Raw genomic sequence first — 229,674 nt, forward strand, 5'->3', positions numbered from 1 at the left:
TCCGCGACGCCATCACCGGAAACCCTTGGCTACCAACAAACATCAAAATAGCCTGAACAGTTACGTTGCTTAAAATTACGAACGCTTGTTCGATTGTTTTGCGGTATTCTTGAGGGGTGTCCGAGACCTTCCTTCCCGAGTTGCCGCAGGAACTGTGGCGCGCCGGCAAGCTGGAGCTTGCCCAGGGCGTGCAGCAGTCCTTGCAGGTGATCAGGATGGCCACCGCCGGTCTGGGGCGATTCTTGGCGGAGGTCGAGTCTCGGGGTGTCAAAGACTTGTACGGCTATGGCCGCACGGCGAACTGGTTCGCTGATGTGGCGGGGTTGTCGGTCGGTGAGGCGGGTGCGGTGGTGAATCGGGCGATCGCCCTGAACCCGACCCGCGCGTTGGACGGTACCGAGGTTCCGCCTGTCGCGCCCGCCACCGCCGCTGTCGCCGCGGAGGGGCTGGTCGGGAATGAACGGATCGACCAAATTCTGGAGATTCTGAAGAAGCTCCCGGCCGATACCTCGACTGAGGATCGGGCGAGTGCGGAGAAGATTCTCGCCGACCTCGCCCGCGACGCGGGTCCCCGCCAGCTCGCGGACGCTGAAGCGAACCTGCTCGCCTGGCTCGACCCCGACGGCAACGAGCCGAAAGATCCCGAACCCGCCCAGCCGCGCCGCGAGATCACCCTGGAGCGCCGCAAAGACGGCTACTGGAAACTCACCGGTCTCCTCGACGACGAAACCGGTGCCCGCACCGCGGCGGCGCTGGAGGCGCACGCGGCGCCACGCCCGGTCGACGAGTTCGGCCAAGCCGATCTCCGGATGAAATGCGAACGCATGGGCGACGCCTGGGTCGACATCCTGGACCTCGCGATCGCCTGCCCCGACCAGCCCGGCACCAACGGCTACCGCACCCTCTTGCATGTCACCATCGGACTCGACGCACTGAAATCCGGCCTCGGGACCGCGTGCCTCGACTTCGTCGGGACGATGACCGCCCGCGAGGCCCGGCTCGCGGCCTGCGACTGCCTGATGCTGCCGGTCGTGATGAGCGCCGCTGGTGAGCCCCTCGACGTGGGACGGCTGCGACGGTTCGTCACTCCCGGCCAACGCCGTGCGTTGAACATCCGGGACGGCGGCTGCGCGTTCCCCGGCTGTCATCGGCGGCCCAAGAACTGCCACGCACACCACATTCACCACTGGGCAGACGGAGGCCCCACCGATCTCCGGAATCTCGTGCTGCTCTGCGGTTTCCACCACCGCCTGATCCACCACGGCGACTGGCAAGTCCGCATGGCAGCCGATGGGTTACCGGAATTCATCCCACCCCAATACCGAGATCCACTCCGAAAACCCCGCCGCAACACCCTCCACCACCGCTGACCCCGAGGAGCCCGCCAGCCACACCGGCGACGGGCCCCTCGCCATGCCCAGGGGACAACACCGGGTCAAGGGAGCGTGTTCCGGCGGCCTGCTTGGGTACCCGCGGTGCCCTCATCTCACGACAGAACGCTCGCGAGCGTCCCGAGGGGGCCCACCTTCGCCCGCTCGAAGTACATGAAGGACCCCTTCCTTGCGCCTAGGTACAGGAAGGGGTCCTTCACGTACCAGGGAACGCGTGAAGGACCCCTTCCCTCGGCTCAGCCGAGGAAAGGACCCCTTCACGCGCTCAAGTTCCGACCCGCCGGTGCCACCGAGACTTCCCGTTCCGTAAAGGCCCCCTTGAGGGACCCAGAGTCCCTCAAGGGGCCCTTCACGGAACGACGAACAGGAGCGCCCCGCATGACCGGACCGATCACCCACGACCGTGTGGATTTCTGGTCATCCAACGGCCCACAGTCCTCACCGCAAGAGAACATGAAGACCTCCTCATCCGTCCTTAACGGACGATTCAGGAGCGCGCCACAAGCTGATCACCGTGACCGGCTACAGCTACACAACCCGCCAAGCCCCAAAGCCAGCACCAAGCAAACCCACCCGAGCCTGGCTGATCCCCGCCGCCGCCATACCCGCACTCGGCACCGCGCTGATCCCCGGCGGACCAGGCTGGCACGGCGCGATCGTGCTGGCCGTGTTCACCGCGGCCGTCGGCGCATGGGTACTGACCCGCCTGGACGACACATGGGTCGCCCTGACAGCGGTGGCCGTCCTCGCCGTGATCGGGATCCTGGCGCCCACCGACCTCTTCGCCACGCTCGGCGCGGAGCTGGTGTGGCTGCTGATCGCGGCGTTCGTGCTGGCCGCCGGGTTGACCGGTTCGGGGTTGGTCGACCGGTTCGTGGCTGTGTTGCCGGCGCGGGCGCGGTCGGTGCGGGGGCTGGCGCATCTGTCGACGGTCGCACTGGTCGTTTCGTCACTGCTGGTCCCGTCGACGTCGGGGCGGGTGGCGCTGGCGGTGCCGGTGTTCACGGCGTTGGCGGGCGCGCTCGCCGGGTTGCCGCGGGTGGTCCGGGCGCTGGCGGTGCTGTTCCCGACGGTGGTGCTGTTGTCGGCGGTCTCGACACTCATCGGCGCGGGCGCGCATCTGGTCGCCGATCAGCTCCTGCGTGAAGCGTCCGGTGACGGCATCGGCTTCCTGCGCTGGCTGTTGCTGGGGCTGCCGCTGGCGGTGGTGTCGTCCCACCTCGCGGTCGAGGTCGTGCTGCGACTGTTCACCACCCGTGAGGATCGTCGTGCCCGGTTCGACCTGCGTGCGCTGTTTCCGCCGCGCGGGCCGTGGACGCGGGTGGAGCGGTTCGCGGCGGTCACCGTCGGGGTGGTGCTGGTGCTGTGGTGCACCGAACCGTGGCACGGCCTGCCGCCCGCGCTGGTCGGGCTCGTCGGCGCGTTGGCGATGTGCGTGCCGCCGCATCGGGTCACCACGGGCACGGCGCTGAAGACGGTGCCGTGGTCGTTGCTGCTGTTCACCGCGGCGACGGCCGCGCTGGGCAGTGCGCTGGTGGGGTCGGGGGCGGCGGCGTGGGTGGCGGACGTGGCCTTGAGTCCTGCCAGGAGCGCGCCGCCGTGGCTGGTGCTGACGGTGGTGATCGTGGTGAGCACGGCCGCGCATCTGGCGGTGCAGTCCCGGTCGGCGCGGTCTTCGGTGCTGGTGCCGGTGGTGATCCCGCTGGCGGCGGCCGCCGGTCTCGCCCCGGCCGCGGCGGTGTTCGCCTCGACCGCGGCGGCGGGGTTCTGCCACACCCTCACGTCTTCCGCCAAACCTGTCGCCCTGTTCTCCGACATCGACGGCGTGCCGACCTATTCGTCCCGCGACCTGCTCCGGCTGTCGGGCGTGCTCGCGCCGCTGCACGTGGTCGTCGTCGCCGTCTTCGCCTTGCTCGTCTGGCCTTGCCTTGGCCTTCCGCTCGTGCCGTGAACAACCAGGAGGAAGTCATGCGGATCGTTGTCGCCCCCAGTGGGTTCAAGGAAAGTCTCGGTGCCGAAGCCGCCGCCGACGCCATCGCCGAGGGCGTCCTGCGGGTCGTCCCGTTCGCGGAGATCGACCGCGTCCCGCTGGTGGACGGCGGCGAGGGTTCGGCCGCGGCGCTGGCCGGGAGCACCGGCGGGAAGGTGGTGGACACCGTCGTCACCGGTCCGATCGGGCTGCCGGTGCGCTCCCATTTCGCCATTCTCGGCGACGGGTCGACGGCGGTGGTCGAGATGGCGGCGGCCGCGGGGCTGCGGCTGGTGCCCGTCGACCGTCGCGATCCCGGTCGCACCACCAGCCGCGGTGTCGGCGAGCTGATGATCGCCGCGCTCGACTCCGGTTGTTCCTCGGTGCTCGTCGGCTGCGGTGACTCAGGCGTGTCCGACGGCGGGGCCGGGGCGCTCCAGGCGCTGGGGGCGCGGGTACTCGACCGCGCGGGCCAGGAAGTCGGCCCCGGCGGGGCGGAACTGGCGCGCGTGCGCCATATCGACGTCGCCGGGCTGGATCCCAGACTGGCGGACACCGAACTGCGGCTGGCGGTCAACCCGCACAACGTCCTGTGCGGCCCGCGCGGCGTGGCCAGGGTGTTCGGCCCGCAGAAGGGCGCCACGCCCGAACAGGTGGAGCGGTTGGCGGCGGCGCTGGACAACTGGGCCGAGGTGCTGCGCCGTGATCTCGGCGCCGACGTCGCGCTCGCCCCCGGTTCGGGCGCGTCCGGCGGTCTCGGCGCGGGTTTGCGTGCGGCGCTGGGAGCCCGGCTGCTGCCGCGTTTCGAGGTCCTGCTGGACCACGTCGACCTCGACGCCAGGCTGGCCGCGGCCGATCTCGTGGTCACCGCCGAAGGCACGATCGACGCCCAGACCCCGCACGGGAAGGTGCCCGCCGAGGTGGCCCGCCGGGCCAAGGCGCACGGCAAGCCGGTGATCGCGCTCGCCGGGCGGATCGGCATCGACGCCGACACCACCTACGCCGTCGGCATCGACGCCTTCCAGGCCATCCAGCCCGGCCCGGTGGGTCTGGACGAGGCGATCCTGCGCGGCGCGGAGTTCCTCACCGATGCCGCCGAGCGGATGCTGCGGATCGTGCTCGTCGGCACGCGCCTGTCAGCGCCCGTTATGTGAAGATTCCTTCATCTTGTCCTCATCTTCACCCCATCGACGACCGGGAAGGTGGCTCCATGGCCCGCTCGCCGCGTATCGCCCTCCTCGCCGCCGCCGTGGCGCTCCCGCTCGGTGCGGCGGCGGTCACCTGGGCGTGGCCGGAACCGCCCGCGCCGCGGGCGCCGATCGAGGTGAAACTGAGGGATCACCCGGCACCGGCCCCGCCACCGACCAGCAGTTCCATGCCGTTGGTCGTGCCACCGCCGTCGGCGGTCCCGCCGGGTGACGACCAGGACGACGACGGTGTCGATGGCGACGACTGAACCCCGGCGGCGGCCAAGGATGCGGGCGGTTCCCGCGCGGATCCGGATCATGGGCTGGCTGTTGCTGCTCGTCGCGGTGGTGACGGTGTCGACGACGCTGGTCACCTACAACCTGCTGCTGCGCGAGGTCGACAGCGACGTCAACGCCGCGCTCGAACAGGAGGCCGCCGAGCTGGGCCAGGTGCTGGCCGAGGGGGTCGACCGTGCCACCGGGCAGCCGTTCACGGACGTCCGATCCGCGCTGACGGCGCATCTGCGGCGCCAGTACGTCGACGACGACGAGGTGGTGCTGGCCTGGACGCCGTCGTCCGGGCCGATCCTGCAGGACCGTGAAGAACCGTTCCGGCTGGGTGAGCACCCGGCGGTGCTGGACCCGATCCTCGCCGACCCGGCGCGCAGCGGGACCGCGCGGACACCGGCCGGGGAGATGCGCTGGATCCGCGTCGACGCTTCCGGCACCCGCGACGGCGACAGGGGTTCCTTCGTCGTCGGCTACTTCGTGGACCGCGACCGCGCCGAGATCGCCGCCACCGTGCGGACCCTGCTGTTCGTCGGCCTGCTCGCGCTGGTCCTGGCCGGGGCCGCGGCGTGGCTGGTCGCGGGCCAGATCCTCGCGCCGGTGCGGCTGGTGCGCCGCGCCGCCGCCGAGATCACCGAACACGACCTGACCCGGCGTATCCCGGTGGACGGCCGTGACGACGTGGCCGCGCTCGCCGAACAGTTCAACGCCATGCTCGACCGGCTCGACGTCGCGTTCGCCACGCAGCGGCGTTTCCTCGACGACGCCGGGCACGAACTGCGGACCCCCATCACGATCGTGCTCGGCCATCTCGAACTGCTCGACGAAGACCCGGTCGCGCGGGCCGAGGCGATCCGGTTGTGCGTCGACGAACTGGACCGGATGAACCGCATCGTCGGCGATCTCCTGCTGCTGGCCAAGGCCGAGCAGCCCGATTTCGTCACCATCGCCCCCACCGACGTCACCGAGCTGACCAGCGACCTCTACGCCAAGGTCCGCACCATCGGCGACCGTCGCTGGCGGCTGGAGGCGCTCGGTGAAGGGCAGGTGGCGCTCGACGAGCAGCGGATGACCCAAGCTGTGGTGCAGCTGGCCCAGAACGCCGTCCAGCACACCGAAGACGGCGCGGAGATCCTCATCGGCTCGGCCGTGTCCGAAGACACCGTGTCGTTCTGGGTGGCCGATCACGGTCCCGGGGTGCCACAGGAGGACGCCGAGGCGATCTTCCAGCGGTTCAAACGGGGGCCGTCGGGCGGTCACCGGAGCGGGGCCGGGCTCGGGCTGGCGATCGTCCGCGCCATCGCCGAGGCACAGGACGGCCTGGTCCGGCTGGAATCGGCGCCGGGGCGCGGCGCGCGGTTCACCATCGAAATCCCTGTCCGCACCGTCGAGCCGAGTCAACCGGGAGGCACGCCGTGGCCCGTATCCTGATCGCCGAGGACGAGGAGCGCATCGCCTCGTTCGTCCGCAAAGGACTGATCGCCAACGGATTCACCACCACCGTGGTCGCCGACGGGGAACAGGCCCTCCAGCACGCCCTCGGCGACGGCTACGACCTGCTGGTGCTCGACCTCGGCCTGCCTTCGCGCGACGGCCTGTCCGTGCTGCGCACCCTGCGCGATCACCACAACACCACCCCGGTGGTGATCCTCACCGCACACGATTCGCCGCAGACCACCCTGGCCGGGCTGGAAGGCGGGGCGGACGACTACATGGCGAAACCGTTCCGCTTCGACGAGCTGCTGGCCCGCATCAGGCTCCGGTTGCGCCGCACCGAACTCGTGGCCGAGACCACCGTGCTGCACGCCGGTCCGCTGTCGCTGGATCTGCGCACCCGGCGCGCGGACGTCGACGGCACCGGCGTGGAGCTGACCTCACGCGAGTTCGCCCTCCTGGAGCTGTTCATCCGCCACCAGGGCCAGGTGCTCACCCGCGAGCAGATCCTCTCCCACGTGTGGGGTTACGACTTCGACCCCGGCTCCAACATCGTCGACGTGTACGTCCGCACCCTGCGGCGCAAGATCGGCGCCGGCCACATCCGCACCGCCCGCGGCATGGGGTACGCGTTCGACCCCGGCTACACATCACCTTGACTCCCGCCGGACCGCACCGGAGAGTGAAGTCCGAACCCACGCGTCGGCAGGTGGAGGAACCCGGTGAGAGTCCGGGGCGGTCCCGCCACTGTCACTCCTGAGCCATCAGGGGAAGCCAGGAACTCCGGCCGGCGCGACCGCACGACCCGGGGCGCGGACACCCCGAGTGAGGACTGCTGTGATCCTGCTTCTGTCCACTTCGGACACCGACCTGCTCAGCGCCCGTTCCAGCGAGGCCGAGTACCGGCTGGCGAACCCCGCCCGGCTCGACCTGGCGGAGCTGCCGGCCCTGCTCGAAGGCGCCCCGATCGTCGTCGTCCGGATCCTCGGCTCCGAACGCAGCTGGCAGGAGGGACTGGACACCGTCCGCGCGAGCGGCGCGCACGTGGTGGTCCTCGGTGGTGAGCAGACGCCGGACGCGCAGCTCATGAAGCTGTCCACGGTCCCGGCGGGCACGGCGGCGGAGGCGCACGCGTACCTCGCGCAGGGCGGGCCGGAGAACCTCACCCAGCTGCACCGCTTCCTGAGCGACACGCTCCTTCTGACGGGTGACGGCTTCGAGCCGCCCGCGGTGCAGCCGCTCTGGGGTGTCCTCGAGCGCACGCCCAAGACCACCGAGGGTCCGGTCATCGCGATCCTCTACTACCGGGCGCATCACCTGTCCGGCAACACCGAGTTCGTCCACGCCCTTTCCGACGCCGTCGAGGACGCCGGGGGCCGCGCGCTGCCGATCCACTGCGCGTCCCTGCGCACCCGCGAGCCGGAGATGATGGCCGAGCTGGCCAAGGCCGACGCGCTCCTGGTCACCGTGCTGGCCGCCGGCGGCACCAAGCCGTCCGAGGTCGGCGCGGGCGGGGACGACGAGGCGTGGGACGTCGCCGAGATGGCCGCGCTCGACATCCCGATCCTGCAGGCGTTGTGCCTGACCAGCGACCGCGAGACGTGGTCCGCGAACGACGACGGCCTCTCCCCGCTCGACGCGGGCAACCAGATGGCCGTCCCCGAGTTCGACGGCCGTCTCATCACCGTCCCGTTCTCGTTCAAGGAGATCGACGACGACGGCCTCCCGAAGTACGTGCCGGACGCCGAGCGCGCGTCCCGCGTCGCGAAGATCGCGCTGGCCCACGCCCGGTTGCGCCACACGCCGCCCCCTGAGCGCAAGATCGCGCTGATGCTCTCCGCGTACCCGACGAAGCACTCCCGCGTCGGCAACGCCGTCGGCCTCGACACGCCCGCGTCCGCGATCGAACTGCTGCGCCGCATGCGCGAGCGCGGCTACGACCTGGGTGAGGACCCATTCCCCGGCGTCGAGCCCACCGGCACCGACCAGCCCGACGGCGACGCGCTGATCCACGCGCTCATCGCCGCGGGCGGCCAGGATCCGGAATGGCTCACCGAGGAACAGCTGTCCGGCAACCCGATCCGCGTCCCCGCCGACAAGTACCGCGCGTGGTTCGCCGAGCTGCCCGCGGAACTGCGCGAGGGCATGGAGGAGCATTGGGGCCCTGCGCCCGGTGAGCTCTACGTCGACAACGGCGACATCGTGCTGGCGTCCCTGCAGTCCGGCAACGTCATCCTGATGATCCAGCCGCCGCGAGGCTTCGGCGAGAACCCGGTGGCGATCTACCACAACCCGGACCTCCCGCCGAGCCACCACTACCTGGCCGCGTACCGCTGGCTGGAAGAAGAGTTCGGCGCGCACGCCGTCGTCCACCTCGGGAAACACGGTTCGCTGGAATGGCTTCCCGGCAAGACCGCGGGGCTGTCGGACTCCTGCGCGCCGGACGCCGTCCTCGGCAACCTGCCGCTGATCTACCCGTTCCTGATCAACGACCCCGGCGAGGGCGCGCAGGCGAAACGGCGCGCGCACGCGACGATCGTCGACCACCTGATCCCGCCGATGGCGCGCGCCGAAAGCTACGGCGACATGGCCCGCCTGGAGCAGCTTCTCGACGAGCACGCCAACATCGCCGCGATGGACCCGGCGAAGCTGCCCGCGGTCCGCGCGCAGATCTGGACGCTGATCCAGGCCGCGAAACTGGATCACGACCTCGGTGTCGAGGAACGTCCGCACGACGCCGAGTTCGACGACTTCCTGCTGCACATCGACGGCTGGCTGTGCGAGGTCAAGGACGCGCAGATCCGCGACGGCCTGCACATCCTCGGCGCCGCACCGGAAGGCGAGGCGCGGATCAACCTCGTGCTCGCGATGCTGCGCGCCCAGCAGATGTGGGGCGGCAAACAGGGCGCGGTCCCCGGCCTGCGTTCCGCGTTGGGGCTCAAGGAGAACAGCGACGCTCCACTGTCCGAAGTGGACGCCATCGAGCAGAAAGCCCGGTCGCTCGTCGTGGCGATGGAGGCCAGGGACTGGTCCCCCGCCGCGGTCGCGGAGGTCGTCGCCGACGTGCCGGAGCACCAGGAGGTCGCCCGCGTGCTGACCTTCGCCGCCACCGAGATCGTGCCGCGGCTGGCGGGCACCGGCGCCGAGATCGACGCCGTGCTCCACGCGCTCGACGGCGGCTACATCCCAGCCGGGCCCAGCGGTTCCCCCCTGCGCGGCCTGATCAACGTGCTGCCGACCGGCCGGAACTTCTACACCGTCGACCCGAAGGCCATTCCGAGCCGTCTCGCCTGGGAGACCGGGCAGGCGCTCGCCGACTCGCTTCTCCGCCGCTACAAGGAGGACACGGGCGACTGGCCGCGTTCGGTCGGTCTCTCGGTGTGGGGCACGTCGGCCATGCGCACGTCGGGTGACGACGCGGCGGAAGTCCTTGCCCTGCTGGGTGTCCAGCCGGTCTGGGACGAGGCCTCGCGACGGGTCACCGGGATCGAAGCCATCTCGCTCGCCGAACTCGGCCGCCCGCGGATCGACGTCACCGTGCGGATCAGCGGTTTCTTCCGCGACGCCTTCCCGCATGTGATCAGCCTGATGGACGACGCCGTCCGCCTAGTGGCGAACCTCGACGAACCGGACGAACAGAACTTCGTCCGCGCCCACACCCGCGCGGATCTGGCCGCGCACGGGGACGAACGCCGGGCCACCACGAGGATCTTCGGCTCCAAGCCCGGCGCGTACGGCGCGGGCCTGCTGCCGCTGATGGATTCCGGGAACTGGCGCGACGACAAGGATCTCGCCGAGGTCTACGCGGTCTGGGGCGGCTTCGCCTACGGTCGCGACCTCGACGGCAGGCCCGCGCGCGAGGACATGGAGAACTCGTACAAGCGGATCGTGGTCGCGGCCAAGAACACCGACACCCGCGAGCACGACATCGCCGACTCCGACGACTACTTCCAGTACCACGGCGGGATGATCGCGACGGTCCGCGCGCTCACCGGCACCGCGCCCGCGTCCTACGTCGGCGACAGCACCACCCCGGACGCGGTCCGCACGCGCACCCTCGGCGAGGAGACCGCCCGCGTCTTCCGTGCCCGCGTGGTCAACCCACGCTGGCTGGCGGCGATGCGCAAGCACGGCTACAAGGGCGCTTTCGAGCTGGCGGCGACCGTCGACTACCTCTTCGGTTTCGACGCCACGGCCGGGGTGGTCGGCGACTGGATGTACGAGAAGCTCACCGAGTCCTACGTGCTCGACGAGGTCAACCAGGAGTTCCTGCGCCAGGCGAATCCGTGGGCATTGCGCGGCATCATCGAACGGCTGAACGAGGCGGCCGACCGCGGGCTCTGGGCGGAACCGGACGCCGATCTTTTGGCTCAGCTGCGCGAGGTCTACCTCTCCCTGGAGGGCGACCTCGAATCCTGACGTCACCCGCTGGAGCAGCGCCATGGCACTCCCGGCGGTACCACTGTCGTATGCGCAGAACTTAGCGTGACAAGGGCGGTGGGACGTCAATGATCGGGAGGACAGCGATGATCAAGCGTCTGTTGAAGGTCGTGCTTCGCCACGGTTGCTGCTCGGCGTGCACCGGTCTGGGCTGCGGCTGCTGCGACGCCTGCAAGTAGAAGTTCAGAGGTGGACACCCGGAATGTGGGTGTTCGCGCGGCGGACGCCGGCGGCGAGGGCGGGTACCTCGATCACCCGGCGTCCGGCCGCCTCCAGCGTTTCGGCGCCGACGCAGTCGACGAACACCGACGGCTCGCGCCAGGCGAAAACGATGCGAGGGATGCCGGCGTCGAGGATGAGCTGGGTGCAGCTTCGCGGATGTGACGTCCGCGAGCTGCACGGCTCCAGCGACGTGTACATCGTCGCCTCCGCCAGTCTCGGATCTCCCGGTTCGAGCTTGGCGAGGGCGGCTTCTTCCGCGTGGTTGGCGGGATCGCCGTCGCCCGAGTAACCGGTGGAGATCACTTCGCCGTCGGCGGCGGTGATGACGGCGCCGACACGGAACGTGCGCGGCGGGCAGTTCTCGGCCAGAGCGATGGCCTCGCGCAGACGCAGAATGTCCACTTCGGACGGTTCCGGCGTCGAGTGGTACTCCAGTACGGCGATGTCCCCCAGCCGTGTGCTTTTAACCAGCGTCAGCCCGCGCGGAAAAGCGCCTTCGTCGGCGAAGCGCGGCGCCAGCGGGTCGCCGACGAAGAACGGCGCGATGGCCAGGTGCAGTTCGTCGACCAGGCCTTCGGTGAGAAACTGGGTGTGGATCGCGCCACCGCCTTCGACCATCAGCCGCCGCACGCCGCGCGCGAAGAGATCCGCCAGCATTTCGTGCAGGCCGGACAGTTCGACGACGGTCGCCTTCACTCCCGTGACGACACCGGGCGGGGCGTAGACCAGTTTCTCCGCGTCACCGACGGTGAAGAACTGTGCCGCCGGATCGAGTGACCCACTCCGCGTGAGGGTGACCTTGACCGGCTGCTCCGGACGGCCCGCCGCGACCCGTTCCGCGACGAGCTCCGGCGAACGGATCAACAGGCGCGGATTGTCCGCGCGAACCGTGTTCGCGCCGACGAGGATCGCGTCGGACGCCGCGCGCAGCCCGTCCACCCTGGCCCAGTCCTCGTCGTTGGACAGCACCAGCCGGGTGTCGGTCGCGTCGTCGAGGTAGCCGTCCAGCGAAACCGCGGCGGACAGCAGGACGTGAGGGCGTTCGGTCACGCTCGTCAGTATGCCCCGGCCGGTCGCGGGTCGCCGAGGTGACGGACCTTGTCTCGGGGCGGTTGGCTTGCGTCAGGTGCTCCGTTGCCGGAATTCGGCAATGGCTTGGCGTGGGATCCGGAACGCCCCCTGGTGATCGAGGTCGACGCGCCGGTGCCGTTGCCGGAATTTGGCAACGACTGCCCGCAGGATCCGGGGGACGACCCGGTATCGCGTGATCGGAGTCGACTCAGCGGCGCCGTTACCGCAAAACGGCAACGCCTGCTCGCGTAAGCCAGGGAGCACCCACACAGCGCGATAACGGTCGACACACCGGCGACTATTACCGGCAGAGACACCCTGATTCCAAGGCCAGCGCTCAAGAAGTCCCGTCCTCACACCGTTTACCACTACCGGGCGAACATCGCCAAGCGCGCACATCCCGAATTTCCCTTGCCACCACTGGCATTACCGAATATCGGCGACGGTGATGGCAGTCGCATGATCCAGAACTGTCGGTGGCGGGTTGTAGGTTCATCGGGTGGACACATCCCGAGCCACCGCTGTGGCGATACTCGAAGAAATCACCAGCCCCGACAACCTGAAGGCCATCAATGCCGCCGCGGATTCGTTGGACGACAACGAATCCGTCGCCCTCGCGAAAGCGGCGTCAGCGGGGATCGCCCGGCTGGAGGCGATCCGTTACCGTGCCCTGTCCCAGCTGAACCGGCATCGCGAAGGCGCGCGTAGCGTCACTCAGGAAGTCGCGTTCGCCCTGTCGGTGGGCGACAAGTATGCGGCCGGGCTGGTCGCCGCGGCCGACGCGTTGACCACCAGGCTGCCCCGCACCCTTGGCTTGATGGACAAGGGCCAAGTGGACGGGTTCGGCGCGATGAAAGTCGTGACGGCCACCGCGTGGCTGTCCGACGAGCACGCGCTCGCCGCCGACGCCTTGCTGGAAGACCGATTGCCCGGCAAGAACGCCGACCAGATCCGCAAAGCGGCGAACCACGCGGCGACGACCGTCGATCGTGAGGGCGCGGACAAGCGCTGCGAGCAAGCCCGCGAAGGCCGACGGCTCGTGGTGAGTCAGGGTGAGGCGGGCGTGGCCTCGCTGGAGATCGAGGACGGCCCGGTGGAGAAGGTCACCGCCGCCTACAACCGGATCAACCGGGAGGCCCGCGCGCTCAAGACCGGTGACGAGACTCGCACTTTGGACCAGCTTCGCGCCGACGTCGCCCTCGACCTCCTGTTGGGCGGCAGCGGCGGGAAAAGTGAACGCCCCGAAGTATTCCTTTACATGGACCTCTTCACCTACCTCGGCCTCAACGACGACCCGGCGGAAATGGCCGGACACGGCCACATCCCGGCATCGCTGGCGCGGCATATCGCGAGCGGACCCGACACGGTGCTGCGGCGGATCATCACCGACCCGCTGTCAGGTCAGGTCGCGGACCTCGGCCGGGACCGCTATCGCCCGACGGCCGGTCTTGACGAGTTCGTCCGGGTCCGCGACCGCGAATGCCGAAGACCGGGCTGCCACCGGCCCGCTCAGGCCTGCGATCTCGACCACTCCATCCCGTGGCAGTTCCAGGGGAACACCGACGCCGGCGACCTCATCGACTTCTGCCGCCGCGACCATCGGCTCAAGGACGAACCCGGGTGGATCTACCGGCTGGCACCGGACGGAACCCTGACGATCACCACACCGACCGGCCAGACCTACGACAGCACGCCTCCACCTCTGCACCCACCCCGTGCCGAGGAACCACCGTTCTGACCCTGTTGCCGCGAAACGGCAACCGGCCCCACTTCGCTCAGGTCCCCCTCACGCGTCGAAGTCCACCGTCACCGCGCCGGACACCGGCACCGGCACCGTGAGCCATGGTGAGCACGAAACCGCGCGGACCGCATTCGCGCCCCCTGCGAGACCGCGGCGGACAACAGGCGGCGGACAACAGGCGGCCCGGAGAAAATCGGTCGCACCGAAGCCGACGCTCGGCTAGCCTGTCGCGGTGATCTTCTGAGACGAACCTGCGCCCGTAATCCACCTCCTTCGCAGGGAGTCTCATGTCTTCTTCCTTGACGCTTTCCGACGTCACCTTCACCTGGCCGGACGGTGTTCCGGTGTTCGAGCGCCTTTCGCTCACCATCGGGGCCGGTCGCACCGGTCTGGTCGGCACCAACGGTTCCGGTAAGTCCACGCTGCTCAGGCTGCTCGCCGGCGACCTGCGAGCCACCACAGGCTCCATCACCACACCGGGTGAACTCGGGTACCTGCCCCAGAACCTCGTCCTCGACACCGGCCGCCGCGTCGACGACCTGCTGGGTGTCACCGCGATCCGCACGGCGATCAAGGCCGTCGAGAACGGTGATGACGCCGAGGAGCACTTCGCCACCATCGGCGACAACTGGGACGTCGAGGAGCGCATCCGCGCGATCCTCGGCAGGCTCGGCCTCGACGCCGTCCGCCTGGACCAGCGGGCGGGCGAGCTGTCCGGCGGCGAACTCACGCTGCTCGGGCTGGCCGCTCTGCTCCTGCGCCGTCCCGCCGCGCTGCTGCTCGACGAGCCGACCAACAATCTCGACCTGCGGGCACGCGAACTGGTGCACCGCGAGGTGGAGAGCTGGGGCGGCATCCTGGTGGTGGTCTCGCACGACCGCGAATTGCTGCGGCTGGTCGATCGGATCGCCGAGGTCCGTGAGCGCGAGGTCCCCGTGTACGGCGGCAATCTCGACGACTACGAGCACGCCATCGAAGTCGCGCAGGAAGCCGCGCGGCGACACGTCCGGGCGGCGGAATCCGACGTCAAACGGCAGAAGCGGGAGCTGGTCGAGGCCGGCATCAAACTCGCCCGGCGCGCCCGCTACGGCCAGCAGATGTGGGACCGGAAACGCGAACCCAAGGTGCGGATGCGCAAACGTCAGGAGGACGCGCAGATCGCCGCGGGCAAGTACCGGAATCTGCACACCGACAGGCTGGAGAACGCCGTCGAGACGCTGAAGGCCGCCGAAGAACTGGTGCGCGAGGACGCCGAAATCCGCGTCGAGCTGCCGGAAACGACGGTCCCACGCGGAACGGACGTGCTGCGGATCGACGCCGTGCCCCGGTTCGGCCCTGCGGTGAACCTGCACGTCATGGGACCCGAGCGGATCGCGCTCGTCGGCCCCAACGGTTCGGGCAAGACCACCCTGCTCCGCACGATCACCGGCGAACTCCCGCCGGAGTCGGGTGACGTGGGGCTGTTCGTGCCAGCCAGGCTGCTCCCCCAGCGGATCGACATTCTCGACGAGTCGGTGTCCATTGTGGACAATGTGCGGCTGGTCGCGCCGTCGCTCACGGACAACGAGATCCGCGCGAGGCTGGCGCGGTTCCTGTTCCGTGGCAAGGCGGCCGACCGCGAGGTGGCGTCGCTGTCCGGCGGGGAACGCTTCCGGGCGGCGCTGGCGACCCTGTTGCTGACCGAGCCCACGCCGCGCCTGCTGCTGCTCGACGAGCCGACGAACAACCTCGACCTGGCGAGCGTGCGGCGCCTGACCGAGGCGTTGCTGGCCTACCGGGGCACGCTGATCGTGGCAAGCCACGACCGGCCGTTCCTGAAGGACATCGGCATCACCCGCTGGCTACCTCTCCGCGATTAGTCCTCTGAATGCGGTACTTGCGTGTGCAACTACCGCATTCAGAGGACGAAATGCGGGGGTGGTCAGGCGTCGTAGTCCACGGTGACGGCCGCGGACACCGGCACCGACTGGCAGGTGAGCACGAAACCGGCGTCGACTTCGGCCTTCTCCAGGGCGAAGTTGCGCCGCATGTCCACCTTGCCGTCGCAGATCTTCGCCCGGCAGGTGCCGCATACGCCGCCCTTGCAGGCGAACGGCAGGTCCGGGCGGTACTTCTGCGCACCGTCGAGCAGAGAGGAGCTTCGCGGTAGCGTCATCGTCGTCGACCGGCCGTCGAGGACCAGCGTGACCTCACTGGACGCACCCACGACGGCCGGGTCGATGTGGTGCACCGGCTCCGGCGGAGTGTCCACATAGAACAGTTCCTGGTGGACACGATCTTCGGAGACGTCCAGCGAGCGCAGCAGTTCCTGCGCGCCGGTCACCATCTCGAACGGCCCGCACAGCCACCAGTGCGCGACGTCCTCGACCGGGATCAGCACGGTGCACAGGCGCCGCAGCTTCTCCACATCGAGCCGCCCGGTGAACAGTTCGGCCTCGCGCGGCTCGCGGGAGAGCACGTGGACGAGTTCGAGCCGCGCGGGATGACGGTCTTTCAGGTCCGCGAGGTCGTCGGCGAACATGACGGTGTCCGTCCGGCGGTTGCCGTAGAGCACGGTCACCGTGGCGTCGGAGTCGCTGAGCAGCGAAGACGCGATCGACAGCACCGGCGTGATCCCGGATCCGGCCGCGATCAGCACGTGGTGCCCAGAAACGTTCAGGTCCGGGGTGAAGCTGCCGGTCGGCGGCGCGACTTCGATCTCGTCGCCGGGCTTCACGTCGTGCACGAGCCACGACGAGAACAGTCCGCCCGGAACTTCGCGGACACCGACGCGCGGTGCCGCGCCGGCGGGCGCGCAGATCGAATACGAACGGCGCTCGTCGCGGCCGTCGATCTGGCGGCGCAGGGTCAGCGATTGGCCGGCCTTGAAGCGAAAGGTGTCCGCGAGGTTTTCGGGGACGTCGAAGGTCATCGCGACGGCGTCGTCGCACAAGCGCTGGACGTCGGACACCTTGAGGGTGTGGAAGCCCGTGCGGCGCAGGGTGGCGGTCACGCTAGATCTCCTTGACGTGTTCGAACGGTTCGAGGCAGAACCGGCAGCGGCGCAGGGCTTTGCACGCGGTCGCGCTGAACCGGGACTGCTCTTCGGTGTCCGCCGAGCCGCAGCGCGGGCAGCGCACCGACGACACCGGCGCGCTCAGCGTGAGCGGGATCGGGCCGGTCCGGCGCGGCGCGGCGCCCGGCGGCGCGATGCCCGCTTCGGCCAGCTTCCGCTTGCCGTCCTCGGTGATCCAGTCCGTGGACCAAGCGGGCTGAAGCACCGTGCGGACCTCGACCTCGCCGTAGCCCGCGCCGGTGAGCGCGTGCACGAGGTCGTCGCGCATGGTGTCCATCGCCGGGCAGCCGGTGTAGGTCGGGGTGATCGCGACGACCACCCGACCGCCGGATTCGGACACTTCACGCAGCACGCCGAGGTCGGCGAGGGTGAGCATCGGCAGTTCCGGATCGGTGACCGTGGCCGCCACGGCGTACGCGGTCACCATGTCGCGTCCGGATGTTCCCTGGCGACACTCTGCAGGGTCGCCAGCAGGAAGCCCATCCGTTCGGTGTGCACGCCGTCACGGCCCATCCGGCCGGAAACCCCGGCGATGGCACCGATTTCGGGGCGCTTCAGCTTCGCGACGGCCAGCACCTGGTCGAGGATCGCGTCGAACTCCGGCCGCAGCGACGGCGACTCGACGAACTCGACTTCGTGCGCCGTGAACAACTCGTCGACGTACGGCCAGACCGCGTCCAGGCCCTCCTGCATCCGCGAGTGCGACAGTTCGGTGCCGTCGCCGAGGCGCACGGCCCATTGGGCGGCGTAGTCGCGGTGGTACGCGACTTCCTTGACACCCTTGTCCGCGATGGCCGCGAGCACCGGGTCCACGCTGGTCTGCAACCGCTGCAACAAGGCGAGCCGCCAGATCGAGAACACCAGCAGCCGCGCGATCAGATGCCCGAAGTGCCCGCCGTCGAGTTCGGCGAGCCGGACGTTGCGGTACTCCAGCTCACTCCGGAAGAAGGCGTACGAGTCCTCGGTGCGGTCGCTGCCGTCGGCCTTGCCCGCGCGAGCGAGCAGCAGTCGCGCCTGTCCGAGCAGGTCGAGCGCGATGTTCGCGATCGCGACCTCGTCCTCGAGTTCGGGCGCGTTCGTGCACCACTCCTGCAGCCGGTGCGAAAAGATCAGCGCGTCGTCGCCGAGCATCAGGCAGTACGCGGCCAGCCGCGCACCGTCCACACCGGACGGAACCGTGGTGTCCACACCGGACAGCGGATCCTCGAACCCGGTGCCGAAGGCCCAGCGCGCGTCGTTTTCCTCGGTGATCGCCTCGTAGGCGTTGTCGAAGCTCATGTCAGATGTGCGGAACGTTGTCGGGGATGTCGTAGAACGTCGGGTGCCGGTACACCTTGTCACCGCTGGGCGCGAAGAACGGGTCCTTCTCGTCCGGCGAGGACGCCGTGATGTCCGACGCGCGCACGACCCAGATCGACACGCCCTCGTTGCGGCGGGTGTACAGATCCCGCGCGTGGTGCAGCGCCATGTCGTCGTCGGCGGCGTGCAGCGAACCCACGTGCACGTGGTTCAGGCCGCGCTTGCCCCGGACGAACACCTCGTACAACGGCCAGTCGTGTTTCATCACGAACCCTTCTTCGCTGCGTGCGCCGACGCGGCTTCCCGCACCCACGCGCCGTCTTCCTGTGCCCGGCGCCGATGTGCGATGCGCTGGGCGTTGCAGGGGCCGTTGCCCTTCAACACGTTCTTGAACTCGTCCCAGTCGACGGCGCCGAAGTCGTAGTGCCCGCGCTCGGCGTTCCACTTCAGGTCCGGGTCCGGGAAGGTGACGCCCAGCGCCTCCGCCTGCGGGATGGACATGTCGACAAAACGCTGGCGCAGTTCGTCGTTGGTGTGCCGTTTGACCTTCCACGCCATCGACTGCGCGGTGTTCGGCGAATCGGCGTCGGGCGGGCCGAACATCATCAGCGACGGCCACCACCAGCGGTTCACCGCCTCCTGCACCATTTCCCGCTGCTCGTCCGTGCCGCGCATCATCGTCATCAGCAGCTCGAAGCCCTGCCGCTGGTGGAAGGACTCCTCCTTGCAGATGCGGATCATGGCGCGCGCGTACGGCCCGTACGAGCTGCGGCACAGGGGAACCTGGTTGCAGATCGCCGCGCCGTCGACCAGCCAGCCGATCACGCCGACGTCGGCGAAGGTCAGCGTCGGGTAGTTGAAGATCGACGAGTACTTCTGCTTGCCGTTGATCAGTTTGTCGGTCAGATCCGCGCGGTCGGCGCCGAGCGTGGCCGCCGCGGAGTACAGGTACAGCCCGTGCCCGGCTTCGTCCTGCACCTTCGCGAGCAGGATCGCCTTGCGCCGCAAGGAAGGCGCGCGGGTGATCCAGTTGCCCTCCGGCTGCATGCCGATGATCTCCGAATGCGCGTGCTGCGCGATCTGCCGGATCATCGTCTTGCGGTAGCCCTCGGGCACCCAGTCGCGCGGCTCGATGCGCTGATCACGCGCGATGGTCGCTTCGAAGTGCTGTTCGAGGTCTTCCTCAGGGAGGGTGGCCGTCATGACTGCTCCTTGGCGACCAGGGTGAGCACGTCGTACTTCGCGACCGAGTCGCCGTCCTGGTTGGTGACGTCGGCGTCCCAACGGACTTCGCCGTACTCCTGGTCGATGCGCGGGGTGATCTGCTTGGCGGTCAGGGTCACGGTCAGCGAGTCACCGACCTTGACCGGGGTGAGGAACCGCAGGTTCTCCAGGCCGTAGTTGGCCAGCACCGGACCGGGCTCCGGCGAGACGAACAGGCCGGCGGCGAACGAGACCACGAGGTACCCGTGCGCCACGATCCCGCCGAACAGCGGGTTCGCCGCCGCGGCTTCGGGATCGGTGTGGGCGTAGAAGGTGTCGCCGGTGAACTCGGCGAAGTGGTCGACGTCGGACTGCAGGACCTCGCGCGGCCCGGCGACGACGGAGTCGCCGATCTTCAGCTCCGCCAACGACTTCCGGAACGGGTGGACGTCGCCTTCGGTCCTCGGTGCACCCGCGACCCAGCGACCGGTGACCGTGCTGAGCACCTTCGGGCTGCCCTGGACGGCCGTGCGCTGCATGTGGTGCAGCACGCCGCGGATGCCACCCATCTCCTCGCCACCACCGGCGCCGCCGGGACCGCCGTGCACCAGCTGCGGCATCGGGGAACCGTGGCCGGTGGACTCCTTGGCGTCGTCGGCGTCGAGCACCAGCAGGCGGCCGTGGAACGGCGCGACGCCGAGGACGACCTCGCGCACGAACTCCTGGTCGGCGGAAACGACGGAACCCACGAGGCTGCCACCGCCGCGTGCGGCGAGCTCGATGACCTGCTCGGTGGAGGTGTACGGCAGCAGCGTCGACACCGGGCCGAACGCCTCGACCTCGTGCGGCTCGGAACGCTCCGGGTCCGCCTTCAGCAGTACCGGCGAGATGAACGCGCCGCGTTCGGCGTCCGCGCCGACGACCTCGACCCGCTCCGGGTCGCCGAAGACGACCGTGCCGACGTCCAGCAGCGCCTTGAGCGACCGCCGGACCTCCTCACGCTGCTCCAGGCTCGCGAGCGCGCCCATCCGGACCCCCTCGGCGGTGGGGTTGCCGATGGTGACCTTCGCCAGCCGCGCGCTCGCGGCCTCGGCGACGTCGTCCAGCAGGTCGGCGGGGACGAAGGCGCGGCGGATGGCGGTGCACTTCTGGCCTGCCTTGACCGTCATCTCGGTGGTCAGCTGCTTGACGAAGAGGTCGAACTCGGTCGTGCCGGGTTTGGCGTCCGGACCGAGGATCGACAGGTTCAGCGAGTCGGCCTCGGCGTTGAACCGGACGGAGTTGCGCACGACCGCGGGATGCGCGCGCAGCTTCTGCGCCGTCGACGCGGAGCCGGTGAACGAGACGAGGTCCTGCGCGGTGACGTGGTCGAGCAGGTCGCCGACGCTGCCAGCGACGAACTGCAGCGTGCCCTCGGGCAGGATGCCGGAGTCGATGATGATCTCGACCAGCCGCGCGGTGAGGTACGCGGTCTGACTGGCGGGCTTGACGAGGCTCGGCACCCCGGCGAGGAACGCGGGCGCGAACTTCTCCAGCGGGCCCCAGACCGGGAAGTTGAAGGCGTTGATCTGGACGGCGACCCCGCGCAGCGGCACGGCGATGTGCTGGGCGACGAAGGTGCCGCCCTTGCTCAGCGGCTCGACGTTGCCGTCGACGTAGACGGTGTCGTTCGGCAGCTCGCGCTTGCCCTTGCTGGAGTAGGCGAACAGGACGCCGATGCCGCCGTCGATGTCGACCATCGAGTCGGTCTTGGTCGCGCCGGTGCGCGCGGAGAGCGCGTACAGCTCGTCGCGGTGTTCGCGCAGGTGGGAGGCCAGTGCCTTCAGCAGTGCGGCGCGCTGGTGGAAGGTCAGCTCACGCAGCGCGGGGCCGCCGACGCGGCGGCCATATTCCAGGGCAGCGGCGAAGTCGACGCCCTCGGACGAGACCCGGGCGACCTCCTCACCGGTCGAGGCGTCGTGCAGCGGTACGCCGTCGTTTTCCGCCGTGTGCCATCCGCCGGAGACGTAGCTGCGCAGCAATGCCATGGGGCGACCCTTCATGGTGGGATTAACAGACCGTCCGTTCAGTAATTCACTGTAGCTCGCGTCCCGGGTCTTGCAAACCCCCGGACGGCGGCGGATCCTTGACATCCACCCGGAAGCGCGCCTTTACTTGCGGCACCCTTTAACAACCGTCCATTCGGTCAGTAACAGGTGGTGTGATGACGACCAACGCGGCGCACGCGATGTTCGCCGACGACCTGGCGTCGAGCGCGCTGGGGATCGAGCTGGTCGAGGCCGCCGAAGGGCACGCCGTCGCCACCATGCGGATCACCGAGACGATGGTCAACGGGCACGGCATCGCCCACGGTGGCTACGTCTTCCTGCTGGCCGACACGACGTTCGCCTGCGCCTGCAACAGCCATGGCCCGGTCACTGTCGCCTCGGGCGCGGAGATCTCCTTCGTCGCCGCGGGCAAACTCGGCGACCACCTCATCGCCACCGCCACCGAGCGGACCCGCTACGGCCGCAACGGCATCTACGACGTCACCGTGCACCGGGAGACCCCCGACGGGCCGGAGGTCGTCGCCGAATTCCGCGGCCGCAGCCGCACCATCGAGAAGGCGCCCCAACGATGACTTTCAGCGACGACGCCGAGAACCTGACCATCGACGAACTCCAGGCGCTGCAACTGAAGCGCCTCCGGTGGACGCTGGGGCACGCCTACGACAACGTGCCGTTCTACCAACGGAAGTTCGACGAAGCCGGCGTTCACCCGGACGACTGCAAGGCGCTCGAAGACCTGGCGAAGTTCCCCTTCACCACGAAGCAGGACCTGCGCGACAACTACCCGTTCGGCATGTTCGCCGTGCCGGAAGCGCAGGTCAGCCGCATCCACGCGTCCAGCGGGACCACCGGCAAGCCGACCGTCGTCGGTTACACATCCGAAGACATCGACACCTGGGCGACGGTGATGGCGCGCTCGATCCGCGCGGCGGGCGGGCGTCCTGGCGACAAGGTCCACGTGGCCTACGGATACGGACTGTTCACCGGCGGCCTCGGCGCGCACTACGGCGCCGAGAAACTGGGTTGCACGGTGATCCCGGCGTCCGGCGGCATGACCGCACGCCAGGTGCAGATCATCACCGACTTCAAACCCGAGATCATCATGGTCACGCCGTCGTACATGCTCACGCTGCTCGACGAGTTCGAACGCCAGGGTGTCGACCCGCAGACGAGTTCGCTGAAGGTCGGCATCTTCGGCGCCGAGCCGTGGACCGAACAGATGCGCGCGGAGATCGAGGAACGCGTCGGCATCGACGCCGTCGACATCTACGGCCTGTCCGAGGTGATGGGCCCCGGTGTCGCGCAGGAATGCGTCGAGACGAAGGACGGGCTGCACATCTGGGAGGACCACTTCTTCCCCGAGGTGATCGACCCGTTCACCGAGAAACCCACCGACGCCGAGGGCGAACTGCTGTTCACCTCGCTCACCAAACAGGCGCTGCCGATCATCCGGTACCGCACACGCGACCTCACCCGGCTGCTCCCGGGCACCGCGCGACCGGCGTACCGGCGGATGGAGAAGGTCACCGGGCGCAGCGATGACATGATCATCCTGCGTGGCGTCAACGTCTTCCCCACGCAGATCGAGGAAGTCGTGCTGGTGACCCCCGCGCTCGCGCCGCATTTCCAGCTGATCCGGTCCACGAAGGGCCGGATGGACCACCTGACGGTCCGCGTCGAAGCCCGCCCGGACGCGACCACCGAGCAGCGTGCCGAAGCCGCCGCCCGGCTGATCGCCGGGGTCAAGGACGGGGTCGGCGTGAGCGTCGGCGTCGAGGTCGTCGACCCTGACACCCTCGAACGTTCGCTGGGCAAGATGCGCCGCGTACTCGACGAACGGGACCGCGGTTGAACACCCCCGCCCGCCGGGGGCGCCCCGGCTACGACCTCGAGTCGCTGCTGCAGGTCGCGGTCAAACTGTTCAACGAACGCGGCTACGACGGCACCAGCATGGAAGACCTCTCCCGCAAACTCGGCATCACGAAATCCGCGATCTACCACCACGTGCCGAGCAAAGAGGAACTCCTGCGGCTCGCCGTCGACCGCGCGCTGAACGGTCTGTTCGCCGTCGCCGCCGAGACGGAATCCTTCGAGGGCAAGGCCATCGAGAAGCTGGAACATCTGGTGCGGGGCAGTGTCCTCGTGCTGGTCGAGCAGTTGCCGTTCGTGACGCTGCTGCTGCGGGTGCGCGGCAACACCAAGATCGAGCGCGCGGCGCTGGCGCGGCGGCGGGAATTCGACCGGCTCGTCACGGAACTGGTGAAACAGGCCGAAACCGAAGGCGACGTGCGGCCCGACATCGATCCCGCGGTCACCGCGCGGCTCCTGTACGGCATGGTGAACTCGCTCATCGAGTGGTACCGGCCGCGGCGGGGCTCGGCCGGGACGGAACTGGCGGACGCGGTGTGCAAGATCGCGTTCGACGGCCTTCGGACCCAGTAGGGGCGCGGGTCGTTACTCACCCGCGGCCTTGGGCGGCCGTCGCGCCTGCCAGATCAGCGCGTCGCGCAACTGCTGGATGAGCTGTTCGTCGTCGGCCTCCGACGGATCGACCCCGAGCGGGATCCAACGTTCGCCGACCTCGGCACCGTTCTCGAAACTGGTGATCACGATCCCCGCGTACGAGACGGATTCCGCCCCGCTGTCACCTTGGATCCGGACGTCACGATGCTGCAGCCGCACACTGACCCACCGGCCGGTACGGCAAACCGGCTCGCGTTCGGCACTGGCCATTCGTCCCTACCCATAACGCCCGGTCCCCCCGCCCCGAACGTCGCCGCGAGGGCCCCTGGGGTTACCGGCGGGTTGTTCCGAATGAGTAACGGCAGGCGGTCACGTGAAACGGTTACGCTCGGCCCATGAGCACCGATCCGGAGATCCGGCGGCGCCGCCTCGAACCGGCCGCCCGGCGTGCCGAGATCCTGACCGCGGCCCGGCGGTTGTTCGGCGCGGGCACGTACGCCTCGGTTTCGACCTCGGACATCGCGAAGGCCGCGGGGGTGGCCAGACCGCTGATCAACCACTACTTCGGCGGCAAGCGGGAGCTGTATCTGGAGGTCGTCCGGCAGATGATGATCGTGCCGGCGCCGGTGATCGAGAACCTGCCCGACACGACGGCCGAGGAGCGGCTCGCGATCAGCGTCCGGCATTGGATCGAGGTCGTCGAGCGCAACGAGCAGGCGTGGCTGACGGCGATCGGGCCGGAGGCGGTGGGCCGCGATCCGGAGATCGAGCGGATCATGCGGGAGGCCGACGAGATCGCCGCCGACCGTGTGCTCGCGGCCGCGCTGATGAGCGATGTCACCGAGGGTCGCGAGGAACTGCGCGCGATGATCCGTTCGTACGGCGGGATGCTGCGGGCCGCGTCACGCGAATGGCTGATCCGCGGCACGCTCGGCCGCGAGGAGCTTCGGGTCTTCCTCACCGAGTCGATCCTGCACCTGCTGCGGGTCACCTACCCGGCCGTGCTCGCAACGCGTTCCGCCGGGCGTACGCCGCCGGCGTCATCCCCTTCCAGCGTTTGAACGCGTAGATGAAGCTCGACGCCTCGGCGTAACCCAGCCGCAGCGCGACGTCCTCCACGCTGAGCGCGCCGGTGTCGAGCATTTCCTCCGCCAGTGTCTGACGGACCTCGTCCAGCAGCGCGCGGTAGCCGGTCCCGGCCTCGAACAGCCGCCGTCGCAGCGTGCGCGGGCTGAGCGCGAGCTGCCGCGCGACCTCCTCCATCCCCGCGTCGACGCCGCCGAGCCGCACCAGCCGTTCCCGGACCTGCTGCGCGATCCCGGAGCGTTCCCGTTTCCGCGACACCAGCAGGTCGCATTGCGCGGCGCACACCGCGACCGTCTGGTCGTTGGCCTGCGGCAGCGGTTTGTCGAGGAACAGCGGGTCCAGGGTGGCCAAGTGTGACGGCGCGGAGAACGACGGCGCCAGGCCGAAGGTCCGCACGTATTCGTCCACTGTGGAGGGTCGATCGTGGCGGAAGGCCAAGGAGCGCAGGGAGATGTCCGGCAGGATGTCGCGCATGACGGTGTGGATGGCACCGAGGTCGCGCAGCAGCAGGAAGCGGGCGACGTCGCCCGGTACACGGCTGTCGTCCATGGCCAGCCCGAGCCGCCCGGCCTCGACGGTCACATGCGGGATGCAGAAGGTGAAACTCAGGTCCAGGTATCGCAGGGCGAAGCGCATCGCGTCCCCCAGCGTCGGGCTGCTGATGCACGCGAACCCGAAAATGCCGAACGCGCTCACGCGGTACCGCCTGCTCAACCGCAGCGCGACGTCGTCCCCGGCACCGAGCCCGCGGACCACTGCCCGGACCACCGCGAGCTCCTGCCGCGCGTCGACTTGGCCGTCCACGGGTGCGTACTCGTACGACTCCAGCCCCGTGACGCCGTTCTCGGCGGCGAAGCGCGCCATGAGCACGATGCTCGCCGTGCCGCGCGGGTAGTCCCAGTCCCGGATCACCGGCGGCGGTAGTTCCATGGCCGGGATTATGGATCGCGACGACGATCGGCGCATTGAGGACCGTAACTGTCCTTGATCCTGTTTAGGGTGAGCGGCATGTCCGACACGTTGAGCAGGCGCGCGCTGAACCGCGCCATGCTGGACCGGCAGTTGCTGCTCCGGCGTTCGAAGATGACCGCGCTCGAAGCGGTCGAGCAGCTGGCCGGGTTGCAGGCGCAAGCGCCGAATCCGCCGTACTTCGCGCTGTGGACGCGGCTGCACGGCTTCCGCCAGGAAGAGCTGGCGAACCTGCTGCTGGACAAGAGTGTCGTGCGGATCGCGCTCATGCGCGGCACGGTGCACCTGGTGAAACCGGCGGACGCGCTGGCGTGGCGGCCGATCGTGCAGCCGCTCTACGACCGTTCGATGGACAACACCCAGTTCACCCCGGAGATCAAGGGCCTCGACCACCAGGAGATCGCCCGCACCGCGCGCAAACTGCTCGGCGAGCGGCCGCTGTCGTCCGCCGAACTCGGCGCGGAACTGGCGAAACGCTGGGACAGCGCGGGACCGTCGGCGCTGGTGCACGTCGCGCGGGCGCTGCTGCCGCTGGTGCAGATCCCGCCGCGCGGGGTCTGGGGCAAGTCCGGGCAGCCGACCTATCAGACCACCGGGGACTGGCTGGGCGCCGAGCCGGACGCGACGCCGTCGCCGGAAGCGATGTTCCGGCGCTATCTGGCCGCTTTCGGGCCTGCCAGCGTGCAGGACGCGCAGGCGTGGGCCGGGATCACGAAGCTCGGCGAGGTCGCCGAGCGGCTGCGGCCGGAACTGCGGACGTTCCGCGACGAGAACGGACGCGAACTCTTCGACCTCGAAGACGCCTCACGCCCGGACCCGGACACCCCCGCGCCCGCCAGGCTGCTGGGGCCGTTCGACCAGACCGTCCTGTCCTACGCCGACCGCACCCGCGTGATCAGCGACGAGCACCGCAAGATCGTCATCACGCAGAACGGCCTGGTCAAGGGCACCATCCTGGTCGACGGGTCCGTGAAGGGCTTCTGGGAGATCAAGGCGGCGAAGAAGGCAGCTTCGGTGACGATCACGCCGTTCGAGCGCGTCCCGAAGCGCGATCTGGACGCCCTCGAAAGCTCCGCCCACCGCCTTCTGACCTGGGCCCACCCGAAGGCCGAGTCCCACTCGGTGCATTTCGTCCTCTGAATGCGGTAGTTCGCACCACCAACTTCCGCATTCAGAGGACGAAATGCGGGCAGGGCGTGGCCGAAAATCTCGATTGAGTGGCCGGTCGTGTACTTCCACCAGGGCTGACGGGTGCGTAACTTCGATCGGCATGGGCAAGACGAGCGTGCTGATCGTAGGGACGGGCTTCGGCGGGGTCGGGACGGCGATCGAGCTCAAACGCGCCGGCTTCGACGACTTCACCATCCTGGAGAGCGCCGGTGAACCGGGTGGCGTCTGGCGGGAAAACACGTACCCCGGCGCCGGCTGCGACATCCCGTCGCCGCTGTACTCGTTCTCCTACGAGCCCAATCCCGACTGGCCGAAGCGGTTCTCGCTGCAACCGGACATCCACTCGTACCTCAAACGCGTGGTGCGCCGCTACGGGCTCGAACCGCACATCCGCTTCGACACGCGCGTCACCGCCGCGGCCTTCGACGAGGAGCGCGGGCTTTGGCGGGTGGAGACCGCGGGCGGCGAGACGTTCGAGGCCACCGTGTTCGTCCCCGCCGTCGGCCAGCTCTCGCGGCCGGTCCAGCCGGACATCCCCGGCCAGGAAACCTTTGAGGGCGCCAGTTTCCACTCCGCGCGCTGGGACCACGACGTCGACCTGCGCGGCAAGAAGGTCGCGGTGATCGGCACCGGCGCGAGCGCGATCCAGTTCGTGCCCGAACTCCAGCGCCAGGCGGGTGAACTGACGGTGTTCCAGCGCACCGCGCCCTACATCATGGCCAAACGGGACACCCGCTACCGGCGCTGGCAGCACCGGTTGTTCCGGCATCTGCCCGCCACCCAGCTGCTCGGGAGGCTGCGGATCTTCCTCCTCGCCGAGTACGCGACCTACGCGATGACCAAACATCCCTTGCTGGCCAAGGTCTTCGAACTTCGGACGGCCCAGCTGCGCCGCCGTCACATCAAAGACCGGGCGCTGCGCGAGAAACTCACCCCGGACTATCCGCTGGGCTGCAAGCGGATCCTGTTCACCAACGAGTACCTGCCCGCCCTGGCGCAGCACAACGTCGCCGTGGAGACGCGGCGCATCAGCGCGATCACGCCGTCCGGGGTGCTCACCGAGGACGGCGTCGAACACGAGGCCGACGTCATCGTCTACGGGACCGGTTTCGCGGCGACCGACTTCCTCGGCGAGCTCAAGGTGGAGGGTCTCGGGGGACGGGCGCTGTCCGACGCGTGGAAGGGCGGCGCGCGGGCGTACCTCGGCATGACCGTGCCGGGTTTCCCGAACCTGTTCTGCGTCTACGGGCCCAACACGAACCTCGGCGCCGGCTCCATCATCTACATGATCGAACGGCAGGCCCGCTACATCCGCCAGGCCGTGGAACACCTCACGAAGCCGGAAGTGTCCTATATGGACGTCGTCCCGGAGGTCGAGCAGCGGTACGACAAGGAGATCCAGCGACGGCTCGGGCACAGTGTCTGGACGACCTGCGCCAGCTGGTACCGCCAGGAGAACGGCCGCGTGAGCACGAACTGGCCGGGCCTGGTGACCGAGTACGACCGGCGGACGAAGAAGCTCGACCTCGGCGACTACCGGACGGCGGGAGCCCGATGAACTACGACGTGCTGGTGATCGGCTCCGGCTTCGGCGGCAGCGTGACCGCGTTGCGGCTCACTGAGAAGGGCTATCGCGTCGGCGTGCTGGAGACCGGCCGCCGGTTCGCCGACGACGAGTTCGCGAAGACTTCGTGGCGACTGCGGAAATACCTGTGGGCCCCGAAACTGGGCTGCTACGGCATCCAACGGCTGACCCTGCTGAAGAACACTTTCGTGCTGAGCGGCGCGGGCGTCGGCGGCGGCTCGCTCGTCTACGCGAACACGCTCTACGAACCCCCGGACACCTTCTACGAAGACCCGCAGTGGGCGCACATCACCGATTGGAAGGCCGAACTCGCCCCGCATTACGACCAGGCGAAACGGATGCTGGGCGTGGTGGAGAACCCGCTGGTCACCCCGGCCGACCGCGTACTGCGCGAGGTCGCCGAGGACATGGGCATCGCCGACACCTACCGGCCGACGCCGGTCGGCGTCCACTTCGGCAAGCGCGACGTCGACCCGTTCTTCGGCGGCGAAGGCCCGCTGCGGAAGCCGTGCACGCACTGCGGCGAGTGCATGACCGGCTGCCGGGTCGGCGCGAAGAACACGACCGTCAAGAACTACCTGTACCTGGCGGAAAAGGCGGGCGCGGAGGTCCATCCGCTGACCACCGCGGTTTCGGTCCGGCCGATCGATGGCGGCTACGCGATCGACACCGTCCAAACTGGACGTTGGGTGCGCAAACGCAAGCGGACCTTCACCGCGTCGGAGGTCGTGTTCGCCGCCGCTTCCCTGGGCACGCAACGGCTTCTGCATTCGCTGAAGGACTCCGGCACGCTGCCGGAGCTGTCACCGCGCCTGGGCTTGCTCGCCAGGACGAACTCCGAGGCCGTGCTCGCCGCGCGTTCCCTGCGCAAGGACACGGACTTCACTCGCGGCGTCGCGATCACGTCGTCGATCCATCCCGATGCCGTCACGCACATCGAACCGGTGCGTTACGGCAAGGGCAGCAACTTCATGGGACTGCTGACGACGGTGCTCGTCGACGCCGAGCCGGGCAAGCGCCGGTGGGTGCTGGGCGCGCGGGAACTGTGGCGGAACCGGCGGCAGCTGGTGCGGCTGCACAACCCGCGACGGTGGTCGGAGCGGATGGTCGGGCTGCTGGTGATGCAGACGCTGAACAATTCCGTGACCACGTATACGAAAAGCGGGCTCTTCGGCCGCCGGATGACCACGAAGCAGGGCATCGGTGAGCCGAACCCGGAGTGGATCCCGGCCGGGCACGAGGTCACGCGGCGGGTGGCGGACAAGATCGGCGGGCTGGCGCAGGGCGCCTGGACGGATCTGGCGAACATCCCGATCACCGGGCATTTCATCGGCGGCTGCGCGATCGGCGACAGCGCCGAGACCGGCGTCGTCGATCCGTACCAGCGCGTGCACGGCTATCCCGGGCTGCATATCGCGGACGGCTCGGCGATCTCGGCGAACCTCGGGGTGAACCCGTCGCTGACCATCACCGCGCAGGCGGAACGCGCGATGTCGTTGTGGCCCAACAAAGGCGAGGCAGACCCGCGGCCGCCGCTCGGCTCCCCCTACCGGCGCCTGTCCCCCGTCGCCCCGCTCAAGCCCGTCGTGCCGCCCCACGCCCCCGCCGCCCTGCGCCTGCCCCTCACCCCGCTCTGACCTCATGCATTTAGTCCTCTGGATGCGGTAGTTCGCCCTGCCAACTACCGCATCCAGAGGACTAAATGCGGGGTGTGGAAAGGGCGAGGCACCGTCGCCCGCGCGACGACGGTGCCCCGCCCCGGTCTAGAGGATCATCACGGGAGGCCCGCCAGGCCCGCGCTCACCGTGTTCGACCACGCGTAGCCCTGCGAGGCGTCCCAGTTGATCGACCAGGTCATCGCGCCCCGGATCGTCGGGTACGTCGTCGCCGGCTTGAACGAACCGCAGTTCGTGCCCTTCGCCAGGCAGTTCAGCGCGTTGACCGTGTTGCCGGGCGCCTGGTAGCCGCCACCGGCCGCCGAGCCCGACGCGGGCAGGCCGAGCCCGACCTGGTCGGCCCGCAGACCGCTCTGCAGCTGGATGCAGGCCAGCGCGGTGAGGAAGTCGACCGTGCCCTGCGAGTAGACCTTCTGGTCGCAGCCGAGCATCGTGCCGCTGTTGTAGTACTGCATGTTGACGATCGTCAGGATGTCCTTGACGTTCAGCGCCAGCTTGAAGTACTCGGCCGCCGGGTTCTGCATGTCGATCGTCTGCGGCGCCATGGTGATGACGGTGCCGCCCGCGGCGTGGATGCTGCGCAGCGCCTGCGCCATGTAGGTCGCGTTGACGCCGTTCTCCAGGTCGATGTCGACGCCGTCGAAGCCGTAGGTCGCGATGAGCGACTTCATGCTGTTGGAGAAGTTCGTGGCCGCGGCCGCGGAGTCGACGCGGATCGTGCCCTTCTCGCCGCCGACGGACAAGATGACCTTCTGCCCGCGTGCCTGCGCCGTCTTGATGTCGGCCTTGAACTGCGCGTCGGTGTAGCCGCCGAGCTGGCTCGACAGCCCCGAGTCGAGGGTGAAGGTGACCGCGCCCGGCGTGGCCGTCGCGTCGGCGAAGGACACCGCGATGATGTTGTACTTCGTCGGGACGTCGGCGAGCTTGAGCGCCTTCGCGCCGTTGTAGAAGTTCTGCCAGTAGCCGGTGATCACGTGCTTCGGCAGGTTCCCGGTCGGCGGGGTGCTGGTCGTGGTCGTCGGCGAACTGGTGGTGGTGGTCGTCGTCGTCGGGCTCGTGGACGTCGTCGGCGTGGTCGGGGTCGTGGTCGGCGAGCCGCCGGGACCGTCGAGGTTCACGTCGTCGGCGAAGTACGCGGGCTGGCCGTACCAGCCGTGCAGGTAGATCTGGACGCTCGTGGTGGACGCGCCGGTGGTGAAGCTCAGCGAGAGCTGCGACCAGCTGGCCCCGCCCGGGGTCCAGGTGTTCTTGTCACCCGTGCCGGTGCCGGTGACGCCGAGGTAGGTGTAGCTGCCCTGCACCCACGCCGAAAGCGTGTACGCGGTGTTGGCCTTCACAGCCACGCTCTGCGAGCAGCGGGCGTTGTCCTGACCCGCCGGAGTGGCGCTGAGCGCGCGGGTGCCCGAATGGACCGGCGTGGTGACCACCGCGTTCGCGCCGGTGCAGGTCCAGCCGCTCGTGGTCCCGAGTTCGAAGCCCGGGTTGGTCAGGATGTTGGCGGCCGAGGCACTGCCCGAGACCGCGAAAGTCACCCCCAGGCACACGGCCAGTGACGACAGCAGGGCGAGGAACGCGTGTTTGGGCTTGACTTTCACGGCTGGCCTCCACGAACAGGTGACGTCGGCCACATCAAAATGGACTAGACCAATACAACTGTCAAGGGTTCGGTTAGAGGAGGCCATACGAAAGTCGGCTCGGCACGAGCGGCAGAATGCAGGGTCCGAGAGCACCCGAGGGCGGATTCAGGAGCGTGGGAGTGAGCGTGCAGGGCCTGCAGACAGTCGAGCAGAAGATCGCCGAAGAACTCGGTGTGCGCGAAGGGCAGGTCAAGGCGGCCGTCGACCTGCTGGACGGCGGATCGACCGTGCCGTTCATCGCCCGGTACCGCAAAGAGGTCACCGGGATGCTGGACGACACCCAGCTCCGCACCCTCGAAGAACGCCTCCGCTACCTGCGGGAACTCAACGAGCGCCGGGTCGCGGTCCTGGACTCGATCCGCAGCCAGGGCAAGCTGGACGAGGCGCTCGAAGCGTCGATCATGGCGGCGGACACCAAGTCCCGTCTCGAGGACATCTACCTGCCGTACAAGCCCAAGCGGCGGACGAAGGCGATGATCGCCCGCGAGGCCGGTCTGGAGCCGCTCGCCGACGGGCTGCTGAGCGACCCGAACACCGACCCGCAGGCCGCGGCCGCGGTGTTCGTCGACGCCGACAAGGGAGTCGCCGACGCGCAGGCCGCGCTCGATGGCGCCCGCGCGATCCTCGTGGAACGCTTCGCCGAGGACGCCGACCTGATCGGCGAGCTGCGCGAGAAGATGTGGTCGCAGGGCCGCCTCGCGTCGAAGGTCCGCGACGGCAAGGCCGAAGAGGGCGCGAAGTTCTCCGACTACTTCGAGTTCTCCGAGCCCTACAGCAAGCTCCCCTCGCACCGGATCCTCGCGATGTTCCGCGGCGAGAAGGAAGAGATCCTCGACCTCACCATGGAGTCCGAGGAGCCCTCCGACGAACCGCGTACAGGGCCGACCGACTACGAGACCCGCATCGCGCACAAGTTCGGCATCTCCAACGAAGGCCGCCCCGGCGACAAGTGGCTCGGCGACACCGTCCGCTGGGCGTGGCGCACGAAGATCCTGCTGCACCTGGGCATCGACCTGCGGATGCGGCTGCGCCAGTCGGCCGAGGACGACGCCGTCCGCGTGTTCGCCGCGAACCTGCGCGACCTGCTGCTCGCCGCCCCGGCGGGCACCCGCGCCACGATGGGCCTCGACCCGGGTTTCCGTACCGGCGTCAAGGTCGCCGTCGTCGACGACACCGGCAAGGTCGTCGGCACCCACGTGATCTACCCGCACCAGCCGGCGAACAAATGGGACCAGTCCATCGCCGAACTCGCCGCGCTCTGCGCCCGGCACAAGGTGGACCTGATCTCGATCGGCAACGGCACCGCGTCCCGCGAGACCGACAAACTCGCCGGCGAGCTGATCAAGAAGCACCCGGAACTGAAGCTGACCAAGGCCGTCGTCTCCGAGGCGGGCGCGTCGGTCTACTCGGCGTCGGCGTTCGCGTCGCAGGAACTGCCGGGGATGGACGTCTCGCTGCGCGGCGCGGTCTCCATCGCGCGGCGCCTGCAGGACCCGCTGGCGGAACTGGTGAAGATCGACCCGAAGTCGATCGGCGTCGGGCAGTACCAGCACGATCTGTCGGAGATCTCGCTGTCACGGTCACTCGACGCGGTGGTCGAAGACTGCGTGAACGCCGTCGGCGTGGACGTCAACACCGCGTCGGCGCCGCTGCTGACCCGCGTCTCGGGCATCACGACCACGCTGGCGGAGAACATCGTCGCGCACCGCGACGAGAACGGTCCGTTCAAGACGCGGACCGGGCTCAAGGAGGTCGCGCGGCTCGGCCCCAAGGCCTTCGAACAGTGCGCGGGCTTCCTCCGGATCCCGGACGGCGACGACCCGCTCGACTCGTCCTCGGTGCACCCCGAGGCCTATCCGGTGGTGCGGCGGATCCTGAGCTCGACCGGCACGGACATCCGCGCGCTGATCGGCAACTCGCGGACACTGCAGGCGCTGAAGCCCACGGAGTTCGTCGACGACACCTTCGGCCTCCCGACGGTGACCGACATCCTCGCCGAACTCGAAAAGCCGGGCCGCGACCCGCGTCCGGCGTTCAAGACCGCGACTTTCGCCGAGGGTGTCGAGAAGATCGGCGACCTCAAGCCGGGAATGCGGCTGGAAGGCGTCGTGACGAACGTGGCCGCGTTCGGCGCGTTCATCGACGTCGGCGTGCACCAGGACGGGCTCGCGCATGTCTCGGCGCTGTCGAAGAACTTCGTCAAGGACCCGCGTGAGGTCGTGAAACCCGGCGACATCGTCAAGGTGAAGGTGCTGGAAGTCGACGTGCCGCGCAAGCGGATCTCGCTGACCCTGCGGCTGGACGACGAGCCCGGCCGTCCCGCTCGCGAGCAGGGCGGCGGCGGTGGCGGCGGTCGTGACCGCGGCCAGGGCGGTCAGCGTCAAGGTGGGCAGCGTCAGGGCGGCCAGGGCGGCGGTAACCGAGGCGGGAACCGGGGCGGGAACTCCGGTAGCGGTGGCGGCGGCTCGCTGGCGGACGCCCTCCGCAAGGCCGGCTACGGCAAGTAAGCACTCAGGCGTGCAATGAAAGGACCGTTCCTTGCAAATTTCGCAAGGAACGGTCCTTTCATTGCAGCCGTCGGCTCAGGGGTTCATGGCGTAGGCGCCCGAGAGGTCCCGCACCAGTGACCACACGTGATCGAAGCGCGTCGCGTCGACGACCGGCTTCCGGATCGACGCCAGCGCGAGCGCCTGCTGCGCCTCGGTCGAGGACGACTTCCCGTGCAGATCGATCGCGGTGACGCTGAAGTCCTGCACCAGGATGGCGAAGATCTGGTCGACGACCTCGGTCTCGATGCCGGTGATCTCCGCCTGCTCCAGCACCAGCTGCCCGTAGACGACCAACGTGAACAGTTCGGTCAGCGCGAGGCCGAAGTCGATGTCCTGCTGCTGCGCCTCGTCCGGCGCGGCTTCGGTGAACAGCTTCACCAGCGCCTCGGCCTGCTCGGTGAACCGCGCGACGTTCGGGATCGCGGACGCCTTGGTGTAGGCCTCACGCCAGTCGTGGAACCGCACCTTCGACAGGCCGCGCGCGGGGCCCTGGCGGAACAGGAACTCGTCGTCGGCCGCGTCGGACCGGGTCGGCACCGGCTCGTAGGCCTGCGGCGCGAACAGGTACGCGGGCACGAACTTCGCGATCAGCGCGAGGTTCACCGCCACCGTGCCTTCCAGCTTCGGCAGGCCGTCGATGTCGTTCTTGGACATCGCGAGGTAGGTGTCGGCCTCGAAACCCTTGGCCGCCACCACATCCGCGACCAGGCCGATGACCTTCTGCGCCTCGGTGGTCACCTTCATCTTGGTGATCGGGTTGAACAGCAGGTACCGGCGGTCGTCCGCGTTCGCGCTGCGGAAGTAGTCCACGGCACGGTCGGAGAACAGCTTCATCGCGACGAGCCGCGCGTACGCCTCGACGAATTCCCGGCGCACGTGCGGGAAATCGGTGACCTTCTTCCCGTAGAGCACCCGGTTGTGCGCGTGCGTGATCGCCTCGTACAGCGAGTGCGTCGACATCCCGATGCCGCCGAAGCACAGGTTGAACTTGCCGATGTTGACCGTGTTCAGCGCCGCGGAGAACGCGTCGGCGCCGACGTGCAGAATGTCCTCTTCGGACACCGGGTAGTCGTTGAGCTCGAACTCGGCGACGTACATCTGCGACGGGACGACGTTCTTCACCACACGGTAGTTCGGGTGCTCCGAGTCCGCGTAGAAGAACACGTACTGGTCCGGTCCCTCGACGCCGTCGATGCGGCCGAACACGGACACGGTGCGCGCACAGTTTCCGTTGCCGATGTAGTACTTCGACCCGTTCGCGCGGTAGCCGCCGTCGCCGTCCGGGGTGAGCACGAGGTCCGACGAGTAGATGTCGGCGCCGTGCTCCTTTTCGGACAGTCCGAACGCGGCGACGCCGCCGGCCGCGAGCGAGTCCGCCGCGCGTTTGCGGGCGGCCTCGTTCGCGCTCTGCCACACCGGGCCGAGGCCGAGGATGGTGACCTGCCACGGGTACCAGTAGTTCAGGCCGTAGAAGCCGAGGATTTCCGACAGGGCCGCGACCCGCGCGGTGTCCCAGCGCTTGTCGGGGTTCCCCTCGGCGTTGGCGCCAGGAGTGAGGAACGTCGAGAACAGCCCTTCCTTGCCCGCGAACTCGATGAAGTCCGCGTAGAAGGTCCGGTCGTGGTAGTCCTCGACGAGTTTGCGTTTGCCGCGCTGTTCGAACCATTCGATGGTGGCACGCAGCAGGCGACGCGTCTCCGGGTCGAACTGCCGTGGGTCGTACCCGCCCGGGTTCAGCAACAACGCGGTCGCCTTTTCGCTCATGGTCACTCCTGGTCAGCCGAAGTTACTACCCGGTAACCGTAGCGCGCCGCTTCGCCGTCCGGCCACCGAACTCGATCGAAGTCACCTCCCCGCGGTCATTCCGCAGGAAACGCGCGGTGGGCTTGCGGGTGTCGGCGGCCGGGGCGATCGCGTCGCCGCCCACGAAGACGGCCGCGAACGGCGGCGGCGACGGGAAGTCCTCGATCTCGGCGACCAGCTGGGCCCACAGCGCGCCGTCGCGGTCGCTGACCACGAACGCCAGGTCACCGGTCTGGTAGCGGCCGAGGTACTCGGCGATATCCGGCTGGGGCACCGGCGGCGGGCTCGCGAGCGGAGGCAACCCGACCAGGTTCTCCAGGCACCAGTCGACGATCTTCGCGCCCAGCGCGGAGCCGCCCGCGCTGTTGGTCAGCACCGTGACGGCGAAGTCCTCCTCCGGAATGGTCACGAACTCCGACAGCTGCAGATTGCTCACGTTGCCGCCGTGCCGGACCAGCCGGGCCGCGCCGTGGGTGGTGTGCAGCCAGCTCAGCCCGACCTCTTCGAACCGCAGCGCGGCCTTGCGCTGCGGCGCGCGCATGAGGTCGCGGGTGGCTTCGCTGATCGGCGGCTTGCCCTCGGCCTCGCCGGTCAGGAAGAACCGGGCCCATTTCAGCTGGTCGCCCGCCGTCGACCACAGTCCGCCGCTCGCGCTGTCCGCGCGGGTGAGGCCCACGGTGTGCTCGACCGCCGGTCCGCCGTCGCGCAGCACGTGCCCGACGGCGTGATGGCGCGTGAGCACCTCCCACGGCAGGTAATACGAATCGGTCATGCCCAGCGGTTCGAGCAGCCGCGCGCGGACCACGTCCTCGAAGGGTTCGCCCGCCACCACCTCGACGACCCGGCCTGCCAGCTGGAACCCGGCGTTGCAGTAGGAGAACACCTCGCCGGGCGCGAAGTTCTGCGGCAGGTCACCGAACTTCGCGATCGCGAGGGCCAGCGCGTCGTCACCCCACCCGGTGGTGAAGTCCACGTCGCCGAGGAATCCGGCGGAGTGCGTGAGCAGATGGCGCAGCGTCACCGTCGTCCGCGCCACCGGATCCGCCAAGGGGAGATCGGGAAGGTATTCGACGACCGGCCGGTCCAGGTCCAGCACACCGTCTTCGACCAGGGCCAGCACGGCTGCCGCGGCGAAGGTCTTGCTGGTGGAGCCGATCATGAACAGGGTGCCGGGATCGACCGGAAGCCCGGTGTCCACACTGGACACTCCGGTGGCGAACACCGACTCCTCGCCGCGATGCGTCACCCCCACCACGGCTCCCGGGACCCCCGCCCCGCGCGCCTCCTCTTCGAGCACGCTTCGCAGATCCTGAACGTTCGACACCCGTGTCCCCTTTCGTCCGGTCAGGCCAGCGTTTCACCGCGACGCGGCGTCCGGCTCGTCCGAACCGACGAACATCGGCGGACCGGTGCGGGCGACATCACGTAGCCCCGGAGATCACGACCCAGTACACTGGACAACGCGGTCCGCTCAGTTCTGCCTCGGGCCGCGTTTCGTTGTCGAAGACCACGCGCCGCGGCCCCCCGAGGTCTGCGCCGGGCAGGACAACCCTTTCTATCCTTACGGAGATACCAGGGCGCACCTGTGCCCACACGCTTATGAGCACACCTACCTTCACCGAACTCGGCCTGCCCAAGACCCTCGTGGACTCGCTCGCCGAACAGGGCGTCACCAGCCCGTTCCCCATCCAGGCCGCCACGCTGCCGCATTCGCTGGCGGGCCGTGACGTCCTCGGCCGCGGCCGCACCGGCTCCGGCAAGACCTACGGCTTCGTGCTGCCCGTCCTGGCCCGGCTCGCCGCCGGCCCGACCCGGCGCCGCCCCGGCCGTCCGCGCGCGCTGATCCTGGCGCCGACCCGCGAGCTGGCCACCCAGATCGAGGCGTCGTTCGTGCCGCTGGCCAAGCCGCTCGGCCTCAAGGTCACCACCATCTTCGGCGGCGTCAGCCCCAACCCGCAGATCACCCGCCTGCGTGACGGCGTCGACATCGTCGTCGCCTGCCCCGGCAGGCTCGCCGACCACATGCGTTCGGGCGAGGTGAAGCTCGACAACATCGAGGTCACCGTCCTGGACGAGGCCGACCACATGGCCGACCTCGGCTTCCTGCCCGACGTCCGGCGCATCATGGCCGAGACCCCGGAGCGCGGGCAGCGGCTGCTGTTCTCCGCGACCCTCGACGCGGGCGTCGACGTGCTGGTCAAGCGCTTCATGCACAACCCGGTCACGCACAGCGTCGACTCGGCCCAGTCGCCGGTCTCGACCATGAAGCACCACGTGCTGCACCTGGAGGAGACCCACCGGCTGGCGGTGCTGATCGACCTCACCGCCGCACCCGGCCGCACGCTGGTGTTCACCCGCACGAAGCACCGCGCCAAGCAGCTGACGCGCAAGCTCATGGCCTCCGGTGTGCCGGCGGTCGAACTGCACGGCAACCTCGGGCAGACCGCGCGCACGCGCAACCTGGAGGCGTTCTCCTCCGGCGCGGCGAAGACGCTGGTCGCGACCGACATCGCCGCCCGCGGCATCCACGTCGACGACGTGACGCTGGTCATCCACGCCGACCCGCCCGTCGAGCACAAGGCGTACCTGCACCGGTCCGGCCGGACCGCGCGGGCCGGGGCGTCCGGCACCGTCGTCACGCTGATGACCGACGCGCAGGTCGGCGACGTCCGCGACCTCACCCGCAAGGCAGGCATCAAGCCGACCACGACGCAGCTCGGCCCCGGCCACCCGCTGCTGTCGGAGCTGGCGCCCGGCGAGCGTTCGTTCACCGCGTCGCCGCGTCAGCCGATCGTGGACATGCGGCCGAAGCGCGTCAGCGCCAGCGGCGAAGCCATCCCGGGCAAGGGTGACGACGAAGACCGTCCGGCAGGCGGCCGTGGCCGCGGCAGCCGCGCCGGTCGCGGCCGAGGCCCCTCCGTCGGTGGCAGGGGTGCTTCCGGTGGTGGCTCGCGTCGCGGCGGCGCTGGTGGCTCTTCGGAAGGCCGTACGCGTCAGCCCCGCGCCGAGGGCGACCGCCGTGGCGGCGCTCCCGCCGGCCAGGGCGGCCGTCGCGCGGCCGAGTCCACCGGACGTCGCGAAGGTGCGCCCAAGGCCGGCGGCCAGGGCCGTCGCGGTGCCGCCGACTCCCAGCCGCGCCGGGCTTCCGGTGCGGGCAAGGCCCAGTCCGGTGGCGCTCCGGCCCGCCGGGGCGGTGCCGCCGCGTTCTCCTCGGGCACCCGCGCCGGCTCGCGCCGCTCGCGCTAGCTCGTCCTGACGGCCGCCACGCTGGATCCGGCGGCCGTCACGCGTGATCAGACGGACGACACGCGTGATCAGACGGACGACACTGCGTCGGCAAGCCCGACTCGGCGTGGCGTCCGTCTGATCACGTGAGCCGTCCGTCTGATCACGTGAGCCGGCCGTTCGATCACGCGTTTCGGGCGGCGGTGCGGGCGGCAGCGGCCGCGCGACGCTCTTCGAAGCGGGACGCCTGGGTGTCGAGGGCCTTCAGGAACTGGTCGAGTTCGTCTCGAGCCTTCTCCCCTACCTCGCCGAGCCCTTCGAGCTCGAAGATCTTCCACTGCCGCAGCAACGGCCAGATCACCTCGTCGTGGTGGATCCGCAGGTCGTAGATGCCCGCCTTCGCGATCAGCGCGGCCTTCCGCACGAAGCTCGGGATCACCGCGCCCGGCATCTGGAACTGGACGACCTCGTCGGTGATGGCGCGCATCATCGCGTCGGGTGAAAGCTCCAACGAGGCCTGCACCAGGTTCCGGTAGAAGACCATGTGCAGGTTCTCGTCCATCGCGACTCGCGAGAGCAGCTTCTCGCACATCGGATCCTGCGTGTACTTGCCCGTGTTGCGATGCGAAAGCCGCGTCGCCAGCTCCTGGAACGACACGTACGCGAAGACGTTCAGCAACGCTTTGTCGCCGCTGTCGTACCCGGCCTGCATGGTCTGCATCCGCGCCCGCTCCAGCTCGACCGGGTCCACCGCGCGCGTCACCAGCAGGTAGTCGCGGATGCAGATGCCGTGGCGGCCCTCCTCGGCCGTCCAGCGATGCACCCACGTGCCCCACGCGCCGTCGCGGCCGAACGCCCGCTCGATCTCGCGGTGGTAGCTCGGCAGGTTGTCCTCGGTGAGGAGGTTGACCTCCAGCGAGGTCCGCGCGATGGGCGACACCCGTGACTGCTCGGGATCCCACGGCTCGCCGCCCAGTTCGGCGAAGTTCTTGCCCTCGCTCCACGGCACGTACTCGTGCGGCATCCATTCCTTGGCGACCGAGAGATGCCGGTTGAGGTTTTCCTCGACCGTTCCCTCCAGCTCGAGCATCAGCCGGGTGCTTTCGGGGACCGTCATGCGTTTCGTCCTTCCAGGGTACGGAAAACGCCTACCTACGACACCGTAACTTACGGTGTCGTAGGTTTGCCACCTCCGGAAGGTGAACGCTAAAGCGAGGCCGTCAGCCCCCGTGCACGCAGGACCGAACGCTCCAGTGGGCGGAACAGCACCAGCTCGATGCCGACGCCGACCAGCAAGATCAGGAAGATGGCCGACATCACGGCCTCCATGCTGTTGAACGACGAGCCCTCGTGCAGGTACGCGCCGAGTCCCTTGCCGAGCGCCGGGGACAGCGCGATCAGCTCGGCGGCCATCAGCGAACGCCACGAGAACGCCCAGCCCTGTTTGAGTCCGGCGAGGAAACCGGGCAGCGCGGCGGGCAGCAGGATGTGCCGGGCGGAGGACAGCCTGCTCGCCCCCATCACCTGGCCGACGCGCGGCAGGATCGGCGGGATCTGGTCGATACCGGCGACGAGGCCGTTGGCGATCGAAGGCACCGAACCCAGCAGCACCACGAAGTAGATCGAAGCGTCGTTCAGCCCGAACCACAGGATCGCCGCGGGCACCCAGGCCACCGACGGAAGGCTTTGCAGCCCGGTCAGGAACGGTCCGACCGCGGCACGCACGACCCGGACCTTCGCCACCAGCAGGCCGAGCGGGGTCCCGATGACCACGCCGATCAGGAAGCCGAGCGCGGCCCGGTGCACCGACGTCCAGACGAATTCGAAGATCTCGCCGTCGACGGTGATGCCGACGATTTCGTCCCAGACCGCGAGCGGCGAGGGAAGCATGGCCTCCGGCCAGAACGCGGCGGCCCACAAGGCCTGCCACAGCGCGACCAGCAAGGCCAGGAAGACCAACGGCGGCACGAAGCCGCGCAGGAACCGCTTCCCCCGGCTTTCCCGGCGCTCCCCGGTGGGGGTGTCGAGCGTGTCGAGCCCCGCGCCGACGGCCTCGTCCGCCGCTGATGCCTCTACGTCAGGGCGGTCAAGCCGCGGCATGGGTACTGATCACCTCCCGGAGGTGACCGGTGATCTCCAAGGTCAGCTCTTCGGCGTCGGAGGCCTGGACGTCGCGCCATTCCCGCACGACCCGGCCCGGCCGCGACGAGAGCAGCACGACCCGCTGGCCGAGCCGCACGGCCTCGCGGACGTCGTGGGTCACGAACAGCACCGAAGTGCCGGTGCTGCGGTAGACGCGCAGCAGTTCACCCTGCAGGACGTCGCGGGTGATGGCGTCGAGCGCGGCGAACGGCTCGTCCATCAGCAGCAGCGACTGCTCCGGGTCACCGCCGACGCGCAGGGTCGCGGCCAGCGCCCTGGCGAGCGCGACACGCTGCCGCATCCCGCCGGACAACTCGTGCGGCCGCTTGTCGCCCGCGCCGCCGAGGCGGACGAGTTCGAGCAGTTCGGCCGCCTTTTCGCGACGCTCTGACCGGCTGAAACCGGCGAGGCGCAGCGGCAGTTCCACGTTGCGGGCCGCGGTCAGCCACGGCATCAGCGCGGCCTCCTGGAACATGACCGCCGGCCGGGAGGTCTCGAGGGTGATCGTGCCCGACGTCGGCCGGTCGAGGCCGGCGACCAGGTTCAGCAGCGTGCTCTTGCCGCAGCCGGAGGCGCCGAGGAGACAGACGAACTCGCCGGGGGCGACCGTCAGGTCCATCCCGTCGAGGGCCACGACGGCGCGGCCGGTCGGCCCGAACGCCTTCCGGACCCCGTCGAGCCGCACGGCGACACCGGTGGACAGGCCGGGCTCCAAGGTGGTCGTCATCGCTGATCCCCTTCGGTCACTTCGTCAGCCCCGGCGCGTTCACGCCGGGCTTGCCCTGCTCTTTGAGCACGGCATTGAGCGGGCCGAAATCGGCGAACCCCTTGAGGTCCACCGCGGACTTCACCACGCCCGCGGTCACCGAGTCCTGCGCGAGCTGGGTGAAGGTCGACGCCACCGGGTCGATGCCCAGTTCGATGCCGGAGAACGCGCGGTCGAGGACGGCCTCGTTCAGTGTGCTGCCCGCGAGCGCCTTGAGTTCTCCGTTGACCACCTTCTTCGCCTCGGCGGGGTTGGTCTTCGCCCACTCGATGGCGGCGAGTTCACCCTTGAGGATGGCGGTGACGGTCTCCGGATGCTGCTGCAGGAATTCGCTGCGGACGATCACGACCGTGGTCGGGAACTTGCCTTCCGGCCACAGGGTCTTCTCATCCAGGAGTACCTTCGCGCCCGCGTCCAGCACGAGCCGCGAGGACCACGGCTCCGGCAGCCAGCCGCCGTCGAGTTCGCCCTTCTTGAAGGCGTCGAACGTCTTCGGGTTGTCGAGGTTGGTGACCTTGACTCCCGCCAGCTTCTTCTCGGCGACGAACTTCTTGAGCGCGACGTCCTGGGTGTTCGCCAGCGACGGCGTCGCGATGTTCTTGCCGGCGAGCTGCTCCGGCGTGGCGATCTCCGGCTTCACCACCAGCTGCGCGCCGCCGGTGACCGCGCCGGAGACCAGCTGGATGGCGCCCTTGGACTTGGTGAAGGCGTTGATGGCCGGGCCGGAACCGATGAACGCGATGTCGAGCGAGTCGCCGAGCAGCGCGTTGACCTCTTCGGGACCGGCGTTGAAGGTCTGGGTCGTGAGCTTCGTCGAACCGAGTTCCTTGGCGAAGAAGCCGTTCTTGGCCCCGATCAGCGCGGGCGCGTGCGTCACGTTCGGGAAGTAACCGACACGCACCTCGCCCGCGGGTCCCTGGCTCTTCTGCTCAGCCGGAGCGGCGCCGCTGTCCGCGCGTGAACACCCCGCGATCCCGCCGGCCAAGGTCAAGGCGGCGAAGGCCGCGGCCAGTAAGCGGGCTCTGTGGTGGGTGCGCACGGAAGGTCGCCTTTCGGAGGATACGACTCTGCTCGGGTGGTGGCGCGAGAGTCGCATGTTCACCCACGTGCCTGCATCGCCATCCGAATGACGGGAAAGATGCTGAGAATCCTTGACACCTGGCGGAACTCCTGTTCCACATTTCAGGACCGGTGTAACGGTTCGGGCCGAACGGGCGAATCACGCTTAGTGGTGAAGCGCCCTCGAACCGTCGCGATGGCGGGCGTGCTGACCGCCGGTATCGGCATGGGTGTCGTAGCGACGACGCTCAAGATCGCCGACGGCACGCACACCGTGCTCGACACCACCCTCTCGTCCACGACCGGGTTCCTCTTCCTCCTCGCCGGTGCCGTCGCGCACGTGCGCCGCGCTTCGAACCCCATCGGCCTGCTCATCGCGCTGGCCGGGCTCGCGTTGTTCGCCGAGGACCTGCAGTTCGCCGAGGAGCCGCTCGCGCATACCGCCGGTTTGGCGCTGACCGCCGCGTCCAGTCCGGTGATCGCCCATCTCGTGGTCGTCTTCCCGCACGGGAAGCTCCGGTCCCGCTGGGAACGGGTGCTCGTCCTTTCCGCCTACACCGTGGTCTTCGGGGCGGCGGTGCTCGGCCTGCTGGTCAACGACGATCCGAAGAACCTCGCCGCGGTCGCCGCCTCGACGGAGGCCGAACAGCTGGTCAAACGGCTGCTGGAACTGGTCGGCGCGCTGATCGGCGCCGGGGTGCTGGTCGTGCTGCTCTACCGCTGGCTCGCCGGACGGCTTCCGCAACGGCGGCTGCTCTCCCCCGTCGTCGCGATCGCGGTGATCGGCGCGGTGAGCACCACGGTCGGCAGCGCGCTCGGCTCCGCACATCCGTTCTCCGGACCGCTGCTGGACGTCTACCGGATCTCGTTCTGCCTGTGGCCGCTGACCTTCCTGATCGGGGTGCTGCGGGCGCGGGTCGGCAACGCGGAGATGATCCGGCTCCTGCTGGAACGCGACGGTTCCGGCCTGGCCGCGCTCGTGCAGGACGACGAGGTGTGGAAGGACAGCCGGTCGATCGACGCGCTCAACGGCGCCGCCGGGCTGGTGCTGGACAACCAGCGGCTCGCCGCGGAACTGGAGGAGCGCCTCGTCGAGGTCCAGGCGTCGCGCGCCCGCATCGTGGCCGCCGCCGACGACGAACGGCGACGTCTCGAACGGGACCTGCACGACGGGGCGCAACAACGGCTGGTCAGTGTCGTGCTGCTGCTGAGGATGGCGGAGCGGCGGCTCGGGAGCGACCTCACGCCGCCGGTCGCGGCCCTGCTGACCGGCACCATCGACGAACTCCAGGCCACCATCACCGAACTGCGTGAACTCGCGCGCGGGCTCCGGCCCGCGATCCTCACCGAGGCCGGGCTGATCCCCGCGGTCCGGTCACTGCTGGACCGGGTCCCGCTCGCCGTCGACCTCGCGGGCGCGGACGTGCCGCGGCTCAGCGGCGCCGTCGAGGCGACGGCGTACTTCGTCGTCTCGGAAGCGGTCACCAACGCCTTGAAACACGCGCGGGCACGCGAGGTCCGCGTGGTCATCCGCGTCAAGGAGGACGGCCTGCGGGTGGACGTCCACGACGACGGCACCGGCACGGCCGACATCGACGGCGGCTCCGGGCTGCACGGCCTCCGCGACCGGGTCCGGGCGCTCGGCGGCGAACTGACCGTCGCGAGCGAACCCGGGTCGGGCACCACGGTTTCGGCCGTCATCCCGTTGGACGGCTGACGCGAGTCAGCGCCGTCGTTCGATGAGCGCGGCGAGTCCGTCGAGGATCCGCTGAAGCCCGAACTCGAAACCGTTGTCGGCGGGGGCGTCTTCGATCGACGTCGCCGCTTCGTGCAGCGCCGGGAACATGTCCGGGTTCGCCGCGACGTGCCCGCGCAGGCCGCGGTCGCCTTCCCAGGGCTGGGTCCCGGCGTTGTTCGTCGAATGGGTGTTGCGCAGATGCCCGCTGATCAGGAAGACCGCGTCCATCCGTTCGGCGCCGGTCAGGCCGGTGCCCGCCAGCGCGGCGACGGCGGACTCCGTCCAGCCGATCTCCCGCGGCCCGGTCGCCCGGACGCCGACCGTGGCGTCGGGCAGCCACGGATGCCGCTGCCAGGTCTCGCGCATCCGGACCGTCCATTCTTCGAGCCGGGAGCGCCAGTCTCCGGGCAGCGCGAGGAGGTCCGGCGCGGGGCCGATGGCCAGTTCGGTCATCACCGCGAGCAGTTCCGCCTTGTTCCTGACGTGGCGGTACAGCGCCATTTTCGTCACGTCGAGCTTGCTCGCGACCAGGTGCATGGAGACGCCGGCGATGCCGTCGGCGTCGGCGATCCCGGTCGCGGCGTCGGCGATCCGCTCGATCGTCAGCACCGGGCGAGCAGGTTTCGGCTCGCGCTGGGACAGCCCCCAGAGCAGCTCGGTACTGCCGGCACCGGGGTCCGGGCCGGCTCCCGTCGAGGTCGCCATCGTGCACTCCGCTTTCGGACATTCGGGCTTTCGGACATTCGGGACTTGTCATCCGGTCTCGGATGTGTCTAACGTACACCATGTGTCCGGTGGACACATCGCTCTCCTGGGGACACAAGAGCGTCCGAGAGATACTTCACTGGGAAGGAACAGCGCCATGCGCAAGTTCAAGCTGCAGGTCCAGACCACCGTCGACGGCTACATGGGTGGCCCGGAAGGCGAGATGGACTGGATGACCATGCCGTGGACCGACGACGTCAACGCCTACGTCGGCCCGCTCTGGGACCCGGTCGACTGCATCGTGCTGGGCCGCAACCTCGCCGAAGGGTTCATCCCGGCCTGGCAGTCGGGTATGGAGGGCGAGACGCAGGAGACCATCGACAAGATGAACAACACGCCCAAGGTGGTGATCTCGAACAGCCTCACCGAGTCGCCTTGGGAGAACGCCACCGTGGCAGGCGGGGACCTCACCGAGATCGTGCACAAGCTCAAGGACCAGCCGGGCGGCGACATCATCACCTCGGGCGGCGCCCGGCTCGCGGCGGATCTGATCGCCAAGGGTCTGCTCGACGAGATCCACCTGTTCGTCAACCCGACCGCGATCGGCGCCGGCCTGCCGGTGTTCCCCGCGCTCGGCGGCAATCAGCCGCTGCGGCTGGTGCGGTCCAAGACGTTCGAATCCGGGATCACCGCGCTGCACCTGGAGCCGAAGAGCTCCTGAGCCGGGGAGGGTGTCAGGCCAGCCCGCGGATCGCGCGCGCGGGCGGCCGCACCCCCTGGATCGACGCGACCATCTCCAGCACCTGCCGGGTGCGCCGGACCTCGTGCACCCGGAACACCTGTGCCCCCTCGGCCGCCGCCCATGCCGTCGCGGCGAGGGTCCCGTCGACCCGCTCCGCGAGTTCCACGCCGAGCGTCTCCCCGACGAAGTCCTTATTGGACAGTGCCATCAGCACCGGCCACCCGGTGTCGGCCAGTTCCCGCGCGTGCCGCAGCAGCGCCAGGCTGTGCCACGTGTTCTTGCCGAAGTCGTGGGTCGGGTCGATCAGCACCCCCGCACGCGGGACGCCGAGCGCCACGACCGCCTCGGCGTGCGCCGTCGTCTCCGCGACGACATCCGCGACGATGTCCGGATAGTTCACCCGGAACGGGCGGGTGCGCGGGACGGCGTTCCCGGTGTGCGAGCAGACGTAGCCGGTGCCGAACTCCGCGGCGACCTCGGCCAGTTTCGGATCGGCTCCCGCCCAGGTGTCGTTGATCAGATCCGCGCCCGCCTCCGCCGAACGCCTGCCCACCTCGTGGCGCCAGGTGTCGACGCTGATCACCAGGTCGGGGTGCAGTTCGCGGATCCGCTCGACGAACGGGACCACCCGCCGGATCTCTTCCTCGACGTCGACCTCCGCACCGGGTCCGGCCTTGACCCCGCCGATGTCGACGATGTCGGCGCCGTCGGCCACCGCCTTGGCGACGGCGGCGAGCGCGTCCGGATCCGAGAAGGTCGCACCCTTGTCGTAGAAGGAATCGGGGGTCCGGTTGACGATCGCCATGACCAGGGCGCGGTCCCGGGCGACGCGGCGCCCGCGGAAGGTCAGCTCGTTCACGCACCGATCGTAGGCGAGCGGAGGCCGCCGCGGAGTGTGCCGCCCATCGGGACCGTCCCGGACACCGGGAGCATTCATTGACTCGCCGTCGAACACCCGAGTAGACGTTGTCCCGCAAGGAAGTTCAGCCCGGCGAGTCGCCTCCCCGGTTTCCCGGTGCAGGAAAGGCCTCGAATGTCATCGGATCCTCTTCACCCGGCACGGCTTTCCCGGCGCACGGTACTGGCGGGAACCGCGGGCGCCCTCGGCGCGCTCACCCTGCCCGGCGTGGCCACCGCGGCGCCGGTGGACTGGTCCGGGGCGATCGTCGACTCGACGATGAACCGCTTCACGCCTGCCACCCTCGGCGGCTGGGGCTACACCCGCGGCCTCTACCTCTACGGCCAGTACCTGGTGTACCGGCGCACCCGCGAGAAGTCCTATCTCGACTACATCCTCGCCTGGTACGACCGCTTCGTCACCGAAAACGGGATCTCCAACGGCTTCACCAACCTGGACGCGATGCGCTCCGGGCAGATGTTCCCCTTGCTGTACACCGAAACCGGGCAGGCGAAGTACAAGACGGCGGCGGAGCAGCTGCGCGGCCGGTTCCCGTCCTATCCCCGGACGTCCGACGGCGGGATGTTCCACGCCACGAGCAGGGTCGGACAGCTGTGGGCGGACGGCGTGTACATGGCGCAGCCGTTCCTCGCCCTGTACGGCAAGACCTTCGGCGACGCCGCCTACTGCTACGAAGAGGCGGCGAAGAACGTCAGCGTCTACTTCGACCGGCTCAAGGAGCCCGCCAAGGGCCTGCTCTACCACGCCTACGACGAGGACGGCTCGGAACCGTGGGCTTCGGGCGCCGGGCGGCATTCGAAGTACCACTGGGGCCGCGCGATCGGCTGGCTCGGGATGACGGCGATCGACCTCCTCGAGATCCTGCCCCGCGACCATCCGCGGCGAAAGCGGCTCGTCGACGTCGTCAGGTTCCTCGCGGCGGGCTACACCCGCTGGCAGGACCGGTCCACCGGCCGCTGGTTCCAGGTCGTCGACCGGGGCGGCGACAAGGACAACTGGCTGGAGACGTCGGCTTCGGCGATGTACACCTTCCTGCTCTCCCGAGCGGTGGAGCGCGGCTACGTCGGCGCGGAGTACGGACCCGTGGCGGCGAAGGGCTACCGCGGGGTCCTGTCCCAGGTTTCGACCGGAGCCGGCGGATTGACCGATATCGCAAACATCTCCGAAGGCACTAATGTCGGCGATACCGCGTATTACTACGCACGCAAACGCAATACCAACGATTTCCACGGTCTCGGCGCGTTTCTCATCATGAATGAGCAACTGGGTTTTCCCGGCAGTGCCGGGTATTGACGGGAGGCGCTAACATCGCGTGCTGCGACGCCCACTCCCAGGAGGGACGACCGGATGCGCGAGACGCCGCCCCCGGCTTCTTATACCCGGCTCGAACTCGGTGACACCAGCACGATCCCGATCGGGGTGACGGTTTCCCCGCACGTTTCGCTGGTTTCGATGCTCGTCGAGGTCGTCGGCGGGTACGACCGAGGTATGCCCGCCGCCTGGCGCCGTCAGGTGGGCTCGGCGATCCCCGAACAGGGATACCGCGCGGCGAGCGCACTCGCCCGCCGGGGCACCTCGGTCCAGCCGGATTTCATCGTCCCGATCAGCCCCGGCGAGGACTCTTCCGCCGCCGCCCAGGCGGAAATGCTGCGCGACCTGACGGAAACCGACATCCTGAAAGGCCTCGAAGAGGTTTTCGGCGACCGGTTGCCCGCGCAGTGGCGGCAGGCCGCCGACCATCCGAGACGCTGGGTCGCCTCGCTCGCGGACGCCTTCACCGCGACCAGAGTGGCGACCGAAAACCTCTGGACCAAGGCCCGTCCCCTGCTCGATCGTGAGATCGAACGGATCGGCGTCGCCTCCGTCCGAGGCGGGACAGATGCGGTACTCGGCCTGCTGCGGCCGCATTTCCGGCTCAGCAACGGCTGCCTGCTGCTACCCGACGCGGAACCGGCGCGGTACACCACGCGCGGCCGCAAACTGATCCTCGTCCCGATGGTCGCGGGCGCCCGTTCGGTGGTGTCCAACTTCGACGAAGAGGACGCCATCTGGATCGGCTACCCGCTGCCGGGGCTGGACGGCTTGCTCGAAAGCGGCAGGCCCGAAACCGCCCCCGGCGTCGAAGGGCTCGACCTCGTGGTCGGCGCCCACCGGGCGAAACTGTTGCGGCACTTGGGAAAGCCCGCCCGGATGGGGGAGATCGCGAATCTGCTGTCGTGTGCCGCCAGCACCGCTACCTATCACTGCGAACAGCTCGTTTCGGCCGGGCTGATCCAGCGGCACCGCGAGGGCCAGGTCGTCCTCGTCGTCCGGACACCTCGCGGAGACGCGCTGGTGGACCTGCTGTCCTGACTCACGCGCGGTGGATGAGCCGGTATCGCGGGTCCGTGAAGGACTCCTTGAGGGACCCAGGGTCCCCTCACCCGCCCGGGAACTCAGCGATCCTGGGAATGTCGTGAAGGGCCCCTTTAAGACGATGAAGGTCTCAAAGGGCCCTTCACGACATCAGAGCTCGACGCCGGGCCCATCGGAAGCACTGAAGGAACCGCGGGTCCGTGAGGGCCTCCTTTCCTACCCTCAGAGTAGGGAAGGAGGCCCTCACGGCATGCCGGGCGGAGCTCGGGCCCGAGCCGAGGCTGGGGCGGGCAGGAAGGCCGCGTTGAGCCTCGGCACTACAGCGACAGCGCGTGAAGGACCCGTTCCCTCCGCTCAGCCGAGGAAACTCGACCTTCACACCTTCCCCAGTACATGAAGGACCCCATCCTTGCGCCTATGTACAGGAAGGACCCCTTCATGTACCTCAAGCCAGGCATCACGCACGAAGCGCCACTCACGAGACCCAACGACCAGCCGCCGCCCCCTACACCCGCTGCAGCCCCGGCTTCCCCGCCTCGACGACGTAGGACCGGTCCGCGGCGAGGGTCACCTTCGAGAAGTCGTACTCGCTGGTGTCCGAAACCGTCATGAAGTCGGCCCGCATCTGCGTTTGCGACGCCGTCACCCGGACATAGCCGCGCTTTCCCCGGCAGTACTTGACGTGCGGGTTGTTCGAGAGCCAGGTCGACGACGGGTCGGTCGCGGTGTCGCTGTTGCTCGTGACCGAGGTCGTCACCAGTTCCGAACCGAACACCGGGTCGCTGTGGTTGAAGTAGTCTCGGCGCAGGTCGGCCGCCCAGTGCCGGTGGACGTCGCCGGTCAGCACGATCGGGTTCGGCACCTTGCGGTCCACGATGCCCTTCGCGATCCGGTCGCGGGAGGCCTCGTAGCCCTGCCAGGAGTCGGGGCTCTCGCAGGTCGCCTTGTTGCCGTCGCCGTCACGGGTGGCGAAGAAGACTTGCTGGCCGAGGAAGTCCCACTTCGCCGGATGCGTCTCCAACGCCTTCAGCAGCCAAGCCTCCTGCGTGGTGCCCAGGATGCTGCGCGACGTCGACCGCATGTCGGTGCACGACGGCCCCGCCGAACCGGAGGGGTCGGGCACCTGCGCGTTGCGGTACTGGCGCGTGTCGAGCATGTGGAACCGGGCGAGGTTGCCCCAGCCGAACTGCCGGTACAGCCGGATCGACGCACCGCTCGGCTTGGCGGTGGACCGGATCGGCATGTTCTCGTAGAACGCCTGGAAACCGGCGGCCTTGCGGTCCGCGGTGGCCGGGCTGGCGGTGCCGTTCCAGTTGTTCATCACCTCGTGGTCGTCGAAGACCACGACCCACGGCGCCATCGCGTGCGCGTTCTGCAGGTCGGCGTCGGTCTTGTGCTGGGCGTGCCGGGCGCGGTAGTGGGCCAGCGTCGTCACGTCGTCGGCGAAGGCCAGCCTGCGCGGGTTCAGTTCGGCGGCGGCGCGGCCGGACTTCCGCTCGTACATGTAGTCGCCGAGGAACAGCACCAGTTCCGGGTTGTCGGCGAGCATTCCCTTGTACGAGTGGTACCAGCCCTCCTCCCAGTGCTGGCACGAGGAAAAGGTGTACTTCAGCTGACTGACCGCGGCACCGGCGGCGGGGGCGGTCCGGGTCCGGCCGACCGGTGAGATGTAGCCGCTGGTCTTGAACCGGTAGAAGTACTCGCGGCCCGGCTGGAGGCCGACCGGCTCGATGTGCACGCTGTGCCCGGAGGCGCGGGCCGCGGTCGCGGTGCCGCTCTGGACCACCGAGGAGAACGCCTGGTCGTTCGCGATCTCCCAGTCCACTGTGTACGAAGCGTCCGGCATACCGCCGAAGCCGTCGGGGTTCAGCGGCGCGGGAGCGAGCCGCGTCCACAGCACGACGCTGTCCGGCAGGGGATCACCCGAGGCGACACCGAGCTGGAACGGGTCGTGGATGGCGGGCGCCGCCGCCATCGTTCTGGCGTTCGCCCATGAAGGCAACGTCGACGACAAGGCCGCCGCCGAAACCGCCGCGGCTCCACCGAGGAGTACCGCCCGCCGGTTCACCTGACCCATGAGAATTCAACCTTTCGAAGTGGGGAAAGAACGGGGAGGGATTTCACGCGGCGTAATCGGTGATGCCACCGCTACAGGCTTCGAGGGTCGGATTCGCGGCGGCGTTGGCGACGCAGACCTTGTAATAGACCCACGATCCCTTCGCGACCGGCACGGCCTTGTCGACGTGGGTGCCGTTGCCGCCGGAGGCCCAGACGTAGAACGGGCCGGCGCCACCCTTCAGCCAGTAGGCGACCACGGCGGACTTGCCGTCGGCGTCCTTGTCGTAGACGAGGAAATGAGCATCCGATGAACGGAACTGGCCCTCGCCCGCGCAGACGCCGGTGGAACATTCGGCGCTGCCGGAACCGACCCCGCAGTCGGGCGCGATCCGCTGATCGGAGCCGGTTTGGACATAGCCGTCCGAGATGTAACCACCGAGCGCGGGAACGTAGTCCCACAACGTCGTGGTGCCCAGCGGGCCGGTGACCGAGGTCCCGATCGTCTGGCAGTCGATGGTCACCGTGGCCCCGTTGGCCACCGTGCGCACCGCGGTCGAGGTGGTACTCGGGGCGCGGCGCACGTTCAGCGGATCACCCGCCGTCTTCACGGTCCCGGTGGCCGCGGCCAGTGCGGGAGTGGCTCCGGCGAGGCCCAAGGCGCCCGCCGTCACCAGCACGAGAAAGAAACCGGCGAGCCGCCGGACACTTGAACGCTTCATGGCTTCAGCGTCGACCGGCGTCGTACACATCACGTACAAACCGACGAGGTGTCTGCACATGCATGCGAATGGATCTAGCCAACCATGGCGGGACGGCAATATTATCGGCGGATATGGGGCTCCTGCCGTATTGGCGGTTTAGGTGACTATTCTCGGGTTTCGCGTTCTCGGTCCGCTCGAAGTGGCGGTGGACGGACAGGTGGTGCCGCTCGGCGGCCCCAAACCGCGTCTGCTGCTGGCCGCTCTCCTGCTCCAGCCCAACGTCGTCGTCTCCACCGAGCTGCTGATCGAGGTCCTGTGGCCTTCGTCGGCGCCCCGTTCGGCGGCGGCGAACATCCGCACCTACGTCCATTCACTCCGCAAACGCCTCGCCGACCACGACCCCGAACTCGGGGAGCGCATCGGGAGCCGGGCCTCCGGGTACATCCTCAAGGCGGCACCCGGGGAGATCGACCACATCCGCTTCGGCGAATTGGCGGCCCACGCCCAGTCCGCGCTCGGCCGCGGGGAGGCCGAACCCGCTCTCGACCTGCTGGATCAAGCCGAAGCGCTGTGGCGCGGAGAAGTACTCGAAGGCCTTCCCCACGACCACGGCTGGGGCGCGACCGTGGCCAGGTTGACGGAACTGCGGCTCGCGGTCCAGGAACAGCGGCTGCGCGCCAGGATCGAACTCGGCCGGACCGCCGAGGCCGTCGCCGAACTGCGCGGCCTGGTCACCGAACATCCGCTGCGCGAGGAACTCTGGCAGCAGCTGATCGTCGCGTTGCGGGCCGACGGCCGCACGGCCGACGCGATCGAGGCCTACGAAACGGCCGAGAAGGTGCTGGCCGACGAACTCGGCACGGAACCAGGCCCGCGGCTGAAGGAACTGCGGGCTTCGCTGATCGTGGCGCCGCCCGTGAGCCCGGACGCCGTGGCCGTCGCCCTCCCCCGGCCGATGGCACCGGTCTGCCAGCTGCCGCTCGACCTGCCGGACTTCACCGGCCGCGACGGGGTGGTCGGCGATCTTGTCAGCCTCTTCCATGACCGACGCGAACAGGGGACACCCGCGATCGTGGTGCTTTCGGGCGCGCCGGGGATCGGCAAGTCCTCCGTCGCGATCCGGGTGGCGCACGCGGTCCGCGACGATTTCCCGGACGGTCAGCTGCACGTCGACCTCGCCGGGACGTCGTCCTCGCCCCGGCCTCCGATGACCGTGCTCGCCGAGCTGCTCCGCGCGCTGGGCGTCCCCGACGCGGGGCTGCCGCGCGAGCTTCCCGAACGCGCGGCGTTGCTGCGGTCCCGGCTCACCACCCTGCGGATGTGCGTCGTGCTCGACGACGCCGGCAGCGCGGCGCAGGTCCGGCCGCTGCTGCCCGGCGCGGGCTCCTGCGCGGTCCTGATCACCAGCCGGGTGCGGATGCCGGATCTGGCCGGGGCCACCCCGGTCGACGTCGAACTCCTGCCCGAAGCCGAGGCCGCGACGCTGCTCGAAGGCATCGTCGGCACCGACAGGGTCGCCGCCGAGCCGGATTCCGCGGCCGCGATCCTGCGCCACTGCGGATACCTGCCGTTGGCGATCCGGGTGGCCGGGGCGAAGCTGACCCACCGCCCGGGCTGGACGTTGCGCGTGCTCGCGGACAGACTGCGGGACGAGAGACGAAGATTGGACGAGCTCCGCGTCGGCGATCTCGCCGTCCGGGCCAGTGTCACCCTCAGCTACGACCTCCTGCCGATGTCGGCGGCGACCGCGTTCCGAGGCCTCGGCGGACTCGGCTCGGTCCAGTTCCCCGGCTGGGTGGTCGCGGCCCTGCTCGGCCGCACGCACGGTGAAGACGTCCTCGATGTGCTGGTGGACGCCCATCTGGTCGAGCTCAGCGGCTCGGACGGCACCGGCGAACCCCGCTACCGCCTGCATGACCTGTTGCGGTGCTACGCCCTCGAACTGCGCGCGCAGGACGTCCCGGCGAAAGCGCGCGACGCCACGAAACGGGTGCTGGAGGGCTATCTCGCGCTCGCGGTCGAAGCCGCGGACCGGATGCCGATCCATTTCTTCGGGCTCTACCGGGACGACACCGCCGTCCAGCCCGCCCTCCCGTCGGGGACCGCGCAGCTGATCGAGGATCCGGCCGCGTGGTTCGCCGCCGAACGGCACACCTGCGTCGCCGCCGTCTCGCTGGCCGCCGATCTCGGCCTCGACGCGCTGGCCTGGCGGCTCGCCGCGGCGCTGGCGCCGTACTTCGGCCAGCGCGGGCACCAGGACGACTGGCTGCACACGCACGCCGTCGCGCTGGCGGCCGCGCGCCGGTCCGGCGAGGTCCGCGGCGAGGCGATCATCCAGCGCAACCTCGGACAGATCCAGCTCTACCAGGACAGTTACGCCGAAGCCCTGGTCGCCTTCGAGCAGTCGCAACTGCTGTTCGACAAGATCGGCGACGCGCGGGGCGCGGCGATCGCGCTGGCCGGGCTCGGCACCGTGCTGCGGATCAAGGGCGAGGACACCGTCGCGCTGGAGCATTGCCACGCGGCGCTCGACCAGTTCGCGGCGGCCGGTGATCCGCACGGCGAGGCGGTCGCGCGGATCGCGATCGGCGCGGTGTGGCTGGCGCGGCGCCGGTACCCCGACGCGGAACGCTGGTTCACCGAGGCGCTCGAACAGTCCGCGCGCATCGGCGACCGGCACCGCGAGGCGCACGCGCTGAAGCGGCTCGCGATGCTGCGGCAGCATCAGGGCAACCTCGCGGGCGCGCGGGAGTGGGTCGACCGGGCGATCGCGATCTTCAACGAACTCGGCGACGACCATTGCGTCGGCTACGCGAACCAGAACCTCGGCGAGCTGTACCTGCACAGCGGCGACCTTGCCCACGCGCAACTGCTGCTGGTCAATTCGCTGAGCGTGCACCGGCGCAACGGGGACCGCCGGTCCGAGGCCGAGGTGTCGCAGTTGCTCGGGGAACTGCACGAGGCGCTGAGCCAGCCCGAACGGTCGCGGACGTATTCGGAACGCGCGCTCGCGCTGTGGCGGGAACTCTCCGCGCGGCCACAGGAATCCGCGCTCGCTTCGCGTCTGCAGGAATCGGCGGAAGCCTCTTACGGCGACTCCGCCAGCGCCTGACCTTTTCGCACTTCGGCACCTGATTGCGGATTTCACCCACCGCAACCAGGTGCCGACTTGCGTTTGTATCGATCGTGTACACGGCCCGGCGAAGCTCCCTTCATAGCAACCGAGAGTGCTCGAAGGGAGACCGGAATGGTCCGGACCGTTAAGGCCCGCCGGGTGATGGCGGCCGTGCTGGCTGTGCTGGCATCGGGGGCGGTCACCGCGCTGGCCGCCAGCCCGGCGAACGCGGCGCCCGAAGGAAGCTGGCGCGCCGACTTGTCCACTGTGGACAGCGACGATGTCAACGTCCGCAGCGACGGCGGCGTGCTCAGCCTGGAAAACGCCGCCTGGCACAGAAAACCCGACTCCATCGGCAGCCAGGGTTATCTGCTGCTGGCCGAGCAGAAGCTCGGGAAGCCGGTGAACCGGGTCTCCGCCCAGGTGACCGCCGACGCGCCGAAGGGCACCGAGGTCGAGGTCGCCGTCCGCGGCAAGCTCAACGGCAACGACTGGACCGAATGGACGCCCACCGAGGGCGGCGCCGCCCAGCTGTCCACTTCGGTCTCCACGGTCCAGGTCCGCATCGGACTGCGCACCTTGAACGACGGCGTGACCGCGAAGGTCAGCGACGTCACCCTCCAGGGTGAGCTCGGCCCGCAGGTGAACGCGATCGGCGCGGCCGCCGCCCCGCTGACGTACAGGGTCTACGGCACCCGCGAAGGCCTCGTCGGCGGAACCACCGCCAACGGGCACGTGATCAAGTCCCGCGACCACTTCGTCGCCCTCCCCTCGGGCCGCGGCCTGGCGCCGAAGAACACCGGCAACTACACCGTGCGCATCTGCCGCACCGACAACAGCCGCTGCGAATACGCGCCGGTGTGGGACGTCGGCCCGTGGAACACCAAGGACGACTACTGGAACCCGTCGGCCACCCGTCAGATGTGGAAGAACCTGCCGCAGGGCAAGCCCGAAGCGCAGGCCGCGTACCAGGACGGCTACAACGGCGGCAAGGACGAGTTCGGCCGCAGGGTGGCCAACCCGGCGGGTATCGACCTCGCGGACGGCACCTTCTGGGACGGTCTGAAGATGACCGACAACGGCTGGGTCAACGTCTCCTACCTGTGGACCGGCTCCGGCCCGACCGGTGTCGTCAGCACGGCGGGCGACCCGATGAACGTCCGGGCCTCCGCGAGCACCACCGCGGCGATCAAGGGCCTCGCGGCGAACTACGCGAAGGTCACCATCGAATGCTACGTCGAGGGTGAAACCGTCACCGGCAAGTTCGGCACCAGCAATGTCTGGGACCGGATCGGCCCGGGACACTACATCTCCGACACCTACCTGCAGACCGGATCGGACCTGCCGGTGGCGCCCAAGTGCACGTGATCCACTGAACCCCTCGACGTGAAGGCCCGGCGCACCCCATAGCGCCGGGCCTTCGCCCTTTCGGCCGCCCTTTCGTCCGCGCCGGCGGACCTTGAGCGGGGCCGTGCGCGATCGACACTGTGCGGTAGCCACGACCTGAGGGGGTCCGATGAATCCGTCCGAGACGACCACGTTGCGCCGGAAGCTGTCCGGCGCGGTGGTCACCGCCGCCGATCCGGGTTACGACGCCGCCCGCGCAGTGTGGAACGGGGACATCGACCGCCGTCCGGCGGTGGTCGTCGAATGCGCCACGCGCGAAGACGTCGTCACCGCGTTGGCCTTCGGCCGGGAAAAGGACCTCGAGATCACCGTCCGCGGCGGCGGGCACAGTTTCAGCGGTTCCGCGGTGGCCGACGACGGTGTGCTGATCGACCTCGGCGGGCTGCGCCGGATCACCGTCGACCCGGACACCCGCACCGCGCTGGTCGGCGGCGGCGCCGTCTGGGCCGACGTCGACGAGGCCACGCAGCGGTACGGGCTCGCGACGGTCGGCGGCACGGTGAGCGACACCGGCGTCGGCGGCCTCACCCTCGGCGGTGGTTTCGGCTGGCTGACCGCGAAACACGGGCTCACCATCGACAATCTGCTGTCGGCGGAGGTCGTGACGGCCGACGGCAGGATCCTGCGGGCCTCCGAAGCGGAACATCCGGATCTGTTCTGGGCGCTGCGCGGTGGCGGCGGGAACTTCGGCGTCGTCACGGAATTCGAGTTCCGGTTGCACCGGGTCGGCCTCACCGAGGTCGGAATGTTCTTCTGGACACTGGAGAACGCGGCGGAGGTGCTGCGCTTCGCGAAGGAAGTGATCGCGTCGCTGCCGTCGGGCACCGGTTCCATGCTCGTCGGGCTCACCGCGCCACCCGCGCCATTCGTCCCGCCGGAGCACCATTTCGCGCCGGGTCTCGCGCTGGTCGTCGCCGGCTTCGACGGTCCCGAACGGCAGGCCCCGCTGATCGAACGGATCCGGGGCGGGCTGCCCGCGGCGTTCGAACTGGTCACGCCGATGCCGTACGCGGATCTGCAGAAGCTGCTCGACCCGACGGCACCGCGGGGCATCCTCGCCTACGAGAAGTCGCTCTACGTCGACTCCCTGTCCGAAAAGGTCATCGACCTGATCGCCGCGCGCCTGCCGGAGAAGGCGTCGCCGACGACCGTGATGCCGCTCGTGCCGCTGCAGGACACGTTCTCGACGGTGCACCACGACGCGACCGCGTTCGGCGGACCGCGCACGCCCGGCTTCGTCCTCGGTTTCGCGGCCACCGCCCCGACGCCGGAACTGCTGGCCGCAGACCGCGACTGGGCGCGGGCGCTCTGGGAAGAACTCCTGCCGCATTCCAACAACTACGGCGGCTACCTGAACTTCATGAACGAATACGACGAAGACCGGGTGCGCACGGCGTTCGGCGCGGCGAAGTACGCGCGGCTGGCCGCGATCAAGGCGGTGTACGACCCGGGCAACGTGTTCCGGCACAATGCGAACATCCGTCCCGCTGAGTGACGCGGTTATTCACAACCGTGAATGCTCTTCACAAGTCCGTAATCGTCGTGCGAAACTCCCGTGACGCATTTCCCACTGACGAATGGCGGGCATTGTGAGCGTTTCCCGGCGAACCCTGTTGACCACCGCCGCCAGTGCCGCCGCCGCGGCCACCGCGATCACCCCGGCCGCCACCGCGGCCGAGCAAGAAGCCGTCGGGCTGAAGACTTTCCGCCGGACTGCCGAGTACGCGGTGACCAAACTGCGGACCGTCGCGCCCGGCGTGACGGCCTTTCCGGAGATCACCCGCTTCGAGAAATGGACCTATTCGCAGAACGGTGGCTGGATCGGCGGATTCTGGCCGGGCACTTTGTGGCTCGCCGCGCTCTACAGCGGCGATCCGCAATTCCGCACCCTCGCCATGGCTTCGGCGGAAAAGCTCGCGCCGCGACAGCACGAGACGCGGGACCACGACCTCGGATTCCTGTTCTACCCGTCGTGGGTGACCGGCTGGCGGCTCACCGGCGACGAGAAATGGCGCACCGGCGCGCTCAACGCCGCCGCGTCGCTCATCCAGCGCTACAACGAAAAGGGAAAGTTCATCCGGGCATGGGGCGCACTCGGCACCCCGGGCAACGCCGGGCGGGTCATCGTCGACACGATGATGAACCTGGACCTGCTGACCTTCGCGAGCAAGCAGACCGGCGACCGCAAGTACCTCGACATCGCCGTCTCACACGCGAAGACCACCGAACGGGTTTTCCTGCGCCCGGACGGTTCGACCCCGCACGTGTTCGACTTCGACCCGGCCACGGGCGCCGAGATCGGCCCGAACACCGTGCAGGGCTACAGCCCGACGTCGTGCTGGTCACGCGGTCAGGCGTGGGCGATCTACGGCTTCACCACGATGTACCGGCGCTCCGGCGACCCGCTGTTCCTGCGGACCGCGCAACGCCTGGCCGACTTCGCGCTGCGCGCCCTCACCCCGGACGACGTGCCGGTGTGGGACTACCTCGCGCCGCAGGCTCCGCACGACATCAAGGACTCCTCCGCCGGCGCCGTGATGGCGTGCGGCCTGCTCGACCTCGCGAAGGTCGCGAACCGGCCGCAGTACCGCGAGGCGGCGATCCGGATCCTCACCGCGTTGTGCGACACCTGCCTGACCACGAAATCCACCCGCGCCGACGCGATCATGGCGCGCGGGACGCGCAACCGCCGCGCCGAGGACGGTGTCGAGGTTTCCTTGCCCTACGGCGATTACTACCTGCTGGAGGGCATCCTGCGGGTGCTGATGCCGTCGGAGATCGACAAGGCGATCGACCTGTCGAGCGTCTGACCGGCGGCGGACAGCGGCTCCCCTCGATGGTTGACGATGTAGGAATTGGGACGTTCAGTGTCCCGATTCCTACATCGTCGCGAAGGCGCCGGCCCTGCGCCCACAGAACCCGGCACCCACGGTCACCCAAAGTCACCTCCGTAGGCCGACCCGGTAATCAGGCCAGGTCGATGAACTCACTTCCGTAACCCTTTGCGCTCATCCGGTTGACCGGGGTAACCGGAGACCCTAGTTTCGCCGGAGGTCTCCACCGCGCGCAGAGCGATCGGCTGGGTTCAAGTGGTTCCGTGACTATGGGGTGGAGATGCGAGGGCCGACGAAGACGCTCGTCGTTGCCACTGTGCTCGTTTTGGGCATGGTGTTCGGGCTGGCCGGCTGCACCGGCGAGGAACCGGCGGGGCTGGCGGCCAAGCCGATCCGGATCGCGTTCGTGCCGAAGGTCGCGGGCATCCCGTACTTCGAGGCGATGAACACCGGCGGGCAGGCCGCGGCGAAGCAGCTCGGTGTCGAATGGATCTCGACGGGTCCGGCCACGGTGGACCCCGCGGCGCAGGTTTCGATCGTGCGTGGCCTCGTCGATCAGCAGGTGGACGTCATCGCGATCGCCCCGAACGATCCCAGGGCGATCGCGCCCGCGATCACCGACGCGCGCGCCAAAGGCGTCCATGTGATCACTTCGGACACCGACGCGCCCGGCACCGATCGCGAACTGTTCGTCAACCAGGCGACCCCGGAGGGCATCGGCAAGGCGCTCACCGACGCGCTGATGAAGAAGATGGGGAACGCGGGCAAGTACGCGATCGTCTCCTGTGGCGAGACCGCCGAGAACCTCAACGCGTGGATCGCCGTCCAGCGTGCCTACACCGCTTCGCGGTATCCCGGAGCGCAGCTGGTCGAGACGGTCTACGCGGGCGAGGACAAGGACACCGCCACCGCGCTCGCCAAAGAGCTGATGACCAAGTACCCCGACCTCACCGGTCTGGTCGGCGAGTGCACGACGTCCGCGCCCGGGGTCGCCGAGGCGGTCCGTTCGCAGCAGAAGATCGGCCGCGTCTTCACGGTCGGGGTCGGGACGCCGCAGGCGATCAAGCCGTACCTGCTGGACGGTTCCTCGTCGCTTTCGGTGCTGTGGAACGTCGAATCGCTCGGCTACCTCACCGCTTGGGCGGGTAAGCAGATCGCCGAGGGCAAACCGCTCAGCCCGTCGAACAAGGTCAATCTCGAACTCCCGGCGATCAAGTACGAGGAAGACACGAAGACCGTGCTGCTGGGCGACCCGCTGCTGATCACGCGCGAGAACGTCGACCAGTTCAAGTACTGACTCACCGGCCCCGCCGGACGGCACCCGCCGCCGCGCCACCACCGAGGATCAGCACCAGTGCGGTCAATCCCCACCGCCGTTTCTCCTCCGTGCGGGCGTGCGCATCGGTCTCCGCCGCCTCTTCCTTCCGTTCCCTCGGCGACGCCGAACGAGACGGCTTCGGCACGGCGACGGGCGGCGGGGTCACCTTGGCGGTGGAAGTGGGCGCCGGGCTCGACGAAGGAGTCGGCGTCGGGCTAGGCGTCGGGCTGAGGGAAGGGCTCGGCGACGGAGTCGCGCTGGGAGACGGGGTGCGAGAAGGAGAAGGCGTGGGAGCCGGGGTCGGCGTAGGCGTCGGTGTCGGCTTGGGCGGCTCCGGTTTCGGCGGCTCGGGGAGCTCGACCGCGGTGAGGCAGCCCGCGGCGTCCGAACCCGCCAGCGGCGGTCCCGAACGCACCACGGTCACTTGCCCGCTCCGATCCAGCCGGTAGAGCACGCTGCGCCCGCCGATCCGGTTCGCCGTGGCGTACAGGGCACCGTCGCGGCCGAGCACGACCGAGCCGTAGACGTCGGCAGGCGGGAAACGCGCGTCTTCGGCTTCACGGACCTTGCCGGACGCCGGGTCGATGGTGATCACGGCCCCTTTCCCGCGCCAGGTGGTGGAAATGCCGTAGAGCAGTCCGTTGTGGTACGCGAAGTCGTTGACGTCGTGGGCGAGGGTGATCGGCCGCAGGAACACCGTCTTGATCACCCGCAGGTACCGCTCCCCCGGCGTCAAGTCCACTGTGTACAGTGTCCCGTTCCTGAGCAGGTACCAGGAATTCCCGCCGATCGCGCCGGCGGTCACCCCCGCGACCGGGCTCCATACCGGCAGCCGGTTCCCGGCACGGGTGATCGGGCCGAGGTCCTGGATGTCGCCGTCACGATCGATCGTCACCGCGTGCGCGCCCCGGCTGAGGCCTTCGGCGACACCGAAGACCCGGTCCCGCGTCGCGGAGTAGCCGAGCGCGTTGAGCCGGTAGCCCGAATCGGTCACTCTCGACGTGGCCCCCGAGCCGACGTCGATCCAGCGCAGCTTCGACTTCCCGTGCGACCCGGTCTCCGCCTGCACCACCAGGCAGGACTCGGCGGCGCGCGCGGCCATGGGGGCCAGCAGCGCCGACGCCCCCACGAGCCCCGCGACGGCCACCGTCGCCGCCGTCCGCGTCACACCGTCCACGGTGCGCACCGGCTCAAGAGATCCTCGCCAGCGCGGCGGTGAAGGCGTCGGGCGGGATCCCCACGCCACCACCGAACGGGTTCTGCAGCTGGTAGATCGCGAACAGCAGCAACGTGATCGTGCCGGCCAGCGTCGACACGATCACCAGGTGCGCGGCCAGCCGGGTACCGCCGAACAGGTTGGGCAGCAGCACCGAGATGAGGCTGCCGAGGATCAGGGCGAACCAGACCACGCCGCCGACCTTGCCGCCCTCCACCGCGTTGAGCCGCTCCTGCCGGGCCTCGTAGACCTGCCAGAGCTGGGTGGACGCCTCGGTCTTGCGCTCGCGGAGCCAGTCGTCGTCCGTGGGAGCCTTGTCGATCGCCTTGCGCAGCTGGTCGAGCTGCGTCCAGCCGATGTCGGGGACGGTCTCCTTACCGCCCGCCATCTGCGGCCATTCCTTCTGTTCGACCGTGGCGATGTACTCCGCGCTCAGCTTCCGCACCTCGTCCTTGACCTCGGTCCCCAGTGAATCGGCGGCCCAGACGGTGGCGACCAGGCCGTCCGCCTCGTGGTACGAGCCGTCGCGCGCGGCGCTCGCGGAGTCGAAGAGGGAGATCAAGATGAACGCCACCATGACGGCGTGCAGGCCGCCGACGATGGTGAACACCTGGCCGGCGGCGTCGTTGTTGTCCGGCCGTCCTTCGTCCCAGCCGAACCGGCGGACGAGGTAGCCGACGAATCCCGCCAAGGCCGCCGCGCCGACGACCCAAGCGATGCCGGTCAGGTAAATACCCATTCGACTCCTTCCGTGCGCAGAGTGCTGAAACTAGTTCACGCCGAGACAAGGGGAAAAGGCCGCTTGAATCAATTCATACCGGTGGCGGATGAGCCTAAGTCGATCGTCACCTTCTCGGCCCAATTTCCCGTAATGCGAAACGATTTCCGACACACGCAGGGAAGGGTCGTCATCAGTCGGGGAACGCAGCTTCACGACCGGGTGAGCAGCCACCACGAGACGTCACCGACGTGACCGTATACCGACATTTCCCGTAGCTCCGACACGCAAACGGCCGCCTCGGAACGGCGCGTCCGGACCAGTCCGGCAAACAGGTGAACCTCTCCGCAGACCCGATCGAGTTGTTTGTCCGGGCATTACCGCTTGCTATGTTGACTTTGCACCCACTCCACTCGAATGGGTATCCACGAATTGAGTTGCAGCAGTTCACCTGGTCGACCACCGGTTGTGTCATCCCGTCGACTGCGAGACCGAAAGGGAGTCCGTTGACGACCATCGAGACCCATACCGGTGCCCGGCCCGCCGTCGAAGTGCTGACCTGGAGTCGGAATCTGCTCGACCCGGCACTGCGCGAGGCCGTCGACGGACTGCCCGAATCGATGCGGCTCATCGCCGGCTACCACTTCGGGTGGTGGGACGAGCACGGTCGACCGTCCACTTCGGACGGTGGAAAGGCCTTACGGCCCGCGCTGGCGCTGTTGTCGGCGCAGGCCGTCGGCGGGGACGCCGAGATCGCCGTCCCGGTGGGGGTCGCGGTGGAGATGGTGCACAACTTCTCCCTGCTGCACGACGACGTGATGGACTCCGACACCACCCGGCGGCACCGCCCGACGGCCTGGACCGTTTTCGGTACCGGCGCGGCGATTCTGGCCGGAGACGCCCTGCTGTGCCGCGCCTTCGAGGTGCTGGCCCCGTTCGGGCAGACCGCGCTGCGCGTGCTCAGCACGGCCGTGATCGACCTGCTGGAGGGACAGAGCGCGGATCTGAAGTTCGAGGAACGCGGCGACGTCGACACCGCCGAATGCGTACGCATGGCCGAGGGGAAGACCGGCGCGTTGCTCGGGGCGTCCTGCACGCTCGGCGCGCTCGCCGGGGAAGGGAGGCAGGATCAGGTCGACCGGCTGACCGAGTACGGGAGGGCACTCGGGCTGGCGTTCCAGCACATCGACGATCTCCTCGGGATCTGGGGCGATCCGGCGGTGACCGGGAAACCGGTCCACTCGGATCTCTCCAACCGGAAGAAGTCCCTGCCGGTGGTGGCCGCGCTCCACTCCGGGACGGACGCCGGGCGAGAACTGGATGCCTTGTACCGCAAGGAAAACCTCGACGCCGCGGAATTGCCCCACGCGGCGGAGCTGGTGGAACGGGCGGGCGGCCGGACGTGGAGCCAGGAGCAGGCCGACGCGCTCCTGACCGGCGCGCTGCACCATCTCGCCGTCTCGAATCCGGTGCCCCGCCCAGGCGCCGAACTCGCGGCCCTCGCGAAACTGGTGGTGCGGCGACGATATTGAAGGCGGGCGCGGGAAGGCAGGGGTGGGCCGGGAAGAGCCCATCCCTGTCCCGCCGGGTCAGCGTCCCGGCCGGGTCAGCCCCTGCTCACCGGCGCCGCGGCCGAGGACGACCTCGTCGGTGGCCTTGAGCGCTTCCGCGCCGGCGTTCCCGCCCTGACCCGCGGTCAGGTCGAGCAGCCGGATCGGCGGGCCGAGCTGGACCAGCGTCGGGACGTATTCGGCTTTGTCGACCTTCCAGCGTTCGCCGTCCCGCACGAACCGGAACCGCGCGGCGGCGCCCTGTTCGGTCGACCCCTTCGGCTCCGAATGCCGGGCAACGCTGTTGCCGAGGCCGTAGGCGACCCACTTGCCGTTGATCCGCTCGAAGGGCTGCACGACGTGCGCGTGGTGGCCGATGATCAGGTCGATCGAGTCGTCGTTGAGGAGTTTCTTCGCCAGTGAGCGCTGCTCGGCGGTCGGGTCGTGCTGGTATTCGGTGCCCCAGTGCAGGCTCGCGAGCACGACCTGGGCGCCCGCCTTCCGCGCGGCCTTGGCCTCGGCGATCACGTCTTCGGCGTCGATCTGGTTGACCAGCCAGGGTTTACCGGCGGGCACCTTGATCCCGTTGAACCCGTAGGAGAACGAAATCTGAGCGACCTTGACGCCGTTGACGTCGACGATCAGCGGCTTCTCGGCCTCTTCGGCCGAACGCGCCGAACCGGTGTGCTTGATCCCCGCCTCGTCGAGTTCGTCGAGGGTCCGGGTCGCGCCGTCGACCCCCTGGTCGATCGTGTGGTTGGACGCCGTCGAGCAGTTGTCGTACCCGGTGTCCTTGAGCGCGTCGACGATCTCGGGCGGCGCGCTGAACGACGGGTACCCGCTGTAGGGGCCGCCCTTCGGCGCGAGCGGGGTCTCGAGATGGCAGATGCCGAGGTCGGCCCCGGAGATCAGCGGTTTGATCCCGGCCAGCAACGGCCGGTAGTCGATCTTGCCACCGCCGTCCACCTTGGCCTGATCGGTCAGCGCGGGGTGGATCAGCACGTCACCGGTCGCGACCACGGTGAACGACCCCTCCGGCGCCCGGCTCGACGGCGGCGCCTCGGCTGCGGGCGGCTGTTCCTGCTGGTCAGGCGTGGTACTGCAGGCGGCGAGCAGGACAGCGGCGCCGAGGAGGGCGGTGGTCTGACGGGCGCGGGAGCTGAACATCGATTCCCTCGATCGGGTGACAGTTCTTCCCATCCTGCCTTACGCCGATCGGGTACGACACTCAACCGAAGTCACCGAGGCTGAGCCCCTTACCGCCCCCAATGTGACATTGGGGTCACTCAACGTCCCCAATGTCACATCGGGAGCACCCGCCGGCTCGCAAAGAGGCACTCAGGCGTGAACCGGTCAGACCAAGCAGTCACCGGGTTCGCCCTTGCGCAACGCCGAATCCTCCTGCGGAAAGGTCCGCGCCACCCCCGGCCCGCTGGACCGCGTCTCGAACCGGACGGTCACCCGCCCATGTCCGGCCCCCTGCACCCACCCGGTTCCATACTCCTCGTGCACGACGTCGTCGCCGGGCCGCCAGGTCGACGACACCACGGGAACCGGCGCCGGAGCGGGAGCGCGCGAGACCACGGGCACGTCCGAAGCCGGGACGGTGAGGGTGAACAGCGGATCCTGATGCGGCACCGAAAGCCCGGAGAACGCGACCCCGGCGAGCCGTACTCCGCCGAATTCGGCCGGGTCGATCAGCAGGCGTTCCGCCATGGAGGCGAGCTGGTCGAATTCGTCGGTCGGCGAGGCCATCGTTTCCGAGCGGGTCACCGTGCTGAAGTCGGTGTGCCGCAGTTTCACCACCACCGTCCGCGCGACCCGGTCGGCGTTGACGAGCCGCCGGTGCGCGTGCACGGCGAGGTCGCGGACCTCGCGGCGCAGGCTCACCAGGTCGATCAGGTCCCGGTCGAAGGTCGTCTCCGCGCTGACCTGTTTGAGTTCCGCGCGGTCGGACACCGGCCGGTCGTCGACGCCGGTGGCCAGCCGCCGCAGGTCCCTGCCGACCACGCTGCCCAAAGTGGACACCGCGTCGGCGTCGGAGAGCGCGGTCAGCTGGCCCAGTGTCCGGACGCCGATCGCGCGCAGTTTCCCTTCCGCCACCGGGCCGATCCCCCACAGCACCCTGGTCGGCAGTGGCGCGAGGAAATCGCGTTCGGTGCCTTGGTCGACGACGAGCAGGCCGTCCGGTTTCGCCAGATCCGAGGCGACCTTCGCGACCTGTTTCCCCGACGCCGCCCCGATCGACGCCACCAGGCCGATTTCGGACCGGATGTGCTCCCGCAGGCGCGTACCGAATTCCCGCACCTCGGCCGAGGAAGCCCCGGCGAGTGAAGGCGGTTCCGCGAACGCCTCGTCGAGGGAGATCCGTTCCAGCACCGGCGCGTACTGGGCGACGAGGTCGAACACCTGGGTGCTCAGCAGTTCGTAGAGTTTGAACCGGGGCGGCAGGATGACCCCGGTCGGCGGCAGCAGCCGCCGGGCCTGCGACATCGGCATCGCCGATTTGATCCCGTGTTCGCGCGCCTGGTAACTCGCGCCGGCGACCACGCCGCGCGGGCCCGCACCGCCGACCAGCACGGCACGCCGCGCCAGGGTCGGCCGGGTCAGCTGTTCACAGGAGGCGTAGAACGCGTCCATGTCGAGGTGGATGACCCACCGGTCATGCGCGCCCATCGCCCGGAACCTCGAGAAGACGGTGCAGGGCCTTCGTGTACTCCTCGAACGCGGCCCGGCCCCGGGTGGTCAACTCGACCAGCGTCACCGGTGTGCGGTGTTCGAAGGCCTTGGTGATCTCGACGTAGCCGGCGTCCTCGAGTTTGCGCAGATGCGTCGACAGGTTGCCCGGTGTCATGTCCAGCAGTTGCTGCAGGCGCGGGAAAGTGATGCTGTCGCCCGGCCCGAGGCTCGACAGCGCGACGGTGACCCGCAGCCGCGCCTGCGCGTGGATCACCGGATCGAGCTGGGGCAGCCCGTCTTCGCTCATCGCGCCCGCACCAGGAAGACCAGCGACGCCACCAGGAAGCCACCGCCGCCCGCGACGCTCAGCACGAGGAAGTTGTACGGTCCCCCGGCCAGCACACTCGCCGCACCGCACGCGATGATCCAAACGCCGAGGCCGTACTGCAGTCTGCTCTGCCACAGCATCCCGCCGGCGAGGTACATCAGTCCGGTCAGCATGAGCGCGGTCCCCGACCACAGCAACGGGATCAGCTCGGTGTCGAGGCCGAGACGGATCAGCGCGGTGTTCACCACCGTCAGCCCGCCGAACGCGATCATCCAGCTCCACCCGTACATCGCCCCGACGAGCCGGGACGGCCCGCGCACGCCGCGGCCCGACCGGATGCCGTAGACCGCCGAATACGCCATGGCCCCGACGAAACCGGCGCCGACGATCGCCGCGGCGGCCCACATCGGCAGCAGCGCGGTGGGCGGGGCGGAGACGTAGACGAGCCCGAAACCGAACAGCCACACCAGTCCCCAGACGGCCAGCAGCACCGCGGGATTCGGCCCGATCTCACGCCGGGTCTTCTCCGACTGCGCGGCGATGAGCGCGAGCGACTCCTCGGGCGTCATCGACCGCGCGTCGTCGTCCCGTTCATCCTCCGCCACTTCGGAAAACTAACACGGGTTCACAGTCTCGCCGTGTCGAGCCGGAACCTCGCCATCACCACGAGCGCGGGCACCACCAGCCACGCCGCGAGCACTCCGACCGCGGTCACCGTGCCCGATCCGCCGAGCACCGGCGCGCGGCCGATTTCACCGAGCCAATACGTCGGCATGAGGTGCCCCGCGGTGTTCATCCAGCCGGGCAGGACCTGCAGCGGGATCCACAATCCGCCGAACATGCCGAGCGGCAGCATCAGCGCGCCGGTCACCGCCTGGACGGTGTCGCCCTTGCCGAACAGGCCGATCATCAGGCCCAGCACCGCGAAGGGCAGCGTCCCGAGCCAGAGCGTGCCGAAGATCGTCAGCCACTGCCCGGTTTCGAGCCGGATACCGCGGATCATCCCGGCCGCGAAGATCACCAGCAGCACGGGCAACGCGACGAACATCCCAGCCGACACCTTGACCCCCAGATAGCCCGGCGCTCGCATCGGCGTCAGCCTCAGGGTGCGCTGCCAGCCGTCGGTGCGCTCGGTGGCGACACGGGTGCCGGTGAACAACGCGGCGGTCATGGCGCCGTACGCGGCCATGTTCACCATGGTCACGGTCGCGGTCGAAACCCCGGGAGCGATCTCGCTGGCGCCGAAGATCCCGCCGAACAACAGGAACATCGCCAGTGGCATGCCGATGGTGAACAACGCGAACTGCGGGCTGCGGACGATGCGCTTGATCTCGAGCGCCAGGTAGTTCAGGTTCATTTCAAAGCTCCTTCGGCCGCATCGGCCGTCAGCGCGATGAAGGCTTCTTCCAGTCCCACAGCGGTGATTTCGATGTTCGAGGCGAGCGGGAACTCGCGCAGCAGGCCGCGGATGGCGGCGTCGGAATCGGCGCACCCCAGCTCCGCGTGCCCGGCCCGCAGTACCGCGCGCGACACCCCGGGCAACGCGGCCAGCCCGGCTTCGGTGGCGTCCGGGACGACGGCGCGCAGCACCCGTCCGGCGACCGCGGCCCGGACCTCGCCGACCGGGCCGTCCGCGACGACGCGGCCGTGCCGCATGAGCACGACGCGGTCCGCGTAGTCCTCGGCTTCGGCGAGGTAATGCGTCGCGAAGAGGACCGTCCGGCCCGTCCCGGTGTACTCGCGCATCGACGCCCAGAAGCGGCGGCGCCCGTCGACGTCCATGGCCGCGGTCGGCTCGTCGAGCACCAGCAGGTCCGGATCTCCGACCAGCGCGAGCGCGAACCGCACCCGCTGTTGCTCGCCACCGGAGAGCTTTCCGCAGCGGCGGTTCGCGTATTCGGTGACTCCGGCGCGTTCGAGGACCTCGCGGACAGACAGCGAATTGCGGTGCAGCGAGGCGAACAGGCCGACGAGTTCCGCGACCGTCGCGTCCCTCAGCAGCGTCCCGTTCTGCGCCATCGCGCCGACCATCCCCCGGTCCATCGCCTCGGCCGCGCCGAGCCCGGCGACCCGCACCCGGCCCGAATCCGGCCTGGTCAGCCCCAGCAGCATGTCGATGGTGGTCGATTTGCCCGCGCCGTTCGGCCCGAGCAGCGCCACCACCTCCCCCGGTGCGACCCGCATGCTGACGTCGTCGACGGCCAGGACGTTGCCGAAGCGCTTCACCAGCCCTTCGAGGCTGAACGCGTCCGCCATGACTTTCCCCCTTCGAGCACTCTGAACTACAAAGCTCACTTCCACTTTGTAACACAAAGTCCCCTGTAACGGAAACCCCGGAAGTCCGTGAAGGCCTCCTTGAGGGACTCTGGGTCCCTCAAGGAGGCCTTCACGGACTTGGGCTAGGCGGGTACCGGGAGCGGCAGCGGCGCGCACTCGACGTCGGCCGTCCGCCCCGGTTTGCGTTCGGGCAGCGCCCCGGTCGCCAGGTAGCCGGCGATCCGGTTGTCGACGCACGCGTTGCCGCGCGGGGTGATGGCGTGACTCGTGCCGCCCGGCTCACCGATCAGGCGAGCGCCGGGGAACCGGCTACGCACCTCGAGGCTGCCCTCGTACGGCGTCGCCGCGTCGAGCGTCTCGCCGATCATCAGCACACTCGGCACCTTCGAGCCCTCGACCTTCACCGGCTTGCCCGGCTTCGCGGGCCAGTACAGGCAAGGAGCGTTGTACCAAGCGTTCTGCCAAGTGAAGTACGGCGCCTTCTCATGTGTGCGCCAGTTGTCGCGCTTCCACCGCTGCCAGCTCGGCGGCAACTTCACATCGGTGCACACGACGGCGAGGTAGACGGCGTAACCGTTGTCGTCGCCGCGCCCGCCGAAGCTCTCGAACAAGCCTTTCATCGTCTGCCAGTCGCCCTTGCCGAACTTCGCCAGCGCGTCACCGAGCAGCGTCCAGTTCAGCTGGCGGTACGAAGCCTGCAGGAAGACGTCCAGCAACTCGTCGGGACCGATGTAGCCACCCGCCGGCGCCGCGGCCAGCTTCTTCAGCTGCGCGTCGAAGACCTGCTTCACCGCGGCCTGGGTCTTGCCGAGGTGGTAGACGTCGTCGTGCGAGGCGACCCAGCCGAACCAGATGCCGAGGTTGACGTCGGACGCGAGATCCTGGTTCAGGAAGGCCTGATACCAGACGTTGCGAGGGTCCACAGTGGAATCGAGGACCATGCGGCGGACGTGCCGCGGGAACAGTGTCCCGTAGACCTGGCCGAGGTAGGTGCCGTAGGAGTACCCGTAGAAGTTCAGCTGTTCCGCGCCGAGCGCCTTGCGGATGCTTTCCATGTCCTTGACCGTGTCGGTCGTCTTCATGTTCTCGAGCAGCGCGCGGCTGTTCTTCTCGGCGCACGCGCCGGCGTAGGACTTCGAGCGCCGCAACCAGGTTTCCTCCAGCTGCCGCGTCGTCGGCACGTAGTTCGGCCGGTTGTAGTCCATGTGGTTCGGGATACAGGAAAGCGCGGGTTTGCTGGAGCCGACACCGCGCGGGTCGAAACCGACCCAGTCGTAGGCGTCACCGGCGTGGTTCGGCACGCGCGGCCCGCGAGTCGCGAGCAGCAACCCGGAACCGCCGGGCCCACCCGGGATGGTGAGCATGACGCCTTGGTACCGCGCGTCGGGCGTTTTGTGCTTGATGCGGCTGAGCGCGAGCTGGATCTTCTCGCCGCGCGGCCTCGAATAGTCCAGCGGGACCGGCAGATAGCCGCATTCCGCACCGGCGTTGATCAAGGTCTGGTCGGTACAAGCGCCCCAGGTGATCGTCTCGGCGGGTTGCGCCTCTTCCGCGGCGACGGCGGGCGTGGTCACCGCGACCGTGGCCAACGCCAGCGCGGTGATGAGAACACGTCTCAAGGTTCTCCCCTTCCCTGCGAAGGCGACCCTATCCACGTCCATGACCCGCGATAGCCCTCCGGCGAAGGTCCCTGCAAACGGCGGGTCCCGATCGCGGCAAACCGGGCAACGCGTTAACCGGTTGGGAGGCCACGCGGGGCGCGCTAGGATCTCGATCATGATCTGCCACGTCCGCATGCGCACCGCCTGAGACGGCGTGACCGCAGGGCCGCCCGCGACCGGGTGGCCCCTTTTCCGCGCGCCGTCTGACGTTCCTTCACGAATTCAGACAGGACATCATGCAGAACACGCATATCGCCATGATCGGCAGCACCGCGCCGAGCCACATCTACCCGTCGCTGGCCGTCATCCGTGAGCTGGTCGCCCGCGGGCACCGGGTCAGCTACGCCGTGGGCGAACCGCTCACCGGGCTGATCGAACCGACCGGGGCCGAGGTCGTCCCGCATCCGTCGATCCTCCCGCTCGGCGACCAGTCGGCGTGGCCGGAGGATCCGGCGTCCCAGATGCGGGTCTTCCTCGACGAGGGCATCCAGTCGATGCCGGTGCTCACCGAGATCTACGACCGGAACCGTCCGGATCTGCTGCTGTACGACATCGGCGGGCTTCCGGCTCCGCTGCTCGCCAGGCGCTACGACGTTCCGGCGGTGCAGCTTTCCCCGACCTATGTCGCCTGGGAAGGCTACGAAGAGGACATGGGCGAGATCCTGACCTCGATCCGGACCTCACCGTCCGGAAAGGACTATTTCGCCACTTTCACCCGGTGGCTGAACGAGAACGGCATCGAGGCCGATGCCTGGGACTGGATCTCCCATCCGCCCCAGGTGCTCGCGCTGCTGCCGAAGGCGATGCAGCCGAACGTCGACCGGGTGCCGTCGTCGGTCCGCTTCGTCGGCCCCGCACTGGACCCGGAACGCCTCGCCGACCGGAGCTGGTCGCCGCCGTCGAATGGCAAGAAGGTCCTGCTGATGTCGCTCGGCACGGCGTTCACCGACCAGCTGGACCTGTTCCGCGCTTGCGTGGACGGGTTCCGCGACTCGGACTGGCACGTGGTCATCTCGATCGGCCAGACCGATCCGGCCGCGCTCGGGCCGCTGCCCGAGCACATCGAGGTGCGCCCGTTCGTCCCGCAGCTCGCGGTACTCGAGGCCGCGTCGGCGTTCATCACGCACGCCGGCATGGGCGGCAGCACGGAATCGCTGTGGTACGGCGTGCCGACCGTCGCGATCCCGCTGGCCACCGACGGTTTCGGCAACGCGGCGAAACTGGCGGAGCTGGGCGTCGGTGAGCAGCTCGCGGCCTCCGACGTAACGGCGTCCGTGCTGCGGGCCGCGGTCGAACGGGTCGCCGGGTCGCCCTCGGTCGCTGCGCGTCTTGCCGAGGTCCGGGCCGAGACGCGCGGGAACGGCGGCATCGACCGGGCCGCCGACGCGGTGGAGTCCTTCCTGAAGTAGTGCCCTCGTGAGTGGCTCGATACCGGTGTCCTTGCCCGCCCGAGAGGTGTGAAGGTCGAGTTTCCTCGGCTGAGCCGAGGGAAGGGGGCTTTCACGCGCAGCCGTGTAACTGCTGGTGTCTGTGGGGCGAACGTGGCGATGTCCAAGTCCGTGAAGGCCTCCTTGAGGGACTCTGGGTCCCTCAAGGAGGCCTTCACGGACCGGGCCTGGCATCAACCGCAGCCGGATCCACGTAACCTTTGGCACGACCGGGTAGCCCCGCCGAACGCTATGAACGGACCGTTCCTTGCAAATTTTGCAAGGAACGGTCCGTTCATAGCACGCGCGAGAGCGTCAGGTGCCCCGGATCTCGTTCAGGTAGTTGTAGATCGTGTACCGCGTGACGTCGAGTTCCCCGGCGAGGTGGTCCACCGAGTCCTTGATGAGGAAGAACCCCGCCTCGTCCAGTTCGCGGACCACGGCCGCCTTGTGCCGCTTCTTCATCAGGTCCACCGGGATCCCGGCCTTCGCCACCGCGCGCCCGACCAGGAACCGCTGCAGGCTGTCGACGTCCGGCGGGAAGGTCTCGGGTTCGTGCCCGTTGGCTTTCGGTGAACCGTCGGACAGCCGGTTGACGCACAGGCAGCCGATCGCGACCCCGTCGGCGTCCCGCAGGAACAGCGTCGAGGAGCGGATCGCCCGGCCGTCGGGGCCGTGGGTCTCGTAGTTCGTCAGGTCCTGCGTGGTGCCGCGCCGGACTAGGCCCAGCAGCAGATCCGTCATCGGCCCGCCGACCGTCCGGCCGGTGAGGTCGCCCGCGATGGCGACGATCGAGTCCGGCAGCCTGCTCAGGTCGTGCAGCAGGACCTCGTTCCCCGGTCCCAGCATCGCCGCGAGCGCGTGCACCGCCGGGACGAGCGCGGTGAGCAGGTCGCTCGACGCCACTCCGACCGCGGGAACGCCGGAGAACACGGTGACCGGTTTGTTCAGCCGCTCCAACGCAGTCCGCACCTGTTCCGCCGCACTCGCCGGAGTGGACGCGTGCGGGGACAGCCGGACGTGCTCCGGCCGCACGGTCGCGGCGATCCCGGCGTCCGCCAGCGCGGCCCCGACCTGTTCGGCGGCCTGCCCCTCCCACGTGAACGCGAGGATCCCGGCCCGCCGATCGACGGCCGAAACCACCTCTCCCCCGGCGGATTTCACGACTTCTTCGAGTTCGCCGACGCGTTCGCCGATCCGCGCGGCGATGGCCTCGACGCCCGCCTCTTCGACCAGTTCCAAAGCGGCGGCGAACGCGCCCGACGTGATCGGGCTCAGGTTCGAGATCGACCAGGCGGCCGCGGTCTCGTCGGCCGGATGGATCTCGTCGTCGAACAGTCCCGGGTCACGGGCGCCGGTCCAGCCGGACAGGATCGGTTCCATCCGCTCCAGCGCCCGGTCCGAAAGTACCGCGAAACCGGTGCCCCAGCCCGCCCGCAACCACTTCTGCCCGCCGACGACGAGCACGTCCGCGACCTCCCACGGCGCCTCGGTCACCCCGAAGCCCTGGATCCCGTCGACCACGAGCAGCCGGTCGCCGACCACCTCCCGGATCGCCGCCAGATCGGCGCGATATCCGGTGCGGAAGTCGACCGCGCTCACGCTGACCAGCGACGTCTCCGGTGTCAGCGCCGATTTGACCGCGTCCGCCGTGACGTTCCCGAGCGGCAGCCGCCGCACGGTCAGCCGTCCCGCCTGTTCGGCCCGCGCCCACGGGTAGGTGTTGGCAGGGAACTCCGCCGAAGACACCAGCGCCTCACCGCCTGGAGCGTTGAACGCCGCCTGGAACAGGCCGAGACTGGTGTGCGGCAACAACACCGTGTGGTCGGTGTCGCTGCCGGAAAGCCGTGCGGCGGCGGCCTTGGCCCTGGTCTCCTGCCGCATCAGGTCGTCCACAGTGGACGGACCGGCCTTGGTGGAGGCGTCGAGCAGGCTCGCCGTCGTGTCGAGCACGGCGTGCGACGGCGGGCCGAACCGCGCGAAGTCGAGGTACCCGGCAGGCTCGTCGAACTGCAGCAGGTACCGCGGGGAGATCCGCGTCATGCGAGGACCCGTGCCAGGAACTGCTTGGTCCGCTCGTGCTTCGGGGCGCTCAGGAGCTCCCCCGGCGGCCCGGTCTCGACGACCATGCCGTCGGCCATGAACACCACCTCGTCCGCGGCCTCGGCCGCGAACCCCATCTCATGCGTCACCACGACCATCGTCATCCCCTCCGCGGCCAACGTACCCATCACCGCCAGCACCTCGCCCACGAGTTCCGGGTCGAGCGCCGACGTCGGCTCGTCGAACAGCATCAGCTTCGGTTTCATCGCGAGCGATCGGGCGATCGCGACCCGCTGCTGCTGCCCGCCCGACAGCTGCGCCGGATAGGCGTCGGCCCGGTGCGCGAGGCCGACCCTGTCGAGCAGTTCGAGCGCCTGCTCTTTGGCTTCGCCCACGGGGACACCGAGCACCCGCACCGGCCCCTCGATGACGTTCTGCAGCGCCGTCCGGTGGCCGAACAGGTTGAACCGCTGGAACACCATGCCGATGTCGCGCCGTTGCCTGGCGACCTCGCGTTCCTTCAGCTCGTACAGTTTTCCGTTGCGCAGCCGGAAACCGATCGGTTCGCCGTCGACCCAGACCTGTCCGGCGTCGATCGTCTCCAGATGGTTGACACAGCGCAGGAAGGTGCTCTTCCCCGCGCCCGACGGGCCGAGCAGGCAGACCACCTGTCCTTTGTGGACTTCGAGGTCGATCCCGCCGAGCACCTCGGTGTGGCCGTAGCTCTTGCGGACGCCGACGGCTTTGAGCAGCGGCTCAGACACGTTCACTCCTCACCAGCGGCGCGGTGCGCAACGCCTTGGCCGCACGGGAGAACGCGCTCCGTGACCGGTCTTCGGAATCGAAGGCGCGCTCCAGATAGTGCTGCCCGACCCCGGCGACGGTCACCACGACCATGTACCAGACGGCGGCTGCCAGCAGCGTCTCCATCACCAGCAGGTTGTTGGACGAGATGTTGTTGGCGGCGTGGATCAGTTCGGTCACGCCGATCACCGACGCCATCGACGTCCCCTTGAGCATGTTGATGAAGTCGTTGCCGGTCGGCGGGATGATCACCCGCATCGCCTGCGGCAGCACCACGCGGCGCAGGGTCGCGCCAGGCGACATCCCGATCGACTTCGCCGCCTCGGTCTGTCCACTGTCGACACTGTTCAGCCCCGCGCGGACGATCTCCGCCATGTACGCGCTTTCGTTGAGCGCCAAGCCAAGCAGTGCGGCGGTGAACGCGGTGATCAGCACGTTGGTCTGCTCGTACAGCAGGTGGCCGCCGAACGGCAGCGGGATCGAGATGAACTCGAACACCAGCGCCAGGTTGTACCAGATCAGGATCTGCAGCAGCACCGGAAGCCCGCGGAACAGCCAGATGTAGCCCGCCGCGAACCAGCGCGCCACCGGATTCGCCGAGCGGCGCATCAGCGCGATCACGATCCCGATGACGATCGCCGAACCCTGCGCGATCACCGCGAGCAGCACGGTGTTGAGCAGACCGACCGCCATCACCCGGTACCAGAGGAACTCCGGGACGGAATCCCACTGGATCTGGGCGTTCCCGAGCGCGATCCCGAGCAGGATCAGCAGCGCGAGGATGACGACGGCGCTGACCCAACGACCCCAGTGCCTCAGCCGGACGATCGGCAGCGGCTCGGCTGTCGCCCCCCTAGCTTCCGGCATTGAGCTTCGCCTCCTTGACCGCGCCCTGCTCGACGCCCCAGGCCTGCAGGATCTTGCCGTAACCGCCGTCGGCGATCAGGGACTGCAACGCCTTCTGGACGGACTCGGCCAGCGGCTTGTTCTCCTTGTTGACGCCGATCCCGTACGGCCCGCCGTTGATCGGCTCACCGGGCACGGTCTCGAAGAACTTGCCGTCACCCGCGGTCCGCGAGATGTAGACCGCGCTGGGCAGGTCGTTGAGGATGGCGGCGACCCGGCCGGTGCGGAGCTGGTTCTGGTTCTGGGTGTCGGAATCGGTCGCGGTCACGGTCAGCGCGGGCTTGCCCGCCGTCGTGCACTTGCCGTTCTGCTCTTCGGCGAACTTCTGGTGGCTCGTCCCCTGCACGACCGCGACGTTCTTGCCGCACAACGTGTCCGGGCCGGCGATCCGGTCCGGGTTGCCCTTGCGGACCATGATCGTAATGCCGGAAGAGAAGTAGTCGACGAAATCGATCTGCGCCTGGCGGGTCTTGGTGTCGTTCATCGCGGCCATCGTGAGGTCGACGCGGCCGGACTGGAGACTCGTGATCAGCGAACCGAACGCCATGTCCTGGTGGTGCACGGTGACGCCCAGCTTCTTGCCGATGGCCTTGGCGAGGTCGACCTCGTAGCCGATCGGGGTCTTGCCGTCGGCGGCGTAGAAGTTGTTGGGCGCGGACTGCAGGTTCGAGGCCAGGTGCAGCATTCCGGCCTGCGCGTACTTCGCGGGCAGGGTGCCGGCGACGGCGGCGTCCTTCTGGACGGACTCGATCAACGCGGTCGTGTCGGGGATCGCGGCGGGCGCCCCCGGTGCCGCGGGTTCCTGGCCGCCCGCACCGTCGGGCCCGCCTCCGCAGGCCGCGGTGACGAGCGCGACGACGTCGGTGAGCACGGCCAGGCGCCAGGTTCGGGTCAAGGTGAGCGGCGTCGACGGCATGAAGGACCTCCACGGGCTTCGGATGGTCGCCGACGCTACAACTGGCTGTTGAAGAGGTCAACACGCCGTTGAAATCTTGTCCGGTGGATGTCCGTTTCGCGCGTGACTGCCCCTTCCTGCGGCTGAGCCGAGCCCGCGTGCGCCAGCGCTTCCGTGACAGCAGTGGCTGAAGTGACTCCCGAGGTCACGCCGAAGTCCGTGAGGGCCTCCTTCCCTACCTTGAGAGTCAGAGTCCCGGAGGAGTCGTGTCCACGCTGGCCAGAGGCGCTTGGCGCGAGCCTCCGGGTTCGTTCGGTGTCCCCAATGTGGCATTGGGGACACACCAGGACTCGACCTTGCCCCTCGCGAGTACATGAAGGACCCCTCCCGCACCTAGGTACAGAAGGGGCCCTTCACGGACTTGAATCAAACCGCGATGTAGTTCCCCGAGAGGATGAGCAGGACCTGCACGGTGATGCCGGTGCCGTAGTAGTCCTTGGCGTTCGGCGACCACGTCGTGACCGAGGTCCACAGCTTGTCCAGCCAGGCCTGGCTGCCAGGGTCGTTCATCGCCGCGATGGCGAACGACGCGGTGAAGCAGGGGTGCTGACCCGTCTGCCCCGGGATCTTGGCGCCCGACAACAGGTAGCCGGTGGTGATCTTGGCCGGGTCGCCGCCGGTGTTCTGCTGGATCCAGGTGTTCATCTTCCGGACCTGGCCCTGCGCCGGGCTGCCCGACACGGTGATGCCGTCGACGCCGAGCCGCCACGGGTCGCGGCAGGCGTTGTAGCTGTACTTGTCGTCCTTGCCCTCGAGGAAGTCGAAGGGGGCGGGCTTCGGCGTGGAGTTGGTGTTGACGACGAAGTCCGGGATCAACCCGGTCTTCGGCGCGTACTGCTGCTGAAGCTGGGTGACGGCCTTCTCCTGCCGGGTCCGGACCTGGCCCCAGAACGAGTCCCCGGTGGCCTTCTCGAACGCGCGGAGGTGACCCGGCATCCAGTCGGAGGATCGGGAGCTGTTGATGTACTTGCCGCTGTCGGCCCAGTCCGCCAGCCGCATGAACTTGGTGGTGGGGTGGACCTCGCTACGCTTGATGGCCTTGATGATCCGCAGCGCCTCGGCCTTGTAGTTCACCGAACCGCCGCTGCCCCAGACCTTGTCGGCGAGGAGCAGACCGTAGGCGATTTCGAGGTCCCCGTCGGTCGCCGAGTCGCTGCCGTTGACGCTCGTGCAGCTTTCGTTCTGCTCAGCGGCGTGCAGATCCTTGTCGATCACCGACGGATGCGCCTTCACGAACTTCAGGATGCCGTCGAAGACGGTCCGGGCCTGCGAGTCCTTGTTCCCCATCATCGCCGCGATGGTCATCCCGTAGCCCTGACCCTCGGCCACGAAGGCGTGGTCGGCGTCCGGCGCCTTGACCGCGTAGGTGCCCGTCCCGCACTTCGTGGTGAGGAAGTTCTTCTTCCAGTAGTCGTAGTACTTGGCGAGGGCGGCGTCCTGCGTCGCCTGCGACACCGAGGGACGCAGAACTCCCGGCAGGTAAGGGGTTCCCTGAGTGGTCACCGCGGTGGCGGGGGCGGTCGTGGCGACCAGCCCGGCGGTCAGCGCGGCCGCGGCCAGCACTGTCCGAACGGTCTTTCTCATGGCTCCTCCGGAAACGTCGTTGGTGGCGGCGGCGCGTTCCGAGAGTGACATCCGGGTCGGCCAAAAACAAGAGAGTTAAGAAAGTTTCCTTACTATTACCTCAAAAGACGCCTTCGTGAACGGTGGCCTAGCGTTGACCACATGACGATCGACCTGAGCGCGCGCGGCGAGACCTTCCGGGACTTCTGGACCGAGCGGCACCTCGCCACCCTGACCACCGTCCGGCCGGACGGGACCCCGCATGTCGTCGCGGTCGGGGTCACGGTGGACTTCGACGCCGGGATCGCCCGCGTGATCACGTTCCGCTCGTCCAAGAAGGCCCGCATGGTCAAGGAAGCGGGCGAAAAGGGCATTCCGGTCGCCGCCTGCCAGCTCGACGGACCCCGGTGGTCCACTTTGGAGGGACGCGCGGTGCTGCGCGAAGACCCGGAGTCGGTGCGCGACGCCGAGAACCGCTACGCCGCGCGATACCGGCAGCCCAAGCCGAATCCGGAACGCGTGGTCATCGAGATCACCGTGACCCGCGTCCTCGGCAACGCCTAACCGGCCAGCACCAGCCGGGTGTATTCGTCGAGGATCTCGCCGAGGTCGGTGAATCCCCCCGCCGAGGCCACCTGCTGATACCCGACCAGCATCGCCAGCCCGAGTGAGGTCACGACCTCCGCGCGACGCCGGTCGGGGATCAGCTCGGCCACCACCTTCCCGACCGTCTTGACCCGGGTGTCGTCGACGCGTTTCTGCGCCACGCGAACGGTTTCGTCGTTCGCCGCCCAGGCGCGGATGGCCGCCTCCGCACGATGCCTGAGGCCACGCGTCAGGCTCATCAGCGCGGCGAAGTCCGCCTCGGGCCCGCCGGAACCGAAGTCCAGTTCCCGCAGGATCCGCACCTGCCGCTGCGTCCAGAATTCGAGGAGCGCGCCGACGAAAGCCGGCCAGCCGCCGAAATGGTGGTAGAAGGACCCGCTGGTGACACCCAGGCGTTTGCCGAGCGTGCCGACGTTGAGCCCGGCGAACCCGGACTCGGCGAGGATGTCCAAGGCCGCGTCGAAGTACTTCTCGCGGCTGACGTTCGACGACATCAGACGGCCCTTTCCCGCCCTTCCCAGTACGGGCGCCGCAGGGTGCGTTTGAGGATCTTGCCGGTCGCGTTGCGCGGCAGCGCCTCCACGATTTCGACCGTACGCGGGCATTTGTAGTGCGCCAGCCGTTCCCGGCAGTACTCGACGAGTTCGTCGGCGTCGACCCGCTGCCCGGGGGCGGGCGCGACGACCGCCTTGATCTGTTCTCCCCAGCGCTCGTCGGGGACACCGATGACGGCGACCTCGCCGACCGCGGGATGTTCGGCGATGACCCGCTCGACCTCGGGCGAGTAGACGTTCTCGCCGCCGGTGATGATCATGTCCTTGACCCTGTCTTCGATGAAGACGAAGCCGCCGTCGTCGACCCTGCCGACGTCACCGCTGCGGACCCAGCCGTCGACGATCGTCTCCGCGGTCGCCTCGGGTTTGCCCAGATAGCCCGCCATCGCCTGGTCGGTCCGGAACCACAGCTCGCCAGGAGTCCCGGACTCGGCGTCCTCCAGCGTCGCCGGGTCGACGACCCGCATCTCCACGCCGGTCAGCACCGTGCCCGCCGACGCCAGCCGCTCCGGCCGAGCCGGATCGCGATGCGACTCCGGATCGAGCGCCGTCACCACTCCCGACAGTTCGGTCATGCCGTAGACCTGCACGAACCTGGTGTCCGGCCAGGCCGCGAGCGACTTCCGCAGCAACGGGAGCGGCATCGGCGACGCGCCGTAACCGAGATACTTCAACCGTGAGAACGCGGCGACGGCCTGCTCCCCCGCCTGCCTGATCCCGGCGACCACGGCAGGCACCAGGAACGCGTGCGTGACCCCTTCGGCCAGCGCGCCCAGCAGGGACTTGCCGTCGGGTTCGCGGGTCATCGTCGTCGGCTGCCCGTAGTGGAAACCGATGACGGCGTAACAACTCCCGCCGACGTGGAACAGCGGCATCGCGACCAGGTTGCGGTCGCCTTCCGCCATCGGGAACTGCGCGCCGGCGTTGCGGCTGTGCGCCAGCAGGTTCCGGTGCGTCAGCACGGCGCCCTTGGGGAAACCGGTGGTGCCGCTGGTGTAGATGACCAGCGCGCCGTCGTGTTCGCCGACCTCGGGTGACAGCCCGGCGGGGGCCGCTCCGGTCAGGAAGTCCTCGTACTGGTCGTCTTCTCCTCCCACGACGATCACGCGCTCGACCGACGGCAGCCGATCACGCAGCGCCTCGACGGCGGCCAGCGATTCCGGACCGGCGAAGACGATCCGCGCGCCGCTGTCACCGAGGACGTACGCCAGCTCCTCCGGCGCGAGGCGCCAGTTGACCACCGCGTTCGCCGCCCCGAGCGAGGACGCGCCGAAGGTCACCTCCAGACAGGCGGGCGTGTTCTTGTCGACGAACGCGACCCTGTCTCCCCTGCCGAGCCCGGCGGCCGCGAGCGCGCCGGTGACCCGCCTCGCCCGCTCGTCGAGTTCGGCCCAGGTGAGCCGCCGCCCCTGGTACGAGAGAGCTTCCCGCTCGGGAGCCGTCTTCGCCCAATACGCGAAAAGTTCACCGAGCAGCCGCACATCCGGACGCACGTCTTCGGGCATACCGGACCCCTTTCGCCTGGTCAGAGTCACCATAGAGAGGCCTATGGTGACTCCGGGACCGGCAGGCGTCAAGCCACGAACAGGCTGAGCAGTCCCTCGACCGAACGCACGATCACCCGCGCGGCGGCGCGTTCGGCGTGCGCGGCATCGGGCCGCTCCGCCTCCTGCCGCCAGCGGACGAGCGCGCCTTCCGCGGCCGCGTGGATCTCCGCGGGATCCACGTCGGGTTCGAGACCGAGCCGCTCGGTGGGCGCGAGTCCCTGCGCGCCGAGCAGCCGGACGGCCTCCTCGGCGATCTCCCCGGACAACGCCGTGCGGCCACCGCGGATGCCGGCGATGAGCCGCAGTTCCCGGAAGTCGTGCGCGGCCGCGGCGAACCGCTCCACGCGGGCGGCCAGCCGGTCGCCGTGCGGAAGCGGTTCGGCGGCGAGCAGCCCTTCCAGCCGCACCACCGCCGTACGTGCCTTCAGCGCGTCGGCCCGCGCGACGAAGCACCCCGCGAGCGTGTCCCGCAGGTCACCGAGGCCGCTGCGATGCACGAGTTCCGCCGAAAGTTTCAGCCTGCTCTCGCAGCCGGTGCGGATCAAGGTGATCGCCAAGCGGACTCCGTAGAGGCCGAACCGCGACACCAGGTGTTTCCTCGACTCCGGCGGGACCCCCACCGGGAACGGATCGTCCACAAAGGAATCCACGGACAGCAGATACCGCTCCAGCTCCGGCCGGGAGACCGACGCCAGCGCGCGCAATACCTCGAATTCGTCGTCCCGCAGCGCACGGCCCGCATACCCCAGTTGGCCGGCGACCGCGATGACCCCCTGGAACCCCGCGCAATCCGGGTCCTCGCGCCAAGCCCGGCGTGCCAGCTGTTTCGCGGTGAGCAAGGCGTCGATCCGGCCCGCGCCGACCTCGTCGGCCCTGCCGAGCACCAGCACCGAATTCACCGCCGTCTGCCGCGCGAACGGCGAGCCGCCCACCGGCCGGGTGCCGGCGAGTTCGTCGGGTTCGAGATGACGCACCAAGCGCACCGTCGCGTCGACGTGTTCGGCGGGCGCCGGGGTGTCGAACAGATCGAGTTCACGCAAGGCCCTGGTCGGCCATTCCGCCAGCGCGGAGACCAAAGTGGACTTCCCGGTGCCCGGCGTGCCCGCGAAGCCGACCCGCAGCGGTTCTTCCAGTCGCTCCAGGCATTCCCGCAGCATCGCCACCGCATGCGGCCTGCCACGATAGTGCGCCGCGGCCTCGTTCAGGAGTTCACGGACGTCGGCGGTGTTCATGCCGCCTCCGCGGGAAAGAGTACGTCGGCGGTGTTCATGCCGCCTCCGCGGGAAAGAGTACGTCGGCGGTCACGCCGAAAGCTCCCGGCGCGGCGCGGCGCCACTGCCGAGCGCCCCCGCCTTCCGGTGCAGTGCGGCCAGCCGGTCGATCTCCTTCTTGACCCGTTGGGTGCGCCGGTCCCGTTCGGCGGAGCCCGCGATGATCAGTTCCCGTTGGCGGGTCAGCTCTTCGGCGAGTTCGTCGGACAACGCGACGAAATGGTCGCGCAGGCGCCGCTGAACCTGACGGACCTCGTCCTTGATCTCCTTGCTGAACCTGATGAACACGTCGTCGACGTGGCGCTGCGCCGCGGCCTTCGCCAGCGCCTGGCGTCGCTGCAACCGCATCCCGCCTTCGTCGCGCACACTCTTGGTCGCGAACGCGACACCGGCGCCGAGGGACACCGGGTTGATCAGCGGCAACCCGGCGAGACTGGTGACCAGGCCGAACATCAGCACGCCGCCGTAGGAGCCGCGCAAGCCGGTGAAGAGTTTCTGCCCGATCTTGAACCGCTCGATCTTGGGGGCGCCGACCTCGGGGATCGAGTCCACTCCGGACCCGGTCAGCGGCAGGTCCGGGGCCTGGCCGTAGCGCGGCCCGAAACTCGTGGCGACCGCGTGCGCGATCCACGTCGCCCGGTCGGACACCCAGTTGTAGTTCGTCTCGACGGCTTCGGCGAGGTTTTCTTCCAGCCAGGTCTGGAAATCTGGCCAGATCTGCACCGGATCGCCCTCGTCGAAGGTGCGGTCGATATGGCGCACGATCACCCTGGTCCGCTCGCGCAGATCGTATTCGGCGTCGGAGATCAGGTCGGTGATCTCGTCCGACAACAGGTTCTGCCAGCGGACGTTCTGCCGCCGCAGCTCCTCGGTGCGCCGTTGTGCCTGGTGCAGCAGGGTGACCTGATCGGTCCCGTTGTCCTGGGAGACGGCGTTGAGGCGCGTCTGCAGCGTCTCGACGAGTTCGACCGCCGCCGCCCGCACACTCACCGCGGCGGCGAGCGCGCGGGTGCGTTCGATCGGGCGCGCGGCCTGTTCCCCCACCCAGTTCAGGAGTTCCGGGAAACCGGACCGTCCGTTCAGGCCGGCGTCACCGGCCTTAGCGGCCGCCTGGCGCACCGTCGCTGACACGGGGAAGACGTCGGCGACGACACCGGTCTCGGAGAGCGCGGCGCGATTGCGGGCGGCGAGTTCCCGCCAGTCCGGGCTCACGTCGATCTTGGTCAGTGCCAACACGAGTGCGGGGCACCAGGTCCGGATATGCCTTGCCAGCGCCAGTTCGGCGGGCTGGAGTTCCTGCGTCGCGTCGGAGACGAGGATCACCGCGTGCGCGTCGGCGAGGACGTCGAGGGTGGCGGCCGTGCGCGGTGACCGGGGATCCCCTATCGCCGGGGTGTCCACCAGCACCAGTCCCGTGCCGAGCAGTTCGCGCGGCAGGCCGACTTCGACCCTGCGCAGCGAACCGGGCGGCCGTACCTCGAGTTCCTTGGCGAGGTTCCCGACCGGCACGCTTTCCCTGGCGTGCCCGATCAGCGTCGCAGCGGGGTCCGCGGCGTAACCGATCTCGGTGGGCACGGCGGGCGTGCTCGCGTCCCCGACCGCGCAGACCGGCGCGTTCAGCAGCGCGTTGAGCAGGTAACCCTTGCCCTGCTTGGGAAAACCGACCACCGCGATCCGGGTGCCCGGCGCCTGCTGATCACGTCTGCGCCGGAGGCGTTCGGCCAGGTCGGCGCGACCGTGGGCGGCACAGGCGTCCAAGGTCTCGTTGAGCACGTCGAGCCAGGCTGGGGCTGTCACGGGGATGCAGTGTTCCCTTAACCAAGCGCGGAATCAATGTGGCATGGGCCAACACGAGCGTGCGGGCCCCGCGACCTGGTGCGGTCGCGGGGCCCTGGCACAGAACTGAAAAATATTCGGATCAGCCGATGTGGATGTCGTTGTTCGAACCGATGTCGCCGGTGCCGATGTGCACGTCGTTCAGGTTGCCGATGGTGTGGCCGATGTTGTTGCCGACCTCGGAAACCGTGTCGTGGACCTCGGAGACACCCGCGTGGTTCGCGACGTTGGCGACCTCGTTGGCCACGTTGCCGGACACGTCGCCGTTGTTGTGGGCGATGTTGTTGGCGATGTCACCGTTGCCGTAGTTGTTCGCGATGTCGTGCACCTTGGTGGTGACGTCCGCGACACCCGTCTGCCCGATGACGCTGGTGAGGTCACCGACCGTCGACAGGAAGTCGGGGGTACCGCCCGCGACACCGTCGGCGCGCGGCAGGTCGCCGGCCAGGTCGCCGACGGCCGGAACCGAGTCGACGGCCGGGAGACCGGCGGTGTCCACGGCCGGGACGTCGTGGACCAGGTCGGTCGCGGTGTCGACGGCACCGGTGGCGACGTCACCGGCCTGTGCGGCGGGGGCGGCGTCGAGGCCACGCGAAAGGTCGTCGGTGAGGCCGAAGCTGCCGACGGTGTTCTGCGCGAGCGCGGTCACGCCGGCGGCGGCGTTCGACACGTCGGTCACGTCGGAGACGGCCGGGACGGCGGGCAGGCCCGGGACGTCGACCGGCAGGTCGCCCACCGCGGGGACGGCCGGGAGGCCACCCAGCTCCGGCAGCCCCGGAACGGCGGGGAGACCGGCCTCGGGCAGACCCGGAAGGCTCGGCACGCCGGGGAGGGCGTCGGCACCGGGGACGGCGACCGGCAGGCCGGCGGTCAGCGCGGTGAGCTGGTCGATCGCGCCCTGGACGCCGTCGGCGCACTCGCCGTCGGTGCCGTTGACGGCGTTGGTGACGCCGCCGAAACCGGCCAGGTTGTCGGCGGTGGCAGCGGTGGTTCCGGTGAGGTCGGTGGCGGTGTCGACCGGGACGAAGTCGAGGACCAGCGGGACGACCTCGTGCACGTCGGCGGCGTTGATGTCGCCGAGGCCGGCGTCGGCCAGCACCTGCTGCGGGTCGTTGGCGAACGCCGCACGGGCGGCGGTGTCGTTCAGCAGGTTCAGCGTGAAGTCGTGCAGGGTCTGGACGGAACCCATGAAAGGACTCTCCTGAAGGTCTAGGTCGGTGGGGCAGGCACAGCGGCCGGAGGGCACGGCTGAGCGCAGGTCACCGAAGTTAGTGAGCCGGTGCCACTGGGCACATCGGGGATCACTCCTGGTCGTCGCTCACTCAGCCAATAGGGGATCGGTATGACATCGTTAGGGCGTTAGGGGCTTAACCGAGACGCGTTCGGTTGGGTTTAATGCCAACCCTCACCCAAACGGGTCAAGCCGTTCAGGTGAGTGGCCCTATTTGGTCCTTAGGGGCTGGTCAAGCGAAGGAGGATGCTCGTTGCCCTACGTCCTCGGCATCGATATCGCCTCGACCCGCACCACCGCCGCCACCTGCGTGAACACCGGCGACGGCTGGGGCGTGCCCGAGCCGTCGTGGCTCGGCGCGCGCGGCCAGGAGGCGGCGTCCGCGGTGTTCCTCGACGACGACGGCTACCTGCTCACCGGGGACGCCGCCGTCGAAGCGGGCCGGTCCGCGCCCGCCCGGCTGCTGACCGGGTTCCACGAACGGGTCGGCGACGACGTCCCGGTGATCGTCGGCGGCGAGCGGTTCCCGGCCGAATCCCTCAGCGCGGTCCTGGTGGACGCCGCGGTGGATCAAGCGGCCGAACGCTTCGGCGAGAAGCCGCAGCACATCGTGCTCACCCACCCCGTCGGCTGGGGTTCGTTCCGCCGGGAGCTGCTGCGCCGAGCCTTGGCCGAAGCCGGCTTCCCCCGCGCCGCGCTGGTCGCCGCGCCCATCGCCGCACTCCACGCGTACCTCGCCCCGCAAGGCGACGTCACCGCCGGTGTCTGCGAATTCGGGCCCGACGGCGCGGTGGTCACGATCGCCGCGGCCGGCGTCAACGGCTGGCAGCCGGTCAAAACGGTGGAAGGCGTCGAGCCAGGCGAGGCCGTCGGCAAGGTCTTCGAACTCGCGCACGGCGCGGGGATCCCGCCGCAGGCACTGGCGGGCATCGTGCTCTGTGGCGATGCCCCACCGGTTCCCGGCCGGACACCGTGCCCCGTCTTCGCGTCGAGTGATCCGGTGCTGACGGTGGCGACCGGCGCGGCCAACATCGCCGCGCGACGTGACCTTCCTCAACCCGGCGGCCCGGCGTCGAACGCCGTCGCGACCGTCGAAACCACCCTTCTTCCCCGGGTCGACGTGCCAGGAGAGCTCACCGAGCGGCCCGAACGGCCGCCCGTGGACATCACCCCGTTCCCCTTGCCAGAACGCACCGGGGCGGCGAAACTGCTCAGCCGACGCAAGCCGCTCGTCGCCGGTGCCGCGGTCGCGGTGCTGGCCGCGACGACGCTGCTGCTCACCTTGACCACCCGAGAAGCCACCGCAGACAAGGGTCCCGAAGCCCCTCCCACCACTTCGAGCTCGTGCGCGCCGGTCACCCCCGGCGTGACTTCCTCCCCCGAAGGTCGCTGTTGAACGCACTGCTCGACAAGCCCGGCATCATCCATCCGGGTGCCCGGCGCCTGCTCGACGAGGTGACCGCCGCCCCGGATCTCCCGGTGCGGGTCACCGTCGTCGCCCCCGGCGGGCACGGGAAGACCCATCTGCTCGGCCTGCTCGGACGCCACTTCGACCACGCCGGGGTCGAGGCGGGTGACGTCGACGACGCCGACCAGCTCGGCGACGACGAGATCGCGAAGATCAAGACGCTGGCGGAGGAAACGACGGCACCCGTCGTCCTGGCCTTCCGGCCCGCCGCGCGGACCACCACCTTGCGCGCACTCGCCGATTCCTTCGGCAGGGCGGTGACCTTGGGCGCGTTCGGCGTCGACGACGTCCGGCGGCTCGTCGAGCACGCCGGCGGCGACCCGGCCACGGCCGCGGACGTCCACGCCAGGACCGGTGGTGTGCCGGGGCTGGTGGTGCGGGCGGTCACCGGCAGGCTCGCGGACTTCCGCGGTGAGCTGGAACAGCTCGACGACGACGTCCACCGGTTTCTGATCGCGGCCGAGGCCGGCGCGGGCCGGAATCTCGATCTCCTGGCGGCCCTGCTCAACCGCGATCGCGAAGGGCTGCCCGAAGTCTTCGACAGCGCCAGGGCGACCGGTCTCCTCGGCGAGGACGACGTGCTGCTGCCGATCGCCGCCGAGGCCATCCGCACCTGGGGGTCGCCCGGCCGTCGGCTGACGGTGCTGCAGCGGCTGGTGGAACTCCAGCTGCGCGACGGACTTCCGGTGCTGGACCTCGCCCGATCCCTGCTGGGAACGGGAAGTTCGGGCGCGAGCGCGGCGGCGGCCTTCGAGGCGGCCGCGCGTGAAGCGATGCCCGACGACACGAAACTCGCGGCGCGGTTCTACGAAGCCGCGTCCGAGGCCGGTGGGCGCGGCGCGGCGCTCACCGTCGGCTGGGCGCACGCCGCGGCGCTGGCCGGGGATCTCGACACCGCGCTCCGGATCATCGACGGGATGCTCGGCAGCACCTCGGACAACGATGCCCGGGCCGCGGGCGCCGAAGTGGCGGCGACCGTGCTCGCGCATCGCGGCGAACTGGCGCACAGCGCGGAGCTGTACCAATGGTCCGGCCGGGCGGGCTCGAAGGCGTTCGCCGCGATCGCGTTGCTGGGCACCGGAAAACTCGAAGCCGCCCGCGGCGTGCTGGAAACCCCCGAAGTCCCGACCCTGTTCGCCGGCGCCGCCTCACGGATGGCGCGCGCGATCACCGGTTCGGTCTCCGGCTGCGGCGCCGAAACCCTGTCGGCTCTGCTGGGCGCGGCTTCGATGCTGGAATCGGCGGGGGCGCCGGCACCGCTCCCGGACAGCCCGGCGGCCCTCGCCGCGTTGGTCGGCCTGCATTCCGGCGAACTCGCGCTGGCCGAGTCGGTGTTGAGCCGCGCGGTGAGCGGGCGGATCGGCGGCGACCTGCTCGCGAAACGGCATCGGCTGCTGCTCGGCTGGGTCGCGATGACCGCGGGCGACCTCAAAACGGCCGCCGAGTCTTTGATGCCACCGGACGGCCTCGAAGCGCGCGACGAACTCTTCGCCGCCACCCTGCAACTGGGCCTGGCGCGGCGGTCGAGCGATCTACCCGGCCTGCAACGCTCCTGGGACCGGGCGTATCAGGCTTCGATGCGTCAGCAGCCGGACCTGTATTCCTTGCTGCCGCTGGGAGAACTCGCCATCGCGGCCGCACGGGGCGGCGCGAGCGCCAAACTGGCCGGGCAACTCGAGCGAGCGCACACCGTGCTCGACGCGCTCGACAACCCTCCACTGTGGACAGTCACCTTACGCTGGCACGAACTGCACGCCGCCATCACCGTCGAGGATCACGCGTCGGCCGCGGAACATCTGGCCGCACTCAATGATTTCGCGCCCTGCGGACGCTATCCGGCCGCACTCGCCGCCGCCGCGACCGGCTGGCTCGCGGTCTTGACCGGTACCTTCGACCCCGAAGAGATCACCGCGGCCTCCTCGGAACTGCACGAACTCGGCCTCTGCTGGGACGCTTCCCGCCTGGCGGGCCAAGCGGCGATCCGGACCTCGGACCGCAAGGCGATGGTCCAGCTGCTCGAAGCGGCCCGCCAGTTCCAAGGACGCGCTCCCGAACCCGCCACCACCACCGGGTTGAGCACGTTGAGCGAACGCGAACTGGAGGTCGCCCGGCTGGTCGTCGACGGGCTGACGTACAAACAAGCCGGGAGCAAACTGTTCATCTCAGGCAAGACCGTGGAGCACCACATGGCCCGGATCCGGGGGAAACTCGGGGCCGGGGACCGGCGGGAACTGCTGGCCATGCTGCGGGAGTTGCTTGCGGAGGGCGAGGGCTGAACCGGTCGTTCCGGGGGAGCGTGGCGAGGTAGTCGTCCTCGGCGGCGTAGTTCACCATCGGGGCGAAGTACTCGTGGTCGAACCCCGGCTGCTGGGAGGTGTCCGGGCCCGCACTGGAGACCAGCCAGTCCAGCTCGGCGGTCACGGTGGTGGCGTAGTCGCCGGCCGGCCGGTAGCCCAGTCGCCCGGCGGCGGTCATGTCCAGCCGGATACCCGGTATGCGGTCCCAGTGGTGCAGGCCGAGTCCGGCAGGGGCGTCGTCGTCGAGGAGCACTTCCTCCCACCAATGGCCGAAGTGTCTCGCGATGGTCCGCGAGATGTCGAGGGCGTCGGGTGCGTCCGGGTCGGCGCAGTTGAGGACACGCCTGCCGGGGTTGTTCGCGGCGGTTTCGATCAGAGCCGCGATGTTCCCGGCCGCGCTCGGGTGGTCGACGCCGCGGCCACCGCGGGACAGAAGAAGGACCTCGCGCCGGTCCAGTACGCGTTTGACGAACACCCATTCACCGGGTTTGGCCGCCCCCTCTCCATGGACTTTGGATGGTCGCAGAACGGTGACCGGGTGCCCGCTGTCGAGCAGAACACGTTCCGCGGCGACCTTGTTGGCGCCGTAGCCGTCGCGAGTGCGGTAGTCGAGATCCTCGCGTGGGTCCATGGTCGGCTGTGACTCGCGGATCGGACCGTCGAATTCCGGCGCCGCGGCCGAGTTCACGTGGTTGCCCGCCGCGTCGACGTACACGGCCTTGCTGGAGATCATCACCGTGGACCCCACGTCGTCCAGCAGTGGCAGCAGATCACGGGCGTGCTCGGCGGTGAAGCACAGGCAGTCGACCACCAGATCCGCCCCCGCACCGAGCGCCGCCGCGAGTCCACCGGGTTCCCCGCGGTCCGCGGCGACGAACCGGCCACCCGCGATCGCGACATCCTCGGGCATGCGCGAGGCGTCTCGGCCGACAACCGTCACCTCCCACCCGGCGGCCAGCAACCGGCGTGCGGTGGCGCGACCGATCAGCCCGGTCCCGCCGAGAACGACTGCGCGCGACATCGATCAACGATAACGCCGTCCAGGCTCGCGGGCGGCCACGAATTTTCGTGCACCGCGGAGTTGGTAGACAGGACGGGTGAATGCCTTCTACCACCTGTGCTTCGTCGTTCGAGATATCGGACAGGCGACCGAGGACCTCACACGCACTCTCGGTGTGACCTGGAGGCCAGTCCGTGCGGGAACCCTCGGGGACTGGGACTACAGCATCGTGTTCTCCACTGACGGGCCACCGTTCTTCGAGGTGATCCAAGGACCCGCGGGCAGTCCGTGGGACGCGACCGGCGGTTCCCGCTTCGACCACATCGGCTACTGGTCCAAGGACGTCATGACGGACAAACAGCGCCTGGCGGATCGAGGCGCGCCGATCGAGTTCGACTCCTGCCCCTACGGTCGCTCCTTCACCTACCACCGGCTCGACAGCATCGGGGCCAGGATCGAACTGGTCGATCTCGCGGTCCAGCCGGGATTCCGCGACACCTGGGCCCAAGACACAGCGGTGATGCCGCCACTCGACTTCGACGACCCGGCCGTCGGACCGTGAGGGACTGTTCCGAGATCGAGTGGACGTCAAGGCACGCACGGCGGCAAGAGCGAAGATGCGAACCCTGACTACCGGCGATCCGCCGGGATCTCGTAGATGATCTCCAGCCCGTCCTCGTCGTCCCACTGTTCGCCGACCTTGACGAAGCCGTACTGCGATGCCAGCCGATAAGAGGCCGTATTGCCGGGGCTGATGGTGACCCGGACGGTGCGTACCTGCGGCTCCTGGGCGGCCCGCGCCAGCAACGACTCCAGTGCCGCCCGCGCGTAACCCCGCCGCCGGTGTGCCGGGTCGACGGCGTAGCCGATCTCCACCATCCCCGAGGTGTCGGGAGGCCCGTGGTAACCGGCCGTACCGACGGCCAGTAGATGTCGCCGGTCCCAGATGATGCCGGTGACCCAGGCGGCGCTGCCGGGGTCCGCCGCGACCTGCCTGCCGCGCCTCTGCCACAGCCCACGCCGGTCCGATCCGGTCAGGTAGGCCGTCAGCGGTACCGGGCTGGTCGCGGTCACTCCGGCCAGATCACCGCGAGCGAGCGAGCGAGTCGAACACGGGGCCGGTCAGATGCACGATATGGACCGCCGGCTTCGGCCTGTTCGATGCCGCTGCGTGATGATCGTCCGGCACGGAGACAAACCTGCCACGGAGCCGAGCACGGCGCACCCGATATAACACGACCGCTCATCGGCATGTCTGCGCGCTTCGCGGCACGACAGCACGACCCGGCGAATTCAGCTGGTAGCTGCTCGGACCACGCGCCTGGCGATCTCCGCGTCCAGCGGGCTCATATCCTCACTCACCGGTTCCGATGGCGGCCACCATCGAAAGTCCAGCGCTTCATCGTTGACGGTCATCCGAGGCACGACCTGGAGCCGAACCCGATATACGGCCAGGAGTTCCCGACGCTCCGGCTTCGTGAGATCGAACTCTGCCATGGCGGCGAACGACAGGTCCACGCCGTGGATGCCGGTCTCCTCACCCAGCTCCCGTACCGCGGCCTCGCGCGGGCTCTCACCCGTCTCCCGCATCCCTCCCGGAAGCTCCCACTGCCTCCGCCGGCTATCGAACATCATCAGGACGGCTTCCCCGTGGACAACGACAACCAACGACGCGGGCACCGTCACCCGCTTGACCAGACGCCCCAATTCCTCTTCCGTGACGAAACGAAACTCGATCAAGGCGTTGCCGGCACGATCACAGACCGGAAGTTCGACCATGACGCCATTCCACCGCAATACCGACAGAACGCACACGAGACGAACCGCCCTGCGGCCCGCGCTCGAACGGGTCGTCGATCAGCGAGAACGCGTGCCCACCCTCGCTCTCGAAGATGACGGCGTGAAATGTTCCGCCGCCGGGGTTACCCGCGCCGATCCCGGCCGACGGGCGGGCGACGTGCGCATCCGGTCCGAGTGGACGTTCACTCCTCACGACCGGCCTGCCACGAGGCCGATCAGCTCTCGATGGACGCGGGATCGGAGGCCGCGACAAGTCCTTGAGCGCCGGTGTGGACGGCTTCCCCGGCGAGGTTGGTCACCACGCAACCGGCCACCTGGCACAAAGCGATGCCACTGGTGAAATGGACACTGTCCTTCGGGTGCCCATCGGTGACGTAGGCGGCCCGCCGCCCGGCCGCGACCCAGGCGAGCGCTAGTGTCGTGGAACCACGCGGGGGCGAAAGCGGCCGGTGAACGCGTCGTCCATCAGCATCCGTGCCGCACGGAAGGACACTGCGTTGGGAAACGGCGGGTCGAGGTTGAGATCCACGAGATCGCCGCCCGGCCCAGGCACCAAGGGCTCGTCACGGCCGTCGCGACGGACGAACGCCTCGGCCCCGCCGGTCCAGAACACCTCTCCGGAGAACGGGTCCGCCGACACCGCCGTGGTCACGTCGTCGCCGGCACGCAAGTCGATGTCGACCGCGACCAACTGGGTCCGCACCGCGTAGTTCATCGTGCCGCACAAGGGATCGACCAGCCAGGTCCGCGATCCGGCGTCCTCGTCCGCACCGTACTCCTCACCGACGACCCCGTCGTCCGGCCGCGCCTCCCGCAGAACTCCCCGGATCACGCGCTCCGCGGCGAGATCGGCCTCGGTGGCGAAATCGCCGTCGCTCTTGTCGACCCGTTCGATCGCGCGACCGTACGATCGCCGGATCACCTCGCACGCGGCGTCCGCGGCTCGGATCGCCACCTCCGCGTCAGATTCCAAGGCGACCCGTGGCCGATTCGCACCATTCGGCATACCGGGTCTTCTGTTCCGCAACAGTCACTATCTGGTCGAGCTCCGCATCGGCCAGCGTGTCGACGAGGTCGGCCGCCGAGGTCTTGCTGCCGGTCCGCATTGCGTAGATTCGCATACCACCACCCATATCCCTGCACATCCCGCTCGGATAAGTGTCGTGGCGGGCCCCTTGAACGGCGATCGCCCAGCCCCCGGGTTCCAGCTGACGACGCAACCGGACGAGTGACTCGAACATGTCCATGGCGGTGGCCGTATACCGGTCACGGTCGAGGAACAGTTCGATCCGATAAAGCGGTCGTGGCCCGTCGTAGCCGTCAAGCCAGCCTCGCAGCCGCGCTTGTCGTCGCTCAACTCCTCGCGCCACCAGTACTTCTCGGTCTTCCAGCAGTCTCGGGTAGTCCTCGCTCACTCACCCATTCAAGCAGGCAAGCCGGGCTGTCGGTCACGGTCTGGGTGAACGAAACGCCCGTTCACTCTCCGCGTAAATTCGATCACGCCTTTGCTGGTGGTCGAACATCAGTTCGAGTACGATCAACGCCATGACCACAACTCTCCCTCATAACCCGAAAGCCGCTCGCTTTCTTGACGCCGCGTTCGACGAAGAGGTTTCGCTTCGTCGGACACAGGGACGTCAGGTCCGAGCGTTAGCCGATTTCGCCGTTCGCGGTGGATCACGAAGATCTGTGACCGAGGAGGTCGCCTTGCGCTTCTCGGTCACCCGCAACCACGCGTTCCTGCTCGTCGAGACCTCCTGCGCCCTCGTCGCTCGCCTGCCGAACACGCTGGCGGCGTTGGAGCGTGGCGATATCGACCTGTACAAGGCTTCCAAGGTCATGCAGCTGACGCGGGAAGTGTCGGACGAAGTCGCGGCACAGGTCGACGCCTGGCTGACCAACCGGCTCGCCGATCGTGATCCCGGCGCGATCCGGGGCTCGGTGAGTCACGCCGTGCAGAAATTCGATCCCGACGGCTATCGCGAACGAGCCGCCAAGAAACGCGCGTTGCGGCATATCTCGTTGGAACACAACGACGAGACGATGTCCACGCTCGCCGGCCATCTTCCCACGGAAGTCGCCAGTTCCATTTACGCCTCAATGAGCCGGGCCGCGAGAGACCGGCGGAACAAGGACAAATCCCGGACCCTCGACCAGCATCGCGCCGACATCTTCGCCGAACGCCTGCTGGCCGAGGACGGACATGGCAAGCCGCGTGCGCACATCCATGTCTATGTCGATTTCTTGACACTCGTCGGCGCGCGCAACGCCCCCGCGACACTCGCCGGGTACGGGCCCATCCCCGATTGGCTGGTCCGCGAGATCGCCTCCGACCCCGACTCGACCTGGTCGCGGCTGATCACCGACTCCGCCACAGGCCAACTGGTCGAAGCCGGCGCCGACAAATACCGGTCACCGGCCTCCTTGGCACGGTTGATCATGGCGCGGGATCGCGAGTGCACACAACCGGGCTGTCACCGGCCTGCCGAATTCTCCGAGATCGACCACATCATCTCGTGGGCTCGCGACGGCAAGACCAACCAGTACAACTGCCACATTCACTGCAAAAGCCACAACCTGCTTCGAGAAGAACCCGGTTGGTCGGCCGTGCCCACCGGCGACGGCGGCATGATCATCACCACGCCGAGCGGCCATACTTACGAGACGGCGCCAGAGCCGCTCCACGAGCCACGCCCAGGCCCCGAGGACGACGAACCTCAGGACTGAGCAACGAACTCAGGCTCGTGTCCGCAACGCCTTCAAAGCCGCCCTGACCACTCGTCGCGAAGGATCCTCGACCATCGGCCTCACCGAATCGACCGGAACAGCATCCAGAATCCGCAGTGCCCCAACGGCTTGAGCTCGCACTCTGGCCAAGGGGTGCCTCAGCAACGGGTACAGCAGCTGTCCGTCCTCTTCCCGCCCCGACTCCGCAAGTCCCGCGATGGCCCCCAGGGAAGGGTTCGCACCGGAAACAGCGGACCGGTACCAACCGACGGCGTCGACGCCCGTACGCCGGGCGGCATCCCGTGCGAGCGCACGGATCAGTGTGGAACGGTCGTCCAGCAGACCGGCGATTTCCTCCCAGTGACCGAGGCGCGCGAGTCCGGTCAGTGCGCTGATCCGTACCTCGCCGTGACGGCAGGCGGCCAGCTTGCGCAGGACGTCCACGCGACCGGTCCAGACGGCCTGGCGTGCGACGGCCTCACCGGCTCGTGCGCGGATGCCCTTGTCGGAATTCGTCAGAGCAAGGGGGATCAGCTCGTCGAGTTTGAGGTCGCCCCGCCGGGTCCGGACCTCGAACGCGAACCTCGGCACCGCGAGGTTCACCGAGCACATCAGCTGCTCGAGCACCGCCACCGGGACGTCGTAAGCGGCCGCGTACAGCTGTCGCACGCCGAAGCCGCCGCGGCGACGGCGCCCCAGGTGAAGCATCGTTTCGGCAGCCGGCCGCAGGTAGGTCGCCGGATCATCGTGCAGCAGCCGGATGACACCCGCGCGGGCGACGTCGCGGACCGGAGACGCCCAGTCCGTCATGCGCAAAAGCAGGAACGGAAGTGTCTCCGGGCACGGTTTCGCCAGCAGTCTCGTGACCGCCAGTTCCCGGACCCGACCGTCGCGGTACGAAGCCGCGATCGCGGTGGTCAGCAGTCCAGCCTTGCCGGCCTTGAGTGTCAGGGCGACGTCATCCAGAGCCCGCTCGTACCGCCAGTACTCGTCGAGAGTCGCGATGAGCGCCGGGGTCTCAGCGATCATCTCGAAGGCCGCCGCGATTTCAGCGGCAGCGCCGGACTTGTCGACGCGCACGAGCGCATCGACGAGCACGTCCACACGGTGCCCCCGGCTCTCCAACGTTTCCTGGAGTGCCTCGGCCACGGACTTCTTTCTCCCGAAGATCACCCGGTGATCCTCCCTCATCCCCCGTCCGCCGCGCTCATCCTTTTCGCGGGTAGACGCCCGAACACAAGGCGCGTAGGAACGGAGAATGGCTGAGGAAAGGTCCAGACGAGTTTTCCTGTCCACGTCGGCCGCGCTCTCGGCGGCCACCCTGTCATCAACTGCCCTGTCATCAACTGCTCTGTCATCTACTGCTCTGTCATCAACCGCCGCCACCGAAGAGCTCGACGAACGTGGCCCCGGCGAACGTCTCTCCCCGCAACGACCCGACGCCGAACTCCGGGCCATCCTGCGGGAGATCGACGAACACCGGATCGAGGCCACCGTACGCAGGCTCGCGGCTTTCGGGACGCGGCACACGTTGTCCTCGCAGACCGATCCCGTCCGCGGCATCGGCGCCGCCCGCGACTGGATCTTCGCGGAACTGGCGAAGTCCGCGGAACGGTCGGGCGGCCGGATGAAGGTCGAGTCGCAGTCGTATCTGCAACAGCCCGCTCCGCCCAGGATCCCTGTCGCCACCACGATCACCAATGTCGTCGCCACCTTGCGCGGCTCCACCACCCCCGAGCGGGTCTATGTCGTGTCGGGCCACTACGACTCGCGGTGTTCCGATCCGCTCGACGCGACGAAGGACGCGCCGGGCGCCGACGACGACGCTTCCGGGGTCGCCGTCGCGATGGAGCTCGCCCGGGTGTTCGCCACTCGCCGTCCGGCCGCGACCATCGTGTTCGCGGCGGTCGCGGGTGAGGAACAGGGCCTGTTCGGCGCGCGGCATATGGCCACGCTGTACAAATCGGCGGGCACGAACGTGCAGGCGATGTTCTCCAACGACATCGTCGGCTCGAGCCGTGCGGACGACGGCACGAGGGACCCGCGCACGATCCGGTTGTTCGCCGAAGGGGTGCCGACGTCGGAAACCCCGGCGCAGGCGGACATCCGGCGCGCGGTCGGTGGCGAAAACGACTCGCCGTCCCGTCAGCTGGCCCGGTTCGTGCGCTCGGTCGCGGAGAACGACGCGACCGGCATGGCCGTGCGGGTGATCCACCGGCGCGACCGCTACCTGCGGGGCGGCGACCACATCCCGTTCCTGGAGCAGGGCTATCCGGCCGCGCGGTTCACCGAACCGCACGAGGATTACGCGCACCAGCACCAGGACGTCCGGGTGGAGAACGGCCGGCGGTTCGGCGATCTGCCGGAGTTCTGCGATTTCCCGTTCATCGCCAGGGTCGCGCGGGTCAACGCCGCGACGATGTGGTCGCTGGCGACCGCGCCGGGCACCCCCGAAGACGTCCGGATCCGGACGAACCGGCTGACGAACGACACGGATCTGGTGTGGCGGCCCGGAACAGACCCGGATCTCGCCGGTTACGAGGTCGTGTGGCGGGAGACGACGGCGTCCGACTGGACGCACGCGATCAAGGTCGGCGACACGACCGAGGCTAAAGTGGATCTGTCGAAGGACAACGTGTTCTTCGGTGTGCGCGCGGTCGGGAAGAACGGCCGCCGCGGTCCGGTCGCGTTTCCGACACCTTTGAGCTGATGCCACGATGACGATCACGCCCGACGACCTCGACGCGGCGCTGGCGAGTGTGGTCAGCGGACTGCGTCAGGCGTCGGGCCGTGACTGGCCGTCGGCGCCGGGCACCGGCGAACTGAACGCCTGGCGCACGGCCGAGCATCTCGGCGACTGCCTCATCTCCTACGCGGGACTGCTGATCGCCCGGCCGTCCACGCCGCGTTTCGTCTGCTTCGAAGCCGTCGCCGACCAGGCCGCGACACCGTCGGAACTGCTGGAGTTCGTCACGGTAGGCGGCGGCATCCTCGGCGCCACGCTCCGCACGGCGGACCCGGACGTCCGCGCGTACCACCCGAGCGGACGCGCCGACGTCGAGGGTTTCGCCGGAATGGGCTGTGTCGAGGTCCTGGTCCACGGCGAGGACATGGCCAGGGGCCTCGACGTCACCCTCGACCCGCCACGTGACGTCTGTTCGCGAGTGCTCGCGCGGATGTTCCCGGAGGTGGACACCGCCGGCGTCGATCCCTGGACGGCATTGCTGTGGGCGACGGACCGGGTGGACCTCCCCGGACGCCCCTCCCGCTCCGGCTGGCAGTGGCGCGGCGCACCTTTGGACGACTGACCCGGTGCTGAGGGCACAGCACCGTTCACCGGGCCTTGAACGCCACCACGGCGGCCTGGGCACCGTTCCGCCACGCCACGGCCGCCTCGTCGACCGGCCCGGCCTCCAGAGCCCGCAGGTGCCACTCGGCAGGCGGATGCCATTCGGCCGAAGGTGACTCTCCGAACAGCCGGGTCCTTTCGGCCACCGCCGGGCCGAGCACCGGGTCCTCCGCGACCTGGCTCCACCAAGTGCCCCAGAGGTCTTCGCCGTCATCGACCGCGGACGCCACCGCCTCCCCATCGGGCATGTCGTCCACGTTGGCCACGAATCCGCCCGCCCGCACGAGCCCGCCGAGTTCGGCGTACAGCTCGGTCAACCGGCCGGGCGGCAGGTAGTGCAACGCCATGACCGCCAGAACGGCGTCGTAGCCGGTATCCGGCAGCAGGGCGGTCCAGTCCGGCTCCCGCAGATCGGCCCGGACCACCCGCACCGACGGCGGCAGGGACGAGCCGGCGATCGTCAGCATCACCGGGTCGAGATCGACCAGCGTGACTTCTGCCCCTGGCACGCGTTCGAGCAGGCGGGAGCAGAGGGTGCCCGTGCCGCCTCCCACGTCCAGCACGCGCGGCGCGGGCCCTTCGCACCGCGTCGCGACCAGCTCGATCATCCGCTCGATCGCTTGCGCGCGTCCTGGCTGATATCTCGCCATCAGGCGTTCCCAGCCGTCATTCCAGTCGCCGACAGTCATGTTGGCAATGATAATCGATATCACTTGGTGAGCACTCCGTCACAGCGCACCTGCGGGCAGTACGCGAGGTACGGCCGATCGGCGCAATCTGGCCACTGAAGCGTTTGTCACGGCGGAATCGGGGAACTTTTCCGATATGTCCAGATGGCGAACCACCAGTAGGAGCAACACCGCCGTGCGGGTCATCACCGGCATCGGTGCGGTGTTCGCTTTCATCGAGCTGCTGCACATGGTGATGGTGCTCGCAGGAGCCAACGCGGGCAACGGTTTCTTCATCTTCATCCAGGCGCTGGCCAAACCGCTGGCCTTGTTCTGGCCGGGCCTTTTCCCGGTGAGTGACCCGAATCTCGCGGTCATTCTCGACTACGGCCTGGCCGCCGCGTTCTGGGTGATCCTGGCGGGTGTCATCGCCCGTTTCGCGGCCCGCTGACCCCCTGCGGCGGCGATCGGCGTCCCGTTCGGCGACACTGGTCGGATGAGCGACGGCAGATGGTTCGACCTGAACCCGCTTCCCGAGCTGTTCGGCCTGGCCGCCGCCGGGCGGGCGCTGTTGCCGAATGTGCCCGTGACCCCGGCCGCGGTGCTGAAGACCGTCACCGAACAGCTGGTCGGGCGGCGGCTGACGACCAAGGTGGACGGGCACGACGTCGGCCTCACGCTCACCGAACTCGATTACCAGGCCGACAGCCTCAGCCTGGCCGCCACCGGCCGGATCGGCGACGTCCGCATCGTCGTGGAGGACGTCGACTGGCCGGAGACGCCGCTCGAACGCATCACCGTGCTGGCCTCCAACGTCCGTCTCCGCTCGCTCCCGTCGCCTGCCGCCATCCCCGAACAGGTGCGGATGGCGATCAGGGTTTCGCCCGAAGTACTGCAGGCGCGGGTGGCCGAGGCGCGGCCGGGCATCATCGTGACCCCCGGCGAAGACGGGCATTTCCACGTCCGCTGGGAAAAGCGGCCCCGCTGGGGGCATCTCGCCCTTGAGTCCACTGTGGAAAGCGGCGCCGTCGTCCTCCGGCCGATGTCCGTCCACATCGGACGCCGCCGGTTCGGGCCGCCGTCCCGCCTCAAGCCGATCGTGCTGCCCCTGCCGGAACTCCCGCAAGGGATCCGGCTCACCGCGGTCGAGGCGCACGACGGCCACCTCGTCCTGCACGCGCTGGCGGAGGAGTGGCCGGAAAAGCTGTCCACCATCCCGCTCGGCGACCTGCTGGGCTGGGTGACGACGGCGGTGACCACCCTGACCCTGCCGAGGCTCGGCGGCCGCTGACGACCGCCGAGCCGGACCACCCGGCTAGCTGTGCAGCGATCCTTGCGCGACGCGCACCGCGGGCACGGCAGGCGCCGCGCTTTCCGACTGCGGCGAGGCGGACGACCGCACGAGACCGGCCGACTTCCCGCACACCTTCTTCTTCTCGTCCGAGGTCATCTTCTTGCCGACCGTCCTGGTCTGGCCCACGACACCGGGCGCCGGTCCTTCACCGCTGAAGTTCCAGACATACCACTGATGGTGGCCCCATTTGCGCTTGTCGTACCACATGTCGTACGAGCCGCTGGCCACCCGCATCACCGGTGACCGGTCCAGGCCCGCCCAGTAGCCCGGGTTGACCTCGATCCGCGTCTCGACGCTCTCGCTGGTCTCCCAGCCCCATTCCTGGCCCCACGTGCGCTTGTACGCGACCGACCAGTCGACGAGGAACTCGAAGCCCGCGCTCACGCTGATCTCGTTCGACACCGTGTTCTTCCCGCTGCGGGTGTCGCGTTTGCCGATCACCTGGGTGATCTTGTTGGCGCTGCAGTTGTAGACCGTGTCCACCCGGCCCCAGTCGCCGTAGAAGTCCTGGCCGCGCTGGTCGACGTGGGCGTTGCAGGTCTTGGTGGCGCGGCCGCAGTCCTTGAGCAGTTCGGCGCGGGACGGCCCGCGCGAGTACACCACCGAACTGCCGCGGTCGTTCATGTTCGACCCGTAGTTGCCGCTGTCGTTGGCGTACCACTCCTGGCGTTCGCCCTGGTATTCGGCGTGCTCGTACATCGTGATGTAGCAGTTCTGGAACGTCTGGAACGAGGAGATCTTGTCGTTCCAGTTTCCGAGGAAGCCGACGGTCTGGTTGGTCCCCTCGACGCACGGGGACCCGGTGACGGCGACGCTCGCGCCGCCGAAGTTCGCGTGTTCGTACAGCACGCTGATCACCGTCGCGGAGGCACCGACCTCGCCTGCCGACGCCGCGGCGAGCGATTCGCCGAGGCTGTCGAAGCACCGGATCGCTCCGGTCGCCGTGTCGGCGACGCAGTGATCGTCGCGCTGTTCGGCGTTCGCCGGGGTACCGCCGGCGAGGCACACCACCACCGCGGCCACCACGGCCATCCACTGTCTGTACTTATGCACGCCTGAACTCCCTTGGGAAGACGGAATGCCGGCCATGACGGGACCGACGGTACGCAGTCCACCACAAGGATCCCGGCTTGCCCACGGAGAACGACCGGTGATCGGGACACCTGGAGTTCTTACTGGGCAAGGGTTTCTCTCACTGGGACTAGGCCTGGCCACGCTCCCGCAGATATCGCGTGTGATCGGCCTGTTGGTGGACATCCCCCGCGTAGAACCGTTCCGCGATGCGATGCGCTTCGGTTTCCAGCAGCTCCAGTTGTGTCAGGAGTTCCTCGGACGCGCTGGGCTCGCCGCTCGCGCGCCGTTTGGCGGCGAACCACCACGGCAGGTTGAGGTAGGTCTCCACGGAAAGCGGCAGATCCGTCCGCGCCAGCCGGGTGACGGCGTGCTGGACGTCCGGGTTGGCCGCCCATCGCTCCGGTCGCGAAAGCAGGTCTTCGAGCACCTCGGCGATCCGCCGGACACCGTCCACAGAGGACTCCGGCATCCGTTGTGCCCGCGCGGTCACCTTGTCCACCAGCGAGCCGAGGTCCGCGCGCAGCTGACCGGCCTCGGCCTCGGCGGCCACCGAGACCAGCCGGACCCGTTCCGGCGGCGCGAGCAGGGCGAACACCGCGTACAGCCCGGCGACCACCAGCGGCCACAGCGCGCCGACGACGCCGGTCAGGTGCAGCGCGAGCCCGATCAGCCCGCCGACGCAGCCGGCGAGGTTCTTCGTGGAGCCGAGGTAGCGGATCACTGGTACCCGCGGATTTCCTGGAACACCTTGGGCAGGACGTCGCCGCGCGCGTCGAACACGTTGCCGCCGGTGCGTTTCGCGACCTCGCCGAGTTCGGCGGAGTCGCCTTCGCCGAAGATCACGGTGAACACCGGGATCTGCCGCACCGCCTCCGGCAGCGACGGGAACTTCCGCTGGAAGTCCTCGAAGGTGGCACCGCTCGCGTTCTCCCCGTCGGTCATCAGCACGATCGAGGTGAACCGGTCGGGGTCGCGCGCGACCAAAGGGCCCATGATGTCGTGCGCGCGCTGAAGGCTGTCGTAGATCGCCGTCCCGCCGTTCGCGTCGAGGCCCTCGGCGAAGCGCTTGATCTTGTCCAACGTGGGCTGGGGATCGCCTTCCGGGACGACGAACGTCTCCGGGCTGCCCGGCACGGTGTCGAACGGCAGCATCGTGACCTCTTCGCGGCTGCGGAACCGGCGATACCGGCCGGTCAGCGAACCGTCTGCGCCGGTCAGCCCGATCAGCGCGGTGCGCAGTGACTCGATCCGGTCCCCCGCCATGGAACCGGAGGTGTCGAGCACGTACAGCGTGCGCGACGGACGCCGGATCTTGTCGAAGTAGGCGCCCAGCAACGCGTCGACCGCTTGCTGCGTCGCGGGGAACGGCAGCTCGACGAGGTCCTTTTGGGTGAACTGCTGCCCGAGCTGGACACCGGGAACGACGGGGCGGCGCTGCGTGGTCTCCATGATCTTGCGCTGCGTGTCCGGCGTGCGCAGCCGTTCGGCCAGCTTGCGGTGCGCGTCCCGCGCGTCGGGATTCGCGCTCTGCACCAGGGTCAGCGGGTAATCGGCGGTGACGACGCCGTCGGATGGGTACACCAGCGTCAGCGGTTCGGGGAGCTTCCCGGTCGCGTTCATCGACAGCAGGACGGACTCGTAGTTGATCAGCCCGTCGACCTTCTTGCCGGGATCCTGACCGCTCGCCCGCCGCTGGTAGGCCTCGGAAAGCCAGCCCGACGAGCCCGCGGACATCGCCTGCGCACTGAAGAACTCGGTCAGTTTCGGGGTGACGGCGGCGATCTGCTGCGCGTCGACCGCGTTGCCCGCCCCCGCGAGCGCCGACGCGACCCCGACGAGCGCGGAGAAGCCGGAGTTCGACGCCGACGGATCGGTCATGCCGTAGGTGAAGGCCTTCTTCCCGGCCTGCTCGGCGATCTCGCCCCAGCCCACCGGCCGTCCGGTCCAGCCGAGCCGTTGCGCCGCCGACGCGGACAGGCCGAGCACCACCGGCGAGCTCATGATCTTCACCTGCTCGCCCAGCCGTTTCGCGGCCTCCGGAACCGCCGCCGGATAGCGGTTCGACGAGAACCAGACGGCGTCGTACTGGCCGTCCGCCTTCCCGTTCGCGAGCGTCTCGGTGCCTTCCAGCGTCCCGGTGAACTGGAACTTCACCTTGACCCCGGTCGCCGCCGCTTCCTGCTCCAGCAGCGGCTGCATATCGGCCAGCTCACTGCCCGCGAGCACCCTCAAGGTGCCCGGTTCGGCCTCCCCGAGGCCACGCGTCTCACCTTCGCTCGAATCGCAGGAAACCAGTGACAGCGCGCAAACCGCGCTGACCGCCAAGACCGTCCAGCGTTTCACGATGCCCCCTCGGCCGTCGCCGTCTCGTGAGAGCGGCGCAGATGGTCTTCGGCTCGCCGGATCTCGCCGGACAGCGCCTCCACGGTCGCCGCCATCGTCGAGACGGCCCCCGCCTTGAACTCGTCGATCGCGTCGATGCTGCGGTAGATCCGCTCGAACGACTCGCGGATCGTCGCCACCGCCACCGCCGGATCACTGCCCGCACGCTGGATCTCGGCGCTGCGCAGTTCCAGCATCTCGGCGTTCGCCCGGATCAGCCCGTCGGTGGTGGCCTGCACGGCCTGGACCTCGTCGAGGACGTCGCGCTGCCCGGCGAGCGCGCCGCTCACCAGCAATGCGACCCGCAGTGCGGCGACCGTGGTCGACACCGCCCGCTCGATCCCCCGGATCAGCTCGTCGTTGTTGCGCCGCACCAGATCCAGCGCCAGATAGCCCTGCGCGCTCACCGCGAGCTGGGTCAGCAGATCCTGGTGCCGCTGCCGGATCGGATGCAGTGCGTCCGCCCGCAGCGACTTGGCCCGAACGGGATCGGTGAAGTCGAAGATCCCGGCTTGACGTTCGACGGCGGTGTCGACGGCCTGGGCGAACGCGGCCGCTTCCGAGAGCTTGCCGAGCGTCGCCCACAGCCGCTCGCGCTCGCCCTTGAGCGCGGCGTTGTCCCGCCGCAGGACGTCCTGCCGCGCGCGTAGGTCCAGTACCAGCGCGTTCACCGGCTCGTTGGCCGCGCGGTAGCGGTCGAGCGCCTTCTTCGCGCTGCCCGCGACCGGGATCAGCCCCATCAGTTTGCGGCCGGTGATCGGCAGTTTCGCCGGGTCGATCTCCGCCACGGCCCGCCGGAGCCCGGCGAGGCTGACCGTCGCCTGCTGCTGCGGTGACCCGATTTCCGCCAGTGCCCGCGACGAGCGGTCCAGCAGCGCACCCGCGACGGTCGCCGCCGCCCGCATGTCGGACTCGCCGACCGCGAGCAGTTCGTCCAGCACGCGGGTGAACTCCGGGGACCGGACGTCGAGCGCTTCGAGACGCCGGGCGAAACTCTCGGCGCGCTTCGCGACCTCGGCGTGGACCTCCGGCGCGAGCGTCACCAGACCCGCGGCCCGCTCGGCCGGGATCGCCTCCACCGGTTCGGGTGGAGTGAGCGTGAAATCGTCCATCAGTACTGCTTCTTCACGGCGTCGAGCAGCCGCTCCAGCGTTTCGAACGACGGCGGCTCGACGGCGTCGACCAGATCCGACGGCACCGGCGCCTTGGCCGCGGCGACGACGTCGGCGAACAACCGCGGGTCCCCGGTGCGGAAGCCGAAGGTGGCGGCGAGTTTCCCCAGTTCCGGGTCGGTCGCCAGCAGCCTTCCGACCTGGTCGCCGTTCGGCTTCAACGGGACCAGTGTGTGCTTGGAGTACACCGTCGGCGCCATGTAGAGCAGGCGCATGTCCGGCCGGATCGAGCCGTCCGCGCGGACCAGCCGGTCGACGAACTGCGATTCGTAGATCAGCGCCAGCGGCGTCTTGCCCATCCCCGCGGCGAGATAGTCCTCGAACGGCCCTTCGGTGCTGTTCTGCGTGTAGCCCTGGTCGATGAACAGCTTCGACACGCCGGGCAGCACCTTCGCCTCGGCTTCCGGCGTGCTGACCACGTTGTTGCCGTTGGCGACGAAGGAAACGATCGACAGGTACATCGCCGCCGAGTTCGATTCACGCGGATCCGTGGTCGTGACCAGCACGTTCTTGCGGGCCGGGAACGCGGTGTTGCCGGGGAGCTGGTCCCAGCGCGTGCCCCGCTGCGCGAGTTCGAGGTACTTCGCGACGTCGAGCACCTGGTAGTCCCCGGCGCCCTTGCGCACGATCCCGTTGGCGCTCAAGAGGTTCACGATCGGCTCGAAGGTCGCGACCGCCATCGGCGACTGGAACGGCGTGTGCACGCCGGTCACCTTGTGGTCGCGCTGGATCCGCTGCGCGGCCGGCGACGAGGACGGGAACGCGAACTCGTACTTCCTGAGGTCCATACTCGCGATCTGCCGCGAACCGGCGGTGTCGGCCTCGACCTTCAGCCCGTGCCGGCCGAACGCTTCCGCCACCCGCTTGTCGGAGAAGAAGGCCAGCTTCTCCGATCCGATGACACCACGCACCGTGGTCAGATCGGTCCCCTGCGCGGTGTTCTCATCACCGCCGCGGCCCCAGACGATCACGGCGACCACGGCCAGCAGCAGCACCACTGCCAGGCCGATCGACAGACGACGTTTCATCGGCCCACCCCCTCGTTCACCAGCTCGATCTTTCAGCCCGTTCGACTCTTTTGACGCGCGGGTGAGCCATTTCGAAATGAACGATCGATGAACGAAAGAAGTCGTCAGTTCCTGGCGAACCGTTGGGGTGGAAGGAAAATCAGATCACGGACTGCTCCGAGACCGGCAGGCACACGGTGAAGCGCGTGTCACCCGGCGCCGAATCGACGCGCAGGTCGCCCTGATGCCGTTCGACGACGATGCGCCAGGAGATGTCCAGGCCGAGCCCGGTCCCCTGCCCCACCGGCTTCGTGGTGAAGAACGGTTCGAAGATCCGCTGCCGCACCTCCGCCGGGATCCCGGGACCGGTGTCACCGATCTCGACGTGCACGTGATCGTTCACCCTGGACGTCCGCAGGGTCAGCGTGCCCTCGGTCCCCATGGCGCCGAGCGCGTTGTCGATGATGTTCGTCCACACCTGGTTCAGCTCGCCCGCGTACGCCGGGATCCTCGGCACCGCGTGGTCGTACTCCTTCACGACCCGGATTCCCGGCCCGATCTTCCCGGCGAGCATGACGAGGGTGGAGTCGAGTCCTTCGTGGACGTCGATCCACTGGTGCGGCGCGCGGTCCATCTGGGAGTACTGCTTGGCCTTGCCGACCAGCACCGAGATGCGGGTGGTCGAATCCTCGATCTCACCCATCAGCATCTCGGTCTCGAGCGCGTACGCCAGCCAGCGGACGGCGCCGTCGAGGAAGGTCTCCCCCACCGAATCCAGCAGGCGATCGAGATCGGGCACGGTCAGCCCGGCGCGGACGTAGATGTCGGCGAGGTCCCAGCCCTGGTCGATACCGTGGCCGTCGAACCAGTCGCCGATCTCGTCCTCGCGGTCGGCCTGCTGCATCGCGGACAGCTTCGGCGCCGAGGTGACCTGTTTGACCAGCTGTTCCTGGATTTCGAGCAACTGCTCCAGCAGTGACGGGTCGACGTTCTTCTTCGCCAGCATCGCGAGTTTGTGCCGCATCCCGGCGACCCGCTCCCGCAGCGACGCCGTCGCGGGGACGGCCGCCGCGGCCGGGTTGTTGAGTTCGTGGGTCAACCCGGCGGAAAGCTCGCCGAGCGCCAGCAGCCGCCGCCGCGAACCGATCACGGTGTCGCTGTTGCGCCAGCCGAGGTACATGCCCTCCAGCAGATGTGTCGCCATCGGGAACCAGCGGCGGAACTCGGTGGCGAACTCGGCCGCGGGCAAGGTCAGGAAGGTGAGGTCGCTGACCGCGTGCACCGAAGCGCCGTAGGTGTGTTCGGTCTCCTGGTGCACGAAGAACTGCGTCGCGCCGCAGTAGGCGCCGCGCTGATCGGACCGGATCGTCTCGACCTCGGTGTCGCCGACGAGCCGTGTCATCCGCAACGCGCCGGACAGCAGGAGGTAGAAGCAGGTGGCGGGTTCACCCTCGCGCATGACCGTGGTGCCGCCGCTGTACTGCTCCAGCTTGGCGTGTTCGTCGATCCAGTCCAGCTGTTCGTCGCTGAGGTGCTCGAAGAGGAAGAGCCCGCGCAGTTCCTCCCTTGGCAGAACGCTCATTGCTCCTCCAGGTATCGGTGGACGAGGGTGACCGCCATGGCGCCTTCACCCACGGCCGACGCGACGCGCTTCACCGACGCCGCCCGCACGTCGCCCGCCACGAACACACCGGGGATGGACGACTCCAGGTAGTGCGGGTCGCGGTCCAGCGGCCAGCCCGGCGGCGGACCGCCGTCGGTGAGCAGATCGGGGCCGGTCCGCACGAAACCGTGGTCGTCACGCTGGATCTCCGTGCCGAGCCAGTCGGTGCGCGGCGCGGCGCCGATGAAGATGAAGAGGTGACCGGTGGGCACGGTCTCGGTGGTGGAACCGTTCTCGCACAAGGTCAGCCGTTCGAGATGATCGTCGCCGTGCGCCTCGACCACGGTGGTCCGGGTGCGGACGTGGATGTTCTCGATCCCGGCGATCTGCTCGATCAGGTAGTGCGACATCGACGCTTCGAGCGACTGGCCGCGGACGAGGATGGTGACGTCGGCGGCGTGCTTGGAGAAGAACACCGCCGCCTGGCCCGCCGAGTTCGCGCCGCCGACGATGTAGACGTGCTCGCCCTTGCATTCGGGCGCTTCGGTGGCGGCGGAGCCGTAGTAGACGCCGCGGCCGGCGAGTTCGGCGATCCCGGGAGCCTCCAGCGCCCGATAGGTGACGCCGCTGGCCAGCACCACGGAATGCGCGGCGATCTCGGTCCCGTCGCCGAACATGACCACGCGCGCCGAACCACGTGCTTCGAGGCCGACGACGTCGCGGGCGGTGAGCACCTCGGCGCCGAACTTGAGTGCCTGCCGCCGCGCGCGGTCGGTGAGCTGCGCGCCGGAAACGCCGTCCGGGAAGCCGAGATAGTTCTCGATGCGGGAGCTGGTGCCCGCCTGTCCGCCGGTCGCCTTGCGCTCGACGATGACGGTGCGCAGCCCCTCCGACGCGCCGTACACGGCCGCCCCGAGGCCGGCGGGCCCGCCGCCGATCACGATCAGGTCGTAGAACTCCTGCGCGGGCCGGGTGGACAGGCCGACGGCGTCGGCGAGTTCGGGCCCGGACGGCTGACGCAGCACCGTGCCGTCCGGCGTGACCAGCACCGGGATGTCCTGCGGCGCCGCGTCCGCCGCGTCGAGGATCCGGCGGCCCTCGTCGTCGTCCACCGAGTACCAGCGGTACGGCACGGCGTTGCGCGCCAGGAAATCGCGCAGGTGGAACGACGGCGACGAATACCGGTGGCCGATGAGCTTGATCTCGTCGACCGGCCGCTCCCCCACCGCGCGCCAGGTCTCCACCAGCGCGTCGATGACCGGGTAGAGCTTCTCCTCCGGCGGATCCCACGGCTTGAGGAGGTAATGGTCGACGTCGACGACGTTGATCGCCTGGATCGCGGCGTCGGTGTCGGCGTAGGCGGTCAGCAGCGCGCGGCGGGCGTGCGGGAACAGGTCCATCGCCTTCTCGAGGAAGACGATGCCGTCCATCTGCGGCATCCGGTAGTCGGCGAGGATCGCGGCCACGGCGTCGCCGCGCAGCTTGAGCTCGCGCAACGCTTCGAGGGCGTCGGCACCGGAATCGGCCCGGATGATCCGATAGTCCTTCCCGTACCTTCTGCGCAGGTCGCGGGCGACCGAACGGGACACGGCGGGATCGTCGTCGACGGTCAAGAGGATCGGCTGGCTCACCGGATCAGCCTATTACGTTGGGGCCATGCTGACCGAAGCCGAAGAAGTGATCCACGCCCGTGCCGTCGTCGCGGGCGAGGCGGCCGACGGCGCCGGTCTTCCCGGCACCTTCTCCGCGTGGCGCGAGGACGGGCTGCTCGTGGTCATGGCCACGGCGCCGGAGCTGCGGTTCCTGCGCACGATCTCCGGGATCACCGACGACAACCTGGCGCGGGCCGTCCGGCTCGCCGGGGCGTCGTGCTGGGACGGCGATCCGCCGACGCTGGTGCTGCCGCCGGGTCTCCCCCACGGCACCGGTCTCGTGCCCGCCGGTGTCCGTCCGATCGCGATCCTTCCGCTCGCCGGACTCGCGGCCGAGGACGCGGACGTCGACGACGCACCCGACATCGACGTTTTCCTCCGCATCCTGCTGGAGGGTTACGAAAGCGGCGACGCGGTGACGTCGTTCATCGCCGCCGAGCACGCCGATCCGCGGCTCCGGCGGTCGCTGCTCATCGAGGACGGTGTGCCGATCTCCGCCGCGGCCCTGAGTGCGCACGGACCGGGTGTCCTCCTCGGCGGATCCGCCACGCCACGGGCTCATCGCGGCAAAGGAGCACAGGCGAGGCTGCTCCTCCACGGCCTGACCGCGGCCGCCCGCGAAGGCCGCCGCTTCGCCGTCGCGACCGCTGTGGAAGGTTCGCCGAGCCTGTCGAACCTGCGCCGTGCCGGGGCACGGATCCAGCTGCGACAAGCGTTCAGGCCCGCGTGAGTTTGCGCAGGCGGAAGGCCAGTACCAGCAGCATCACGCCGTACAGCAGGGCGTAGATCCCGACCAGGAGCGCGATCCCGTAGGCACCGGCGATCGGGTTGAACACGATCACGATGCCGGCGATCAGCGAAAGCGCGCCCGCGGCGATGAGGAACGCCTCACCCTCGATCTGCTTGCGCAGCCGGATCGCCGCGACGATCTCGACGATGCCGGTGAAGATCGCCCAGAAACCGACCAGCAGCGCCAGCACGAGCACCGTGATCCCCGGCCAGACCAGGACCAGGACACCGGCGATGATCCCGAAGGCGCCCAGGACTCCGTAGGCGGCGCGATGAGCGGCGTCACCCGGCCGGAAGGCCTGCATCAGGCCGCCGATGCCGTCGATGATCGCGTAGATGCCGTAGATGATCGCGAGGGCGAGGACCGTGGCTCCCGGCCAGATCAACGCGAGGATGCCGAACAGGATGGCGAAACCCCCGCGCAGGGCGGCGAGCGGCCAGGCCAGGCGGGGTTCGACGACGGTGAGACCGACGAGAGGCATTGCCCGAGTATCGGAGCGCCGGGAGGCTCGCGCGCGGCACGCCACTCGTTCGGGGGAGGCCGGTGCGCGCCGCGACCGCCATCCCGGCGCGCACCGGGGTATCAGGGATAAGCGACCAGATTGGCCACCGTCGATCCCGAATTCGCCGGTCCGCCGCGGTCGTTGACGACCCGCGCGATGGTCCCGTTCCCGCCGAGCGAGACGGCGACCATGCTCCGGAACCGGACATTCGCGTTGTCCGGCGCTTCGATCGCGCGATCCGCCACCACACTCGGATCGACGTTGAAGTAGCAGTAGCTGCCGAGCCCGTACGCCTCGTGGGCCGTCACCGAGTTCGCCACCTTGTAGGCCGCGTAACCCCGCGTCGAGCCGTTCATCCAGGCGGCCTGATTCGGTGGGTCGTAAGGCATTTCGTTCTGATAGAAGTACGTCCGGCCGCGCTCGCCATTCCAGATCGTCTGGTACTTCTGATAATGCTCGACGAACAGGCCGTACATCGTGGCGTCGTCACCGTTGACGATCAACCCGGTGTCGGCGGTGTTGGTGTTCCACCCGACCCCGCTGCCGTGGTCGGCACGCCAGATCCACAGATGGTCACCGATGACGTCGTCGCTGTTGACCACCAGGCTGTTCGTGGCCTTGCCGACGCCCGCCCCGCCGACGCGGAAGAACACGTCGTGCAGCGAAGTCGGGTTGGCCGCGTGATCCTGCGCGGAGTTCGCCGGACCGACCTCCATCAACGTGTTCGAGTTCGTCGTACCCGCGTCGATCAGCACGCCGGCGACCTTGACGCCGTCGATGTCGGCCACCGTCATCGCGGTGATGCCGTTGTCCGGGATCAGTGTCGCCAGGCCGAGGCCGAGCACGACGGTGTCCGGCCGGGTGACGCGGAGCGTCTCGGCGAGGTGATAGACACCCGGCGTGATCAGGAGGTCCTTGCCCGCGGCGATGGCGGCGTTGATCTGCGACGCCGTCGTGCCGGGCTTCGCGATGAAGAACCGGCTGATCGGCAGCGACGACCCCGGCTGCCCGGCGCCCCAGGTGATACCGGAAGCGTTGGTGCGCTTGGCGGGCACGAAGACCTGATACGCGCCCGCGTCGTCGACGTACAGGAACGGCTTCTCCCGCACGACCGGGGTCGTGTCCACCGCGGTGTACGGCGGATTGGGGAAACTGGTGGACGGCGCGCCGGCGACGCCGGCGAACACCATGTTCCAGTTGGAGCCGCTCCAGCTCCCGAACTGCGAGTTGCGCGAGATCCACTGCTGCTGCGAGCCCGACCGGACCTGACCGTCGACCTTCACGTCGGACATCCAGCCGCCACTGGACCAGCCGCCGTCGTCGAGCTGCAGATTGCCGCGGACATGCATGCGGCGGTAGGGCGCGGCCTGTGAAACGGCCCAGCGATCCGTGCCGCCTGCCGGGTTCACGGACAGGTTTTCCGCGCCACGCCAGAAGTTCTGCGTCGCGTTACCCTGGAACCAGTCGGCCTCCGCGTGCACCGCGCCGTTGATCGTCACGTTGTCGGGCGAGAGGCCGAGCCCGAGCACCTGCGTGTAGAACCCGACGTTGACGTCGACGTTGTACGAGCCCGGTTTGAACAGCAGCGCCGTCCGGTTCGAGCCGAACTGGCTGGTCTCCTGCCGCGAGAACACGCTGTCGACCTGGGACTGGATCGCCGACTGCGACATACCGGGATCGAAGACGAGCACGTTCGGCCCGAGGTCGGGGTTCGCGGTGCCGGTGACCGGGGTGAGCCGGAAGGACTGGGCGCCGGTGCCGTTGCAGGCGTACTGCTGGAGCTGGATGCTGTCCTGGGTCGACAGGCCCGGGATGTCCAGGCACTTGCCGCTGTTGCGGCTCACGAAGTGATACGCCCCACCGGATTCCTCGACCGGCTGCCACTGCTGGTTGTTTCCTCCGCCGAAGGCCCACAGATGGACCAGCCCGCCGTCGGCCGTCGACACTTCGGCGACGTCCCACACCCGCGCCGGGTCGTTGCGCGTGTTGACCCGGAAGTAGCCACCCGACGTGGGCTGGAACTGCCACTGCTGGGAGAAGGTCCGATTGCAGGCGTACTGCTGGACGACCGTTCCGTTCGCCGATCCGGCGGCCCGCGCGTCCACGCATTTCCCGCCGGTGGTCGTCACCGCGTACCAGGTATCGGGAACGATGGCCGCCTGCGCCGCCGGAGCCACCACGATCAGCGCTCCGACCAGGGAAAACAGGGCTATCAGGGCTGCTTTGGCCCGCATCAGGACCTCCTCCGCGTCATTCGGGCAGGACGAGCTGAGGCGGGAGCCCAGTGGAGACGCGGCGTAGCGGGCGGGGACCTCGGCGTCACGATGGACGAAAACGTAACGGCGGTCACACGCGGAGTCAATACACGCCTAAAAATAAGTTGCAAAGATGCAGGTCAGTACCTGTCCGGCGGTTCCAGGCAGCACAGAGTGACCCCCGCGCGAACGGCCTCGGCGGGCGGTGTAATGTATGGACACACGAGATGCGGAGAACAACCCGCTCCGGGGCTATGGCGCAGCTGGTAGCGCACCTCACTGGCAGTGAGGGGGTCAGGGGTTCGAGTCCCCTTAGCTCCACAGTGACGAAACACCGCCCACCTGGCAGGCTTGCCGAGGTAGGGCGGTTTTTTCGTTCCACCTCACTTTGAGAATTGGCACAGCAAACTTCAGTTACTGTTCAGTAGCTGGAGCAAGGAATGGCTGACCGGGGTGATCACCGAGATCCATGCTCGCTCCCGCGGCACCTACGGCGCACCACGGGTGCACGCCGAACTGCGCCTGGGGATGGGCATCATGGTCAGCCGCAAGACGGTCGCCAAACTCATGCGGGCAGCCGGGCTGGCGGGGATTCCGCGGCGGCAGACCCGCAAGAACCCCAAGATCGAGGTCCGCAGCGAGGACCTGGTCAACCGGAATTTCCTGCGCACCCAAGCAAATCTGCTTTGGGTGTGCGACATCACCGAGCATCCCACTCGGGAAGGGAAGCTTTACCGCTGCGCGGTGCTGGACGCGTTCAGTCGCAAAATCGTGGGCTGGTCCATCGACAACAGCCAGAACACCACGCTCGTCGTGAACGCCCTGGAGATGGCAATCAGCAACCGGAATCCTGATCCTGGCACCGTTTTTCACTCCGACCACGGCGTGCAGTTCACGTCCTGGACCTTCACCAACCGAGTCAAGGCAGCCGGGCTGATGCCCTCGCTCGGAACCGTCGGTGACGGCTACGACAACGACTGACTTGATCTTCCGCTTCAGCGGGGACAACGCGATGTACCTGGGCCGCAACCAAGGGCTGGTCAATGGCCAACCCAGCTTCGCAAACCTCGGCACCCTGTTCAGTCACCGCGGTCGGCCGGATGTATGACCTCCCCGTGCAAGGTGATCCACCACCAGATTGCCGACATAAACCGCTGGTCGGTGGATTCGTGGAGTACAGGGCGGGTCGTGGCAGGTTCCGGCGGTGGTGGCGGTTTGTGTGGTGTTCCAGTCCAGTACGGCCGCTGGTGGTTCGTCGATCTACCAGTCCGGGCGGGGACGTCGTTACCTCTGCGCCCGTCCCGGTGATGGAAACGCTGCCGCGGGCAGGCCGGACGATCACCAGTCCATGTTCATAGCCTGATCCAACCGGTAGTTCAGGTTCACTTGAGGGCATCGGTGTGGTTGCGGGAGGCGGAAGCGGCCCGGCGTCCGCACGGAGGATGCGTTCGTGCAGCTCAAGGACCGGTGCGCTGGGATCGGCGCCGAGCTCCTCGGCCAGTTGCCGTCGCAACCGGTCGTAGTGGCGCAGAGGAAAGGGCTCAGTGTGCACGATTCGTCGATCAGAAGGTGTGTGTTGACTGCCCGGATTGTCGGGGTGGTCTGGTAGATCATGGGCCATGTTCCGCGACTTCAACTTCAAGCTGTTGGTCATCGACAAGCTCATGTACCAGGACAAGCTCATCCAGCCCCGTTTCCAAATCGCCGACATTCTCCACGCCAAGGGCGCCACCGGCGACCTGTGGAAGTACCTGCGCGAACAGGACCTGCTGTACACCGTCCTCGAGGAAGCCCGCCAGTACTTCACCGATTTGGAGATCACCCCAGACCAACTGGCCGCCGTGGACGAACTGATCACTGACGGCGGCTTGGACATCTACCACCAGTGCTCGCCGTTCTGGGACGGCGAGGACGACCTCTTCGACGTCACCTCACTGGACGACCTCGCCCTGCTACCCAACCTCCGCGTGATCCACGACCTCGCCGAGGCCATCATGGCCGTCCCCGGCGCCGAGGACACCCTCAAGGCCCGCGGAATCGCCGTGGATTGACCCCTTTTCATCGTGGGCACGGTTGACCGCCTTCTGCCCGCGTTACAGGTGAGGGCGTGGGGCGTGGCGCTTGAACGGGGGTGCGGAACCATCACGGTCACCCCATCCTTTCGTCGTCGAGCCGCCCCCGGTTAGCGTGACCGGATCGATCATCCACGCTCCCGAAGTCCCCGGCGGAATGACGCGTATCCCTCCTCAGGGGTCGCGCAGCGGTGCCGGCCGAGCACGGCTTCGCCGCGTGCAGGTCCGCTCCGGCGGCGGCGACCTGTCCAGCGGAGTTGTCCTCATGATGAGGCCTTCTTGCGTAGCACGGTCAACGCGATGACCGCGCTGATGGCGGAGACGACGGCGCAGGCGACGCCGATCGCGTTCAGCCCGCTGGTGTACGCCTCCCCGGCGGCGGACAGCAGCCCGGCGGCGGCGTCGCCGGGCAGGGACTGGGCGGTCGTGACGGCGTTCTCCATGCTTTCCGTGGCGGGCCCGCCACCGGGTACCTCGACGACCACGCGGTAGACGGCGGTACCGAGGCTGCCGAACAGGGCGATCCCGAGCGCGGTGCCCAGGTCACCGCCGATGGAGGAGAGGGCCGCGGCGGAGCCGCCCCGCTCCGGTGGGGCGGACCCGACGACCAGGTCGGTGCCGAGCGCGCCGAGGGTGCCGACGCCGACGAAGACGATCACGAAACCGGCGACCAGCAGCGGCATCCCGCCCGGTTCGACGAAGGCGAGCATCAGGTAGCCGAGTACGCCGACGAGCAGCGCCATCCCGAGGACGGTCCCGAGCCGATACCGCTTCGCGACGATCGGGGCCAGTTGCGCGGAGAGGATCGATGCGAGGGCCGCGGGCACCAGCCACAGACCCGCGTCCAGCGGCGAGAGCCCTTCGACCATCTGGAGGAACCCGGTGACGAAGAGGTACGCCCCGCCGGTGCCGATCATCGTGACGACGAGGATCACCAGCGCCGCGGCGAAGGCGGGGATCTTGAACAGGCTCAGGTCCAGCAGCGGATCCGCCAATTTGCGTTGCCGCCACACGAAGACCGCGCCGATGACGATGCCCGCGACGAGCGCGGCGACCGGTGTGGCCGCCCAACCGTGGCGTGCCAGTTCCTTCAACCCGTAGATGGTCAGCAGGATCGACGCCAGCGACAACACGACGCTGACCAGATCGAGCCGTTCGGCGTGGGGGTCCTTGTACTCCGGCAGCACGAGCGGGGCGACGATCAGCAGGATCACCATGACCGGCACGCCGATCAGGAACACCGAGCCCCACCAGAAGAACTCCAGCAGCGCGCCACCGATCACCGGTCCGAGCGCGGTGCCTCCCATGAAGCATCCGGCCCAGACCGCGATGGCGCGGCCGCGCTGGGCCGGGTCGTGGAACAGCGTGCCGATCAGCGCGAGGGTGGACGGCATCAGCGTCGCGGCGGCGATGCCGAGCAGCGCGCGGGTGGCGATGAGCTGCTCGGCGCTGCCGGAGAAGGCGGCCAGCACCGAGGTGACGCCGACGGCCGCGGCACCGATCATCAGCAGCTTGCGGCGGCCGACCCGATCCCCGAGCCTGCCCATGGTGATGAGGAAGCCGGCGATCATGAAGCCGTAGACGTCCATGATCCACAGCGTCTGGGTGCCGGTGGGACGCAATCCCTCGGCGAGATGCGGCAGCGCCAGGTACAGGACGCTCTGGTCGAGGGCGATCAGCAGGGTGGGCAGGGCCAGCGCGGCGAGCCCCAGCCATTCCCGGGTCCCGGCTTTCCGGATGCCGGTTTCCGCGGTGTTCGATGACATGCCCGAACGGTGCACCGGGCCGCTCCCGAGCCGCTCTCGGTTCGCTCTCGGTCCGGGGATAACCTGGCCGTATGCGTTTCGGAGTGCTCGGACCACTCGTGGTGTGGGCGGCCGACGGAGCGACGGTGGCGGTCCCCGGGCGGAAGGTCCGTGCGCTGCTGGCCTGTCTCCTGGCGCACACCGGACGCCCGGTCTCCGCCGACCGGCTCGTCGAGTTCCTGTGGGGCGCCAAGCGGCCGGGTGATCCGTCCGCCGTGCTGCAGACCAAGGTGTGGCAGCTGCGGCGAGCGCTGGAGGACGCCGAGCCGGGCGCGCGCTCCCTGGTGGTGTCGGGCCCGCTCGGCTACGAACTGCGGGGCGGCACGGACGCGGACCACTTCCAAGACCTGCTGACCCGGGCCCGCAAAGCCGTCGAACCACGCGCACGGGCCGTCCTGCTCGCGGACGCGCTGGCCGTCTGGCGCGGGCCCGCGTTCGCCGGCTTCGCCGACGAGGAGTTCGCGCGTGCCGTGGCCGCCCGGTGGGAGGAGCAGCGCCTCACCGCGATCGAGGAAGCCGCCGAGACTCGTGTCGAGCTGGGCGAACACGCGCTGGTGGCCGACGAGCTGGGAGACCTCGTCGCCCTGCATCCGCTGCGGGAACGGTTGCGCGCGGTCCACGTCCGTGCGCTGTACCTGGCCGGACGGCAGAGTGCCGCGCTCGGCAGCTACACCGATCTGCGCACCCGGCTGGTCGAGGAGCTGGGGGTGGACCCCGGCGTCGAACTCACCGCGCTGTACCGGGCGATCCTCACCCAGGATCCGGCGCTGGCCGCCCCTCCCGTCCCCGCGACCACCGTGGCCCGTTCGCCGTCCGCCCTGCCCACCCCGCTGACCGGCCTCGTCGGCCGTGACGAGGCGATCGGGGAACTGGTGCCGCTGCTGGGCGCGCATCGGCTGGTGACGCTGACCGGCCCCGGCGGCGTCGGGAAGACGCGGCTGGCGCTGGCGGCCGCCGCGCGGGGCGGCACGGCGTTTCCCGGCGGCGTCCATCTGGCGGAATTCTCCGCGCTCGATCCGTCGACGAAGCGGACCGAGGTGAACGCGGTGGTCGACGCGGCACTCGGGGTCCGCGACGATGCCGGGAAGTCGTCGCCGTGGGCCGAGCGCGTCGCACACGCCGTGGGTGACCGGGCCACCCTGCTGATCTTGGACAACTGCGAGCACGTCGCCGCTCCCGTCGCGGAACTCGCCGAGCAGTTGCTGAAGGTGGCGCCCGCGCTGCGTTTCCTGGCCACTAGCCAGCTTCCGCTAGGCGTCGCCGGTGAACGGCTCAGTGAAGTGCCTCCGCTGGTACGACCGGCGGCCGAGACGGGCCTGAGCCTTGAGGAAGTACGCGGGTTCAGCGCCGTGGAGCTGTTCGTGGCGCGGGCGTCTGCGGCCGCGCCACGGTTCGTCCTCGACGAAACCACCGTTGACGCCGTCGTCTCCGTTTGCCGCCGCCTCGACGGGCTTCCCCTGGCGTTGGAGATGGCCGCGACCCGGGTCCGGACGATGGGCGTGCATGAGCTGGCCGCCCGGCTGGACGACCGCTTCCGCCTCCTGGTGAGCACGCGGGGCGCCCCGGCACGCCAGCGGACGCTGCGGGCGGTCATCGACTGGACCTGGGAGCTGCTGGGCGAATCGGAGCGGCTGGTGCTGCGGCGCTTGGCCGTGCATGCCGACGGCTGCACGCTCGCCGCGGCCGAGAAGGTCTGTGTGGGGCACGGCGTGGACCGGGCGGAGGTTCTCGACGTCCTCGCCCGGCTGGTGGACTGCTCGCTGGTCGTCCTGATCGACACCCACGACGGCGCCCGGTACCGGATGCTGGAGTCGGTCACCGCCTACTGCCTCGAACGGCTGACTGAAGCCGGTGAGCTCGACGCGCTCCAGCTCAGGCATCGCGCGTACTACACGGAGCTGGCTGAGAGGGCCGAGCCGAGGCTGCGGGGGCACGGGCAGCGCCGGTGGCTTCGCCTGCTGGACGCCGAGGCCGCGAATCTGCGGACCGCGTTGGAAGGCGCCGTACGGGCCGAGGACGCCGGACACGCCCTGCGCCTGGTCAACGCGATGGCCTGGTACTGGTATCTGCGCGGGCGGAACGGCGAGGCCGAGCGGTCGCTGGCGCTGGCGCTGTCGGCCGGCGCCGGCGCGTCGCCCGCGCTGGTGGCCGGCGCCACGGGCCGGCTGGGCGGTATCCGGCTGCTGCTCGGCGGAAGCGCCGACCCGGTCGCGAAATGCCGCGAAGCGCTGCGGCCGTACGAGGAGATCGACGATCCGCTCGGCAAGGCCCACGCCGAATGGTTCCTGGGGTTGAACCTGTTCGCCATCAGCGATGTGTCACCGAGCCGGAAGCTGGCCGAATCGGCGCTGGCGACTTTCCGGTCGCTCGACGACCGGTGGGGCACCGCCGCCGCGCTGAGCAGCCTGGCGTTCTACGCCATGCTTGTGGGGGACTTCGACGCACTGCGGCGCCACGGTGAGCAGAGCCTGGAGCTCTTTCGTGAGCTGGGCGACCAGTGGGGGCAGGTGAAGGCCATGGAGCCGCTGCAGACGCTGGCCGAGTCGACTGGCGACTACGAGCGCGCCGGACGGCTGTGCCGTGAGGGACTGCGCATGGCCGAGGAGCTCGGGCTGTGGACGGAGGTGTCCTTCCGGCTTTCGGGACTGGGACGGATCGCCTTGCTCACCAAGGACTATCCGCGAGCCCGGGAGTTCCACGAGCGCGGGAGGCGGCTCGCCGTCGAACTGTCGAACGTGGTCGGCGAGTTGTTCGCCGAGATCGGGCTCGGGATGGGGGCGCGCCGGGAAGGCGACCTCGACGCCGCGGAGACACACCTGCGGAACGTACTCGACCTGCACCGGAAGATGGCGCACGAAACCGGTCTGCCCGCGTTGATCCTCGCCGAACTGGGCTTCGTCGCCGAGTTGAGGGGCGAGGCGGCTTCCGCGCTGAAGCTCCAGCAGGAAGGCCTGTCCGTCGCCCGCGGAACCGGGGATCCCCGCACGATCGCGCTGGCACTGGAGGGCCTGGCCGGTGCACAGGGACTGGCGGGCCACGCCGGGCAGGCGGCGAGGCTGCTCGGCCAGGCCGAGGCCGCCCGGCGTTCGGTCGGGATGCCCCTGCCCGCCGGTGAACGGGACGACGTCGACCGCATCGCGGCGCGGGCGCGCGACGCCCTGGGCGAAGCCGCGTACGCCGCCGAATTCGCCCAGGGCGCCGACGGTCATTCCTGACGGCTGCAGGCGCGGACGGCCGGCGGCTCAGTACGCCTGGCCGAGGTCCAATCGGGCCAGCTCCCGTCGCGTCCGCACACCGAGTTTCGGGAAAGCCCGGTACAGGTGGTGCTCGACGGTACGCGGACTGAGGAACAGCTGTGCGGCGATCTCGCGGCTCGTACCGCCCTCCGCTGCCAGCCGGACGACCTGGAGTTCTTGTGGGGTGAGACGGTCCAACGGATTCTCGGCGGTGGGTTCGGCAGCCGGGCCGGAGTCGCCCGTGGCCTCTAGCTCGATCGACGCGCGGTCGGCCCATGGTTTCGCGTGCAGCCGCGAGAAGATCTTCAGCGCCGAGCGCAGTGGGACGCGGGCGTCGCTGCGGCGTCTGGCTCGGCGCAGCCATTCACCGTAGAGCAATTCCGTGCGTGCTCGTTCGAAAGGCCGCTCCCCCAGTGCGTGCAGTTCCACTGCTCGCTGGTAATGCGCTTCGTCGTCGCCCAGCATGGCGTGGCAACGCGCCGCCACGGCCTGGGCCCATGGCTGTCCGCCCGCCGTCGCCCACGCTTCGAATCGGCGGAACGCGGGTTCGGCTCTGCCTGGATCTCCCAGGCGTATCGCTGCTTCCAGCTGGTCGGCGGCCGCCGCGATCACCACCGTGGTGTACGCGAGTGGTCCGTGCTGCACGATCTCCATCCGGTCCAAAGTGGACTCATAATGGCCGAGGCCGAGATCGAGCAGTGCGAGTGCGGCTGTGCTCGCCGCCCCGCCGGCGTCCGATGTCGCCTCCGCCAACTCCTGGCAGCGGCGTTCGTCACCCTCGATCGCCGCCATCCGCGCCACCACGGCGTTCAGCTGCGGTAGCCGGCGGTGCGATCCGGTGTCGCGGGAAATCCGTACGGCTTCGGCCACCGACGCGGCGGCGTCCTGGTGCAGTCCCGCCGAAACCTGCGCGCCGGCGAGGTCATGCAATACCTGGGGAAGCAGGCCGATCAGCCCGTCTCGACGGCAGCGAGCCACCTCGGCGGACGCGAGTTCCCTGGCCGTGGCGTCGTCACCGAGGATCATCGCGCTGTAGGTCCGGGCAGGATCGGAACTCGGAGCCCGCGCGACGAACTCCGCCAGTAGAGGCAGTCCGGCGGTGAAGTCGTCGTCCACGAGGAAGGCCATACCTCGTACCAGCGGATCGGTCTCGTTCAGCGCGGCGTTCGCGGAATGGACTGTTTCCCGGTCGCCGGAGAACCAGGCGTACCGCGCACCGGTGCGCACCATCGCCACCGCGTCGGCGGATTCGGCCGACCGGGCGTGCTCGACGAGCAGACGCGCGGCCGCACGCCCGTCTCCCCGTTCGAATTCCACGGCCGCACGCACCTGCGCCATGGCCGCGGCCGCCTTGGTGTCCTCGGTCAGCGGCTCGGCCTGCCGGACGAGTTCGGCGGCCTGCTCCCCGTGCCCGGCGGCGAGCGACAGTGACGCCGCCTTGCTCAAGCGCGCCGCTCGTACACCGGTTTCGACGGTGAGTCGCGCGGCTTGCCGGTACAGCCCGGCGGCCGCGGAGAACGCCGTACGTGCCCGCGCTCGTTCGGCGGAGCCGGCGATCTCGGCGGCGACCCGCTCATCGGGAGCGGTGGCCGCGGCGGCGAGATGCCGGACCCGGCAATCGGCGTCCGAAGTGGACTCGGCGAGCGCCTGATGGACCGCGACCCGGCGCGCGAGCGCGGCACCCTGGTAGGCCGCCGTGCCGATCAGCGGATGCCGGAAGGCGATCGTCGTCCCGGTGACATCCAGGAGTCGCGCGGTCTCGGCCTGTTCCAGATCGGCGAGCCCGACGCCCAACGCCTCGGCGGCACCGAGCAGCGTCGGAAGATGCCCGCGTCCCTCAGCCGCCGCGAGGAGCATCATCAGCCGGGCCCGCGAAGGCAGCGCGCTGATCTGCGCACGGAAGCCCGCCAGCACCCGCTCGCCCACCGGCAGCGGCCCGGCGGCGACGTGGTGTTCCCGTTGCGCGGCGGCGAATTCGAGCAGCGCCAGCGGATTACCCGCCGATTCCGCGAAAATCTGTGACGGCGACGGCGGTGCCAGCCCGTGTTCGGCGAGCAACCGCCCCGCGTCCGCGGCGTCGAGCCTGGCCGGGTGCAGTTCGGGCAGATCCGGGGCGGCGAAACCGGTGTCCCTCGCACCGAACAGCATCGCGACCCGGTCCGCGGCCAGCCGCCGGGCGGCGAACAGCAACGCCTCGGCGGTCGCGCGATCCAGCCACTGCGCGTCGTCGATCAGGCACAGCACCGGGCCGTCGTCGGCGACGTCGGCGAGCAGGGTGAGCACGGCGAGCCCGGTCACGAACCGGTCCTGCCCGCTGGTGCCGCCCGAATCCAGAACCGCGCGCAACGCCTCCGCCTGCGGACCGGGCAGCGTGGCGAGCCGGTCCTGGAGTGGCCACAGCAACTGCACCAGCCCACCGAACGCCAGATCGGCTTCGGCCTCGATCCCGGTCACCGACAGCACCCGCAGCCCGGCGGCGGCCTCGGCCGCCCAGCCCAGGAGCGCGGATTTCCCGATACCCGCCTCGCCACGCACCACCAGCGAGCCGCTGCGGCCGTCGCGAGCCGCCGCGAGCAGCTCGTCGATCGCCGCCTGCTCGCCGGCCCTGCCGTACAGCACACCGGCCTCCGTAACCGCGAGTGAGGTACGTAGGCGAATCCCAGTACCCGATACCGAAACCTTACCGATTCGGCGGACGCTCGCCCGGACCAAGCTTCAGGACATGAACGTGTTGCTGACCCCGCTCACCGCGGGCACCCTGCCCCTGCCGAACCGCCTGGTCATGGCGCCGATGACGCGCAGTCGCGCGAGTGGCGGCCTGGTCACCGGACTGACCGCGGAGTACTACGCGCAGCGCGCCGGAGCCGGACTGATCATCACCGAAGGCACGCAACCCTGCGTCATCGGCCAGGGCTACATCGACACCCCGGGCCTGCACACGCCGGAGCAGGCCGCCGCGTGGCGAGTGGTCACCGACGCCGTGCACTCGCGCGGCGGCCGGATCTTCGTCCAGTTGATGCACTCCGGCCGGATCGGGCACCCGTCCCTCTACCCGGACGGCAGCCGGCCGCTCGCGCCGTCGGCAATCCCGTCGGGCGAAAAGCTGTACACCCCGGACGGTCTGCTCGACCATCCGGAACCGCGGGAGATGACGCTGGCGGACATCGCGCGCGCCATCGACGATTTCGTCGCCTCCGCGCGGCTGGCGATGGAGGCCGGATTCGACGGTGTCGAACTGCACGGCGCCAGCGGCTACTTGATCCACCAGTTTCTCGCCGGCAACACGAACCGGCGCACCGACGCCTACGGTGGCCCGATCGCGAACCGCCTCCGCTTCGCGGTGGAGGTGGCACGGGCGGTCGGCGACGCGATCGGCCCGGAGCGCGTCGGCATCCGGCTGTCACCCGGCTCGACCCTCAACGGCATACGAGAGAGCGACACCGAACTGCTGTATCCCGAACTGATCCGCGCCCTCGTCCCGGCGGGACTGGCTTACGTGCACATCTCGGAATTCGGCACGCGGGACATCACCAAAGTCATCCGCGCGGAGTGGCCGGGCACTCTCATCCTGAACCCGCATCCGGCGGGCGATGCCCCGGCGACCGCGGCCGACGGCGTGGAGGCCCTGCGGGACGACGTCGCCGACGCGATCAGCCTCGGTCAGCTGTGGCTGGCCAACCCGGACCTGCCCGAACGGATCGCCGCCGGCGGCCCGTTCACCGCCGCCGATCCCGCGAGCTTCTACGGCGGCGACCACCGCGGCTACACCGACTATCCCACCTCGGCCGAGGCATGAGCGCGCCGGTGCGCGCCCGGATTTCGGGGCCGTGGCTGGCTTTGCTGGCCGGACCGCTGTCATTCGGCATCGCCGGGCCGTCGCTGATCCTGCCGGAAGCGGCTGCGGCGCTCGGCACCGGAATCGGCGCGGTGACGTGGATCGTGACGGCCTTCGGCTGGGGTATCGCCGTCGGCACCCCGCTGCTCGCCGGCCTGCAGAGCCACCGCGGCGTCCGGACCGCGGTGCTCGCATGCGCCGCCCTGGTACTGGCAGGCGCCGTCGCGGTGACGACCGTTCCGTGGCTGCCGGTACTGATCGCCGGCAGTGCCCTGCAGGGGCTCGGCACCGCCGGTTTCACCACGATGGCCATGACCCTCGCCGGCTCGGCACGCGCGATGGGCCTGGTCACCTCGTCGCTGGCGGTGGTCGGCTCGGCGTCGCCGTTGATCGGTGACCTCGTCGGCGACGCGCTCGGCTGGCGGCTCGCGCTGGCCCTGCCCGCGCTCAGCCTGCTCGCCGTGCCCGCGGCGCTGCGGTCGGCCCCCGGGACGCCTGTCGTGCCGTCCCGGTTCGACGCGGTCGGCGCGCTGCTCCTGACAACGTTGGTCACCGCCTTGGTGTTCGTGCCGCATCACCCGCTGCCCGCGGGTATCGCCGTCGTCGTCATCGCGGTTCTGCTCGCCCGGCACCTGCGATCGCGACCGGCCGGGTTCGTGCCCGCCGCGCTCCTGCGAACGCCGGTCTTCCTGATCGCGGCCGGGCTCGCGTTCGTGCTGGCGGTGGTCAACTTCGGGTTGATGTACGCGCTGCCGCCGCGGTTGACCGGAGAATCCGGCTGGACCAGCGGAGAGGTCGGATTCGCCATCCTGTGGCCGCTGCTGTTCGGCGGGCTGGTGTCCTATGTGGTCATCGCGGTGACGGCGAAGACCCCGTTCCGGGCGGTGACAGTGTTGTTCCCGGTACTCGCCGCTCTCGGCCTGACGCTTGCGGGAGTGGGTGTTTCCCCGGCCACGCTGCTGATCGCGCAAGCATTGGCATCACTCGCGGCGGCTTCGGGACAGGGTGTCTACGCGGTGCGCGCCGGAGACGCCGCCGGTTCTCATCGCACGGCGGGGATGGGCCTGTTCAGCCTCACCTACCTGCTGGGGGCGGCCTTCGGACCCGCCATCGCCGCGCTCCTGTGAAACCCGGGGAAGGGAGCTTTTACCGCTGGGACGCGGGCAAAGCGCCCTTCGTCTCCATGCGCTTTAAGCCTTGCCTGAAAGAATGAAGAGGGCCGCGGTTCTTGCTGGTGGGGTCCTGAGCACCGGCGGCATGCTTCACATGCCGGCTTTCAGTACGTCGATCTCGCAGCCTGGCGCGGCCGGATCGAAGCCGTGCTCGACCAGCCAGCGGATCCCCAGCAGGCTCCGCAACGACCACCACGCGCGGATCACGTCGAGGTCGACATCAACGCCGTAGCCGGCGACGACGTCACCGAGGTGTTCGCTGTGGCCGAGCGTCAAGGTGGCGAGATCGAACAGGGCATCTCCTTGGGCTGCCTCGGTCCAGTCGATCACGCCGGTGATCTCGTCACCGTCGACGAACACGTGGCTGACCTGCAGGTCACCGTGCGTGAACACCGGTGTCCACGGCCGGAGCGCGGCCTCGGCGACCTGGCGGTTCCGCGTGACCAGATCGGCGGGGAGGACGCCGTTCGTGAGGAGCCACTCGCATTCGGCGTCGAGTCGCGATACGAACTCACCGGGGCTTCGGCCGGGCCGGGGTGGCTGCGGCGCGTCATGCAGCCTCCGCACGGCGGCACCCGCCGCGATCCAGGCTGACGGCGACGCCGGCGACGGCTCGCCGAGACGGCCGAGCGCCTTACCGGGAAGGGCGGCGAGCGCGAGCACGGGCGGCTTGCGCCACAGGATCTGCGGAGTCGGGATCGGGGCCAGGGCCATCGCCTCGACCTCGATGTCGGTACGCGTCTGATCGGCGTCGATCTTCAGGAACACGTCGCCGGCGCGCAGGGTCGCGCATTCGTGATGGGCGACGACGACTTCGACGTTCATGTCTGCCATTGTGGCGGGAAGGGCCACCGACGTCGCCGGAGTTTTCGTCCGAGTGTCCACGATGGATTCCAGCGCGTCCGAGTTTGACCCGCGGCCCGCTACGCCGCCTTCGCGCTGCCCCGTACTCCGAACGATGTGCACGGTCGACCGCCAGAAAACTGGAACGTCGCAGGTTGTGCCTGGTGCCCCGGATCCGACGGGCGCGGTCTCACGACCGGGACTGTCACTGCGACGCGACCCATGATCAGGGCGAACGCCATGATCACCAACGGAAACACCAGCACTATCCACATGGAATATGAGGTTCCGGCGGCCCCCGGGTTTCAACCCTGATCGCTTTTGCGAGGTCTCCGCATAGGTCCGTCTGATCGATGGCCGAGTCACTACTCAAGGCGACGAACCAGAAAGGTCAGTCCTTCCGGGCTGCTCGACCGCATCCACGGTTCAGATGACCTCGCAAGGAATTTCGGCTGCGCCGCAACGACCCGAGCCTTTCGGGTCCGCTACTCAGCGTTCGGGTAGGTGCAGCAGATCGAGGAACGCGGTCGCCGCCGGGGTGCGCCCGACACCGCTCCAGATGAGGTACTCGACACGCCTGGGCGCGTCGGTGATCTCGACGGTGGCCAGACCGGTCAGGTGGGGGACGTAGGCCGAGGGCAGCAGCGCGATCGCCAGCCCCTTCCGCACGAGCCGGGCCATCATGAAGTCCGCGGTGGTGACCTCGAACGCGACCTCACGGTTCAGCCCCGCGGCGGCGAACGCCTCGTCCGACTGTGCCCGCGCGGCCGAGTGCGGCGGCAGGTCGATGAAGGTCTCGGTGGAGAGCCGGGCGAGGTCGACGGCTGGTTCGCCCGCCAGCGGGTGGTCCGGGGCGACGACGGCGACCAGCCGGTCCCGGGCAAGTTCACGGGCGTTGACGCCCACCGGTCGCACGCTGGTGGGCAACCCGAGGAAGGCGACCTCGATCCTGCCCTGTCTGACCTGCTCGGTGAGTTCTTCGCTGCCGCCGACGCGGATGTTCAGCTGAACCTGGGGATATCTCTTGCGGAACCGGCTCAGCGCGTCCGGGATGTCGACGGCGGCCACGGTGGGGATGAGGCCGAGAGCGAGCCTCCCGCGCACCTCGCCGGTCACCGCCGCGACGTCGGCGGCCGCCCGCTCCGCGGCGTTGAGGCTCTCGCGGGCCGCGGCCACGAATACCTCCCCCGCCGAGGTGATGCGCACATGGCGACTGGTGCGGTCGAACAGCCGCGCGCCCAGTTCCCGTTCGAGGCCGGCGATCTGGCGGCTCAGCGCCGACTGGACGACCAGGCACTGCTCCGCGGCACGGGTGAAGCTGTTCGTCTCGGCGACGGCGAGGACGTAACGCATCTGCTGAAGCTCCATCGATCAATGCTGGCACGGCATCGCTGGGGTTACAACATTGCGTTGGACTCATCGCTGGAACGCCGCGAGACTCGGATCGTGGCAAGGCCACATCGGGACTTCGGAGGTGAACGGATCATCACGACCGATTACCCCGACCTCAAACTCCTGCCCCGCTCGTGCGGGGACCTTCAGAAGGACACGTATGACCACTGTCAGCACTGAACCGCGCTCACAGTTCCGAGCGTGGCTGGGCGTCGCGGCCATTACCGCGAGCTTGTTCGTCTTCGTCACCACCGAGCTGATGCCCGTCGGGCTGCTCACCCCGCTCAGCGCGGGACTATCCGTCTCCGTCGGCCTCGCGGGCATGATGGTGACGCTGTACGGCATCTCCGCGGGCGTCGGGGTGCCGTTCCTGGTCGCGTGGAGCCGCAAGGTGAACCGTCGCACTCTCCTCGCCACGATGCTGGCAATCATGGCGGTCGGCAACCTCGTCACGGCCGTGTCGCCGAACTTTCCGATCATCCTGGCCGCCCGGCTCGTCACCGGCTTCGCGCACGGCGTTTTCTGGGCGATCGGCGTCGCCATGGCGATGCGGCTCGTCCCCGACAAGAAGGCCGGCAAGGCCGCCGCAGTCGTGCTTTCCGGCATGTCGATCGCCACCGTGGCGGGTATGCCGCTGGGCACGTTCATCGAGAGTCTCACCGACTGGCGCACCACATTCCTCATCTGGAGCGGCCTGAGCATGGCGGTACTCCTCGCCGTGGTGCTCACGCTTCCGTCGCTGCCGTCCCAGAGCGCCGTCCCGGTGCGGGAGGTGTTCGCGCTGCCGTTCCGGAACGGGCGGCTGCGGATCGTGATGACCACCGTCGCGCTTTACGTGCTCGGGCACTTCGGCGCGTACACGTTCATCCGCCCCTTTATGGAGCAGCGCATCGGGGCGTCGGCGGCGTGGGTCACCGGGCTGCTGATCGTCTTCGGGGTCGGTGGCGCGGTCGGCAACTTCGTCGCCGGGCACACGGTCGGCAGGAACATGCGCGCGACGTTCGTCGTCGCCTGCTCCGGGCTCGTCGCCTCGCTGCTGCTGCTCCTGGTGATCGGCGGCAGCCCGGCGGGCCTGGTGGTCGCCATGGTGGCGTGGGGGATATCCTTCGGCGCCGCCAATCTCTGCCAGGTCAACATGATGCTCGCCTCGGCCCCGGACACCTTCGAGGCCGCCATGTCGCTCAACACCATGGGATACAACATCTCGATCGCGCTCGGCGCGCTGCTCGGAGGATTGTTCGCGAGCGGCTTCGGGACCATCGGCGCGGTGTGGTTCGGCGTCGCGTTGACGGTGGCCGCACTGCTGACAGCCTTCGGCTCGCACCGCGATGCCGCGCACACCTGAAGGGGCACCCACGAGACAGGTCTCGCGGCCGGGTTTCCTTGGCGCGGCGATGACGACGTGGATGACAGTCGATGAGGCCGTCTCCGCTTTTACAGGGACTGCCCGCGCCGCTTTCGACGCGGGCCCGAACCAACACCACTTGACCGGAGCCGAGAGATTCATCGTCTCTATCTGGCACGCGCCCATGACATAGCGGCACACCTCAACGCCTACCAGCAACCGCGCCTCTCTCACTAATTTTCCTGGAGCAGTTCTGGAGCACGACATCGGTTACAACAGCGCCCAACAACGATGAACCGCGCTGAACGGAGCACAACTGCTCCAACCGACCAGCGGGTTCTCGATAACCGCAGGTCAGCGCCCTGCACGAACCTGGCAGTGAGGGGGTCAGGGGTTCGAGTCCCCTTAGCTCCACAATACGAAAACCCTCCCGGATCAGCGGAATTCCGCAGGTCGGGGAGGGTTTTCTCGTTTGATGGTGGATCTTCGGTGATCGCCTGAAGATCCACCACAGATCGATTCACGAACCTCGGCTGGAGGATTTCTGGATCAGCAACAGGCGCCCTGCCGCGGGCACGTGGGACTCGCGGTGAAGCGAGACAGGAAACGTCTCAGCTGCTACCGGTTCTCCCCCCTGCTTCCCACCACCGGGATGGGACTGCTCGCAACGATCAGACCCGGGATGACGGTCGGCATCACAGGATGTCGACGAGCATTGATGGCGCCCCATACGCCCGCGATGATCGCCTGCCACGGTTCAGAGGTCCGATAGGCTCCCGCCGACAACGTTGAGGGGGAACTTCGATGTCGAGATCTGTCAGACCCGTGCTGTGGACTTTCGGGACGCTCGCCGTGGGCGGGCTCGTGTTCTGGCTGGTGTTGGCCCTGAACATCCCATACCGAATTACTGCTACGCCGGAGACAACCTCGGCCACCATGTCGGAGACCACACCGGACCCGTCGCTCATGTCGGCTCCTCCGGCGGACATGTCCGCGTGGGTCACCGACATTCGGCCCGGCCCGGACGACCACAGTGCGGTACTGCGCGTCGATCTGCCTGCCTGTGCCGTCGAACCGCACACCCAGATCACCGAAGCTGCCGGCAGGATCGACGCCGGCGTCTTGTTCCAGCCCAGGAACGGCCCGGACTGCAAGCAGGTCCCGACCGACTTCCCGATGAAGACAGCAGCACCAATCGGGAAGCGGCCGGTGCTCGTCAACGCCGGGGACACCTGGGGGCTGACGTCCACCGGCTGGAAGAAATGCGACAAGATCCTCGGTTGCGAACCGCCCACCGACCATTGCGACCAAGCATGGGTGGCGCAGGTGGAGTTCAGCGCAGAGGCCGAGCACCCGGGCACAACACGGGCGTGCGACCAGAACTGGCTGATCCACGACCTGCGGCGGCACAGTGGCCAGGCCCCGGCCCGGGTCGTCTCCCGCTGGGCCGGCAACGGCTGGATGAGCTTCGCCTCGGCGAAGGGCGGCGGCTGCAGCGAAATCCTCGCTGTCGAGCCAGCATTCCCCACCCACCTCTGTCAGAATCTCACCCCTCCCTCGTGAGGACCCGACCCCCGGTTACGGCCGCCATGACCCAAGCCCAGTCCGCGCAACGGCCGAACTTCCCGTGACGCCAACGTGGCGCATCCGCTCATCGGCATGAGCCGACGTCACCTGCTGGAGCCGATAGCCCGGGAGTCACGCGTCAGCGCCGTGAGGTGACCGATCTCCTCTTCGTTGACGCCGTGGCGGGCCATCTGCGGATTACGGCACCGAGTAGCTCTCACCTCAAGGAAGGAATCACTGATGACCGCCAGCCACGCGGAATTCGCGACCGAAGCTCCATTTCGGCGGTGGTGAATGCACGTTCTCGACGACGAGGACATGTCGATCTTGTGTGAGCTGCGTGTTCCGGCATGCCTCACAGCGATTACACCGTGATCAGTCTCAGTTGCCTTGCCACTCCTCAGGGGCCGCTCGACTCTGCGGTTCGGCACCGATGATCAGACCGGCGGGCGAGCGTAGGTGACCGAGTACGGGTTGCCGTGGATGACGAACGGCAGCGTGCCGCCGTTGTCCTGCACGAAGGCGTTGATCCGCCAGGTCCCGCACCCGCTGGCCGGCTGGGTCACCGTCAGCTGCCCGAGTAGCCGCAGGTGGTGCAGATTCCCGCTCACCGCCGCGGTTTCCGAGGGCGTGGCCTGGGCGACGCAGCCGGGCGCGGCTGAGGACGGCGTCGCGACCGTCCGGAACCGCACCATCGCGGTGTTGCCCTTGCCCGGATAGGTGGTGCCGTCCGGGCAGGCGTTGCCACCGTCGCCGTAACAGCTCGTGGCGAAGAGATCGGCGGTGGCGAGGAACCTGGTGGCTCCCGGCAATGGGGTGTAGTCCACCGGGTTCACCTGTTTGCCGGGCGCATCCATCCCGAGGAAGGTGTTCTGCGAGGACCCGAACGTCTGCGCGGAGCCCTCGGGGCCGATGGCTCCGTCGATGTCCCCGATGAAGCCGCTGTACAACTTGGCGGTCTCGCGGCCGGGCCGGCCGGGTTGCCCGGCCGCGTACCCGTTGAGGACGTACGCCCGCAGCAGGCACTCGTAGTTGCCCGTGGTGGCCGGCTTGAACAGCATGCGCACGACGAGCGTGACCCTGCCGCCGCCGTGCAGCAGGTTCTGGCCGCTCCAGATCTGCCCGTGCTGGGTCGCCGTGTTCGGCAGCGTCTTGCCGCCCACCGGCTGGCAGGTGATCTTGTGCCCGATCGCGATGGCGGACACCGCGCCGTCCACTCGGCCGTCGCCGACCTCGATCTCACTGCGCAGGTTGTGCGAAGTGCCCGCGGTGACCGTGCCGAGGACGAGCCGGGCGCGGACCTCGCCTTCGCCGCCGGGTGACTCCACCATCGTCACCGGCGCGGCCTCGGCGATCTTGTCGTAGGCGTGGGCGGTTCCGGCGAGCACCGGGACCAGGAGCAGGGCGCTGAGTGTGGCCAGAAGGATTCGCACGCCTCCCACCATGCCGCAGACGACTAAGCCTTGTACCCGGTTCGGCACGGATCGGGTCAGACCAGGTGACTGCTCGAGGGCAGTGGCGTTCGCGAGGGCGTGACCGTGCTCGGAGAGCCCGGTGATCGCCGCGGCGGTCAGCGCGCGAACCGGAGATGATCATCCGGTTCGCCCCCCCAGCGGGAACCCCACCGTTTGTGTCCGGGAAACGCACTAACGGCGCCGATTTCACGGAGTCTGATCACACACCGCACAACAGCGGGCCTACGTTCAGACGAGAACGGCGCTCAGGTGGGTACTGATGTCGACCGGCTGTTTCGGCCGGTTGCGCACGCCGCTACGTTTCGGATTGGAATCGATCACTCTCCTTCGAAGAACGGCAATACCTCAAGCCGAACACTTTTCGCGAATTGCTTTGATGAGATCCTCGCGCATACCAGCCGGCCCGCTCGCCGGACCGGACGACCGGAGGAACACCACTACTCTTCAGACAAGGAACCCCGATGCCCCGCTACGAATGGGAAGTCACCCACCCCGGAATCGACATGATCCGCGCCGAGAGCCAGCCTGAACGCGACGAGGTGACCACCCACCGAATATATGACAGCTTCGCGTCGGCCTCCGACATCGCCGTCTTCATGGAACACCACGTGTTCGCCGTCTGGGATTTCATGTCCCTGCTGAAAACCCTGCAACGTCAGCTGACCTGCGTGGAGGTGCCCTGGATTCCACAGGGACACCCGACCAGCAGAAGACTCATCAACGACATCGTCCTCGTCGAAGAGAGCGACGAGCTGGAGTCGGGATTCAGCAGCCATTTCGAACTCTACCGAGCCGCCATGACAGAGGTCGGCGCGGATACCAGGGCCATCGACGAGTTCCTCGACGCCCTGCGGACAGGGAAAAGCGTGCCGGACGCCCTGGCCGCCGCCCGCGTACCTCGGCCGTCGGCCGAATTCGTTTCGGCGACCTGGCGGATCATCACCGACACCCCCGTGCACTGCCAAGCCGCGGCGTTCGCCTTCAGCCGCGAAGACCTCATCCCGGAAATGTTCGACAAGGTGATCGCCGCCGACCCGTCGGACGACCGACTCCGGCTGTTGCGCAGCTACCTCGAACGGCATATCGAAGTCGACGCCGACGAGCACACACCGATGGCGATGCAGATGCTCGCCGACCTCTGCGGCGACGACGACGCCAAGTGGGACGAGTGTCTCGGCACCGTCCGCTCGGCGATGCGCGACAGGGCCCGCTTTTGGGACGGCATCGTCTTGGCGATGGATACCGCGCTGGCCGGCGCCCGCTGACGTTCACGCCCGGCCGAACAGGGTGTGCTGGAGCTGCTCGAACGGTGCCGGGGTGACGCTGAACTCCCCGAGGAATGGATTGTCCATCGCGACGATGAGGAAGATCATCATGGCGATGAACACGGCGAACAAGCCGGAAATGACGAGGTGCGGGCCAAGCCGCTCGACGGCGAGCATCGACATGAGGAGCAAATTGATCAGGGCGCCGCCGATGAGCACCCACCACAGCGCGGCCGGCAGGCTGGCCGACACCGCGTTCATCACTTTCCGTCTGGCCTCGACGAACGTGTTGAACTGGGCGTAGGACTCGGCGTGCAGAATCTCCTGGCCGGGCGTGGCCGGTTCGAAGGTGGTCATCGTGCGCTGGATCGAGTCGACCAGGTCCGTCGTCTCGGACGTTGTCTCGCCCCGTTGCTGGTTCGGCCAGGCGACGTTGATGAGGGTGTCGACATAGTTCTCGACGTCACCACGGAGCCGGCTGCGCAACGGCTCCGGGTAGGCGGACACATCCCGGTAGAGCGCGGAGAGCGCGGTGGCTTCGCTGGCGACGCCGGCCTCGGCCTCGGAATAGGTCGTGTAGGTGGCGGCCGCGATGAGCCCGAGCAGCAGGCCGTAGAACAGCCCGGTCCCGGAGAGCACCAGATCCAGCAGCGAATTGCGCTGCTCGCGATCTTCGGCACCGAACAACCGATCCATGACCGGGCGGAGCAGGAAGACCGAACCCCAGCACACGACCAGCGCGACCACGACGAACAAGAGGAACATCCCCCAGTTCGGCAAATCATAGAGCCACGAGAACATGGGTTTCCTTCACCTGAGTAAGAAGGGACCGTGTCAGTGAACCGGTCGCCCGCATGCGACGAAAGTCAGGTGAAGCGATCGTGGGAAGACCGATAGTGATAAGTCACGCTTTCAGGTGGTCATCTACGCCATTTCCTCGTCGTGAAAGAGAAGTGCGCGGCGAATGCCCTGATCAGGCTATGCGTACTCGTTCGGCCTCCTGATAGCTTGGACGACAGCACTTCGCCGTGTCATAAAGGGAGCAAAGGCGCTCGTACCGGCAAAATCCAGCTCAAAGGAGCACTGTCGTGACTACTGCCACTCAGGTACACCAGCGGATCGAACAACGGTTCAAGCTGTACGACAAGAACAACAATGGCGCGATCGAACGTGACGACCTGGAAGCCGAAGCGAATCGAATTATCAAAGCATTCGGCGAAGCCGAGAACACCCCCAAGGCCAGCGCACTCAAGGAGGCCTACAGCGGACTGTGGGAGTACATGTCCCAGCAGACCGGCGCCGGCCCGGACGGCGCGATCACCCTTGAGCAGTTCGAGCAATTCTCCCAGCGGAACATCGTCGCACAGGGCGACGCCGGATTCGCCCGTGTCCTGCGACCGACCATCGAGGCCATCGTGAATCTGGTCGACACCGACGGGGACGGCCAGGTCAATCCTCCGGAGTTCAAACGGTGGCTCAAGGCGATCGGGGTCGACGCGTCTTCGGCCGATGAGGCCTTTGCTCTCCTGGACGTCAACGGCAACGGACAGCTGGACACCGACGAACTCGTCAAGGCCGTGCGCGACTACCACGCGGGCAAGCTGGACGTCCCGCTCCTCGGCAGCCCCCACTGACCGATGGGAATCGCGGCCGGGGGCTGAAGGGAAAGTCCCGTCGGCAGCAGCCGTGGCGCCTGCGCCACCGAGCACGACGTGCAGGCCGCGCTGCGCTGGTGCGCCAAGCACGGGGTGCCGTTCGCGCCCCGCTCGGGTGGCCACAATTACGCCGGCTACTCGACCACGACCGGCAAGTGGGGTTTGACCTGCGACCGGCTCGCCGACGACCGCGTCGTCCTCGCCGACGGGACCGTGGTGCGCGCCGCCGGAGACGAGAACTGTCCGCATGACTCAGTCGACCGTGCTCACCGCATGAGCCCTCGACAACGCGGTCACCACATCCGCACGGGTCAAACCGCAGGCAGCCATGCGGCGAACCGCGAGCGGTAGCGCCCCGGTGAGATGCCGACCTCCTGGGTGAAGGCGGTTCGGAACGTCACCGGCGATCCGTAGCCCACCTCGGACGAGATCCGGTCCACTGTGAGCTCGGTGGCCTCGAGCAGCTCCTTCGCCGCCGCGATTCGTTCCGCGGCGACCCAGCGCATGGGCGTGGTGCCGGCGTCCTGCTCGAACCGTCGGGCGAGGGTGCGGGGCGAGAGGTTCGCCGCTCGACCCAGTTCGGTGAGCGTCAGCGGCAGGCGGAGGTTTTCGCGAAGCCAGCCGCGGAGGTCGTCCAACCAGGCGGCGCGATCCTCCAGCGGCTCGGCGTGTACGTACTGCGCCTGATCGCCGTCACGGTGGGCAGCGATGACGAGGTAGCGGGCCGTGTTGTTCGCGGCGCGTTCCCCGTGGTCGCGCCGGATCAGATGCAGGCACAGATCGAGGCCCGCCGCCGAGCCGGCACTGGTGAAGATGCCGTTGTCCTCCACGTAGATGGCGCGTGCGTCGAGCTCGACGTTGGGATACATCCGCTGCAGCAGTGCGGCGTGCCGCCAGTGAGTGGTGGCCCGGCGCCCGTCGAGCAGGCCGGCCTCGGCGAGCGCGAACGTGCCGGTGCACAGAGCCACCATGCGGGCGCCGCGGTCGGCGGCGCGCCGCAACTCGCGGACCAGCCGGGCGCCGACCGGCCGCCCCGGTGGCACCGCCGGCACCAGCACCGTGTCACCCTCGGCCACGGCGCTCAGCGGTCGTTCCGGGACCAGGCGGGCGCCGGTGTGGGTGCGAACGCCGCGCAGGTCACCGCACAGCGTCACGTCGTAGAGCGGACCGTGGTCGGGATCCCAGCCGTAACCCAGTGCCTCCAGCGGCATGCCGATCTCGAACAGGGTCATGCCGTCGACGAGCGGGATCGTGATCGTCGGACGCGGGAGAACCATGATGGCAAAATCCTAGCACTTTACGTCAATCCTGCCACTGCTGCGAAAGGGCGCCGCTTGCCACTCTTGAGCTATGTACTTCGACGACTCCATCGCACAAGAGATCCCGAAGACCCACGACCCCTCGTCCTCGAACGACGTTCGCGCCCAGCGGCCCATCCGGCGCCTGCTCCGCGCCCTGTGGAGTGGGGCCCGCCAGGTCGCCTGGGGTATCGACGCGTTCTCCAGCGTCCGGCATAGCATCGACGTGCCTCCCGACCACGGTGCCCGCAACCGCCCCCGCCGGTGCCCCGCCACCCGCGAGGGGCCGGTCGACGGCAGGATGCCCTGCGCCTGAGCCTGCGCCTCGAGGAGTACGACCGGCATCTCCGTTTCCAGGGGAACGCTGCCTCGCGACGCTACGTCACCTGTGTCCGCGACGCGAGCAAAGCCTTGTGTCACAACGGGAACGGCACCACTCTCAAACCTCGGAGACCGTCGACCGCCGGCCTGCCGCAACGTCGCCCTCACCCCCTACGCCGGCCAACGACTGCGTTCCCGGCGTGACCTGATCATCCAGCCGACTTCCTCATGTCGATGACCGTGACCGTTTCTCTGGCACCATGGTCTAATATGCAAACGCATCCGGTTGCGTATTCGAAAGGTGGTGGGCCGGATGATGAAGACCCTGGGCAAGATCCTGTTGCTCGCCCTGGCCCTTGCGGTGATGGCGGCCTGGCTGGTCGTCCTCAGGCTGAAGGACGTGGCGGCGCCCGTGCTCGTGGTTTACGGCCTGCTGCTGCTCGGCCTGGTGATCGGGTTGCTGTGGCCCGGCGTATACGGACGGCGCCTCGCGCGTGCCCGCGTCGGGTGGTTCCTCGGCGTGCCGGCGGGGCTGGGCACACTCGGGCTGTACTTCGCGGTCGTCTTCTACATCGCGGACATCCCCGTGCTCCTCGGCCTGGCCGCCGCGGCCTCGCTGGCCGGAGCGATGGTCGCCGGCTCACGCGGACGCCGCGATGTGGCGAAACCGGCCGCCAGTCGCAGCAGGCGAGTGTTCGTGCTGGGCGGCGTCGGTGTCGCGCTGGGCGCCTTGAGCGGGCTGTCGGCCGGCTGGGTCGAACGGCATCGCCAGAACCAGCCGGCGCGGGCCGGGAAGGAGCGGGAAGAGGCGATCCGCGCCCCCGGCGGGCGGCAGCGGATGACCGACGGCGCGGTGCGGGTGTTCCCGCCGCATACCGGCGACACCGTGGTCACCTTCGGCCAGTTCTACGGCGGCCTCGACGGCTGGGAAGGGCCGAACGGCTATCTGCGCACCTTGCTCGACAAGGCGACGATCACCGTGCCGGTCTATGCCTACCTCGTCGATCACCCCCGGCACGGCGTGATGATGATCGACGCCGGGATCCACTGGGAACAGGCACACGACCACGACGGGTACTACAACCACAACGCCATGGTGTCGCGCCTGCTGAGCGACCGCGACGAATACACGATGACCACCGAGCAGGACCTGCGAGTCCGCTTGGCCCGCCTCGGGTACGACGTCAAGGACGTCACGACCGTGTTCCTCACCCACGTCCACGACGACCACGCCGGCGGCCTCCGCCACCTCCCGCAGGCCACGGTGACACTGGATCGGCGCGACTGGGACCACGGCGTGCTGTACCCGTACTCCTTCGACCTGGTCAAGGACAAGCTCACCTTCCCGCGCTTCGACTCGGGCGCGTTCCACGCCTTCCCCGAGAGCCAGGACCACTTCGGAGACGGCAGCGTGATCCTGCTGCCGACACCCGGACACTCACCCGGGCATATGTGCGTACTGCTGCGCATGGACGACGGCAACGCGCTGTTCACCGGCGACACCCTCTACACACTCCCGCATCTCGCCGTCGACCAGGTCCGCCAGATGACGATCGGCGGCACGGACACCGTGCACCAACTCGACGCGGCACGGCGCATCCAGGACCTGCTCACCTCGGCACCGACCACCGTGCCGCTGTTCGCCCACGACAACACGCCCTATCAGCTCGACGCAGTCGAATCCGTTCTCTCACAAGGGATCCCCGGAACAGCAGGAATCAGGAGGCTTCGACGGCACATGAGTACCGTCCTCACCCCCGACTGGCGGCTACGCCCGGGACACAGGCCCCAATTCGTCCCGGAGCAGGCGCGGGTGGAGTTCCGATGACCTCGGCTCGCCGCTCCCGAGGCAGGCCCCGCGACCCCCACGCCGACGAGCTGATCATGAAGACCGCACTGGAGCTGTTCGCGGAACGCGGCGTGGAAGGCGCGAACTTCGAACAGATCGCCAAACGCGCCGGCGTGGCCAAGGTGACCATCTACCGGCGCTGGTCATCGAAGGAGGAACTGCTGACCCAAGCCATCGAGCAAGCCCGCACCCTCGTGCCCGAGGCGGAGATCTGGGCGGCGGCGGACCCGTCGGCGAGGCAGCCTGACGAACGGCTGATGGAGTCCTGGACAGGCACCTTCGGCGACACGCGGTTCCGGGCCGTGCTCGCCCAGCTCATCGGCTCCAGCGTCAGCCACCCCGCTTTGCTGGCCACCTACCGGGAGCAGTACATCGAGCCCCGGCGCCAGGTCATCCTCGCCGCACTCGAACAATCCAAAAAGGACGGACAGCTGGCCGAGGAAGCCGACATCGACTCAGTGATCGACATGGTCGTGGGCGCGGCCATGTACCGCATGCTCATCGACCCCGCCACGGCAGACGACCCCGCCACCACACGCCGCTACCTGGACGACATCGTCCGCCAAGCCAACCGGCTGCTCCAGCCGCACCGCGAGGAACAGACATGACCGGACACATCGACGTCCACACGCACATGATCCCCACCGGCTACGCCCAATGGTTGCGCGACCATGGTGTGCACGCGCCCGGTGGCCGCGAGCTGCCCGAGTGGAGCCCGGACCTGGCGCTGGAGCTGATGGGTCGCCACGGCATCGCCACCGCGATCCTCTCCCTCAGCACTCCGGGCGTGCACCTGGACGACGGTGCCGACGCACCGGCATTGGCGCGCGGCATGAACGAGTTCGGAGCCGAACTGGTCAAGGACCATCCGGGCAGGTTCGGGCTGTTCGCCACGCTCACCCTGCCCGATGTGGACACAGCCCTCGCCGAAGCGGTGTACGCGCTGGACGAACTGTCTGCCGACGGTGTGATCCTGCTGGCCAACAGTCGCGGCCTCTACCTGGGCGAGCCGAGTCTGGACCCGCTCATGACGGTCCTGGACGAACGCTCCGCCGTCGTCCTCGTCCACCCTGCCGATCTGCCCGGTCCGGCCGTGCCCGGGATCCCGCCGTTCGCCGCCGACTTCCTGCTCGACACCACCCGGGCAGCGTTCAACCTGGTGCGCCACAACGTGCCACGACGGTTCCCGGGTATCAGGTTCATCCTCGGCCACGCCGGTGGCTTCGTCCCCTACGCGGCGCATCGCCTCGCCTTGAGCGTCTTCGCCCAGACCGGCCGCGATCTTGACGAAGTGCTTGACGATCTGGCCGGTTTCTTCTTCGACACCGCCATGTCCGCCAGCCCAGCCGCCCTGCCCTCACTGCTCGCCTTCGCCAAACCCGGACACGTGCTCTACGGCAGCGACTGGCCCTTCGCCCCAGAACCCGCCGTCGCCTACTTCACCGCACCGATCCAGGACTCCGAGGACATCGGGCACCACAACGCCCGGACGCTGTTCCCACGCCTCACCCGATCAAGCCGACCACTATGAAGTCAGGTCCACATGGGGAATCGGGCCTTTCGCAGTCCTGATCCCGTTGACGTTTCCGGGTACGGCCTGTTCCTTTGAGCCGGCATCCTTCCAGTCGCCTCGTTGCGGTTGTGCCCGGCGGCTCACGGGTTATCGAGGGGTAAGGCAAAGGTGGCGTGGTCGGTGCCGGGGGTGAAGGCTCCCTTCGAACACGACACGTTTGAGCTTCTTCTCAATATCCCAAGGGAACGGCGATCGGTGAGGTTCGACGGAGTTCGTGGCTGGCCTTTGGAGGATGGGTCAAAGGACCGCGGTTTCGCGGCCGGCGTCGCGGGCCGCTGTCAGGGCTTCGGTGTGGTGACCGGCGGCAAGGTCCTTGAGGTGCTCCATACCAGGGCTGGTGGCGGCGAGCAGATCGCGCACGCGTGGGTCGAGATCGCCCGTCGCAGGCCTGGCACCATGATGTTCCTGGAACGTATGGTCAATGGCCGGCCCGGCCTGGTCGCCCAGCAGGACGGCGTCATCGTGACGGTGTTCGCGTTCGAGGTCGTGAGTGACCGGACCAAGCGCATCTGGGTGGTACGCAACCCCGAGAAGCTCCGCTGCTGGTCACCCCGCTCTCGCACTGGTCGGAATCTGGCCGTTGAACCTCATATCGACCTCGTGGCAGGCCCTCTCCAAAACCAGCGCCACACCAAGCTGTCGACAACAGGCTCGCGCTGGACGGGACACCGGCGCGCTTGGAGTCCCGCTCCTGCCGCCGAGGCGATCACTCAGACGGCCGAAACCGATCGCGGGAGTTCTGTGTCGTCGGAAAAAACCTCACCACCGACGACCCTTTTGCCCTATGGCCTGCACACTCCTCATAGTCGAAAATGAGGCCAATGAACGGAGCGAATGAATACTCATCTCACATATATCAGGATGGTCGACAGTTCATCTTCCCGTCCCCTCGCTCAAGTGGACTGACACCGAGAACCACCCTGCGGGGCGACAGGACGTGATGATCCCAGCGCCCTTTGATCCCACCTTTACCCTGGTCGTCGAACCCTCGACGATCACCGCGATCACCGCGGAGCTGGCAGATCGACTTCGCACGCTGATCGCGCCTTGCCCATACGACGAGCCCTACGAAATACCGAGCGAAACGCCCACCAGAGCGATCAGTGAATTTGCTGAATCTTCTGAATTGGCATCGATGTCCTGCCGGCTTCACTCCGCCGTACAGTTGGCCATCCTCGCCGTTGCCGATTCCCACGCCATCCGCACCGGTGACGATTCGAAAGCGCCACCCAGCCGACGCCGTCAAGCCGTTGTCGAGTCGGTGTTCGATCAGCGCGACCCGGCGCGCCTCTTGCCTTTCGCCGGAGACCCTCGTGTCGTCGCCTGGCAACGGGGAAGCGGCGTGTGCGTCGTAAACCTCAGCTCGCGATTCGTGCCCGTGCGACGCGACTGGGGCACGGTACTCGAGTTCTCCGCTCCAGTGGCGAGTTCTGCGGAGTCGACCCTTCTCGTGCCCTACAGCACAGCCTGGCTGGCGCGAGGCACGCGAAGCAAGACAGCATCCGGAACAGGTGCTGACAGGCCACGGGCCGACCGCAAGGTACTGGCCTGACCGTCGGGGTCGTGCTCCCGATTCGAGGAGTGAGCGCGGTCGATCTCGCTCGGAGGTGGGGTGAAGGCTCCCTTCGCCGCGTCTGATGCCATGAAGGACGCCTTCGACCCATCTTTCAGGCCTAGGGCGCGAGATCGAGGAGGGCGCTCAGCCGCCGCAAGACGTCCAGCTGGGCCGGGTTGTAGAGCTCCACCAAGCCACGCAGGACCATCGGTTCGGAAAGAGCCACCCGTGCCGTCGCTTCCGTCAAGGCCGGCTGAGTTTCGAGCTGATGGCGCGCGACCGGCGCGAGAGCCTCGGCCAGTCGCTGTCTCGTGGCCTCGTCGGCGTCGGCGTCGAGCGCCTCGAACTCCGCTTGCGCGAGAGGACGAGGTGCCGAGTGCAACTCCCGCACCGCGTCCATCGCCTTCGCATCCAGCACCCGCGAGAAGACCATCAGTATCGAACGTTCCACTTCGGACAGGTCGGCGACGTTCCCGTCGAAACCCGGCGGCAGGTCGACAAGGCTGCGGCGGTCCAGGATCAACGCCAGCTCCTTCCGCATCCGCTCCTGCCGTTCGATGCTCGCCTTCAGCTCGGCGTCCAGCGCGCGCAACGTCCGCTCCGCGTTCCCGTCCGACTCCTCCATCGCCTCGATGTCGGCCAGCGGCACCCCCAGATCGACGAGCCGCCGGATCCGCAGCAGCCGGATCAAATGCGTGATGCGGTACCGCTTGTACCCGTTCGCTCCTCGTTCCGGCTCGTCGAGCAGACCGATCCGGTGGTAGTAGCGGACGGTCTTCAGGGTCGTGCCTGCCAGCTCCGCCAGCTCACGTGTACTCCAGGCCATCCCCCGCAGTGCACACCATGCCCCTGGGGCACAGTCAAGGAAGGTCACCGGAAGGCGCCGGCGGCGGACGTCTTCGTTGACCATGCCCCGAGGACACGGTCTCTACTCGAACCGGACGGCGCACGACCGACCACCCGAGGGGAAACCATGCGGAGAGCCTTGACCATCGTCATCGCGGCGGCCTTGCTGGCACCACCAGGACTCGCTCAGGCGGGTGAGCCCGCCCAGGCGTTGCAGTGGGGCGAGTGCCCGGCCGACGTCGCCAAACCCGGCCTTCAGTGCACCACCATCGACGTCGCCCTGGACCACCGGCGCCAGGACGGACAGCAGATCCAAATCACGGTCTCCCGGCTGGCGAGCAAGAATCCCGAGAAGCGCCGGGGTGTGCTGCTGACCAACCCCGGCGGACCGGGCGGCAGCGGACTCGGCTTCCCGGGCGGGCTGGTCGATCTCGGGCTGCCGCAAAGCGTCCTGGACAGCTACGACATCATCGGCTTCGACCCGCGTGGCGTGGGCCGGAGCACCCCGGTCACCTGCGACCTGACGCCGGAACAGCAGAACAGGGGCAACATCCCGCCCTACGCACGGGACGCCGCCGATGTGCTGACACAGGCTCAGAACGCGAAGGCCGTCGCCGAGCAGTGCGCCGAGTCCAAGACGGCGAATCTGCTCCCCTACCTGTCGACCGCGGCCACCGCGCGCGACATGGACCGGATCCGCGAGGCACTGCACGAGGACAAGCTCTCCTTCCTCGGCTATTCCTACGGCACCCATCTCGGGGCGGTCTACACCACGCTGTTCCCCGACCGGAGCGACCGGATCGTGCTCGACAGCAACCTCGTCCCGAGCGGCCTGGACCGGGTGGCCAGCCGGTTGTTCGGCCTCGGAACGGAGAAGCGGTTCCCGGACTTCGCCAAGTTCGCCGCCGCGCGACCTGAATACGACCTAGGCACCACTCCGGAAGAGGTCACCGCGAAGTACTTCGACCTCGCCGCCCGCCTGGACAAGGCACCGGTGCAAGGTTTCGACGGCACCCTGTTCCGGCTGGCGACCTTCGCGTCCCTGTACCGGGACAGCCGGATGCCCGAACTGGCCGCGATCTGGCACGCGCTCGACACGAATCAGCCGCCACCACCGTCGGCCGAGGCGAAGGCTCCGCAGAATCTGGAGAACGCGGTGGCCAGCCACCTTTACGTGCTCTGCAACGACTCCCGCTGGCCGAGGTCGGTGGGCAGCTATCTCCACGACGTCTCCGTGGACCGGAAGCGCTACCCGATGTTCGGCGCGGCCGGGGCCAACATCCGCCCGTGCGCCTTCTGGCGGTCCGAGCCCGCCGAGCCGCCCGTGCGGGTCGGCGACCGGGGCCCGTCGAACGTGCTGCTCGCGCAGAACACCCGCGACCCGGCGACGCCACTGGCCGGCGCCGGGCACATGCGGCGCGCCTTCGGTGACCGGGCCCGGATGGTCACCGCGGACCAGGGCGGCCACGGCGCTTACCTGATCGGCGCGAACAAATGCGCGAACGACACGGTCACCGCGTTCCTGACCACGGGCGAACGGCCGAGGGACGATCGAACCTGCGTGGCGGAACCGGCCTGACCTCCGCCGGTGCCGGGCCGGTCGGCGCCAGGACCGGTGATGAGGTGGGCCACGCGACGTCGTCGATGGCGAGCCACGGCGCGACGGCCACGACCGAGGGGGTGAGCCCCGTGAACGCCTTGACCTCGCGGTGGAGGTGGGATTGGTCGGCGTAGCCGCACTCGGCGGCGACGCCGGCGGCGGTGTGACCGGTCGCGAGGAGGTGGGCGGCGTGGTCGAACCGCACCAGCCGGATGGCGCGTTTGGGGCTGATTCCGAGCTGGGACCGGAAGCGTGACCACAGACGCTTGCGGTCCCAGCCGACCTCGCCTGCCAGGCTGTCGACCTGTATCCGCCCTCGGCTCGTGAGCGTCCGCCGCCAAATGTGGGCGACTCCCGGGTCGACCGGCGTGCGGGCGCGCATCCGTCGGCCCACGACCTCGGCCGCGATCCTGAACCGTTCATCCCAGGACGCGGCGGCACGCAACCGGTCTTCGATCCGCTCGGCGTCGCGACCCCAGACGTCCGCGAGAGGGGCCATCGTCCCGCTGAGATCGGGTGCTGCGTCGAGCACCGCGGCCGCCACGTCCGGCTCGAGCCGGATCTGGAGACATTCGCCCACGCGGCCACCTGCCCGCAGATCGCCGGGCATGAGCCCGATGACGACACTGCCGCGCTCGCGCCGGCCGCGGCTGTCGCAGACCATGCCGTCTCCCTCGCTCAGGTCGATGAGAAGGGTGACGGAGGGGTGCGCGACCATGGCGATGTCCACGGGAGCGGGGAGACGCTGGCGGAACCCGGCCATGCTGATCCCCGGCAGCCGATCCGACCGGCGCGGAACCGCGATGTCCACCGTTTCCCAGCCCGGCGGTCTTCCAGTCGACAGCACACGACCAGTCTAGGGATCGGGGACCATGGGCGGGCTGTCAACGGTCCGGTCCCGCGAGGTCCAGCTCAGCAGTAGTTCGCTGATCGCCTCGGGTGCCTCGAACATGGGGAGGTGTCCGACGCCGGGCAGCAGTTCGATCCGGGCGTTGGCCACCACCTCGTACTGGCGCACCGACGCCGGGTCCCAGCGAGGGTCGGCGGTACCGAAGGCCGCCAGCACCGGAACGGTGAGGGCGGCGAGACGATCGGGCACGCCGCGCTCGGCGATGTACTCGGTGTTGCGGCGCAAGATCGTCCTGAAGGTGCGGTACGAGATCTGCTTGAGATCGGCGACCGCCTCGTCGGGTACGTCCACCGGGCGAGCGGCCGTTGCCCCGATTCCCTTGCGAATCACCGCGTCCGAACGCCTCGGCCAGATCAGCGGGCCGAACGGCGGGCCCAGCAGGATCCGGAGGATCAACGGCTGGGAAAGCAGCGCGCCGGGATGCGGGCCGCAGCTGATCAGCGCGACCGAGCGCACCAGGTCGGGGCGCTGTTCGGCGAGGGCGGTGGCGACGTAGCCGCCACTGGAGTGCCCGACAACGGTGACCGGACCGCGGCCGAGGTCGTCGAGCACCGCCGCTACCGCGCTCGCCTGCGCGGGCACGTCGTACGACCGTGACGGTGGGGACTGACCACAGCCCGGAAGGTCGACCCGGATGACGTGGTGGTGGGAGGCAAGGGCCGGGACCACCGGGCTCCACGAGGCACCCGAAGCCCCCGATCCGTGGACGAGCACCAGCGGCGGCGCCTGCCGCGGACCGTCATGCATCACGTGTATCCCCTGCGAACGCTCAACACCGTTCTCGCTCATGCGAGCGATGGTGCACGGTCGCCGGCCACCGGTCTTGGACAAATGTCGCGTCGTGGGCAACGGGGCTCCGGCCGGTCTCCGCCGGCATCGCGCTACTCGTGTGTTCCGGCGAGGCGGGCTAATACCGCTGCGCGTACCAGGTCGGTGGCTCGCCGAACATGCTCTTGAAGTCGCGGATGAAGTGGCCCTGGTCTGCGTAGCCGAGGTCCGCCGCCAGCGCGGCCCAGTCGATCACCCCGCCGTCGGCCATGCGTGCGGTCACCTCGTGCAGGCGGTAGCGGCGGATCACCCACTTGGGCCCGATGCCGACGTACTCCGCGAACAGCCGTTGCAGCCCCCGCATGCTCAGTCCCAGCTCGTCGGCCAGCCGTTCGACCCTGGTCACGGCTTTGTCCTTGGCGATCAGCTCGACCGCGGCCACCGCCTGGCGCACCCGGCGGTCGTCGTCCGGCAGGTGTTTCAGCAGGAACGCTTCCACGGTCGGCACGTCTAGCGTCGTGGGCAGGTCCGGGCCGAACACCTCGGTCGCCGGAACGACGCGGTCGGTGATCGTCGAGACGGAGGCACCGAGGAACGGGCGGAAGCAGCCCGGCCGGAACGCGACGCCGAAGACGTGGTCGCGGCCCTCGAGGACTTTGATCTGGTAGCCACTGCACACGCCGTTGACGTCCGCGCGGCCACCGCTGAACGACAGGTGCACGTTCGGGTACGGCACGATCTTCTGCCGGTAGGGCTCGGCGTAGTCCCAGCGAGCCTCCCAATACCGCTCCACCCATGGCGCGAGCGCCGGCGACGGCTCGTGGAACGCGTGGCGCTGATGGCTGGTCCACGCACTCCGCAGCTCACGAATGTCCCGCCCCACACAGCAGAGTGTATGTCGCTTTTGTTCACTACCCCTCCGGCTCGCGCCGCCTAGCGTCGCCGCCATGTCACCCATATCCGACACGGCCGAGGCCATGGCCGCGGTCGCCCGTGCCATCACCGACGACCAGCTCGCCGACAAGACTCCGTGCAGGGAGTACGACGTGCGAGCGCTGCTCAACCACCTCCTGTTCTGGGGCCCGTCGCTCGCCGGCGCCGGCCGCAAGGAGTCCGTTCCGCAGCCGGCGGCCGCCGAGTCCGATGTGGACCTGGCGGCAGGCGACTGGCGCGGCCGCCTGCTCGCCCTTCTGGACGACATCACCTCGTCGTGGGCGCCACCGAGCGCCTGGGAAGGCGAGACGACCATGGGCACACCGCACACGCTGCCCGCGCCCGTCATGGGTGACATGGTCGTCGGCGAACTGGCCGTGCACGGCTGGGACCTGGCGGTCGCCACCGGGCAGCGGCTGGAACTTCCCCCCGGCCTGCTGGCGCATCTGCACGACACGGTGCTCGCCGGCGTGGAACAGGGGCGGGAGATGGGCATGTACGGACCGGAAGTCGCGGTGCCCGCCGATGCACCCACCTTGGACCGCATCCTCGGCCTGACCGGCCGCGATCCCGCTTGGACATAGTGAGGGTAAGGCAAACGTGTCGTGTTCGTGGGCAGGGCCGGCGGGTGAGCCGAAGGCTCCCTTCGCCGCGTCTGACGCAGCGAAAGGAGCCTTCAGCCCTGGTCAGGTGCGAGGTGGTCGTGAGTGGCGATTCGGGTTAGAGGCAAGGGTGTCTTAGGTATCTACGTGGGTTCCGGCTGCGGTTGATCCCCAGCCGGGTCCGTGAAGGCCTCCTTCCCTCGGCTCAGCCGAGGAGACTCGACCGTCAGCCGAGGCCTTCGATGATGCGGAAGTCGCGCTCGAAGCCGTCGGGGAGTGCGGCCAGCGCCTTCCGGTAGGCCGCGCTCTCGTATGCGGCGACCGCCTGTTCGAAGCTGTCGAACTCGATCAGGACGACGCGCTCGGCGATTCCGGCTTCGTGTGCGACGACCCGGCCGCCGATGCCGGCGACCACCCGCCCGCCCGCGGCCTTGACGGCCAGACCGGCCAGTCCGTTGTAGGCATCAAGCGTCTCAGGGTCTGTGATGGTGGGATAGACGCTGACCCAGTAGCCCTTGGGCATGGAACCTCCAGTGTTGGAATGCGTGCATCAGGTGGACCACGGGTCCACCTCACGAAGAACAGGCCCCAACAGGTCTCGAAGCTCAGCACCGGGGTGACCGGGATCCGGGATCATCTCGACACCGCTCGCGGTGATCAGCCCGCGGACCTCGGCTGGCCCCCGCCCGAATTCCTCTTCGAGCCAACCGATCACCGATCGGCAGACTTCGGGGTCAGAGGTGCGATGCTCGACCAACCATCGGACGACGTCGGCCATCACGAGATGCGGCAGAACTTCGCCTTCATTGTCGATGAGATGTTCCTCGAGGACAGGGGCCAATCGGCGGTGGGTGTCGATGAGCGCACCGATGGCCGCAACGGTGTACGCACTCATCGGCCCATCTTGGTGCATACACCCTCCTGTCGGTATACGGGTGGCGAGCTCGCCGCCGATCGCCACCGTCGTCGTGCCCTCCTGGTGTACACGGACTTTCGCCGAACTCGAACTGATCACCGAGCCGTCATCGAAGTCGGTACCGTACCGGTGACAACGGTGGACCACGATCATGGTGTTGCGAGGTGCGGGATGTCCGTGTCGGACGAACGGGTTCCAGAGGGTGTCGACGTCCGGGTGCCCAGTGCGGCACGGGTCTACGACTGGCTGCTCGGCGGCAACCACAACTTCGACGCCGACCGCGCCGTCGGGGAAAAGGTCATGGCGGTCCTCCCCTCCGGCCGTCAGGTCGCCGCGTCCAACCGGGCGTTCCTTCGCCGCGCCGTGCGGTACATGGTCGAACAGGGCATCACCCAGTTCCTCGATCTGGGCTCCGGAATACCGACCGTCGGCAACGTGCACGAAATCGCGCAAGACGTGAACCCCGGCTGCCGGGTGGTCTACGTCGACTACGACAAGGTCGCCGTCGCGCACAGCCGCCTCATCCTCGACGGCAACCCGAACGCCACTGTCGTCGACGCAGACCTGTGCCGCCCCGAGACGGTCCTGAACTCCGCGTCGGTGCGGGCTTCGCTGGACTTCGACCGGCCGATCGGGCTGCTCATGGTGGCCGTGTTCCACTTCATCCCGGACAGCCTGCATCCCGCCGAGATCGTCACCCGCTACCGCGACGCCCTGCCTGCCGGCAGCCTGGTCGCGCTGTCGCATCTGACCGCCGACCACGCGCCCCGTGAAATGGCAGCGGTCACCGACGCGATGAAGAACAGCCGGGACCCCATGTACTTCCGCCCCTACGACGAGGTCGTCGCCCTCTTCGACGGACTGGAGCTGATCGATCCCGGTGTGGTGAGCGCGCCACTGTGGCGACCGGAACCAGGCCTCCGCGACATCGAACCGGACGACGTCTACGCCGGCGTCGGACGCAAAATCTGACTTCAAGGCTTCATGCCGGAAAGGAACCCGATCGGGTCAAGCCGCGCGACGGTGCCGCTCGCGATCGCGTTCCAGACCGGTCGGCGCCCTTACAGTTCCGGCCATGTCGGAGGACGAGCGGGCGCGGGCCCGGCGTGTGCTGGCCTTCGCTCTCGACGTGGCGATGCAGATGTTCCGTCAGGGCATCGAGACCGCGGTCGTCGTCCGCACGGTTCGACGGCTGGCGAACGCGGGCGGCATCGAGGAACTGCGGATCTCGGTCGGGGTACGGGCGGTGCATCTGCAGTATTGCCCGAGCGGCGGCGGCGAGCCGGTGGTGCTGCTGGGCAGCATCGAGGCGAACGACACCCGCGACATCGGCCGGATGGGAGACCTGGAAGCGCTCGCGGTCCGTGCCGGGATCGGCGCGATCTCCCCTGACGAGGCCGAGCGTGCGGTCGGCAAGCTCGCCACGGCGGGCCCGACCTGGCCGTGGTACATCAGCTTGCTCGGCGGCTGCCTCCTCGCGGCGATGATCTGCCTGCAGGCGAACGGCACCGTCCTCGCCGCGGTGGTCGCGGCCGCGTTGTTCGTTCTCGCCAACCGCGTCGGCTGGGCGCTCGGCACGATCGGCATCGCCGAGTTCTTCCAGGTCGCGGCCAAGGCGAGCACCGTCCTCGTCATCGCGATCTCGCTGTTGTCGCTCGGCCTGCTCGACGGGCACGAGGCCGCGAGCCTCTCGGCGGCCAACCTCGTGCTGTTGCTGCCGATCCTGTCGCTGGTGTCCCTGGTGGAAGACGCCGTCGGCGACTACCACCTGATGGCCGCCGCGCGTATGGTCACGGTCCTGCTGCTCACCGGCGCGATCGTCACCGGGGTCATGGTCGTGGTGTCGGTGGCCAACGACCTCGACATCCTCGGGGAGGCGGGCCGGGTCCAGCTCGCGGCGTTACCTCTCGCCTTGGTGCCGTTGACGGCGCTGGTCGGTTCGCTGGGCAACGCGATCCTGATGGGGACGCCCGTCCGGTGGTGGCCGCTCGCCTGCGGCGCCGGAGTCGTCACGTCCCTGGTGAACTGGGCAGGCCACTCGATACTCGGCCTGGCCGCTCCGCTGGCGATCTTTCTCGCGACGACGGTGCTCGGCGTCCTGGCAGGCGCGGCCGCGCGGACGGTGAAAGTGCCGACCGCCGTCGTCACCATCCCCGGGCTGACCGGCGCCGTACTGCCGGGACCCGCGATGTACCTGAGCCTGTCACAGGTATTCGCCCAGGTCCCTGGCTCCTGGACCGCCGTGGCCGAAGCGATCGTCTCCACCGCGGCCATCGGCGTCGGCGTCGTACTCGGCCTCCAACTCGCCGCGCTACACCGCGCCGCGAGCCGTACTCCCGAGCTGAACTGAACGAATGGCCTCACGCGGCCAGACAGCGTCAACCCGTCGCCATCACCCGCTGCGACACGCTGTCCGCGTGCACCGGGGCGACGAACACGCTGCGAGGCGGCGCCGGTCTCTCGTCGTCGGGCAGGTCGAGGGCGGCCAAGCCGTCCTGCCACCGCACCCAGTCCTGGACACACAAACCCAGCCAGAACTCGACATCGTCGCAGTTCCGGCGGCGACAAAGGTTTCTGCTGCTGTCGATCGTCATAGACCCATGGAACCCTCCTCCCCCCATTCGCCTCCAGACTACTGCGACGCCCAGGCCACACGCTCGCGACATACCCTGGACGTCGGGAGGCCCTGCCAGATCAGCTCACGGACCGTGACCTCCCAGCCCGACGGCGTACAGTGGGCCCTGTCCCCACCGCCTGCACGACAATGAACGAGACATCGTCCATTCCGGACAGTCGATCTGGGGCCAACGGGAAGAAGGCGCCATGACCGCCGATCGGAAAGACCTCAGCCTGATCGCCGAACGACTCCGTCTCGGCGTCGGTTTCTCGGCCTCCGAACTCGATTGGGTCGCCGAACGACTGGCCGCGCTCGGTTCCAGGCTGCGTTCCTTCCACGAAGGCCAGGTCGATCTCGAAATCAGTGTCAAGGACCGGAACGGCGCGGGGCAGCAGCTCACTCTCGAATGCCGGCTCCATCGCTTTCCCGGCCTGCATCTGGTGGCCGGTTCTTCGGCACCGGATCTGCCGGCCGCGCTCAACGAGGTCCGCGGCGACATGATCCGCCAGGTGGACCACGCGAAGACCCGCACCGAACCGCGCCACAACCGCGCGCTGCGACACGCTCCGACCACTACGTCAGGAGCGTGACCGCGAGGCGTGGGCGAGGATCGCGTCGATGTCGGCAGCGCCGTCGGCGACCTCACGGGACAGGTCCGCCAAGCGCAGGTTGTGGCCCCGGGCATAGCCGCGCAGGGCGGTGAAAGCGTGTTCCATATCCGGATCATGGCTGCGTGCGGACAAGACACCCTTCGCCTGTTCGATGATCACCCGGCTGTTCAGCGCGGACTGGAGTTGCTCGGTGAGGACCTCACCACGGACGATGGCGCGTTGTTGCAGTAGTCCGATCGTGGCGACGTCGGCGAGCGCCTGGCTGAGCGCGGTGCGATCCGCGTCTTCCCGCACGGGTTCGGTGTGGAGCAGCGTGAGGCTGCCGACGACCATCCCGCGCAGCCGCATCGGGACTGCTTCCGCGGCGCGGAATCCGGCCGCGGCCGCCGCGGTCGCGAACTCGGGCCACCGCGCGGCGTCCTCCCGGAGATCGGTGCTGCGCATCGGGTGGCCGTCGCGGACGCAGTCGATACACGGCCCGTCCCCGGTCTGTACCGCCAAGGTTTCCAGCAGCCCGGCCCGTTCGGAGGAGGCCGCGGCCATCCGGAGCCTGCCTTGGACATCGGCCAGTACGACACCGGCGGCGGAGACCTCCATCAGCCGCACACACTGTTCGACGAGTGTGCGCAGGAAGTCCGCGACGTCGAAGTCGTCAACGAGGGTGTCGGCGAGCTCGACGAAAACGCGCGCGAGCAGCCGTTCCCGTCGCATGGCCGCCGAGGTTTCGCCGGACGCGAGTTCTTGCGGTTCTCCTGTCATGTTTTCATTCTCCCGTCTCGAGGACCAGTTCGCGCCGCACGATCCGGCCGCCCACCTCGTTCAGCGACAGATGATGGGCATAGGCGTAGGCGCGGATCCTGATGAGCGCTTCTTGGAAACTCACGTCGAGTTGAACGGTCACGACGCCGGTGGCCTGATGCACCGCGCTGTGCAATTCGCCTTGTCCCAGCAGCATCGCGCCCTGCGCCGTCTCGGCATCGTTCAGCAGCGCCACTGTTCCCGCCTCTGCCAAGGCCAGGGCGCCGGAGAGATGTGGCGCGCTGAGCGGGCCCGGTGTGGTGCGGTAAAGGTCCAGCACGCCCATGCGCGCGGCGCCGACGTGGAGCGGGAACGAGAACACCGCCGCCACACCGAGCTCCACCGCCCCGGGCGCGTAGGCGGGCCATCGGTCGTGCTCGGCGTCGAGATCCGGGACCAGTACCGCCTCGCCCGAAACGAACGCGTCCACGCTCGGTCCCTCACCCACCGTCAGCTGAAGGTCTTCCAGTCGCTTCCCCGCCTCGCCGGTCGAGTGCGCCAGGATCTGGGTGCCGTCGGCCAAGGGGCCGGCCATCACGCTCATCCCGGCGCCGGAGACGGCCAGTTCGGTGACGCACAGTTCGCAGATGCGCCGGACCACGTCGAGGTCACCGTCGGCATCACCGAGAAGGGTGAGAAGCCGTTCGGTCATGGCAGAGCGAGACGGAAGATCTTGCGGACTACCGAGCCGAGTTGTTTCGACAGGGAACCGGTGTTGTAGGGCAGGCCGTGCTTCTCGCAGATCTCCCGCACCTCGGCCGCGATCCGCGGATAACGGCGGGACGGGATGTCCGGGAACAGGTGGTGTTCGATCTGGTGGCTGAGATTCCCGGACAGCAGGTGGAACAGCGGGCTTCCGGTGATGTTCGCGGAGCCGAGCATCTGGCGCAGGTACCACTGCCCCTTGCTCTCGTTCTCGCTCTCCTCTTCGGTGAACACCTCGGCGCCGTCGGGGAAGTGGCCGCAGAAGATGATCGAGAAGGCCCAAAGGTTGCGGACCAGGTTCGCGCTGAGGTTCGCCGCCAGCGTCACCGGGAACAGCGGGCCGGTCAGCGCGGGGAACACCAGGTAATCCTTGCCCGCTTGCCTGCCAACCTTGCGCAGCATCGGGCCGAGCAACGGGCGGACGTCCGCCCACGAACGGCGGCCTTGCACGATCCGGTCCGCTTCGAGGTCGTGCAGCATGATCCCGTATTCGAAGAATACCGCCTGCGCCGCCGCGTAGAGCGGATTGCCGAGGTAGTACGGATTCCATTTCTGATCTTCGGTGATCCGGATGATGCCGTAGCCGACGTCGCGATCCTTGTCGACGATGTTGGTATAGGTGTGGTGCATGAAATTGTGCGAGCGGCGCCACTGGTCACTCGGGCAGACCATGTCCCATTCGAAGGTCCGCGAATTCAGCGTCGGGTCCTTCATCCAGTCGTACTGACCGTGCAGGACGTTGTGCCCGATCTCCATGTTGTCCAAGATCTTCGACAACGACAGCGCGCCGACCCCGGCGATCCACGCCGGCGGGAACCAGCCCGCGAACAGGAGCAGACGGCCCGACAGCTCACTGAGCCGTTGCACCGCGACGACCCGGCGGATGTAGTCGGCGTCGTCCGCGCCGAGATCCGCCACCACACGCTGCCGCAGCGCATCCAGTTCCTTGCCGATGAGCTCCACCTGGGCCTGGTCGAGTTTTCGGATGGTCGTGGTCATGGAGCATCTCCTTGCCGTAGTTCGGGTTTTCGGTCGAGGCCGGGACAGGACACCGAAACCCTTCGCTGCCGGCGACGATGCCGAGCACGATCCAGGTGAGAACGCCCATGGCGACTCCTGGGCAGAGCATGCGCCGCCAGGGTCCGGGGCGAAACCCGATGCACCACGATCCGTTCCGCCGGTTCCGGCCGCTCGATCGGGTGACACCCGCCAGCGTAGACCTCGATCTCGGTGCCCGCCCACCGAGGCGAGACCGATACCTCCGGCCCGAGAAGCCGATCCGGAAACGCCTCTTTACCTCTCGCCACGGGGTAGGCTGCCAAGACAGCGCCGGAGTGCCCAGACACCGCCCTCACGACGATCACCCGTCAACCGGTCGCATCTGTTCGTTCAGCGGTGGCCGGCCAGTCTGGAGCCCCGGATCGTGAAACTCGTAACGCTCGATCCTCGCCGTTCCCCTCGTCCCCGAACGGATGGCACGGCGCACCGTTTCCCACCGTTGGCCGTGACCGTGGAGCGACTCGGCCGGACAACGGTGCTCGTCATGGACGGTGACCTGGACCTGCACACCACACCCACGGCACGCCAAGCGATCGAGTCGGCGTTGAGCCATCGGCCGCGACGGTTGATCGTGGACCTGAGTCTCGTGCGGTTCCTGAACTCCACCGGGCTGGAAGTCCTGCTGGCCGCCCACCGGCAAGCCACCCCGCATACCGACCTCCGGCTGGTCGCCTCCACGCGCGCCGTCTGGCGGCCACTGCGGATCACCCGGCTGCACGAACACCTGGTCATCCACGAGTCACGTTCGGCAGCCATCGCCTCACCTGCCAGCACCGGCGACGATGGCGAATCGGCTACCCATTGCCTATTTCACCAGGCGGGGCCGCGTCAAGAAAAGGCGCGGCGCTCGCGATCTGTTCTCAGGCCACAAGGAGAAGAATGCGGTGGCGCTCTTACAACCTAGGAACTGTACGGCACAACGCGGTGGTCACCGTAGCACTCAAGGCCAAGGCGAACGTGCGCTTGATGACCAAGGATCATTTCGCCGCCTACCAACGACAGCAATTTTACCGAATGCTTGGCGGGGTAGCTGTCACACCCCTCTTCAAGGTGACCATTCCACAAAACGGAGATTGGTACGTCGTGCTGGACGTCGATGGCCTGAACTCGCCATTGCTCCCGGCCGCGGTATCGGTCGCGCGTTGACGGATACCCTTTACAGAGGGCAGCTTGCACGGTTTTCTAGGGGTCGTGAGTGATAAAGAGGGTTAGAACCCAATGCCACGTAGCTTAAGTTGCTCTTGAGCGGCTGCCGGTCTGCTCGATCAAGCCGGACAAGTCATCGGCAGCGGACCCGAGGCGCGACTGTCCACACCGGACGCCAGTCCGGATCCAAGTGCCCGATTTGGGCGCTTTGCGCAGCTACAAGAGGGGGTCGTGAGTGGCAATGAGGGTTAGAACGACCTTTGCCACTCACGACCTCATCAAAAACCGTACATCCAGCCATCAACCGGGCATTCAGTCGTCAGAAAGTGTCCCTTGTGGACACTCGGATAACGGCCGGCTCCCGCAGGCCAGCCCAGAACCACCCGGCCCGACTCCGGGATGCCGCCGCCGGTAATGCTCGGCCGGCAGCCACGCACCTTCGGACTCGTCGAGCTGGAACCATTACGATGATCCCTCGTCGCACAGCGCATCTGGAGGGACGTCCGCCGTGGTCAGTCGGTTGGGCGTTCTCCTCCGCGATGCCCGCCGGCGGGCCGGTCTGACTCAGGAAGAGTTGGCCGACCGGGCGGGTCTCGGGGTGCGAACCATCCGGCGGCTCGAGAACGGCGAGGGGACCGACCCGCGCGTCGGCACCGTGACGTTGCTCGCCGACGCCCTCGGTCTCACCCCGCACGAGCGCGGCGACCTCCTCGCCGCCGCCGATGGCAGGCCACCGGACGAGCCCGTCGAAGCGCCGTCGAGCGACACCGACGACGCGCCCGTGGTCCCGGCCCCCGACCTCGTCCGCACGATCCCCGCGGAGGTCAAAAAAGCGGCGGATCACCTGGCCACGATCATCGCCGTCCGGCTCCGGCGCGAGGAGGAACTGCGCCGCGTGCACGATCCCTTCCCGCTGCCCGTCCGGTGGCGGACCGCGGCCGACCTCGCCGATCACTGGGACAACATCTGCCGCTTTCCGCACGGAATGACCGCGGAACCGCTGGATCTCTCGGGCGAGATCGGCGACATCGCGCGCGTCTACCGCGGTATCCCGTCACGGAAGCTGGTGGTGCTCGGCCACGCGGGCGCGGGCAAGACGGTGCTGACGCTGCGTTTCGTACTCGACGCGCTGGCCGCCCGGGATCCCGGCGGCGTCGTCCCGGTGATCTTCACCATCGGCTCGTGGAACCCGGCGGCCATGCCTTTGCGCACCTGGCTCGTCGAGACGCTTCAGCGCGACCATCCCGGTCTCTCCGCGGGGGCGCCCGGCGGCTCGACGCTCGCGGCGGTGCTGGTCGACACCGGCTTCATCCTGCCCGTGCTCGACGGCTTCGACGAGATCGCCGAGGGCCTGCATCAGCCGGCGCTCGAGGAGCTCAACTCCCTTTCCGGGCCACTGTTGCTGACCAGTCGCGTCGACGAGTACGAGCGCGCTGTCGCCAAGTTCGTCGTGCTGACTTCCGCCGCCGTCGTCGAACTGACCGACCTCACCATCGACGACCTCGCCGGCTATCTGCCCCGGACCGCCCGGCGCGTCGCCTCCGGCAGCGCGGCGACGGCGTGGGACCCGGTCTTGGACGCGTTACGCGCCGCCGAAGCACCGGCCGCGAACCTCGCCGCGGTCCTGCGCACCCCACTCATGGTCGGGCTGGCCCGGACGGTCTACAGCGATGCACGCGACCGCGACCCGGCGATCCTGCTGGACACCGACCGCTTCCCGACGGCGCAGGCTCTCGAAGAGCACCTGCTCGACACGTTCATCCCCACCGTCTACCGCGGGCAGCGGGAGACCACCGGCGACGACGTCCCCCAGCGCTGGGATCTCGAACAGATTCGCCACTGGCTGGGCTTCCTCGCCGACGACCTCGGCCGGCGGGATACCGGCGACCTCGAATGGTGGCGGCTGGGCAGCTCGCTGAGCCGCTGGTCGCGCGTCCTCCTGGTGACGGCTTTCGCGTGGCTGGCCACCTCACTCGTCGTCTGGTTCGTCTTGGCCCCGCTCAACTCGCTCTCCTCCGGCCTTCGGTTCCGGGTGCCCGTCGTCTTCGTCGACGGGCTGGTCAGCGGAGCCGTGATCGCCGTCCCGTTCGGCCTGCTGTATTCGTTCCTGGTGGCCCGCAAGACCGGGTCCCTGGAGCCGACCCGCGTCCGCGTGCGGCTGTTCGGCCGGTCGTCACGACGACCCGGGCTCCGGAGAAAGATCGTCACGAGGTTCGCGGCGGGCGTGGCAGGCGGCCTGCTGGCGGCCATCGCCGTCACCTTCGTCGGCGTCTTCGTGAGAGCGCTTTCGCCGGACCTGGTCGTCATCGACGATCTCGGCCTTCTCCTCCGCCTGATCCTCGTCGACGTCGCCATCTTCGGGCTCGCCTTCGGCCCGGCCTGCGGTGGGCTGCTGGCACTCCTCACCCTTCTGGAGGTGCCCGCCGACCTGACCACCGCCACCAGCCCGGCCGATCTGCTCGCGGCGAACCGCTCGACCGTGCTGCGCGTCGTCGGCTTGTTCGCGCCGGTGCTCGCGATCGCGATCGGCCTCGGCACCTTCGCGGGCGTTGCCGCGTTGGAAGGCATCACGGGCCCGTCCCTGCATCTCTCGCGGTCGTTCAGGGTCAGTGCGCTGCTCGGCCTCACGGCGGGGCTCGCCGCGGGCTTCGCGTACGTGATCACCTTCACCGCGTGGGGCCAGTGGCTGATCTTCAGCCGCTTCCGGCTCCCCCTCCTCCGCAAGCTGCCGTGGGCCATCACCGCGTTCCTCGACGACGCCCACCGGCGAGGGGTGCTGCGCCAGTCCGGCGCCGTCTACCAGTTCCGGCACATCCGGTTGCAGCAGCATCTCGCCAAGGCCTACCGCGACCGGCGTTAGGCCTTTTCCCAGGTCAGTGCCACCGGCCGCAAATGGCCGCTTCTCGACCTTCCGGCTCCGGCACGCCCGCCGCCAGCATGGGTCACCTCGACGAGTGATCGGCCCGGGAGGGGGTTCAGGGGTGGATACCGAAACATCGCCGGCTGGTATCTCCGGGGTGTGGGGCGTGTACTTCGGCAGGCCCGCGCCGCCGGAGGACGGGGTGAACTGGGCGGCCTACAGCCACGAAGAACTGCACCGGATGCTGTGGCAGGACGCCGACATCACGGACGTCAGCACGATCGCCGCCGACTGGTCCGCGCACCGGGCGGCGTTGGTCAACCACGCGGAAGTGCTGCGCGAGCAGCGCGCGGCGTTGCTGGACGGCTGGCAGGGCAGTGGCGCGGAGGAAGCGGCGCGGCGCCTCCTCGTGCTCGCCGACCGGGTGGAGAAGATCGCGGGACTGGCCCACGCGGGCGAGCGGGCCGCGGAACAGGCGGCCGACGCGCTCGCGTGGGCGAGGGCGATGATGCCCGCTCCGCCGGGTGACCCGGTCGTACCGATGACCGACCCGTCGGCGAACTGGGCCGTCGGGTTCAGCTTTTACGCCGGCACCAGCGCGAACGACGTGCAGAAGCAGCGGGCCGTCGACGCGATGCGGACCTACGAGTCGAGCCTGACGAACTCGAGCCGGCTGATCGGCCAGGCGCAGGGCACGATCCCGGCTGCTTCGACCATGCCGGGCAGTGACGGCACCACGGCGAGCGGCTCGGCCTCGCCGTCGGACGGCACCGCCCCGAGCGGTTCGTCGTGGCGGTGCCTTACCGAGACCGGCGGTCTCGGGCAGGGCGCGACGGTCGGGACGTTCACCGGCGCCGGTGTCGCCGCGGGTATCCCCGGGACCGGCGTCTTCGTGAACCCGCTCGCGAACGGTGCGCGGGTGGGGACTGCCGCGCTACCGGTCGCGCCCGGCGCGATGGCGGCGCAGGCGGCCGCCGAATCGGCCGCGAAGCGCACCGGCTCCGTGGGCTATCCGGGGCCGCACGGCTCAGGCACTCGCGACCGGCCCGCCGAGGACGACCACACGAACCAGCTGCCGACGATCGACCATGCGCTCTTCCCGCTCGCGGAACCCGCCAGCGAGGCGGTCATCGGCCTTCCCCGACAGGAGCGGCGATGAGCGACGGGCGAGGAATCGAAGTCGAGCTGGAACTGCTCGACGCGCGCATCACGACGCTGGCCGATCTCGGCGATCTCACCGCCGATCTGGTGGCCACCGCGAGCAGGCTCGCGGAACGGCTGCCGATGCTGGGAACAGCGCCGCCCGCCGTGCATTTGGCGAACCGCTTGCGGGAGGCCGGATCCGGCCTCGCGGGCGAGGTCGCGTCCACGGAACGCGAAGTCAGGGAATACCAGCGGATGCTCGCGGCCGCCAAGCGCAAGTACCAGGAGCACGACGAACAGTCCGGCGACGATCTCAGGGCCGGCGCGAAGTCCGTCGAAACGGGGCGAGGCTCATGACCACCCCGCTCGGCGAACACGGCAGCCGCTTCGAACTCGTGGAGCTGGATCTGCTGGCGACCTATGCGGGGAAACGGCCGCCGTTTCCGTTGCGGGTCCCCTCGGCAGGCAGGCTCGCGGGCGAACGCGAGGCCCTGCTCCGTGCCGCGGGCGGCTCGCTGGCCGAGCGTGGCCTCGCCACGGCGGACGAACCCGTCGGCGTGGCGGCGGATCTGGTGGCCGCACTGCGCGGGTACCACAGCTCGATCGATCTGGTGCTGGCCCGTCAGGGGGCCGTGACCGGTTTCGTGGCGTTGCCCCACGGAGACCACGCGGTCCTGTGCGGCCAGCCGATCGACGGCACGCCGGGCCCGGTCACCGTCACGACGGTCGCGTACGACGCGCTGGCGGACACACTCGCGAGCTTCCTCCCGGAGATGGCGGCCGCACCGGCCATGCCGATCACCTTGCCGCCGGGTGCCGACGGCGACCAAACGGCCGTCGAAGCACTCGCCACCGTGCTGCCTTCGGTGACGGGACGCGGCCAGTTCGGTGTCCTACGCGGGCCTGGCGGCGAGCGACCACTCGAACTGTCCTGGTTGGACGGTCCTGACGGGAGAGTCCGGATCGACCACGACGATCGCGGCTGGGTGAGCGTCAACCCGTTGCGGCACAACGAAATTGTTCGCGTACTACGCGAGGCGGCGGCACTGGCCCGCCAGTGACGACGCGTTCGAAGACACCGGGAAACCAGGAAAGGGGAACACCATGGAACCGGCACAATGGCTCGCCGACTACCGCGGCAGGCTCGAACACGCGGCGGACGGCGCGCGTCAGGCTCAGGAGAGCCTCGAGCAGGCAGGCGCGACGGCACGCTCGCCTCGGGGTGAGGTCACCGTTTCGGTCAACGCGGCAGGCGTGCTCAAGGACATCGCGTTGACGCCGATGGCCCGCAAGCTCGAAGCCGGCGGGCTCGCCGCTCTCATCGTGACCACCGCACGCGAGGCCCAGCGTCTCGCCGGTGAACGGATGGCCGACGTGATGGCCGGGTATCTCGGCGACGGCCCGGCACTCACCCGGCTCACCCGGCACCTCTCACCGGAGGTCGTGCGATGACCGCGGAACCTTCCTACACCGTCGATTCCGACCAGCTGCGCCGGCACGCGGGCAGGCTCGCCGCGCACGCCGATCAGTTGTCGTCCTTCGGCACCTCGCTGCCCGGTGAGCTGACGGCCACGGCCCTCGGCCCGTTCGCGCAGTGCATCACCGCGGGCATCGGTGCCGCGATGAACCGGACGAGGGACGCGTTCGCCCACACCGCGTCGACCATGGACAAGGTCGGTGACGGCCTGCGGCGAGCGGCCGACCTGTATCAGCGCACGGACGAAGACCACGCCGCGCGGCTGAACACAGGCGGCACGTTCGGCGGGGGAACACGATGACGACGGCGGTCGAGGTCGGCACCGCGCTCGCGAACCTCCGCGTCACGCGGGATTCCGTCGGTGGCAAGGAATGGCTGTCCGCGGATCTCAGCGGTGAGACCGCCGTCTCGCTCGACATGCTCGGTTCGACGGCGAGCCCGCTGTCCGCGCTGAGCAGTGCGGGATGCGACTTCCTGACGCCGATGATCTCGTTCCTCGAGGAGCCGCTCGGGCAGCTTCGCGGTGAGCCGGCGTCGGTGTCCGCCCCCTCCGGTGAGCACGAAAGGGTCTCGCGGAGCGCGAACTCCGTCGCCGACGACTACGGCTCCACGGCGGAGAACGAGACGAGCGAGTGGTCCGGCGACGCCGAACAGGACTACACCGCGACGGCCACGAAACTGGTCGACGGGATGAAAGCGGTCGCGGAGTCCGCGGCGACCAACGCGAAAGCGATAGCCGCCGCGGGCGAGGTGGTGGCGCAGGTCGTCGACATCGTCACCCGCCTGATCACCGAGGCTGTCGGAAAGATCGTGCCGATCATGACCAGGGCCATCGCGGCGGCACCCGCGACGTTCGGCGCCAGCATCGCCGAAGCGATCCCGGAGTGCGTGGCGATCGCCGTCGACCACGGCGGCCGGATCGCGGCGAAACTGGGCGAATTGCTCGCCAGCGGCGAGAACCTCGTGAAGTTGCTCGAAGGCGTCGCCGGTGTGCTCGACGTCGTCGAGAAAGGACTCGACGCGATCGGCGAGTCCTCCGGCGCCGAGCCGTCGTCGAAACCCGCTTCCGCACCGGAAACCAAGCCGCGAAACTCCGGCGAAAACTGAGGGAGAAGAGAATGGGAACGAAGACCCAGCGGATCGCGGGTATCGCACTGGCCGTCGCGCTCGCCGCGCCGGTCGCGCCCGCGACGGAGGGCGAGGCCGGCGACCACGCCGCCACCCAAGCCGTACTCGACCGATACCAGCGGAAAGCGGGCCCCGGCGCGGCCGTCCACGCCGGCGACGGGCGAGGCTCGTGGACCCTGTCGAGCGGCTCGGCCACCAGCCCCGGGCAGCGACCCATCACGGCGGACGACCATTTCCGCATCGCCAGCCAGACCAAGACGTTCACCGCGGTCGTGGTGCTCCAGCTGTTCGACGAGGGCGCCGTCGACCTCGACGCTCCCATCGAGCGGTATCTGCCCGGTGTCGTCACCGGGAATTTCGACGGCACCGTCATCACCGTGCGCCGGCTGCTCAACCACACCGCGGGATTCCCCCACGACGCCGCCGGCGCGAAGACCAAGCCCGACGGCACGTACGACCTGGCCGCCCTCGTGCGGGCCGCGATGGACGACAAACCGGTGTCCGCGCCAGGGACCTACCACTATTCCAACGTCGGCTACCAGGTACTCGGCCTGCTGATCGAGAAGCTCACGGGCAAGTACGTCGGCGACGCGATCACCGAGCGGATCATCGAACCGTTCGGACTGGCCGAAACCTCGTTCCCGCCGCCGGGAAAGCGGACGCTCGCCGATCCGTACCTGCCCGGCTACCAGGGTTTCCAGCTCGGCGGCGCCTACTTCTGGGTGGACATGACGACCTCGTTCGAACTGTCACGCTGGAGTTCGGCGGCCGCGATGGAATCCACCTTGGCGGACCTCGCGAAGTTCAGTCGTGCGCTCGGTTCGGGCCAGGTCGTCTCGCCGAAGGCCCTCGCGGAGATGCGCACCGTGGTGCCGTGGACGCCCAACGCGCCCGCCGGATACGGGCTCGGGCAGTTCAGCATCCAGCTGTCCTGCGGCGGCGTGGCCTGGGGGCACGACGGTCTCCTGCCGACCGGGCACGCGTCGCTCACGCTGGCCACCGACGACGGCCGGTTCGCGTCGGTCATGACCAACTCGAACCGGCTCCCGACCGACCCGAGCGCCATCGACGTCGCCAACTCCGCCCTTTGTGAGGGGAATTGAGGGCACGGTACTTTTTCAAGTCCTGATTTGTGGTTCGAATGACCCATGCACTCGGAACAAGGCCCGCGTTACCGTCGAACGGGCAGCAATCCGCGGCAGCAGGTCAAGGCAATACTCGAACCCGAAGGGAACACAATGCCCCGTTTTTCGCGCCTTCCCACGCTGGTCGTGGCAACAGCGCTGGTTCTTTCATCGCAGATGTTCGCCACGGGCGCCGTCGCCGCGGCATCCGGCTACACGAGCATCGATGTCGGACCCGTCAGCATGGCCACCTCGATGGACTGCTGGGGAGAGCGGAAGTCCGTGGGCGACGCGTGGGTCACTCTCGACGGGGATTACGTCACGGTTCGAGACCACTGCGACGACGGAAATCCGGTCATGGCACGGGTACAGATGACGGTCGACGGGACCGATCGGTATTGGATGTGCTACAACCATTCAGGCGCCGGAACCACACAGGTATGTGGTCACGATTGGCCTGAAGGATTTGTCGGATTCAAGACCGTGATCTTCTTCGCGTGGGACGGTATACGCGAATACAAAATGGGGACCCTGCGGCACTGGCGGGATGGATAGTGTCCACAAAGGATTACGCCTGACGGCCGGACATCCACTTGGTGCCTATATGCGCGGTTTCGCTGCTCAGACCGGATCTCGCGTGTTGACACGCGAGTCACGTCCCCAAGCACGCAAGTCACGCCTTACCGAAGTACATGAAGGCCCCCTTCCTTGCGCTAGACGCAAGGAAGGGGGCCTTCATGTACTTCACGACCGGCCGCCGAGGTCACTACCGTCCCACCGTCACCACGGATCACATCTGAAAGTAGCGAAAGCCTCCTTCACTACCATCAGAGTAGGCAAGGAGGCCCTCACTACCAGAAGAACGCCTACGCAGGAGCGCAACCGGGCATCCGCGCCCCGGAAGCGTCCTTTGTGGGTAGTCAAGGAGTGTCGGGAGCTCAACAGCCGTCATACGAGTCATGACCCGCGTCCAACCAGGTCCGAAGGCGCCCATCACCGCATCAGACGCGGCGAAGGGAGCCTTCGCCCCACCACTGGCCTCGCCCAGGAACGCGACACATTTGCCTTAAGGGTCAGCGTCTCCGAGTGTAAGTGTGGCGCGGGGCCGTCGTACGTTTCGCGGTCGTGCGCTTCGCGGTCGTCGTGGTGCGATGAGTCGTGGTCCGGGTCGTCTCCGGCGTCGGCTGCGTCGGCGGCGTCGTCGTGGTGGTCACCGGGGACTGCGGCACGAGCGCTGTCGTCGGGGTCGTCACCGTCGTCGAGGGCGCCACCTTGCCGCTCCCCGACCCGCCCCCGGCGCACGCGCCGAGCAGCGCACCCGCGCCCACGACCAGGCCGAACCACCACATTCGCATGGCCGGACCCTAACAGCCCGCCAGCCGCGGATCCGGCGAACGACGAATCCTGTTCAACTCGGTGAGGGCTGGATCAGACCGAGGCTCGCAGGCGATACAGCTCGGCCAGTGTGGCGCCCTCCGCGCCGATCTCCGCACCTGTGCCCAACCAGGTGGCCGCCTCGTCGTGCGGCAGCTTGCTGATCTCGATCTCCGCGAGACACCGGCCCGGCCGGACCACCGCGGGGTGCAGCCGTGCGACGTTCTCGTTCGTGGTCAGGCAAACCAAGATGTCCAGGCCCTGACCGAGCAATCCGTCGGTCAGGTTGAGCAGCCGGGACAGGGCCTGCCCGGAGTCGCGCTTCGCGTCCGCCCCGACCAGTTCATCGCAATCCTCGAGGATGAGCAGCCGCCATTTCCGCCGGTCCGCTCGCTCCTCGCCGAGCACCACCGAGGTCAGATAGCCCGGATCGGCGAACAGCACCTCGGGGTCCAGGACGTTGTCGACCTGGCACCAGTCCCGCCATTCCTGCGCGAGCGCGCGCACGGTGGTCGTCTTGCCGGTGCCCGCGGGGCCGTGGAGAAGTACCAGCCTGCCCGTGATGTCCTGCGGGCGCACCGCCATGAGCGAGTCGAGCGCGGTCACCGCCGACCGCGGGTAATTATCGCGGATCGCCTGCCACGGCGGCAAGTCCATGGACCTGGGCGCACGTACGCCCGCGCCACCGCACCCCTGGACGTGCCAGAAGCCGACCGGCACGGCCGACTCCCCCGGCGTACCCGTCCGCGCCGTTCGGACCGCGGCCGCGAGCACCTCGTCCGCCAGGTCGCCGGAGGTGGCACATACGCACACCGTCGCGGCACCGGCACGCCTGCGCATCGCCACGAGTGTCCATCCGGGACCGTGGGCGAGGTGTGAACGCCGCCCGTCCAGCTCATACGTCAGATCCGCGCTGACTCCCGGGGGCAGCAGCGTCGCGTCCGGTGAGACCTCGGTGATCTCGGCTGCCCGGGAATGTGGTTTCGACCCGGTGATGAAATGCTCCATCGCCAGCGAGTTCAGCACACCTTCCATCGGCGCGTTGCCACCGAAGAACATCGCTCGGTCAAGGGTTTCGGTCGGTACGGGATGGGATGTTTCCGTTGTCGTCGCTGTCACGAAGCCACGATCCATCCGGTGAGGCGGCCGCACATCAGGGACCGTCCCCCAAATCACCCCTGACAGGGATCATGTGCGGAAGGACGGCCGCCTGTCCGCCACGATCGACGGGATGGTTTTCTCTGGTCTGGAAACGGACGTAACGACAGCCCGGACGAGAGAGAACGAATGACCAGAGACAACAGCCCCGAGATGGTCGCGGAGCTGGATCGCCTCGACCAGGCGGTCAAAGCAGCTCCCGCCGGAGACACGACGGCGCAGATCGCACTGTGGCGCCAGGCGACTTCGCTGGAGCACTGGTTCTTCATCGCGCGCGGCCCGGCCGACCGGCCCCGTCCGTACGCCGTGGCCGCCGAGCAGGGGCCGATGATCTGCCTCTACAGCAGCGCCGAGCGTGCGAACGAAGCCGCCCGCGGCCTCGGCCTCGCCGATCCGGACGGGGGCACGGTGCCCTTGTTCGGCGTGCCGATGCCTGCCGCGATCGATTACGTCGCCTCGTTCGGCGAGGCCGGCGTCTTCGGTGTGACGCTGGACCATCCGCGGATCGGCCACTACATCCCATTGGCGAACCTGGGGCTGCTCAAAGACTGGATCGAAGGGACCGCGCCATGAACGGTGACACTCCGGACAACGGCTTCGTCGAGGTCATCGCGCGTGAGGTGGCGGCCGACCCCGGCAATCTGGCGCTGCGCGAGGACTTCGTCACGCTGCTGTTGGAACAGGACCCGGACCGCGCCGCCACCGAGCTGGCCGCGTTCGAGGCCCGCGGCGGCGATCCGGCGCGGGCCCGGCTGCTGCGCGCCCGGCTGATGGCGGCGCGGATGCGCACTTCGACCCCGGTTCCGGCCCCGGCCGACGAGGACCGTCAGGACAGCGGCGCCGCTGTGCCCGCGTCGCTGTGGGACGCCGAGCGCCCGGCGGTGACGCTGGCCGACGTCGCGGGTCTCGCCGAGGTCAAGCAGCACCTGGACACCGCGTTTCTCGCTCCGCTGCGCAACCCCGAGCTGGCGGCGGCGTTCGGGCAGAAGCCGGGCGGGTCGCTGCTGATGTACGGCCCGCCCGGTTGCGGCAAGACGTTCATCGCCAGGGCGATCGCCGGCGATCTCGGCGCGTCCTTCATCCACGTGACCCTCGCGGACCTGCTCAGCAAGTGGATCGGGGAAAGCGAGAAGGCGATCCAGAGCGTGTTCCGCCATGCCCGCGCGGCGACACCGTGCGTGATCTTCTTCGACGAGTTCGACGCGCTCGGTGGACGGCGTACCTCCGGTGGAGGCGGATCGCACGCGATGCGGATGCTCGTCACTCAGCTTCTGGAGGAGCTCGACGGCATGGCCGGAGCGAACGACGGGGTGTACTTCCTCGCCGCGACGAACCGGCCGTGGGACATCGACTCCGCACTGCGCCGACCGGGCCGGATCGACAAGACCGTGCTGGTGCTGCCACCCGACGCGGTCGCCAGGGCGGCGATCGTCCAGGGCGCCCTTGACGGCAAACCCGCCGACGATGTCGACGTCGTGGCCGTCGCGGCGGCGACCGAGGGGTTCTCCGGTGCCGACCTCGGTCACCTGACGACGACCGTGCTGCAGCAGGCGATGGTCGAGTCGCTGGGCAAGGGCGAGCTGGTACCGGTCACCACCGACGCGCTGCTGGCCGCGGCCGGCGGCATCACCCCGTCCACGACGTCCTGGTTCGACCAGGTGGCTCCGGTCCTGGAATACGGCGTCGACGACGGGACCTTCGACCAGCTCCGGGCATACCGGGTCAAGCGAGGCATGCGATGAGCGCCGACGTGGAGCGCGACCTCGACCTCGCCTGGGAACTCATCGAAGCACAGCCGACGCATCCCAAGATCGCCGAACTGGCGCTGCGGGTGCTCGCGAGCCAGCCGCAACGGAGCAGCGCGTTGATGGTGCTCGGGGATCACCGTGAGGTGTGCGGCGAAGTCGACGAGGCGCGGCGGCTGTTCCTCCAGGTCGCCGCTCTCCGCAACAGCTGGTTCACGATGGCGGCTCGTGCGCTTCGGCAGCTGGAATCGGCGGAGAACAACCATGACGAGGCGCTGCGTTGGGCGCGCACCGTGCTGGGCGAGAACCAGGAGGACTGGGACGACTGGATGCAACTCGGCCATGCCCAGGCAAGCTCCGGGGAGCACGAGGCCGGGTGGCGGCAACTCGACGAGGCGGTGGCCCTGTGCGCGCGGACGACGGCGGACGACCTCCCCAAAGCGCTGCGGAAACGCGCGCAGTACCTGCTGGAAACCTTCGCACCACCCGAACGGTTCGCTCCCGCGGCCGAGGAGGCCATCCGGACGAACGCGCCGGACTCCTGGGTCGGCATGCTGCTCGGCTACGCCTACCTGGCGCAGTACCGGTTCGATGACGCCGAACAACTCGCTCTGCGGCTGCTGCGCGAGGATCCGACCGACGACCTGCTGCGGAGCCTGCTGGGGACCGCTCGGGCCATGCTGCAAATCGTCGAGAAAGCACGCGGCGACGACATCACCCTGGCGGACATCCAAGGCACTGGCGCGCTCGAGATGGCGTGGCAGCAGATGCGCGACCATCGGCTCGGCATCGACCTGCCTTCCGCGCTGGCGGCGCTGGACGCCGTGCTGCCCGCGGACCTGCGCGCCACCCTGCGGCCAGGCGCCGCGGATCTGGCAGGCAAGAAGGTCGGCTCGATGGTGGCGAAGCGGCTGGTGACCTGGCACGACGGCCAGGAGCCCAGCTCCGGTGCCACCTGGGGTACGGCCGAGCCGTTCCGCCTGATGTCGGCGGACGAGATCATCGCCATGGACGCCGAGATCGAGGCCGACCCGGCAGCCCACCCCGGCTGGCCCGAGAACGAGGTCTGGGAACAGGTGATGACCGACGACGCCGGGACCTACCTGGTCGTCGTCGCGTTCGGGGCGCTGGTCCGGCGTCGGCCGGGACAGCCCGACGAGCCCGTCGCCGACTCGATGGCCGACTGGATCTGGGACCGGGTGGCCGGCTTCGGCGGCCGGGACCCGCGACCGGCACCCTGGAAGACCGAGGAACCCTCGGCCCCGGGACGTCGCTGATCGGCGAGATCACGGTCGGCTCTGGCTGCCCTTTTCACCTGAACGCAAAGGTGTTGTAGCGGCCGTGCATGCGATCCAACCTGATCACGCGTCCGAGGGACGGGCGTGATCGACAGGGGAGGAACACTCATGCGGAAGTACGTCACCAAGGCCGCACTCGCGGCCGGGATCGCGGTCGCCGCGCTGCCACTCGGCGTGGCGTCGGCCGGCGCCGCCCCCGCGGCGCCGGAGCCTGCCCAGCAGGTCGGGACCGCCGGGATGAAGTTCTACGACGACTACTGGACGCTGAAATCGTGCAAGACGGTCGGCAACTGGGGTCTGAAGAAGGGCAAGTGGTCCGTGTACGAATGCCAGTTCTCCGGCTGGGACTGGGACCTGTACTACGACAAGTGAGCTCGGACTGACGTGCCGCGCCGGTGCCGCTGGGCCCGGCGCGGCACTGTTCACTGTGCCCGTTCTGCAGACAAGCACGCCCGTTTCATGATTATTTGTGCGCGCACGTGTCACAAGACAGAACTGGGGCTACACAAGTGAAGAAGAAGATCGCGGCCACCGCTGCCGTCATGGGCGCGCTGGCGTCGATGATCGCGTTCGCGCAACCTGCCAGCGCGGGCGTCGACCCGAGGTACTACTACGAGTCCAGCTGGTCGACAGAGGGCGACTGCCGGCTCAACGGCCACTCCGGCCAGCAGAACGGCCGGTGGTCAGCCTACTTCTGCTCCGCGTCGGCGTGGTCGTGGGACCTCTACATCAAGCGGTAGACGGACGGTCCGGTCCTCCCCCGTGATCGCGTGGGAGGACCCCGTTCTGCCGCCGACGCCCGTCCTCGACCGCCACAGCGAGTCCGCGGCCTGCCGAATAGAGTGGTCCGATCCGCTGGTTCGAGCACACCACGAACGGATGGCTGTGGTGACAGATTCAGGACGGCCGGTATCGCCCCGGCTGACGGTCGTCGGCTCCGGTGACACTTCCGGCGGCTCCGCGGGACGGTGGGCGGCCGTCACCGATGGCACGGCCCCGCTCACGGTCGGCGGGATGGCGGCGGGCGGGTTCGGGGTCGAGGCCGCGAAGTCGTTCCTGGCAGGTGAGCCGGCCGGGCGATGGTGGTTCGTGCTGGCCTTCTTCGCCGGGCTCGCCCTGGTCACGCTCGGCCTGTGGGCGAGGAGCCGTCTCCGCCGTCGAGTGCGGGTCGGCATCGTGGTCACCGCGTCGGACGGCAGGCGCGGACAGGCCCGCGCCCGGCAACTGGAGCAGCAGGCGGAGAAGTTCAGCCGGCGCACCTGCACGATCACGCTGAAGACCGGCATCGAGTTGCCCGGCGACGGCGCCCGGGACCGCGAACTGGTCGACGCCCTCGCCGACGAAACGTTGTCCGCCACCACGATGGCCGAACGCCTGAGCCCCGACGCCGTCCGGATCAACCTGATCCCCACCATGCCGCTGCACGTCGCGTTCTGGTTCGGCGCCCGGCTGGGCTACACCCACGCCCGCGAGGTGGTGGTGCACGCCATCCGGCAGGCCGACGGCGCACCGGCGTACTTCCCCGCGACGTCCTTGCGCGCGATCGACTCCGACGTCGAACCGCTGGACGTCGACCGGCTGGAGGCCGTCGACGACGGCGACCCGGACAAGGTCGCCCTCGCGGTGGATCTGCAGGGCCGCGGCGACCAGTTCTTCGACCAGGTGATGGCATCCTGCCGTCGCCACGGTTTCGGCTACCTCCTGCGGATCCGGACCGGGTCACCGGTGCTGACCGAGGACACCGCCACCTTCACCGGGGCGGTGGAGCAGATCTGCCGCGCCTGGCGCGAAGCGCCACTGACCGCCGGCGCCCGGACCGGCGGGCACGCGATCTTCCTCAGCGGGCCGGTCGCGATCGCGGTCGCACTCGGTGCCCGGCTGGCCTCGCCGGAACACGGGCGGTGGACGGCGTTCACCTTCGACGCGACCAGCGGCTCCTACGAGCCGTTTCCCCCTTCGGCCTGATTCCACTTCTTGCGTGATGCCGGGTTGAAGTACACAGGGTCCCGGCAAAGTCGTATAACCGCTGTTCGGTTCAGGGTCGTGAGCTACTCGAGGCACGCGTCAAGCCCCCGAGTGTCCACAAGGGACACTTCCGAGCGGCGAAATGTCTGATTGATGGCTAGATGTGCGGTTCTCGATGGGGGTCGTGAGTGGTAATGATCGTTAGAACGATCATTACCACTCACGACCCCTGCACAACGCCTAAATCAGGCATCGCTATCCGGAAAGTGTCCCCTGTGGACAGTCGAGAAGGTGTCAGGCCACCGTGACGAGCCCCCACCCGTCACCAGAACCCGAATCGTCACTCGCCACCCACTTCACCAGCGGCTATACGACTTTGCCCCTTCCCTACTCTCAGGGTAGGGAGGGAGGCCCTCACGGACCTGCGAGCCCCTTCGACCTGATCGTCAGGACCACATTTTCTCGTTCGAGAGCAGCATCCTGAATCCTCCGTGCATGAACTCGATCCATTGCGGATAGGTCGTGTCGTTGACGAGATCCCACGGCACGAAGGACTCACGCGAGCGTTCGGTCTCGGCGACAGCGCGAAGGTAGGTTCTCACCTTCTTCCGCGTCGCGTTCAGGCTTCGGGAGGAGTAGTGATCGTTGGGAACCCCGTACGCCAGCATTTCCAGCGTCGCCGAGGACACGCCCAGCGACGAGTCCATGGGGACCTTCTGCCCCGGAATGGACGAACGCCTGCTCCCGGCGCCCTGATGCTTCATGCCGACATGGTTCGTCTTCAGGTGCCGGACGAATTGCGTGAACATGCCGTCGGTGCGCATGTCCTTTTCCTTGACCTTCGCGATGTACTTCCGCGGATGGCTGACCTGGAGTTCTCCGTGGCCGTCCCAGAAAATGACGCCCTGGTCCGCCGTGTTCAGGGAAATGGGCGGCGTCTCCAGGAACCGTTGGCAGACCAGCAGATCGGCGTTGACGTGGCCAGGGAAGACCGGCGCCACCTTGAGCACCCGCTGGACCTTGCCCCACGCGACCATCGACGCCAGGCCCGGCGACATCGTCTCGAAGTCGTAACTCAGCGCTCGTGCCACGGTTTCCTTGAACCACAGGAATTCCGGTGTGGGCGCCCGGCCTTTCACCCGTTTGCCGAACCGTGTACCGGGGGCCGGTTCGAAGCCGCCTCGCCACTCGGGCACGATCGGGTGACAAAGTTCGACCACGATGTCGACGTCGCCGTACGGATCGACTTGAGTGCCCTTCACGAAGGATCCGTGCGGGTAGACGTCGAAACCGCAGCCAGTGGGCGCCAGCAGCCCGGTGATCCGATCTCGCAAGAAGACAAAAGTGGCCATTCTGACATCGCCGACCGTCATAACGACGATGCTGGCACATCACCGGACACCCGGCAATGGCACCCGAAGCTCTTCAAAATCCTGTACACGCGCGGGTTTCTTGAGAGTTTCACGACACTCCAAAAAGGACGGTCGAGGCAGGCTGAGTAGTACTACTCGTGCGCAGCGACGGGAACCTGGGCAAGATCGGTGACGTCCGCTCACTGGGGGCGGCGTACACCGAGGAGAATCATGAAACTCCGTCATGCCTTCACCACGTTCGCCGTCGCCGCGGGTCTGATCGGCGCGTTCGCACCCGCCGCGGCGGGCGGCGAGCCGATCGCGAGCATCGACTTCGCCGCCGAGCAGGGTGCTTTCCCGGTCGACGGGAAGAGCGGCCACTGGGTCGACTCGCCCGAGCACGAGGTGATGATCCGCGAGGTCGGCGACGTCCTGCGCGTGGACGCCGACGCCGACAACGGTTTCTACCACTTCAGACTCGACTTCAGCGCCCCGTCCGGCGCGCTCCAGGTCGGCTCGTACGACCACGCGACGGGAGCCCGCATCCTCGCCATCTCCACCGGTTTGGGCTGCTCGGACGACTACTCGACGTTCACGATCAGCCGCATCGAACGCGGCGCCGCGGGACTCACCGCCCTCGACGCCACGTTCGAACAGCGCTGTGCCGGCCCCACCGCACCGGCGCTGCGCGGCGAGGTCCACTACCGGCGTTGAGTTCAGGCCACGTCGGGAACGGGCCCGGTTCCGAGGGGAACCGGGCCGAGCCCGGTGGGTTTCGGCTCACCATCGGCTACAGCTCGACCATATGCTGAACGGCATGAGCAGATTCGCGGAGGTCATCGTGCTGGCGCGCGATGCCGAGGAAGTGATGGGCTCTTGCCCACCTGGAATCCATGCCCTGGCCCGATCCGGCCTCACTTCAGGTCCTCGTCCATGACGAAGACGACGACTGCTTCGGCCTGTGGATGCTCTACGACGGCGAGCTCAAGGAAGTCGAGCTCCCCCGGACCGCCCGCCGCCCAGCCCCCGAGAGCAGCGTCAACGGAACACTCAGCAGAACCGACCGGAGCTGACAAACCGCGGCTTCACCTCGATGGGTTCCCGTCGCCGCTCCAGCCGGGAACCGGGCCCAATTCGGGAACCTTCCACGCGCCGTACATCGATTTGACGAGTTCGACGGTCGCGGGCAGTGCTTTCGCGAGATCGCGGAGCCAGGCCGTGAACGACAGCCGGCTGTCCGCTATCGGCCGGAACCCGCAGAAGGTGGAGAAGGTCGGATCGGCTTCGGCAAGGTCGCCTGCTTTGAAGTAGTGGAACCCATATCCCTGGTGAGTCTGGAAAACGAAGGCGTCCTCGAAGGGCGTGAAGTCTGCCTCGTAGTCGTCGACGACGATCTCCCGGGCGATCTCTTTCACTTCGAGGAGCCACCCGAAATCCCATTCGCCGTCCTGGCTCAGCCAGTACGGGTTCTTTCCGCCGAACTTCAGGAACTCGACGTAGCGTGCGGGCAGGGTGTCCACACCTTGGGCCGACATCAACGCCTCGACCTCTCGGTCGGAACAGCCGCGCACCGTGTTCACGTCGACGTACCCCTGCGCGATCAGTGGCTCGACAATACCTGTCAAAGCGAACATGAGCACCGGGTTCCAGTCAGGGTCATTCGATCCCTCGTGAGTCTACGGCTCACCTGTCACCTGAGTCGCGGTGCTCAGCCACGGGCGACCTCACTGGCGGTGCTGAACTCGTATCCTTGCGCCCGCAGGCCGAGGACGACCGTGTTCAGGTGTTCCAAGGGCAGGAACGGGTGGAAGAAGAAGCTGGCCACGTTGTCGCGGACCACCTTGGACTTGGCGCCGTCGGCGAGCAGGTCCGCGGGCAGCCGGGCCGGATGCTGGTTGAACGGTTCCGGCGCGACGTGGTCGAGGTTCTCGGGTATCACCACCGCGCCGTAGACATCCCGCACCGGGTAAGGGAAGTACTGACCGTATTTGGTCTGGTAGGACACCGTCGAGGTGGAGCCGCAGGCACCGCGCGGGCAGTATCCCGCGAAATAGCTGCCCTGGTCGTAGCGCGCCGCGAAGTGGGAGCTGACTTCCTTGTAGTCCACCGCCGATCCACCGTAATGCGGGAATTCGAACACTTCCGGTTCGGGCAGCCCGACCCGGCGGAACTCGCCGAGCCCGGTGGCGATCCGCCCGCGGAACCATTCCGCGGAATCGCCGGGGACCGGGCCGGTCTCGACGACGTGGTTGTTCTTGTCGACGATCGCCGTGTAGAACTCGTAGTCCGCGGAGCTCGCCCCGCCGTAAGGGTTCGCCATCTCCTCGAACTGGTGGCTGTAACCGTGCATGATCATCGTCGCGCCGCGCCGGATCGCGTAGTGCAGCGCGTCCACCAAGACCGGGCTGTCCACGAGCCGGGCGAAGGTCGGCCTGCCGCCGTTGGCCACACCGTGCGGGTCCGCGTAGTACGGGTAGACCGCGAGCGAAAACGGAATCCCTTGCCCGCCCAGCAGATCGGCGATCCGGCGGATCTGGCCCGCGTCGGTGCGCGGGCCGATGTCCTCGATCCGCACGAGCGCCCGGTGCCGCTCCACGGTTTTCGGAGCGAGCGTGCCGAGCAGGATGTCGGCGGCGGCGAGGTACCGGTCTCCCTCGTTGACGTAGGAGAACGGCGCCTCCGCGAGGTAGGTGAAAGTCCCCGAGCGCACCGCCCACGGCGTGTGCTCGCCGGCCGCCACGCTGTCCGCGAGCACTTCGTTGACCGCCGGGTTGTCCCGCCGTACCAACGGAACCGAGCCGATCTCGGGATTGCGCTCGAGCGACACGCTCTTGTAGCGGACCTCGGTCGGCGACGTCGGCGTGCGGCCCACCGGCGTCCAGCCCCAGCGCGCGGTGATGCCCGGGTCGTGTTCGGCCAGGCGATGAATGTTCTCACCCATCCAGACGACCGGCACCTTCGCGGCGGCCACATCCGCGAGCAACACGGCCGGTAGCGCGGCTTCGCTGATCGAACCGACGTAGACCAGCGCCTGGTATCCGCCGATCTCGCCCGCGCGGTAGTCGGCCGCGGCGCGCATCGTCCAGGCGCCCGCCCGTGAGACCAGGTTCGCGGTCTGCATCGCGTGCGCCTCGGCCATTCCGGCCTCGTCCGCGCCGGCGGGCGGGTTCGGCGCGTCCCGCTCACCGGCGTCGTAGACCACCAGCGTCCGGTGTGCGCGGTTCCCGCCGGGACCAGGGCTGCCGACCTCGCTGGTCATCTCCAGCCGGTCGCCGAGGGAGACCGGGGCGGCCGCGGGCGAAGCGAGTATCGCGCTCGCCGGCCGCGTGTAGACGACCAGCATCACCAATCCGGTCGCGACGACGACGGCCAGCGCCGCGAAGCGCAGTCCGGCGGGTGTGCGCCGGCGCCGGTTTTCCTTGCGGGTCATACCAGCACACCCCCCGCCACCACACGCGAATCCGCGTCGAATTCCTCGACCGGTTCGGCGCTCAGGCCGAGCAGCCTGGCCAGCGCGCGTTCGGTGCGCGACGCGGCCCTTCCATCGCCGAACGGGTTGCCGTTGGTCATCATGGCCGCCCGGGCCCGGCGGTCGGTCAGCAGTTCCGACGCCGTCCGCACGATCAGCTCGCGATCGGTGCCGACCAACCGGGCACAGCCCGCGTGCACCGCTTCCATCCGTTCGGTGACCTCGCGCAACACCAGCACCGGCACGCCGAAGGTGGGTGCCTCCTCCTGGATCCCGCCGGAGTCGGACAAGACCAGCGTGGCGGACGCGAGCACACCGGCCAATTCCTCGTAGCGCAACGGCTCGGTCACCACCACGCGAGGCAGGCCGCCCAGTTCGTCGTCGACCAGCTCTCGGACGGCGGGGTTCGGATGCGCGGGCAGGACCACGTGCACGTCCGCGTGCCGGGCGACCAGTTCGGTGACCGCGCGCAGCACCTGACGCAGCGGTTCGCCCCAGGACTCGCGGCGGTGCGCGGTGACCAGCACCAGCCGCTCGCCGCGGGTGGCCGCCTCCACGGCCGCGGCGACCCGCTCGTCCTGGTAGGCCACCGCCCCGCGGTCGGCGATCGCGCGGATCGCGTCCACCGAAGTGTTGCCGGTGACCACGATCCGCTCGGCGGGAACCTGCTCGCGAAGCAGGTTCTCGGCCGCCGCCGACGTCGGCGGCAGATGCAGAGAAGCGGCTTGGGTGACCAGCCGCCGGTTCAGCTCTTCCGGGAAGGGCGAGGCCAGATCGAACGAGCGCAGGCCCGCCTCCAGATGCACCACCGGGACCCGCCGCCAGAACGCGGCGAGCGTGCCGGCCAGTGTGGTCGTGGTGTCCCCCTGGACCACCACCACCGAGGGCGGTTCACGATCGGCCAGCGCGTCCAGACCGGTGAGCATCTGGCCGAGCAGTTCGGGCTGGCCGCCGTCGCGGCGGTGCAGCGGCAACGTGGCGTCCGCGCGAACGCCGAACGTCTCCAGCGCCTGCCCGACCATCGTCGGATGCTGTCCGGTGGCGACCAGGTACGGCTCCATCCGGCCCCCGGCGGCGAACGCCCCGGCGACCGGCGCCAGTTTGATCGCCTCCGGCCGGGTCCCCATCACGAGCCACACCCGAGGCCGGGTCGCTTCGCTTTCCTGTCGATTCCAAACCATTACTCCCCCAAGGTTCGAATATTCTTTTCAGCGATTCGCGCACTTCGCATGATCGTTTGTGCGAGGCGCTGTGACCGATGCGACGCAGAGTGGTTCTGTCCGGTTCCCGCCGAATTTCCTCACCCGTTCGAGGGAACCGGAGCCTGACTCGTCACGTCGTAGTCCATGGATGCGGGATCGGCCGGGGGGCGCGACGCATCACGCACAATCCTTCACACACAAGGAATTGAGCACGCTGAATCTTGGGGGAGAAATGTCTGTTGTCCGGATCGGGCCGTCGGTCGGCGCGACGGCGACCATGGGGATCGCCGCGGGGGCCGGCGCCTGGCTGCCACTGTCACTCGCCGCATTCGTTCTGTTGCTTTTCGCTACCCGGTCGATTCTCATCCGAATCGCGCCGGAAACGGAAAGGGGGCAGTAGCGAAATGGAAACCAGTTTGTCCGTCGTCGCCACCGTCATGGTCGGCGTGCTGATCTGGTGGCCGCTGCAGAACCTCATCCTGGCGGTGTTCGCCTGGCGGTCCCCGCAACGACCACGCAGTGTGCGCCGGACACCGGATCCGGTGCCGTTCTGGATCGTCATCCCGGCGCTGAACGAGGAACGCGTCATCGCGAACACGGTGCGCAACGCGCTGGCCACCGGAACCCGGTACACGCCGGTCCGTGTCGTCGTCGTGGACGACGCCTCCGACGACGCGACGCCGCATATCCTCGCCGGCATCAGGGATCCGCGGCTGCATGTCCTGCGCCGAGAGTTGCCCATGGCCCGCCAAGGCAAGGGCGAGGGCCTCAACACCGCGTACCGCTACATCCTCGACATCGCCGGCCGGGAAGGCACGATCGAGCAGACCGTCGTCGGGATCGTGGACGGCGACGGCCGCTGCAGCGAAGGGATGCTCGACGAGATCGCCGAGCTGATGGCGGAGAAGTCGGTCGGTGCGGTGCAATGCCGCGTGCGCATCCACAACCGGCACAAAACGCTGGCGCTGCTCCAGGATCTGGAATTCGGCGCCATCGCGGACTCCGCGCAGTCCCTGCGCGACCTGGTCGGCAGCGTCGGGTTGGGCGGCAACGGCCAGTTCACCCGGCTGTCCGTCCTCGCGCGGTTCCACCCTGGCCCGTGGTCGGCCTGCCTGGTCGAGGACCTGGAACTCGGCCTGCGCCTGCACCTGGACGGGATCCGCGTGCGCTACACGAAATCCGCGTGGGTCACCCAGCAAGGGCTGACCGACGTGAAACGCTTGCTGCGCCAGCGAACCCGGTGGGCGCAAGGCAACCTGCAGTGCTTCCGGCACCTTCGCAGGCTGACCACGTCGAGGTTCGTCAGCGGCGTCGGCCTCACCGACTTCCTGATCTACCTGCTTTCGCCCTGGCTGACCGTGCCCATGTCGCTGCTGCTGGTCGGACTGGTCGCGGCGTCCGCCGTGGCGCTGGCGACCGGGAGCACACTGGGCGGGCTGGTGGCCACAGTGGACACTCTGCCGACGTCGGCCGCGATGCTCGTCGGGCTGGCCATGGCGCCGAGTCTGCTCTGGGGATTGGTCTACTGGGCCCGGCTCCGCGACGAGAACATCCTGCGCTGCCTGTTCGCCGGGCTGCTCTACCCGTGGTTCCTGGCGCTGGGCATCATCGCGACGTGGCGTGCGCTGTTCCGGCTGATGTCCGGACGCAACGGCTGGTCCAAGACCGAACGGCTGGCCGAAGACGGCCGGCCCGCGCCGCCGATGCCGGTCCCGATGCCCGCATCCGCGCCGCTCCCGCTACCGCGCCCGGCCGCCCCACCGGTGACGATCGATCCCAGTGTCACCCAGCCGATCCCCGCGGCGGTCCTCGCCGCCGCCGAGCGGACCCGGCCGGTCCCGCATCCGCTGTCCGAAACCGAACCGACGCAACGACTGGAGCGGGTGTGATGGCAGACCGGCACCGGCGCCGCCCGATACGGAACAAGCTCGTTCTCGTCCTGGCGGCCGCCGGGCTGGCCCTCGCCGCGGCCTCCACGATCGACCGCGGCGACTCCGGGAAGGAGGCGTCCACCGGCTGGTACGTGACCGTGTACTACACCGCCGTCGAATCGCACCACGACGAAGATCCGGTGCCGGTCACCGGCTGTCTGGTGATCGACTGCGAACGCGGCGACGACCCTCTCGGCAACTACCCGGAAGACTTCGTGAAGGCCGTCGAAGACGAAGGCACCGGCCGGATCGTCAGCGGCCGTCACGCCGGCCGCTACCTGAACTGGTCCCACGACATCGGTTTCTGGCTGGACAACGCACCCCGCGACAGCCACGGGCGCCCGCTGGAGCCGTTCGTCTCCGCCGCCGCGGATCCGGCCGTCCTCGGCGACGGCCGGCAACTGCGGATCACCGGCTGCGGCACCGCGGAGGACGGCACGGCGATCGACGCGGGAGTCTGCGAAAGGCTGCGTTCCGCCTCCTGGCGGATCATGGACGAATTCACTCCCGGACTCGGCGGCGATCGGCACATCGACGTCTACCTCGGCGAGGAAACCGGGCCGGACTTCACTTCCGACCCGCTGTACTCGTCGCTGCACAACGCCACGCTGGAGCTCGGCAAGACCACTCCGTGACGACGCCCGTCAGGAGCGGTGCCCGGCCTCCGCCATCGCGCGTCGCCGGACCTCCCGCACGACAAGGGAATCCGTGAACGCCGAGGACACGGCGCTCAGCCAGGCGCTTTCGTCCCGCATGCTGGGGTGCGCTTCATCCTGCCCGGACGACGGACGCGGCCAGCTTCGGCCCGCCTCGCGCATCACCAGCGCCGCCGCGAGTTCGGCGGCGGCGCGTGTGGGTTCGTCGACCGGGGCACGCAGCCAGTCCCCGAGGTGCGGCGGAACGTGGGCCCGCAACGCCAGTAGACCGTCACGGATCTCGATCACCCTGCGGTACAGCTTGAATTCGAGGTCGTGGCGTACGGGCAAGGCGATCTGCGGGTGCGCGGCGACGAGTTCCTTCCACAGCGGGGTCACCGCCCGGATCCCTTGCCAGGAACGCAGCAGCCGGAGCGCGCCGTCCCAGGTGGTGAACAGTCCGCCGAGGACCCACAGCACCATCGCGAGAAGTCCGGCGAGGCGGGCGCGTGGCATGAAATCGAGGTCCGCGAGGTCGGTGATCTCCAGCCATAGCGTGGGAAGCCCGGAGAACAGCACCCATACGATGGTCGCGACGGCGGCGCAGACGAGGATCCGCAGACCCGTCCGGAACGTCCCTTGTGGACGGTCGGCGGCGCTGCGGACCAGCGTCCGGGTGAACATCACCAGGCAGGTGACGCCGTACGTCGTGAGGACCACCTGGTAGGCGACGACGCTCGGCCGCCATTGGAACGCGGGCGTGCCCAGTTCGAGCCGATGCGGGAGGATGTCCAGGTAGCACAGGATCATCAGCGCCCAGCACAGCACGATGGGCCAGAACGGCGTCGGCTTCTCCGGGGACCGCGTACTGCGGACCACCTGGACCAGCGCGCGCATCGCGAGCAGTTGCAGCGCGTTGGTGACCAGCCGCGGGAGCAGGTCGTCACCGAGGAACCGGACCGTGGCGTCGGCGGAGAGGGCGAGGCCCGCCGCCATGCTGAGGAAGAACGTGGCCAGATGCACCGGCCCGGCGCGGACCGCCATCAGCCGGGTGAAGCCGATCGACGCCAGCAGCGCGGCGGACAGATAACTGATCATGAACCGAGGGCGTGGCGCAGCCGATCGGATCCCGGCCCGGTGCCCACGGCGCGGCGCATGAGCAACGACGCGACGAGTTCGGCCTCCTTCTCCTGCTCGTGCGCGTACGTCGTGCGGCCGAGGACCCGGCGGACCAGATCCACCGAAAGCGAGGGCGCGACCATCGCGGCGATCGTCTCCGGCCGCACCTCGCCCTCGACGTGCCCGCACAGCAGATGACCGAGTTCGTGCAGCAGGATGTGCCGCTGGTGCAACGGAGAAGTGTCCCGCGTGTAGAAGACGTAGTCGGCCCGGTCGGTGGCCGCGAGCACCCCGCACGGCGCCCCCGGCCGCGCCTCGAGCGGCACCAGTTCGATGGGCCGCCCCCGCATCGCCGCGACCTCGCCGAACAACGTGGTGACGTCGAACGGATCCGGTAGCCGCACGGCGGCCGCGATGCGCTCACATCTGCGCCAGAGCGCACTCTTCCTGCCCAGCATGGCTACTCCCCCTGGTCACGCTTGGACTCGCGCCGCTTGATCGCCTCGACGATGTCGGTCACGGTTCCGAGCCCCTCCTCGGACAGCGTCACCGCACGCAACGCCAGGTTGCGCACGGCGCTGTTGCGCAACGCTCCCAGCAACTCGACCTCTTCGGCAAGCGCCCTCCCCCGTTCGTCGTCGAAGAAGTACGCGGGCGGAACCTGGAAGAACGCCGCGAGCGCCTCCAGGTGCCGCTTGGTCGGGTTGTCCCGGCGGCCCGTCCGCAGTTGCCAGAGGTAGGCGGCGGAAAACGACTCGCCGGTGTTCTCCCGGCAGGCTCGCGCCACCTCCTCGTGGCTGTACTGCTCGCCGTTGGGCCGCCGGACCACCTGGAAGAGGCGGTCGATCCGGTCGGTGAGCGTGGTCGCCCGTGGTTCGGTCATCGTCACCTCCGTAAGCTGAAATGAATGACTTCCGGCTGAGTATTCACCTTAGTTGACAACCACGAAGGTTCTCGCCTACGGTTTCCACGTTAGCTGAGATGAATGACCAAGGGGAGTCGGTCGATTCTGGCTGACGACCCGGAAGGGGGAGTTCCCATGAAGAAGTTGCTGACCGCGGCTGCACTGGCAGTGGCCGCGGTGACCCTGTCGGCGCCGCCGGCGCTGGCCGTGGAGACCGGAGAGTTCCACGCCAGCGGCATCGGCCCCGGCCCAGCAGCCGCCATCACCTCGGCGGAGAAGGTCGCCCGCACCTTCGCCCGCAACACGGGCTGGCTGGACTCGCAGTGCTACGTCCGCGCTTCCGACGTCCGGTCACACACGAGCTACTACAGCGCGACCGTCTGGCTCTTCTGCCAGCGCTGACATCAGGAGGGGAAACCATGAACAGAACGATCGCCCGCGCCACGGGGGCCGCGGTGCTCGCGGGACTCATGACACTCGCGCCGACGGTGGCGAGTGCCGCGAGCGTCCAAGAGACCCGCGCGTTCCTCGGGACGACCGTCGAGAAGACCTCGGCGTCGGCGAAGCGGACGGCGTTGCAGCAGGCCTACGACCACGCCGCCGTCTACGGGTACACACCCGATCAGTGCGTGACCATCCACCTGTACTCGGTGAAGATCAGCTTCGTGATGTACCGGGGCGAAGCCGGGATCCACTGCACGAAGTAAGCGGTCCGTGAAGGCCTCCTTGAGGGACTCTGGGTCCCTCAAGGAGGCCTTCACGGAATTCCAGGCTAGTTTGACCGGATGAGTCTTCTCGACGACGTGGCCGAACGCGACGGCTGGCGGTGCTGGGTCTGCGACGAACCGGTCGACCCGGAGATGTCGGTGAACGACCCGCGGGGTCCCAGTGTCGACAGCCGGACCGCCGACCGGAAGGCCAAGGTCACCGAGCGGCTCGCACACCGCGGCTGCAACACCCGCAAGGGCGCGGTCAAGGTCGTCATCGCCTGGCCGGATCGCCTGCACGTCGTCGAACCCGCGCCGCTGATCACCGTCGCCGGACGGCTGGAACGCAAGGGCGGCCGCGAACTGGTGGCCCGCAGCCCGACCGAACCGGACGCCCGGGAGGCGGCGGATTGGCTGGTCGACCGGTTTTCCCGGCTGCTACCGGGAGTGCCGGTGACCGCGGGTGTCGAGCCCGGCGGCGGCCAGTTCCTCGTCATCCTGAAGCGCGGCTAGAGGTCCGCCTTCAGCTTCACGTTGGCGTCCTTGACCAGCACCATCACGTCCTGATGGAGATCCCACGCGGCCTCGTCGTACCCGGCGAGGCGCAGGTCGGGCGCCTCCAGCGCGCGCTGCACCGCCCAGCCGGGCGAGCTGAGCGAAATGCCGTACCCGTCGTTGCCCGCGTAGTCGGTGTAACCGAAACCGCAGGCCTTGTACGCGGCGAGCATGCGGTCGGTCGCACGCGCGTCCAGCCCGTAATCCTTACCCGCCTCGGCGCGCATCGCCATCCGGCGGCCATGCGTGGTGACCACCGCGACGCCGCCGGGAGCCAGCGCGCGTGAGAAGTAGCGCAGCAGCGGACCCCAGTTCGGGGCATCGAGATGGGTCAGCACCGAACCACACCACAGCAGATCCACCTCGGTGACCTGCTCGATGTCGTCCACATCCGGCGCACCGATCACCGCCCGCGCGCCGAACGCCTCCGCACAGCTTGCCAGCGCCGCCGGGTCCATGTCGCACGCGATCAGCTCGGCCGCCGGGAAAGCGGCACGCAGGGAACGCATCACCCGGCCGTAACCGCATCCGAAATCCAAGAGCCGCCGGGGTTCCGGCCGTCCGGTGACCTCAAGCGCGGCGAGCACCGCACGCAACGCGTCCCTGGACACGCTCAGGTAATGCTCGATGTTGTTGCTCGCGAACATGCTGTCGCCGTCGGCGATCGTCGTGCTCACGCCAGCCATGATCCGCGCGACGGTCTCGTCCAGCGTTTCGCTCATCCGGCAACCGTATTCGACCGTCCGGTCAGGCGGCGAAGACGGTGCGCACGACGGACTCGTCGCCATCGATCTCGACCAGCCCGAGCCCGCGCGCGTCGGCGAGCGTGAGAGCGCCGGCGGAAAGGCCGAGGATGCAGGCGGGTTCGGCGCGGACGGTGGCGTCGAGTTCGCGGCCGTCGTGCGGGCCGATTTCGAAGCCGGCGCGGCTCGCGCGGAGCTGGAAGGTCGAGCCGCCGATCTCGAGGCCGACCGTCACCGAGACGCGGACCTTGACCCGGGAACCGAGCAGGGCGGGGACGGCGAGAGCGAGCCATTCCGGACGGAAGGCGTCGTCGCCGGGGCCGCAGACCATCAGCGGGGCGGACCAGCGGATCAGGCTCTCGATCGGTTCGCGCAGCTCGGCACCCCACGGCGTGAGGGCGTACTCGACCACGCTGCCCGAGCCGGCCAGCCGCCGCTCGACCACGCCCGACGCTTCGAGGTCGCGCAGGCGATCCGCGAGGAGGTTGGTCGCGATGCCGGGAAGGCCGTCGATCAGGTCCCGGTAGCGGGCCGGGCCGAGGAGGAGCTGACGGACGATGAGCAGATTCCACCGATCGCCGACGACCTCGAGAGACCGGGCGAGCCCGCAGTACTGGCCGTAGCCTCGCATCGTAGCTCCCGCTTGTTTTTCTCAAGTGTGCGTGACAAGCTCAAGCTTACCCGAGAAACCCTGAGGGGGCCGCCATGGTCGACACCACCAAGCGCGTGCGACCTGCCTGGGTCGACGACAGCCTGTTCCCGTTCGAGAGCCGTTTCGTCGACATCGACGGGCACACCGTGCACTACGTCGACGAGGGATCCGGGCCCACACTGCTTTTCCTGCACGGGAACCCGACCTGGTCGTTCCTCTGGCGCGACGTGATCCGCGCGCTGCGCGGCGAGTTCCGCTGCGTCGCCCTCGACTACCCCGGCTTCGGGCTGTCGACCGCGAAACCCGGCTACCGGTTCTGGCCCGAGGAACACGCGGACGTGGTCACCGCGTTCATCGACGCGCTCGACCTCAAAGGCGCCACTCTGGTCGGCCAGGACTGGGGCGGCCTGATCGGCCTGGCCGCCGTGCAGCGACGGCCAGGCGTCTTCGATCGGCTGGTGCTCGCCAACACCTGGGCCTGGCCGGTCGACGGCGTCTTCCACTTCGAGGCCTTCTCCCGGCTCCTCGGCGGACCTCCGGCCCGCTTCCTGGTCCGGCGGCTCAACCTCCTCGTCAACGTGTTCGTCCCCACCGGCCACCGGCGCCGGAAGCCGAGCGCCGCCGAAATGACCCATTACCGCCGGGCGCTGAGCACTCCCCAGCGACGCCATGCCTCCGCGGTGCTCCCTGGCCGGGTGCGCGCCAGCCGCGACTTCTTCGCCGAGATCGAAGCCGGTTTCGCGGACATCGCCCACCTCCCGGCACTGATCGTGTGGGGCGACGCCGACATCGCCTTCCGCCCTCAGGAACGCGAACGCCTGGAAGCCACCTTCACCGACCACGAGACCGTGATCGTCGAGGGCGCCGGCACCTACGTGGAATCCGATGCTCCCGAGGAGTTCGTCGCCGCGATACGCCGCTGGACAACGGCGCATCGCGGCACGGACTGAATCCCCCTGGTCTCACTGGGCGTCGAGAGCCCGCCGGAAAGCCCTCAGATCGCCGACGAACAGGTCGGGCTCTTCCAAGGCGGCGAAGTTCCCGCCGCGGTCGTACTCCGCCCAGTGCACCACGTTCGGGAAGTCGCGATCCACGAACTTCCGGATGGACATGAACGGCGCCTTCGGGAACACCGCGACGCCGAGCGGCGCCGAAATCGGCGGATACGTACCGGTGGTCGCGGCGATGGGCAGCTGGTCGACGATTTCGTAGTACAGCTGCGCGGAAGAGCCGCCGGTGCCGGTCAGCCAGTAGATCATCACGTTGGTCAGGATGCGGTCGAGACTCGCGGCGTCCTCCGGCTTGGTCTCCGCGTCCGCCCAGTCCTTGAACTTCTCGATGATCCAGGCCAGCTGGCCGACCGGGGAATCGACCAGCGGGTACGCGATCGTGTTCGGCCGGGTCGCCTGGAGCTTCATGGAACCGGAGAGGACGTCCACGAAGCGGGCGGTCCGGTCCAGCCGAGCCCGGTCGGACGCGCTCAGGCCGACGAGATCGTCCGGATTCCCGCTGGGTTTCGTGACCAGGGTGTTCAGATGGAGACCCGCCACGTGGTCCGGATCCTTCAGCGCCACGAAAAGAGAGACGCCGGAGCCGAAATCTCCGCCTTGCGGCACATAGTGATCGTAGCCGAGGCGCTCCATCAGTACCGCCCACGCCGAAGCGATCCGCTCGATCGTCCAGCCGGGTTCGGCGGGAGGGCCGGAGAAACCGAATCCCGGCATGGCGGGAATCACCAGATCGAACGCGTCGCGCGCATCACCGCCGTGCGCACGCGGATTCGTCAGCGGGCCCACCACGTCGAGGAACTCGACCACCGACCCGGGCCATCCGTGCGTGATCAGCAGCGGAAGCGCGTCGGGTTCTGGCGAACGAACGTGGATGAAGTGGATGTTCGCGCCGTCGATCTCGGTGACGTACTGCGGCAACGTGTTCAGTTCCGCCTCGGCCGAACGCCAGTCGTAGGAGTTCCGCCAATAGTCGACGACCTCCTTGAGATAGGCGGTCGGCACGCCGCGATCCCACCCCACGTCGGGAAGATCCCGCGGCCAGCGGGTCTGGTCGAGGCGACGATCGAGATCGTCGAGCTGCGATTGCGGTATTTCGATGCGAAAGGGTTTCAATGGAGTTCCTCGCGTGTAGTGCCGACGTGGTGACCAGTCGGGACGGAACGGCCTCAGAGATACGTCGTGTTCGGCTCGAGCCCGCACAGATGCCTGCCGAGCAGTTCGATGTTCGTGTTCGGGCTCGTCAAGGCGTGCAACGCGATCGTTTCGATATCCCGATGAATCCGCTGAATCGGCACATCGTTGTAGATCGAACTACCGCCGCTCGCGGTCGAGATGATCCGGATGGACTCCTGTGCCAATTGGGCGACCCGCCCCATTTCGACCCGGGAACGAATGCGTTCGGCTTGCGTCCACGGCTCGTTGCGCGCCGCCTTCGCGTCCACGAAGTCGGCGAACGTCTGCGCCCGCAACCGCGCTTCCTCGGCGAGCAGAGTGGCCTCGCCGACCTGGAGATGCGTGAGCGGCGCGTTCTGCTGCGTTTCGTAATCCGTGTACGTGATCTTCCGCCCGGGAAGCCGGTCCAGGAAATGCTCGATGGCGGCCTCGGCCGCGCCGACACATTGGCCTGCCGTGGCGATGGTGGAGGTGACCAGCATGGGCACCTGATAGATCGACTGGGTGGAATTCGTCTCCGATTTGCATTGCTCGTCGAAGAATTCCATCACCGGACGGACCCGCGCCTGGGGAACGAAAACGTCGTGCGCGCGAACGCTCACACTGCCCGAACCACGCAGGCCGTGAGTGTGCCAGTCGTCGACGACCTCGAAGCTCGACGCCGGCAGGATCGCCATGATCGGACCTTCACCGGCCCCCGCTTCATCGGGTTCGGCGACCACCAGCTTCCAGTGGCTGTGGAGTACCCCGCTGTTGAACCTCCATTCGCCACTGATGACATAGCCGCCGTTCGTCCGCGACGCTTTCCCGCTCGCCGCCAACGTTCCGCAGACCCGCGAGTTCGGAGTCGCGAACACCTCGTCCTGTACCTCGTCCGGATACAACCCGGCGATCCAGTTGATGAGCGACCAGACCGAAACGCAGAAAGCGGCGGAACTGTCACCGCGCGCGATTTCCGCGTGGACGTCGATGAGCGTTCTGGCGTCGCTCTGATATCCACCGTATCGCGTGGGAACGCGCATTTTGAGCAGCCCGGAACGTTCGATCCCCTCGATCACGTCCGCGGGGAGCCGCCGGTTCTCGTCGATCCATTGAGCACGTCCCCTGATGAGAGGGACCAGCTCGGATGCGCGCGCGACCAACTCCTCTCGTGAAGGGGATTGGATATCCAGCACCATCTTGACCTCCGGCGATTCGTTCGCTTGGAGCGCGGTATGACTGGATCCTGTCCGCCGTGAACCCGGGCTGCATCTCCGAGTGTGCCGTCCGGCGCCGCCACAAGATCATCCCGGCCTGCCGCACTACGATCCGTGCTCACGGGAAATACCTCCGCGCCGGGCGATGAGTTCTCCGGTGCCGGCGAGTCTGTATATACGAGACGAAGGGAGACATCGTGCGGAAAGTGATCGTGCAACAGTTCGTGTCCTTGGACGGCGTGGTCCAGGGGCCGGGAACGCCGGACGAAGACCGCGAAGGTGGTTTCGAGGGTGGCGGCTGGACCGCGAAACACGCGGGCAGCCTGCTCAGCGACACCTTTTTCACGTGGACGGCCGACGAGGACGCGCTGTTGCTCGGCCGGAAGACCTACGACATCTTCTACGCGTACTGGCCGACGACCGGCGATCACCCGATCAACAAACGCCTGGAAGCGATGGACAAATACGTCGCGTCACGCAGCGTCAAGTCCGCTGATTGGGTGAACACCACCATGATCGACGGCGACGTGGCCTCCGCGGTCAAAGAGCTCAAAGACGGAACAGGCGGACCGATCTGGGTGTCGGGCTCCGGCAACCTGACCCATACGCTCATGCGGAACGGCCTGGTCGACGAGTACCGGCTGCTCTTCTTCCCGGTGGTCGTGGGATCCGGGAAGCGCCTCTTCGTGGACGGCGCGATCCCCGCCGACTTCGAGCTGGCCTCGTCACGCACGGTCGGCAACGTCATCGTCGCCACCTACGAACGCCGCGACTGACGCCGCCCGTCCGGCGATCGCGACCGGTCACCGCCTGATTCCCGGCACAGCGATCAGTTTGGGCACTCCCGCCTGGTCTGTACTTCTGTCGCCTGCACGCGACTACCGACCATCACGAGCATCGAACAGGAGTGTCTGGCAATGACGAGAACTACAGCTTCGGTGGGCGCAAAGGGGATGCGGCCTTGAATACCTCAACCGTCACCCCGCCCCGTCTCCGGCCGGGATGGGCGCTCGTCGCAGTGGGCATCGGCGTCTTCCTGACGTCACTCGACGTCGTCGTGGTCGCGACCGCGTTGCCGAGTTTGCAGGCCGAACTGGGAGCCAGCCTCTCCGAGCTGGAATGGACCATCAACGGCTATAACCTGGTCTTCGCCTGCCTCGTCCTCACCGGGGCCGCGCTCGGGGATCGCTTCGGGCGCAGGCGGATGTACGTCCTCGGGCTCGGCTTGTTCGCGCTCGCGTCCGTGCTGGCCGCGATGTCGACCTCCATCGACACCCTGATCCTGGCGCGGTTCGCGCAGGGTGCGGCCGCCGCGGTGGCGATGCCGCTGAGCATGAGCCTCCTGGCGGACAACTTCCCGCCGGAGAAGCGCGGTGCCGCCATGGGCATCTGGGGAGCCATCGCCGGTGTCGGCATCGCCGGCGGCCCGGTCGTCGGTGGCTTCATCACCGAGGGGCTGTCCTGGGAATGGATCTTCTGGCTCAACGTTCCCTTCGCGATCATCGCGATGGCTCTCGCCTACGGCGTCCTTCGTGAATCGTACGGCGGGCGACCGAAGCTCGATTTGGGTGGTCTGGCACTGGCGGGCGTCGGCCTCTTCGCGCTGACCTGGGCCGGTGTGCAGGCGCCCACCGTGGGCTGGGGCAGCTGGGAAGTCATCGGCGCGCTGGTCCTCGGCGCCGTGCTCATGGCCGCGTTCGTCAAATGGGAGACCCGGACCAGCCATCCGATGATCCCGTTGGCGTACTTCCGGAACCGTGGTTTCGCCACCGCGAACATCGTCGGTTTCTGTCAGCAGATCTCGGTGATCGGCACCCTGTTCATCCTCGCGCAGCTCATGCAGACCGGACTCGGGCTCGATCCGCTCCAGACAGGTCTGCGTCTCCTCGTGTGGACCGGTATGCCGTTCCTCGTCGCGCCCATCGCGGGCAGCCTTGCCGACAAGTTCGGCACCCGGCCGTTCATGGTCGCCGGCATGCTGCTCCAGACCGCCGGGCTGGCGTGGATGGCGGCCGTCACGGCGCCCGGCATCGGCTACGGGCAACTGATCGGCCCGCTCATCGTGTCCGGCGTCGGTATCTCCATGTGCTTCCCGACGATGACGACGCTCGCGTTGAGTTCCGTTCCCCCCGGCGACACGGGGACCGCGGCCGGGGCCAACAACGCCGTCAAGGAACTGGGCAGCGTCTTCGGTGTCGCCATCCTCGGCGCCGTCTTCGCGATGTACGGCAGTTACGCCAGCCCGGCTTCCGCGATCGACGGCTTCCAAGCGGCGCTTTACGTCGGTGCGATCGGCTCGGTCTTCGGTGCCATCGTCGCGGCGTTCTCCCCCGGGAAGAGGGCCGCCGGTCTGTCCGCGCCCGCCGGCGGCACCGGAACCCCAGATCCGGCTCCCGTCGAAGGCGCGACAGGGCGGTAGGTACCCCTCGATGCCAGGGCCGTGCCGGGAGACCGGCACGGCCCTGGTTTCTCTGTCGTGAGTGGTAATTCGGGTTATTGAGGGGTAAGGCAAACGTGTCGTGTCTCGGGCGAGACGGCAGGCTGGGTGACGCGACACCGCACTCGCGTGCTCAGACCCGGATCTCGCGTGTTTACAGGCGTAACTCGCGTGTTCAGAGACGGAACTCGCGAGTGCGGCATCCAGACACGCGAGTCACGCCTTGCCGAAGTACATGAAGGACCAGCCGCTGAGGTCACAACCGTCCCACTGTCACCAGGGATCACATCCGACGGTAGCGAAAGCCTCCTTCACTACCGTCAGGGAGGCAAAGAGGCTCTTCTCGACTGTCCACAAGAGACGCCGTCCGCGACAGCAGTGCCGGTGTCGTTCCGATGGTCTCGCACCGGAGCAGTGATGAAGGCGGCCCGAGCTTGATCAATGCCGGAACCGGAGCAGCTCGGCGACGATGTAGGAATTGGGACGTTGAACGTCCCAATTCCTACATCGTCAGCCTCCGAACCGGTCCGGAGTAGGCATCAATCCACCCTCACGGGCCGAGTTCCGCCGTCGGCGGGAACCGGGAAACGAAGTCGCAGACCGCGATATGGGTCGGGGTGAGCGAGATGATCGCCCAGTCGTTGTCCCGTTCGACGTGCCCGTCGGCCCAGTCCTTCAGTTTCCTGTCGTCGCCGATCATCCGGCGGGCCATCTCCAGATGCACTTGCGGGATCCCCGAACAGATCTCGATCGAAGTGGTCCCGCGTCCGGTCACGGCGATCGGCGCGTAGTCGACGACCGGCAGGCCGAGTGACGACGAGATCTTCACCCGCGCCTCGGCCGCGGTCGGGCCGGGACCGACGTCCAGGGAGAACGCGGCCTCCGGACGCGCCGCGATGGACTTCACCTTGTAGGCCGCTGCAGGCGACGCGAAGACGAAGGCCGCGCCGTCCCAGAGATAGACGACCGGGATGACTCGGGGACTGCCGTCCAGGCCGGTGTATCCGATCCGCAGCGCGATGGGCATCTCCAGCAACGTCCGTACGACCGGATCGGTCTCCACGAGCCGCACGATGTCGGAGTATTTCATCTAGTACTTCCTCACGGAGTCACGACGCCGGAATCAGGCGCCGATCTCGTCGTTCGGTCTCACCCTGGCATTCGCCCGAGGAACGCGACGAACTTGTCCGTCTCACTCGCCGAAGGCCCCACTTTGACCGGGGGCGCGAAGAAGGGCGACCGATGCGACTCTGGAATGACAGAGTGGCTCAATTCGAGCAGGTCACGAGCCAGCTGTTTCGGAACGTCGAGATTGTGGCCGCAGGCATGCGAAATGTCCCACGCGTGCGCGGCGACCTCGATCGCCCCCACGCTCGCGGCGACGCCACCGTCCAGCGGACGGTCGCCGATGGACAGTGACGGCGAGGATTCCCGCATGCTCACGACGCTCAGCAGACGACTGGCCAGCACCTGTGCCGTGACCGTCGGTCCCGGCTTCGGCGTCGGCGCCGAAACCATCGCCCCCTGCCCTACTTTGAAGAGTTCGACTCCCCCGGTCACGATTCCCTCGTGCAGGTCCGCCATCGATTCGTTGACGTGCCAGAGAAGTTCGCGCAGAGTCCATTCGCTGCACGGCGTGGCCCGCTCGAGATCGACCTCCGCGATATCGGTGAAGACCACGAGCGCATAGACGATCGATCCCTCCAGCAGCCTCGACCCGTCCGCGAACCCCACTCCAGGCACGGGTTTCACGTCCCGCTCGGTCCAGACCGACGGCCGAAGACCTCCGGCAGGTCGAAGAGTTCGAACAGGCCGGGCGACTGGTACGACACGATGTGGTCGATTCCTTCGTTGGTGACCGACACGACGTTGAGTTGATGTGCGCGGTGCACTCCGTCGCTTCCCCGCAGGTACGCCGCGAACGCGGGCTGCCCGTTCGCCGAGGTCCGGACGAGCCGGTTGTCCCCCGCCGCCGAAGGACAGAAGCGATCGATGAAGGACTCCATCGCGTCGCGGCCGGCGATCCACATCGGCAACGGCGGCATTTCCCAGACCGCGTTTTCCGTCATGATCCCGGCCAGCGCGCTGCTGTCCGCGTTTTCGACGGCGGCCACGTATTTGTCCAGCACCGCGCGGCGGGCGGGCACGTCGACGACCTCGTCCTCCGCGGGAGCGGCCTTCTTGACCGTCGCACGGGCTCGCTGCAGCGCGCTGTTCACCGCGGCATGGCTGATTCCCAGCAGGTCCGCGACCTCGGGTGTCTGCCATTTGAGCACGTCACGGAACAACAAGACCGCACACTGCTTCGGTGGCAGCAGCTGCAAAGCGGCCACGAGGGCGAGACGCATGCTGTTGCGCGACGCCGCGACGGTGGCCGGATCCTCCGTCCCCGCCCCGAACACCTTGTCCGGGCTCGGTTCGACCCACCGCACGTGCGGCAGTGGCGCCAGCGCGCTCGGCGCGACGTCCAGCGGAGGATGGCCGAGGCCCGAAGGCAGCGGCCGCCGTCCGCTGCGTTCCAGTTCGGTGAGGCAGACGTTGGTCGCGATCCGGTACAGCCACTGACGCAACGACGAGTGCTGTTCGAGCCCGCCGAAACCGCGCCAAGCCCGCAAGTACGTCTCCTGGACGAGCTCCTCGGCGTCATGGACCGAGCCGAGCATCCGGTAGCAATGCGCCAGCAGCTCACGGCGGAAAGGCGCGGTCACCCGCTCGAAATCCTCCTCGACCAGCACCTGCTGCCTCCCCTCACCTCACCGGCACCCATGCCTCGTCCCCGCCGGCGATTCGACGTCACAACGATACAGACCAGCGGGCCCGCCGAAACTCATCGCTCGCGCCGAAAATCACCCTGTGTGAGCGCCGAACCCGCGGAAACAGGCCCTATCGAGTGGCGCTCGAAAGGCCCACGTCCGCTCCGCGGGCAGGCCGTCCCTTCACCACCCGACGTGCCGTGCGCAGGGCGTCGAGCACGAAGGCCGGCCGCATGAGCGTCTGTGGCGGGTCGACGAGGCCCGCCACCCGGAAGAACGCCGCCGTGAACCTGCCGCCCACCTGCGCGGCGGTATGCAGACGCGCCATGAAGACGTTGCCCATGCGGACCTGCAGATCCCGCTTTCCGACCACTTCCGGGAAGGCGAGGTCGCCGCCCGCGGAAATGCTCCAGGGCACGTCGATGATCGGTTTCAGTTCGCGGAAGAATTCGACCGGCCGCGGCTGTCCCTTCGCGAGATGCTCGGCGAGCGCGACAGCCTCCATGGCGGCCACCGTCATCCCCTGGCCGTAGACCGGGTTGAAGGCGCACACGCCGTCACCGATGACCAGGAAAGCGGCCGGGAACCGGCTCAGCTTGTCGTAGCGCCGTCGAATGCTCGCCGGGACCCGGAACGACGTCGCCTCGCCCACCGGTTTCGCCGTGTGCACCGCGCCGTGGATCTCCGGCGCGGACAGCGATCGCGTGTAGTCGAGGAAGCCGTCGAGTTCACCGGGCGGCCGGTCGCCGATGATCCCGGTCAAGGAGACCAGCGCCTCCCCGTTTCCGAGATTGACGAAGAAGGCGCCCCGGGGATTCGCCGGGCAGGCGACCGGGTTGATCGCCAGATCGTTCCCGAACGGATCTTCGGTCAAGGTGAAATTACGCGAGGTGTAGGTCAGGTCGATCTTGATACTGTCCTCGCTCGGCCGTTCGTAGCCGAACTCCTCCAGCCAGGCGGGAGTCCTGCTGCCCCGGCCCGTCGCATCGACGACCAGGTCCGCGGTGAGGACGTCGTCGGCCTCGGCGGTCGTGCCCGCGACTCGGACGCCCTTCACCCTCGTCTTGTCGTCGGAGACGACCAGACCGCGGATCACCGTGCTCTGGCGGACTTCGACGTTCGGCAGGGCGAAGACCCGGTCACGGATGTAGGCCTCCAGCTGTGGCCGGGTCGCCGACACGCTCAGCAGGCCACAATCCTTCTGTGCCAGCCGGGCGCCGTTGAAATACCACCGCAGGCGGCCGGCCATGTCGCCGATGGGGACGCCGTCGTCCTGCATCTGCGCGAGCAGCCCCGGGAACAGGTCCTCCAGGATCTGCTGGCCCTTGGCGAGCAACGCGTGCGCGTGCGAGCCCTGCGGTATCCCGCGACGGGTACCGGTCACACCGATGATTTCGTCTCGTTCGACGAGGAGAACCGTGCGATATCGCTTGGACAGCACCCGAGCTGTCAGCAGACCGGCGATACCCGCGCCGAGAACGACCGCTCGTTCGCCTAGATGATCGACCACGTGAAGCCTCCGTTTCAGGGACCGCTGCTAGCGATGAGCGACGGCCCATGGGATCTTCATGACAGCTCCTCCCGATCGTGGAGCGGAGCAAGCGGCTTGGGCGCCGCGGACCGGGACGGGCCCGGCGCCGGCCTGCCGAGGCCGTGCTTCAGCACACGCCTCACCATCGACGGCCGCATCAGGGTCTCCGGCGGGTCGATCAGGCCCGCCACCCGCATGAACGCGCCGGCGATCCCGGCGTCCTTGGTCGCGGCGTACTGGAGACGGGACATGTACGCGTTGCCCATCCGCACTTTGAGCGTGCGGCGGCCCTGCACACGCGGGAAGTTCAGGTCGCCGCCCGCCGAGATGTCCCACGGCGCGTCGATCACCTTGGCCAGGTCCGACAGGAACGGTCCGGGCCGCACACCGCCCTTCCGCAGATGTTCGCGCAGGGTCAATGCTTCGATGGAGGCGACGCTCATACCCTGGCCGTAGACCGGGTTGAAGCTGCACAGCGCGTCCCCGATGAGCAGCAGGCCGTCCGGGAAGCGGGAAAGGCTCTCGTAACGGCGCCGGACACTGGCCGGGAAGCCGAAGCTCACCGGCGCGTCCAGGCCTTCGGCGTCATGGACCGCGTCGTAGATGTCCGGCACCGGCAGCGAGCGGACGAATTCGAGGAACGCGCCGGGCTCCGTCGGGGGATGGTCGCCGAGGATGCCGGTCAGCGAAAGGATGCACGTGTCCTTCCCGATCTGCCCGAAGAACGCGCCCCTCGGATGGGCGGGTGAGGCGACCGGGTTGATCGATTGCACGCCGCCGAACCATTCCGGCCGCGTCCGGTAGAGCCGGGTCGTGTAGGCGAGGCCGACTTTGACCTTGTCCTCACGCGGGCGGGCGTAACCGAATTCCTCCAGCCAGGCGGGAGTACGCGAGCCGCGCCCGGTCGCGTCCACGACGAGATCGGCCTGCAGCACCTCCTCCTCGGCGCCCTCTGCGCGCGACCGGACCCGTGCCCCGATCACGCGGTCCCGGCTCGGTGTGGCCAGCAGGCCGAGAATGTCGTGCTTTTCCAGAATCCTGACATTCGGCAATTCGGCGACGCGGGCGCGTAGATACCCTTCCAGGAAGGGACGTGGCGCCGTCACCGAGATCAATCCGGTGCGCGCGGGCCGCAACTCCCGAGCGTCGAAGAACCAGCGCATTTCCCCGAGATCACCGGTCGGCACGCCGTTGGCGCGCAATTCTTCGGTGAAACCGGGGAACAATTCCTCGATGATCAAATGACCGCGAGCGTGCAGGCCGTGTGCGTGCCGGGTGTGCGGAGTTCCCTTGCGTGCCTCGTAAACGCCGGCGATCTCGTCGCGATCGACGATCAGCACCTCGGAAAAGAATTCGGCGAGCACCCGCGCGGCCAAGGTTCCGCCGATGCTGCCACCCAGTACGATCGCCCGTCTCCCGGTCACGTTACTCACGGCGCCAGTCCCCTTTCTCGTGATCAGCTCGGGCAATGCTTTCAGCCGACGGAACGGCGGCGCATCTTTGAGGGTGCGGCGGCAATGGACCGACCATGGCAGTGTCGTGCCCGGTCACGCATCTCTGGTTGTGCGCGGGTGCGCCCGGTTCAACGCGGCACGATCGAAGATGCCCCGGCCCACCCACGATGAAAGCGTCTTGCTCACCGGGGCGGACAGACGGCGGTGAACGCGTTCCGTCCACGCCTTCACGAGGAGGTTTCAGTCTTGTCCACCGAAATTCCCACGCGCGAGCAACTGGTGCGGCGTATCTCCGAGCTGCGTCCGAGTCTCCGAGACAAGGCCGGTTGGGCCGAGGAAAACCGTCGGCTCCACGACGACACGATCGACGCACTGGCAGACGCCGGCGTGTTCAAATTGCGCACACCGAAGCGGTACGGCGGATTCGAGGCGGACACCGCGACACTTCTGGACGTCGCGGCCGAAATGGGCAGGGCGGACGGGTCGACCGCGTGGACCGCGGCGGTGTACTGGATTCCCACCTGGATGGCGTCGCAATTCCCGGACGAGGTCCAGGACGAGGTGTTCTCGACACCCGACGTCCGCGTATGCGGCACGCTCAGCCCGACCGCGATGGCCACCCCCGCCGACGGCGGCGTGGTGATCAACGGCAAATGGGGCTTCATCAGCGGTGCGCATCACGCGCACTGGCAGGAGGTCATCGCCGTGCTGGTCGGCGGTGAGGGCGAGCCCTACCCGATCATGGCACTGGTGCCGATGTCGGATCTGCTGATCGTCGACGACTGGCACACCTCGGGTCTCAAGGGCACCGGCAGTGTCAGCACGGTGGCGAAAGAGGTTTTCGTCCCGCAGGAACGCATCATGCCGCTCCCCGCCATGTTGCAGGGGCAGTACTCGAGCGTGCGGAACGCCGACGCGCCGATCTACCGGGCCCCGCTGCTGCCGGTCGCGTCCGCTTCGTCGGTCGGCAGCGTGCTCGGGATGGGCAACGCCGCCAAGGAGTTCTTCCTCAAACGCCTGCCGAACCGGAAGATCACCTATACGGCATACGAAAGTCAGCGGGAGGCACCGCTGACCCATCTCCAGGTCGCGAGCGCGTCGTTGAAACTGGACGCCGCGGAGTTCCACGGGAAGCGCCTGACGTCACTGGTGGACACCAAGAGCGTCGACGGCACCTCGTGGAAGCTGGAAGAGCGTGCGCAGGCGCGCGCCGACATGGGCGCGGTGTGCGCGCTCGTCAAGGAGGCGGTGGACATCTTCAGCACCGCGAGCGGCGGGTCGTCGATCTACACGGACGTGCTCATGCAGCGCATCCAGCGTGACGTCCAGGCCGTCAACCTGCACGCGCTCATGCACCCCGACACCAACACGGAGCTGTACGGCCGCGTGCTCTGCGGTCTCGAACCCAACACGCTGTACTTCTGATCGCCGAAATCCGGAACAGGGAAGGGAACCCATGGACTCCAGCACCAAGGCGGAGCAGGCCGCGGTCGCCGCGCTCACGCAGAAGGTGATTTCGGCGTGGGCGTACAACGACGCCGATACCTTCGCCGACGTCTTCACCGAGGACGGCACGATGATCCTGCCGGGCCTGTACAAGAAGGGCCGTGAGGAGATCCGCACCTACCTCAAGGAGGCCTTCGCCGACCAGTACAAGGGCACCCAGGTGACCGGTAAGCCGGTCGACATCCGGTTCTTCTCGAGCGAGGTCGGCCTGCTGCTGACCCAGGGCGGGGTACTCGCGCCCGGCGAGTCCGAGGTCTCGGACTCGCAGGCGATCCGCGCGGCGTGGTTCGTGGTGAAGCAGGACGGCGAGTGGAAGCTCGCCGCCTATCAGAACAGCCCAGCCACCCAGCGCCTTCCCGTCCCCGGCACGTCGGTGAACTGACACCACGCCGGTCTTGCGCCCGAACGTCCAGTCAGAGGACGGCGTTCGGGCGCATCGGCGTGGGCGGGTGCCTTCGCCATATGTGCGATTTCGCGTGTCGCCTCCTGCGTACGCGTTCTCCTGGCCGTGAGGGCCTCCTTGCCTACTCTGAAGGTAGGGAAGGAGGCTTTCGCTACCTTCGGATGTGGTCCCTGGTGGCGGTGGGGCGGCTGTGACCTCCGGCGGCCGGTCGTGAAAGTACATGAAGGCCCCCTTCCTTGCGCCTAGTGTCCTGAACCGGGAGTTCGCGCCGTAAATCCGTATCGATATCCGGCCGTTTCGCGCCTGGTCCGGGGGTCATGAGGTGAAGATGAGGCTCTTGACCGTCCACAAGGGACGCCGGGCAGGCACTAGTGTCCATTTTGGGTACATTGCGCGGGGGTCGTGAGTGGTAAGTGTCGTTCTAACGACACTTACCACTCACGACCCCACGGGGCCGGCTCCCGCAGCCGGTCAGGAACCTCGCCATGAAGGCCTCCTGGCTACCTTGAAGTCAGCGAAGTGCTCACGGCCTCAGCCGACAGCATCTTCACCGCACAAAACAAGAACAAGATCCTTCGGCACCACGCCGAATTACCACACGAACTTCCGACTCGGGACACTAGCGCAAGGAAGGGGGCCTTCATGTACTTCGGCAAGGCGAACACGCGTGATTGAAGGCGGAACACGCCGGGTTTCGTGCCCTCAGTGTCGCTTGGGCTTCATGAGCGTGGCCAGGGCGGCACCGGCCACGAGTACACCGGCCAGGACGGCGAGGGCCGTGCGGGCGGCGGACAGGAACGCGTGCTGCCCGAGTTCCCCGGTGGCGCGGTTCTGCAGGATCGCGCCTGCCACGGCCGCCCCGAGCGCACCGCCGACCTGCCGGGCGGTGTTCAGGATCCCGGACGCGGCACCGGAATCCCCGGGGGTGATGTCGCGCATGGCCTCGGTCGTCGCGGGCGCCAGGGTCAGGCCCTGTCCGACGCCGACCGCGATCAGCGGGAGGACGAACACCGCGGCGGTCGACGAGGAGTCCGGCAGGAGCCCGACGCCGAGCACGCCTAGTGCGAAGAGCGCGAGCCCGGATACGAGCAGAGGTTTGCCGCCGATCCGGTCGGTCAGCCTGCCGGCGACCGGAGCGACCGCGCTGAGCGCCAGCGTCCAGGGCAGCGCGCTCAGCCCGGACTCGACGGGGCTCATGCCGAGCAGTGTCTGCGTCTCGAGCACGAACACCAGCAGCAGGCCGTACAACGCGAACGAAGTGATCAGCGTGATCGTGGTCGCGATGCCGAAGTTCCGGTCACGGAACAGCGTGAGCGGCACCAGCGGTTCCGCACGGCGCCGTTCCCACAGCACGAACGTCACGAGCAACACCACCGACGCGGCGAAGATCGCCGGAATGGAGACCGGGCCCGCCACCGTGCCCCAGTCGTGCCGCTCCCCCTCGATCAGCCCGAACACCAACGCGGTCAGGCCGGTGGTGGCGAGCAGCACGCCGACCGGGTCGAACCGGTGTGAGCGTGCGGTACGCGGGGCGGGCACCAGCCGCAGGGTCGCGACGATCGCGATCAGGCCGATCGGCAGGTTGAGGTAGAAGACCGACTGCCAGCCGAACTCGGTGACGAGCAGGCCGCCGAGCGTCGGCCCGCTCACCGACGCCAGACCCGCGACCGCGGTGAAGATCCCGAACGCGGCGCCACGACGTCGTGCCGGGAAGATCGCCGAGATCAACACGAGTGCCTGTGGTACCAGTGCCGCCGCGCCGACCCCCTGCAGAATCCGGAAGACGATCAGCATCCCGGGACTGGTCGACAGTCCACACAGGACAGACGCGACGGTGAACCCGGCCAGCCCTGCGATGAAGACCGTACGCGGGCCGACGAGGTCGCCCAGGCGGCCGAAGACGATCAGCAGCGCCGCGAAGGTCAGCAGATAGCCGTTGAAGATCCACAGGATCTCGTCTATCCCGGCCTCGAGCGCGCGCATCATCACCGGCGCCGCGGTGTTCACGATCGTGGTGTCGAGCAGGATCAGGAAGTTGGCGAGGCACAACACGCCGAGCGCGAGCCAGGGATCGGACCGCGCCCCGGTCCGCGTCAGGTCACCGCGCATCCTGGCCGGTTTTCAGTACACCGATCCTTCGCGCGGCCGCCATACTCGCCCATGACGTCACTTCGACCAGGGCCCTGTCCTCCCGATGGACGCGCCGGAACTCCGCCACGACCGTCTCGTCGACCTGGTAGGAGGCCATCGCGGTGACCAGGGCGAGCCGACCGGCCGCACGTTCGGACGCGGGCAACGCCGTGATCGCCTCCTCGGCCCAGGCGCGGCTCGGCCCGGTCGGCTGTCCATCCCAAGTGGACAGACATGCGCGGACCAGCGCGGCGACTCCTTCGGTGACGCTGTCCCGGGTCGCGGAGTCGATCGCCGCGGCGGCACTGGCGAACGCGGCCGCGATGGCGGGGTTGCCCGCCGCCCACCGCAGATCCGACGGCAGCGGTTCGCGAGGCAACAACTCGAGCGACGTGCCGGGCTCACCCGGTTTGGCCGCCACCGCACCCATGAACCTGCTGAAGAAGGCCTCCGCAGTGCCGCGGGCCGCCGCCGGGATCTCGTCCGGCAGCGGCGAATCGTCGAGGAACACGTTCACCATGCGGTTCAGGTAGTGGAAGCACACCGCGACCCCGACGAGTTCCGCGGTGTGTTCGGCCGGGAACGGGCGGGTTCCCGCCGCCCGGGGCGCCCGCGCCCAGGCCGCGATGTCCATGTCCGCAGGCAGGTCCGTCGAGACGCCGATCCCTCGGACCGCCGCGCCGTGCACCGTCACGCAGTACGGGCAGTCGTTCGACAGCGACACCGCGGTGGCGACGCGTTCCTTCGTCCGGCGATCGACGAGGCCGGACGCGACCAGCGTCTCCCGCAACATCATCCAGCTCCCGGCGAGCGCCGCCGGTGCGGCGGCGTGCAGCGCCACCGGCGGGGCGAGCATGCCGAAGTCGCGCTCGACCTGGCGGTACACGTCCGCCACCAGCCCCGTCGCCCGCCGCGGCGCGACCGGGGTCACATAGCGGATCTGCCTGAGCGAGCGGCGCAACGCGGTTCGCAGCAACCTGGAGGTCATGATCCCTGACTGAACTGTCCTGCTTCGCGCCCTTCGCCCGCGGGCCCGCGGTAGGCCTGTGCGATCTCCAGCCAGTGTGCCGCGTGCTCACCGGTGGCCACGAGGGCGAGGTCGGAGTGGTGACGGCGCCGGGTGACCAGCAGGCAGAAGTCCTCCGCCGGGCCCTCGACGCGCTGGGTGGCGTCCTCCGGCCCGAAACCCCAGTGGGTGCCGGCGGGCGAGACGAGGTCGAACCGGAACTGCTCGGCGGGCGCGGTGAGCCCCCTGGCCAGATAGCCGAAGTCCCACGTCCGCACCGCGAACGCGACCAGATGGCCGAGGCGTTCCGTCCGGGTCCGGCGCACGCCGAGCGCGTCCGCGATGTCCTGGCCGTGGGCGAACATCTCCATCATCCCGGCACTCGCGAGAATGGACGGAGGCAGCGGATTCACCAGCCACGGAACGAAACCGGCGGGATCGACGGCGGCCAGCGCCTTCGACGCCGCGGTGCGCTCGGCCTTCCACCGGTCGAACAGCACGTCGGGAGGATCGGGCAGGAACTGCGACAGCGCGGCGTGGACGTTCGCGTCGAAATCCGGCCCGAGGCTGCCGGCGAGGTTCTTGAACCCCTCCGGATCGGCCGCGGCCAGCCCCGCCATCCGGAAGGTCGCGGCGAGATGCGCCACCTGATGCGCGATCGTCCACCCCGGCGCCGGGGTCGGCGTGGCCCACTGTTCCGGGGTGAGCGACGCGAGCAGCGCGTCGAGCTCATCGCCGTCGGCGTCCAGATCCTGAATGACTTCCCGCAAACCGGCCACGCCGTTCACCTTTCACGCGCATCGACAAGGATTTTCCTCGGACTTAGCTTGGCGGTGCCGCCGGTGCGCTGTCATGTCCCATCGTGCGCCGAACCGGCAGCCGGAATGTCCACAATGGACAAGCGCCCGTCGCGAGTGCTGGCCGGTCCGTGAAGGCCTCCTTGAGGGACTCTGGGTCCCTCAAGGAGGCCTTCACGGACCGGTGAGCGCTCTCAACTCACGGTGGCCGTTACGGGCGCCGTCGTCGTCACCCTGGACGGCAGCGGAGCGCCGTACTCGACCCGCACCCCGCGCTCCCGCGCCGCTTCGACGATCGCGGGAATGGCGCGTTCGGCCAGCGCGGCGATCGTCAAGGCCGGGTTCACGGTGAGCGCGCCGGGGACCGCGGAGCCGTCGGTGACGAAGATCCCGGGGTGGTCGCGCAGTTCATGCCGGTCGTCGAGGGCCGAGGTCGCCGGATCGTCGCCGATGCGGCAGGACGCGAGCGGGTGCACCGTGTAGGCACCGACCACGTCATTGGTCCACGGCATGACCTTGGCCAGCCCGTCGCGCTCCAGGATCGACTTGACCTCGGCGTCGGCCATCGCCCAGCCGCTCAGGGTGTTCGGCGTCGGGTCGTACCGCAGCGAACCGCGGCCCAGCATCTGCTGGGAGATCCGGTACGCGTTGCCGGTCGGCGGCGGCGGGCCGAAGACGCCCTCGTTGTCGTCCTCGGTCATCAGGAAGATGGTCAGCCATGACCGCCACTTACTGAGCATTTCCTTCTTGGCGAGGCCGAACCAGGCCGGGCCGGTGGCGTCGGGCGCCTGGGCGAGGATCGTGCCGAGCCCCGGCGGGAAGTACAACTGTTCCAGGGAGAACCGGGTGTACTCGGGCCGCGAGCCGTCGAGCTTGTCCCAGTTCGCCACCACCGGGCCCTTGCCGATCTGGTTCGCGGCGTAGGCCGGTCCGCCCTCGCGGGACAGGCCGAGCACCTCGCTGACGCGGTCTTCGTCGATGAGCGCGGTGTTGAGCCGCTCGCCGTTCCCGGAGAAGTACCGCCCGACCGCGTGCGGCATCGGCCCGAGCTCGGGCTCGGAGCGTTGCAGGATGACGGGGGTGGCCGCGGCGCCCGTCGCGAGGACGACGATCTTGGCGTCGATCGCGCCGCCGGGTTCCTGGAGCCGGTAGTCCACCTCGTCGACGCGGGTGTAGTGGATCCGGTAGTCACCGTCGTCGTTCCTGGTGATCCGCTGGACCTCGTGGAGCGGGCGAATGTCGGCGCCGTGGCCGACCGCGCCGGGAATGTAGTTGAACAACAGCGACTGCTTGGCGTCGAACCGGCAGCCCGCCATCATCCAGTTGCAGTTGGTGCATTTCGCGGCGTCGATCCCGACCGGGACGGGGTTGGCGGTCCGCCCGGAGTGGTTGCACGCGGCGGCCCACAGCCCGCCGGCGTAGGTGACCTCGCTCCAGCTCTGCTTGCGGACCGGCACCACTTCCGAGACCCGGTCGTACCACGGATCCAGCGTGTCGCGGCTGATGGCCTCGGGCCACATGCGGCGTCCGATACTGCCGTGGCGGTCGAAGACGAACCGCGGCGCCCGCGGCAGCGCGGCGAAGTACACCACACTGCCGCCACCGACACAGTTCCCGCCGAGCACGCTCATCCCGTCGCCTGCCACGAAATCGAACACCCGGGTGTACGACTTGCCGAGCAGGTAGTCGTGGTCGAAATCCTCACCGGAAAGCCAGGGCCCGCGTTCGAGGACGACGACGTTCGCCCCGCCCGCGGCCAGATGGTAGGCGGCGATGGCGCCACCGAATCCGCTGCCGATGACGACGACATCGGTCTTCTCGGTCGCGTTCATGCCAGGCTCCCTGATTCGGTGGTGTCCGGATGCGACTTCGCCAGCACCCTGCCGTACGAATACTTCGGGAACCGCCACAGGCCGTCGGATTCCGGTTCGGCGAAACCCATCGCGAGCAGACCGGGATGTCCTTGTTCGATCGCGTCGGTCGTGCTCATATGCGCGGCGCTGTCGTAGGCCATGTTGCTGAACAGGGCGAGCAGGACCCACCCGTCCTTCTCCGGATGGCCCGGCGTGGTGAGCCGCTCCACCAGCGCGGTCCGGTCGGGGAACGCCAGGGCCACGAACGGCGGGACGGACTCGTCCAGCGTGCGGCCGAGCTCGTGCGCATAGGCCGTCGCGTGCCCGTTGAGCGCGGCCGACAGCGGCCCGAGGCCTTCGGAGACACCCGTGGCATCCCACTCGAGCAGTTCGATGGCACCGGCGGCGACCGCGCCGCCCCCCTCCGACACCCCCGCGATCGCCCGGTCGTCCGGAGCTCGTTTCTCTCCCGGGATGATGGTGTCCGCGAACGCTTCGAGCGTCATCGTCTGAAGCTGGTAATCATCCATTTTCCGATACCCTCGTCATCTGACCGGAGTGCTACGGGGGAATTCACTGTGCCGAGTGGACGGTCATGGGCAGGCCACCGCGAACACGCAGCGACAACATCGGTTCCGCGACGGCCTCGTATCCCGGCCGCTTCTTCAGCCGCAGCTCGCGGCTGATCATCGCGATCACGAACACCGCTTCCATCATGCCGAGATTGCTGCCGACACAGAACCGGGGACCGGCCCCGAAGGGAATGTAGGCATACCGCGGACGGCTGCCGGTGTTCTCCGCGGAGAACCGTTCCGGCGAGAAACGCCCGGGGTCGTCCCAGAACTCCGGATGCCGGTGCAGTGTGTAGGGGCAGACCACCACATCGGCGCCGGCCGGGACCGGGTAGCCGCCGATTTCGTCGGCCTGCTGGGCCTGCCTGGTGAGGATCCACACCGGCGGATAGAGCCGCATGACCTCTTCGACCACCATGGTGGTGTAGGTCAGCCGGTGCAGATCCTCGTAGGCGGGCGGCCGATCGCCGAGCACCTCCACCGCCTCGGCGTGCAGCCGCTCGAAGACCTCCGGATGCCGGTCCACCAGATGGAAGGTCCAGCCCAGCGTGCTCGCCGTCGTCTCGTGGCCCGCGAGCAGCAGCGTGACCAGCTCGTCCCGCATCCGCCGTTTGGCGACCTCCGGCCGCGACTCCTCCTTGGTCGAACCGATCAGCCGCGTCAGCACGTCGTCGCCGTCGACGCGAGGATCGGCCTTGCGTTCGACCACCAGTGCCTCGACGATCCGGTCGAGATCCTTGCGCGCCTTGCGGAACCGCAGCTGCTTGGGCAGCGGGATCCACGTCGGCACCATGCTCAGCGAGACCATCTCGAACATCGCCTGGTCCTGCACCGCCTCGAACGAATGCCCGATCGAGTCGAACGCGCCCAGATCGGCGTCGAGCAGGGAGCGCCCGAGTACGCCGAGGGTGAGCCCCGTCATCTCTTCGACGATGTCGACGGGGCCACCGCCCACGTGCGTTTTGAGCCTGCCGACGAGTTTCGCGGCCTCCTCGGCGACGACACCCGCCTGCGCGGCGATGCGTTTGTGCTGGAACACCGGTTGGATCGTTTTCCGCTGTTTGCGCCACAGCTCGCCCTCGCTGGTCAGCAAACCGTCGCCGAGGGCGCGTTTCGCCTGGACCAGGCCGATTCCCTTGTGGTAGTTGCCACTGTTGTCGGCCAGCACGTGCTTCGCATATTCCGGATGGTTGAAGAAATAGAGCGTCTTCGGCCCGATGGCGATCCGGGATGCGTCCCCATAGGTGCCGGCCGCCGAGGTCATCAGGGCCAGCCGGTCACCGATGAGTTTCCTGAGCAGACCGAACGTCTGGGTACGCGGCGGGCCGGACAGCGACCGGGCCCGCTGCGGCGCGACGGTCATGTCCGCACGACCTTCTTGTCCTCGCCCGTGCCGTCCAGCGTCGCCGGCGGTGCGGGGGTCAGCGAGACCGTCACCTTGCCGTCACCGTTGGTCTCCGGTGTGGCGGCCTCGGCCCGTTGCTTCGCCTCGAACTCCTCGCGGGCCTTGTTGGAGAAGTGCAGGCCCCACAGGAACAAACCGCGGACGAGACAGACGATCGCCGTGGCGAGGAAGATGCCGTACGCGATGTGCGCGACCATCAGGAAGCCGTAGATGATCGCCACGCCCGCACCGAACGCGATCTGTGAAGCCGGTTTCGACGGGCTGGTCCCGGGGTCGGTCACCATGTAGTTGGTGAAGAGGATGAAGGCGACACCGGTCATCATGCCGAGCGCGGCGGGAATGGACGTGTCGAAGAAGATGCCACGGACGATCGCCTGCAACGCGAAGGTGATCACCCACGCGCCGATCAGCCACATCCGGCCGGTGAGCTTCCCGTTGAGCATGGTGCCGCCGAGGATGATGATCCCGGGCACCAGCCAGTCCACGAAGCCCGAGACATGCTCGGTGAAGTGGTACGGCGGCGCGATGTTCACCCACGGGAAGATCAGCAGCAGCACGGCGATGCCGAAGTTCGACGGGTTCATGTAGTGCCGCAGCCTGCCCCGCACCGGGGCACGCAGGACCCACTTCGTGCCGACCGCGACCACCACGCCGAAGATCAGCACCCAGACCTGGTCGTTGACGTAGATCAGCATGTTCATGGCGAGACTGGTGATGTGCGCCGGATAGAGGAATTCCACCATCCCGCGAACGCCCCGGCCCGCGTAGCGCGGTGCCCGGTGGTCGACCCGGGCGGCGAGCGCCTCCAGGCCGATCTCCACGGTGTAACCGGTGGCCAGCGCGATGAACGGCCAGAGCCACGGCTGTTCGAAACCCAGTAGCGCGTAGCCGATGATGTTGAACACCGAGATCGACATCGCGAAGTTGCGCAACGCGATGGTGACCTTGGGGTCGTGCCGCGGAGGTGCCGCGGTGCTCGTCGTGTTGTCAGCCATACCGATCACTTCTCCTTGGCCTGGGCGCCCAGCTGCAGGGTGTGCCAGCCAGGGGTCAACTTCAGGTCCTGCTCGTGGATCTGCCCGCTTCGGTCACGCCACTTCAGGTGGACCTGTACCGGGCCGTCGAGGTCGCCAAGGCCGATGTGCACCTCGTTGCTGCGCTTGCCGGAGTGGCCACCGCCGCCGTCGACGCGGCCGACGAGCTTGCGTCCGTCCGGGGTCGTCACCGTCACCTGGGCACCGACCGCCGGCGTGCCGGGAGCCTGTCCGGTCGCGGCCTCGTGGAACAGGCGCAGCCCGAGGTGGGCGCCGGTGTCCTTGGCGACGTTCTGGTAGAACACCGGCTGGTCCCACTGCCGGGCCACGGCGAAGTCGAGCTTGCCGTCACCGTCGGAGTCACCGGTCGCGATACCGCGGGTGGGCACCGGGACGTCGAGCTTCAACGCCCCGGAGATGTCGCCGTAGGTCCCGTCGGCGCTGCGGGCGTAGAAGGCGAGACGCTGGCTGCCCGCGATGTCGTCGCCGTGGTTCACGTTCGGCCACGCACCGGGGTTGGACAGGATCCCGTCGTTGGCCGTGGCCAGCTCCTGCAGCTGCGGCCACCGGTTCACCTGGCCCTTGACGAAGCCGGTCGCCTGCGCGATCTCCACGGCGCCGTCGTTGTCGAAGTCGCCCGTCTTGACATCCCAGCCCCATCCGGACCACGCGGTGCGCGAAGGACCACTGGTGTCGGCGAACGGCGGCGTTCCCTCGGCGAGCTTGGCCCGCACGTCGGCCTGGTCCTTGGCCGTGTTCATGAACTGGAAGTTGCTCTCCTCGATGCCCCACGAGGAGGTGATGTTGCTGACGAACATGTCGTACAGCCCGTCACCGTCGAGATCGCCGAAGTCGACACCCATACCCTTGAACGAGTCGATGCCGACCTGCTTGGACTTGGGGATGACCGGCGAACGCACGTCCTTGACCAAGGAGAACTTCAGCTTGCCGGGGGTGGACTGGTTGTACAGGAGGTTGTCCGGCCCGAAGTCGTTGGCGAGGTAGAGCTCCGGAAGGCCGTCGCCGTCGAGGTCGTTGGCCGCCGCGCCCAGCTCCCAGCCCTTCGACACGTCGACCGGCAGCGCGTCGTCGATGCGCTGATAGCTCACCGACGGGCTCGCTCCCGTCGTCGCGCCGGTCCAGCGGAAGAAGTAGTCCTCGCCGCCGTTGTAGGCCGCCGACATGGAGTCGTTCATCTCGACACCACCGGACACCCGGTCGTCGAGTACCGGCCCGTGCGGGAAGTAGTTCGTGATGAGGATGTCGCCGTGCCCGTCGCCGTCGAAGTCGTCGAAGGCGACCGCGTTGGTGTTCCACTGTGGACCGTTGTACTCGGCGCCACCGTTGCCGGGGACCAGTTCGGTCGGCGTGAACGCGGCGGGGGTCAGCTTGGTCGCGTCCGGCTCGGCCAGGAAAACGATCGGGGTGCGTCCCCAGTAGTAGACCAGCAGATCGGTCCGGCCGTCTTCGTTGAAGTCGCCCGGCAGGCAGCCCATCGGCGCGATGCGGTCGTTCATCGGCAGCGGGCCCGGTGACAGCGCGAACGGCGCGTACCGGTCCGCCTTCGCGTCCGGCGTCGGGGTGACGACGACCTGGTCGATCCGCGGATCGGTGACGCAGAGATCGTTGGCGAGGCGGTCACCGTCGACGTCGTTCATCGCGATGGCCGCGCCGACCGAAGAGATCCACGCGTCGATATGCTGATAATCCTTGTTGACCTTACGGATCTCCTTTTGCGGGAACCCGCTCGGCATCGCGATCGAAACCGGGGTGAACCCGAATTTCCCGGCGAGATTCGCCGTCTCGGCGGCGGAGGTCGCAGGCTTTTCGGCGACGACGAACATGGCCGCCATCAATACCAGCGCGACGACGCCTGGTAGTTGCTTGCGCAACCAGCCGGCTACAGACTTCACTGACTGACACCTCCAAGAGAGACGAATTCTCCGGCGATACGATCGCGCCACGCTTCGAAAGCGGGCGATTCGCCGTCGACGACTTTGTCAGGTCGGAGGTCCTGGGTGATCTGCGCCGCTTTCTCGGCGGAGAAACCACACAGGATCCGAGTGGCCGTTTCGGTGTGCGGCACGAGCAATCCGGCCCGGATCCGCGCTTCCGCGCCGAACGCGCTGCCCTGTGCGACCTGGGGACGGAATCGGCCCGCCCGGTCCGCGAACACGCGCAGCTCCTGCTCGTCGGCCCCGCCGGCATAGGTCGCGGCGAGCCCGGCCCCGCTGTACAGATCCGCCCTGCGCGACTCGGGGAACTTGCCGATCATCGACGTGACACGCGCGGCGTCGGTACCGCCGACGAACCACATCGCGCGGCCGATCCCCTGGTCGATGGCGTTGGCGGCATAGCCCGCGCGGCCGCCGGGCCACGGGAAATCCCGCTCCTGGTACTGCTCGTGCACGTAGCGCGCGGTGTGGAAATAGGCCTGATGGAACCCGTACCCGTCCAGCACGAGCCAGCGCAGCAGCGGATCGGTGGTCGCGCTCTTCGGCCAGCGGAACCTCGGCAGCCGCGCCATCGCCCAGCCGATTCCGACGTAGATCATGTAGATATGCGGCGCACCCGGACCGGCCAGGAATTTCTCGGTGAGCCCGCTCGGCCCCAAGGGCAGCCTGTCCCGGACGGTGAATCCCATGGCCGCACCCTCGTACGCGAATCCGCGGAATCGGGCCGGTACGGTTTCCAGGTTCTCCGCGGCCTCTTCGACGGTGCGCGCCTCGGCTGCGTACCCGTATCCCGTGAGGAACGTTTTACCGACGTTCTCCAGCATTTCCTGAGCGGCCGGGTTCTTTTTGTGAAAACCGCGAACATCCAGCGATGTCGCCGAAACATTCGGTGTCAAGACCCGGCGTCTTAGTGCGCGCCAACCTGTCGCCAATGTGATCCGCCTCCGTATGTCCTCGTTCGGCGATTCATCCCGAAGAGAGCTTCACAGGTGGGCGGTGGTGCGGGCCACTCCGAATGTGCTCTGGTGCAGCGTTCGGTATGTCCACAATGGACAGTGAGTGGCGGCGAAGAGCCTACGCGACGCACCCTGACCGTCCACAAGAGACAAACCCTGGCGGCCGAATGCCCCATGGATACCCTCGGCCGCAACCAGGCGCGAGGGGCTCGCGCCGCGGCCTGCTGCCCCCAATGTGGCATTGGGGACGGTCAGCGTCCCCAATGCCACATTGGGAGCAGACCCGGTTTCCCGATTCCCCGCGCACGCCGACAGGAGTGACCAGCCTCCCCAGAGCACGCCACGTTTGCCATACCCTCAAGAACCCGAATCGCCACTCACGTCCCCGGTACCGACCTCAGCCGGCGTCGAGCGAAGCGAAATGCGCGCGGATCTTCTGCCGCCACAGCTCATAAGGCGGTTCGGCGGGGCTTCCGCCGTCGTGGACGGCCGTGCCGTCGGCCAGCCGCACGGCCGCGTCGACGGTCAGGTCGCCGAACGCGCGGACGGCCTGCTCACTGTGTTCCGGCACGAAACCGGCGTGGACCCTGGCTTTGGCCGCGAACACCATGCCCAGCGCGAGATCGGGCCGGTAGCGCCCGGCCGCGCGGCGGAGGTCCGCCAACCCGTCCGGCGGGCAACCACCGGCGAAGGTCGCCGCGAGACCGACCCCGCTCCACAGGTCCGGTCCGCGTGCCTCGCCGAAGCGTCCGACAGCCTCGGCGACGGCCTCCGGAACGGCGCCGTTGATGAACCACAGCGCCCGCCCGATCCCCTGGTCGATTGCTCGCGGGAAGTACTCGGGGCAGCCCTGCCACGGGTACGGCTTCGGGATCCGCTGCTCGTCCACCCACTTCCGGGTGTCGAAGTAGGCGCGGTCGAAGCCGTAGCCGTCGACGGCGAGCCAGCTCATCGTCGGGTGGTACGGCGACGAGCTCAGTGCCGGGATCACCTTGCCCCACAACGCCCTCGGCAGCCGGGCCATGGCGAAGCCGATCCCGATGTAGGCGAGGAAGATATGCGGCGCGCCCGGCCCTTCGAGCAGCTCGCGTGTCCGCGTGCCCCGGCCGCCGCGCATGGCGTCCAGCACGGTGCAGGCCATGGTCGCGCCCTCGTAGGCGAAGCCGAGCTGCTCGGGCAGGACCAGTTCGAGCCTGCGCTCCAGCTCCCATTGATCCCTGGCGTCGATCCCCCACTCGAACCCGCAGAGCACCGCCTGCGGGATCGCCTCGAGGGTGCCGGCCGCGGGCGCGGCCGCCGCCGGGAACCCACGTCTGGCGAAGGTCACGTCGCGCAGCTGCGGGGTCAGGACGTACCTGCGAACGGATCCGAGTGCGGTGGGCATGGTCTGCTCCTCAACCCCACGGGGCGACGGGGTACCAGGGGATGATGTCGCGCCGTGCCAGCAGGCGGACATCCCAGTACAGAACGGTGAACACGCCGGCCACGATCAGCGAAACCGCGATCAGCACGGTCAATCTGCTCGGTCTGGCGGCGATCCACCGCCGGAGCCGTCCACCGGCGAAGGTGGCGAGGATCAGGAACAGGATCGCCATGATCACGATGTTCCCGACCGACTGCAGCACGAACGCGGCCGCGCCGTAGAGCGGGTTGTGGCTCTCCGCCGCGTCACGGAACATCTGCCGGAACAAGGCGAACGGCCTGCCGATCAGGAAGCCGCCGATCAGCACTCCCATGAACACCATCGGCGCCTGGGGAAAACGCCGCGAGACACGCGCGAACGGGTCGGGCACCACCTTGAGCGCGGCCAATCCCAGATAGAACATGATCAGGCCGATCAGCCCGAACACCACCAGCGACTGGACACTGCGCGCGGACAAGGCGCCCGGCGCGTTCGGCGACGTCGCGAATTGGGGCATCTTCGTGCCGACGAGGCCGACCACCGCACCGTAGGCGGCCGAGATCGCGATCATCCCGACCGACAGCCAGCCCAACGGTTTCAAGGCCTGCGCGAACCTCGTCCACCTGCTTCCGGTCGAGCCCAGCATGGGCGCCATCGCGCCGAACACCGCGATATTGCACGCGGTGAACGTGCCGGCGATTCCGGAGACCAAGGCGAACATGATCCCCGCGGCGACCCCGGCGATCGGGGTTTCCTTCACGTCGTGCCCGAGCAGCGTGTTGGCCACGTTGTCGCCGATGACCCGGTCGACGAACTCCGCCGACCAGACGACCGTCAGCAGGAATCCGCCGATACAGCTCAGTAAGATGATCAACCATCGCCTGCCGGGAACGTATCCCGGCACGAACGCCGATGACGCGGGCGAGTCGCCTGCCTTCACGGATTTCACGCTTTGCTGCACCATCTGCGTCCCCTCGACCGAGAGCTGTGCCTCGGACAACATAAACGACAATCGCCCCGCGAGGCGCCACCGAAGGGGATGACCGCACATTCCGACAAGATGTTCGGGATCGTGCTCAATACCCGACGTTCGCCGCCCGGCGTCGGCGCGGGCCCGCTTCGTGATCACCGGGGCCACTCCGTCGGACACCAGCGTAACCGCCTGGTCAGCCTACCGGGGTTCGCCGATTCATAACGCTTCCATGGAATTGCACACCGCCCCGATGAATCACGCCGTTATGCCGTTTCGGCTGCTCACAGGCCGACTGACCGCACATTCGAAGATGCCCCGGGAGACGTCAACAGGCAGCCTCGGGTAGCAGGTTGGCGAGTTTATCCTTTCACCGAATAAGTGCCGCATTCGGCGAGTGTATTTCTGTTTATCGACATCATCGGCGGAGGACCCGGAGAATGATGAGCAACACGCGAATAGCAATCGTCGGCATCGGCCTACGCTATCCGGACGCGAGTTCCACCGACGAATTGTGGGACAACGTCCTCGCAGGTCGCCGGGCGTTTCGCCGTCTCCCCGACGAGCGGATGAACCACACCGACTACTTCTCGGCCGACCCGGCCGCGCCGGATCGCTTCTATTCCAGCAAGGCCGCCGTGCTGCGTGATTTCGAGTTCGACCGGGTGAAGTACAAGGTCGCGGGCAGCACGTTCCGGTCGACCGACATGACCCACTGGCTCGCCCTCGACGTCGCGGCACAGGCGCTCGCCGACGCCGATTTCCCTGGCGGTGAAGGACTTCCGAAGCAGTCCACCGGTGTCGTCATCGGCAACAGCCTCACCGGTGAATTCGCCCGTGCCAACCTGATGCGGTTGCGCTGGCCTTACGTGCGCCGGACGGTGGCCGCCGCGCTGGCCGAAAAGGGCTGGGACGACGGCACGGTCGCCGAGTTCCTCCAGACCCTGGAGCCGAAGTACAAGGCGCCGTTCCCGCCGATCGACGAGGACACCCTCGCGGGCGGGCTCGCCAACACCATCGCCGGGCGGATCTGCAACCACTTCGACCTCGCCGGGGGCGGCTACACCGTCGACGGCGCCTGCTCGTCGTCCCTGCTTTCCGTTGTCACAGCGGCGAAATCCCTCATCGAAGGCGATCTGGACGTCGCTCTCGCCGGCGGTGTGGACCTCTCGATCGACCCGTTCGAGGTGATCGGTTTCGCCAAGACCGGCGCGCTGGCCACCGGGGACATGAAGGTGTACGACCGGGACTCCAACGGCTTCTGGCCCGGCGAGGGCTCCGGTGTCGTGGTGCTGATGCGCGAGCAGGACGCGCTCGCCCGCGGCAAGAAGATCTACGCGTCGATCACCGGCTGGGGCGTGTCCTCGGACGGCAAGGGCGGCATCACCCGCCCGGAGGCGAGCGGGCACCGGCTGGCCATTTCCCGCGCGTACCACCGGGCGGGTTACGACGTCGGGTCGGTTTCCTACTTCGAGGGCCACGGCACCGGGACCGCGCTTGGCGACGCCACCGAGATCACCGCGCTGTCCTCCGCCCGCCGTGACGCCGCCCCGGAAGCCCCCAAGGCCGCGCTCAGCTCGGTCAAGGGCAACTTCGGGCACACCAAGGCCGCGGCCGGGGTCGCCGGGCTGATCAAGGCCGCGCTCTCGGTGCACAACCAGGTCATCCCGCCGGGCACCGGCCAGCAGGATCCGCATCCGTTGCTGCTCGAGGACGACGCGACGATGTTCGTCCCCGCCGACGCCGGGCTGTGGCCGCAGGACCAGGAGATCCGTGCCGGTGTCTCGGCCATGGGTTTCGGCGGGATCAACACGCATATCGCGATCGAGCAGGCTCCCGGGGTGCGGCGCCGCACCGAGTTGCCGAACCGCGCCACGAACCTGGTCGGCGGCCGTCAGGACGCCGAGGTGCTGCTGCTGGACGCGGCCGACGCGGACGCGCTGCGCGACAGGATCGCGGGCCTCGAAGAGCTGGTCGCGAAGCTGTCCTACGCCGAACTTTCCGACCTGGCCTTCACTCTCGCCGGATCGCTGTCCGGTCAGCCCATGCGTGCGGCGCTCGTCGCCACCGGGCCGGAGGAAGCCGTCCGCAAACTGGTCAAACTCCGCGCCCTGCTCGGCTCGGGAACGACCAAGATCTTCAACGCCTCCGAAGGCATCTTCGCGGGCTCGGGCGGCAAAGCACCGAAGATCACTTTCCTGTTCCCCGGTCAGGGTTCCGGCCGGGGCGCGGTCGGCGCGATCCGGCGCCGGTTCCCGATCGCCGAGGGCGTCTTCCGTGAGGCCGGCGTGTCCGCCCACGGCGACCAGGTGGCCACCGAGGTCGCACAGCCGCGGATCGTGGCCGGCTCGGTGGCCGCGTTGCGGGTGCTGGACAACCTCGGCATCGAGGCGAACGCGGCCGTCGGGCACAGCCTCGGTGAGCTCACCGCGCTGTCCTGGGGCGGGGCGATGGACGGGACGAAGGTGCTCGAACTCGCGGCGATCCGCGGCAAGGTGATGGCCAGTGCCAGCCGGGGTGGCGGCACGATGGCGAGCCTCGGGACCGACCCGGAGAAGGCGCTGCACCTGGCGAACGGGCTCGGCGTGGTCATCGCCGGCTACAACGGGCCCGACCAGACGGTCGTCTCCGGCGCCGTGGAGGCGGTCGAGCTGGTCTGCAAGAAGGCCGTCGCCGCGGGTGTCAACGCGACCAGGATCAACGTCTCCCACGCGTTCCACTCCCCCTTCGTCACCCCGGCGGCGGGCGCGATGGCCGAGCGGCTCGCCGGGATCGGCTTCCGCCCGCTGACCGGGAACGTCGTGTCCACCGTGACCGGCGACGTCCTCGCCTCGGACACCGACCTGCGTGAGCTGCTACGCGAGCAGGTGCTCGAGCCGGTGCGTTTCCACGCCGCCGCCGCCAAAGCCGTCGAGGGCGCGGATCTCGCGCTCGAGGTCGGGCCCGGCCGGGTCCTCGCCGGACTGCTCACCGGGATCTCCCCGGACACACCGGTGTTGTCGATGGACACCGACAACACGTCGCTGGCTCCGCTGCTGTCCGTGGTCGGTGCCGCGTATGCGGCGGGCGCCTCGATCGACACCACCGTCCTGTACGCCGGACGCGCGGTGAAACCGCTGCCGCCGGAGACCGAGTTCACTTTCCTTGCCAGCCCTTGCGAAACGGCCCCGGAGATCAGTGCGGAGCTGCTCGTCGCCGCCGACGTGCCGAACCCCACGGGCACCGTCACCGAGGCGACGGACACGAAGACCTCCACGCTGGAACTGCTGCGCAGGCTGGCGGCCGAGCGCGTCGAGCTTCCGCTGGAAGCCGTCGGCCCGGACACCCACCCGCTCGACGACCTGCACCTGAGTTCGATCACCGTCGGCCAGATCGTCAACGAGGTCACCCGCGAGCTCGGCAGGCCGCCGCTCACCGCGACGCCGAACTTCGCCACCGCGCGGTTCGGTGAACTGGCCGAGATCATCGACCAGCTCGCGGACACCGCGCACGACGCCGGGCAGCCGTCGGGAGAGGCACCGGGGGTGGCGTCCTGGGTGCGCCCGTTCGCGGTCACCTGGACCGAGCAGCCGCGTGCCGTCGCCGCACCGCACGCCGGCACGGAGACGAGTGACTGGGCGGTGTTCGCCCCCGATGGACACCCGCTCGCGGAGCCGCTGCGGACGGCGCTGGCCACCGCCGGCCTCGGCGAGGGTGTGCTGCTGTGCCTGCCTCCGGACTGCGACGAGCACCAGGTCGGGCTGTTCCTCGACGCCGGCCGCGCCGCGGTGTCCCGGCCGAACGGCACCCGGTTCGTCGTCGTCCAGCAGGGGCTCGGCGCCTCGGGCCTGGCCAAGACACTGCACCTGGAAGACCCGTCGGCGCCCACGACGATCGTCGAGCTCGCTGACGTCGTGCCGGTCGATCCGGACGAGATCCGGCTGGCGGTGACGCGGGTCGTGTCCGAGACCGCGGGCACCGCGGGGTTCGCGGAGGTGCGGTACGCCGCGAACGGCACGCGCTCGGTCCCGGTGCTGCGGCCGATGCCCCGGCTCGCCGCCGAGCCGTCGAACCTCGGCGACACGGACGTCCTGCTCGTGACCGGTGGCGGCAAGGGAATCACCGCGGAAAGCGCCTTGGCCGTCGCCAAGGATTCCGGCGCGAGGCTCGCCCTGCTCGGCCGTGCCGACCCGGCGGAAGACACCGAACTCGCGGCCAACCTGAAGCGGTTCGAAGCCGCCGGGGTGCGGTTCTCCTATCACCGCGCCGACGTCACTTCGGCAGGCCAGGTCGCCGCCGCGGTGACGGCCGCCGAGGCGGAACTGGGCCCGGTGACCGCGGTCCTGCACGGCGCGGGCCGCAACGAGCCGGACTCGCTGTACAGCCTCACCGAGGAGAAGTTCCGCGCGACACTGGCGCCCAAGATCGACGGGCTGCGCGCGGTACTGGCCGCCGTCGATCAGGACCGGATCAAACTGCTCATCACGTTCGGCAGCATCATCGGCCGGGCGGGCCTGCGCGGAGAGGCGCACTACGCCACCGCCAACGACTGGATGAGCGAACTGGCCGTGCGTTTCCAGGCCGAACACCCGCGGGCGCGGGCGATCGCACTGGAGTGGTCGGTCTGGTCCGGCGCGGGCATGGGCGAGCGGCTGGGTGTCGTCGAGGCGCTCGAACGGGACGGCATCACCCCCATCTCCACCGAGAACGGCCTCGCGGTCCTGCGCCAGGTGCTCGGCGACCCGGAACTGGGACCGGTACTGGTGGTGAGCGGGCGTACCGGCGGGCTGCCGACGCTGGCCATGCGACGTCCGGCGCTCCCGCTGCGCCGCTTCCTGGACCGCACTCTCGTGCACTACCCGGGTGTCGAGCTGATCACCGAGGCGGGCCTGTCCGAGAGCAGCGACCCTTACCTGTCGGACCACCTGCTCGACGGTGACCTGCTGTTCCCGGCGGTGATCGGGATGGAGGCGATGACGCAGGCCGCCGTCGCGCTCTCCGGGAACGAGGGACCTCCGGTGCTGGAGAACCTCGAGTTCCTCCGGCCGATCGTGGTGCGACCGGACAGCTCGACCACGATCCGCCTCGCCGCGCTCGCCGTCGACGGGGACACCGTCGACGTGGTGATCCGCAGCGAGGAGACCGGTTTCGGCGCCGACCACTTCCGCGCGACACTGCGCTGGCCGCGCCGGGACCTGTCCGGGGAACCGGCGGCCGTCGCGACCGGGCTGCCCCCGGTGCCGGTGGACCCCGCCGCCGAGCTCTACGGCGGGATCATGTTCCAGGGCAAGCGTTTCCAGCGGCTGCTCGGCTACCGGCGGGCCGGTGCGCGGCACGCCGTGGCCGAGGTCGACGCCCGTCACCAGACCGGCTGGTTCGACACGTTCCTGCCGCAGGAGATGGTGCTCGCCGACCCGGGCACGCGGGACACCGCGATGCACGCGCTGCAATGCTGCGTCCCGGACGCCACCCTGCTGCCCGAGCGGATCGAGCGGATCCACCTCATGCCGCCGGACGACGTGCCCGACTATGTCGTGCTCGACGCGAAGGAGCGTGTGCAGGACGGCGACAGCTACACCTACGACATCGACCTGTTCACGCCGGACGGCTCGCTGCTGGAACGCTGGGAAGGCCTGACGCTGCGGGCGGTCCGCAAGAACAACGGCGCCTGCCCGTGGGTCGCGCCCATGCTGAGCGGATACCTGGAGCGCTCGCTGGAGCGGGTGCTCGGTGGCAGCAGGGCGGTCGTGGTCGAGCCCGACCCCAAGGCCGTGGCCGTTCCCGAACGGCGTGCGCAGACCGCGCTCGCCTTGGGCAGGGCACTGAACAAGCCGGTATCGGTGCGCTACCGGCCCGACGGCAAACCGGAAATCGACGGCGCCGAGGTCTCCGCGGCCCACGGCGCGGGCCTCACGCTCGCGCTGGCGGGCACCGGGCGGATCGGCTGTGACGTCGAGGTGGCGCTCACCCGCTCCGAACGGGACTGGGCCGAACTGCTCGGCGAGCGGCAACTGTCCGTCCTGAGCCTGCTCGGCGACGAGATGTCCGTGGCGGGAACCCGGATCTGGGCCGCGTTGGAATGCCTGCGCAAAGCGGGCGCGACGACACAGGCGCTCACCGTCGACAAGATCCACGCCGACCGGTGGGTGACCCTGTCCGCCGGGGACGCGGTGATCGCCACCTGGGTGACCCGGATCGAGGACCTCCCCGATCCGGTCGTGTTCGCGGTACTGACCGGCAAGGAGGGGCGCTGATGCCCGGCTATTTCGAGATCCGGCACACCGTCGGGTTCGAGGAGACGAACATCGTCGGCAATGTCTACTACGTCAACTACCTGCGCTGGCAGGGACGGTGCCGGGAGATGTTCCTGCGGGATCGCGCGCCGGGTGTGCTGGCCGAACTCCAGGACGACCTGAAGCTGTTCACGCTCAAGGTCGAATGCGAGTTCTACGCCGAGATCACCGCCTTCGACGACCTGTCGGTGCGCATGCGGCTCGAAGAACTGACGCAGACCCAGATCCAGTTCAGTTTCGACTACGTGCACCTCAAGGAAGGCCTCGAACTCGTGGTGGCCAAGGGACGGCAGCGGGTCGCGTGCATGCGCGGCCCCAACGCCGACACTGTCCCGGCCAGGGTGCCCGAAGAACTGCGGGCGGCACTCGCCCCGTACGCCGAATCGCCGTCCGCCGCCCGTGCGGCGCTCATGACCGCCGCGGGAGGATGAACATGACCAGCAACGGGCAGTCCGTGCCGATGTCCACCGCCGGTTTCCGGCAGGCGGCCGATCCGGCGCCGGTCTCGCTGCGCGAGGCGATGGCCCAGTTCGCCACCGGGATCACCGTCGTGACCGCGCCGGGCGAGCGCTGTCACGGGATGACCGCCAACGCGTTCAGCTCGGTGTCGCTCGAGCCGCCGCTGGTGCTGTGCTGCATCAGCCGTACCGCGAGGATGCACGCCGCGATCATGTCGTCGCGCACGTTCGCGGTGTCCATGCTCGGCGCCGATCAGGAGCATCTGGCGCGGTACTTCGCCGACCGGAGCCGCCCGAACGGGGTGGCCCAGTTCGACGCGGTGGACTGGGTGCCGGGCCCGCGCACGGGTGCTCCGCTGCTGTCCGGTTCGCTCGCCTGGCTGGAATGCGAGCTGGCCGAGTCCTATGACGGCGGCGACCATTCCATCTTCCTCGGCCGGGTGCTCGATTCGCGCCGGATCCCCGACCAGAAGGCGCTGGTGTTCTACGCCGGCGCCTTCCATCGGGTGGCCTGACCCGTGAAACGGAGACGTTCGATGCTGGTAAGCGTGACCGGCGCGACCGGATTCCTCGGCTCCCACTCGGTCGCCGCGATCGCCAGGGCAGGCCATTCCCTGCGCCTGCTCGTCCGCGACGAGTCCACTGTGGACAGAGCGTTGGCACCGCTCGGCGTCGACACGAGCGCGATCGAGGTGATCACCGGGGACGTGACCGACGAACGCCGGGTCGCCGCGCTGGTGCGGGGCGCCGACGCCGTGCTGCACGCGGCCGCCGTGTACTCCTTCGACAGCAGGCAACGACGCGTCATGTGGCGCACCAACGAAATCGGCACCCACGTGGTGCTCGATGCCGCACGGCGCGCGGGGGTCGGCCGGATCGTGCACGTGTCCACGGTCGGGGCGATGCTGCCCGCCGCGGCGGGCACGCTGCGGGCGGACACGCCGGTCGGTACCGCACGCGAGCCCTATCTCGCGAGCAAGGCCGCCGCCGAGGAGATCGCGCGGCGTCACCAGAGGGAAGGAGCGCCCGTCGTGATCACCTATCCGTCCGCGCTCATCGGGCCACACGACCCGTATCTCGGCGACCAGAACGCCCGGCTGCGCAACGCTTTACGCGGTCTCATGCCGATCTGGCCCGCCGGCGGTTTCCCGGTGGGAGACGTCCGCGACACGGCGAGTCTGCACGCGCGCCTGATCGACGCCGACATCCTGTCGGGAAACCGGTTCTTCGGCCCCGGCACCTATCTGTCCACCCGGGACTACGTGCGGACCCTGCGCGAGGTGACCGCCAGGGCGCTGCCCGCGCTCTTCCTCCCCGCCAGGGCGATGACACCGGTGGGCCGTCTGACGGGCGCGCTGCAACGCGTGTGGCCGTGGCACATCCCCGCCGAGTACGGCGCGATCTACCTGTGCGGCTGCGCGACCGGGGTGGCGCACGGGGAACCCACCGGGGGCGTGACCGCGCGGCCGGTGGCCGATTCCATGCGCGACACGGTGCGCTGGCTGCACGAACGGGGACTGCTCGCCGACCGGCAGTCCGGCCGGATCGCGAAGGCGGTGGCATGAGTACCGCGGAGTTCGACTTCATCCCCGTGCCCCACCACCGGCCGGATCCGCCGCGCCCGGTCAACGGGCACCGCCGCGACCGGCCCGCGCCCGCCCCCGCACCGCCTCCCGAACGGACGATGAGCCTGCTGCGCGAGCAGCGCGACGCGCTCCACGAGCGGGCGACGGCGGGCAACGCCAAGGGCGTGGACCGGCAGCACGCCCTCGGCAAACGCACCGCACGCGAGCGGCTCGACCTGCTGCTGGACCCCGGCTCCTTCACCGAGATCGAGCTCTACCGGCGTAACCACGCGAGCGGGTTCAGGATCGGCCAGAACCGGCCGCACACCGACGGCGTGATCGCGGGTTCGGGCACCATCGACGGCCGCCGGGTGTTCGTGTACGCCCAGGACTTCACGATCTTCGGCGGATCGCTCGGCGCCGCGCACGCCGCGAAGATCCACAAGGTGATGGATCTCGCCCTGTCGACCGGCTCGCCGATCATCGGGATCAACGACAGCGGCGGCGCACGCATCCAGGAAGGGGTGCTGGCGCTCGACGGCTACGGCGGGATCTTCCGCAGGCATGTGGCCGCCTCGGGGATCGTCCCGCAGATCAACGTGGTGCTCGGGCCGTGTGCCGGCGGGGCGGCCTACTCCCCCGCGCTGGCCGACTTCACGTTCATGGTCCGCGACACCGCGAAGCTCTATCTCACCGGTCCGGACGTGGTCGAAGCGGTGACCGGTGAGCGGGTCAGCCATGACGAGCTCGGCGGCGCCGACGTGCACGGAAAGCGCTCCGGCGTGGCCACCTTCGTCCACGACGACGAGGAGAGCTGCCTGGACGACGTGCGGTATCTGGTGTCGATGCTGCCCGCCAACAACCTCGACCTGCCGCCCCGCGCCGGGCCGCGGGACGCGCGGCACGACAGCCGGCCGCGACTGGCCGAAATCGTGCCCGCCGAACCCAACAAGCCCTACGACATCCGGTCGGTGATCACCGAACTGGTCGACGACGGCGAGTTCCTGGAACTGCACGAGGGCTGGGCGGCCAACATCGTCTGCGCGTTCGCCCGCATCGACGGTGAGGTCGTCGGACTGGTCGGCAACCAGCCATTGGTGCTGGCCGGGGTACTGGACATCGAGGCCGCGCAAAAGGCCGCCCGGTTCGTGCGATTCTGCGACGCGTTCGGGATCCCGCTCGTCACGCTCGTCGACGTCCCGGGCTTCCTGCCGGGCACCGAGCAGGAATACGCCGGGGTGATCCGGCACGGCGCGAAGCTGCTTTACGCCTACTGCGAGGCCACCGTGCCGCGGATCCAGGTCATCCTGCGCAAGGCGTACGGCGGCGCGTACATCGTGATGGACTCGCGGTCCATCGGCACCGACCTGTCACTGGCGTGGCCCACCAACGAAATCGCGGTGATGGGCGCGGAAGGAGCGGTGAACGTCCTGTTCCGCAAGGAACTCGCCGACTCCGCCGACCCGGCGGCACTGCGCGAGACGTTGATGGACGAGTACCTCGACGAACTGGTCCACCCCTATTACGCGGCCGAGCGCGGCCTGGTGGACGACGTCATCGATCCGGCGCGAACCAGGGCAGCCGTCGCCTCGGGGCTGGCGATGCTGAAGGACAAGCAGCGCCAGCCCGCCCGGCGCAAACACGGAAACGTGCCGCTGTAGTTTCGTGGGTGGGGCTGGTGCCGCCTTCGGCCCTGTGCAGGCGCGAGTGGCTCTGGGGTGACGCGGCACCGTACTCGCGTGATCAGACACGTATCTCGCGTGCTTGGAGACGTAACTCGCGTGATCGGACGCCGAACACCCGAGTTACGTCTCCAGACACGCGAGTTACGCGTCCAAGCACGCGAGTCACGACTTCGCTCCGCCCGCCACCCCAGGACGAACGGGCTCGCACCGCAAACCCAGGAGCGAAGGCGTCTTTCACCGCATCGGACGCGGCGAAGTGCCCCTTCACCCCACCGTCGGCCCCAACCCACGACCACGACACCTTTGACCTACCCCTCACTTAAGAGCCACAGAGACAACCCGTGGGCGAAGGCGCGGCGGCGGCGTGCGACCCGTTCGGCACCGAGCCCGCCGCCGCCGGGAACTCGGTGCGCATGCGTTCGCGCGATCCGCCGACGGACCGTGTCGCCTCCTCTTTTCGGTCGCCGGCGCCCACCATCAAACCCACCAGCTGCACCTCGAAACAATGATCGGCGTCCCACGGACTGAGTAGATAATCGCCGAGTTCGAGGGTCACCAGGCCATGGGTGGCGATCCACATCTGATGCGCCACCAGCCCGGCGTCGGCCGGGGAGAAACGCCCGGCGGAAAGGCATCTGCCCACGCACTCGACAACGTTCGACAACGTGTACCGGCCGTGTTGCCGATCCTTCTCGGACAACGAGAAACCGGCGAGCGAGGCACCGCCGAACATCACCGCGTACAGATGCGGATTCGCCAAGGCCGTATACCGGTAGGCGCGACCGAGCAGCGCCATGTCGGCCACCGGATCCGCTGTCTTGCACACACTCGTCATATGTTGCTGAAGCCGGGCGAAGCCCTCGTGGACGATCTCACGGACAAGACCGCGCATGCCGCCGAAATGGGTGTAGACCCCCATTGTCGAACTCCCCGCCGCGGCGGCCACCCGGCGCGTCGACAACGCTCCAGGCCCTTCCTCGGCAAGGAGCCTCGCCCCGATTTCCAGCAACGCCCGCTTCGCCTTCGGGTCCGACTTGCGCGGGCTCATGAAACGGACCTGCCGAATATCGACATCTAATACCCTTCGATGATCGCGGTGAACTGTTCGCAAGATCGTCGAGCGAGCGGCGGGACGAACTCAACTGGCGCGTTCTTGGAGCGCGGCCGTCCGCACGTCGAGCAGGGCGAGCAGCACCGGCGGATCCATCGCCCTGGCGGGCCGCAGGTCCAGGTCCACGTCGATCACCGGAACGTCCTGATGCACGACGAGCGGACCACGCGAACCGACGAACGGCGCGCCGTCCGGACCGATCGAACCGGTCACGGTCTCTTCGGCACCCGGCGCGACGGACTGGGCGAGCAGGTACCAGGTTCCTTCCGGCACGTTCTCGAGCACGAAATCGCCCGGCTCGGACAGCACACTGCAGCTGACCGGGTTGCCCTGCGGAATGGGGTCCCGGAACAGGCCGACGAAGGTCAGTCCACGTTCCCCTTCGCCGCATACCTGCATATCGCCACGAAGAGTCGACGACCGGCTCTCCAATTCCGAACCACGCCGCTGAGCAGGCACCGGCGCGTAACCGCGCAATTGCCGGTACGCGATGGGCGAAACCCCGACGCTCTCCTTGAATCGCGAACTGAAGGTGCCAGGGCTGTTGTAGCCGACCTGGTAACTTATATCCGCGACGGTGAACGCCGTGGAAACGAGCAGCCTCTTCGCTTCCTGGATCCGCATGGCGGACAGGAAACGCGCCGGCGAAACCCCGGTCACCCGTTGAAAGACTCTGGTAAAATGGAATTTGCTGAACATGGCACTCCGCGCCATATCGTCCACTGTCAGGCGCTCGCCAAGATTCTCCTGCATCGAAACGATCACACGCTCGACCACGACTTGCTCTGAGAATTTGTCCATAGCCCCCAGCCCCTGACCCCCTACGTCATGGCAGTCAACATATCAGGCGATAAAGGGGGCGGCAATGCTCACAGTGGGCATATCACACTAAGTACTTAGTCAATAACACACTAACAAACTCCCAACCTCGAAGGGTCGGCCATTCGGCGGCAAGACCGCCGCCGTTCGGCAGAGAGATTGCGCCGATCGAGTGACACTTTCGCGGGTGGTTACCGACAATGAATTCGGCCGTCGAGTTGAGCATAACCGAAGTAGCCCGCTTTAGCGCTCACCACTAGGATAACGTACACCCCTTTGATCAACTCGGTAATATTCCGTTCACAAACCGGTATTCGATGCCCTTTTGGGCATTCAGCGGAACGAACGGGATGCCCGCGCCGCGTGTGAAGTGGCCGGAGAACTTGCCGCCTCGGAAGGTTGCGACGCCGGCCGCGACCTTGCCCGCGCGGACAGGACGAAGCGAACCTACGGGCAACTCTGCGCCGCAATGACACCATGAAGCAACCCCATTCCGGTCCTCACGTCTTCCGGGCAAAGCTTCGAACAAGGACGTGAGAGGGGCACCGAAATGGAATTCACGGCGAAGAAGACGATCAAATTGGCCATCGCGGGCGGAGCGATCGCCGCCACCGCACTTCTTTCCGCGTGCGGCGGGAACGATGTCGCGGGAAACGGTTCTCCGGTGCGAAACGCGGCCGTCGAACAGGTGCCGGACGGCGGCGGACAGGGAGCGGCCGCCGGCGCCGTCGAGTCTTCCAAGGGTGACGTCAACTGCAGCGAGCACGGCGGCCAGGTCGGGGCGCCTGGAAGGCAGAAGATGGACCTGATCGCGGTGGCCGCCACCGACGGCACCATTCCGGGCTGCACCGAGGCGTTCACCGTGATCGCCGAGTACTACGAGAAGCTGCCGCGGGCCGAAGGTCCCGGCGAGCGGGTGCTCGACGTCCGGGGGAAGTGGACCTGCGCCCGCCAGGCGGGCTCGGCCGGCGCGCAGGGCGCGGTGGTCTGCGGCGTACCCAACAGCTCCCTGCAGCTGGAAACCAGGAAGACGCCCGGCGAGCAGCCCCGCAAATTCCCGAACTCCACCCAGCAGGTGCAGTTCACCGGGTACGACGCCACTGTCCAGATGGTCCGCTTCCAGTTGCTCACCTCGGGGGATGAGGGCAAGACCTACCGGCTTCCGCTGCACGAGGGCGCCGAGGTGCTCAGCGCGGCCACACTGTGCCCGGCCGACTCGGCCACGATCGACGACGAGGGTTACGGCAACAAGCCGTGCGGCCAGGACGAGCTGGTCCAGCAGCTCCGGGAAGGCAACCCCGTGCCGGCGCGGATCAGCGTGGACGGCGAAGACCGGATCACCACGGTCAAGGAGATCTACCGTCCCTGACCAGGGGATCGAGGACAGGCGACCGCCCGTTTTCCCACCCAGGCTTGCGCTAGGCTGAACTCAGATGTTCTCATCATCTGAGTTCAGCCTAGCGAACGGAACTGGTCCGCATGCGAGTACTCTTCGCCGGCCTTGCGTCGGCCGGCCATACCTATCCGCTGATCCCGCTCGCCATCGCCGCCAGGGACGCCGGGCACGAAGTGCATTTCGCCGCGGGCGAGCACGTCCATCCGCCGCTGCTCAGGAACGGGCTCCGGCCCTTTCGCCCGGCGGATGCGTTCTACGAGATCTACGCCGAGGACCTCGAACCGGAACTGGCCCGGCTACGGCCCGACCTCGTCGTGCACGAATGGGGATTGCCGGGAGCGGCGATCGCCGCGGAGCGCGCCGGGATCCCCGGCCTCTGGCACGGGTTCGGCCGCATGATCCCCGAGGGAATCGGGCTCCAGCAGCCGACGCGGGCCGGCGGCGCGCCCGACCGGCCACATCTCGACATCTGCCCGCCGTCCTTGCAGGACAAGGGTTTCCTCGCGACGGCCGAACGCGTCGAACTGCGTCCCGTGCCCTATTCCGAGCCGGCACCACGCGTCGAAAGGACCACGCGGCCGCTGATCTACCTGACGCTCGGCACCGCTTTCGGCACGCCGGAAATACTCACCACGGCCATCGAGGGTTTGGCCCCGCTCGGCGGGCAGATCGTGGTCGCCACCGGACGGGTCCGCCCGGAAGAACTCGGCACCGTGCCGGACAACGTCACGGTGCGGGCGTGGATATCGCAAGCGGAACTGTTGCCGCACGTCGACGCGGTCGTGCACCACGGCGGCAGCGGCACGACCCTCGGCGCACTCGCCGTCGGCGTCCCGCAGCTGATCCTCCCCCAGGGAGCCGACCAGTTCGCCAACGCCGAAGCCCTGGTGGCCGCGGGCGCCGCGCTGAGCATCCAGCCCGGTGAACTCGGCACGGAAGCGATCACCGGACACACCCGGAGCCTTCTGCCGCACCACGGAAACACCGGTCATCGCGACGCGGCCCGGGCGATCGCCGCGGAAATCGCCCGGATGCCCTCCCCCGGCGAGGTCGCCCGCGACCTGCCTCAGTGGGCCCGGCCCTCGTGAAGGTCGTGAAGGCTAAATGTGCGGTTCTCGAGGGGGGTCGTGAGTGGTAAGTGTCGTTAGAACGACCATTACCACTCACGACTGTTACCTGAAAAGGCCCAGTCACGTGTGTCGTCCGTCAGATCACGCGAAACCGCCACTCGCGCACAGGCAAGTGGAGATTCAGGACACGGCGCCTCAGAACCCGAAGAGCTCCTGCGGTACTTCGTGCTCGTCCGGCCAGGTCAGCCACGCGACGTCGGTCGGGCCGATGGCGCAGTTGGCCACCCGCCAAGACCGCGCGTCGTCGTCGACGTTCGTTTCGCTCTTCTTCTTGAGCAGGGCGACGTAGACGTCGGACATGACGCCGTCGTCCCGCTTGTTCTCGTAGACGGTGCCGGCGTAGTACGGGCGACCGGCTTCGGTGCCGCGCATCGTCCCCTGCAGGAACACCCAGGGGCCGAGCCGGTCGAGCTGTTCCACGGCCACCCGGACCCGATCGCCGAACTCCTGGTCGAGCCGGGCGGTGGCGGCCTCGAGTACCGCTTCCCGGACCGGGTCGCCGGGATTCAGCGACACCGGAACGGGTCGTGCGGACGGGGTGTACATCAAGCTACCTCCCACTGGCGGGACAGCGACGCGGCCGCATCAGCTTGCCCGGTGAAGCTCTGGCGTTGGTTCGGATCAGGTCGGCGGGGTGAGGATCTTCACGAGGCCGCCACCGCCGCCCATGCTGATCTTCTGCGAACCGTCGGGGTTGACGTTGTTCGAGCCGATGAACTGGCCATCGCCCGCGTACAACACGACGTGCCCGCCGTTGTTCGAGATCACCACGTCGCCCGGTTTCGCTTCGGAGAGCGGCACCGACTTCCAGCCGTCGGCCTCGAGGTTGGCCGACAGACCCGCGACCGAGGCACTGGCCTGCCCCTTGTCGATCAGGCCCGCCGCCTCGAGACAGCCGGAAACGAAGTTCGCGCAGTTGACGTTGTTGGGCACCCACGACTGCATGGCGGGCAGTTCACCACTGCCCTTGAGGTCACCGGCGTTGCGGCCGAGGAACTGCTCGGCGATCTTCGCCGGGTTGTCGCCTCGCGCGTCGATCGGCTTGGCGGGCCTGCCGTCGCCCTGCACTCCGGCGACACCGCCAGCGCCGCCTCCGCCACCACCGCCGCCGCCGTCCCCACCGCCGTAGCTGGGCGCACTGCCCACGTTGGAGTTGACCGGCTTCGCGTTGACGCTCGACGCCGTGGTCTGGCCGTCGTCGGCGGGGATGAGCTCGATGAAACCGCCTTCGATCTCGAGGCCGAGCGGCTTGAGGAGGTCGTCGATCTGCTTCTCGGCGTCGTCCAGCGCTTTCTCGATCTCGTCCTTCTTGCCGTTCGAGTCTTTTTCGTTGAGCTTCCGGAGGCGCTCGATGTCCGTCGCGGCGGCGGCGATGTCGTTGTCGTCTTTCGAGCTGTTCTTCCGGCGGCGGGCCGCGTCGATCAGCTTGCGGTTGTCCGAGTCCTTGTCATTGGCTTCCTGGGCGAGCTGTGCGACCTTCTTCTTGACCTCGTCCAGGATCTCGGAGACCCGCTGGAGGATGTTCTTGGCCGCCTCGGCCTTGTCGCTGACCTTGTAGCTGGCCTTGCCGAGCTTTTCGAGGTGCTCGGCGACGGCGTCGGCGTCCTTGCCCTCCCAGTTGCGCAGGACGTCGTCGCGGAAGACCTTGAGGTCGTCTCCGAGGTCGTTCGCCTTCGTGGCCGCCCCGCCGACCTTCCTCGCCTGGTCGTTGACCGCGCTCGAATTCAGCTTCTGCGCCTGCTGGGCGTGCTTGTCGATGGCGTCCAACGACTTCGGGCGGTCATGCGACGGGTCGTCGAGCGTGCTCGGATTCCGCTCCGCGGTGGTCATCGGTAAATCCCCCTGCTTCCCGTCTCAGTCCGATCAATCCCGCTCGCGGGCGCCGCCGCGGAGGGTGTCGACACCCGCGGCTTCGTCGTTCCGCATCCGCTGGGCGGCGTTGGCCAACGCGTTCGACGCGGCGTCGACGAGCTTCGCGGCGGCCGCCAGCTCGGCGTTCACGCCGCGGTGGAACCCCTTCATGGTGGTCCCCGTGCTGGCCGCGTTCTTCAGGTCGCCGAACGCGCCTCCGGGATCGCCGTCGCCAAGGTCCTTGCCCGTGCCGCTGTAACCGTCCTTGAGCCCGCCGACCTTCTTGGCCAGCGCGGCGATCTGCTCTGGATCGAATCGGCGAGTCATGGATGATCCCTCCAGTCCGGCGCCTGCGCGCGTGCTTGCCTGACCCACACTGCTCTACCCGCGCACCTTATGAGTTCACACCCACCCGTGCGCGTCGTTTCCCGAAACGCGATGACGCCGTTCGTGTACATCGACGCATCCGCCCGCGCGGTGGTTCCCGGAAGATTTCCGCACCCGGTCCACCGCGTGTCGACGACGCCCTCGGCGGGAAGATCTTACCCTCTCGACCCCCGCGGATCACGGGACGGCGAGCCGGGTCCGGCTACGTTCCGCGACCGGGTTCCACCCGGCCGGGTCACCGGAACAACTCGTTTCCCGGATACGGGGACCTTTGCGAGGATGGGCCGCGATGACCACCGATCGGCGCACTCGCGCCCTGAATTCCCTGTACGGACTTGCCCTCGGCGATGCACTGGGTTCCCAGTTCTTCGTCCCCGACAACCGCGACGCCTGGCAACGGCGGCAGCTGCCGCCAGGCCCCTGGCAATGGACCGACGACGCCGAAATGGCGTGTTCCGTTTTCGCCGTCCTGCGGCAGGCCGGCCGAGTCGACCAAGACCGCTTGGCCGCGAGCTTCGCGACACACCACGATTTCGACCGCGGCTACGGGCCGTCCATGAACCGTCTACTCCGCCTCGTCCGTGAGGGTGGCTCGTGGCGTGAGCTGGCCACAGACCTGTTCGACGGACAGGGTTCGTGGGGCAACGGAGCGGCCATGCGGGTCGCGCCGCTCGGGGCTTGGTTCGCCGGCGATCCCGACGAGGCCGGGCGTCAAGCGGCGCTTTCGGCCGAGGTGACCCACACCCATCCGGACGGTGTGGCCGGCGCGATCGCGGTCGCGGTCGCCGCCTCGCTGGCCGCGCCGCCCACCCCGCCGTCACCGGCGGATTTCCTCGACCAGGTCCTGCGACGGGTACCGCCCGGCCGGGTGCGCGACGGTGTCCTGGCCGCCAGGGAGCTGGCGCACGTGCCCTCGTCCGCGACCGCCGCCCACGAGCTGGGCAACGGCAGCCACACCGGCGCCCACGACACGGTGCCGTTCACGCTGTGGGCCGCGGCCCGCCACCTCGACGACTACGAGCAGGCCTTCTGGGCCACGGCGAGCGCCGGTGGCGACGTCGACACCACCTGCGCCATCGTCGGGGGCATCGTCGCCGCGCGCGTCGGCGTCGAGGGTCTGCCGTGGTCTTGGCGAGCCGCTTGCGAATCGCTTCCGGAATGGGCGGGCGCGGAGTCCTAGACCAGGCCGAGTTCGCGTGCCCGGACACCCGCCTGGAAGCGGGATTCGGCGCCCAGCGCGGACATCAGCTCGGCGACCCGGCGCCGGTAGGTCCGCACGCCGAGGCCGAGAGTGCGGGCGGCGGCTTCGTCCTTGACACCACTGCCGAGCAGGTCCAGCACCGCGGGCGCGAGCCGCCGGATCTCGGCGACCTGCGCGTCGTAGACGGCGAGATCGGTCGCCGATCGCCAGGCCGTTTCGAACAGCGACATCACGCCCTGCACGGTTTCCGGCTGAGTGATGACGCTGTAGCCGCGTTGCCCGGCGGTGAGGTCGCCGGCCAGGAT

Annotated in this window: 204 protein-coding genes, 1 tRNA gene, 2 pseudogenes and 1 riboswitch (1 of these 208 only partly in view); of the genes and pseudogenes, 100 read left to right on the forward strand and 107 right to left on the reverse strand. The window is 68.5% G+C overall.

All coding sequences use genetic code 11. The features are described 5' to 3' along the window. Positions 1 to 116 precede the first annotated feature (116 nt). The 7 genes from DMH03_RS33380 (at position 117) to cobN (ending at position 10,688) form a co-directional block, all read left to right on the forward strand. Complete coding sequence (locus DMH03_RS33380; RefSeq protein WP_125796007.1) at positions 117 to 1,370, forward strand: HNH endonuclease signature motif containing protein; 1,254 nt, start codon at positions 117 to 119, stop codon at positions 1,368 to 1,370. A 535-nt stretch (positions 1,371 to 1,905) separates the two neighbouring features. After that, positions 1,906 to 3,342, forward strand: a complete 1,437-nt coding sequence (locus DMH03_RS33385) for an SLC13 family permease (protein ID WP_125796008.1) — start codon at positions 1,906 to 1,908, stop codon at positions 3,340 to 3,342. Between the two features lie 17 nt (positions 3,343 to 3,359). Next, positions 3,360 to 4,514, forward strand: coding sequence for a glycerate kinase (locus DMH03_RS33390; RefSeq protein WP_125796009.1), 1,155 nt, complete (start codon positions 3,360 to 3,362; stop codon positions 4,512 to 4,514). A 56-nt stretch (positions 4,515 to 4,570) separates the two neighbouring features. Next, on the forward strand, positions 4,571 to 4,816 hold the full coding sequence (locus DMH03_RS33395) for a small hydrophilic protein (protein WP_125796010.1): 246 nt from the start codon (positions 4,571 to 4,573) through the stop codon (positions 4,814 to 4,816). Then, on the forward strand, positions 4,803 to 6,266 hold the full coding sequence (locus DMH03_RS33400; RefSeq protein WP_233611779.1) for a HAMP domain-containing sensor histidine kinase: 1,464 nt from the start codon (positions 4,803 to 4,805) through the stop codon (positions 6,264 to 6,266). Before DMH03_RS33395 ends, DMH03_RS33400 begins: the two co-directional genes overlap by 14 nt. Continuing rightward, entirely contained in the window at positions 6,251 to 6,928 is a 678-nt protein-coding gene (locus tag DMH03_RS33405; protein WP_125796011.1) for a response regulator transcription factor, read from the forward strand. The genes DMH03_RS33400 and DMH03_RS33405 overlap by 16 nt, the downstream gene beginning before the upstream one ends. Before the next feature lie 53 nt (positions 6,929 to 6,981). Next, a riboswitch (cobalamin riboswitch) is annotated at positions 6,982 to 7,053 on the forward strand. A 53-nt stretch (positions 7,054 to 7,106) separates the two neighbouring features. Beyond that, on the forward strand, positions 7,107 to 10,688 hold the full coding sequence (gene cobN / locus DMH03_RS33410) for a cobaltochelatase subunit CobN (protein WP_125796012.1): 3,582 nt from the start codon (positions 7,107 to 7,109) through the stop codon (positions 10,686 to 10,688). 204 nt (positions 10,689 to 10,892) lie between these two features. Here cobN and DMH03_RS33415 read toward each other — a convergent pair whose 3' ends face one another. Further along, the gene (locus DMH03_RS33415) at positions 10,893 to 11,981 is read right to left on the reverse strand and encodes a dihydrofolate reductase family protein (protein ID WP_125796013.1); all 1,089 of its coding nucleotides are present in this window, start codon (positions 11,979 to 11,981) and stop codon (positions 10,893 to 10,895) included. A gap of 84 nt (positions 11,982 to 12,065) precedes the next feature. Here DMH03_RS33415 and DMH03_RS33420 point away from each other — a divergent pair, with 84 nt between their 5' ends. The 3 genes from DMH03_RS33420 to DMH03_RS33430 all read left to right on the forward strand — a co-directional run bounded on the left by DMH03_RS33420 (position 12,066) and on the right by DMH03_RS33430 (position 15,602). Beyond that, a complete protein-coding gene (locus tag DMH03_RS33420) occupies positions 12,066 to 12,254 on the forward strand; it encodes a hypothetical protein (protein ID WP_125796014.1) in 189 nt (62 codons plus the stop codon). Positions 12,255 to 12,561: 307 nt separating this feature from the next. After that, positions 12,562 to 13,740, forward strand: a complete 1,179-nt coding sequence (locus DMH03_RS33425) for an HNH endonuclease signature motif containing protein (RefSeq protein WP_233611799.1) — start codon at positions 12,562 to 12,564, stop codon at positions 13,738 to 13,740. A 290-nt stretch (positions 13,741 to 14,030) separates the two neighbouring features. Further along, positions 14,031 to 15,602: an ABC-F family ATP-binding cassette domain-containing protein gene (locus DMH03_RS33430; protein ID WP_125796015.1), complete on the forward strand. Its 1,572-nt coding sequence runs from the start codon at positions 14,031 to 14,033 to the stop codon at positions 15,600 to 15,602. A gap of 62 nt (positions 15,603 to 15,664) precedes the next feature. Here DMH03_RS33430 and paaE read toward each other — a convergent pair whose 3' ends face one another. Genes paaE through paaZ form a run of 6 tightly spaced genes read right to left on the reverse strand, consistent with a single transcriptional unit; the run spans position 15,665 to position 21,327 of the window. Further along, positions 15,665 to 16,735 (reverse strand): 1,2-phenylacetyl-CoA epoxidase subunit PaaE, encoded by a 1,071-nt coding sequence (paaE, locus tag DMH03_RS33435; RefSeq protein ID WP_125796016.1) that lies wholly within the window; start codon positions 16,733 to 16,735, stop codon positions 15,665 to 15,667. 1 nt (position 16,736) lies between these two features. Further along, positions 16,737 to 17,225 (reverse strand): 1,2-phenylacetyl-CoA epoxidase subunit PaaD, encoded by a 489-nt coding sequence (gene paaD / locus DMH03_RS33440; protein ID WP_125796017.1) that lies wholly within the window; start codon positions 17,223 to 17,225, stop codon positions 16,737 to 16,739. Next, positions 17,219 to 18,076, reverse strand: coding sequence for a 1,2-phenylacetyl-CoA epoxidase subunit PaaC (paaC, locus tag DMH03_RS33445; RefSeq protein WP_125796018.1), 858 nt, complete (start codon positions 18,074 to 18,076; stop codon positions 17,219 to 17,221). The genes paaD and paaC overlap by 7 nt, the downstream gene beginning before the upstream one ends. A 1-nt stretch (position 18,077) precedes the next feature. Continuing rightward, positions 18,078 to 18,362 (reverse strand): 1,2-phenylacetyl-CoA epoxidase subunit PaaB, encoded by a 285-nt coding sequence (paaB, locus tag DMH03_RS33450; protein WP_005168080.1) that lies wholly within the window; start codon positions 18,360 to 18,362, stop codon positions 18,078 to 18,080. Further along, entirely contained in the window at positions 18,362 to 19,300 is a 939-nt protein-coding gene (paaA, locus tag DMH03_RS33455) for a 1,2-phenylacetyl-CoA epoxidase subunit PaaA (RefSeq protein ID WP_125796019.1), read from the reverse strand. Before paaA ends, paaB begins: the two co-directional genes overlap by 1 nt. After that, positions 19,297 to 21,327 (reverse strand): phenylacetic acid degradation bifunctional protein PaaZ, encoded by a 2,031-nt coding sequence (gene paaZ / locus DMH03_RS33460; protein ID WP_125796020.1) that lies wholly within the window; start codon positions 21,325 to 21,327, stop codon positions 19,297 to 19,299. The genes paaA and paaZ overlap by 4 nt, the downstream gene beginning before the upstream one ends. Positions 21,328 to 21,527: 200 nt before the next feature. On the opposite strand from paaZ, the gene paaI reads away from it, so the two are divergent. The 3 genes from paaI to DMH03_RS33475 are packed head-to-tail and all read left to right on the forward strand — an operon-like array spanning position 21,528 to position 23,790. Beyond that, a complete protein-coding gene (gene paaI, locus DMH03_RS33465) occupies positions 21,528 to 21,920 on the forward strand; it encodes a hydroxyphenylacetyl-CoA thioesterase PaaI (protein WP_199749141.1) in 393 nt (130 codons plus the stop codon). Beyond that, a complete protein-coding gene (gene paaK / locus DMH03_RS33470) occupies positions 21,917 to 23,200 on the forward strand; it encodes a phenylacetate--CoA ligase PaaK (protein ID WP_125796022.1) in 1,284 nt (427 codons plus the stop codon). The genes paaI and paaK overlap by 4 nt, the downstream gene beginning before the upstream one ends. After that, on the forward strand, positions 23,197 to 23,790 hold the full coding sequence (locus DMH03_RS33475; RefSeq protein WP_125785704.1) for a TetR/AcrR family transcriptional regulator: 594 nt from the start codon (positions 23,197 to 23,199) through the stop codon (positions 23,788 to 23,790). Before paaK ends, DMH03_RS33475 begins: the two co-directional genes overlap by 4 nt. Before the next feature lie 12 nt (positions 23,791 to 23,802). Here the strand turns inward: DMH03_RS33475 and DMH03_RS33480 are convergent, their stop codons facing one another. Then, positions 23,803 to 24,081 carry a hypothetical protein gene (locus tag DMH03_RS33480; protein WP_125796023.1) on the reverse strand — a complete coding sequence of 93 codons (279 nt, stop codon included), beginning with the start codon at positions 24,079 to 24,081 and terminating at the stop codon, positions 23,803 to 23,805. Positions 24,082 to 24,206: 125 nt separating this feature from the next. Here DMH03_RS33480 and DMH03_RS33485 point away from each other — a divergent pair, with 125 nt between their 5' ends. Beyond that, the gene (locus DMH03_RS33485; protein ID WP_125796024.1) at positions 24,207 to 24,872 is read left to right on the forward strand and encodes a TetR/AcrR family transcriptional regulator; all 666 of its coding nucleotides are present in this window, start codon (positions 24,207 to 24,209) and stop codon (positions 24,870 to 24,872) included. Here DMH03_RS33485 and DMH03_RS33490 read toward each other — a convergent pair. Next, positions 24,799 to 25,827 carry an AraC family transcriptional regulator gene (locus DMH03_RS33490; protein ID WP_125796025.1) on the reverse strand — a complete coding sequence of 343 codons (1,029 nt, stop codon included), beginning with the start codon at positions 25,825 to 25,827 and terminating at the stop codon, positions 24,799 to 24,801. The genes DMH03_RS33485 and DMH03_RS33490 overlap by 74 nt on opposite strands. A gap of 78 nt (positions 25,828 to 25,905) precedes the next feature. Here DMH03_RS33490 and DMH03_RS33495 point away from each other — a divergent pair, with 78 nt between their 5' ends. The 3 genes from DMH03_RS33495 to DMH03_RS33505 all read left to right on the forward strand — a co-directional run bounded on the left by DMH03_RS33495 (position 25,906) and on the right by DMH03_RS33505 (position 30,258). After that, positions 25,906 to 27,006, forward strand: a complete 1,101-nt coding sequence (locus DMH03_RS33495) for a winged helix DNA-binding domain-containing protein (RefSeq protein WP_125796026.1) — start codon at positions 25,906 to 25,908, stop codon at positions 27,004 to 27,006. 130 nt (positions 27,007 to 27,136) lie between these two features. After that, positions 27,137 to 28,594, forward strand: coding sequence for an NAD(P)/FAD-dependent oxidoreductase (locus DMH03_RS33500; protein WP_125796027.1), 1,458 nt, complete (start codon positions 27,137 to 27,139; stop codon positions 28,592 to 28,594). Then, positions 28,591 to 30,258: a GMC oxidoreductase gene (locus tag DMH03_RS33505; RefSeq protein WP_125796028.1), complete on the forward strand. Its 1,668-nt coding sequence runs from the start codon at positions 28,591 to 28,593 to the stop codon at positions 30,256 to 30,258. The genes DMH03_RS33500 and DMH03_RS33505 overlap by 4 nt, the downstream gene beginning before the upstream one ends. A gap of 137 nt (positions 30,259 to 30,395) precedes the next feature. Here the strand turns inward: DMH03_RS33505 and DMH03_RS33510 are convergent, their stop codons facing one another. Next, positions 30,396 to 31,892: a chitinase gene (locus DMH03_RS33510; RefSeq protein WP_125796029.1), complete on the reverse strand. Its 1,497-nt coding sequence runs from the start codon at positions 31,890 to 31,892 to the stop codon at positions 30,396 to 30,398. A gap of 161 nt (positions 31,893 to 32,053) precedes the next feature. On the opposite strand from DMH03_RS33510, the gene DMH03_RS33515 reads away from it, so the two are divergent. Continuing rightward, positions 32,054 to 34,441 carry a Tex family protein gene (locus DMH03_RS33515; protein ID WP_199749120.1) on the forward strand — a complete coding sequence of 796 codons (2,388 nt, stop codon included), beginning with the start codon at positions 32,054 to 32,056 and terminating at the stop codon, positions 34,439 to 34,441. A gap of 75 nt (positions 34,442 to 34,516) precedes the next feature. Here the strand turns inward: DMH03_RS33515 and DMH03_RS33520 are convergent, their stop codons facing one another. Then, entirely contained in the window at positions 34,517 to 36,247 is a 1,731-nt protein-coding gene (locus tag DMH03_RS33520) for an acyl-CoA dehydrogenase (RefSeq protein ID WP_199749121.1), read from the reverse strand. A 25-nt stretch (positions 36,248 to 36,272) separates the two neighbouring features. Next, complete coding sequence (locus tag DMH03_RS33525; protein ID WP_125796030.1) at positions 36,273 to 37,610, reverse strand: serine hydrolase; 1,338 nt, start codon at positions 37,608 to 37,610, stop codon at positions 36,273 to 36,275. Positions 37,611 to 37,885: 275 nt separating this feature from the next. Between DMH03_RS33525 and DMH03_RS33530 the strand changes: the two genes are divergently transcribed. Then, the gene (locus DMH03_RS33530) at positions 37,886 to 39,532 is read left to right on the forward strand and encodes a DEAD/DEAH box helicase (RefSeq protein WP_125796031.1); all 1,647 of its coding nucleotides are present in this window, start codon (positions 37,886 to 37,888) and stop codon (positions 39,530 to 39,532) included. 163 nt (positions 39,533 to 39,695) lie between these two features. Here the strand turns inward: DMH03_RS33530 and DMH03_RS33535 are convergent, their stop codons facing one another. From DMH03_RS33535 to DMH03_RS33550, 4 genes are all read right to left on the reverse strand, one after another. After that, positions 39,696 to 40,628 (reverse strand): acyl-ACP desaturase, encoded by a 933-nt coding sequence (locus DMH03_RS33535; protein WP_125796032.1) that lies wholly within the window; start codon positions 40,626 to 40,628, stop codon positions 39,696 to 39,698. A gap of 89 nt (positions 40,629 to 40,717) precedes the next feature. After that, positions 40,718 to 41,611, reverse strand: a complete 894-nt coding sequence (locus DMH03_RS33540) for an ABC transporter permease (RefSeq protein WP_125796033.1) — start codon at positions 41,609 to 41,611, stop codon at positions 40,718 to 40,720. Continuing rightward, positions 41,598 to 42,380, reverse strand: a complete 783-nt coding sequence (locus DMH03_RS33545; RefSeq protein WP_125785692.1) for an ABC transporter ATP-binding protein — start codon at positions 42,378 to 42,380, stop codon at positions 41,598 to 41,600. The genes DMH03_RS33540 and DMH03_RS33545 overlap by 14 nt, the downstream gene beginning before the upstream one ends. A gap of 16 nt (positions 42,381 to 42,396) precedes the next feature. Next, the gene (locus tag DMH03_RS33550; RefSeq protein ID WP_125796034.1) at positions 42,397 to 43,458 is read right to left on the reverse strand and encodes an ABC transporter substrate-binding protein; all 1,062 of its coding nucleotides are present in this window, start codon (positions 43,456 to 43,458) and stop codon (positions 42,397 to 42,399) included. Between the two features lie 216 nt (positions 43,459 to 43,674). On the opposite strand from DMH03_RS33550, the gene DMH03_RS33555 reads away from it, so the two are divergent. Continuing rightward, complete coding sequence (locus DMH03_RS33555; protein ID WP_125796358.1) at positions 43,675 to 45,195, forward strand: sensor histidine kinase; 1,521 nt, start codon at positions 43,675 to 43,677, stop codon at positions 45,193 to 45,195. A 6-nt stretch (positions 45,196 to 45,201) separates the two neighbouring features. Here DMH03_RS33555 and DMH03_RS33560 read toward each other — a convergent pair whose 3' ends face one another. Beyond that, positions 45,202 to 45,921 carry a TetR/AcrR family transcriptional regulator gene (locus tag DMH03_RS33560; RefSeq protein WP_125796035.1) on the reverse strand — a complete coding sequence of 240 codons (720 nt, stop codon included), beginning with the start codon at positions 45,919 to 45,921 and terminating at the stop codon, positions 45,202 to 45,204. 157 nt (positions 45,922 to 46,078) lie between these two features. Here DMH03_RS33560 and DMH03_RS33565 point away from each other — a divergent pair, with 157 nt between their 5' ends. Then, the gene (locus DMH03_RS33565; RefSeq protein ID WP_125796036.1) at positions 46,079 to 46,642 is read left to right on the forward strand and encodes a dihydrofolate reductase family protein; all 564 of its coding nucleotides are present in this window, start codon (positions 46,079 to 46,081) and stop codon (positions 46,640 to 46,642) included. Positions 46,643 to 46,655: 13 nt separating this feature from the next. Here the strand turns inward: DMH03_RS33565 and folP are convergent, their stop codons facing one another. Then, positions 46,656 to 47,522 (reverse strand): dihydropteroate synthase, encoded by an 867-nt coding sequence (folP, locus tag DMH03_RS33570; protein WP_199749122.1) that lies wholly within the window; start codon positions 47,520 to 47,522, stop codon positions 46,656 to 46,658. Positions 47,523 to 47,696: 174 nt separating this feature from the next. On the opposite strand from folP, the gene DMH03_RS33575 reads away from it, so the two are divergent. Both DMH03_RS33575 and DMH03_RS33580 read left to right on the forward strand, forming a co-directional pair. Further along, entirely contained in the window at positions 47,697 to 48,875 is a 1,179-nt protein-coding gene (locus DMH03_RS33575; RefSeq protein WP_125796037.1) for a glycoside hydrolase family 105 protein, read from the forward strand. Between the two features lie 54 nt (positions 48,876 to 48,929). After that, positions 48,930 to 49,934 (forward strand): helix-turn-helix domain-containing protein, encoded by a 1,005-nt coding sequence (locus tag DMH03_RS33580; protein ID WP_125796038.1) that lies wholly within the window; start codon positions 48,930 to 48,932, stop codon positions 49,932 to 49,934. A 508-nt stretch (positions 49,935 to 50,442) separates the two neighbouring features. On the opposite strand, the gene DMH03_RS33585 is transcribed toward DMH03_RS33580, so the two are convergent. After that, positions 50,443 to 52,014, reverse strand: coding sequence for an alkaline phosphatase (locus DMH03_RS33585; protein ID WP_125796039.1), 1,572 nt, complete (start codon positions 52,012 to 52,014; stop codon positions 50,443 to 50,445). A gap of 43 nt (positions 52,015 to 52,057) precedes the next feature. Continuing rightward, the gene (locus tag DMH03_RS33590) at positions 52,058 to 52,714 is read right to left on the reverse strand and encodes a hypothetical protein (RefSeq protein WP_199749123.1); all 657 of its coding nucleotides are present in this window, start codon (positions 52,712 to 52,714) and stop codon (positions 52,058 to 52,060) included. Between the two features lie 142 nt (positions 52,715 to 52,856). Between DMH03_RS33590 and DMH03_RS33595 the strand changes: the two genes are divergently transcribed. The 5 genes from DMH03_RS33595 to DMH03_RS33615 all read left to right on the forward strand — a co-directional run bounded on the left by DMH03_RS33595 (position 52,857) and on the right by DMH03_RS33615 (position 61,349). Further along, positions 52,857 to 55,808 (forward strand): BTAD domain-containing putative transcriptional regulator, encoded by a 2,952-nt coding sequence (locus DMH03_RS33595; protein ID WP_125796040.1) that lies wholly within the window; start codon positions 52,857 to 52,859, stop codon positions 55,806 to 55,808. A gap of 135 nt (positions 55,809 to 55,943) precedes the next feature. Further along, a complete protein-coding gene (locus DMH03_RS33600; protein ID WP_125796041.1) occupies positions 55,944 to 57,179 on the forward strand; it encodes a hypothetical protein in 1,236 nt (411 codons plus the stop codon). Positions 57,180 to 57,327: 148 nt separating this feature from the next. Then, positions 57,328 to 58,713 carry an FAD-binding oxidoreductase gene (locus DMH03_RS33605; protein WP_125796042.1) on the forward strand — a complete coding sequence of 462 codons (1,386 nt, stop codon included), beginning with the start codon at positions 57,328 to 57,330 and terminating at the stop codon, positions 58,711 to 58,713. 94 nt (positions 58,714 to 58,807) lie between these two features. Continuing rightward, positions 58,808 to 60,028: a glycoside hydrolase family 88 protein gene (locus DMH03_RS33610; RefSeq protein WP_125796361.1), complete on the forward strand. Its 1,221-nt coding sequence runs from the start codon at positions 58,808 to 58,810 to the stop codon at positions 60,026 to 60,028. Positions 60,029 to 60,332: 304 nt separating this feature from the next. After that, positions 60,333 to 61,349, forward strand: a complete 1,017-nt coding sequence (locus DMH03_RS33615) for an autoinducer 2 ABC transporter substrate-binding protein (RefSeq protein WP_199749125.1) — start codon at positions 60,333 to 60,335, stop codon at positions 61,347 to 61,349. A gap of 1 nt (position 61,350) precedes the next feature. Here DMH03_RS33615 and DMH03_RS33620 read toward each other — a convergent pair whose 3' ends face one another. Beyond that, the gene (locus tag DMH03_RS33620; RefSeq protein ID WP_125796044.1) at positions 61,351 to 62,556 is read right to left on the reverse strand and encodes a serine protease; all 1,206 of its coding nucleotides are present in this window, start codon (positions 62,554 to 62,556) and stop codon (positions 61,351 to 61,353) included. 4 nt (positions 62,557 to 62,560) lie between these two features. After that, positions 62,561 to 63,325, reverse strand: a complete 765-nt coding sequence (locus DMH03_RS33625; protein WP_125796045.1) for a DUF4239 domain-containing protein — start codon at positions 63,323 to 63,325, stop codon at positions 62,561 to 62,563. Between the two features lie 485 nt (positions 63,326 to 63,810). On the opposite strand from DMH03_RS33625, the gene DMH03_RS33630 reads away from it, so the two are divergent. Then, positions 63,811 to 64,836, forward strand: a complete 1,026-nt coding sequence (locus DMH03_RS33630) for a family 2 encapsulin nanocompartment cargo protein polyprenyl transferase (RefSeq protein WP_125796046.1) — start codon at positions 63,811 to 63,813, stop codon at positions 64,834 to 64,836. A 57-nt stretch (positions 64,837 to 64,893) separates the two neighbouring features. Here DMH03_RS33630 and DMH03_RS33635 read toward each other — a convergent pair whose 3' ends face one another. The 7 genes from DMH03_RS33635 to DMH03_RS33665 form a co-directional block, all read right to left on the reverse strand. Further along, the gene (locus DMH03_RS33635) at positions 64,894 to 66,021 is read right to left on the reverse strand and encodes a CapA family protein (protein WP_125796047.1); all 1,128 of its coding nucleotides are present in this window, start codon (positions 66,019 to 66,021) and stop codon (positions 64,894 to 64,896) included. Between the two features lie 186 nt (positions 66,022 to 66,207). Next, the gene (locus tag DMH03_RS33640) at positions 66,208 to 67,530 is read right to left on the reverse strand and encodes a DNA polymerase IV (RefSeq protein ID WP_125796048.1); all 1,323 of its coding nucleotides are present in this window, start codon (positions 67,528 to 67,530) and stop codon (positions 66,208 to 66,210) included. Next, the gene (locus DMH03_RS33645) at positions 67,517 to 67,840 is read right to left on the reverse strand and encodes a transcriptional regulator (protein WP_034320046.1); all 324 of its coding nucleotides are present in this window, start codon (positions 67,838 to 67,840) and stop codon (positions 67,517 to 67,519) included. The genes DMH03_RS33640 and DMH03_RS33645 overlap by 14 nt, the downstream gene beginning before the upstream one ends. Then, complete coding sequence (locus DMH03_RS33650; RefSeq protein WP_125796049.1) at positions 67,837 to 68,466, reverse strand: hypothetical protein; 630 nt, start codon at positions 68,464 to 68,466, stop codon at positions 67,837 to 67,839. The genes DMH03_RS33645 and DMH03_RS33650 overlap by 4 nt, the downstream gene beginning before the upstream one ends. Before the next feature lie 20 nt (positions 68,467 to 68,486). Further along, complete coding sequence (locus DMH03_RS33655; RefSeq protein WP_125796050.1) at positions 68,487 to 69,218, reverse strand: ABC transporter permease; 732 nt, start codon at positions 69,216 to 69,218, stop codon at positions 68,487 to 68,489. Next, a complete protein-coding gene (locus tag DMH03_RS33660; RefSeq protein ID WP_125796051.1) occupies positions 69,215 to 70,117 on the reverse strand; it encodes an ABC transporter ATP-binding protein in 903 nt (300 codons plus the stop codon). Before DMH03_RS33660 ends, DMH03_RS33655 begins: the two co-directional genes overlap by 4 nt. A gap of 143 nt (positions 70,118 to 70,260) precedes the next feature. Next, complete coding sequence (locus tag DMH03_RS33665) at positions 70,261 to 71,757, reverse strand: alpha/beta hydrolase (RefSeq protein ID WP_125796052.1); 1,497 nt, start codon at positions 71,755 to 71,757, stop codon at positions 70,261 to 70,263. A gap of 278 nt (positions 71,758 to 72,035) precedes the next feature. On the opposite strand from DMH03_RS33665, the gene DMH03_RS33670 reads away from it, so the two are divergent. Then, positions 72,036 to 73,208 (forward strand): macrolide family glycosyltransferase, encoded by a 1,173-nt coding sequence (locus DMH03_RS33670; RefSeq protein ID WP_125796053.1) that lies wholly within the window; start codon positions 72,036 to 72,038, stop codon positions 73,206 to 73,208. A gap of 333 nt (positions 73,209 to 73,541) precedes the next feature. Here the strand turns inward: DMH03_RS33670 and DMH03_RS33675 are convergent, their stop codons facing one another. The 5 genes from DMH03_RS33675 to DMH03_RS33695 form a co-directional block, all read right to left on the reverse strand. Continuing rightward, on the reverse strand, positions 73,542 to 75,269 hold the full coding sequence (locus tag DMH03_RS33675) for an aminotransferase class V-fold PLP-dependent enzyme (protein WP_125796054.1): 1,728 nt from the start codon (positions 75,267 to 75,269) through the stop codon (positions 73,542 to 73,544). Further along, positions 75,266 to 76,033, reverse strand: a complete 768-nt coding sequence (locus DMH03_RS33680) for an amino acid ABC transporter ATP-binding protein (protein WP_125796055.1) — start codon at positions 76,031 to 76,033, stop codon at positions 75,266 to 75,268. The genes DMH03_RS33675 and DMH03_RS33680 overlap by 4 nt, the downstream gene beginning before the upstream one ends. Next, on the reverse strand, positions 76,026 to 76,940 hold the full coding sequence (locus DMH03_RS33685; RefSeq protein WP_125796056.1) for an amino acid ABC transporter permease: 915 nt from the start codon (positions 76,938 to 76,940) through the stop codon (positions 76,026 to 76,028). The genes DMH03_RS33680 and DMH03_RS33685 overlap by 8 nt, the downstream gene beginning before the upstream one ends. After that, positions 76,927 to 77,895, reverse strand: coding sequence for an ABC transporter substrate-binding protein (locus tag DMH03_RS33690; protein WP_125796057.1), 969 nt, complete (start codon positions 77,893 to 77,895; stop codon positions 76,927 to 76,929). Before DMH03_RS33690 ends, DMH03_RS33685 begins: the two co-directional genes overlap by 14 nt. 405 nt (positions 77,896 to 78,300) lie before the next feature. Beyond that, positions 78,301 to 79,518, reverse strand: coding sequence for a glycosyl hydrolase family 8 (locus DMH03_RS33695; RefSeq protein WP_199749126.1), 1,218 nt, complete (start codon positions 79,516 to 79,518; stop codon positions 78,301 to 78,303). A 141-nt stretch (positions 79,519 to 79,659) separates the two neighbouring features. On the opposite strand from DMH03_RS33695, the gene DMH03_RS33700 reads away from it, so the two are divergent. Beyond that, on the forward strand, positions 79,660 to 80,061 hold the full coding sequence (locus DMH03_RS33700; RefSeq protein WP_125785667.1) for a PPOX class F420-dependent oxidoreductase: 402 nt from the start codon (positions 79,660 to 79,662) through the stop codon (positions 80,059 to 80,061). On the opposite strand, the gene DMH03_RS33705 is transcribed toward DMH03_RS33700, so the two are convergent. The 5 genes from DMH03_RS33705 to DMH03_RS33725 form a co-directional block, all read right to left on the reverse strand. Further along, the gene (locus DMH03_RS33705) at positions 80,058 to 80,597 is read right to left on the reverse strand and encodes a TetR/AcrR family transcriptional regulator (protein ID WP_125796058.1); all 540 of its coding nucleotides are present in this window, start codon (positions 80,595 to 80,597) and stop codon (positions 80,058 to 80,060) included. The two genes, DMH03_RS33700 and DMH03_RS33705, sit on opposite strands and share 4 nt — an antisense overlap. Beyond that, positions 80,597 to 82,162, reverse strand: coding sequence for a long-chain-fatty-acid--CoA ligase (locus tag DMH03_RS33710; RefSeq protein ID WP_125796059.1), 1,566 nt, complete (start codon positions 82,160 to 82,162; stop codon positions 80,597 to 80,599). Before DMH03_RS33710 ends, DMH03_RS33705 begins: the two co-directional genes overlap by 1 nt. 68 nt (positions 82,163 to 82,230) lie before the next feature. Beyond that, the gene (locus DMH03_RS33715; RefSeq protein WP_125796060.1) at positions 82,231 to 83,436 is read right to left on the reverse strand and encodes a GTPase; all 1,206 of its coding nucleotides are present in this window, start codon (positions 83,434 to 83,436) and stop codon (positions 82,231 to 82,233) included. Between the two features lie 69 nt (positions 83,437 to 83,505). Further along, entirely contained in the window at positions 83,506 to 85,272 is a 1,767-nt protein-coding gene (locus DMH03_RS33720; RefSeq protein ID WP_125796061.1) for a dynamin family protein, read from the reverse strand. A 121-nt stretch (positions 85,273 to 85,393) separates the two neighbouring features. Beyond that, the gene (locus tag DMH03_RS33725; RefSeq protein WP_125796062.1) at positions 85,394 to 86,500 is read right to left on the reverse strand and encodes an IniB N-terminal domain-containing protein; all 1,107 of its coding nucleotides are present in this window, start codon (positions 86,498 to 86,500) and stop codon (positions 85,394 to 85,396) included. Between the two features lie 295 nt (positions 86,501 to 86,795). Between DMH03_RS33725 and DMH03_RS33730 the strand changes: the two genes are divergently transcribed. Next, complete coding sequence (locus tag DMH03_RS33730; protein WP_125796063.1) at positions 86,796 to 87,938, forward strand: molecular chaperone DnaK; 1,143 nt, start codon at positions 86,796 to 86,798, stop codon at positions 87,936 to 87,938. Beyond that, positions 87,935 to 90,286 (forward strand): LuxR C-terminal-related transcriptional regulator, encoded by a 2,352-nt coding sequence (locus tag DMH03_RS33735; protein ID WP_125796064.1) that lies wholly within the window; start codon positions 87,935 to 87,937, stop codon positions 90,284 to 90,286. The genes DMH03_RS33730 and DMH03_RS33735 overlap by 4 nt, the downstream gene beginning before the upstream one ends. On the opposite strand, the gene DMH03_RS33740 is transcribed toward DMH03_RS33735, so the two are convergent. Beyond that, entirely contained in the window at positions 90,168 to 91,328 is a 1,161-nt protein-coding gene (locus DMH03_RS33740) for an NAD-dependent epimerase/dehydratase family protein (protein ID WP_125796065.1), read from the reverse strand. The two genes, DMH03_RS33735 and DMH03_RS33740, sit on opposite strands and share 119 nt — an antisense overlap. Positions 91,329 to 91,404: 76 nt before the next feature. Between DMH03_RS33740 and DMH03_RS33745 the strand changes: the two genes are divergently transcribed. Then, on the forward strand, positions 91,405 to 91,869 hold the full coding sequence (locus DMH03_RS33745) for a VOC family protein (protein ID WP_125796066.1): 465 nt from the start codon (positions 91,405 to 91,407) through the stop codon (positions 91,867 to 91,869). Positions 91,870 to 91,937: 68 nt separating this feature from the next. On the opposite strand, the gene DMH03_RS33750 is transcribed toward DMH03_RS33745, so the two are convergent. The 5 genes and pseudogenes from DMH03_RS33750 to DMH03_RS33770 form a co-directional block, all read right to left on the reverse strand. Beyond that, complete coding sequence (locus tag DMH03_RS33750) at positions 91,938 to 92,381, reverse strand: GNAT family N-acetyltransferase (protein ID WP_233611780.1); 444 nt, start codon at positions 92,379 to 92,381, stop codon at positions 91,938 to 91,940. 219 nt (positions 92,382 to 92,600) lie between these two features. Continuing rightward, complete coding sequence (locus DMH03_RS33755; protein ID WP_125796068.1) at positions 92,601 to 93,086, reverse strand: NUDIX hydrolase; 486 nt, start codon at positions 93,084 to 93,086, stop codon at positions 92,601 to 92,603. A gap of 236 nt (positions 93,087 to 93,322) precedes the next feature. Beyond that, positions 93,323 to 93,478 (reverse strand): annotated as a pseudogene (locus DMH03_RS42705) (phosphatase); the annotation flags it as partial. 41 nt (positions 93,479 to 93,519) lie between these two features. Continuing rightward, positions 93,520 to 94,062 (reverse strand): inositol monophosphatase family protein, encoded by a 543-nt coding sequence (locus tag DMH03_RS33765; RefSeq protein WP_233611781.1) that lies wholly within the window; start codon positions 94,060 to 94,062, stop codon positions 93,520 to 93,522. A gap of 7 nt (positions 94,063 to 94,069) precedes the next feature. Then, positions 94,070 to 94,522: a hypothetical protein gene (locus DMH03_RS33770; protein ID WP_233611782.1), complete on the reverse strand. Its 453-nt coding sequence runs from the start codon at positions 94,520 to 94,522 to the stop codon at positions 94,070 to 94,072. A gap of 274 nt (positions 94,523 to 94,796) precedes the next feature. Here DMH03_RS33770 and DMH03_RS33775 point away from each other — a divergent pair, with 274 nt between their 5' ends. Continuing rightward, on the forward strand, positions 94,797 to 95,834 hold the full coding sequence (locus tag DMH03_RS33775; protein WP_370311016.1) for a DUF222 domain-containing protein: 1,038 nt from the start codon (positions 94,797 to 94,799) through the stop codon (positions 95,832 to 95,834). Positions 95,835 to 95,843: 9 nt separating this feature from the next. Here the strand turns inward: DMH03_RS33775 and DMH03_RS33780 are convergent, their stop codons facing one another. Beyond that, entirely contained in the window at positions 95,844 to 97,007 is a 1,164-nt protein-coding gene (locus tag DMH03_RS33780; protein WP_125796071.1) for a HEAT repeat domain-containing protein, read from the reverse strand. Between the two features lie 85 nt (positions 97,008 to 97,092). On the opposite strand from DMH03_RS33780, the gene DMH03_RS33785 reads away from it, so the two are divergent. Both DMH03_RS33785 and DMH03_RS33790 read left to right on the forward strand, forming a co-directional pair. Then, positions 97,093 to 98,544, forward strand: coding sequence for a M28 family metallopeptidase (locus tag DMH03_RS33785; protein WP_125796072.1), 1,452 nt, complete (start codon positions 97,093 to 97,095; stop codon positions 98,542 to 98,544). A gap of 7 nt (positions 98,545 to 98,551) precedes the next feature. Further along, positions 98,552 to 99,142, forward strand: a complete 591-nt coding sequence (locus DMH03_RS33790) for a hypothetical protein (protein ID WP_125796073.1) — start codon at positions 98,552 to 98,554, stop codon at positions 99,140 to 99,142. 25 nt (positions 99,143 to 99,167) lie between these two features. Here the strand turns inward: DMH03_RS33790 and DMH03_RS33795 are convergent, their stop codons facing one another. Then, positions 99,168 to 99,872 (reverse strand): trans-aconitate 2-methyltransferase, encoded by a 705-nt coding sequence (locus tag DMH03_RS33795; protein ID WP_125796074.1) that lies wholly within the window; start codon positions 99,870 to 99,872, stop codon positions 99,168 to 99,170. A 175-nt stretch (positions 99,873 to 100,047) separates the two neighbouring features. Here DMH03_RS33795 and DMH03_RS33800 point away from each other — a divergent pair, with 175 nt between their 5' ends. Together DMH03_RS33800 and DMH03_RS33805 are read left to right on the forward strand one after the other, a co-directional pair. Then, entirely contained in the window at positions 100,048 to 100,302 is a 255-nt protein-coding gene (locus DMH03_RS33800) for a hypothetical protein (RefSeq protein WP_125796075.1), read from the forward strand. Between the two features lie 45 nt (positions 100,303 to 100,347). Next, a complete protein-coding gene (locus tag DMH03_RS33805; protein ID WP_125796076.1) occupies positions 100,348 to 101,142 on the forward strand; it encodes an LmeA family phospholipid-binding protein in 795 nt (264 codons plus the stop codon). A gap of 24 nt (positions 101,143 to 101,166) precedes the next feature. Here the strand turns inward: DMH03_RS33805 and DMH03_RS33810 are convergent, their stop codons facing one another. From DMH03_RS33810 to DMH03_RS33840, 7 genes are all read right to left on the reverse strand, one after another. Then, positions 101,167 to 102,258, reverse strand: a complete 1,092-nt coding sequence (locus DMH03_RS33810) for a peptidase inhibitor family I36 protein (RefSeq protein ID WP_125796077.1) — start codon at positions 102,256 to 102,258, stop codon at positions 101,167 to 101,169. A gap of 148 nt (positions 102,259 to 102,406) precedes the next feature. Next, entirely contained in the window at positions 102,407 to 103,000 is a 594-nt protein-coding gene (locus tag DMH03_RS33815; RefSeq protein WP_125796078.1) for a hypothetical protein, read from the reverse strand. Continuing rightward, positions 102,997 to 104,622, reverse strand: a complete 1,626-nt coding sequence (locus DMH03_RS33820; RefSeq protein ID WP_125796079.1) for a VWA domain-containing protein — start codon at positions 104,620 to 104,622, stop codon at positions 102,997 to 102,999. The genes DMH03_RS33815 and DMH03_RS33820 overlap by 4 nt, the downstream gene beginning before the upstream one ends. Then, positions 104,619 to 105,773 carry a toxic anion resistance protein gene (locus DMH03_RS33825; RefSeq protein ID WP_125796080.1) on the reverse strand — a complete coding sequence of 385 codons (1,155 nt, stop codon included), beginning with the start codon at positions 105,771 to 105,773 and terminating at the stop codon, positions 104,619 to 104,621. The genes DMH03_RS33820 and DMH03_RS33825 overlap by 4 nt, the downstream gene beginning before the upstream one ends. After that, entirely contained in the window at positions 105,773 to 106,861 is a 1,089-nt protein-coding gene (locus DMH03_RS33830; protein WP_125796081.1) for a hypothetical protein, read from the reverse strand. The genes DMH03_RS33825 and DMH03_RS33830 overlap by 1 nt, the downstream gene beginning before the upstream one ends. A 139-nt stretch (positions 106,862 to 107,000) precedes the next feature. Continuing rightward, the gene (locus DMH03_RS33835; RefSeq protein ID WP_125796082.1) at positions 107,001 to 108,422 is read right to left on the reverse strand and encodes an ATP-binding protein; all 1,422 of its coding nucleotides are present in this window, start codon (positions 108,420 to 108,422) and stop codon (positions 107,001 to 107,003) included. Continuing rightward, positions 108,419 to 110,074: an FAD-dependent oxidoreductase gene (locus DMH03_RS33840; RefSeq protein ID WP_125796083.1), complete on the reverse strand. Its 1,656-nt coding sequence runs from the start codon at positions 110,072 to 110,074 to the stop codon at positions 108,419 to 108,421. The genes DMH03_RS33835 and DMH03_RS33840 overlap by 4 nt, the downstream gene beginning before the upstream one ends. Before the next feature lie 25 nt (positions 110,075 to 110,099). Between DMH03_RS33840 and DMH03_RS33845 the strand changes: the two genes are divergently transcribed. Further along, entirely contained in the window at positions 110,100 to 110,825 is a 726-nt protein-coding gene (locus DMH03_RS33845; protein ID WP_125796084.1) for a hypothetical protein, read from the forward strand. On the opposite strand, the gene DMH03_RS33850 is transcribed toward DMH03_RS33845, so the two are convergent. After that, entirely contained in the window at positions 110,812 to 111,366 is a 555-nt protein-coding gene (locus tag DMH03_RS33850; protein ID WP_125796085.1) for an HdeD family acid-resistance protein, read from the reverse strand. The two genes, DMH03_RS33845 and DMH03_RS33850, sit on opposite strands and share 14 nt — an antisense overlap. 101 nt (positions 111,367 to 111,467) lie before the next feature. Further along, positions 111,468 to 113,621 (reverse strand): RICIN domain-containing protein, encoded by a 2,154-nt coding sequence (locus DMH03_RS33855; RefSeq protein WP_125796086.1) that lies wholly within the window; start codon positions 113,619 to 113,621, stop codon positions 111,468 to 111,470. Positions 113,622 to 113,890: 269 nt separating this feature from the next. Between DMH03_RS33855 and DMH03_RS33860 the strand changes: the two genes are divergently transcribed. From DMH03_RS33860 to DMH03_RS33875, 3 genes are all read left to right on the forward strand, one after another. After that, positions 113,891 to 113,963, forward strand: a tRNA-Ala gene (locus DMH03_RS33860). A 123-nt stretch (positions 113,964 to 114,086) separates the two neighbouring features. Next, positions 114,087 to 114,623, forward strand: a complete 537-nt coding sequence (locus DMH03_RS33865) for an IS3 family transposase (RefSeq protein ID WP_255431274.1) — start codon at positions 114,087 to 114,089, stop codon at positions 114,621 to 114,623. Between the two features lie 638 nt (positions 114,624 to 115,261). Further along, positions 115,262 to 115,693, forward strand: a complete 432-nt coding sequence (locus tag DMH03_RS33875; RefSeq protein WP_125796089.1) for a hypothetical protein — start codon at positions 115,262 to 115,264, stop codon at positions 115,691 to 115,693. Positions 115,694 to 115,977: 284 nt separating this feature from the next. On the opposite strand, the gene DMH03_RS33880 is transcribed toward DMH03_RS33875, so the two are convergent. Beyond that, positions 115,978 to 117,480 carry an MFS transporter gene (locus tag DMH03_RS33880; RefSeq protein ID WP_125796090.1) on the reverse strand — a complete coding sequence of 501 codons (1,503 nt, stop codon included), beginning with the start codon at positions 117,478 to 117,480 and terminating at the stop codon, positions 115,978 to 115,980. A 71-nt stretch (positions 117,481 to 117,551) separates the two neighbouring features. Between DMH03_RS33880 and DMH03_RS33885 the strand changes: the two genes are divergently transcribed. After that, positions 117,552 to 120,734: a BTAD domain-containing putative transcriptional regulator gene (locus tag DMH03_RS33885; RefSeq protein ID WP_125796091.1), complete on the forward strand. Its 3,183-nt coding sequence runs from the start codon at positions 117,552 to 117,554 to the stop codon at positions 120,732 to 120,734. A gap of 27 nt (positions 120,735 to 120,761) precedes the next feature. On the opposite strand, the gene DMH03_RS33890 is transcribed toward DMH03_RS33885, so the two are convergent. Then, positions 120,762 to 123,374, reverse strand: coding sequence for an AAA family ATPase (locus DMH03_RS33890; RefSeq protein WP_125796092.1), 2,613 nt, complete (start codon positions 123,372 to 123,374; stop codon positions 120,762 to 120,764). Positions 123,375 to 123,477: 103 nt separating this feature from the next. On the opposite strand from DMH03_RS33890, the gene DMH03_RS33895 reads away from it, so the two are divergent. Both DMH03_RS33895 and DMH03_RS33900 read left to right on the forward strand, forming a co-directional pair. After that, positions 123,478 to 124,551 carry an alkene reductase gene (locus DMH03_RS33895; RefSeq protein ID WP_125796093.1) on the forward strand — a complete coding sequence of 358 codons (1,074 nt, stop codon included), beginning with the start codon at positions 123,478 to 123,480 and terminating at the stop codon, positions 124,549 to 124,551. After that, positions 124,548 to 125,717: an MFS transporter gene (locus tag DMH03_RS33900; RefSeq protein ID WP_125796094.1), complete on the forward strand. Its 1,170-nt coding sequence runs from the start codon at positions 124,548 to 124,550 to the stop codon at positions 125,715 to 125,717. The genes DMH03_RS33895 and DMH03_RS33900 overlap by 4 nt, the downstream gene beginning before the upstream one ends. 135 nt (positions 125,718 to 125,852) lie before the next feature. On the opposite strand, the gene DMH03_RS33905 is transcribed toward DMH03_RS33900, so the two are convergent. After that, positions 125,853 to 126,587 carry a phosphotransferase family protein gene (locus tag DMH03_RS33905; protein WP_125796095.1) on the reverse strand — a complete coding sequence of 245 codons (735 nt, stop codon included), beginning with the start codon at positions 126,585 to 126,587 and terminating at the stop codon, positions 125,853 to 125,855. A 507-nt stretch (positions 126,588 to 127,094) separates the two neighbouring features. Next, positions 127,095 to 127,973, reverse strand: a complete 879-nt coding sequence (locus DMH03_RS33910; protein ID WP_125796096.1) for a LysR family transcriptional regulator — start codon at positions 127,971 to 127,973, stop codon at positions 127,095 to 127,097. A 184-nt stretch (positions 127,974 to 128,157) separates the two neighbouring features. On the opposite strand from DMH03_RS33910, the gene DMH03_RS33915 reads away from it, so the two are divergent. Together DMH03_RS33915 and DMH03_RS33920 are read left to right on the forward strand one after the other, a co-directional pair. Continuing rightward, on the forward strand, positions 128,158 to 129,342 hold the full coding sequence (locus DMH03_RS33915) for an MFS transporter (protein ID WP_125796097.1): 1,185 nt from the start codon (positions 128,158 to 128,160) through the stop codon (positions 129,340 to 129,342). An 825-nt stretch (positions 129,343 to 130,167) separates the two neighbouring features. Beyond that, positions 130,168 to 130,905 carry a hypothetical protein gene (locus DMH03_RS33920; RefSeq protein ID WP_233611783.1) on the forward strand — a complete coding sequence of 246 codons (738 nt, stop codon included), beginning with the start codon at positions 130,168 to 130,170 and terminating at the stop codon, positions 130,903 to 130,905. Positions 130,906 to 131,345: 440 nt separating this feature from the next. Here DMH03_RS33920 and DMH03_RS33925 read toward each other — a convergent pair whose 3' ends face one another. Continuing rightward, a complete protein-coding gene (locus DMH03_RS33925; RefSeq protein WP_125796099.1) occupies positions 131,346 to 132,341 on the reverse strand; it encodes a hypothetical protein in 996 nt (331 codons plus the stop codon). Between the two features lie 503 nt (positions 132,342 to 132,844). Here DMH03_RS33925 and DMH03_RS33930 point away from each other — a divergent pair. Further along, positions 132,845 to 133,648, forward strand: a complete 804-nt coding sequence (locus DMH03_RS33930; RefSeq protein ID WP_125796100.1) for a DUF3050 domain-containing protein — start codon at positions 132,845 to 132,847, stop codon at positions 133,646 to 133,648. Between the two features lie 3 nt (positions 133,649 to 133,651). On the opposite strand, the gene DMH03_RS33935 is transcribed toward DMH03_RS33930, so the two are convergent. Further along, positions 133,652 to 134,449 (reverse strand): DUF4239 domain-containing protein, encoded by a 798-nt coding sequence (locus DMH03_RS33935; RefSeq protein ID WP_125796101.1) that lies wholly within the window; start codon positions 134,447 to 134,449, stop codon positions 133,652 to 133,654. A gap of 287 nt (positions 134,450 to 134,736) precedes the next feature. Here DMH03_RS33935 and DMH03_RS33940 point away from each other — a divergent pair, with 287 nt between their 5' ends. Together DMH03_RS33940 and DMH03_RS33945 are read left to right on the forward strand one after the other, a co-directional pair. Then, the gene (locus tag DMH03_RS33940; RefSeq protein WP_125796102.1) at positions 134,737 to 135,282 is read left to right on the forward strand and encodes an EF-hand domain-containing protein; all 546 of its coding nucleotides are present in this window, start codon (positions 134,737 to 134,739) and stop codon (positions 135,280 to 135,282) included. A gap of 72 nt (positions 135,283 to 135,354) precedes the next feature. Beyond that, positions 135,355 to 135,654, forward strand: a pseudogene (locus tag DMH03_RS33945) (FAD-binding protein); the annotation flags it as partial. Here the strand turns inward: DMH03_RS33945 and DMH03_RS33950 are convergent. Beyond that, positions 135,615 to 136,580: a GlxA family transcriptional regulator gene (locus DMH03_RS33950; protein ID WP_125796104.1), complete on the reverse strand. Its 966-nt coding sequence runs from the start codon at positions 136,578 to 136,580 to the stop codon at positions 135,615 to 135,617. The pseudogene DMH03_RS33945 and the gene DMH03_RS33950 sit on opposite strands and share 40 nt — an antisense overlap. 73 nt (positions 136,581 to 136,653) lie before the next feature. On the opposite strand from DMH03_RS33950, the gene DMH03_RS33955 reads away from it, so the two are divergent. From DMH03_RS33955 to DMH03_RS33980, 6 genes are all read left to right on the forward strand, one after another. Then, complete coding sequence (locus DMH03_RS33955) at positions 136,654 to 136,917, forward strand: hypothetical protein (RefSeq protein WP_125796105.1); 264 nt, start codon at positions 136,654 to 136,656, stop codon at positions 136,915 to 136,917. Between the two features lie 318 nt (positions 136,918 to 137,235). Then, entirely contained in the window at positions 137,236 to 138,750 is a 1,515-nt protein-coding gene (locus tag DMH03_RS33960) for an N-acyl homoserine lactonase family protein (protein ID WP_125796106.1), read from the forward strand. Next, positions 138,747 to 139,379, forward strand: coding sequence for a TetR/AcrR family transcriptional regulator (locus tag DMH03_RS33965; RefSeq protein WP_125796107.1), 633 nt, complete (start codon positions 138,747 to 138,749; stop codon positions 139,377 to 139,379). Before DMH03_RS33960 ends, DMH03_RS33965 begins: the two co-directional genes overlap by 4 nt. Then, positions 139,376 to 140,302: an amidohydrolase family protein gene (locus DMH03_RS33970; RefSeq protein ID WP_125796108.1), complete on the forward strand. Its 927-nt coding sequence runs from the start codon at positions 139,376 to 139,378 to the stop codon at positions 140,300 to 140,302. Before DMH03_RS33965 ends, DMH03_RS33970 begins: the two co-directional genes overlap by 4 nt. 162 nt (positions 140,303 to 140,464) lie before the next feature. Next, complete coding sequence (locus tag DMH03_RS42460) at positions 140,465 to 141,160, forward strand: hypothetical protein (RefSeq protein WP_199749127.1); 696 nt, start codon at positions 140,465 to 140,467, stop codon at positions 141,158 to 141,160. Between the two features lie 121 nt (positions 141,161 to 141,281). Then, positions 141,282 to 141,896: a hypothetical protein gene (locus DMH03_RS33980; RefSeq protein ID WP_125796109.1), complete on the forward strand. Its 615-nt coding sequence runs from the start codon at positions 141,282 to 141,284 to the stop codon at positions 141,894 to 141,896. Positions 141,897 to 142,017: 121 nt separating this feature from the next. Here DMH03_RS33980 and DMH03_RS33985 read toward each other — a convergent pair whose 3' ends face one another. Continuing rightward, complete coding sequence (locus tag DMH03_RS33985; RefSeq protein WP_125796110.1) at positions 142,018 to 142,725, reverse strand: MerR family transcriptional regulator; 708 nt, start codon at positions 142,723 to 142,725, stop codon at positions 142,018 to 142,020. 147 nt (positions 142,726 to 142,872) lie between these two features. On the opposite strand from DMH03_RS33985, the gene DMH03_RS33990 reads away from it, so the two are divergent. After that, positions 142,873 to 144,324 carry an alpha/beta hydrolase gene (locus DMH03_RS33990; RefSeq protein ID WP_125796111.1) on the forward strand — a complete coding sequence of 484 codons (1,452 nt, stop codon included), beginning with the start codon at positions 142,873 to 142,875 and terminating at the stop codon, positions 144,322 to 144,324. Here DMH03_RS33990 and DMH03_RS33995 read toward each other — a convergent pair. The 3 genes from DMH03_RS33995 to DMH03_RS34005 all read right to left on the reverse strand — a co-directional run bounded on the left by DMH03_RS33995 (position 144,257) and on the right by DMH03_RS34005 (position 146,906). Next, complete coding sequence (locus DMH03_RS33995; protein ID WP_233611784.1) at positions 144,257 to 145,192, reverse strand: AraC family transcriptional regulator; 936 nt, start codon at positions 145,190 to 145,192, stop codon at positions 144,257 to 144,259. The two genes, DMH03_RS33990 and DMH03_RS33995, sit on opposite strands and share 68 nt — an antisense overlap. A gap of 9 nt (positions 145,193 to 145,201) precedes the next feature. Then, positions 145,202 to 146,044, reverse strand: coding sequence for an alpha/beta fold hydrolase (locus tag DMH03_RS34000; RefSeq protein ID WP_125796112.1), 843 nt, complete (start codon positions 146,042 to 146,044; stop codon positions 145,202 to 145,204). A 118-nt stretch (positions 146,045 to 146,162) separates the two neighbouring features. Continuing rightward, positions 146,163 to 146,906, reverse strand: coding sequence for a helix-turn-helix domain-containing protein (locus tag DMH03_RS34005; protein ID WP_233611785.1), 744 nt, complete (start codon positions 146,904 to 146,906; stop codon positions 146,163 to 146,165). 64 nt (positions 146,907 to 146,970) lie between these two features. On the opposite strand from DMH03_RS34005, the gene DMH03_RS34010 reads away from it, so the two are divergent. Further along, the gene (locus DMH03_RS34010) at positions 146,971 to 147,540 is read left to right on the forward strand and encodes a TIGR03086 family metal-binding protein (RefSeq protein WP_233611786.1); all 570 of its coding nucleotides are present in this window, start codon (positions 146,971 to 146,973) and stop codon (positions 147,538 to 147,540) included. A 244-nt stretch (positions 147,541 to 147,784) separates the two neighbouring features. Here the strand turns inward: DMH03_RS34010 and DMH03_RS34015 are convergent, their stop codons facing one another. Next, positions 147,785 to 148,081, reverse strand: coding sequence for a DUF1330 domain-containing protein (locus tag DMH03_RS34015; RefSeq protein ID WP_125796113.1), 297 nt, complete (start codon positions 148,079 to 148,081; stop codon positions 147,785 to 147,787). Positions 148,082 to 148,108: 27 nt separating this feature from the next. Further along, the gene (locus DMH03_RS34020; RefSeq protein WP_125796114.1) at positions 148,109 to 148,627 is read right to left on the reverse strand and encodes a hypothetical protein; all 519 of its coding nucleotides are present in this window, start codon (positions 148,625 to 148,627) and stop codon (positions 148,109 to 148,111) included. An 18-nt stretch (positions 148,628 to 148,645) separates the two neighbouring features. On the opposite strand from DMH03_RS34020, the gene DMH03_RS34025 reads away from it, so the two are divergent. After that, a complete protein-coding gene (locus tag DMH03_RS34025; RefSeq protein ID WP_125796115.1) occupies positions 148,646 to 149,446 on the forward strand; it encodes an SAM-dependent methyltransferase in 801 nt (266 codons plus the stop codon). Positions 149,447 to 149,549: 103 nt separating this feature from the next. Further along, a complete protein-coding gene (locus tag DMH03_RS34030; protein ID WP_125796116.1) occupies positions 149,550 to 150,824 on the forward strand; it encodes a threonine/serine exporter family protein in 1,275 nt (424 codons plus the stop codon). Between the two features lie 28 nt (positions 150,825 to 150,852). Here DMH03_RS34030 and DMH03_RS34035 read toward each other — a convergent pair whose 3' ends face one another. Continuing rightward, the gene (locus DMH03_RS34035) at positions 150,853 to 151,068 is read right to left on the reverse strand and encodes a hypothetical protein (protein WP_125796117.1); all 216 of its coding nucleotides are present in this window, start codon (positions 151,066 to 151,068) and stop codon (positions 150,853 to 150,855) included. A 229-nt stretch (positions 151,069 to 151,297) separates the two neighbouring features. On the opposite strand from DMH03_RS34035, the gene DMH03_RS34040 reads away from it, so the two are divergent. Beyond that, positions 151,298 to 151,681, forward strand: a complete 384-nt coding sequence (locus DMH03_RS34040) for an HPF/RaiA family ribosome-associated protein (protein ID WP_125796118.1) — start codon at positions 151,298 to 151,300, stop codon at positions 151,679 to 151,681. Here the strand turns inward: DMH03_RS34040 and DMH03_RS34045 are convergent. Genes DMH03_RS34045 through DMH03_RS34055 form a run of 3 tightly spaced genes read right to left on the reverse strand, consistent with a single transcriptional unit; the run spans position 151,670 to position 154,204 of the window. Then, positions 151,670 to 152,461: a GAF and ANTAR domain-containing protein gene (locus tag DMH03_RS34045; RefSeq protein WP_199749128.1), complete on the reverse strand. Its 792-nt coding sequence runs from the start codon at positions 152,459 to 152,461 to the stop codon at positions 151,670 to 151,672. The two genes, DMH03_RS34040 and DMH03_RS34045, sit on opposite strands and share 12 nt — an antisense overlap. A gap of 4 nt (positions 152,462 to 152,465) precedes the next feature. Next, positions 152,466 to 153,152: a GAF domain-containing protein gene (locus tag DMH03_RS34050; protein WP_125796119.1), complete on the reverse strand. Its 687-nt coding sequence runs from the start codon at positions 153,150 to 153,152 to the stop codon at positions 152,466 to 152,468. Continuing rightward, positions 153,149 to 154,204 (reverse strand): acyl-CoA desaturase, encoded by a 1,056-nt coding sequence (locus tag DMH03_RS34055; RefSeq protein WP_125796120.1) that lies wholly within the window; start codon positions 154,202 to 154,204, stop codon positions 153,149 to 153,151. Before DMH03_RS34055 ends, DMH03_RS34050 begins: the two co-directional genes overlap by 4 nt. A gap of 505 nt (positions 154,205 to 154,709) precedes the next feature. Between DMH03_RS34055 and DMH03_RS42710 the strand changes: the two genes are divergently transcribed. The 12 genes from DMH03_RS42710 to DMH03_RS42170 all read left to right on the forward strand — a co-directional run bounded on the left by DMH03_RS42710 (position 154,710) and on the right by DMH03_RS42170 (position 164,510). Then, on the forward strand, positions 154,710 to 155,168 hold the full coding sequence (locus DMH03_RS42710; RefSeq protein WP_233611787.1) for an STAS domain-containing protein: 459 nt from the start codon (positions 154,710 to 154,712) through the stop codon (positions 155,166 to 155,168). A 20-nt stretch (positions 155,169 to 155,188) separates the two neighbouring features. Beyond that, positions 155,189 to 155,410: a DUF1883 domain-containing protein gene (locus DMH03_RS34065; RefSeq protein WP_233611788.1), complete on the forward strand. Its 222-nt coding sequence runs from the start codon at positions 155,189 to 155,191 to the stop codon at positions 155,408 to 155,410. A gap of 508 nt (positions 155,411 to 155,918) precedes the next feature. Next, positions 155,919 to 158,270, forward strand: coding sequence for a helix-turn-helix transcriptional regulator (locus DMH03_RS34070; protein ID WP_125796123.1), 2,352 nt, complete (start codon positions 155,919 to 155,921; stop codon positions 158,268 to 158,270). Positions 158,271 to 158,391: 121 nt separating this feature from the next. Then, positions 158,392 to 159,429, forward strand: coding sequence for a hypothetical protein (locus tag DMH03_RS34075; protein WP_125796124.1), 1,038 nt, complete (start codon positions 158,392 to 158,394; stop codon positions 159,427 to 159,429). Next, positions 159,426 to 159,770: a hypothetical protein gene (locus DMH03_RS34080; protein WP_125796125.1), complete on the forward strand. Its 345-nt coding sequence runs from the start codon at positions 159,426 to 159,428 to the stop codon at positions 159,768 to 159,770. The genes DMH03_RS34075 and DMH03_RS34080 overlap by 4 nt, the downstream gene beginning before the upstream one ends. After that, on the forward strand, positions 159,767 to 160,474 hold the full coding sequence (locus tag DMH03_RS34085) for an ESX secretion-associated protein EspG (RefSeq protein WP_125796126.1): 708 nt from the start codon (positions 159,767 to 159,769) through the stop codon (positions 160,472 to 160,474). The genes DMH03_RS34080 and DMH03_RS34085 overlap by 4 nt, the downstream gene beginning before the upstream one ends. A 43-nt stretch (positions 160,475 to 160,517) precedes the next feature. Beyond that, complete coding sequence (locus DMH03_RS34090) at positions 160,518 to 160,865, forward strand: YbaB/EbfC family nucleoid-associated protein (protein ID WP_125796127.1); 348 nt, start codon at positions 160,518 to 160,520, stop codon at positions 160,863 to 160,865. Beyond that, on the forward strand, positions 160,862 to 161,191 hold the full coding sequence (locus DMH03_RS34095; protein WP_125796128.1) for a WXG100 family type VII secretion target: 330 nt from the start codon (positions 160,862 to 160,864) through the stop codon (positions 161,189 to 161,191). Before DMH03_RS34090 ends, DMH03_RS34095 begins: the two co-directional genes overlap by 4 nt. Then, positions 161,188 to 161,997 carry a hypothetical protein gene (locus DMH03_RS34100; protein ID WP_125796129.1) on the forward strand — a complete coding sequence of 270 codons (810 nt, stop codon included), beginning with the start codon at positions 161,188 to 161,190 and terminating at the stop codon, positions 161,995 to 161,997. The genes DMH03_RS34095 and DMH03_RS34100 overlap by 4 nt, the downstream gene beginning before the upstream one ends. Positions 161,998 to 162,008: 11 nt before the next feature. Next, positions 162,009 to 163,121: a serine hydrolase gene (locus tag DMH03_RS34105; RefSeq protein WP_125796130.1), complete on the forward strand. Its 1,113-nt coding sequence runs from the start codon at positions 162,009 to 162,011 to the stop codon at positions 163,119 to 163,121. A gap of 45 nt (positions 163,122 to 163,166) precedes the next feature. Next, positions 163,167 to 163,697, forward strand: coding sequence for a hypothetical protein (locus tag DMH03_RS34110; RefSeq protein WP_148106387.1), 531 nt, complete (start codon positions 163,167 to 163,169; stop codon positions 163,695 to 163,697). 603 nt (positions 163,698 to 164,300) lie between these two features. Then, a complete protein-coding gene (locus DMH03_RS42170; protein WP_158633147.1) occupies positions 164,301 to 164,510 on the forward strand; it encodes a hypothetical protein in 210 nt (69 codons plus the stop codon). Positions 164,511 to 164,570: 60 nt separating this feature from the next. Here DMH03_RS42170 and DMH03_RS34120 read toward each other — a convergent pair whose 3' ends face one another. Further along, positions 164,571 to 165,635, reverse strand: coding sequence for a DUF5925 domain-containing protein (locus DMH03_RS34120; protein WP_233611789.1), 1,065 nt, complete (start codon positions 165,633 to 165,635; stop codon positions 164,571 to 164,573). 168 nt (positions 165,636 to 165,803) lie between these two features. On the opposite strand from DMH03_RS34120, the gene DMH03_RS34125 reads away from it, so the two are divergent. From DMH03_RS34125 to DMH03_RS34150, 6 genes are all read left to right on the forward strand, one after another. Continuing rightward, positions 165,804 to 166,247 (forward strand): hypothetical protein, encoded by a 444-nt coding sequence (locus DMH03_RS34125; protein WP_125796132.1) that lies wholly within the window; start codon positions 165,804 to 165,806, stop codon positions 166,245 to 166,247. Beyond that, on the forward strand, positions 166,244 to 167,416 hold the full coding sequence (locus tag DMH03_RS34130) for a 26S protease regulatory subunit (RefSeq protein ID WP_125796133.1): 1,173 nt from the start codon (positions 166,244 to 166,246) through the stop codon (positions 167,414 to 167,416). Before DMH03_RS34125 ends, DMH03_RS34130 begins: the two co-directional genes overlap by 4 nt. Beyond that, on the forward strand, positions 167,413 to 168,696 hold the full coding sequence (locus DMH03_RS34135; protein ID WP_233611790.1) for a lipopolysaccharide assembly protein LapB: 1,284 nt from the start codon (positions 167,413 to 167,415) through the stop codon (positions 168,694 to 168,696). Before DMH03_RS34130 ends, DMH03_RS34135 begins: the two co-directional genes overlap by 4 nt. A 129-nt stretch (positions 168,697 to 168,825) precedes the next feature. After that, positions 168,826 to 169,089, forward strand: coding sequence for a hypothetical protein (locus DMH03_RS34140; RefSeq protein ID WP_125796134.1), 264 nt, complete (start codon positions 168,826 to 168,828; stop codon positions 169,087 to 169,089). 137 nt (positions 169,090 to 169,226) lie between these two features. Further along, the gene (locus DMH03_RS34145) at positions 169,227 to 169,457 is read left to right on the forward strand and encodes a hypothetical protein (protein WP_125796135.1); all 231 of its coding nucleotides are present in this window, start codon (positions 169,227 to 169,229) and stop codon (positions 169,455 to 169,457) included. Between the two features lie 148 nt (positions 169,458 to 169,605). After that, a complete protein-coding gene (locus DMH03_RS34150) occupies positions 169,606 to 170,682 on the forward strand; it encodes an SAVED domain-containing protein (protein WP_125796136.1) in 1,077 nt (358 codons plus the stop codon). 446 nt (positions 170,683 to 171,128) lie between these two features. Here the strand turns inward: DMH03_RS34150 and DMH03_RS34155 are convergent, their stop codons facing one another. Then, complete coding sequence (locus tag DMH03_RS34155; protein WP_125796137.1) at positions 171,129 to 172,016, reverse strand: hypothetical protein; 888 nt, start codon at positions 172,014 to 172,016, stop codon at positions 171,129 to 171,131. Between the two features lie 249 nt (positions 172,017 to 172,265). On the opposite strand from DMH03_RS34155, the gene DMH03_RS34160 reads away from it, so the two are divergent. Together DMH03_RS34160 and DMH03_RS34165 are read left to right on the forward strand one after the other, a co-directional pair. Continuing rightward, the gene (locus DMH03_RS34160; protein WP_125796138.1) at positions 172,266 to 172,748 is read left to right on the forward strand and encodes a hypothetical protein; all 483 of its coding nucleotides are present in this window, start codon (positions 172,266 to 172,268) and stop codon (positions 172,746 to 172,748) included. 179 nt (positions 172,749 to 172,927) lie between these two features. Beyond that, positions 172,928 to 173,107, forward strand: coding sequence for a hypothetical protein (locus DMH03_RS34165; protein ID WP_199749129.1), 180 nt, complete (start codon positions 172,928 to 172,930; stop codon positions 173,105 to 173,107). Positions 173,108 to 173,119: 12 nt separating this feature from the next. Here the strand turns inward: DMH03_RS34165 and DMH03_RS34170 are convergent, their stop codons facing one another. From DMH03_RS34170 to wecB, 3 genes are all read right to left on the reverse strand, one after another. Beyond that, entirely contained in the window at positions 173,120 to 173,668 is a 549-nt protein-coding gene (locus DMH03_RS34170; protein WP_125796139.1) for a hypothetical protein, read from the reverse strand. 74 nt (positions 173,669 to 173,742) lie between these two features. Continuing rightward, positions 173,743 to 175,464, reverse strand: coding sequence for a DUF2334 domain-containing protein (locus DMH03_RS34175; protein WP_125796140.1), 1,722 nt, complete (start codon positions 175,462 to 175,464; stop codon positions 173,743 to 173,745). Then, positions 175,461 to 176,630: a non-hydrolyzing UDP-N-acetylglucosamine 2-epimerase gene (wecB, locus tag DMH03_RS34180; protein ID WP_233611800.1), complete on the reverse strand. Its 1,170-nt coding sequence runs from the start codon at positions 176,628 to 176,630 to the stop codon at positions 175,461 to 175,463. Before wecB ends, DMH03_RS34175 begins: the two co-directional genes overlap by 4 nt. A 479-nt stretch (positions 176,631 to 177,109) precedes the next feature. Between wecB and DMH03_RS34185 the strand changes: the two genes are divergently transcribed. Together DMH03_RS34185 and DMH03_RS34190 are read left to right on the forward strand one after the other, a co-directional pair. Then, the gene (locus DMH03_RS34185) at positions 177,110 to 178,594 is read left to right on the forward strand and encodes a glycosyltransferase family 2 protein (protein WP_125796142.1); all 1,485 of its coding nucleotides are present in this window, start codon (positions 177,110 to 177,112) and stop codon (positions 178,592 to 178,594) included. Next, positions 178,594 to 179,271: a hypothetical protein gene (locus DMH03_RS34190; protein ID WP_125796143.1), complete on the forward strand. Its 678-nt coding sequence runs from the start codon at positions 178,594 to 178,596 to the stop codon at positions 179,269 to 179,271. The genes DMH03_RS34185 and DMH03_RS34190 overlap by 1 nt, the downstream gene beginning before the upstream one ends. A 9-nt stretch (positions 179,272 to 179,280) precedes the next feature. Here DMH03_RS34190 and DMH03_RS34195 read toward each other — a convergent pair whose 3' ends face one another. From DMH03_RS34195 to DMH03_RS34205, 3 genes are read right to left on the reverse strand one after another with little or no spacing between them, the layout of a single operon-like run. Next, complete coding sequence (locus tag DMH03_RS34195) at positions 179,281 to 180,369, reverse strand: MAB_1171c family putative transporter (protein WP_125796144.1); 1,089 nt, start codon at positions 180,367 to 180,369, stop codon at positions 179,281 to 179,283. After that, positions 180,366 to 180,848, reverse strand: a complete 483-nt coding sequence (locus DMH03_RS34200; RefSeq protein WP_125796145.1) for an ImmA/IrrE family metallo-endopeptidase — start codon at positions 180,846 to 180,848, stop codon at positions 180,366 to 180,368. Before DMH03_RS34200 ends, DMH03_RS34195 begins: the two co-directional genes overlap by 4 nt. 2 nt (positions 180,849 to 180,850) lie before the next feature. Continuing rightward, positions 180,851 to 181,273 carry a helix-turn-helix domain-containing protein gene (locus DMH03_RS34205; RefSeq protein ID WP_125796146.1) on the reverse strand — a complete coding sequence of 141 codons (423 nt, stop codon included), beginning with the start codon at positions 181,271 to 181,273 and terminating at the stop codon, positions 180,851 to 180,853. A gap of 156 nt (positions 181,274 to 181,429) precedes the next feature. Here DMH03_RS34205 and DMH03_RS34210 point away from each other — a divergent pair, with 156 nt between their 5' ends. The 3 genes from DMH03_RS34210 to DMH03_RS34220 all read left to right on the forward strand — a co-directional run bounded on the left by DMH03_RS34210 (position 181,430) and on the right by DMH03_RS34220 (position 182,514). After that, a complete protein-coding gene (locus DMH03_RS34210; RefSeq protein ID WP_125796147.1) occupies positions 181,430 to 181,696 on the forward strand; it encodes a hypothetical protein in 267 nt (88 codons plus the stop codon). Between the two features lie 17 nt (positions 181,697 to 181,713). Continuing rightward, positions 181,714 to 182,001, forward strand: a complete 288-nt coding sequence (locus tag DMH03_RS34215; protein WP_125796148.1) for a hypothetical protein — start codon at positions 181,714 to 181,716, stop codon at positions 181,999 to 182,001. 78 nt (positions 182,002 to 182,079) lie between these two features. Continuing rightward, positions 182,080 to 182,514, forward strand: a complete 435-nt coding sequence (locus DMH03_RS34220; RefSeq protein WP_125796149.1) for a hypothetical protein — start codon at positions 182,080 to 182,082, stop codon at positions 182,512 to 182,514. Here DMH03_RS34220 and DMH03_RS34225 read toward each other — a convergent pair. Together DMH03_RS34225 and DMH03_RS34230 are read right to left on the reverse strand one after the other, a co-directional pair. After that, positions 182,511 to 183,278 (reverse strand): trans-aconitate 2-methyltransferase, encoded by a 768-nt coding sequence (locus tag DMH03_RS34225; RefSeq protein WP_125796150.1) that lies wholly within the window; start codon positions 183,276 to 183,278, stop codon positions 182,511 to 182,513. The genes DMH03_RS34220 and DMH03_RS34225 overlap by 4 nt on opposite strands. Before the next feature lie 25 nt (positions 183,279 to 183,303). Further along, positions 183,304 to 183,930, reverse strand: a complete 627-nt coding sequence (locus tag DMH03_RS34230; protein WP_125796151.1) for a helix-turn-helix domain-containing protein — start codon at positions 183,928 to 183,930, stop codon at positions 183,304 to 183,306. A 74-nt stretch (positions 183,931 to 184,004) separates the two neighbouring features. On the opposite strand from DMH03_RS34230, the gene DMH03_RS34235 reads away from it, so the two are divergent. Further along, the gene (locus tag DMH03_RS34235) at positions 184,005 to 184,901 is read left to right on the forward strand and encodes an alpha/beta fold hydrolase (RefSeq protein ID WP_125796152.1); all 897 of its coding nucleotides are present in this window, start codon (positions 184,005 to 184,007) and stop codon (positions 184,899 to 184,901) included. Positions 184,902 to 184,913: 12 nt separating this feature from the next. Here DMH03_RS34235 and DMH03_RS34240 read toward each other — a convergent pair whose 3' ends face one another. Both DMH03_RS34240 and DMH03_RS34245 read right to left on the reverse strand, forming a co-directional pair. Next, positions 184,914 to 186,074, reverse strand: coding sequence for an epoxide hydrolase family protein (locus DMH03_RS34240; RefSeq protein WP_125796153.1), 1,161 nt, complete (start codon positions 186,072 to 186,074; stop codon positions 184,914 to 184,916). 53 nt (positions 186,075 to 186,127) lie between these two features. Beyond that, entirely contained in the window at positions 186,128 to 187,276 is a 1,149-nt protein-coding gene (locus DMH03_RS34245; protein WP_125796154.1) for an acyl-CoA dehydrogenase family protein, read from the reverse strand. A gap of 251 nt (positions 187,277 to 187,527) precedes the next feature. Between DMH03_RS34245 and DMH03_RS34250 the strand changes: the two genes are divergently transcribed. Both DMH03_RS34250 and DMH03_RS34255 read left to right on the forward strand, forming a co-directional pair. Beyond that, entirely contained in the window at positions 187,528 to 188,106 is a 579-nt protein-coding gene (locus DMH03_RS34250; RefSeq protein WP_125796155.1) for a dihydrofolate reductase family protein, read from the forward strand. A gap of 185 nt (positions 188,107 to 188,291) precedes the next feature. Next, positions 188,292 to 189,749, forward strand: coding sequence for an MFS transporter (locus tag DMH03_RS34255; protein WP_125796156.1), 1,458 nt, complete (start codon positions 188,292 to 188,294; stop codon positions 189,747 to 189,749). 568 nt (positions 189,750 to 190,317) lie between these two features. Here DMH03_RS34255 and DMH03_RS34260 read toward each other — a convergent pair. The 5 genes from DMH03_RS34260 to DMH03_RS34280 form a co-directional block, all read right to left on the reverse strand. Continuing rightward, complete coding sequence (locus tag DMH03_RS34260) at positions 190,318 to 190,857, reverse strand: pyridoxamine 5'-phosphate oxidase family protein (RefSeq protein WP_125796157.1); 540 nt, start codon at positions 190,855 to 190,857, stop codon at positions 190,318 to 190,320. A 59-nt stretch (positions 190,858 to 190,916) separates the two neighbouring features. Then, positions 190,917 to 191,510, reverse strand: a complete 594-nt coding sequence (locus tag DMH03_RS34265; RefSeq protein ID WP_158633148.1) for a TIGR03086 family metal-binding protein — start codon at positions 191,508 to 191,510, stop codon at positions 190,917 to 190,919. Positions 191,511 to 191,515: 5 nt separating this feature from the next. Continuing rightward, positions 191,516 to 192,502: a sigma-70 family RNA polymerase sigma factor gene (locus tag DMH03_RS34270; RefSeq protein ID WP_125785566.1), complete on the reverse strand. Its 987-nt coding sequence runs from the start codon at positions 192,500 to 192,502 to the stop codon at positions 191,516 to 191,518. 148 nt (positions 192,503 to 192,650) lie between these two features. Then, a complete protein-coding gene (locus DMH03_RS34275; protein ID WP_125796159.1) occupies positions 192,651 to 194,030 on the reverse strand; it encodes an NAD(P)/FAD-dependent oxidoreductase in 1,380 nt (459 codons plus the stop codon). A 56-nt stretch (positions 194,031 to 194,086) separates the two neighbouring features. Continuing rightward, positions 194,087 to 195,484, reverse strand: coding sequence for an NAD(P)/FAD-dependent oxidoreductase (locus DMH03_RS34280; RefSeq protein ID WP_125796160.1), 1,398 nt, complete (start codon positions 195,482 to 195,484; stop codon positions 194,087 to 194,089). A gap of 267 nt (positions 195,485 to 195,751) precedes the next feature. Here DMH03_RS34280 and DMH03_RS34285 point away from each other — a divergent pair, with 267 nt between their 5' ends. Next, positions 195,752 to 196,930, forward strand: coding sequence for an acyl-CoA dehydrogenase family protein (locus tag DMH03_RS34285; RefSeq protein ID WP_199749131.1), 1,179 nt, complete (start codon positions 195,752 to 195,754; stop codon positions 196,928 to 196,930). Between the two features lie 31 nt (positions 196,931 to 196,961). Then, complete coding sequence (locus DMH03_RS34290) at positions 196,962 to 197,393, forward strand: SgcJ/EcaC family oxidoreductase (protein ID WP_125796161.1); 432 nt, start codon at positions 196,962 to 196,964, stop codon at positions 197,391 to 197,393. Positions 197,394 to 198,116: 723 nt separating this feature from the next. Here the strand turns inward: DMH03_RS34290 and DMH03_RS34295 are convergent. The 11 genes from DMH03_RS34295 to DMH03_RS34345 all read right to left on the reverse strand — a co-directional run bounded on the left by DMH03_RS34295 (position 198,117) and on the right by DMH03_RS34345 (position 211,488). Continuing rightward, positions 198,117 to 199,523: a DHA2 family efflux MFS transporter permease subunit gene (locus DMH03_RS34295; RefSeq protein WP_125796162.1), complete on the reverse strand. Its 1,407-nt coding sequence runs from the start codon at positions 199,521 to 199,523 to the stop codon at positions 198,117 to 198,119. Next, positions 199,513 to 200,532, reverse strand: coding sequence for a carboxymuconolactone decarboxylase family protein (locus tag DMH03_RS34300; RefSeq protein WP_125796163.1), 1,020 nt, complete (start codon positions 200,530 to 200,532; stop codon positions 199,513 to 199,515). Before DMH03_RS34300 ends, DMH03_RS34295 begins: the two co-directional genes overlap by 11 nt. Beyond that, a complete protein-coding gene (locus tag DMH03_RS34305) occupies positions 200,529 to 201,329 on the reverse strand; it encodes a TIGR03084 family metal-binding protein (protein ID WP_125796164.1) in 801 nt (266 codons plus the stop codon). The genes DMH03_RS34300 and DMH03_RS34305 overlap by 4 nt, the downstream gene beginning before the upstream one ends. A 212-nt stretch (positions 201,330 to 201,541) precedes the next feature. Beyond that, complete coding sequence (locus DMH03_RS34310) at positions 201,542 to 203,179, reverse strand: FAD-dependent oxidoreductase (protein ID WP_125796165.1); 1,638 nt, start codon at positions 203,177 to 203,179, stop codon at positions 201,542 to 201,544. Beyond that, entirely contained in the window at positions 203,176 to 203,730 is a 555-nt protein-coding gene (locus DMH03_RS34315; RefSeq protein ID WP_199749132.1) for a DUF5987 family protein, read from the reverse strand. The genes DMH03_RS34310 and DMH03_RS34315 overlap by 4 nt, the downstream gene beginning before the upstream one ends. Before the next feature lie 43 nt (positions 203,731 to 203,773). Next, positions 203,774 to 205,135 (reverse strand): cytochrome P450, encoded by a 1,362-nt coding sequence (locus DMH03_RS34320; protein WP_125796167.1) that lies wholly within the window; start codon positions 205,133 to 205,135, stop codon positions 203,774 to 203,776. Then, positions 205,132 to 206,172 (reverse strand): enediyne biosynthesis protein, encoded by a 1,041-nt coding sequence (locus DMH03_RS34325; protein ID WP_199749133.1) that lies wholly within the window; start codon positions 206,170 to 206,172, stop codon positions 205,132 to 205,134. The genes DMH03_RS34320 and DMH03_RS34325 overlap by 4 nt, the downstream gene beginning before the upstream one ends. Positions 206,173 to 206,177: 5 nt before the next feature. After that, on the reverse strand, positions 206,178 to 208,124 hold the full coding sequence (locus DMH03_RS34330) for a CRTAC1 family protein (protein WP_199749134.1): 1,947 nt from the start codon (positions 208,122 to 208,124) through the stop codon (positions 206,178 to 206,180). Further along, entirely contained in the window at positions 208,121 to 209,098 is a 978-nt protein-coding gene (locus DMH03_RS34335; RefSeq protein WP_199749135.1) for a DUF1702 family protein, read from the reverse strand. Before DMH03_RS34335 ends, DMH03_RS34330 begins: the two co-directional genes overlap by 4 nt. Before the next feature lie 421 nt (positions 209,099 to 209,519). Further along, positions 209,520 to 210,506 (reverse strand): DUF1702 family protein, encoded by a 987-nt coding sequence (locus DMH03_RS34340; RefSeq protein WP_125796170.1) that lies wholly within the window; start codon positions 210,504 to 210,506, stop codon positions 209,520 to 209,522. A 10-nt stretch (positions 210,507 to 210,516) separates the two neighbouring features. Beyond that, entirely contained in the window at positions 210,517 to 211,488 is a 972-nt protein-coding gene (locus tag DMH03_RS34345) for a hypothetical protein (protein ID WP_125796171.1), read from the reverse strand. Positions 211,489 to 211,937: 449 nt separating this feature from the next. On the opposite strand from DMH03_RS34345, the gene DMH03_RS34350 reads away from it, so the two are divergent. The 5 genes from DMH03_RS34350 to DMH03_RS34370 are packed head-to-tail and all read left to right on the forward strand — an operon-like array spanning position 211,938 to position 221,450. Then, entirely contained in the window at positions 211,938 to 217,727 is a 5,790-nt protein-coding gene (locus DMH03_RS34350; protein ID WP_125796370.1) for a type I polyketide synthase, read from the forward strand. After that, positions 217,727 to 218,197 (forward strand): thioesterase family protein, encoded by a 471-nt coding sequence (locus DMH03_RS34355; protein ID WP_125785550.1) that lies wholly within the window; start codon positions 217,727 to 217,729, stop codon positions 218,195 to 218,197. Before DMH03_RS34350 ends, DMH03_RS34355 begins: the two co-directional genes overlap by 1 nt. 29 nt (positions 218,198 to 218,226) lie before the next feature. Continuing rightward, positions 218,227 to 218,739, forward strand: a complete 513-nt coding sequence (locus DMH03_RS34360; protein WP_199749147.1) for a flavin reductase family protein — start codon at positions 218,227 to 218,229, stop codon at positions 218,737 to 218,739. A 21-nt stretch (positions 218,740 to 218,760) separates the two neighbouring features. Continuing rightward, on the forward strand, positions 218,761 to 219,789 hold the full coding sequence (locus DMH03_RS34365; RefSeq protein ID WP_125796173.1) for an SDR family NAD(P)-dependent oxidoreductase: 1,029 nt from the start codon (positions 218,761 to 218,763) through the stop codon (positions 219,787 to 219,789). Then, positions 219,786 to 221,450 carry an acyl-CoA carboxylase subunit beta gene (locus tag DMH03_RS34370; protein WP_370311014.1) on the forward strand — a complete coding sequence of 555 codons (1,665 nt, stop codon included), beginning with the start codon at positions 219,786 to 219,788 and terminating at the stop codon, positions 221,448 to 221,450. The genes DMH03_RS34365 and DMH03_RS34370 overlap by 4 nt, the downstream gene beginning before the upstream one ends. 343 nt (positions 221,451 to 221,793) lie before the next feature. Here the strand turns inward: DMH03_RS34370 and DMH03_RS34375 are convergent, their stop codons facing one another. Both DMH03_RS34375 and DMH03_RS34380 read right to left on the reverse strand, forming a co-directional pair. Next, positions 221,794 to 222,522 (reverse strand): TetR/AcrR family transcriptional regulator, encoded by a 729-nt coding sequence (locus DMH03_RS34375; RefSeq protein ID WP_125796174.1) that lies wholly within the window; start codon positions 222,520 to 222,522, stop codon positions 221,794 to 221,796. 90 nt (positions 222,523 to 222,612) lie between these two features. Beyond that, on the reverse strand, positions 222,613 to 223,386 hold the full coding sequence (locus DMH03_RS34380) for an AraC family transcriptional regulator (protein ID WP_125796175.1): 774 nt from the start codon (positions 223,384 to 223,386) through the stop codon (positions 222,613 to 222,615). 568 nt (positions 223,387 to 223,954) lie between these two features. On the opposite strand from DMH03_RS34380, the gene DMH03_RS34385 reads away from it, so the two are divergent. Beyond that, a complete protein-coding gene (locus DMH03_RS34385; protein ID WP_125796176.1) occupies positions 223,955 to 224,773 on the forward strand; it encodes a hypothetical protein in 819 nt (272 codons plus the stop codon). 110 nt (positions 224,774 to 224,883) lie between these two features. Continuing rightward, entirely contained in the window at positions 224,884 to 225,888 is a 1,005-nt protein-coding gene (locus DMH03_RS34390; RefSeq protein WP_125796177.1) for a glycosyltransferase, read from the forward strand. 177 nt (positions 225,889 to 226,065) lie between these two features. Here the strand turns inward: DMH03_RS34390 and DMH03_RS34395 are convergent, their stop codons facing one another. From DMH03_RS34395 to DMH03_RS34405, 3 genes are all read right to left on the reverse strand, one after another. Continuing rightward, the gene (locus DMH03_RS34395) at positions 226,066 to 226,476 is read right to left on the reverse strand and encodes a hypothetical protein (RefSeq protein WP_125796178.1); all 411 of its coding nucleotides are present in this window, start codon (positions 226,474 to 226,476) and stop codon (positions 226,066 to 226,068) included. 75 nt (positions 226,477 to 226,551) lie between these two features. Beyond that, entirely contained in the window at positions 226,552 to 227,760 is a 1,209-nt protein-coding gene (locus tag DMH03_RS34400; protein WP_125796179.1) for a peptidoglycan-binding protein, read from the reverse strand. 33 nt (positions 227,761 to 227,793) lie between these two features. Next, entirely contained in the window at positions 227,794 to 228,108 is a 315-nt protein-coding gene (locus tag DMH03_RS34405) for a hypothetical protein (protein WP_125796180.1), read from the reverse strand. 349 nt (positions 228,109 to 228,457) lie between these two features. Between DMH03_RS34405 and DMH03_RS34410 the strand changes: the two genes are divergently transcribed. Next, the gene (locus tag DMH03_RS34410; RefSeq protein ID WP_125796181.1) at positions 228,458 to 229,348 is read left to right on the forward strand and encodes an ADP-ribosylglycohydrolase family protein; all 891 of its coding nucleotides are present in this window, start codon (positions 228,458 to 228,460) and stop codon (positions 229,346 to 229,348) included. Here the strand turns inward: DMH03_RS34410 and DMH03_RS34415 are convergent. Next, positions 229,345 to 229,674: the 3' portion of a response regulator transcription factor gene (locus DMH03_RS34415; protein WP_125796182.1), read on the reverse strand. The gene runs 348 nt beyond the window's last position; 330 of the gene's 678 nt are visible here — the last part of the coding sequence; the start codon falls outside the window, past its right edge — the gene reads right to left on this strand; its stop codon occupies positions 229,345 to 229,347. The genes DMH03_RS34410 and DMH03_RS34415 overlap by 4 nt on opposite strands.

Origin of the sequence: Amycolatopsis sp. WAC 01376 (genome assembly GCF_003947415.1) — a bacterium.
Classification (GTDB): domain Bacteria; phylum Actinomycetota; class Actinomycetes; order Mycobacteriales; family Pseudonocardiaceae; genus Amycolatopsis.

Excerpts from the sequence above, each read along its gene's own strand:
- DMH03_RS33390 (WP_125796009.1), top strand. The coding sequence starts at position 3,360 with ATGCGGATCGTTGTCGCCCCCAGTGGGTTCAAGGAAAGTCTCGGTGCC.
- DMH03_RS33395 (WP_125796010.1), top strand. The coding sequence starts at position 4,571 with ATGGCCCGCTCGCCGCGTATCGCCCTCCTCGCCGCCGCCGTGGCGCTC.
- DMH03_RS33400 (WP_233611779.1), top strand. The coding sequence starts at position 4,803 with ATGGCGACGACTGAACCCCGGCGGCGGCCAAGGATGCGGGCGGTTCCC.
- DMH03_RS33430 (WP_125796015.1), top strand. The coding sequence starts at position 14,031 with ATGTCTTCTTCCTTGACGCTTTCCGACGTCACCTTCACCTGGCCGGAC.
- paaD (WP_125796017.1), bottom strand. The coding sequence starts at position 17,225 with ATGGTGACCGCGTACGCCGTGGCGGCCACGGTCACCGATCCGGAACTG.
- paaC (WP_125796018.1), bottom strand. The coding sequence starts at position 18,076 with ATGAGCTTCGACAACGCCTACGAGGCGATCACCGAGGAAAACGACGCG.
- paaB (WP_005168080.1), bottom strand. The coding sequence starts at position 18,362 with ATGAAACACGACTGGCCGTTGTACGAGGTGTTCGTCCGGGGCAAGCGC.
- paaA (WP_125796019.1), bottom strand. The coding sequence starts at position 19,300 with ATGACGGCCACCCTCCCTGAGGAAGACCTCGAACAGCACTTCGAAGCG.
- paaZ (WP_125796020.1), bottom strand. The coding sequence starts at position 21,327 with ATGGCATTGCTGCGCAGCTACGTCTCCGGCGGATGGCACACGGCGGAA.
- paaI (WP_199749141.1), top strand. The coding sequence starts at position 21,528 with ATGTTCGCCGACGACCTGGCGTCGAGCGCGCTGGGGATCGAGCTGGTC.
- paaK (WP_125796022.1), top strand. The coding sequence starts at position 21,917 with ATGACTTTCAGCGACGACGCCGAGAACCTGACCATCGACGAACTCCAG.
- DMH03_RS33480 (WP_125796023.1), bottom strand. The coding sequence starts at position 24,081 with ATGGCCAGTGCCGAACGCGAGCCGGTTTGCCGTACCGGCCGGTGGGTC.
- DMH03_RS33485 (WP_125796024.1), top strand. The coding sequence starts at position 24,207 with ATGAGCACCGATCCGGAGATCCGGCGGCGCCGCCTCGAACCGGCCGCC.
- DMH03_RS33490 (WP_125796025.1), bottom strand. The coding sequence starts at position 25,827 with ATGGAACTACCGCCGCCGGTGATCCGGGACTGGGACTACCCGCGCGGC.
- DMH03_RS33495 (WP_125796026.1), top strand. The coding sequence starts at position 25,906 with ATGTCCGACACGTTGAGCAGGCGCGCGCTGAACCGCGCCATGCTGGAC.
- DMH03_RS33500 (WP_125796027.1), top strand. The coding sequence starts at position 27,137 with ATGGGCAAGACGAGCGTGCTGATCGTAGGGACGGGCTTCGGCGGGGTC.
- DMH03_RS33505 (WP_125796028.1), top strand. The coding sequence starts at position 28,591 with ATGAACTACGACGTGCTGGTGATCGGCTCCGGCTTCGGCGGCAGCGTG.
- DMH03_RS33520 (WP_199749121.1), bottom strand. The coding sequence starts at position 36,247 with ATGAGCGAAAAGGCGACCGCGTTGTTGCTGAACCCGGGCGGGTACGAC.
- DMH03_RS33530 (WP_125796031.1), top strand. The coding sequence starts at position 37,886 with ATGAGCACACCTACCTTCACCGAACTCGGCCTGCCCAAGACCCTCGTG.
- DMH03_RS33535 (WP_125796032.1), bottom strand. The coding sequence starts at position 40,628 with ATGACGGTCCCCGAAAGCACCCGGCTGATGCTCGAGCTGGAGGGAACG.
- DMH03_RS33540 (WP_125796033.1), bottom strand. The coding sequence starts at position 41,611 with ATGCCGCGGCTTGACCGCCCTGACGTAGAGGCATCAGCGGCGGACGAG.
- DMH03_RS33545 (WP_125785692.1), bottom strand. The coding sequence starts at position 42,380 with ATGACGACCACCTTGGAGCCCGGCCTGTCCACCGGTGTCGCCGTGCGG.
- DMH03_RS33555 (WP_125796358.1), top strand. The coding sequence starts at position 43,675 with ATGGCGGGCGTGCTGACCGCCGGTATCGGCATGGGTGTCGTAGCGACG.
- DMH03_RS33560 (WP_125796035.1), bottom strand. The coding sequence starts at position 45,921 with ATGGCGACCTCGACGGGAGCCGGCCCGGACCCCGGTGCCGGCAGTACC.
- DMH03_RS33565 (WP_125796036.1), top strand. The coding sequence starts at position 46,079 with ATGCGCAAGTTCAAGCTGCAGGTCCAGACCACCGTCGACGGCTACATG.
- DMH03_RS33575 (WP_125796037.1), top strand. The coding sequence starts at position 47,697 with ATGTCATCGGATCCTCTTCACCCGGCACGGCTTTCCCGGCGCACGGTA.
- DMH03_RS33580 (WP_125796038.1), top strand. The coding sequence starts at position 48,930 with ATGCGCGAGACGCCGCCCCCGGCTTCTTATACCCGGCTCGAACTCGGT.
- DMH03_RS33585 (WP_125796039.1), bottom strand. The coding sequence starts at position 52,014 with ATGGGTCAGGTGAACCGGCGGGCGGTACTCCTCGGTGGAGCCGCGGCG.
- DMH03_RS33590 (WP_199749123.1), bottom strand. The coding sequence starts at position 52,714 with ATGAAGCGTTCAAGTGTCCGGCGGCTCGCCGGTTTCTTTCTCGTGCTG.
- DMH03_RS33600 (WP_125796041.1), top strand. The coding sequence starts at position 55,944 with ATGGTCCGGACCGTTAAGGCCCGCCGGGTGATGGCGGCCGTGCTGGCT.
- DMH03_RS33605 (WP_125796042.1), top strand. The coding sequence starts at position 57,328 with ATGAATCCGTCCGAGACGACCACGTTGCGCCGGAAGCTGTCCGGCGCG.
- DMH03_RS33615 (WP_199749125.1), top strand. The coding sequence starts at position 60,333 with ATGCGAGGGCCGACGAAGACGCTCGTCGTTGCCACTGTGCTCGTTTTG.
- DMH03_RS33625 (WP_125796045.1), bottom strand. The coding sequence starts at position 63,325 with ATGGGTATTTACCTGACCGGCATCGCTTGGGTCGTCGGCGCGGCGGCC.
- DMH03_RS33635 (WP_125796047.1), bottom strand. The coding sequence starts at position 66,021 with ATGTTCAGCTCCCGCGCCCGTCAGACCACCGCCCTCCTCGGCGCCGCT.
- DMH03_RS33640 (WP_125796048.1), bottom strand. The coding sequence starts at position 67,530 with ATGGGCGCGCATGACCGGTGGGTCATCCACCTCGACATGGACGCGTTC.
- DMH03_RS33645 (WP_034320046.1), bottom strand. The coding sequence starts at position 67,840 with ATGAGCGAAGACGGGCTGCCCCAGCTCGATCCGGTGATCCACGCGCAG.
- DMH03_RS33655 (WP_125796050.1), bottom strand. The coding sequence starts at position 69,218 with ATGAACCTGAACTACCTGGCGCTCGAGATCAAGCGCATCGTCCGCAGC.
- DMH03_RS33660 (WP_125796051.1), bottom strand. The coding sequence starts at position 70,117 with ATGGCGGACGCGTTCAGCCTCGAAGGGCTGGTGAAGCGCTTCGGCAAC.
- DMH03_RS33670 (WP_125796053.1), top strand. The coding sequence starts at position 72,036 with ATGCAGAACACGCATATCGCCATGATCGGCAGCACCGCGCCGAGCCAC.
- DMH03_RS33675 (WP_125796054.1), bottom strand. The coding sequence starts at position 75,269 with ATGACGCGGATCTCCCCGCGGTACCTGCTGCAGTTCGACGAGCCTGCC.
- DMH03_RS33685 (WP_125796056.1), bottom strand. The coding sequence starts at position 76,940 with ATGCCGGAAGCTAGGGGGGCGACAGCCGAGCCGCTGCCGATCGTCCGG.
- DMH03_RS33690 (WP_125796057.1), bottom strand. The coding sequence starts at position 77,895 with ATGCCGTCGACGCCGCTCACCTTGACCCGAACCTGGCGCCTGGCCGTG.
- DMH03_RS33695 (WP_199749126.1), bottom strand. The coding sequence starts at position 79,518 with ATGAGAAAGACCGTTCGGACAGTGCTGGCCGCGGCCGCGCTGACCGCC.
- DMH03_RS33700 (WP_125785667.1), top strand. The coding sequence starts at position 79,660 with ATGACGATCGACCTGAGCGCGCGCGGCGAGACCTTCCGGGACTTCTGG.
- DMH03_RS33705 (WP_125796058.1), bottom strand. The coding sequence starts at position 80,597 with ATGTCGTCGAACGTCAGCCGCGAGAAGTACTTCGACGCGGCCTTGGAC.
- DMH03_RS33710 (WP_125796059.1), bottom strand. The coding sequence starts at position 82,162 with ATGCCCGAAGACGTGCGTCCGGATGTGCGGCTGCTCGGTGAACTTTTC.
- DMH03_RS33715 (WP_125796060.1), bottom strand. The coding sequence starts at position 83,436 with ATGAACACCGCCGACGTCCGTGAACTCCTGAACGAGGCCGCGGCGCAC.
- DMH03_RS33725 (WP_125796062.1), bottom strand. The coding sequence starts at position 86,500 with ATGGGTTCCGTCCAGACCCTGCACGACTTCACGCTGAACCTGCTGAAC.
- DMH03_RS33740 (WP_125796065.1), bottom strand. The coding sequence starts at position 91,328 with ATGTCGCGCGCAGTCGTTCTCGGCGGGACCGGGCTGATCGGTCGCGCC.
- DMH03_RS33755 (WP_125796068.1), bottom strand. The coding sequence starts at position 93,086 with ATGGTCGAACTTCCGGTCTGTGATCGTGCCGGCAACGCCTTGATCGAG.
- DMH03_RS33785 (WP_125796072.1), top strand. The coding sequence starts at position 97,093 with ATGGCTGAGGAAAGGTCCAGACGAGTTTTCCTGTCCACGTCGGCCGCG.
- DMH03_RS33790 (WP_125796073.1), top strand. The coding sequence starts at position 98,552 with ATGACGATCACGCCCGACGACCTCGACGCGGCGCTGGCGAGTGTGGTC.
- DMH03_RS33795 (WP_125796074.1), bottom strand. The coding sequence starts at position 99,872 with ATGACTGTCGGCGACTGGAATGACGGCTGGGAACGCCTGATGGCGAGA.
- DMH03_RS33805 (WP_125796076.1), top strand. The coding sequence starts at position 100,348 with ATGAGCGACGGCAGATGGTTCGACCTGAACCCGCTTCCCGAGCTGTTC.
- DMH03_RS33825 (WP_125796080.1), bottom strand. The coding sequence starts at position 105,773 with ATGGACGATTTCACGCTCACTCCACCCGAACCGGTGGAGGCGATCCCG.
- DMH03_RS33830 (WP_125796081.1), bottom strand. The coding sequence starts at position 106,861 with ATGAAACGTCGTCTGTCGATCGGCCTGGCAGTGGTGCTGCTGCTGGCC.
- DMH03_RS33835 (WP_125796082.1), bottom strand. The coding sequence starts at position 108,422 with ATGAGCGTTCTGCCAAGGGAGGAACTGCGCGGGCTCTTCCTCTTCGAG.
- DMH03_RS33845 (WP_125796084.1), top strand. The coding sequence starts at position 110,100 with ATGCTGACCGAAGCCGAAGAAGTGATCCACGCCCGTGCCGTCGTCGCG.
- DMH03_RS33850 (WP_125796085.1), bottom strand. The coding sequence starts at position 111,366 with ATGCCTCTCGTCGGTCTCACCGTCGTCGAACCCCGCCTGGCCTGGCCG.
- DMH03_RS33855 (WP_125796086.1), bottom strand. The coding sequence starts at position 113,621 with ATGCGGGCCAAAGCAGCCCTGATAGCCCTGTTTTCCCTGGTCGGAGCG.
- DMH03_RS33875 (WP_125796089.1), top strand. The coding sequence starts at position 115,262 with ATGTTCCGCGACTTCAACTTCAAGCTGTTGGTCATCGACAAGCTCATG.
- DMH03_RS33880 (WP_125796090.1), bottom strand. The coding sequence starts at position 117,480 with ATGTCATCGAACACCGCGGAAACCGGCATCCGGAAAGCCGGGACCCGG.
- DMH03_RS33885 (WP_125796091.1), top strand. The coding sequence starts at position 117,552 with ATGCGTTTCGGAGTGCTCGGACCACTCGTGGTGTGGGCGGCCGACGGA.
- DMH03_RS33895 (WP_125796093.1), top strand. The coding sequence starts at position 123,478 with ATGAACGTGTTGCTGACCCCGCTCACCGCGGGCACCCTGCCCCTGCCG.
- DMH03_RS33900 (WP_125796094.1), top strand. The coding sequence starts at position 124,548 with ATGAGCGCGCCGGTGCGCGCCCGGATTTCGGGGCCGTGGCTGGCTTTG.
- DMH03_RS33905 (WP_125796095.1), bottom strand. The coding sequence starts at position 126,587 with ATGAACGTCGAAGTCGTCGTCGCCCATCACGAATGCGCGACCCTGCGC.
- DMH03_RS33910 (WP_125796096.1), bottom strand. The coding sequence starts at position 127,973 with ATGGAGCTTCAGCAGATGCGTTACGTCCTCGCCGTCGCCGAGACGAAC.
- DMH03_RS33915 (WP_125796097.1), top strand. The coding sequence starts at position 128,158 with ATGACCACTGTCAGCACTGAACCGCGCTCACAGTTCCGAGCGTGGCTG.
- DMH03_RS33930 (WP_125796100.1), top strand. The coding sequence starts at position 132,845 with ATGCCCCGCTACGAATGGGAAGTCACCCACCCCGGAATCGACATGATC.
- DMH03_RS33935 (WP_125796101.1), bottom strand. The coding sequence starts at position 134,449 with ATGTTCTCGTGGCTCTATGATTTGCCGAACTGGGGGATGTTCCTCTTG.
- DMH03_RS33950 (WP_125796104.1), bottom strand. The coding sequence starts at position 136,580 with ATGGTTCTCCCGCGTCCGACGATCACGATCCCGCTCGTCGACGGCATG.
- DMH03_RS33955 (WP_125796105.1), top strand. The coding sequence starts at position 136,654 with ATGTACTTCGACGACTCCATCGCACAAGAGATCCCGAAGACCCACGAC.
- DMH03_RS33960 (WP_125796106.1), top strand. The coding sequence starts at position 137,236 with ATGATGAAGACCCTGGGCAAGATCCTGTTGCTCGCCCTGGCCCTTGCG.
- DMH03_RS33965 (WP_125796107.1), top strand. The coding sequence starts at position 138,747 with ATGACCTCGGCTCGCCGCTCCCGAGGCAGGCCCCGCGACCCCCACGCC.
- DMH03_RS33970 (WP_125796108.1), top strand. The coding sequence starts at position 139,376 with ATGACCGGACACATCGACGTCCACACGCACATGATCCCCACCGGCTAC.
- DMH03_RS33985 (WP_125796110.1), bottom strand. The coding sequence starts at position 142,725 with ATGGCCTGGAGTACACGTGAGCTGGCGGAGCTGGCAGGCACGACCCTG.
- DMH03_RS33990 (WP_125796111.1), top strand. The coding sequence starts at position 142,873 with ATGCGGAGAGCCTTGACCATCGTCATCGCGGCGGCCTTGCTGGCACCA.
- DMH03_RS34000 (WP_125796112.1), bottom strand. The coding sequence starts at position 146,044 with ATGAGCGAGAACGGTGTTGAGCGTTCGCAGGGGATACACGTGATGCAT.
- DMH03_RS34010 (WP_233611786.1), top strand. The coding sequence starts at position 146,971 with ATGTCACCCATATCCGACACGGCCGAGGCCATGGCCGCGGTCGCCCGT.
- DMH03_RS34015 (WP_125796113.1), bottom strand. The coding sequence starts at position 148,081 with ATGCCCAAGGGCTACTGGGTCAGCGTCTATCCCACCATCACAGACCCT.
- DMH03_RS34020 (WP_125796114.1), bottom strand. The coding sequence starts at position 148,627 with ATGATCGTGGTCCACCGTTGTCACCGGTACGGTACCGACTTCGATGAC.
- DMH03_RS34025 (WP_125796115.1), top strand. The coding sequence starts at position 148,646 with ATGTCCGTGTCGGACGAACGGGTTCCAGAGGGTGTCGACGTCCGGGTG.
- DMH03_RS34030 (WP_125796116.1), top strand. The coding sequence starts at position 149,550 with ATGTCGGAGGACGAGCGGGCGCGGGCCCGGCGTGTGCTGGCCTTCGCT.
- DMH03_RS34035 (WP_125796117.1), bottom strand. The coding sequence starts at position 151,068 with ATGACGATCGACAGCAGCAGAAACCTTTGTCGCCGCCGGAACTGCGAC.
- DMH03_RS34040 (WP_125796118.1), top strand. The coding sequence starts at position 151,298 with ATGACCGCCGATCGGAAAGACCTCAGCCTGATCGCCGAACGACTCCGT.
- DMH03_RS34045 (WP_199749128.1), bottom strand. The coding sequence starts at position 152,461 with ATGACAGGAGAACCGCAAGAACTCGCGTCCGGCGAAACCTCGGCGGCC.
- DMH03_RS34050 (WP_125796119.1), bottom strand. The coding sequence starts at position 153,152 with ATGACCGAACGGCTTCTCACCCTTCTCGGTGATGCCGACGGTGACCTC.
- DMH03_RS34055 (WP_125796120.1), bottom strand. The coding sequence starts at position 154,204 with ATGACCACGACCATCCGAAAACTCGACCAGGCCCAGGTGGAGCTCATC.
- DMH03_RS34080 (WP_125796125.1), top strand. The coding sequence starts at position 159,426 with ATGAGCGACGGGCGAGGAATCGAAGTCGAGCTGGAACTGCTCGACGCG.
- DMH03_RS34085 (WP_125796126.1), top strand. The coding sequence starts at position 159,767 with ATGACCACCCCGCTCGGCGAACACGGCAGCCGCTTCGAACTCGTGGAG.
- DMH03_RS34090 (WP_125796127.1), top strand. The coding sequence starts at position 160,518 with ATGGAACCGGCACAATGGCTCGCCGACTACCGCGGCAGGCTCGAACAC.
- DMH03_RS34095 (WP_125796128.1), top strand. The coding sequence starts at position 160,862 with ATGACCGCGGAACCTTCCTACACCGTCGATTCCGACCAGCTGCGCCGG.
- DMH03_RS34100 (WP_125796129.1), top strand. The coding sequence starts at position 161,188 with ATGACGACGGCGGTCGAGGTCGGCACCGCGCTCGCGAACCTCCGCGTC.
- DMH03_RS34105 (WP_125796130.1), top strand. The coding sequence starts at position 162,009 with ATGGGAACGAAGACCCAGCGGATCGCGGGTATCGCACTGGCCGTCGCG.
- DMH03_RS34110 (WP_148106387.1), top strand. The coding sequence starts at position 163,167 with ATGCACTCGGAACAAGGCCCGCGTTACCGTCGAACGGGCAGCAATCCG.
- DMH03_RS34125 (WP_125796132.1), top strand. The coding sequence starts at position 165,804 with ATGACCAGAGACAACAGCCCCGAGATGGTCGCGGAGCTGGATCGCCTC.
- DMH03_RS34130 (WP_125796133.1), top strand. The coding sequence starts at position 166,244 with ATGAACGGTGACACTCCGGACAACGGCTTCGTCGAGGTCATCGCGCGT.
- DMH03_RS34135 (WP_233611790.1), top strand. The coding sequence starts at position 167,413 with ATGAGCGCCGACGTGGAGCGCGACCTCGACCTCGCCTGGGAACTCATC.
- DMH03_RS34140 (WP_125796134.1), top strand. The coding sequence starts at position 168,826 with ATGCGGAAGTACGTCACCAAGGCCGCACTCGCGGCCGGGATCGCGGTC.
- DMH03_RS34160 (WP_125796138.1), top strand. The coding sequence starts at position 172,266 with ATGAAACTCCGTCATGCCTTCACCACGTTCGCCGTCGCCGCGGGTCTG.
- DMH03_RS34165 (WP_199749129.1), top strand. The coding sequence starts at position 172,928 with ATGCCCTGGCCCGATCCGGCCTCACTTCAGGTCCTCGTCCATGACGAA.
- DMH03_RS34170 (WP_125796139.1), bottom strand. The coding sequence starts at position 173,668 with ATGTTCGCTTTGACAGGTATTGTCGAGCCACTGATCGCGCAGGGGTAC.
- DMH03_RS34175 (WP_125796140.1), bottom strand. The coding sequence starts at position 175,464 with ATGACCCGCAAGGAAAACCGGCGCCGGCGCACACCCGCCGGACTGCGC.
- wecB (WP_233611800.1), bottom strand. The coding sequence starts at position 176,630 with ATGGGGACCCGGCCGGAGGCGATCAAACTGGCGCCGGTCGCCGGGGCG.
- DMH03_RS34185 (WP_125796142.1), top strand. The coding sequence starts at position 177,110 with ATGGAAACCAGTTTGTCCGTCGTCGCCACCGTCATGGTCGGCGTGCTG.
- DMH03_RS34190 (WP_125796143.1), top strand. The coding sequence starts at position 178,594 with ATGGCAGACCGGCACCGGCGCCGCCCGATACGGAACAAGCTCGTTCTC.
- DMH03_RS34195 (WP_125796144.1), bottom strand. The coding sequence starts at position 180,369 with ATGATCAGTTATCTGTCCGCCGCGCTGCTGGCGTCGATCGGCTTCACC.
- DMH03_RS34200 (WP_125796145.1), bottom strand. The coding sequence starts at position 180,848 with ATGCTGGGCAGGAAGAGTGCGCTCTGGCGCAGATGTGAGCGCATCGCG.
- DMH03_RS34205 (WP_125796146.1), bottom strand. The coding sequence starts at position 181,273 with ATGACCGAACCACGGGCGACCACGCTCACCGACCGGATCGACCGCCTC.
- DMH03_RS34210 (WP_125796147.1), top strand. The coding sequence starts at position 181,430 with ATGAAGAAGTTGCTGACCGCGGCTGCACTGGCAGTGGCCGCGGTGACC.
- DMH03_RS34215 (WP_125796148.1), top strand. The coding sequence starts at position 181,714 with ATGAACAGAACGATCGCCCGCGCCACGGGGGCCGCGGTGCTCGCGGGA.
- DMH03_RS34220 (WP_125796149.1), top strand. The coding sequence starts at position 182,080 with ATGAGTCTTCTCGACGACGTGGCCGAACGCGACGGCTGGCGGTGCTGG.
- DMH03_RS34225 (WP_125796150.1), bottom strand. The coding sequence starts at position 183,278 with ATGAGCGAAACGCTGGACGAGACCGTCGCGCGGATCATGGCTGGCGTG.
- DMH03_RS34230 (WP_125796151.1), bottom strand. The coding sequence starts at position 183,930 with ATGCGAGGCTACGGCCAGTACTGCGGGCTCGCCCGGTCTCTCGAGGTC.
- DMH03_RS34235 (WP_125796152.1), top strand. The coding sequence starts at position 184,005 with ATGGTCGACACCACCAAGCGCGTGCGACCTGCCTGGGTCGACGACAGC.
- DMH03_RS34260 (WP_125796157.1), bottom strand. The coding sequence starts at position 190,857 with ATGAAATACTCCGACATCGTGCGGCTCGTGGAGACCGATCCGGTCGTA.
- DMH03_RS34290 (WP_125796161.1), top strand. The coding sequence starts at position 196,962 with ATGGACTCCAGCACCAAGGCGGAGCAGGCCGCGGTCGCCGCGCTCACG.
- DMH03_RS34295 (WP_125796162.1), bottom strand. The coding sequence starts at position 199,523 with ATGCGCGGTGACCTGACGCGGACCGGGGCGCGGTCCGATCCCTGGCTC.
- DMH03_RS34300 (WP_125796163.1), bottom strand. The coding sequence starts at position 200,532 with ATGACCTCCAGGTTGCTGCGAACCGCGTTGCGCCGCTCGCTCAGGCAG.
- DMH03_RS34310 (WP_125796165.1), bottom strand. The coding sequence starts at position 203,179 with ATGAACGCGACCGAGAAGACCGATGTCGTCGTCATCGGCAGCGGATTC.
- DMH03_RS34315 (WP_199749132.1), bottom strand. The coding sequence starts at position 203,730 with ATGGATGATTACCAGCTTCAGACGATGACGCTCGAAGCGTTCGCGGAC.
- DMH03_RS34320 (WP_125796167.1), bottom strand. The coding sequence starts at position 205,135 with ATGACCGTCGCGCCGCAGCGGGCCCGGTCGCTGTCCGGCCCGCCGCGT.
- DMH03_RS34325 (WP_199749133.1), bottom strand. The coding sequence starts at position 206,172 with ATGGCTGACAACACGACGAGCACCGCGGCACCTCCGCGGCACGACCCC.
- DMH03_RS34340 (WP_125796170.1), bottom strand. The coding sequence starts at position 210,506 with ATGCCCACCGCACTCGGATCCGTTCGCAGGTACGTCCTGACCCCGCAG.
- DMH03_RS34345 (WP_125796171.1), bottom strand. The coding sequence starts at position 211,488 with ATGGTGCAGCAAAGCGTGAAATCCGTGAAGGCAGGCGACTCGCCCGCG.
- DMH03_RS34350 (WP_125796370.1), top strand. The coding sequence starts at position 211,938 with ATGAGCAACACGCGAATAGCAATCGTCGGCATCGGCCTACGCTATCCG.
- DMH03_RS34355 (WP_125785550.1), top strand. The coding sequence starts at position 217,727 with ATGCCCGGCTATTTCGAGATCCGGCACACCGTCGGGTTCGAGGAGACG.
- DMH03_RS34360 (WP_199749147.1), top strand. The coding sequence starts at position 218,227 with ATGTCCACCGCCGGTTTCCGGCAGGCGGCCGATCCGGCGCCGGTCTCG.
- DMH03_RS34365 (WP_125796173.1), top strand. The coding sequence starts at position 218,761 with ATGCTGGTAAGCGTGACCGGCGCGACCGGATTCCTCGGCTCCCACTCG.
- DMH03_RS34370 (WP_370311014.1), top strand. The coding sequence starts at position 219,786 with ATGAGTACCGCGGAGTTCGACTTCATCCCCGTGCCCCACCACCGGCCG.
- DMH03_RS34375 (WP_125796174.1), bottom strand. The coding sequence starts at position 222,522 with ATGAGCCCGCGCAAGTCGGACCCGAAGGCGAAGCGGGCGTTGCTGGAA.
- DMH03_RS34380 (WP_125796175.1), bottom strand. The coding sequence starts at position 223,386 with ATGGACAAATTCTCAGAGCAAGTCGTGGTCGAGCGTGTGATCGTTTCG.
- DMH03_RS34385 (WP_125796176.1), top strand. The coding sequence starts at position 223,955 with ATGGAATTCACGGCGAAGAAGACGATCAAATTGGCCATCGCGGGCGGA.
- DMH03_RS34390 (WP_125796177.1), top strand. The coding sequence starts at position 224,884 with ATGCGAGTACTCTTCGCCGGCCTTGCGTCGGCCGGCCATACCTATCCG.
- DMH03_RS34395 (WP_125796178.1), bottom strand. The coding sequence starts at position 226,476 with ATGTACACCCCGTCCGCACGACCCGTTCCGGTGTCGCTGAATCCCGGC.
- DMH03_RS34400 (WP_125796179.1), bottom strand. The coding sequence starts at position 227,760 with ATGACCACCGCGGAGCGGAATCCGAGCACGCTCGACGACCCGTCGCAT.
- DMH03_RS34405 (WP_125796180.1), bottom strand. The coding sequence starts at position 228,108 with ATGACTCGCCGATTCGATCCAGAGCAGATCGCCGCGCTGGCCAAGAAG.
- DMH03_RS34410 (WP_125796181.1), top strand. The coding sequence starts at position 228,458 with ATGACCACCGATCGGCGCACTCGCGCCCTGAATTCCCTGTACGGACTT.